Genomic DNA, 230686 nt, shown 5'->3' on the forward strand with positions numbered 1-230686 from the left:
GCACGTGACTGCTCTTCAGGTCGTAGTTGTCGTTCGGGCCGTAGAGATTCGTCGGCATGACCGAGACGAACTTCGTGCCGTACTGACGGTTGTACGCCTCGCACATCTTGAGGCCCGCGATCTTCGCAATCGCATAGGCTTCGTTGGTCGGCTCAAGCGCCGATTGCAGGAGATATTCTTCCTTGATCGGCTGCGGGCAGGCCTTCGGGTAGATGCACGACGAACCGAAGAACACGAGCTTGCTCACGTTCCAGCGGCAGGCCGCGTGAATCACGTTGGTCTGGATCGCGAGGTTCTCGTAGATGAACGAGGCGGGCATCGTCGAATTCGCGAGGATGCCCCCTACGCGCGCCGCCGCGAGAAACACCACGTCGATATGCTCTTCCTCGAAGAACAGGTTCACCGCGCCCTGGTCGGTGAGATCGAGATGCGCCTTCGTGCGCGTCACGATGTTGCGGTAGCCGGCCTTATTGAGCCGGCGCACCAGCGCCGAGCCCACCATGCCGCGATGTCCCGCCACGAAAATGCGTGCGTGCTTGTCCATGCGCTTTACTCGTGATGTTCCAGGGCCTTGAAACCGGCGAGCGTGACGAGTGCGTCGCGTCGGGCAATCTGATAGTCCGCGCGCACCATCTCCTTGACGAGTGTCTGGAAGGTGGTCTGCGGACGCCAGCCGAGCTTGGCATGCGCCTTCGACGGATCGCCGAGCAGCGTTTCCACTTCGGTCGGACGGAAGTAGCGCGGATCGACACGCACGATCACCTGACCCGGCTTCAGCTTCGTCTCGCGGCCTTCCACTCGATCGACGATACCCACTTCATCCACGCCCTCGCCTTCGAAGCGCACGTGTACGCCGAGTTCGGCCGCTGCCTGTTGCACGAATTCACGCACGCTGTATTGCACGCCCGTTGCAATCACGAAGTCTTCCGGCTGCTCTTGCTGCAGCATCATCCATTGCATCTCGACGTAGTCGCGCGCATGGCCCCAGTCGCGCAGCGCGGACATGTTGCCGAGGTACAGATCGTCCTGCATGCCGACCGCGATACGCGCGATGGCGCGCGTGATCTTGCGCGTGACGAAAGTCTCGCCGCGCACCGGCGATTCGTGGTTGAACAGAATGCCGTTGCATGCATACATGCCATACGCTTCGCGGTAGTTCACCGTGATCCAGTAGGCGTAGAGCTTCGCGACCGCATAGGGGCTGCGCGGATAGAACGGCGTGGTTTCGCGCTGGGGAATTTCCTGCACGAGACCATAGAGTTCGGAGGTCGATGCCTGATAGAAACGCGTCTTCTTTTCGAGGCCGAGAATGCGGATGGCTTCGAGAATACGCAGCGCCCCGAGACCGTCGGCGTTGGCCGTGTATTCCGGTTCCTCGAACGACACTGCAACGTGGCTTTGTGCCGCGAGGTTATAGATTTCGTCGGGCATCACGCGCTGGATGATGCGCACGAGGCTCGTCGAATCCGTAAGGTCGCCGTGATGCAGAAACAGACGCTGGTCCGGATCGTGCGGATCACGATACAGGTGATCGATGCGGTCAGTGTTGAAAAGCGAACTACGGCGCTTGATGCCGTGCACCTCGTAGCCTTTTTCGAGCAGCAATTCGGCCAGGTACGACCCGTCTTGCCCCGTGATGCCCGTGATCAAAGCGACTTTGCGGTCCATGCTTAACCTCTCGTATGCGGTCTGAGTGTTGGCGCGCCCATGCACATGGTGCGCGCCGGTCATTGTTCTTACAGGCGGCGTCCGGTTTTTATTCTGCGATGCTTTCGTAGCCGTAATAGCCAGCGTAGGTGCTGCCCATCAACATCTTCGATTGCGGTACATCCGTGAGCAGTACGCCCTTCATGTTCACGCCGCCGTGATGCAGGCGCTTCATCGTTTCCCCGATTTCCTGCACCTGATTCTTGCCATGCCGCACGACGAGAAGACTCGTGCCCGCATGCTTGCCGATCACCGTTGCGTCGGTCACCGCCAGCACCGGCGGGGTATCGACGATCACGAGGTCATACAGTTGCTTCAAATGCTCGAGCACTTCGCCCAGGCGATCGCTTGCCAGCAGTTCCGACGGATGCGAAGGCAGCGAGCCCTTGGTGATCAGGTCCACGCCCGGCAGGACATCGTGCAGAATCGCGCTCGTCACGTCCGCGCCCATCAGCACATCCGACAGACCCGGCGAATGACGCACGCCGAAATGCGAGTGAATGTCGCCACGGCGCATGTCGCCGTCGATCAGAAGCACGCGCTTTCTCGTCGATGCAACCAGCGTCGCCAGATTCACCGAAAGGAACGACTTGCCCGCTTCAGGACGCGAACCGGTGAGCATCACGACGTTGTTGCGCGCATCGGCCAGTTGCAGGTTGAGCGACGTGCGCAGGCCGCGAATGCCTTCGACAGCGGCATCTTCCGGCGCTTGCGCGGCAAGCACGTGCAGTCCTTCGCGGCGCATGCCCACCTTGCGTTGCAGACGCAGTTGCTGCGTGCTGCGCGGCACGATGGCGAACACACGCACGCCGAGTTGCTTTTCGATCTCTTCCGGACGTTCGACACCGCCGTACAGGGACTTGCGCACGAAGGCGATCAGAATGCCGAGCACGAGGCCGATACCGGCTGCGATCAGGATCACGATCACGCGCTTCGGACGGACAGGATCATCCGGCGCTTGCGCATAGTCGACCACGCGCACGTTGCCGATCTGCCCGGCCTTCGCAATGCGCAGTTGCTGCGCGCTGTTCAGGAGGTTCGTGTAGAGCTCGGTGTTGACACGCACGTCACGCAGATAACGCAGCGCGGTCTGCTCGGTATCCGGCAGCGTCGAGACGTTCTTGCCGAGACGCGTTTGCGCGCCGGTGAGCGATGCGATCTGCGCATCGAGCGCCTGCACCGACGGATGGTTGGCCGTAAAGCGCAGCGACAGTTCGGCGCGTTGCTGTTGCAGGTCCGTGAGCTTGGTCTTGTTATCGACGATCTGTTGCAGCAGCAGGCGGCTTTCCTCGGAAAGGTCGACCGTGCCTTGCTTGTTGCGGAACGTGTTGTACTTCTGCTCGGCTTCGTCCAGTTGCTTCTTCAGAATGGGCAACTGCTGATCGAGGAACGACAGCGTGTTCTCGGCTTCGGCGGAACGCTTGTTGGCGTCCTGCGCGACGTAGCGATTAGCGATGTTGTTGACGATCTGCGCGATTTCCTTCGGGTTGCCGCCTTCCAGGCTCAAACCGATGATTCCCGATTGCAGCGCCGTTTCCGCCACCGTCAGACGCTTCTGCAGATTGTCGATGGTCGTGAGCGTCGAGAAGCGTTGCAGTTCGAACTGCACGCCTGCCGGGCTTTCGAGCTTGTCCACCTTGAGCTTGACCGGACCGAACGCGGTCACGCCCGCGGCTTCCTGGCCGACCTTGCCGGTGAGAATGGAAACGCCGTCCGGGTCGTTCAGCACGTAGGTGCCGTTTTCTCCGGCGACCAGCGTGAACTTCTTTTCGTAGAGTTCCTTCGGCGTGTCGAAGAGCGGCACGTCGATCTGTTCATTGCCCCACGCAAAGCGCGAGAGGTAGCCCGAGGGAATGGGCATGTTGAACATGTTGAACACGCTGCCAACCAAACCGCCCACGAAGGGCATGGTGTGCGGAAGCGCGCTGATGTCGAGGTGCAGACGGCGCACCGTGTCGTCGACGACGAGGCGCGAGCGCAGCAGTTCGATCTGCGCGGCCGTGGTCGACTTCGCGTCGAACATCTGCGAGACGGCCTGCAATGCGTTGGGGTTCGCTTGAGCGTTGCCCGCGTTATTCGACTCTTCCACCTGGATCAGCGCGTCGGCCTTGTAGGTCGGCGGCGCAATGAAAGCGTACGCGGCACCCAGTGCGACCACCGCGAGCATCACGGTCATCACGAGCTTCCAGTTGCCCAGTACAGCGGCCAGGTAGTCGGATAATCGCAACTCGTCGCCGGTCGAGACGTCCGAGTATCGTGTATCAAAGTTCATGGCCATGGTCTCGCTCGCTCTTTCTTTAAGTCGCACAAGGTGGACCGGCGCGCCCCTGCGCACCGGTCTTGAGGCTTACTTTGTAATCACGGCCGCGGTCAGGCCTGCATTGATCGCCGGCAGCAACAGGTTAAGCACGCGGCTGAAACGGACGAGTCCGTTGTTATCCACGTAGACGACATCCTTCGGTTGCAATTCGAAACTGTTCGCAAGCAGCATGGACACAGGCGAACGCGCGTCCAGCTTGTAGACTTCAGGCGTATCGGTCTGGCCATTGCGAATCACGTACAGCTCCTTCGGATCCGAAGTCTCGGCGTTGAAGCTGCCGGCTTGCGAGATCGCGTCGGACAAGGTCAGCTTGCCGTTGCGCATCGGGATCACGGTGGCGGGCTTGGTCACTTCGCCCATCACGTAGACGCCGTTCTCGTCGCGCGAATCGATACGCAGCGCATCGCCCGGCTTGAGCATGATGTCCGACGGGCTGCGGCCCTTCGAGGTCATGCTGGCCATGTTGATGTGATACGTGACGCCATCGCGGATCAGCGTGACGCGGCTCTGGTCCGCCGTCGTCGCGAAACCGCCCGCGCGTCCGATCGCTTCGGTCAACGTCATCGGAATGTCGTTGATCTGTTGCGAGCCGGGCGTACGCACGTCGCCGTCGATATACACCTGCGAAGCGCGGAACGAAGCCACGCGCACCGTCACCTGCGGCTTCACGAAAACCTTCGACAACTCCGAGTACAGCTCGCGCTGCACTTGCGATTCCGTCTTGCCCGCGACGTGCAGCGTGCGGTTCACATACGGGAACTGCAAGTTGCCGTCCGCATCGACGATAAAGCCGGGAGCGGCATCCGCGATACGCGTCTGCTGGGCCGGTTGGCCGAGCGCGGCCACGAGTTCCGGGTGATCCCATACCGTGATCTGCAGCACGTCGCCCACGCCGAGCTTGTACGGCGTCGCCTTGCCGTAGAGGCTCGCATTCGGATCGTCGGTGGCCGACGGTTGCGCGGCCTTCAACTTGCGCACGAGCGAGAGATCGATCGGCGTGATCGGAATGTTGACCGTGGTTGCCGGGTCGCCCTGGTCCGTCGAAGTCTCGACGAGAGCCGCGGGCTTCTCCATCTTCATACCCGGTGCGAGACCGCAGCCTGCCATCACGACGCAAAGCGTGGCCGCCGCCGCAAGGCTGCTGAGCCGGAAGCCCGACGACTTCGACATTTGGATATTGGCGGCCATGGAGATGCTGCCTGGTTGTTGTTGGTTGTGCATGTAGGTCGTCCCCTGCATCAGTAAGCGTTGGTGTGGCGTAGTCCCTTGAAGATCGTAGCGGCGATGATTCTCATATCGAGTCCGAACGACCAATTACCGAGGTAGTACAAGTCATGAGCGACGCGTCCTTCCATTTTTTCGATGCGGTCGGTTTCCCCGCGAAAGCCGTTGACCTGAGCCCAGCCGGTGATGCCCGGCTTGACCCGGTAACGATGGATGTACCCCGACACGACCTTTTGATAAAGGTCGTCATGTTCGAGTGCGTGCGGACGCGGGCCCACGACCGACATGTCGCCGCGCAGAACGTTGAAGAACTGCGGCAGCTCATCGAGGCTGGTACGGCGCAGGAACGCTCCGACACGAGTCACGCGCGGATCATTGCGCGTGGCCTGGCGAAGCACTCCGGCCTGTTCCGTGTGCATGCGCATCGAACGGAACTTGTAGATGTTGAAGACGCGGCCATCCGCGCCTTTACGGCGTTGCGTGAAGAGCACCGGACCGCGCGAAGACAGCTTCACGGCGATGGCGCAGGCAATCAGCAAGGGAGCGACGGCGATGATCGCGGCAAGCGCGAAGGCGCGGTCGAAGAGTTCTTTCTGCAGAAGCGCGCTGGGCGACAACGGCGACGCGACGAGATTGATGGCGGGTTCGCCGAGCAGATCCGTCACACCGCTTTCGAAGAGCGCGAGGCTGCGCACGTCGGGAATGAAACGCACGTTGACGAGGTCGTTGCGGAACTCGTTCACGAAACGAAGGATGGTGCGTTCTTCCGAGAGCGGCAAGGCGAGCCAGACTTCATGCACGTTCTGGGTACGCACGTAGTCGACGAACGCGTCGAAGTCTTCGTACACCGGAACGCGCGTGTTGAGACGGCCCTGACCGGGCGTTGCGTTGAACGCGGCGCTGGCGCGAAAGCCGGCGTCGGTCGTGCGGTCGATCTTTCTGACGATGGAATCGCAATGCTTGCCGCAACCGACGATCGCCACCTGGTGCAGGTTGAGACCGGCGTTGCGTACATTAGCGAGGACCGCATGGGTGAGCAGACGGCCGGCGATCAGAAGCGCGCCGGACATCGCGGTCCAGTAGGCGAACCAGAGGCGCGAGACGTAGTCGAGGCGATGCAGCGAGAACATCAGCGCAAGTGCGCAGCCCTGCACGACGAGCCAGCCCAGTGAGACCTGGCACGCGAGCATGAGCTTGCTACGGCCGCGCCACGATTCGTACACGCCGAAGCCGGGAAACAGCGCGAGCGAGAAAGCCGCCGCAAAGGCGACGAACGCCACCGAATAGGCGTGTGCCTCTATGTACTCGAACCGGATCTGCGACGCCACAGCGGCGCCGCCGACGATCATGGCCACGTCAAAAAGACGCGCCAGCAATCCTTGTAAATCGCGCATGTCATTCCCCCGAACGCAATCGCTTGTTGCCTGACACCACCTGCCTCTTTTGTCCTCCCTTCGCGTAACGGTCTTTATGTCGTTGGTTACCGCTGCAAAGAAGACTGCCTTGTTCGTATGCGCCGTCGATCAGCTGCGGCCATACGTATCGTCGAAGCGCACGATGTCGTCTTCGCCGAGATAACTGCCGGACTGCACTTCGATCATTTCGAGCGGTACCTTGCCCGGGTTTTCCAAACGGTGACGCACGCCGAGCGGAATGAAGGTCGATTCGTTTTCCGAGAGCAGGAACTGCTCTTCGCCACGCGTGACGAGCGCCGTGCCGCTCACGACGATCCAGTGCTCCGCGCGATGGTGATGCATCTGCAACGAGAGCTGTGCGCCCGGCGTCACGACGATGCGCTTCACCTGGAACCGCTCGCCATGTTCGATGGAGTCGTAGAAGCCCCACGGACGGCGCACCTTGCGGTGAGTGTCGGCTTCCGGCGCATGCTGCTCGCGGATACGCGCGACGAGACCCTTGATGTCCTGCACGCGGGAACGGTCGGCCACGAGCACGGCGTCATCCGTTTCCACGACGATGATGTTGGTCGTGCCGACGCAGGCCACGAGACGGCCGCCCTCGGAGCGCGCATAGCTCGAGGTCGCGCCTTCGAACACCACGCGGCCGCTTGCCACGTTGCCCGAGTCGTCCTTGTCCATCGCGTCCCACACGGCGTCCCACGAACCGAGGTCCGACCAGCCCGCGACGAGCGGCACCACCACGCCTTCGCACGGCGCGCTCGGCGTGCCGATGTGTTCCATGACCGCGTAGTCGATCGAATCGGACGGCGCGCGGCCGAATTGCGCGGCCTGCGGACGGATGAACTTGCCGTCGTCCTTGCCTTCCGAAATCGCGGCGCAGCAGGCCGAGTGCATGTCGATGTTCAGCTTCTCGAGCGCGGCGAGCCAGACACTGGCGCGCACGACGAAGATGCCGCTGTTCCACCAGTACGTGCCCGCGGCGACGTACTGCGCGGCGAGTTCGGCGGCGGGCTTTTCGACGAAGCGGTCGATCTGATGCGCGCCGTCTTCGAGCGCCTGACCGATACGGATATAACCGAAGCCCGTATCCGGGCGCGTCGGCGGAATACCGAGCGTGGCGATCACGCCGCGCTCAGCGTGTTCGGCGGCAATCGCGATTGCGCGATGCAGCGCCGGCAAGTCGGCGATGGAGTGATCGGCGGGCATCGCCACCATGATCGCGTCCTGACCGCCCTTCACGGCTTGCAGCGCGGCGAGCGTGAGCGCGGGCGCCGTGTCGCGGCGTGCCGGTTCGACGATGATGCGTGCGTTCACGCCGCTTTCGCGGGTCTGCTCTTCCGTCGTGAAGCGATGCTCTTCACCGCACACGATGATCGGATCGGCTTCGACCTTGAAGTTGCCGGAGAAGCCCTTGAGGCGTCCGACCGTGGCTTGCAAAAGCGAATCGCGGCCAACGATGCCGATCAGTTGCTTCGGGAATTGCTCGCGGGACATCGGCCACAGGCGCGTGCCCGAGCCGCCGGCGAGAATGACGGGCACCAGGCGCCGGCATGCCTCGGCCGTCGTGGCCGAAGACGCTTCTGCGTTCGCTGCGTTCACCGTCACTTCGCTTTCCGTGCGTGCATCATTGCTCATATCAGGACTCCTGCCTGCAAGTTCGAACGCGCAGCATCTGCCGCCCGAGAATGATTGAGTCCCGGACCAATCTGGTCCGGCCAAATGTTCGACGCTAAACGCCATCCTTGTCCGCTACCCCACAGAAGGCGGGGTCTGTCGAACCGGCGTCCAGTCCGCGTGGATCAACCGTTAGCTTCGCGCCGGCTCTGCATCCGATATTCGGTCGGAGAGATCAGAAGGCGCTTGCGAAAAATCTTGGCGAGGCGGTCGCCGTTGCCCATGCCGCTTCTGCGCGCGATCTTGTCCACCGGCAGTTCCGAGTCGGTGAGCAGCGCGCAGGTCACGGCGAGGCGTGCCTGCAACAGATAATCGGAAGGCGTGATGCCCATCTCGATCTTGAAGCGGCGCAGAAAGTTGCGCTCGCTCATGGCGGCGACCTGAGCCGCATCGACGACGGAGATCGGCCGCTCGCAGTTGTCCTGGAGCCAGCGCGCCGCCGCGCGAATCTTGTCGCCCGCGGATGCCGCGCCGCTGTCGCCCAGGATGGACACGAGCTTGGCGGCGGACCCCGGCATCAGGCGTTCGGCCACGTTGCGCGAGATGTCCAGCCCGAGGTCGCGCTTGACAAGCAGGAGCGCGCCCTTCATCGATTCGTAGCGATCGCCGCCATCGGCGGACGGTTCGTCGCGCACGAGGTGGATCATGCTGTTGCCGTAGCGCGCCTGCGGGTCGTTGAGGCCCGGATGCACGCTGCCGATACCCGCGGCTTCCAGCACCTTGCGGCCTTCGGAGATCGCCTTGACGACAGTGGTCTTCGAATTCACGCGGCGCACCCATTCGATGATGCGGTCGTCGCGGGCCGCTTCATCCGCGCCGCGACCGCCGGCCACGAAGAGCGCATCGAAACCGCCGTAGTGACGAGCATCGAGACCGTCGGTCCAGACGCGCACCGACGACGAGCACGCGACGTTGCCGCCCTCCACCGAGAGAAAGCGCACGTCGTACTTGCAGTCGGCCTTCGCTTTCACCGACGACAGTTCGTTCGCCATGTGAAAAACTTCCGCGACGATTCCCGCGCCGAGGAGCGAAAATCCGTCGAACAGCAAAATCGCGATGCGTTTCACCTCGGTCTGAGACGGTCTCGTCGCGGGCGGCATCCAACCCATCACTGCGGGTTCGAGAGTGGCGTAAGGCATGGTCATCCTCTGCTGCTTTTTTGTTCCAGGAGTACGGCTTGCGTTCTCGGCCATTGCATTGCATCAAGGACTTTCCCGAACTGCGCCGGGTTGTCGTGACCGATGGGAACGAGAGGTTGGCGGAATCGATCCGTTGGTGTGAATAATAAGCAGACAAAGTTTTTTGTGGTGCGGATTTTCGCTCTTAAACCACAAAATCTGTTCGGTTGTGAGGGTGACCGCACATTGATATCTATCCCCAAATTCTTTTAGCGCAATCGTCCAAAGACTGACGAAACAAATACCGCGATTCATCATACAAACTTTATGCAAAGCGCCGGCTTGAAAAGAATTCGCGTATCGTAGAAACCGCTTTAGAAACTCCCGCCAAGCGCTAGCGCACGGCCCTGTGCGGCTCACAGACGATTGCGCCCTCGTGGGGGAAGCGTCGAAACTGATTCATCCGTGCAACATCGCATGCTTGGCGACTGTTCAGACGTTTCATCGGAATCGGAAATTTGTGGTTAATCCTCAATCCGGCGCCTATTCTCCAATTGATTAATTAGCTGTCTCGAATTAGATAAGTTTTGGAACGCTAATAATATTTCCTGGATTATATGAGCGCGCCAATCCGGATTATCAAAAGCGCTTTGGACGTGGGAATCAAAAGCCGAATTTAATTAACTTTTGAAAGATTTCCTAAGACCTATCCTGCTGCATTGCAAGGCCGCGTTTCGCCGCAAACCACCGTGCACGTTAGACGTGCGCAGCGTGCTTATCCGCCAATGATTAGTCATTTGCGGCGGTTTCTGTTCTGAGCCTCTTTTTTGAATGACCGATTGAAAGAATCTGTAATCTGCAATGCCTGATTCACAATTAATGGGCGTAATCGCGTATTTGACTGATCAGCGAATTCTTCGCACCGCGTCCCGCGCCGGCGGTCAACTTTTCCGCGCCCGCCGGGACCTTCGTTACGATTTGGAACGCCTTGGGTGTTTCACTCCTGATAAGCGCGCGGTCGTTCTCGAAGATCGGTCTTTTCGACACGATGAAGCTGCTATCGCACGCCGGTGGCCTGTATTCATCGGACGAAGCGGGCTTGCACGTGCGCGCGCGCACGCAGTGGAGTAAGAAGTGGACGGCATCATCGCTTCTGAGCGGCACCGCGCGCGCGCGAGAAACGTTTCAGTTTCGTAGCATCGGCGGCGCTTGGCGTCACGGCTCGCTCCTCATATCTCCCATACGGCCAAGGTCACGCGAACGATGAACGGATTACTCGCACCCCGCTTCACCGCCCTTCGCGTTGGCTGCCTCGCGTTTGCGCTCGCCTTCCTTGGGTCGATGACCGGCTGCGACGACGCCACGTCCGAGGAAGCGGCGCCTGCCGCCAGCGCGGTGATCATCGACGGCACCGCGTGGATTCCCTGCGCCGCCGAATACGGCGTCTGCACATTCGAAGGCGCCACGCGCGTGTTGTACGGCACGCCCGTGCAACACGCGATCAAGACCTTCACGGGCAGCGCACGCTGCGACAACAGCGCCTTCGACGACCCCGCTCCCGGCGTCGAAAAACATTGCTGGTATGCGAGCACGACCAAGACGGCAGCGCCCCGCGCGCAGTCCGCCGCGGCCGAACAACAAACCGCTCCCGCCGATACCCCGCCGCTTCGCTGCAGCGCGCCGACACCGCCCGTATCGGCGTCAGTGAGCGGCGATATGCTCGAAGCGGACACGCCCGGCAGCGACGGCACGCGCATGTTCGCGCTGAAGACGCCGGTGCGCGTGGCCATCACTACGCGCGCCAAGGGCGCCGATACCGTCACATGGCAGATCCGCGACGCATGGAACACGGTCAAGGCGAGCGGCCAGTTTGCCGTCGATGCGCGCCCCGCGACTACTACGATCGTCTGCACGTCGGAGGCGGCGGGTTACTTCGCGGTGAGCGCATCGCTCAAGTCGGGTAAGAGCGCGTTGCCAACGCGCGGCACACGGCCCACCGGCATCGCCACGTTCGGTGTGCTGCCGGTGGTGGCTCCGGCGCTGCCGCCCGTGGCATTCGAGCATCCGGATCAGCATCGCTTCGGCGGACAAGGCGCGGCGTATCTCAAGCCGGGTCAAAGCTGCTGTTCCGGCGACGGTTATCGTCCGCTCTATCCCGAGCTAGGTCTCACCTGGGTCAACGACAACCGCAACTGGTACATGACCGAGGAAAAAGGCCCGAACACCTTCAACGCGGCAGCGGACAACCTCGCGCCCTACTTCAAGCCGGGCGATCTGCTGCGCCTCATTCAGCTCGATGGCATTCCCGCATGGGCGAGCCCCACGCACGAGCGCACGCACAGCTACGCGCCTTCCTCGCTCGATGCATACAGCGCCTACATGAAACGTGTCGGCGTGGAATCGAATGCAGTGAGAAGGCGCTGGTTCCCGCAGCAAGCGCACAACTACTACCAGGTAACATGGGAACCGGACTACGAAGGCGGTCTGCCCTGGCGCGACACGGACGCCAATCTCGTCGCGATGTACAAGGCCACCGCCGAGGCCATTCACGCGGGCGACCCCAACGCCGTCGTAATGGGCCTGACGCTGTCGAATCTGGCTTCAAACACGACGTGGCTCAAGCGTCTGGCGCCGCTTGGCATCGGCAAGTATCTGGATGGCGTGAGCGCGCATGGTTATTACGACGTGGGCACGTCGCCGTCGCACCCGCCGGAACGTTTCGATGCCGACGCCTCCACCGCATCGAAAGCGATGCCCGCCGCGATGCGCGAGCTGCGCCGCACGATGACCGAAGTCGTGAAGCCGGGCGCAAAGCTCTTCGTCACCGAGACAGGTATCAGCTACGACCTGAACACGAAGTACGGCCCGGCGACGCCGAACTGGAACGTGCTCTATGCACAAGGCGCGGTGACGGCGCGCGCGCATCTGATATTGCTTGGCGAAGGCGCGGACGTGAGCTTCGTGTTCTATTCCGCCGATCCGCCCGAGGTGGGCTATGGCATGTTCTTCGATCTCGTGAATGCGCAAGGCGGCTACGGGCAGACGCAGATCAGCCCGAAGCCCGCCGCGATGGCCGTGGCCGCCATGACGCGTCTGATCGACGGCACGACCACGCTCGGCTATGTGAACGGCACGCCCAAAGGCGTCTACGCCTACGCGTTCCAGCGGCTGAATGGCGGCAAGGTGGTCACCGCGCTCTGGACCCATAGCAATGCGGTATGGCCGGGACCGAAGGGCTTCGATGCGTCGCATGGAGCGAACTACAGCCTCATCGTCGATGCGCCCGCGAAGTCCGGCACGGTGACGGTATTCGACATGATGGGCAATGCATCGGCCATGAAGTACAGCGACGGACGCCTGCCGCTCGTGCTGACCGAGGCGCCCATATACGTCGTCTCCGATAACGCCGATGCCATGCGCGCCAACGTCACGAAGCCCGCCGGATACACGGGTCAATGAGCCCTTGGCGAGCGGAAAAACCCGTGGCACACGCGGACGATCTTTCGGCGCTTTTCGCCAGTGTCGTTCATGCCTGTCGCGAGAATTCGCGCGCTACACTGAACGCGCGCCGTGCATATCGCGCGAGCAGCATCCATAACGATTAAAAGCAAAGACCAATGGAGCAGCAATGCTGAACGTGGACGATTTCATGACGGTGGTCCGGCTCACGCCGCTCATTTCGATCGACCTGATCGTGACCGACGGCAACCGCCGGGTTCTGGTCGGTCATCGCCGCAATCGACCCGCACAGGGCACGTGGTTCGTGCCGGGCGGGCGCGTGGACAAGGACGAATCGCTCGATGCCGCGTTCAAGCGCGTCGTCAGTAACGAACTGGGCGTGGCGAGCGTCGAGCGTTCGTCGTCGCGCTTTTATGGCGTGTTCGAGCATCGCTACGACGATAACTTCGCCGGCGAGCCCGGCTTCGGCACGCACTACATCGTGCTTGCCTACGCGATGAACCTGAGCGGCACGGTGCCCATCGGCCGCTTCGATCAGCACAGCGATTATCGATGGCTGCTGCCCGATGAACTGCTCGCACGCGAAGACGTGCACGAGAACACGAAGGCTTACTTCCGCTAAGCCGTGCAGCAAAAAAACGGCGCGCATCGCTGCGCGCCGTTCTCATCGAACCGAAACAGATGATGCTTCAGGCGATGACCGTGGAATCTTCGCTCGTGTCGTCGACATCCACATCGGTGCGGACTTCTTCTGCTTGCGCCGCTTCCAGCTTGCCGAAATGCGCGTTCAGGTAGGCGGCGAACTCATCGCGCACTTCCGGATGACGCAGGGCGAATTCGACCGTCGCCTTCAGATAGCCGAGCTTGCTGCCGCAGTCGAAACGCTTGCCATGATAGCGATACGCGAGCACCTGTTCCTGCTCGAGCAACGCGGCAATGGCGTCCGTCAGTTGAATCTCGCCGCCTGCGCCCGGCTTCTGCTGACGCAGGAAGTCGAACACGCGCGGCATCAGCACATAGCGGCCGACCACGCCGAAGTTCGAAGGCGCGAGCGCCGGTTCCGGCTTTTCGACCACGCGCGAGAGCTTGAAGAGACCGTCGTCCCAGGGCTTGCCCTCGATCACGCCATACGAGCGCGAATCCTTGCGGTCGATCTCCTCGACGCCGATCACCGACGAATGATAGTGGTCGAACACATCGACCATTTGCGAGAGCACGGGCGGCTTGCCGTCGAGCAGGTCGTCCGCGAGCACGACCGCGAACGGTTCGCCGCCGACGAGCTTTTCCGCGCACAACACGGCGTGACCGAGACCGAGCGCTTCGGCCTGACGCACGTACATGCAGGTGACATGGCTCGGCAAGATGCCGCGCACGAGTTCGAGCAGCTTGTCCTTGCCGCGCGCTTCGAGTTCGGCTTCGACTTCATAGGACTTGTCGAAGTGGTCTTCGATTGCGCGCTTGCTGCGCCCGGTCACGAAGATCATCTCCGTGATGCCAGCGGCCATCGCTTCTTCGACCGCGTACTGAATCAGCGGCTTGTCCACGACGGGCAGCATTTCCTTCGGACTCGCCTTCGTCGCGGGCAGGAAGCGCGTGCCGAGACCGGCTACTGGGAATACCGCCTTGCGTACCTTGAGCATCGGCTCACCTCGGTTGTCGGTTGCACGAGGCGTTGCGACGCGTCTTGGAGCGTTCGCGGCCGCCTCTTGTTGTGGGATATGTAGTGGAATCAATCGCCCGATTTCATCAGACGACATGAGTGATGCCAGCTTATCGTCCGAATATCGAAATCATCTGCCAACAGTTCGCCATTATCCGACGATGGCGACGGCGTTTGCTGCCTGCCGCGTATAGTGCCACGCATATAGCTTGGTTTTCCCTCTGCTTTTCGCTCCACCAGGGAGATTACGACACAGGGGATGAACAGGAGAAAGTCGATGGTATATGCCAACGGTATGGCCCGGCTGCAGGTCGTGCGCTCGCCCGAAACCGACGCGCCGCCCGCCGATGTGGCCAGCATGGCGAAGCGAATCGGCATTCTGATCTTCGAGGACTTCTCGCTCGTCGAAGTCAGTTCTATTTCCGAAGTCTTTTCGCTTGCCAACCAGGTTCGCCTGCCTGCTCATGCGGGCTCGAACGCTGCGGCGCCGAACTATTCGCTGATGTTCGTGTCCAGTGAAGGCGGGAGCGTGGCGAGCAGCTGTTCCATGCGCATCTGGAGCGAAAGCCTCGAAAACCGCTGGATGAACGAGTGCGATGCCCTTTTCATCGCGGGCGGCGAAGGCGCGCGGCACGCGCGGCACGACGTCATGTTGCGCAAACGCCTTGGGCGTATCGCACCGAAGATCCCGTTCATCAAGGCTATCGGCGAAGGCGCGCACATTCTGGCGGCGGCGAATCTCACGCTGCAGAACCGTTCGCTCGATTTCGGCGATGAACCCGCGCAGGACGCGTTGTCCTCGGCCTTGTCGCCTGCGTTGTCGAACGCACTTTTCATCGCGGAACAAACGCTTACGCTGGACGATCCTAAAGGCCCGATCGCGGCGGCGTTGTCCATCATCAAGCGCGATCACGGCGCGGCGGTAGCGCGCGAAGTGTCGGAGCGCACGCTGCCGGGCGCGTGGCACAAGCTTGCAACCGTGCTGGAAGACACCGACAGCGGCGGCGTGCGCCAGAAGATCGACGCAGCCGCGCGCTGGATGCGCGAGAACTACGTGAAGCCGATTTCGATCACCGATGCGGCGCGCGTCGCGGCCATGAGCGAACGCAACTTCCTGCGCCGCTTCAAGGCGCAAATCGGGCTCACGCCTTCTGAATATCTCTTGCGCGCGCGACTGGACGCGAGTTGCATGCTTCTTGCGGGAACGGACTTACCGGTGGACAAGATTGCGCGCCGATGCGGCGCGGGCAGTGGCGACGGCCTCGCGAAGATCTTTCGCAAGCGGCTGTCGATCTCGCCGACGGAATACCGCATGGCGGGACGGCGCAAGCAAGCGGCCGACACGACATAGACTTTATGGCGACATAAGCTTAAACAGCGCATGGACCGATGCGCGCCAGGACGGGGCAACGAAAAAGGCATGGAAACGAAAATACTCTGGATTTTTTCCAATCTCGGCGACGCGGCGCTTCTTTTGCCGCTCGCACTCGTTTGCGCACTGTGGTTGCGCTCGGTGGACATGCGGCTGGCCATTCGCTGGGCCGTGCTGCTGACCGCCGGCATGGGACTGGTCGGCCTTTCGAAGATTCTCTATGCAGGCTGCGGCCTCGAAGTGCCGGCCATCGAATTTCGTATGATCAGCGGGCACACCATGCTCGCGGCATCGATCTATACGGTCGCCGCAGGCTTGCTCGCGGGCGGGCTCGGAAGAGCGTGGTATCTGCTGGGCGCGGCAGCGGGACTCGTGCTCGCGGCGCTGATCGGCGCAAGTCGTATTCTGCAGGACGCGCACACGCCTGCTGAAGTCGTGGCTGGCTGGCTGCTCGGCGGCCTCATCGCCTTCCTGTTGTTGCGCCATGTGTTTGCCGTGCCGCGCAAGATGCCGCGCGCGCTCGTGGCGGGCCTCGGGCTGCTCGCCGTCTCTTCGATCGCTTACGGCCATCACGCGCCGTTCCAGCGGATGATCGAACACTACTCGTGGTGGCTGTGCCGCGGACTCGGACTGTCGTGATCGTGCGCGCCGGCCACGGTTGCTGCGCGGCTGGCGGGTTCCAAAGTATGATCCCCGCTTGATCAACAGTTCGACCGCCGTGCATGCCTGCATCTTTGCGCGCGCGGCCGTGATTGCAGACGAGTATGGATCGCTTTCTCGCCATGAAGGTCTTTGCGCGCGTCGTCGAGGCGGGCAGCTTCTCCAAGGCCGCCGATGCGCTGCGCCTGCCGCCCGCGAGCGTATCGCGCACGCTGCAAGCGCTCGAAGCGCATCTCGGCGCACGCCTCATCAATCGCACCACACGCAGCATCAGCATCACCGAAGACGGCGAGGCTTACTACGATCGCTGCGTGCGCGTGCTGGGCGAGATCGACGACATGGAAGCGTCGCTCTCGCATTCGAAGCTCAGTCCCAAGGGCAACGTCAAGGTCAGCCTGCCGCAGGTCATGGCGAAAAGCACCATCATTCCCGCCTTGCCGGAATTCTTCGCGGCTTATCCGGATATCGGCGTCGAATTGCTTTTGACGGACCGCTCGGTCGATCTCGTCGAGGAAGCCGTGGATTGCGTGGTGCGCGTGGGCGCGGTCGGCGACGTCGGCCTCGTGGCCAAGCGCATCGGCGCGTATTCGCAGATCACGTGCGCGTCGCCCGGCTATCTCGAGAAGTACGGCACGCCGCGCACGCTCGACGATCTCGAACAGCATCTCGCGGTCGGCTACGTGCTCAACAAGTCGGGGCGCGTGCGCAACTGGGAATTCGTCGTCGATAACGAAACGCGCACCATCGCGATGAAGCACAAGATCGCGGTGAACGACGGCGATTCGTACATTGCGTGCGGCGTCTCGGGCCTCGGACTCATCCAGAGTTCGAGCTACACGCTCGACCCTTATGTGAAAAGCGGCGCGCTCGTGGAAGTGCTGAACGAGTATCCGTCGTATGCGCGCGTGGTGTCGGTGCTGTATGCGGCGAACCGGCATCAGCCACGGCGCGTGCGCGTATTCATCGACTGGGTGGCGGAGCTCTATGGACGCTTGCCCGCGTTTCAGGCGAGCGGCAAAACGGTCTCGCCGTCGTGACGATCGGCATGGTGCGCCAGTCGTAGGCGCCATACACACGTTCGAGCGCGCGAAGGTCCTGCGCTCGGGCACTCGCGTGAATCCCTTGCAGCTCGCTCAGTTCGAACTCCACTGCATGACAGTTGGCGTAGTCGCGCGAGCGTAACGCTGCGCCGATGGTCGTGAAGAAAGCCGTCGTCGGCACGTCGAAGCCCGCTGCGATATGCAGCGCGGCGGTATCGGGCGTCGCCAGATAACAGGCGTGTCCGATCCACGCGATGAATTCCGCCGTATCCCTGGAACGCGCCGCGATGTCGCGATAGTGCGGGTGATCGATCGCGCCGAAGCCATACACGGGCAAGCCGAATTCGTCCCACAGACGCGCGACGATGCGCCCACGCGCCGCCTGCGGCACACTGCGCACTGGCGTGCTCGCGTTGGGACAGAACAGCACATACGCCGCGTCGGCTGCGTGAAGCGCGGGCAAGGGCAAGGCCAGATCACGCAGCCAGCGATTGCGCTTGTCTTCCGGCGCTACGCTTAGCGGGTCCACGCCTAACGCGCGGATGAAGAAATCGATCATCGGCACCGAGGCGAAGCTCGGCCAGAAGAGATGATTGCCGAGGTCGATCTTCGGTTCATCGGCGGGCAGGCTTGCGAGCGGCACCGGCAGATCGATCACATCGCCCCCGACGAGCGGCGCGGCCAGTTCATACAAGCGCTTCACGTAGCCTGGCGCATGAGCCGGCCGATAAATCGGAAACGTGAGATGCGGCCAGTGTCGCTTGATCGCGAAGAGCGCGGACAGGCCGATGATCGAATCGCCCAGCGTCACACCGAACGCGTTGATGAGATGAACGCGGCGCGCGGCTGCATAGTTCGCCGTGAAGGGAGTGGAGACGGCGCAGAGAATGTCGCGCCGCGCGTCGTGTAATGAAGTGAAGCCGGAGGCATCGCTACCGGTGGCTTCGAGATCGTAGGACGCGACGATCTCGCCGTGCCTCGATAACAACGAACCCGCATGGGTCAGCGCATGGACTTCGTCGAAAGTCGTCATGCGCTGTTGGCTCCGTCAGAGCGACGTGCCGCGCTCGTTGGCCACTTTCGCCACTTTCGCAACCGGCACGCTTTGCAGCGTGGGGTTGGTCACCGTCTGATACTCCGGCACCCAGCGACGCAGATCGCGCCGTACTTCGTCATCCGCGAGCACGCGATGCTGCATGAGCCACGGCAACAATTCGTCGATGAAGTTTTCGGGCACGCCTCGCGCCTGCGCGATCCGCAGTTTGGGATGCGGCGTGCGCGTGGTGGTTTCGTCGTCGGCGAGTAGTTCCTCGTAAAGCTTCTCGCCCGGCCGCAAGCCAGTGAACACGATGCGAATCTGTTCTTCGCTGTAACCGTAGAGCCGGATCAGATCGCGCGCCAGATCGACGATCTTCACGGGCTGACCCATATCCAGAATGAAAATCTCGCCGCCACGTCCCATGCTCGACGCCTGCAACACGAGTTGCGCGGCTTCGGGAATGGTCATGAAGAAGCGCGTGATTTCCGGATGCGTCACCGTGACCGGGCCGCCCTTCGCAATCTGCTGCTGGAACTTGGGGATCACGCTGCCCGCGCTGCCGAGCACATTGCCGAAGCGCACCGTCTCGAACTGCGTGTGCGGCGCGGCCTGTTGCAAGGCCTGACACGCCATCTCGGCGAGCCGCTTGCTGGCGCCCATCACGTTGGTCGGGTTGACGGCCTTGTCGGTGGAAATCAAAACGAAGTGGCGCACGTCATGGCGAATCGCCGCGCGCGCGACGCGCAGCGTGCCGAGCACGTTATTGCGCACGGCTTGCCAGGCGTTCTGCTCTTCCATCAGCGGCACGTGCTTGTAGGCGGCCGCATGAAACACGATATGCGGCGCAAAGCGCGCCATGGTCTGATCGAGCAGCAGCGAATCCTTGGCGTCGCCGACGACCGGAATCACCGAGCAATCCGTGAATTTCTCGTGCAACTCCTCGATCAGGCGATACATCGCGTATTCGCTCAGATCGTAGGCGACGAGTTGCGCCGGCGAGAAACGCAGAATCTGCCGGCAGAGTTCCGAGCCGATAGAACCGCCCGCGCCCGTCACCATCACCACACGACCGTGCAGCAACTGTTCGACGTGCGGCATGTCGATTTTGACGGGCTCGCGGCCGAGCAAATCCTCGAGATCGATCTGCCGCACGCGCGACAGGAAACCGCCCTCGCCTTGCGTCAATTGACTAAGCGCGGGCAGCACCATGACCTTCACGCCCGCGCGCACGCACAGCGTGGCGACGCGGCGCTGCTCTTCCGCCGATGCCGAGGGAATCGCGATGATGGCGTAATCGGTCTTGTATTGCTCCGCGACCTGCTGCAAATCGCCGAAACTGCCCAGCACCTTGTGGCCGAGCACTTCGCGGCCTTGCTTCGAGCGGTCGTCATCGAGCAGGCCGACCAGACGCCATTCGCTCGAACGCGCAAGTTCACGCGCCAGCATGGCGCCCGCAGTGCCTGCGCCGAGCACGATCACAGGCTTGCCCTGCCCGACGAGCCCGCCATAGAGATAGAACTCCTTGGTCGCACGATAGAGCGCGCGCGCGCCGCCCATTGCGAGAAATAGCAACAGCGGCTCGACGATCAGCACCGAGCGAGGAATCACGGGCGTTGGTTGCGCCATGACCGCGCCGATCATGACGACGAGCGCGCCGACGGCGACCGACTTCGAGATGCGCATCAGATCGGGCAGACTCGCGAACACCCACATGCCGCGATAGAGACCGAAGACGCGGAACATGACGCCGTAGACAGGCAGCACCCAGATGAGCGCCATGAATGCGCCGTGCTGAAACTCGGGTGGCACCGCGCCGTTGAAGCGGATCATGTAGGCGACGAGCCATGTCGCGGCAACCGCGCACAGATCGAACGCGAAGGCTCCGGCGGAAAGCCAAGGAGCTTTGTATCGAATCATCCGCGTGTACCTCTAGGTTGTCCGGAGTGAAGCGCTTGATGACGGCGCCAGCAAACATCGACGACTGAGCCTGCCGCCACGACAACGACCACCCATACTGCGACCGCCAGCCACTGGCTCGCGGGAGACCACGCGAGCGCCGAGATGGCGAGCACGACGCCCGCGAGCATCAGCAAATACCACGCAAGCGCCGTCCGCGCGTGGCCGGCGCCGGCTTGAACCATGCGTTGATAGTAATGCTCCCGGTGTGCCTGCCAAAACCTTTCTCCGCGTGCGAGACGCTTGAGCAGCGTCACCGACGCGTCGCCGATGAACGGCGAAAACACCAGCGCCGGAAACCAAACGGGCCACGTGCCCTTGAGCCAGCCCCAATATCCGAGTGCTCCAGCCAAGAATCCTAAGGGAATCGACCCCGAATCTCCCAGAAAAATCCTAGCCGGATGAAAATTGAATAGCAAGAAGCCTGCTGCGGCGCCGGCGAGCGCCGCGCTCGCGACGCCTAAATCGATCTGCGGCACGGGCCCGGAGAGCGCCGCGACGGCGTAACCGCCGAAACCGAATAGCGCCATGCCGCCTCCAAGGCCGTCGGAGCCGTCCATGAAGTTGTAGAGATTGACGAGCCAGACCATGAGGAAGCCGACGGCAACCAGCGCCCACCAAGGCACCGGCGCGGGATTCAGCGCGATGAGCAGCGCAACGGCGGCCACGTGCGCGCCGAAGCGCACGCGGGCGGGCAAGCCGCGACGATCGTCAATCTGCGATACCGCCGCGAGCACCGCGGTCAAGAGCGCGGCAAGCCACAGCGTGGGCGTGGCGACCAGCATGGCGATGACGGCAACCGGAACGATTCCCCATCCGCCGACACGCGGCGTCGGACGGCTATGAAGCGAACGTTCGTTCGGAATATCAGTGGCGAGGCGCCAGGCCAAGCCCGTGCGAAGCAAGGCTGAGAGGATCGCGGCGCATGCTGCGAGCGACCCCGCTGCGACTAAAGCAGCGGCAATCCATGGAGAACTGACGACAAAGGGTGACAGCGGCTGGGTCATTTCCCGGAAGTTGCAAGGTGAGGTTCTTTCGACTGTGACAAATCATGCCCTCTTCGACGCGGTGCGCGTGTTACCGGGGCTTATCCGTTGTTACCGGACGTTAACTCGACATAATTAGCTCGGAATTATGTTTTCCGCAGACGATACGCGCGATACCAGTCCGCCGTTGCGGCGAGGCCTTCGTCGAGCGTGTACGGCGGGCGCCAGCCTAGCACATCGCGGATGTGAGTCGAGTCGATCTGGAGGCTGCCGGTCAGGCGGGCGATTTGAGGCGATTTGCCGGTGAGTCTGCCTGCCAGTTTCAAGGCGCCGACCGGTACGGACACCAGCCGCGCGGGCTTATGCAGATGATGCCCCAGACGCCGGGCGAGGTCTGCGACACCGGGATCTTCGCCATCCGTGATGTGGAATAGCTGATTCGCGGCGCGCGGATGCGTGGCGCAGGTGACGAGCGCATCGGCGAGATTCATCACGTAGCAAAGGCTTCTGCGTGCTTCCACCGCGCCGATGGGCAACGGCATGCCCTTGGCGATCGCGTCCATCAGGCTCAAGAAATTGGCGCGCACATCGGGTCCATAGACCAGCGGTGGGCGCGCGATCACGATTTCCAGGCCGGTGCGCGCGCCGAACTCCTTCAGCCTGATCTCCGCTTCGAGCTTGGAGACGCCGTATGGATCGGGTGGATGCGGCGTATCGGTTTCCTTTAGCGGACGGCCATCGTCCAGTTCGGCGAGCGCCTTGATGCTGCTCACGAAGACGAAGCGCCGCGCGCCTGCGCGATGTGCCGCGTCGGCGACGCTGAGGGTGCCATCGACGTTGATTGCGCGAAAGGCGGCGAGCGGGTCGGTGGCCGCGTCGCTCATGACGTGGACGCGCGCGGCCAGATGAATCACCGACGCGCACTTTTCGAAGGCTACGGGCGTGATTGCATCGAGCGAGCCGATGTGCACGGGCGTGACGCCCGGCTCGAGCGCTGCAGCCTCGCGCACGATGCCTACAGGCTCTTTGCCCGCATCTAGCAGCAAGCGCGACACGGCCCGCCCGACGAACCCGTTTGCTCCGGTCACGCCGATGCGCTCGCTCATAGCCATTTCCAGCCGAAGCGGTTGAAGAACCTGCACGCCGATGTGACGAAGAGCTTGATGTGTTTGAAGCCCTTGCGCGCCGCGTCGCCGCCATGATGCAGCACGCGTACCGAGGGCACGTAGGCCACGCGGGCGATTTCGTGGGTACGCAGGCTCAGGTCGTAGTCTTCGAAGTAGAGGAAATAGCGCGGGTCGAAGCCGCCGAGTTTTTTGAGAACCTCGGTGCGAAATAGCATGAAGCAGCCGCTGACGATGGGCGGGTCCCAGAGGATGCTTTTATCGCCGATGAGGTCGCGCATTTCGTATCGCGCCAGCCGCGCTTCAAATGGCTTTCTCAGGCTTTCGGGGAGGAAGCCTCGGATGAAGAGGTCGAAGACGGTCGGGTAGCGGCGGCAGAGGAATTGCTGGCTGCCGTCGTCTTCAAGTATGAACGGGGAAAGCAGACCGGCTTCCGGATGCGCGTCCATGAAGGCGATTGCCTGAACGAGCGCGTCGCTTTCCAGTTCGATGTCAGGATTCAGGATCAGGTGGTAACGGCTCGATGTGCGTTCTATCGCGAGATTATGGCCCCGGCCATAGCCGACGTTGCCCTGGCCTTCGATGACGTGCGTTTGAAGCGCCGTTTCGCCGGCAACCTCGGACAGGTTGAACCCTTCGTCCGCTCCGTTGTTGATCAGATACAGCGGCGCAGAGACGCTGAGCTCGGCGGGTAACACACAATGCAACGCGTTATCGAGCGTAGTCAGCGTGCGTTCAAGAAGCTGCCGATGCGGCCGGTACACAACGAGGGATACGCTTATCAATTGAGCTGAGCTTGCGCTGGCGTATAGGGAGTTCAACTGCATCCTTAGCGACTGAGTTCTGAACGCGCCACCCTACCGTCGGGCGACGCAGCCGACATTTTCCCTGAAATGCGTCGTGCGTAGGAAATAATCAAACGCGGTTTATGCTGGCGGGATGGTTGCGCCGCCCCTGTGAAAGCCTGCGAACCTCGGTATTTTCCACAAGGTGCTCGACTCGACGCTCTTCCAAATGTTACTCAACTCTTCCGCGGAGCAGATGCTTGGGAATAAGCAGCGCCTGAAGGTTGTGGCTGCTATGGCAAGCGCACGGCCTGCTCTCTCTGATTGGCATAACGCGAACTTTCACCGCGTCACCATAGCATTGAAGAAACGACGTCTGCCTCGGCGCTCCGATGTTGAGGGACGATTCTGAACCGGTAAGCCCAACTGTTGACGTACCGGGTCCCTCGACGTACTCGCTGCGTCAACGTCATCTCTATTTCAGTTCCTTTATGGTCAATCACAGCGAGGAATACACCCGGCATATCCCGGCCATTTTTTCCGCAGTAAGGATTGGCATTTTCCCAGACAGCAAGATACCTTGGGTTCTATCACAAAGTAGCTTCGGTGCTGTGACCGGTACGCATTGTTTCCCTTTCACGATGAAAATGTACGCACAATGACTCCATTACTGGTGCACCACAAAACCTCATGCAATCAACGAAGGGGACACGCGCCGTTGTTATCAGCGTTTAACGCCGCAGCCCGCGCTCTCTCTTTGCTCTTCTCTAACAGCGTGCAGCGTAACCTCGTTGAATTAATGCCTAAGACTTTTAAATGCTGCTTCCGCGAGAGCCTGCGGAGCCTGAGTGCTGCTGGACACACACGTGCTATGACTGGCAGCCCTTAACGAAAAGGAGGAGCGACTGAGGATACGTCCGCGCGGACGCCACCGATCACCTTTTTTCCGTCACGACCGATCGCAATCTGTTCAAGCAAATTAGCCGGGAAGGGCAGCTTGCCAATAAGCCCGCGCATCCAACTAGCATAATCCCGACTGCAGTGAGCGACATACGGACAAGTCGATGGCGAGGCATGCGCGCCGCTAAACGCGGAACGATCGTTAAGCAACAACACACGTCACGTAAGCAGCAATGTTGAACTGCGACCCAATCGCACACTACGCACCCAGTCGGGATATCTGAGACTTCACGTGTAGCCAGATTGACAACTGCCGTTCGAGATATTTGCGAAACTTCCTGTCGCCATTTAGTACGAAGGTAGTAACTGTATTGGCTGTCGCATGCCGCCAATGGCCGAAAATAAGCACAGTGTCGTTTCGCTTGAGCGAATGCAACCATTCAGCTTGATTGGTCCATGCCGTCGCGTGCGCGAGTTCTCCTACCATCGGGTCACGAGAATATGAAAGCGCTGCAGACGACTTCATATGCAAAACATACAACGATCGACCATGTCTCTTGATAGCCTCAATTTTTGTTACCGTACCCACCAGCGCGACTGGAAAAGAAGTTGCAGTCTTACCGAGCCAACGATAGGCTGCAAGAAATCGCGCTTCCTCGTAGTAGAAATCCTCCCAATTCACCGACATGCCATTGAAGACGAATTCCAGACGGTCTCTAAGACCGGAATCGCTCGCACACAAACTTCGAAGTTGTATCACTCGCTTCGCCGCGCTAATGTACGCCGACAGAAAACGGCGGGAGTCGCTTGAAAAGAACGCACTGCCGTTTCCTGCCATATCAGCCTTGCAAGATGTTTTCGAACGCTTTGAATGCTGGTCCACGTCGCGTATATCAGCGATCGCGAGCAGACGAAAGCGATATTGTCCCCGTTCGATGGCCTGCAAAAGACCAAAGGAACGACGCGCTATCACTTTCAGTTGTTCCTCGACGTTGAACATGCAGCGCTTGTTATGCGCCACCTTCGGAAATAAGCGGAAATACGCCTTGACCGTGCAGGCTTTGCCCCGACTCTCGCGTGCGTGCTGCGGAACGTAACTGACGGGCGCGCTGCAATACACACATCTCAACGGCGGAGCCTCTTGGAGAGAATCGATCGTCTCGGCGGAGATTTCTTGCCCGTCCATTGTTCTAGCCACCCACATTCTTGCAGCCATCTTTTCCCCTCCTTGTTCGTTTGCTAGACACGGTGAAGACCATGCAATGACGCGATGATTTGATGCCACTTCCTTTCTTTCAGCGCACGCAAGTCAACCCTGGCGTCTCTGCGTGCACTGACCCCAAGACGGAATCGAGGGGCGGATACGAAAGTGCGGGAGACAGCTCGCTTGGTGAAGCCTTGGCTGGCACCTTCAGAAAGCGGACGCTCTGACCCGGCGCCCATCTTTTTCCGCGCGATGCTGTTTTCACGGAGGTTCGCGTTGCTGCTCTTCGGCTGTGGCAGCAGTGACGGTGATGAGCGTCCCGCTGCACACGAACGCCGCTCGCCAACAATGACCACTGAATTCGTGGGCACCGGAGGCACCCTCGCCCTTGATCTCAATGTGCGTCGGTCTTGTAATCCCTGCCTTCGTAGGCCGGGCAAAGCAGAGCATCCCGGCTTAAGTACGCCGACGACCGAGGCTGGACAACGCCTTAGAGATTGACGTTTACAAGATTCTTCGCTGGGGTAACGAAGGGCGCACTGCCGCGCAGGGCCCGACGGTTATGACGTCCGGATTTCTCAGCAAGACGTGAGTGTCCAGATTGATTGGACGCGTAAGTGGCGCGAGCGGAATCGCCAGTCGCTAATGAGGCAGACCACGCCAAGCGGCGTGGTCTGCATAAACAACGTCGATCGACTCTGAAGTCAACGTCGCGTCGACGAACGGGCGAAGCACTGCTAAGAAGAAGCCAATAAGACGAGCTTCAGCATCATCGTCACGTCGATTCGTGATCACCCGGAAAGCACATATGTCCGATGATGAATAAAGCCGCGGACGTGAGGCAAAGCAACGCGGTTTCAACGATCACACCTGCGTCCCAGTCCTTGCTTGACTGAACGAGGTAGCACGCGCCGATCAACGAAAGGGCACTCAGCATATGGGCGAAGCGCCGGTTGAGTCGCCGTTGAGCGCGATTGGGAGTTGCGACACTTTTGAGAATCGTCACTAGACGCTCACCGAAAGGCAGCTTGTCCCCCACGGCAAATTCGCCGTCGGGGGCGCCTGTAACGCGATAGATGACGCCGTCTAGCGAAACTCGAATTGACGTGCGGCGCTCTGTCTTTTCGAGTTCGGTAAGCATCGCGCTCAAGCGCGGCGGCAGCAAAATGCGGAATGACGGCTGAACGACAACGCGGTCGGTCAGGATCAAGCCCCCTGCATAGCGGACTTCTAGTACGGCGATTTTCATAAAGCCTCCTTGGCTAAGAAAGTAGCGGCCTTCGGCGATGTGCCGAGCCAGACTACGGTGGTGAAATTGGACAGCGGTGGATCGTGCGCGACGTATGACCGGTCGCGCAGAGAGCCAGCGTGACGGGGAGTTGCTGAAAACGGACAACGAGCAACGTTCTGCGACCGCGCGTGCGCAAGCGTGGCCGTTGCACAGATGTCTGTTTTCATCCGAGGCAAGGCGTTCGTTCCTGCACAAAGCGCCCTCGACTTGCACGAGAACACGAAGGACGACGGGGCACGGAGACCAGCGCTCGAATGCAACGATGGGAAACGATCGAGGGTCGCTCAACGAGCTCGCGTGCGAACCGGGAGAGCGACTCCCCCGAGAGGCCAGGTATAAAAGAAGTGGCAAGCGCGCGTCAGCCGTGCGCTCAGCTAAGGTCGATGCGTAAATACGCGGTGGGTCCAACCAATATAGCGCGCCCAGTGGACGGTTTCCGCTGGAAAGCTTCGTAAAGACGGCGTCTTTTCAGTCTGATAGCGGATATTGATGTCACGGAGCGGGCGGCTCGAGCGGCGGTTGCCGTTCGAGGGCGATAGAGCTCGGTTGGCCCGACGCCGCACCACGGGCAACTTTCGAGGGTTGGCTTGGTTTTCACGTTGCTGCCACAGCGCTGCGATACAACGAAACAGCGATTCGGGCGCCGGTATCACGGGCGCGTGCGCCTGCGAGAGCAAGACCAGTCGATATGGGAAGCGACGTTGTCCGCATCTAAGTAGCGCCGATGCGTTGCACGAAAGCGGTTCAACCTCATGCGCAGGAAGTAGTGCAAGTCTGGCAGGGTCAAGACGCCATCCGGCACGGTCGGATGCAGGCTGCAGCCCGCTTCGCCTAGAACGGCGATACTCTCGACCGGACAGTCGTGTTGAGCCAACACGCAGCGCAAATGCCGCACGGCCGGCTTCGTTCGGCGCAGCGGCGACGTATGAATCGTTATATCGCCGCGGTCATCGACAACGGCCAGTTCATCTTCGTTGGTGCCCGGTTTGACCAGGCCCGTCCAGTGGAAGTGGTTCAAGATGAAGACGCCAAACGGGGTTATCGCGAGGCAATCAACCTGTGTTGTCGGGTTCTTGGTGCCCGGTGCATGTTCGAGTTCGATTGAATGACGCACATGCGCCCAGCCATCGCACGCATGCTGAAAGATCGGCGCAATGCGCATCAGCAACGCGCGGCTCACGCGTTGACGGTTTTTCGCTCCGTTGGTCGGGTCTTTCCTTGTCATGCGGGAATGGCTGAAGGTTTCGTCAGCGGCGCAGGCTGTCTCGTTCGGTAGGTCGTGCGTCGGCATTCCGTCGTGGTTGTGCTTTCTCACTTAGTCCCTCGGCTTTCGTTCATGGGATGGACTTCCAAGAAGAGTCATCGCATGCCACTGCGATCTCATTTGCAAGTCACGCCGCCTACCGCGCCGCCACGTCTGTCGGCATAGCTCGACCGAGCGTCATTGAGTGAGGCGAGCGGTACTAGGCGAATAAGAAGGTGGGTAGGTTGTGTTACGGAACCACCGCCGGGCGAATCTACGCGCACTGACACTCGCGCGGCTCGCTCTGCAGCAGCAACCTTCGCAATGCCGCGACGCGTTGCTGCTGAGTTGGAATGAGGCAAGTTTTTCGCTCGATTCGCTCGAGCCGTGCGAGCCAATAAGACTGAGGCAAATACTCAGGTAAAAACGGGCCGTGAGTGCCAGTGACGTGACGAATCATCGCTTCAAGATGTCGGATTTCGGTGTCCGCGCACCGCGCGGGTAGACGCACCGTCGGGGACGGTACGCTGAGGGCGGACGGACTTATTAATCCTGCTAGGCGTTGCCGGAGGGAATGCCCGGGCGCGACGCGCACTGGCGTGTGAGTGCGTTTGCGTTCGGACGGGTGTTCCGTCGAACCGCGACTATCAATGAGTCTTGCTCGTTGGGGGGAATACGCGTGGCACAAACGTTTCTGTATTGGCATGTCTGCAATGGATTTGGTTGGGACAAATCCAGCATGCCTACTCCCGTGAAAAGTCAAGGCAACGCCTCGGCTTGGCGACAGACGTTTTCAGGAAGTCGAAATGGCGCCTGCCAAGCGCGGTAGCACACAGCAGAAAGCCCTCGCCTTATGAATTGATCGTCGAAACGACGCGATAAAAGGATGCCGTGCCATGCCAAGGCTGCCTTCCCTAAGAGCGTACAAGGAACGTGGGCCGCGCTTAGCAGTTCGGCGGCGTGCCCGACGTTGCTTCGAAAAAACTGCTCAACGCACTTCTTGCTTGACGCACGTTCCGAAAAATAGATACGCGATGACTTGCTCAGAAGGCCAAAATCCTTCCATTGTCCCAATGGTGTGATAGTCTGGGATCGACAAGCGCCGCGCGCCATCACTACACCGTTAGCATAACTACATTCTAGACTGCGCACGGACCGTTCGGCACCGTGGTAGACGCCCGAGAGGTTGATGACGTAGAGCGCAATATCAGAGGGTGGTTGCGAGTTACATGAATCCACGCGCCTTCTCCTGCGGATATCGAGCTACGACGGCAGCCATTGAGCGGGGGATGCGACAAATTGTCGGGCAACACACCGATCTCGCGAACGATTCGAACGCAAGCGAAGATGGACGCGGGTTCGTCAGCCGCCAAAGCGAGGGCGAGGACGGGTGTAGCCGCTTCTTGTGCCTTTGCGACAGCGACCGCGCGCGAAGCCGCTAGGCCAGCCGAGGTGAGTTCGTTGCACCGAAAGACCCTACCCTCGAAGCACGCCGGATGGATCAGGATGGACCTGGGCGGAAGGGCGGAATGTACTTGGCAGCCGGTCTACAAAAGGCAAAGCCGCGCGCTGAGTGCTACGTATTCCGCGCATGAACGCAACAAACTCCACATCTGTGACACGCTTCTTCAAGACCTTGCAGATCGCCTTCTCGATCTCGCGGCGGTATCTGAGAATCAATTTCGGATCTTTACATTCGATAACAAGCCGGTTCGCACCTCGTCCCTTCTTGATTTGGATACGCCTGAAGGAGCTCGCCGGCCGAATATTCTCGTCGTTTATTTCGGACAAGATGTTGTCGGAAGTGCGCCCGCCTACGTCGTACATAGAGTCCTTAAATCGCGCCCGCGAAAGTAGTTCGTCAAGGCCGATCTCGCGCTTGAGCGCAAGCAGTTTTCGGCCGACCGAAAAGGTCAACGCTTCCTCATGGAATAGATGGCGGATCGCATCGGGCAGCGCCCGGATGGCAACGGCGTCGCTGATGTTGCGTCGCGGTATATGCAGTGTCTTCGCGCATGCACTGAAAGAATTCCATTCTCCTTGTGTCACCCCTAAGTGATAGCGGTCAGAGATGTTTTTCGGGAGATCTAAGGTGCGGGACACGATCTTCTCTGGATTTTGTCCAGACCATCGCAGCATTTTTTTCGACTCCAGTGCTTGCCCTTTGACGATACTCAACACCGTCTTTTTAGAGTGTTTTGCGCCGGAAGCCCCACTTTGCTCGATACGGCGTAGGACCGTGCTAAGGCCATCGCGACGGATCGCGTAGCTAATAACGCGGACTGTATGGCTGCTGATGTCGATGTTATCTTCGAACAGGTCAATAATCCTTTCAGGGAGTTCGTGAAGCTGCATCGCCATTGACAGGTCGCCTTGACTGACGCCGAGCGCATTCAACGCGCCAAGTTGTGTGGTCCATTTTCCTTCAGCCAGTCCTTCGCGATAAAGCTGCGCGAGGCGCAAGCAACTTCGACGGCTGATCAATCGATACGGCCTTTTTGGACGGCTCATTATGGTCTCCTTTGGATCAAGCGACCGGATCATTGCATACTGGAAGCATCAATGCGCAACTAATTTTTCCAATTAAATTCGGAATTCCATAATCAAAGGCGAAAGGCGCTTAAAATCACGCGTCTTTCGCTTCGAACCGGTGAAAAGAGGTATAAACCCGCCCTTTCAACTGATGTCAGTCACTGCACTTCACTTCAAATAGCCCGACGCAGGTTGACGCGGACGCAAAGCGCTCGTATTAGTCTGTGGGTGCGAGCGATGGCTTTACGCATGCAGCTTGCACTCAGCTACGAGTCGCGTTAGATTTCGCCAACTGCAGTTCTCAAATGGCACGCTTGTATCGTAGCGGCGCCGTCACAGCCCCCTCCGCTTTCGTCGTTGCACACCCCCACTTCTCAAGTTGAACCGTAAGACCTGGGCTGAAAGAGTTCATCCGGAGAACGCCCCTTCGCTCGCGCTCGCGCGGGCTCCAACCCTGTGATTTCAAGCGGGTAAAGAGCGAATATTGCGAAATCGCCTCGGTGCACTCAGACGCTCAAATTTCGCATCGGCAGCTTACAAATTGCTTTTTCACACGCATGTGGCCGCATAAGATTCTTGGGCGGGATGCAAAAAAGTTCCAAATGCCCGCCGTGTTGTGACTGATGCCACCGTCCCGGCGGGGCCTCGCGAATCTGGGAGCTGATGCAATGGTTGGGCAGTCGACCGGTGGCGGGACTGCGCCGATCGAAGCAACCGACTTGGCCAACCATTGCGCGCACGGCTCTCATTAGGCGCCAAGCCGGTCCATGCCTACGCCTCAGCCACTTCCTTGTCCCAATCACGACACCCCTGCCGGATGCGTGCACTGATCTGGTTGACATCGAAGAAGGACCACTGCACCCCAACGAACGGCGCATACCTTTGGCGCAGGAACTGGTCGAGTTCGTGAAGTTTCATAATTGAAAGGGGAAGGTCGAAATCGATTTTGCATGCGTCCTCGGTAGTAATGGCGATGGCCTCGACAGGGCACTTAATATCGGCCAATAGCGCGGACAGGAAATGCACGACTGGCGCGGCTTGCCAAAGGGGACAGCGAATGGCGTGCTCCGTGGCGGACTCGGTGACGAGCAGCTCATTTGCTTTTGTCGTCAAGCTTAGCGTTCCGACCGACCGAATGTGCGTGATGACGAACACCCCGAAGCGAGTAACAGCCACGCAGTCCGCGCCTGCCGCCCCGCCGGAGAATCCGAGGCTGGTCTGAACCATCATGTGTTCGAGCAATGCATAGCGGTTGAGCAGCAACGGAGCGAAGACTGCGCGAAGCTTGCGTGAGAAGTCGGCGTATTCGCGCCGGCGTTGCCTAAGCGACGGTTCCTGTTGGTAACCCTCGGGGTACCCTAGGTACGCCTGCGTTGGAAAAAAGGCGGTAGGCTGCGTTTGCGCGTGCGAGCGGGATCGTCTTGACATTGCAAAGCTCCAGGTCTGCGGTGGTCACTAGGTTTCGATTTATCGTTTCGGGTGCTGCAGAACCAATCTTAGGTTCGACGTCGCACTTCAGGAGTTCGCAAAGGCCACGATTTCGTTAGCTCTTTCAATAAAAAGGAAGAAATATCGCTCGTCAGGCTTGCATGCCGCTCGAAACGGTCTCGAGGCGGGATGTACGTGCAGTGCGCACAGGTCTGCGTAGCGCAAACGTGACGTTCAACGCGTCGCAAATGACCGTCGAAGCGAGTGAATTGCTGGCGTGAACCGAATGTGCTCAACCCTTTCGATTAAGCCCAGGCTCTGTTTGTCACGTAGGCCGGCTCACGCGTGTATAGCCGTATGTCCTCGTTGCTTACGCTGCTGAACCTGCGGAAACGCGCTCATTGAATCGCCGCGGTGTGTTCCGGTCGTAACACTTCCTGGAAACGCTATCGGAAGTTTCGAGTTTGAAACGGATGGCGTTTTTGGGGCGATCCGCGAGATTCAAGCAGGCCTCGCTCTTTCCACGAAGTCGCTGGCGCGGGCAGACTTTTCATGTAGTATCCCTTATCAATTCGACGGACGAGTGGTGGACGTCTTGACGGTGGAGTCGTCCTCGGGCACGTTCCCCGGTTAAAAAGCTGGCGTCGGTTTGTCTATTTGCGGATAAATGCGTTGTCTGGAACAAGCAGCCTTGACGGGGTCACGCTTTGCGCTGCGGAAGTCGCGGTATCAAGGCATTGTCACTACGCGTGTCTAGGTCTAGTGCCGGGGAATTCTGTTGGCCAATATAGTGCAAGGTAGACCATACCTTCGCGGGTGGTGCGTTTTGTTCTTAGCCGACGTCCTAGCTTGGCGGGCGGCTAGCAACGTGAGCCGCAGTTGTTTGGCCGTGAGCAACGCTCTCCGGAGAGCGTCCCGTTACGTTTCTTCGGCCGAGGCAACCGCTTGAATGCAAGAGTAAATTTGCCTGTTACAAAACGTGCCGAATATTCACCTCCTCCTTATTCGGCAAGCTTTTCACATCGTGAAATGACTCTATTGGGTGGGGAATGGTCGCTTGCGAGTCAAAGGAATAGCTGTGCACGAGAACTTCGACCGGAGCAAACGACACGCTCTTAGAGACGCACCTACACGGCATGTTCCGAGTCGAGCATGGCCAGGCGATCCCATAAGCATCGAGTTCACCGAAATCCGCGGCAAGCGCGTTGGTGACACTTCGGCCGACTACCACCGACGACGAGTGACACGGGGTGTGACCAAGCGTACAACATCTTCGTTGCTTGCGCAGAGTCCTGTGCTGATGATTGTTCATCATGACCACCGTCGACCGTCAACTGCACCTCGGGGCTGGAAGCCGTCGCGGATGATGACGACCGCGACGTCGTCGGATGGCGACGGCAAACCTACTCGGCGAGCAGTGAAAGCTGGTCCGGTGTGGCGTTGTTGATCGTCAGAGCCAACGGTGGATCTTGGAAGACCTCGTTGGGCGCGGATGTCGGCAGTGCTTCCGTTTCGGCGACGTATGCAGGCGTTACAGTTGGCATCGGGCCGCCTTTTGCAAGTATCCGATAGAGCGCCTGCCGTGAGATTTTCAGGCGCTTTGCCGCCTCCGATTTGACGCCGTTCGCCGCATCAAGAGCCGCAATCGCCTGCTCGAAGGTCACCACAGGTCGCGACAGGCGGCCCGCCGTTGCGAAGGTCGAGATGTAGGCCGTCGCCTTCGCTGCAAGGCTATGCCCCGCGGCTTCGACCAGCTGTTGCATGGCCCTCTGATGAAGTTCCGGATCGGGCCGATGATCGGGCAGTTTGATCGGCGCCGGCACCCCGGTTATATCCTCGTACATCTTTTGGAGGTAAGCGTGGCGCAGTCCGTGCACTGTGACGCCCAAGCCGCTACGCGTGATGCCCTCTTTCTGGAGGACGTGATAGAAATGGCGGTACCACCGCTTGAGCGACCATGGCTCCGGAATCATTGAGCCGGTGCGCGGATTTGCGAGCCTCGCTGCACGGATAAGGACTTCGTATTGCCATTCAGCATCGATCGGCACGAGCCGGGGCCTGCCGCCCTTCGTGCCATCGATGACGTGAAGGTGGCCCGAAACGCGCAGGCATTGCAGTGGCCGCAGGAGCATGCTTTCTTGGGCGCGCAAGCCGAACGTCGCTTGCAATTCGACTTGAATCGCGACCCACCGATCATGCTCGCAGAGACGGGAGATGACTTCGTTGACGTCAACGTTAGCCGCTTCCCAGGATTTATCTTCCTGCGCGATGTAATAGCGGCGATAACCGTCGGGACGCTTGATGTAGTCATCGACGGTGCCCACGAGCTGGTGCTTTTTCATCCAAGCGGCAAGCGTGCGCCAATAGGTTAGTTTGTTCTCGACCGTGCCGGGTGCCTGGTCTTTTTTGGCGACCCAAAGCTTGACCAGATAGGCGATGTGTTTTTCGGACAGGTTCCAAGGCGACTGCAATGAGAAGCCGCCCTTGCGTAGTTCGCGAAAGCCGGCAATCAGATGCCGCACGCGATAGCTCTGCGTCTTGATGGAGATTGCGTTCGACGTCACGCGCGTCGTGCTATGGGGTTTCGAAAGGTGCCGATTGAAGAGTTCGGCGAGCTCCTTGGTGAGCCGCTGAGGCAGCCCCGCATTGTCTAAAAGGGGTGAAAAATTGAATTGGATCTTCATGGCCGTCGCATCAAAGGCGACGTTCTCACCTATCAAAAGAACGTCCCGGGTTGTTGGAATACTGCACGCTTTGCTTTCCGGGATCTTAGAGATCAGATTTTCGATTCACCCGGCGCAGGGAAGCACTGCCGCCTGATGATCCATGCGCCGACACGAAGCGATGCATGGCTACTTGACCGCAGGCGTAAGCCCGTCGAGCCAAGCAATTCTTCTTGCGCTTTTTTGGTATCGGCAGCGCGAGCCGACAGAATGGGATGTAGAAATCCGCACACAGGGGTGCAAGTGATTTCCCGTCTTGCGAGCTTGTTCATCACGGTCGCCTCGATTTGGAACCGCGCGAGTCAAGCTTGGCGTGAATCGCCTTCGACGAAAGGCAGAGGTGACGTCCGCACTGTCCGTGCGGAGTTGTTCTCAGAAGATGCGAAACTGCGTTTCGGTTGGACAGCTACTGCCAACGCGGTTCTGCGAGAACTCAGTTTCCCGCATGGCGCACGTGGCTAGATCGCAGGGTCACTGCAGTGAAGATTTCGGCGTCCACCGGACACACGGCGAGAGAGAAATGGAGTGCCTTGCACTCAGGTCGATGCGTCGGAACGCGGATAGGTGAATAGGATGATGCGCTTTATCGCGATCGAATGTGGGCGGAAAGCTCGCGATTTTCATACCTCTTTCGAGAACCGCACTATCGACTCGTTACAATGTATCTTCTCCATTGCGACTTTCTCGTGTTCGACAACGGCTGGTGCGACGTCCGCCACGGCGCCGTTCAAAATGCAAATGCCGCCTCTGACATTCTCCGGCAGTCACGTCTACGGGACAACGTCCGTAGTCGGAGCCCTTTCCAATACGCGTGCACCCGTTAGCATTCGTGTACTGATTGGAACTTGACAGTGAGTTCGCACAGCAACAACTTTGCTCTTCTGCGACTTATAGCCGCTCTAATGGTCCTCTTCGCGCATCAATTCGCGCTACTTGGTCAACATGCGCCTGCACTCGGCCGACGTTTTGAGCCGCGCGCTTTAGCGAGTACATGTTTTTTCCGATTTGCAGATACCTTTCGCGCAAAGCTGGATGTCGGACCCGCACGTATGGCGGTTTATCCCAAGACGCGCCCTGAGAATCTGGCAGCGCTACCCTTGACTACTGTCGTCTGCGTCTTCGTCCTTGGCACACTCGTCAGTACCTTGCCAGCAAGCGCGTACTTCGCTTCTCCATATACCTACGAGTATCTTTCCCGGTTGCGCCTGCGGTCGAGCCTTGATCTTCCCGGCGTCTTCGCTGACTTGCCATTCCCAAGAGCAGTCAACGGTTCGCTTTGGAGCATTCCGCTAGAAGTCCACTGGTACTTGATCCTATTGTTGTTAGCGCTCGTTGGGATTATGCGTTATCGATGGCTGATCGTAGCTATGACGTTCTGCTTCGCGGTTTTCTTGTACGCGCGCGAGCGCGTCAGCTCGAAACCCGTTGCCTTGCAGAAGTCGAATACCGCTTTGTTCATGGAAGCCGTATCGTTATCGCAATCCTGCCAGGAATCGGAAATGGCAATGCTCGACAAACTTGCTCGACGTGCTCGGGAACGAACGCACCGCTCCGATACCCGGGAGTAACATGATGCCGGGAGGCAACACGCCGGCCGTGCTGCTTGACGCTATCCACTCTATGCCGGACCGTTGTCTGAAGAGCAGATTTCGACTTCCTGGGGCTGCATCGTCGGATACTCGACAAAACGATATGTGACGACCGAGAGCGCCACTGTCACTAGCGCGACGACGCTGCCGACCACCCAATACTGTGCGGGCGTTAGGTCCGCGACCGCCGTGAAATGATTTACGCATCGCGATACGAGATACAACACCCAGTTGTGGAGCAGATAAATGCTATAACTGAGCAGGCCGAGCAACCGCGCGGGGCGACAGGTTAGCGCGCCGAATAACGTGTTTCCGGCGGCGAAAAGTACGAACGGCACAAAAAGCAGCACAGCTCCCATCAACGTATAAGTCATCGGCTGGTATAGCGCCGTAGTCGCGATGCAGCCCAGCGCGACGAAAGATCCGACTGCGCCGGGGGCCCGGGATCGGAAGACGTGTGAACGGACCGCATAGGCCGCAATGCACCCTCCGAGGAAAAACCATTCGACCTGCGCCGGCGAGAACAGCGCAATTGCGATCGAGCCGCCGATCGCGAGCACCAAGGCGCGGCCTTTGACGGCTAGGGCTGCCACGAACGGGAGCAGAATGTAGTACTTCCATTCGTAGGCCAGCGACCAGAATACCGTGTTGATCAGTCTGGTCTGGTTGAACCCATTGATCTCCGGCGTGCCCGGTATCGTGAACAATAGCCACGATACAATCTGCGACGCCAAATCACCAATCGGGACGACGATCCGGAAATGGGTGAAAGCTAGCGCGGTCACGATTAGTAGGCCGGCGCTGACTAGATACATCGGCACAAGCCGCCGGATTCTCGACGCGTAGAATCGGATCGTGTCAATGTGGCCGTGACCTTCGATTACCCTTCCCCAAAACAGGAAAGCAGTGATCATGAAGAAAAATCCAACAGAACCGCGCCCGATGAAAGTGTTAAGCCGCGACGGTGTGAGCGCCCATGAGCCAATTTGGTAAAGCTGAGCGTTGATCACCACGTGATGCAACAAGACGCCTAATGCCAGGCACCCACGCAGTCCGTCGATCGCGTGGAATCTGTTTGATGAGAGTTCGCGTTCGATCGCCAGTCTGAAAAATTTCGAATGATCTACGACTGCCGACACTATGAAAGCAACGGTAGTCAAGAACGCAGCGCCTAACAGCAGATGAAGGCCGCCGATTTGCATAGGGATGAATGATAAGAGTCCGTAAAGCGGCTAGTTGCCGATACGGCGCGCATTTTACCCCGCGATCACTAATCCTCCGGACTCTCCGCCTTAATGCCTACATGCAGGGTAGGGCTTCCGGATGTCGACGTCGCACGTGCGGCACCTGCGAATGCTTGAAACTAAGCACGCAAAAAGCCGCGTAAGCCCTTAGATGACGCAGGTTTCTGTCTGGTCGCGGCGAGAGAATTCAATCGTCCGCCCAACTGCACCGTATCGAGTCGCCAAGCTAGTCGCGCGACTGGGAGAGGACTCCCCTATGACGGACCTAGGCGCCGAACTGGCGGATTACCCCCGGCGAAGGTCTGCCGCGCATTACGAGCGGTGCGACGTCTATTTCCCACGTCTGCCGCAGAGCATGTCCTGGGACTGCCACTGACTTGCGCCGCCGAGGCGCACTCCCGTCCACATCAGGAACGCCCGCCACTTCGGCATGCCCGTCAACAGCGACGCTTCCTTCAGCACGGCATCGGCAACGTCGCGCGTCACCGGTTGCGTGGTGTAGAGAACGTTGCGCTTTGCCCCGCCCCGTTGAAGATGTCGATGAGTGCCCGCGTGTTCCTTTTGATTTTCAGCGACCGCTCATCTGCCGACGTCGTCAGCGCAGTTTTCTCTCCGATCGATTTGTGGACGGCCTCGAATCGGCGGCCGATTTGCGCTTGAAAGCCTCGAATTGCTGGTGAATCATCGCGAACCGTTCCTTATGGCTATGGCGGCGCTCAAGGTGCGCAGGTGGATTCAAGAAATGGCCCCGATGTTGATGCGCGTGCAAAACTGACCCAGTGGGTCAGTTTCCGGTAGAAATCAACAGCCCCGAAAAGGAAAGCCGCCTGAAGGCGGCTCGCGTGAAAGCGACTCGCTTAACCACGCCGGTCCGTTCGCCGCAGAGCAATGGCATGGCCGAATCGTTCGTGAAGACCATGAAGCACAACTACGTCGCGTATATGGACAAGCCCGACGCACCAATAGCGTTCTCGCGTCTGGCCATCGCGTTTGAGCAATGATATGAACGCCTCCCACCCGGGCCAGTTCTGTAGCGGCCGGCCTATAGTGATACGGCCAAGGACTCTTGGTGCAAATGGGAGATCGCTATGTTGCTCACTCCAGTTGGGATCGATATCGCCAAATCGGTGTTTCAGGTTCATCACGTAGACGAGAGCACAGGGAAGACTGTCAGCAAGACGATCAAGCGCGCGGGCTTCCTCCAATACTTCGCAAATCGCAGCCCTTGCCTTATTGGAATGGAAGCGTGTGGCGGCGCACAACACTGGGCGCGCGAACTGACAAAGCTGGGGCATCAGGTCAGGCTGCTTTCGTCAAGATTTGTGAAGGCATTCAACATTGGCAACAAGAGCGACGCAGCGGATGCACGAGCAATCTGGCTGGCCGTTCAGCAACCAGGCAAGGCTGTTGCAGTAAAAACCGAGGCTCAGCAGGCGGTGCTTGCCATGCACAGAATGCGAGAACAACTCGTAAAGATGCGGACGATGCAAATAAATGCCTTGCGCGGCCTCATGACCGAATACGGAGAGGTTATGGGTCGCAGCCGTGCGGTTTTGGAAAAAGAGATGCCAGGTACCCTGCACAGGCTCGCGGAGCGGCTGCCAGCGATGCTGGTTGATACATTGCGCGACAGATGGAACGAGTTAGCAAGGAGGGACGAGCAAATCGCCAAAATCGAGCAGCGGCTTCGCACCTGGCTTAAGCAGGATAGAGATTGCTCTGCGATAGCGGGAATTCCCGGCGTGGGCCTGCTCACGGCGACGGCAGCGGTCGCTACGATGGCCGACCCCAAGGCATTCAGGTCGGGGCGAGAATTCGCAGCATTTATAGGTCTCGTTCCACGGAAACTTGGTTCGGGCGGGAAGGTAAGCTTGTTTGGGATCAGCAAGAGGGGCGACACCTATCTTCGTACGCTTTTAACTCACGGCGCGCGCTGCGTATTAGCAAATGCCAAGGAGCCAGGTCCATGGGGCGAGCAGTTGAAAAAACGGCGGCCAGCAAACGTGGTAGTGATTGCGCTAGCGAACAAACTCGCGCGCATCATCTGGGCAGTCCTTGCACACCGGTGCCCCTATGAAAAAGGGTACTCGAGTACACGGCCAGCCTGAATTAACTTGCCGTCTAACCAACTTGGAAAGTATAAAGTCCGATCACAAGGTCCACACGTAACACACGAATCATCACACGGTTGCGCAGGCGTTTCGCTTGGAATGACAGAACAGGTAGGACCGGGACTCGCTGAACCTGTGTTGTAGTGAGAGCTCCGAGCTCGTTTGAGCAATGAGGTGCGAGTCAGCGGATTTCATAGTGGCCAGCAGCGGCTATTCGAGCTGCAGACAGGCCGGATATACAGCTGCAGCCCGTCTTGTTCTGGAATGCCGATCGAAGCCCCTCGCAAAGGGAGGCGTTCATATACATTACAACGAACGCCACCCGCATAAGGCACTGAAGTACCGTTCCCCCGGGAGTTCCGGCGAACCGCTGCATCATCAACTTAACGGTGTCTGCGTGTCCTGAGTTACAGGGGCAACTCCAGAGTTATCGTCCATGCGGCACCGCCACCCATGTTTTTTTGGGAACCATTCATTAAGCTTGACTTCGATCGCCCCCTCTTCAATCTATGCTCAAAGTATGTGATGCGCTCCAGGATATAGATGGCGGCCCCGCGTCCATAGGCGGCGCGTCGCGTCCTCTCAGCACGACGAAATGTTACTCGGCGCGGGAAGGCGCACACAGAACGTGTATAGTTTCCTTACTTTAGAACTGCCAGTTCGCCATGAGAAGAAAAGTGTTGTTTCTCGGATATAGCACGTCGCCGCTTATTGATCTGTTGCGCGGGCATGGAAATGACATCGATCACCTCGAGGGACCCATCGACCGGGACGTTGCCGGTTACGACGTCATCATAAGTTTCGGCTATCGGCACATTCTAAAAAAATCGTTCATTGACTCTGCGCCGCCGATAGTCAATTTACACATGTCCCTTCTGCCGTATAACCGCGGCGCGCATCCAAACTTCTGGTCATTCGTGGAAGACACGCCCAAAGGCGTGACGATTCATTTGATCGATGAAGGCATCGATACGGGACCGATCATTTACCAGCGGGAGATCTCATTCAACGAAACAGAAGATTCGTTTTCGAAGACGTATACGCGCCTAATCGCCGAAATGGAAGATCTTTTTGCAAGCAACATTGATTCGATTGTCTCGCTCGATTTCACCGCACGCCCGCAGCGAGGAGAAGGAACCTTTCATCGGGCGAGCGACCTGCCCGCTCTTTTGACATCGTGGGACATGCCAATCGAAGAGACGCTCCGGAAGTTAAGAGTGGTTTGACATCGACGCGTACAGCGCTTGCGTCCGTTCCCAGTCTTCGCTTGTGTCGATGTCGATTGCCCGCCACGCCGGAATGACAATCGGACACGCGTTGGAGTGCAGCGCCTTGCCGCTCAGCCACGATTGCGCTCGGCCGAAGTAAAACTGGCCCGCGTCGTAGTAGAGCGGCTCCAGATCCTGAGTTCGGACTTGTTGAAATTCCGGATAGGCCGGACGGCACCTATCCGCTCCAATCTTGATGGCGCGCTGAGGCGCGGTCTCGAATCGTGCAACTGGAAAACAGTAATCCGCCCGACTGGCTTTCAGTTTCTGCGCTGCGGCGTTCAGGTCCTCGACGGCAATGAGCGGGACGCACGGATAAATACAACACACGAGTTCGGCTTGACATCCGATATCCGCGCAGGCTTCGATAGCATGCTTGATGACCGGGACGGTCGCCGTGTGGTCGTCTGCCAGATTCTTCGGTCTCAGAAATGGCACATCAGCGCCCAATGACGCGCTGATCGCGGCGATTTCCTCGTCGTCCGTGCTGACGATGACGTGATCGAACAGTTTTGATTCGACCGCTGCCGCGATTGCATACCCGATCATGGGTTTGCCAGCGAACTCCTTAATGTTTTTGCGCGTTATGCGTTTGCTGCCACCTCGCGCCGGGATGACTGCTATGTTCACGCTGATCTCCGAAAATGACCGTGCGTGCAGTATACCCGCGCCCATTGGTTCGGAGTGACGCTGCAGCCGCTCGTGGCGCGGCTTCATCTCCCGAGGACCCTCGCGAAAACGCGACGCGCAGCCGCATAACGCCCACCGACATGGCCAACACACGGTCGCCTAGCGACAGTAACACTGGACGACGCCCGCCAGGCGTCATCTCTTACGCCAGTAATAAGAATGCTTCCGACGGCGCGCACGGAGGCGTTCAATCGAAATCGATCTACCGACACTTTGCGTCCGTTACAATCCTTTTTCTACAGATCAAGAAACCGACGCTCGTGCATGCGCGGCGTGGCAAAGATACAAATGGCGCAATTCCCCGTCTTCCTGTCGGTTGTCCTGCTCATGCGCAACCAGGAACCGCAAATCGAATCGATCGTGGACGAAGTCGCGGCGACCATCAATCGCCTCGTGAGCGATTATGAGCTCATCGTGATCGACAACGCTTCCACAGACAACAGCATTTCGGTGTTGCGCCAGCTTACCTCGGAGACCGGCAAGCCGAACTTGCAGGTCTACGCCCTGACCAAGGAAGTCGACGCCGATACGGCGTTTTGGGTCGGCCTCGAAAACGCGTTGGGAGATTTCGTAGCGGCAATCGATCCGATGCTCGAAGATATTTCAGTCGTCGAAGCGATGCTTGAAAAAGCCGTCACCGGCGTAGACATCGTGCTCGCCAACAACGAGCAAAAGCCCCTGCAGACCATATCGTACCGTTTTGCATATATGGGCTTCAATCTCCTTTACCGTTATTTCGGCGGGGCGAATCTCGCGAGCGAAGCGCCGCAATACCGGCTCGTCAGCAAACGCGTCGTCAATTTCATCCTGCAGCACCCGCAGCCCGCCATCACGTACCGGCATCTGCCGGTCACCGGCGGCTTTCCTCGCGCAAATCTGCGTTACAGTTCGCCGCCGCGTTCGACTGGAAGCAAGCGACTGGGCGACAGCATCGACCGTGGCGTGCGTTTGCTGGTTTCGACGACACGCGCACCGATGCGCCTCGTCACCACCCTGTCACTCTTCGGCGCGTGCGCCAACCTCGTGTACTCTGCCTATGTCGTGCTGATTGCCCTGTTTCAGCCGCACGTCGCGCCCGGCTGGATCAGCACGTCGCTACAACAGTCCGGCATGTTCTTTCTTATTTCGCTCGTCCTGCTGGTGCTCGCGGAATACATACTGCACATGGCGAGTCTTTCGAACGAGGGCCCGCTTTATCACGTGGCACAAGAGTTCACCAGTGCGCGCATGACGCGTCGTGAGAAGCTGAATATCGAAGAGGTCGCGATCAAGGGCGAGAGTCGTCCGGACGATCGCCCGTCTGGGATTTACTGATGCCGAACTCCTCCATCACGAAGGACGCCGTCATCATAGGCGGCGGCTTCTATGGCTCGGCCATTGCCATCTATCTTGCGCGTCAGCGAGACTTCAAGAGAATCTGCCTTTTGGAGGGGGAAAGCGATCTGCTTCAGCGCGCGTCGTATAACAATCAGGCGCGCGTCCACAACGGGTATCACTATCCGCGCAGTTTCACTACCGCCTACCGCAGCCGCATCAATCTGCCGAAGTTCGTGCGCGACTGGCCGCAAGTCGTCAAGGCGGACTTCACCAAACTTTACGCGATCGCCCGGCGCAACTCCAAGGTCACGTCGAAGCAATTTCAGCGCTTCTGCCACGAGACCAACGCGCAATTGGAGCCGGCAGGGCCAAAGCTCAAATGGCTGTTTGAGCCGCGGCTGATCGAGGACGTGTTCGTCGTGCAGGAATACGCCTTCGACTCTCGTCTGCTTGCAGACTGGGCGCACACAGAACTGCGCGAGGCAGGCGTCGATGTGCGCCTGGCTACGCGCGCCGAGACGATCGTCGAGGCCAGCGATGGCCGGCTCACAGTCTTCGCTTGTGGGGCCGACGGCGCCCACTATCCCATCGACACACGCTACGTCTTTAACTGCACCTATAGCGGCCTTAATCAACTTGGCGGATCATTTCCGGGCACGCACACGCGCCTCAAGCAGGAGATTACGGAGATGGCACTCGTGCAGGCACCGCCTGAACTAGAAGGCCTGGGAATCACGGTCATGGACGGGCCCTTCTTTTCGATGATGCCCTTCCCGTCGCGCGGACTTCATACGCTATCGCATGTTCGCTACACGCCTCATCTGCACTGGGACGACGAGCGCGGCATTGACCCTTATGCGCGGCTCGCATCCTATCCGCGGGAAACGCGCGTGGACCGGATGATGCGCGATGTCGCGCGCTACATGCCGGCGGTGCGCCATGCGAAATACGTAGAATCGCTCTTTGAAGTCAAAACGGTGCTCGGGAAGAACGAAGCCGACGATGGCCGGCCAATCCTTTTCGAGAAGCACGCCGAGATGCCGGGCTGCTTCTCGGTACTCGGCGGAAAGATCGACAATATCTACGACGTTCTCGAAAAGCTCGACGCCGAAACGCTCGTCCCGGCATCAAATCAATCATCTTGTTAGTGAGTATCACAATGACCAACGCCCTTATCGGATATTCAGGCTTTGTCGGACAGACTTTGCTCAGGCAAGGCGACTTCGGGTCGCTGTACCGGTCGACCAATATTGGCCAAATCGACGGCCAAACGTTCGACGATGTGACATGCGCCGGCACGCCCGCGCAGAAATGGATCGCGAATCGCGAACCGGAAGCGGACGCGCGCAACATCGAAGCGTTGATCACGCATTTGAAAAAGATTCGCTGCCGCCATTTCACACTGATCAGCACCGTTGACGTCTTCGGACGGCCCATCGAGGTCGACGAGGATTCGACCGTCGACGAAAGCGAACTCCATGCGTACGGCAAGAATCGCCGCCATCTCGAGAAGTTCGTGGCATCGCATTTCGCGGACCATCTGATCGTGCGCCTGCCGGGGCTCGTGGGGCCGGGATTGCGGAAAAACGTGATCTTCGACTTCCTGAATGACAACAACGTAAGCGAGATCGACAGCCGCGGCGTGTTCCAGTTCTACCCGATGGTCAATCTTTCCTACGACATCGCCGCAGCCCGCAACGCGGGACTGAAGCTCATACATCTGACGGCGGAGCCGATCAGCGTCGCCGACATTTCCGAGCACGGTTTCGGCAAGTCGTTCGAGCAACATGTCGGCACTTCCGTGGCGCGGTACGACATGCGCACCCGGCATGCATTGCTGTTCGGCGGAGCGGGCAGCTACCAGTACAGCGCCCGCGAAACGATCCAGGCGGTGCGCGCGTACGCGCAGTCCGAGCCGCTGAATGCAAAGGATTCCAAGGGAAGCGCTTCATGAGAATCGCGATCTCGAATATTGCCTGGGACGTCTCGGAAGACGAAGGCATCGCAGCGCTGCTTGCGCGTTACGGCGTCGATGCAATCGACATCGCACCGGGCAAGTACTTTCCGGAGCCTGCTTCTGCCAGTACCGACGACATGTCACGAGTCAGAGGACGGTGGGCCGAGCGCGGCATCGAGCTGACGGGCATGCAGTCTCTGCTGTTCGGCACCACTGGACTGAATGTTTTTGGCGACGGCGTCACGCAACAGGCCCTGCTCGACCATATGAAGGCAATCTGCCGGATCGGCAATGGGACCGGCGCCAGGCGTCTCGTGTTCGGCTCGCCGAAGAACCGGGACCGCGGCGGTCTCGACGATCAGCAAGCGCTGGAGATCGCTGTGCCCTTCTTCCGGCGTCTGGGCGACATCGCCGCGGAGCAGGACGTGATCGTCTGTCTCGAACCGAATCCGCCGCGCTATGGCGCGAACTTCATGACAACGAGCGCCGAAACGCTGCGTGTGGTCGGAGAAGTCGCGCATCCTGCGGTCAAAATGCAATTGGACACGGGCGCAATGGCGATCAATAGCGAGGACCCCGCCACGACCGTGCGTGATTGTGCGGCGGTGATTGGGCACGTGCACGCGAGCGAGCCCGACCTCGTGCCGATCGGCGACGGCGCTTGCGATCATTCAGCGACAGCGCAGAGCATCCGGCAATTTCTGCCCGATCACATCGTCACGATCGAGATGGTTGCAACGAAAGACGAACCGCATCTCGTGTCGATCGAGCGGGCTCTGCACGTCACGTTGTCGCATTACAGCGGCGCAAGAGACGGAGCGACCTAACGGTGAAGTGGATCATCCTCGCATTGGGCATCGGCTCGAACGCGTCCGCAAGCGTGCTTGTGAAATTCGCGATGCTGCCACCTCGCAGATTTCCCTCCCCGGCGGACCCTCTTGCGGCGCTGACGAACTGGCCATTCTGGCTCGGACTCGCCATGTATGGCGCAGCGTTCCTCCTATATGCGGCGGCGTTGGCCAGACTGCCGCTCAATGTCGCACATCCGATTCTGACCTCCGGCGCCATCGCAACAGTGGCGCTGAGCTCCGTGCTTATCTTCCGTGAACCGTTTCATTGGACGACCGGCGCGGGAATCGGCCTGATCGTTCTCGGCGTGATATGCCTGACCATGCGTGTAGCGTAGTGAGATCTCAATGAACATAGTATCGAAACCGGCCCACTATGAGCGCGCGACCTGGCAGGTCCCAAGCTTTGAGACACAACTTTGGCTGGGCCGCCAACACAACGCATGTGTCGTCATCCCTGTGATCAACGAAGGACAGCGGATCCGCCATCTTCTGGAACGCATGAACGCACTGAAGATCACGAACCGCGCGGATATCGTCATCGTTGATGGTGGTAGCACCGATGGCTCGCTTGAGGAAGGCTTTCTCCGACAAAATGGCGTGCGCGCGCTGCTGTTGAAGACCGCTCCCGGCAAGCTCAGTGCACAGTTGCGCTGCGCATACGCCTTCGTGCTGGACCAGGGCTACGAGTACATCGTGACCATCGACGGTAACGACAAGGACGATCCGGACGCCATTCCCCGCTTCATCGAAGCGCTGGAGCAGGGAGTTGACTTCGTGCAGGCATCGCGCTTTCTACCCGGCGGCGTCGCAGAAAATACGCCGAAGTCTCGCGATCTGGCCATCCGGCTCATTCATGCGCCGATGCTCAGCGTCTTTTCAGGTTTCTCGTGGACAGATACGACGCAGGGATTCCGCGGCTACAGTAGCCGCATGCTTCTCGATCCGAAGGTCGGCATCTTCCGTGATGTTTTCACGAGTTACGAGTTGCTCGTGTACCTTTCCTACCGTGCGCCGAAGCTCGGATACCATTGCATCGAATTGGCCACGGCGCGGCGTTATCCGAAGGGAGAGGTGCCGACGAAGATCAGTTCGGTCAAGGGTAATTACTCCGTCCTCAAGGTGCTCTTCAAGGCATGTTTTGGCGCGTACGACGCTTAAGGCTGCGACAGATGCAAATCGAGTCGAAGTCCGTGAGCGGAGGGGTGCAGAGCATTACGCGAACTAGGCATTTCAGGCGTTTCGACGGTGTCCTGCTGATCGCGTTGCTCGTCCTGGGCACGATCTATGTAAGCCAGACCTAGTCGCCATCGTCGTATGGAATCATGACCCGCGCGTTGAACTTCACTCACACGGGACTCCTGTTCGGCCACGCCAGACCTGAACGATCTGACGAATGGGCGGTCATCACGCCGCTCGCCCAGGCTGCGGCCAATATCGGCTTTGGCCGCTTCAAAACATCCTCGCCTTATCATGACGATTTTCGCATTGCATTCGGCAGCCCGATCAAAGCTTGGGGATTGATATTCAAGCCAACGATGCTGCTGTATCCGTTCGTCAACGCGGCGTACGCGTTCTTCGTCCATTACTTCGCGGTCTTTGCCCCATTTATCGTGGGCTACATGGCGATGTTCCGGGTTATGCAGGTGGCCAAGCTGCTCGCGCTTCTGCTGTCGCTATCCATCTACTTCACGTCATACGCGCAGTTTTGATGGACGGACAAAAGCGTACTCTTCTCGCTGTACGGAGTTTCCGTTGCCGTGCTGTTCGCGCCGATTCACCGGCTTCTGAGGCTTATTCTCTTCTACTGGCTAACGACGAGCATGCTCATCAGCATGTTCTACCCGCTGCTCTTCATTCCGCTCGCCTTCGTTGCCGCGCTGTTCATCCTGTCATTTGGCCGCGAATGGCTTGCGCCCGCTCGGCTCGCCGGGCTCGCCATTGCAGCCGGTCTGGCGGCAGCGACAGCGGTCGTGTTTCTGAAAGGCTATCTGCTTGCTACGGCGCACACGCTTTATCCTGGTGGCCGCAGCGTCATGGGCGTCGGCCTGGGCCTGAGGCAGCTTCTGTCGCAATTTTATCCCTTCGCGATGTTTGACTGGCATCTCGAGAGTCTCATGCCGCTCAACATATGTGAAGCTGGCACATTCGGCGTCTTCTTGATAAGACTCGCGCTGTGCTTCGCAGACTACCGTAACGCTTCAACGCAACTTCGCGACGCTGCGTTCCGGCGCAATCTGATGCTATTGACGGTCGGGCTGGCCGCAATGATCGCCTGGGAGTTCTTTCCCGTGCCGTCAATGCTGGGTCGCGTTCTGCTCTGGGACCACGTTCAGCCATGCCGCATGCAATATGCGCAAGGCCTCGTGCTCCTCATGCTCACCGTGTGTCTCGTCAACCGCGCGGGCTGGAAGCTGTCAAGGGCGAGGCTCGCGCTCTTCGTTTCCGTGACTACACTCGGATGGATGATGCTCAAGGCGCGTCCGAATCTGCCGTTTTGGAACAACCTCATCGATTTGATCATCCTGCCGTTCGCTTTGGCCGCGTTTTGGGCCGCCCGATCAGGGAAGGTCAGTCCAATGAGCGGAATGCTGATCGCGTCGCTGATGACTTCGGCCATCATTGTCGGACGCTTCAATCCGCTGCAATCCGCATGGCCCGTATTTAATCGTGAAGACACACCGGTCATTGCGCAGATGCGCGCGAAGGTCGATCCGCGAACCGGCATTCTCGCTGCCAACATGTTTCCGATCTCCACGCAAAACGGGCTGGGTTTCAAGTCCATCACCTATACAACGGCGATACCGCAAAGGGATTTTTGGGATCACTTTAGGGACCGGACGGATCCTCAGACCTTAGGAGACGGTATTCAATCGTAGCCGAATATTTTCCTTACCGACGACGCGGGGACTCGCGCACTAGCAAATGATGCGATCGCCGTGCCTTCGAGTTGGTTCAACGAGCCTGGGCATCAATAGCTTCCGATTCAGGCTTGCGTGAAAGTGCGGCACGACCGGAAGTTCCGTGCTCTGGCATGTGCGTCCCATCTGGAGATCCACCGCATTCTTCACAACTTCACAAACACTGGGCGGGCGGGCCTCGCTTCACTCAAGAGCCACGTTCGAATTTCCTTTAAGCGCACGCCAGTTCATGCTGAATCGTCCGGTGCTTGACGCGGGCGCCGGCCATCAGCGATATCGGCCGTTTTTGACGAGGCGGTCTATCTCACACAGGAGCATCCTGCCGGAATAGCGTTCAAAAACATGCAGGCGATGGAAAAACGACTTCCTTCATCCTATCGATGAGCGTATTCCCGCAAGAACCGAGTCCGTCGGCTGCATCATCCCCACCTCCGTGCTCGAACACGTCCGCTATTCGGAACTGTTCTTCAAAGAGTGTTTCCGCACTGTGCCCGGGAGGTCGGATGTACATGTAGGTTCCGTTCACGTCTGCGACACGAGCAGCCGTACGATTTCCCGCGTCCTACGCGCTATAGCTTGTCGGCGTGGCTGAAGGATGCGGGATTCAATCGCATCAGTGTCGTGCCGAGCTCGAATTCGGTGTGTGGCGCAAGTGCGTTCCCTGCTCGATGCCATCAACAGGGAACTTTCGAAACGCATAGCGACGCGGCAACTCGAGTCTCTGTCGCCCATACTCGAACACGTCATCAAGGTTTGTAACGAGGAAACCGATGACTAAATCGACCCCGAAGCGACGATCCCCATCGGTTGGTTTGCGATTGTCGAGAAAGAAGGCGACATCAGAAACGTGCCGTACGGCGGCGACCCGGCGACAAACGCACGTTCTCGAACGCATTGCCGAACCCGGATAAGGCCGCTGCGAAGCTATCTGCGTCTGTCGCCGCGCCTCAATGTAAATAGTAGCGCTCGACCACGATTGGCACTAGCCGGGCGACGGTGTAGAAGGGGAAGGCGGCGATGAGAAAAATGAGGACCGCTCTACAACGCTCCGCGGAGCCGCTCGCCGCAGCGGTCGTCCGTACGCAAAATTGAGGAACGATGAGCGCGATCAGCCCGACGAGCGGCAGAAAGTATCGACCCTGCACGCCTTCGACCACGGAACCTCCTACTGGACTCCACGCGAGATAAAGCGAAGCGAAGATCAGCAGTGTCGAGCTAGATCCCGCCGCCACAGTCACGAGGTCTCCCGCCGGCGTCCGTTGCGCCTTTGGATACGCGTAGAGGCACGAAGCGACGATCGCCAGAAGTAACATCAGCAGCACGGCGAGGTAAAAAGCACCATCGAAATAGGTATCCAGCCAGCCCAGCGCTCCAATGAAGCTGTGCACGTAGAAGGGGCCCTGCACCGACAACGTGTTGAATGCGACCTGCAGCAGGAAGCCGGGATGCTGCAGCACATGCAGAAGCTGACCTTTGGTCGAGTGCGGCGGTCCGAACTCGACGAGACCGAAATGCCCGAACGTGACGATGGAGATCACCGACAACATCGCCGAGATGGCTGCCAGCGTCAGGCGCCGCCCGGCGCCGTAACGTTGGTCGCGTGAAACAACCACTTCCGGATGAAACCACAGCAAAATGAGCCCGGCGTACGGAGGCCGCGCAGAAGCAGTGATGACGTACATCGCGACGAGTAAGGCCATCCAGCGCCCGGTCATTGGACGCTGATCGGTGATGAACCGATCGATGATCGCCACAATAAGTATGCAGACCGGCAAGACGGTCACCTCCTGACTGACGGACGAGTCGATCATCAACGTGGTTGGAAGGAGCGCGACGGCAAAAAGGATAAGCGATGTTCGGCGCGCCAGGCCAATGGCTAACGCCGTGATCGCCACACTGAACAGAAGCCCGAAAGCGCAAGTCAGTACGTACGTGTCCCGGACGCTCGCGCCGACCGCCCTTCCGACACCGATGGCCAAGACTTGCGGGAGATAGCTGAACGCCGGATACATCGAGGTATTTGGGAACGGCGTTTTGACTCGCGGCTCGCCCCAGCGTAACAAAGCCGACTGCGCACGAAGCGTTGCCGTTTCTTTCACTGCAGGATGAAAAGCCATCGGGTTATACAGGACAGCTAATTTAACGGCCGCCACGTCTATCTTACCGCCCGCCGTTCCATCGAATTTCTCTGCAAAGACATGGCCATCGGCCACCTGAATCGCGCGGAAGAAATGCGCGATGGCATCCGGTGTTTGCAGGGGGGGCGTAGTGTACAACAGGAAAGCGCCCATCATGAGGGCATAGATGAGGTACAGGAGCCCCAACGGCGACCTCGACGCTATTGCAGGCGAGGCATTCGAAGGCCAAATGTGAACTTGTCCCTTCTCGTTACTTTCCATCGTTTTCCATTACTTTTCGCGAGCGCTGCTGTCTTCGATCAGCGCGTATTATAATACTTAGCAAAATTCGCAACTGTCAATAATCCGGCTGATTGCGTATTCCACGATTCACTTGCGCTGGTTTTGCCAGTTCGACACTCGGATCTACGCGATCCGTGTTCCGTTCGAGCACCACGCTATCACCTTGAGCCTGCAAGGAAATAGCGATTCCAATAATGAGTGCGCAGACAGCCGCACGCGTCGGCATGAGCGGTTCGCGACATCGTATCAAATTAGATCAATGAATCTGTCGTCCTCGGAACTCCAACACACCACGTTCACGGCGCGCGATGCCTTTCTGCCGGTGGACGGCACGCAAGCCGGCTTCATTAAAGACAAGGCGCCCCGCGCGTTCCAGGAGGCGTGGATACTGCCTTTGTCGCTCCATGCGTATGCGGCAGGCGTTCGCCTCGGACACAAGCGGCTTGCCCGATATTACGACGCGCTCGACTTCGCAGCTTGCAATGCGAATTACCACGGTCGCGCGCTGCATCAGTCGCGAAGCTGGCTGACGGAGATGCAACTCGAATATCGTGTTGGAAACATTGATATCGCCGAGCTCGACGCGCCCAATCAATTCCTCTTCTTTCTTCACGCCGAACACATTGCAGGCCTGCTTGAGCGGCTGGTGGCCAGACATCCCGAGATCAGCACGTTCTACGCAATCACTGGCGATACGCCGCTGCCGCTCGATTTCTATTTCGACTCGGATGTGACCGCCGCCCTTGCAGCGTGGGTCTGCGCCCGTCTAGGGCGTGAGTTCCGAAAGATTGAGGCGCCGGAACTCCGGCGGCACATCCTGCCACGCCGCAACGTCGCCTCGGTTCAGCAGGACACCACAGTGAATCGAGCCGTGCTGCATCCCGGCAAACCGCGCGTGGGGCTTGCACCCGCGACCATCCGTAACGCGGAGGATCTTCGCGGCGCTCTGAGCAGGCTCAGATGCGACGTCGTGCTCTTTCCGTCGGAATTATGGGAAGCGCCGGCCCTCGGTGCATTGTCGCAGAGCGACAGCGAGCAGGTCTGCCGTCTGTCTTCCGCGACTGGCGAGGGCCGATCCGCGCATGCGGAAGAGCTCTCCGCACTCTTCGAACACTTCATCGAAAGGCGCAAATCAAGTTCTTTGCCGGCGTGCATCATCGACAACCCGCATATGTTGTTTCAATTCGAACACATCTTCCGGACGCGCTGGCTCGGCTATGCGAACATGATCGGACAGGCAAGGATGCTTGCCGACACCCACCCGCTGGATCTGTTCATTCACTGCCAGCACTTCACGGCCGAAGGTGCAATCCTTGCACACGTCTACGGCAAGCATGGCACGAAAATCGTCGTGACACAGCATTCCGGCTGGCCCGCCGACCCGAACTGGCTATCGCCGAGACATGCGGATTTCGCATTCGCGTGGTCGAAGAGTTGTGCGCGAAGGCTCAAGGAGTACGATCGCGAGGCAAAGATCGTTGTCACCGGAACCAGAAGTCCGGTTAATTTCCGCAATGCGCTCGCTCCGCAAAGCTCAGATGAGGCCGTGGCCGATGTACGCCGCATTGCCGGCGATCGCAAGGTCGTGCTGCTGCTCACCAATGCGCTCGAACTGCACGCGGTTCCGTTCACCGATCTTGCACCGCACTTCGCAACGCTGTCGGCGATGGCTGCGGTGCCCGCTCATCTGGCCGACCGTATCTTGCTCCTCGTGCGCGCAAAGCCTGCGCCGGTCGGTGAAGATCCCATCATCTACGAGACGCTCGCGAACTTTCCTGCGCATAGCCACGTACTCACGAACAACCTCAGCTTCAGCGATTGCATCGCGCTCGCCGATTGCGTCGTCGGAGCAAATGTTCCCACGACCGCCTATTTCGAAGTCTTCGATCAGTCCGTTCCGCTGGTTCACGTGCAGACGTGCGCTGCGCTTTCGTTGCAGCCCGACCTGCCGGCCAAGGTTGTGGACCTCGTTGAGCGCGACGCAGACCTCTGGCCTGCCATCGAAACGGTTCTGTTTGACACCGGCAAGCGTGAGGCGCTCATCCGGCGACAAGAAGCATTCATCAGGAAGGATCGACAACCCACGTTCGACAAGGCTCAAGACGTCGTCCAGGCCGGCCTCGAATATGCGCTGGGCCGACGCACGAAGTTCCAGTGGCTCGACCGCCTTCGGCCGCTTCCGAAACCGAACGACGCTGCGCCTTTAGCGTCGGGCCCGCACCCCAACGCGGACGCTCTCGCACAGGCCCAGGTCGACGTGGCGGGTCATGTCGATCTCGTGTCGATCTCTCCGGACGGCCGCGACATCGTCGTGCAGGGATGGGCCGCCGCGCTCGCAGGAGACATTGAAGTGGTGCGCATTCACCTGTTCGACGCGTCGAACTGGCTGGGTTCGAGACGGCCAACGGTAGCGCGCAACGATGTCGCGCTGGCCTTCAACAATCCGCGGCTCGAGTATTCCGGCTTTGCCATACGTTGCCATGTTCCGGCGCATTCCGACGTTCGAAAAATTCGTCTTTATGCAGAGCTCAACGACGCCAGCTTCTTTCCACTTGAACTTCCAACAGCGTAGCTGCGATGCCGTTCATATCGTGCACGTGATCACCTCGTGCTGCTCCAGCAGGGTGCACAACGCGTCGACTTCATCAAATGGCGCGTTGATCTTCTCCGAAATATCGAGAAGCGTGTGCCGTCCGTCCGCGTACGCGAGCACGTTCATCATCGTGCGTACGCCGTCTCCGGATCGTTTGACGCTGAGCGTCGGGTAGAGGCCACGCCGACCCAACTGCGGCTCGCCAACTGTCGTTGCGCGTGGAACGCGATTGCGCTCGACGACCCTGATCGCAGCGCTCAGCGCGTTATAGCCGCCGACAAGGCCTGTTGGCGTGACCAGATCGAGATCGTCCAACGACGTATGATATTCGGGGTAGCAGCCATACTTCGACCGCATGATGGTGGCCATCGGCAAGTCCGCGCCCGGGCTGCAGTATTGACGTTCGTCGCTGCCGCGATCAAGAAAGGAATAGCGGACAAAAGCCGGATCGATGCAGCCAAGCGCATGCTGCGCCGCGCGGTCCGCAAGTGTGTCGCCGGCGCGTGACGGCAAATAGGAGTACGCCCGGTCGTCGCCCACGCAGGTGACGATGAAGCCCGCCTTGACATTGCGCTTGAGCGCATCAAGGTGCCGAGAGAGGTAGCACAACGCACCGATCGTCTCGGGCGCGAAGACCACCCTGTAGGTGTATCGGCGACGCGGCAGCGACATCAGCCAGCGCGCCAGATACGTCGTAACGACCGGCCCGGACAACTCGTTGTTCGCCATTGACGGATGGCAAACGTATGTCGACAGAAAAACCTCGTCATCCGTCTCGCCCGGAATGATCAGCTCTCCATAGTTGAGCTCGCCAGGCACGAGTTCGCTCTCCACGCGCACGCAATACTGCCCCTCTGCCAGCGCACGACGCGCTCGATCAGCGATGCAAAAACCCCACCGCGGCTGGTAGTACGAGGTGACGTAAGGAATCGCATCTGGCTGGTCGGGCAACGAGTGGAGATGTCGCTGGAGCTCGTCGAGAGACATTTCCGTATCGATCGGGAGCGAGTAGCCAACGACATGCAGATTGTTCTGCTTCATGTCGATTACCTTGTTGCCATCGGGACCGATCACATGGGCATCGGTGATGCGCCACTCGTCTGGCACCGTCCAGTCGAAGCAGCGCGTGCCGGACGCGACGGCATGCACTTGCAAACCGGGCAGAAATTCCTTCAGCGTGCCGAGCGTTTCCCGCACGCCGGGACCCATGATGCTCCGGCAGATCGGCCAGAGCCGCCGGGCGAGATCATGCATTTCGTGACCAAGATCAGTCATCGAGACTCTCGTGTGTATAACAGCCCTTCGGCTTTGCCCGTCTGGATGACGTCCGCCACAAAATCGAACATACGCCGTGCGCGCACGGAGCGCACGCCATTGCCCGTCCCGGGGCGTGCCCCCGCATACAACCCTTCGCGCCACATGATCTCGCCTGCCGGATCGACGTGCGTCAACACGCCCTGCTCGATGTCGCGCACATAGACGCGATACGTCTTCGTCGTCAAAGCGCGGCCCGCACCGCAATATTCAGCGGTGAACGATTTGAAATACCGATATGGCACCCGCAGCACTTCTTCGACGTGGTGATAGAAAGTCATGCTGTTCTGATCGGGGAGATCGAGCACGGCGATCTTGCCGTCAAGTCGTCGCAACATGCCGAACGGCGAGTCGTCCGAATAACCGGAGACGTTGTCGGTGTGACGGAACAGTTCCGCTTTCGCGCCGAGCACCACGAACGAATAGATGGGATGCCCGGTCCGCACCGCTTGTGGATGCATGCGCCCTGCTTCAGTCAGTGCGCCCATCTGCGACGGGGTCGACGCAAGATCAAACGGCACACCCCGAGTGAAATCGAAATTGAATGTCGGCAGCAACAAGGTGCCATCTTCGCCCAGCACCGCAAGCAGCGATGTGAGCACGTCCCGCGCACTGCATGGGCGCCCTTCCCGCGCGCGGCTTCGTACGAGCCTTCGCAACGAACTGTGCACAAGTACCGTATCGCCGGATGCGAGCCCGGCCGAGCACCACACTTCGAGCAGATCGTCTCGCAACGGCCCTCTGTCCGCACCGCGTGCTGGCTGCGTCATTGGCCGAGCGCCGCGGGCGTGATCGGCTCGCCCGGCGCGAAATCGAAAGGCGAGGCGCGTCCGAGCAGTGCATCGAGATGCTTCGGTGCGAGGCCGAAGCCCGGCCGGATACTTTTAACGTTATCCCCGGTAAAGAGCTCACCCTTGCGGATGGGCTTGACGGCATACAGCGAACGTCGGAAGACCTTGTTTCCCTTTTCGCTTTCCTTCACGCCATAGTCGACGATGCCAAGCGCTTCCCACGCGATGCGCGCATCACGCACCAATGACGCAAGCTCGGGAGGCTCGAGCGAGAAACTGTCGTCCGGACCGCCGCCACGGCGATCCAGCGTCACGTGCTTCTCGATCAATGACGCTCCGAGCGCCACGCTCGCTACCGCAGTCGCGTTGTCAATCGTGTGATCCGACAGGCCGATCACGGTGCCATATCGCTTCGCCATGTCCGCGATGGTCCGGAGGTTGTAATCCCGAGCAGGCGCGGGATAACCGCTCACGCAATGGAGCAGCGCGAGTTGGTGGCATCCGGCGGCGCGCGCCGTCTCGACGGCCTCGAGAATCTCTTCCGCGTCGGCAAGACCCGTCGAGATGATCATCGGTTTGCCGGTACTGGCGACGTACCGGATCAACGGCAGATCAATCGCCTCGAACGAGGCAATTTTGTACGCGGGTGCGTTGAGGTCTTCCAACAGATCGACGGCCGTATAATCGAATGGAGAACTGAAGATGACCACACCTTCCGTCCTGGCCGCATCGAACAGTGGCTTGTGCCATTCCCACGGTGTTTGCGCCCACTCGTAGAGATCGTAGAGGCGCTTGCCGTCCCACAGGCCGCCGTGAATCATGAAGTCGGGAAGGTGGCTGTTCAACGTGATGGTGTCAGGGCGATAGGTCTGCAGCTTCACCGCGTCGGCGCCCGCCGCCTTGGCGGCCCGAATGATCTCTATGGCGGTCTCCATCCGTCCATTGTGATTGGCCGACACTTCTGCGATCACAAAGGGCGGATGCGCCGCGCCGATGTGTCTCCCGTCAATGCGTATCTCAACGGCACCTATTTTCATCTGTTACTCCCAACGGTTCCCGGTTTCGAGCGCGGCGCCGTCGTCGCACGGCGCATGGAAAATATGCTTGCAGCCTAAACGATGCAGTGGCCGGATGCGTCATTCAGCATGAGCGACGCGACCCGGCGAGTTCCTTCTCCATCGACGATCTGCATGATTTTACGCCTCCGCTCCATACGCTTTTGGAGGCGCGAATCGAGTGCATCGAGCGCCATTGCGTAAGTGCGCGCGTCCGTCGCTTCCCAGCTTCCTGCGTAATCCGCCAGGTCGAGTGCGACCAGCGACTGCGCTATCTGGCGCTGATTGTCCGCGACCGAGGTGATGCAACTGTCCAGTCCGACGCAAAAACGCTCCCAGACGGTCGAACCCGATGCACCGAACGCATAGATGGAGCGCGCCATCAGTGGAGCCATCTCGCCGACATAACCCAGCACGCGCACGCCCGCCATCCGGGACGCCATTGCCTCGATGTCGCCACGGCGAGGATTGGCGATGCCGACCAGCACGTCCGCTACGTAGCCTGCGGGACGGCTGTCGCACCAGGCATCGAGAAACTTCCCGGTCTCGTTGGTTGCATCGACACCGCCGAAAAACACGAGCAAACGCGAGTCGCTTCCAGCGTCCGGCATCTGCGTGTTCCGTTCGTGCGCGAATTGCGGACGCAAAAGCGCATAGCGCGGCCCGAGCAAGCGCACGCAATGCCCCGGCACGAGGTCACTATAGCGCGACGAACCGGCATCCAGCACATTCTGATCGAGCAGCAGGTCGCAGTCATGCGGACGATCGGCCAGATCGTCGATTGCCAGGATGCGCGCTGCATCCGGACGCATCGCACGTTCCCAGGCCGCGTCGATTGCGTAATGATCCGTGACTAGCCATTCGATGACGCCCAGCCGCTCAAGCACCGCGGCGGTTTCGACAGCATCTTGATGCCAGCCGCAGCCGAGCCAGCTCACTTGAAGGTCGTGTCTCATGGGCGACGACGTTGCCGCCAGGGCGTGACATGAATAGCCACGCGCCCGGATTACATCCTGAAGATGTCCTGCATGCGCACGCGTGACGAAATGCACTTCAGCGGCGCGCGTGCGGAGATCGTCGGCCAGCGTGAGGCAGCGCATTACGTGGCCACTTCCGATCAGGAGCGATGCATCGACGCGAAAGACGACTCGCAAAGCGCTCATCGCAGTTGCCGGACGACACGATGCGCGATGTCCGCGTGCGCCCGTGTCCGGAGCACGTGGACGTCCTGCGCATTATGGTGCAGGTTATGAGCGGGCGGATCATCGGGCAAAATGCACTTGCCGCCGCCGCGTGCCGGACACACCAAAATCATTGCAACGTTCATGACCGCATCGCGTCGGCCAGCGCCGCGATAACGCGGTCCTGATCCGCCTCGGTAAGCGTCGCGTACATCGGAAGGCTGATCGCTTCGCGGTAGTACCGCTCGGCTTCGGGGAAATCGCCCGGCGCAAAGCCCATCGCACGGTAATAGGGATGCAGATGAACCGGGATGTAATGTAGATTCACGCCAATGCCCGCCGCGCGCAATTGCTCGAAGACGCGTCGGCGACTTGCGCCGTCGTTTCCGGTCTCACCAAGCCTCACGACGTACAGATGCAGCCCCGAATACGTGCCGGGCATCTGCCAAGGCGTGACGACCGGCAGATCGCTGAGCAATGCGTCATAGCGCCGCGCGAGTTCGTGACGGCGGGCAACATAGGCATCAAGCCGATGCATCTGGCTGACGCCAAGCGCCGCGTGGATGTCGGTCATCCGATAGTTGAAGCCGAGGGCAATCTGCTCGTAATACCACGGCCCATCCGGCGCCTTCGACATCTCTGCGGGTTCGCGGGTAATGCCGTGACTGCGCGTGAGCCGCATGCGCTGCGCGAGCGCATCGTCGTTGGTGACCGCCACGCCGCCCTCCCCCGTCGTGACGATCTTCACCGGATGAAAGCTGAACACCGTGATGTCGGAGTATCGTCCGTTGCCGATCGGGTCGCCCTGATAGCGCCCCCCGATAGCATGCGACGCGTCTTCGATGATCCGAAAGCCGTACTTCCGACTCAAGGCATGGATCGCTGCCATGTCGCACGGCTGCCCGCACAGATGCACAGGGACGACCGCCTTCGGCAGCACTCCGCGTTTGCTCGCCTCGACGAGCCGCGCTTCGAGCGCCACAGGGGACATGTTGTAAGTTCGCGGATCGATATCGACGAAATCGACTTTCGCGCCGCAGTAAAGGCCGCAATTGGCGGACGCGGCGAACGTGATCGGCGTCGTCCATAGCCAGTCGCCGGGGCCAAGGCCCAACGCTTCGCAGGCGATATGGAGCGCGGACGTGGCGCTGTTTACGGCCACGGCATGACGGGCGTTCGCTATCAGCGAAACCTCGTGCTCGAACGCGGGCACCGTAGGCCCCTGCGTGAGAAAATCCGAGCGCAGCACGGTGGCGACGGCTTCGATATCCGCCTCCGTGATTTCTTGACGCCCATAAGGAATCATCATGCCCCCGCGATGCGATTGAATTGCCGAATTTCGTCGAGGGACAGGAAATGGCCGTTGATGCCTGAGCTGTACTCAAATCCTTCCGCGACCGCCTCGCCCTTCTCTCCAAGCATATTGACCGTGAAATCGTTGTCCACTCGCGTGAAGCGGATGGTAGGGCGCAACACGTAATGGTTGGCAAATTCCAGCGTGAGATGCGAGTCGTCGGACGGGCACATCACTTCGTGGACCTTTTCTCCCGGACGGATGCCGATCGTCTTCTGCGAGAGATCCGGCGCCATTGCCTGGGCAAGGTCGACCACTCGCACCGAAGGCAGTTTCGGCACGAAAATCTCCCCCCCTTTCATGCGCCGGAAGCTCTCGAGCACGAACTCCACTCCTTGGTCGAGCGTGATCCAGAACCGCGTCATCTCGGGATGAGTAATCGGTAGTTCCGTCGCGCCCTCCGCAATCAGCTTGCGGAAGAACGGAACCACCGAGCCGCGCGAGCCCACGACGTTACCGTAGCGCACGATCGAAAACGTGGTGCAATGTCCGCCGGACATGTTGTTTGCGGCCACGAACAGCTTGTCCGACACGAGCTTGGTCGCGCCGTAAAGATTCACCGGATTTGCGGCCTTGTCGGTGGACAGCGCGATGACCTTTTCGACTTCATTTTCGAGCGCGGCATGAATAACATTCTGCGCACCGTCGATGTTGGTCTTGATGCATTCGGTCGGGTTGTATTCAGCAGCCGGTACCTGCTTGAGCGCCGCGGCGTGGATGATGAAATCAACGCCGCGCGTCGCTTGTACGAGGCGGTTCGCGTCGCGCACGTCGCCGATGAAATAGCGCATGCAAGGATCGTTGAATTCCTGCTGCATGTCGAATTGCTTGAGTTCGTCACGCGAGAAAACGATCAGGCGCTTCGGCTTGAACCGGGCAAGGATCGTACGTACAGACTTTTTACCGAAGGAGCCCGTTCCTCCAGTGATCAGAATCGATTTATCATTAAACACAGCAAAGCCTTCCTGCGCAAATAGACTGATTGAGGCAGACGGCGCGCGCGTGCTTCGGAGCGCGCGAGCGGCGAAAGCCGGCCTCTACGTGACGATGTAAGTTGACAGCGCAACGCGCTGGTTACGTGAACTGCCCCACGCGTCAAAATTTTCGACCGATGACAACAGCCGCAGGGCATCCTGATCAATGCGCTCCACGAAATCGGCGAGCGGAATTGCAGTTGCCAGCGGGTCCGGCTTCACGCCAATCGTACGGCATAGCGCGCGGTATCCCTGGTCGAAGTCAGCGATCGCATTGCCGATCTCAATAGACACCTGCGCGTGATGGTCGACGGCGGAGCGCCCCGGATCCTCGATCACACCAACGCTGCCGTTGAAGGACGGCTGATAGCCGATCACGGCATCATGTGGCGCTGAGAAAAACAGCTCCACAGCGACCCGATTCTCATAGACGCGCGTCACGCGGCTTGCGCCGATCGACGCGTTCGAGAATAGCGCATCCATACGCAGCTTCGCCTTACGGCGCAGGCATTCCTTTGACTCGTTTAGGCACAGGTAGTACCCATACAGCTGCACGTCCATGAGCTTCGCGAGCGCCATGTCCAGGGCTTCCTGCGTTGTGCCGTTCCAGCCAACGTCGACCATCGCGACCCGCATGCCCGGCTTGACGCCGGCCTGAATCAGATACTGAAGCAGGCCTCGCCGGTTGCGCCTGCACGCCTGCAGGATAGTCGCCCGATACGCGCTCAGGAAGTCGCGCATCCGGCTCATGTTGGCATCGCTCACGGTCGTTGCCGCACCCAGTCCGAGATCGTCCATGACCGAATCGGCAGGAGGCTCGATGCCGATTCGCTCCAGCACTTCGAACGGCTTAAGCCCGTGCGACCCGGCGAGAAAGAAATCGATCTGCGAATCAAAGTTGGCGTCGTCGGTGGCCGCCATCGTGAAGGCAACACGCGACCCCTTGAAATACGCGTATTCCGGTAATTGCCCGGCGCCGAGGCTGGATGCGAGTCGTTCGAGAATGTGCCCGTCTCGCGACACAAAGAGGATCAGATCGATACGATCTTCCCTGGACTTCCGCGCGATCCAGTCGAGAAAGCCAGTCGCCGCCGGGCCACCAAATCGAAACCCGAGTTCCGCGAAGGTTCCGCGCGCTGGCGCGCGTTCGAGCACGCGATACAGATTGCTCGCAAGGGATGCGGACGCACCGCCACCTGTCGTTTTCACCGGCGACGCCCAATCGACGTAGTGATACGTGGCGAGCCCCTTCTCTTTCGCACGCTCGATGTCGGAAATCGCGTTGTCGCCGATATGAAGCAGGCACGCGTGCTCGACATCAAGATCGTTCGCAACAATGTCGAACAGCTCACCGACATCGCGTTTGGTCGCATTTCGCTCCGATGAAATGAAAAGTGCCGGAGGCTGCAGTCCATGCCGACGGAACAGTTCGTCGAAGAACGCGCGCGGCAGGTACATGTCCGACGTGATGACCACGCGCTTCTGCGCGAGCGTCTCCTTGAAGACGTCGATCAATCGCGGATTCGGAATCGTCAGCGCAAGTTCCAGCTGCAGTTCTTCGTCGCGCAGTTGCGATGCAGGCACCGGTAGTTCATCCAGGCAATCGTAGATGCCGTCGAGCGTGATCTCACGTTTCCCGTCGCGCTGCATGCGCTGGAAGGCCTTTGCCTGAGCTTCGCGACGCAGCCGCTTGAAACCGGCGATGCTATGTTTCTCGCCGATGATGTCGAACAAATCCTCCGGGTCGCTCAGGGGCCGCAGGAAAAGCGTATCGAACACGTCGAACGATACGGCGTCCGCTTCTGCGATGCGCTTTTTCAAATCACTTAGCATAGATTCCTTGTGATGACCAGACTTGGCTCCTTACCTGGCCGAGGCTTCCACGTGACTTCACGCCGCCGTGAAGTGCAGGTCATCGGGCAGCAGATTGGGGTTATGAAACGGATCGTGCATCAGATAGTGCGGGTGCTTCAGGTACAAGCGCCGCTTCTCCTTCTCGAGCCGAACGCGCTTTTGCTCGCTCGCCTGATCCAGTCCGCGGCTCAGCGACTCGTGGTGCAGCAGTTGCACTGCCGGGCACACGACGTTGTAAAGGCCGTGCTCGAGCAGACCGAAACAAAGGTCAACATCGTTGTACGCGAGGGGAAACGTTTCATCGAAACCGCCGATCGCCTCGAACTTGCTTCGCTCGACCATGAGACAGGCGCCCGTTACCGCAATCCAGTTATATTCAATAAGATTACGCACGAAGTAACACGGATCGTTTGCGTCCTTCAGAAGAAACGCGTGGTTCGGTCCTTCCGAAAGATTGACCACTCCGCTATGTTGAATCTGCCGCGTCTCGGGATAAAGCAGCTTCGCCCCCACCGCGCCTATATGCTTCAACTGAGCATAGCCGGCCATGTCGGCAAGCCATGTGGGCGACAAGACTTCGGTGTCGTCATTGAGGAACAGAAGAATGCTGCCCTTGGCTTCACGAGCGCCAATGTTGTTAATCTCGGAGTAGTTGAACGGCGCATCGTGACGGATCACGCGCACTTTCTCCACAGCCTGCAGTGACTCAAGATAAGCGACGGTCTGCGTTTCCTTTGAGCCATTGTCGAGCAGAACCACTTCGTAATTCGGATAAATTGAGAGCTTGAAAATGGTGTCAAGGCAACGGCGCAGTACGGTACCATTGTCCCGGCTCGGGATGATGATCGAGATGAGCGGCTTGCCCTGCAGGTCGTACTTCACCCGAAAATAGCCGGGCAACTGCTCAACGGGAACCACGGTTCCGGACAGACCACGGCGCTCCAGCGCCGACACGCGTGCGCGACGCGCGGCGTCTATCGCATATGGCTTCGCATTTAGATCTGACGCGACGGAAGCCGGAATGACTCGCCAGTGATACAACACCTTCGGCACATGTGAGATGCGCTTTGCCTTTTCGACCACGCGCAACACGAAATCCCAGTCCTGACTTCCGTCGAATTCAGAGCGCAGACCACCGACCTCCTCGAGCAGCGAACGCTTCACGCAAGACACGTGGCACGTGTACATCGTACTCATCATCGTGTCGGGCGACCAATCTGGCTTGAAGAACGGTTGCGCGAAACGGCCGTCCGGCATGATTTTGTCTTCGTCGCTGTAAACGTAATCGGGCTGATCGGTCGCGATGCATTGCGCGAGCTCGAAAAGACAGTCGTCCGTCAGTTCGTCGTCGTGATCGAGGAATACGATGTAGTCGCCCATGGCGCGGTCGATGGCCTCGTTCGTGGCGCCGGATATGCCCTTGTTTTTTTCAAGCAGCACCGTCTTAATGCGGGCGTCTCTCAAGGTCGCCAGCAGCTCTCGAACCGAATCTTGCGGACTTTTGTCGTCGACAAGAATCAACTCCCAATGCGGATACCACTGCGACAGAACAGAGCCGATCATACGTCGAAACAATTCATCAGGCGTGTTGTAGAGTGGTACGACAATCGAGAAACTCGGCCGCACTCTGAGCGCTTCGATCTTCGGGTCGAGATGGTCCGGACGACGCGGCGGGATATATACGTAGCTTGATGGCGGCGTCGGAACTAGCGCGTAATTACCCTTTCCAAGCGTATCGGCGGCAACGCCCGACGCGCCAGACGATTTCGTCGCCGGACGATAATCTATGTACGTGCGCCGACCGGTGCCGCTGGTTGACGCCGACGCCGCGACGCTCTGTGCCTGCGACGTCGGGAAGATTGCCGCCCCGCCGTCGCGTGCACGCAGGAAACGAAGCCTCGCGGGCATCTTGTGCGGCGTGAGCGCCCAATAGAGAGCTTTGGCGCCTTTACGCATCTGTTGACGCGCGGACAGCGGAATGAGCGAGCCGACCGACCTCACCACGCCAAGGGCGCGCCAAGTCGTGCTCGACTTGATGTGCGAAAGCTCGTTTCTCGTGCGGGCTAGCTCAGCATTGACCGAACCTAAATCACCGTTGCGCGCGGCGAGATCGCCGCGCAACCCACTGACAAGTTCGCTCGTCTGAATTAGTTCGGCTTTCAGTGTGGTGGCGACGGCCGCCGCTTGCAGATGCTCATTCTCTAGCCGACCGAGCCGCGCTTCGAGTAGAAGCCGATTGTCCTCCATCTGTCCCCGATGCTCAGCGAATTGGCGGTATTCGTCCCGAAAGCGCTCATGCTCTTCTTGCCGGGCATGCTCCGACTCTTGATAAAGTCGGTCGACCTCCGCAAACTGCGCCTGTACCGCACCCAACTGTTCGCGTAAATGAGCGGCGGAGGCTTCTTTTGCTCCCATGCTGGCATGGGCTTGTTCCAGAAGAAACTGGGTCGATATCGCCCCTCCAAGACGCGAATAAGCGTTGCGGATTGCCGCGCGTGCGTCTCCTTGAGCCTCGAAAAGCGGACGCAGGCCGGCAGGCACTGCCGCGCACGGGCAAAGAACGCCGAGCCCGTGGCCATGGACGAACTCGAACGCCGGATGCTTCTCCTGCAGTTCATCCCAGAGACGCCAGACGCCGAAATCGCGCTCCCGGACGTTGATGTCGTGGAAGAGAACGACGGCCCGCTCGGACAGCTTGGGCAACCAGCTCGTGTAATCCTCGAGCACGTCGTCGTAGCCGTGTCGCCCGTCGATGTGCAGGAGATCGATTTCGCCGTCTGCGAAGTGGACGAGCGCCTCGTCGAAACGCGCGCGAATCATCCTGGAGAACCCAGAGTAGTAGCGACCTTGCAAGCCGCCAAGATGCTGGAAGATGTGCTCGCCGTAGAAGCCGGCGTGATCGTCGCCCTCCCAGGTGTCAATTGCAAATACGGAGGTCGGCAGATGCAATCGGTCAATTGCCTGGCAGAACGCGAGGAAGGAAAACCCGGCATGCGTTCCAAGTTCGACTAGCATGCTCGGACGCACGGCCTCCATTAGCCAAAACGCGAAAGGAGCGTGTTGATGCCAGGCCGAATCGACTATATGCAGCGGCGTCCAGAAAGACGCCGGCGTAAGACATGGAACCGTCTTGCCGGCACGGACATCATCTGCCTGCGATGGCGCTACGACTTCTTGCTCAAACATTGTGATAGTCCGAAAATGGAACGCATCATGCGTTAAATCTTTATTCGGCGACCGTTGCCGCATTGATCCGCTCGACGGACTTGATTCGACCGTGTTCCAGCGTGAGCAGCACGTTGCAAAGATCATTGATGATATTGGCATTGTGCGATGCCAGGACGAGAATGCTTGCGCGTCCGACGAATTCCTTCATTCGCTCTTCCGCTTTCTTGACGAATGATGCGTCGCCCACGCTCAGCCATTCGTCCATCAGCAACACATCCGCATGAATGCTTGTCACGATGGAAAACGCGAGGCGCAAGACCATCCCGCTCGAGTATGTGCGAACCGGCATGTTGAGATAGTCGCCCAACTCCGAGAACTCGGCGATCGACGGAGTCAGACGCGCCATTTCCGCTTTCGATCCGCCAAGAATCAGACCTCGCAGCACGATGTTCTCGTAACCGGTGGCCTCGTAGTCCAGCCCGAGGGTGACGTCGAGCAGGCTCGTCACGCGCCCCTCAGAGACATAGGTGCCTAGCGTCGGCTCATAGATGCCCGCAAGCATGCGCAAGAGAGTCGTCTTGCCCGCGCCGTTGTGCCCGACGAGACCAACGCGGTCGCCTGGACGAATCTCGAGCGTGATGTCTCGCAGCGCCTCCACGACCGTGATGTTCCGGCTGTCCGATGCGATTCGGCCACCCGTCGCGGCAGAAAGAACCATCTGCTTTAATGAGCGGTTCCCAGCTCCATAAACGGGCAGATGCAGAGAACAATTTTCGAGTGAAAGGTACGCCATGGCTCAAATCCAGAACGGAATACGCGGTCGGAACCGAATGTAGAGTGGTGTAGCGACGACATAGAGAACCAGCGTCGTCACGATCACGCCAATGTAAATCGACACATCTGGCAACGGACCGAACAACGGACCACGAATCACTTGCACGAACATGTACAAAGGATTGAATTCGGCAAGATATGCCCGCTGACCCAGCGCCTCGGGTTTCCAGAAAATGGGCGTGAGGAAAAAGGCCAACTGGACCACGCTACCGACAATCGGTTGCATGTCGCGAAAACGAGCACAAAAGATTCCCAGAATGATCGTGAGCGGAAACGCTGCCGCTACGATAAGGAAAAGTCCGGGTATGACCATCAGCCACGACCAACTCGGCCAGATGCGGCCATAAATCATCACAGGAATATACGCGAGGATGTTGTGGGCGAAAAAAATCAGATTCCGGTAGATCGAGCGAAAAATGTAAAGCGTCAAAGGAAGCCGAACTGCTCGCACCATGCTGTCGGCGCCTGTGAAGGCAATGCAGCCATCGGTGATAAGCGAGGAAATCAGTCCCCACGTGATGATGCCCAACGCCAGATAGGGAACGAATTCTTCCATGCTGATCTTGAGTAGCGAGCCGTAGAGCGGCCCCATCCCGGCGATGGTGATGATCATCGTCAGCGTGATCCAGAACGGCCCTAGAACAGAGCGGCGGTAGCGTTGTCTTATGTCTTGCCAGGCGAGCGCGGACCATACCGGGAAAGCTTGAATTCCTTCTAAGACGTCTCGGCGCGCCAACGCGGCCTTGGTACGTTTTGCATTGACTTTAGAAACTTGCATTCGGCAACAAACCTTGTTATCTCGTGAAAATGAGGCAGAGGCAAGACTCGGCGCAACGCGTGGCTAGACTTGCGCGGACTGCGGAAGCCAAGGCTCGGATGACCGCGTCAGGATGATTCGATGACGATGCACGCAAGCCTGAGTGGCGCGCACGCTGCGGTCACAGTGTCGACGATCCTGACAACCTGAAGCGGCTATTGTACTGACGCCCCGACCAAGTTCCAACGCGCGCCAGAGGCAAGTGGCCAGGCCCGGCATGTCCGGTTGCCCGGCGGGGTTCCGCTATACTCCCGTTCATTCAAGGCCCTGCCAGACTAAACAACGGTTGTCGGCGGCCATCGGTGTGTATCGCGCTTCTCGTGCGACTTGACTCCTGCACCCACGCCAGCCGCCAACGTGCTCGGCAATATGCTCCGGTCATTCGGGCCCATGTTCACACCGTACATCAATCGTGATCGATGCATAGAGGCCGGCAAATCGTGGCGCTTCAATCGCTGCATAGACGTTTTCCTCGTTGAACTCATGACCAAATTCGACAACTTCACTTCCTCGAGCCATCGGCATTCAACGAACAACGACGCTGTCAGCCACAAAGCAGACGAAGCTCTTCCTGATGTCCCTAATGGCCCAGCGAGCCGCTTGGTCCGAACGCTTCGAAGCATTCGAAGCGCCATCAAGAGTCGCGGGGGCATCGGCGCGACCTTCTCTTACTGCCGGGGCATCGTACGTCGCGAAGGTTTAGCCGGGTTGCACGCTCGGCTGCTTCGCGTCACAGCCGATCAAACGCTCGATGAGCTCTATGTCGAATGGATCTCCCGGTACGACACCGTCGACGACCCCGCACGGGATGCGATTCGCAAGGCAGTCGAAGAGCTTCCCGCAAAGCCATTGTTATCGCTCGTCGTGCCGACGTATCAGACGCCTGAACGCTACTTGCGCGAGATGGTCGACTCAGTTCGCGCCCAGTTGTATCCGCACTGGCAACTGTGCATCGCCGACGATGCATCGTCCGATCCGTCGGTACGCCGCGTACTCGAAGAATACGCGGCCCTCGACTCGCGCATCAATTTCGTCGTCCGTTCGGCAAATGGCCACATTTCCGAGGCAAGCAACAGCGCGCTCGCACTTGCAAAGGGTGACTTCGTCGGCCTGCTCGACCACGACGACACCCTGCCCGAACATGCGCTTTACGTCGTTGCCCGTTACATCGGGAAACATCCCCACGCAAGGCTCTTCTATAGCGATGAAGACAAGCTACTGCCCGATGGAACGCGTTCAACTCCCTACTTCAAGTGCGACTGGAATCCGGAACTGATCCTCGGGCAAAACATGTTCTCCCACTTCGGCGTCTACGAGACCGCGCTATTGCACGAGGTAGGAGGGTTCCGCAAAGGCTTCGAAGGCAGTCAGGATCATGATCTGATCCTTCGCTGCATCGAACGCGCCGGTCACGAGTCCGTGGTCCACATTCCGCATGTGCTATATCACTGGCGCGTGATTGCGGGAAGCACGGCGACGAGCATCGATGAAAAACCTTACGCGCTTCAGGCCTCCATCAAGGCCGTTTCACAGCATCTGCACCGGCTGGGTATTGATGCCACAGTCGCTCCCGCGTTTGCCGGCACCCACATGCTTCGCGTGAAATACCCCAGACCGACCGAGCCGCCGCTCGTTTCGATCATCATTCCCACGCGCGATGGCGTGAAGCTCTTACGCCAATGCGTCAACAGTCTGTTCGCGAAGACGACTTACCCCGCGTTCGAGATTCTCATCGTTGACAACGACAGTGTCGAGCCCGAGACGCACGCCTATTTCACAAAGCTCGTACGGTGTGACAACGTGCGAATCATCCGCGACGAGCGCCCCTTCAACTTCTCCGCGTTAAATAACGTGGCGGCCCGGCAGGCGCGGGGAAACTACCTCTGCCTGTTAAACAACGACATCGAAGTCATCTCGCCCGATTGGCTGGACGAAATGATGAGCCATGCAGTCCGGCCCGAAAACGGCGCGGTCGGAGCAGCGCTCTGGTATCCCGACGAGACGCTCCAGCACGGCGGCGTACTCGTCGGCGTGGCAGACCTTGCGGGCCACATGCACCATCGCTTGTGGCGCGGCAACGCTGGCTATTTCGGACGCGGCGCGCTCGCTCAGAACGTCACCGCTGTCACGGCGGCGTGCCTCGTCGTCAGGAAGTCGCTGTTCGAAGCCGTCGGCGGGTTCAACGAAGAGCTCGCTGTCGCCTTCAACGATGTCGACTTCTGTCTTCGCCTCCGCCGAACAGGCTATCGAAATGTCTATACGCCCTTCGCCCAGCTCTACCATCATGAATCGGCAACGCGCGGAACCGATCTGCATGCTGAAGCGCGCGTACGTTTCGAACATGAAATCAATCTGATGAAGCGCATTTGGAACGACGACCTGCTGGTCGATCCTTTCTACAACCCTAATCTTGCAAGTTGCGACAGCCCGCTGTTCACGCCAGCCTTTCCGCCTCGCATCGGACAGTTCGATTAACCGTGCCTGTACGGTCCTAGACGCCCTCTCAAACCGTCCCACATCCCACGCAACGACATCACAAGATGAGTTCTGCGTGGTTTCATAAACAACCCGTAAATTAGTAGCCTCCCGGGCAGCTTAACCACTTCTGTGCTCTTCCATGTCCAAGGCACGTAACCGCGAAGGAGCAGCGCAATTACGTTTCGAAACAGATAGTAGTGCCGCAAGGGGTTATGCGAAGGATAAGGGCGCCCGAAAACGCTGATGGGCTCGCCTCCCAACGAATGCTTGAGATGTATCCAAGGCACTCCAACCACGCGATAACCGCGCTTACGCGCTCTCACACACCATTCGAGGTCAACGAAATCGATGAAAAGCGCGTCGTCCATTGGACCTATTTCGTCCCAACAAGCTAGGTTGACGCACGACCCTGAACTGATAAGAAAATCCGCATCGATGACCGCGTTTCCCGATGCCGGAATACGCTCAAGCTTCCATGCAGCAAAGCGCACGAACGGCGTCACGCCGCCCAGCCGTTCGTCGTAGTAAGCAGGTCCCGTTACCGCTACGCGCTCACCACGACCCAGCATGTCGTGCATGACTTGCGGCAAGGCTGCACAAAGTTTCTCGGAAGGCTCGCTGTCTTGGTCGAACAGCAGCACCGAACTGAATCCGCTTGCCTTCAACCTCTGCACACCGAGGTTAAGCGCTGTCGCGATGCCCAGATTCTTTCCATTTGCGATGTATTCGATCTCGTCGGCGAGTCCGGGCCGCCGTGCCGGATCCGAGTCCTCGGTGTTGTCGACGATCACGCAATGCACCATCGATGAAAGTCTGTTGGCACGGTCGATACAGCCGCTATCAGGCTGATAGAAGACGACAACCGCCCCCGCCCTTATTGGCACGCTTCCGCTCAACGCGCAGTCATGCAAAGCTGAAGAGCCTCACGCCAGTCAGGAGCGCGTAAGCCAAACGTCGCTATTAGTTTTTCGTTGGACATGCAAGAGTTGGCGGGACGCGCCGCGGGCGTGGGATAGGCCGAAGCGGGGATAGGTTTTACCGCCGGCATTTTTGCAAGCCCCGATAAATCGAAGATTTCCTGCGCAAACCCGTGCCACGACGTCGAGCCGGAAGCGGTGAGATGATAAGCACCGGAATTCTTGGGCCACCATTTCCGAGGCCCAGTCACCGACTGCGCCAGCACATTCGCCGTCAGCGCCGCGATAGTCTTGGACCAAGTCGGCGCGCCAATCTGATCCGCCACCACGCTCAACTCATCCCGCTCTGCGCCGAGCTTTAACATCGTTAGCAGAAAATTTTTGCCACGCGTGCCATACACCCAACTAGTGCGGAAGATCAGATGGTCGCAACCCGAAGCCACAATGGCCTGCTCACCAGCCAACTTGCTCCTGCCGTAGACATTTTGTGGATTCACCGCATCGTCTTCAACATAAGCGCCGTCTTTCGTACCGTCGAAGACGTAGTCCGTCGAGTAATGAACAAGCGCCGCGCCAAGGCGCTTTGCTTCTTCCGCAAGCACGCCGGGCGCCTCGCCGTTAATGCGCATCGCAGCGCCGACGTCGGACTCGGCTTTGTCGACCGCCGTGTAGGCCGCCGGATTCACGATCAACGACGGCTTTACATCGCGCACGACGCGACGGACCTGGCCGAGGTCGCTGAGATCGAGGCCCGCGCGGTCCAGCGCGACCACCTTTCCCAGCCCCTGAAGGCCGCGCGCCAACTCAAAACCAACCTGACCGTTCACACCGGTCAAAAGAATCGTCCGTTGATCGGCGCTCACGCAAACACCTCGGCTTCGCTCAAACCCTTCCCCGCCGCGTCCTTCGCCGCCAACAACGGCTCAAAGTCAATCGGCCACTCGATACCAATCTCCGGATCATTCCAGACGATGCTTCTCTCGTGCGCCTGATACCAATAATCCGTAGTCTTATAAAGGAACTGCGCCGTCTCCGACAACACGACAAAGCCATGCGCGAACCCCGGCGGCACCCACAACTGCCGATGATTCTCTTCCGACAGATTCACGCCCACCCACTTGCCGAAGTTCGGCGAACTCTTGCGAATGTCCACCGCGACATCGAACACTTCGCCTTCTACCACGCGCACGAGTTTGCCTTGCGGGTGCTGAATCTGATAATGCAAGCCCCGCAGCACGCCCTTTGCCGAACGCGAATGATTGTCCTGCACGAACTCGACGCCCGCTTCGACTTGTTCCGCGAACTCACGGCCATTGAAGCTTTCGTAGAAGAAGCCACGTGCATCGCCGAATACCTTCGGTTCGATGATCTTGACTTCGGGCAGCGCCGTAGCAGTTACTTGGATGGCCATGCGACTTGGTCCTTCGGAAGATTGAGCAGATATTGACCGTAAGCGTTTTTCGAGAGCGGCTTGGCAAGCGCCAGCAACTGCTCTTCGCCAATCCATTCCTTGCGATATGCGATCTCTTCAGGACAAGCCACCACGAGTCCCTGCCGCTTTTGCAGCGTCGCGATGAACGTGGCAGCTTCGATCAGTGAATCGTGCGTGCCGGTGTCGAGCCACGCATAGCCACGTCCCATGATCTCGACATCGAGTTTTTTGTCCGCGAGATAACGTGAATTTACGTCTGTGATTTCGTACTCGCCACGCGGCGACGGCTTGATGTCGGCTGCAATATCGCACACCTTGTTGTCGTAGAAATAAAGACCCGTCACCGCGTAGTTCGAACGCGGCTTCGCGGGCTTTTCCTCGATCGACAGCGCGCGGAACTTCTGGTCGAACTCAACCACGCCATAACGCTCGGGATCATGCACGTGATAGGCAAACACAGTCGCGCCCTCGGTGCGCGCGTCCGCGCTTTCGAGCTGCTTCGCGAGATCGTGACCGTAGAAAATGTTGTCGCCGAGAATAAGCGCGGACGGATCGTTGCCAACAAAGTCACGGCCGATGACGAACGCCTGCGCGAGGCCATCCGGCGACGGTTGCACCGCGTACTGGATATTCATGCCCCACTGACTGCCGTCGCCGAGCATCGACTCGAAACGCGGCGTATCTTGCGGCGTCGAGATCACGAGCACGTCACGAATGCCTGCGATCATGAGCGTGGACAGCGGATAGTAGATCATCGGCTTGTCGTACACGGGCAGGAGCTGCTTCGACACCGCATGCGTAATCGGATAAAGCCGCGTGCCGGAGCCGCCGGCGAGAATGATGCCCTTGCGCGCCATTGTCAGTTCCTCACGCGCGCTGCGCGTAGTTCGTCTCGACCCACTTCCGATACTCACCGGAAGCCACTTCGTCAGCCCACGCCTGATTGTCCAGATACCACTGAACCGTCTTCTCGAGCCCCGTTTCGAACGTCTCCGCAGGCTTCCAGCCGAGCTCGCGCTCGAGCTTGCGCGCGTCGATAGCGTAGCGGCGGTCATGGCCCGGACGATCCTTCACATACGTGATCTGATCGCGATACGAACCGCTCGCCTTAGGCTTCAACTTGTCGAGCAAATCGCACAGCGTATGCACGACTTCGAGGTTCTTTTTCTCGTTCCAGCCGCCGACGTTATACGTCTCGCCAAGCGCACCGCGCGCCAGCACTTCGCGAATAGCCGAACAATGGTCGCCCACGTAGAGCCAGTCGCGCACGTTCTGACCATCGCCATAAACGGGCAGCGGCTTGCCGCCGAGCGCATTCGCGATCATCAACGGGATCAGCTTTTCCGGGAATTGGTATGGGCCGTAGTTGTTCGAGCAGTTGGTCGTGACAACCGGCAAGCCGTATGTGTGATGATATGCGCGCACCAGATGATCCGAGCCGGCCTTCGTAGCCGAGTATGGGCTGTTCGGTGCGTACGGCGTGGTCTCGGAGAACTGTGGATCAGTTGCGGACAGCGAGCCGAACACTTCGTCGGTCGAAACATGCAGGAAGCGGAAGGCTTGCTTCTCGGCTTCAGGCAGCGCGCTCCAGTACTGGCGCGTGGCTTCGAGCAGAACGAACGTACCGACCACATTGGTCTGAACAAAATCTGCCGGGCCGTGGATGGAGCGGTCTACGTGACTCTCGGCGGCAAAGTGCAGAATAGCGCGGGGCTTGTGCTTCGCGAGCAGTTCGTCCATGGCCGCGCGGTCGCAAATGTCGGCACGCGCAAACACATGACGGGCGTCGCCCTTGAGCGACTGAAGCGTTCCGAGATTCCCCGCATACGTCAGCTTATCGACGTTCAAAACGGGTTCGTCAGAGCCATTTAGCCAATCCAACACAAAGTTGGCGCCGATAAAACCAGCACCGCCCGTCACGAGAATCATAGAAGCCCTCTTCACTGCTCACAGTTTGCTCGACTGAAAGCGCGCTCGAATATGGAAAAAATTGCGCATTTCACGCAATGTGCGCCTTCCAGCGAAACATTGACCGATTGTCACCAATCTTGATTCGCCGGATGCCCCACTTTGGTAAGCCGTCAATTATAAGGCCACCAAGTGCAAAAACTACACGGCTAACAACTTGATACAGCTAGCGATTATCGATTACAAGCCAATCCCGCCGCGTCGTCACGCACGTAGTAGAAGGTTCGCGGAATGCTTAATGAAGCGGCAGCCAAGTCGTATTCGCCTGTTTCATAATGCTCGGTACCCGACGCCGCGCGTCCACCGTCTCACCTTTTCAATCGATGACCGACGTCACCAACGCCACCGTAATTCACGCTAGCTCCGCCCCGCTCGTCTTCGGCGACCTGCAAGGTTGCTGCGATCCCTACCATCGACTGCTTAAAAAAGCCGCGCCCGATGCCGATATGCCTCTCTGGTTCGCAGGCGACCTCATCAATCGCGGACCGAAGTCGCTGGAAACGCTGCGCGAGATCATCGCGCTCGGTTCGCGCGCCACCGTCGTCCTCGGCAATCACGACCTGAATCTGCTGTCGGTCGCGGCTGGCCTGCGCAAGCCGAAGAAAGGCGACACGCTCGACGACATCCTCAACGCACCCGACGTGGCTGACCTGATCGAATGGGTACGCCACAAGCCCGTCGCGCACTTCGAGGACGGCGCGCTCATGGTTCACGCCGGCGTGCTGCCGCAATGGGACGCGACGATGACGCTCGAACTCGCGCACGAACTCGAAAAAGCGTTGCGCGCGCCCGACTGGAAAGCGACGCTCGCCACGCTGTATGGCAACGAGCCGCATCGATGGGATGAGTCGCTCACCGGCGCCGACCGCCTGCGCGTGACTTATAACGCACTGACACGCATCCGTTTCTGCACCGCCGACGGCGCGATGGAATTCTCCAACAATGGCGGCCCGGATGCCGCGCCGCCCGGCTATCTGCCGTGGTTCGACGTGCCCGGCCGCAAGACGCAGGACGTGACGGTGGTGTTCGGACACTGGGCCGCGCTCGGTCTGATGGTCCGCAACGACGTGCTGTGTCTCGATTCAGGCTGCGTCTGGGGCAACAAGCTCTCAGCGGTGCGGCTGACCAAAGACCCGGCTCAGCGCGTGATCACGCAGGTGAGTTGCGCGATGAAGCCGAAACAGCGTTGAGCGATTCAGGGAGCGGCATGGGATCAGCCGCCGTCGCCGCGCCGCCACGCATGGTGTCGAGCGCGGCGAGAATCGCGGCCTGGGCTTCACTCGCAAGCAGACGGCGGTCAGCGCCCGGCGCGAGCGGATTGCACACATAGAGATGCGCCGTGAGCGGCGTCGCGTTCAGAAGCGCGTCGAGGGAGTCGCTCAGCGTCATGTCGCCGATATACGCCGGCGCGAGCGACTGCTTGCCGTGCGCATCCTCGTACATGATGCACACCGGCTGCACCGGACACGATGCCGATACCGCCGCCTGGAACATGTTCGCGTGGAACGGCAGGAGCGCCTGACCATCGCTGGTGGTGCCTTCGGGGAACACGCACATCATCTCGCCCGCGAGCAGGCGGTTCGAGAGTTCATGCATGATGCGCTTCGCGTCGCTACGCTTCTCGCGCTGTACGAACACCGTGCCCAACTGATGCGCGAGCCATCCAACAACCGGCCAGTTGCGAATCTCCGCCTTCGAGACGAACGGCGTCGGCCGCCATGCATTGATGACGTAAATGTCCATCCACGAAACGTGATTGCCGACCACCAGCACGCCGCGATCGAGCCGCGCTTCGTCGTTATGCACGACGAGTTTCATGCCGGACAGACGCAGCATCTCAAGCGACCACGCGCGATTCATCGCGCTCCGCTCATCCACCGATGCGCGAGGAAAACGCCGCGCCACGACCCACATGCCATACAGCAGATGGACCAGAAGCCGCAGCTTGCGTAATGCCTGGTTCATGCGCGACTCGTGCGCTTAACGGCTTTCGTAAGCCAGATGACCGCCAACGATCGTCGCGCGCACACGCGCCGGCAACTCGTAGCCGAGGAACGGCGAGTTGTGGCCCTGGCTCTTGAGCTTCTTCGGATCGACGCGCCACTCGGCGGCGGCATCGAACACGCACAGGTCGGCGAGCGCGCCCACGGTAATGCGTCCGGCCGGCAGCTTCAGCACGTCGGCGGGCGCGGACGTGATGCGCGCCAGCGCCTTCGCGAGCGGCAAGTTGGCTTCGTGCGCCCACTTCACCGTCAGCGAGAGCAGCAGTTCGAGGCCGGTCGCGCCCGGCGTGGCTTCGGCGAAAGGCAGGAGCTTTTCGTCGTCGTCGAGCGGCGTGTGATCGGAACAGATCGCGTCGACGGTGCCGTCCGCGAGACCCGCGCGTATTGCTTCGCGGTCGCGTTGCTGACGCAGCGGCGGATCGAGGCGGAACTGGGAATCGAAGTAGCCGATATCCACGTCCGTCAGATGCACATGGTTGATCGTGACATCGCACGAGACCGCGATACCTTCGGCCTTCGCCGCGCGCACGAGCGCGACGCCCGCCGCCGACGACAGATGCGACAGATGCACGCGCGCGCCCGTCACGCGCATGAGTTCGAAGATGGTATGCAGCGCGATGGTCTCCGCCGACACTGGCACGCCCGACAGCCCGAGCCGCGACGCCACCGCGCCGCTTGCCGCCACGCCGCCCTTCGCCATGAACGCGTCTTGCGGACGCAGCCACACGGTATAGCCGTAAGTGGTCGCGTATTGCAACGCGCGCAGCATCGTGCGCGTATCGACGATAGGGTTATCCGCCTGCGAAAAGCCGATGCAACCCGCCTCGGTCAACTCGACCATCTCGGTAATCGCCTCGCCCTTCAAGCCGACAGTCAGCGCGCCCAGCGGATAGACATGCGCCTGATGCAGCTTCTGCGCGCGAAACTTGAGCATTTCGACGAGGCCGGGTTCGTCGAGCGTGGGATCGGTATCGGGCGGACAGACGAGGCTCGTCACGCCGCCCGCCATCGCCGCGGCCATTTCGGATTCGAGCGTTGCCTTGTGTTCGAAGCCCGGTTCGCGCAGACGCGCCGCGAGATCGACGAAACCCGGCGCGATATGCAACCCGTTGGCCGCGATGACCTTGGCCGCGTGAAAGTCGGCCGGCGCGTCGCCAATCGAAACGATGCGGCCCGCCGCGATGAACACGTCCTTGCGCGCTTCCGTGCCCGCAATCGGGTCGATGATCGTGCCGCCTTGAATCTGGATCTTCATGTCGCGTTCTTAGTCACTGTTGCCGGCCACGATGCCCATGACCGCCATGCGCACGGCGATGCCGAAGGTCACCTGATTGAGAATCACCGACTGCGGGCCGTCGGCCACTTGCGAGTCGATTTCCACGCCGCGATTCATCGGCCCCGGATGCATCACGATGGCATCGGGCGCGGCGAGCGCAAGACGCTCGGGCGTCAGTCCCCAGCTCTTGAAATACTCCTGCGCGGAAGGCAAGAGCGCGCCGCTCATGCGCTCGTTCTGCAGGCGCAGCATGATGATGACGTCGACGCCCTTCAAGCCTTCGTCGAGGTTGTGGTAGACGTGCACGCCCATCTGGTCGAGATTGCCGGGCAAAAGCGTGCGTGGTCCGATGGCCCTCACTTCCGGCACGCCGAGCGTGGTCAGCGCGTGAATGTCCGAACGCGCGACGCGCGAATGCAGAATGTCGCCGACGATCGCCACGCGCAGCTTGGTGAAGTCGCGCTTGTAGTGGCGAATGGTGTACATGTCGAGCAGGCCTTGCGTCGGATGCGCGTGACGGCCATCGCCCGCATTGATCACGTGCACGTGCGGCGCGCAATGCTCGGCGATCAGATACGGCGCGCCGCTCGACGCATGACGCACGACGAACATGTCGGCATGCATGGCGGAGAGATTGTTGATGGTGTCGAGCAGGGATTCGCCCTTGCTCGTCGACGACGCGTTGATGTTCAGGTTCAGCACGTCCGCCGACAAGCGCTTGGCCGCGATCTCGAAGGTCGTGCGGGTACGCGTCGAGTTCTCGAAGAAGAGGTTGAACACCGACTTGCCGCGCAAAAGCGGCACCTTCTTCACTTCGCGATCCGTGACGCTCACGAACTGCTCGGCGGTATCGAGAATATGCGTGACGACGGCGCGCGGCAGCCCTTCGATGGTCAGCAGGTGCTTCAGCTCGCCGTTCTTCGTGAGCTGCGGATTGCCGCGTAGAAAGCCGTAGCGAAACTTGTCGGCGGCAGCGGGCGCGCCTGCATCGGCGGAACCCTGAGTGGCGGTGTTCATGATGATCCCGGTGTTGCCTTGAATGGGTTACTGAGCGCGCGATTCAGTGGTGAAGTCGAAGCCGCCGTCCGCGCGTCGCGCGAGCACGAGGCCTTCGTTCGCGGGGACGTCCACCGTGCCGCCGACGAAGCGCGCCGCAATGGGCAACTCGCGTCCGCCGCGATCGGCGAGCACGGCGAGATCGACCGAAGCGGGACGCCCGTAATCGTAAAGTTCGTTGATGGCCGCGCGCACCGTGCGTCCCGTGGACAGCACGTCGTCGATCAGCACGATACGGCGGCCGTCGACCGCGAACGGCAACGAAGTCGGGCTCGCCTGGCTATGCAGGCCCTTCTTCGCGTAGTCGTCGCGATGCAGCGCCACGTTCACCACGCCGAAGTGCGGCGCGTTGAACTCCTTGGCGAGACGCTCGGCAAGCCACACGCCGCCGCTATAGATGCCGACGAGCGCGACACCCTCTTCTTCGGCGAGCGCGTTTTCATACGCGGCATGAATCGATTCGACGAGCGCGCGATACAGCGCTTCGGCGTCAATGGAACTCATGATCGTCGGGAAGTCCGTCGAGGTATTGTTGAAGAATGACGCGGGCGGCTTCCGCGTCGATGTCGTCGAAACGGCCGCGCGCGTTCGGACGCACGCCGCGCGCACGAAGGTCGGCTTTGGCATCGACGGAACTGTAACGTTCGTCGACCCATTGCACGGGCACGTTGAAACGCCCGTTCACCTGATTGCCGAAGCGCTTGGCCTGCGCGCTCATTTCGTGCGGCGTGCCGTCCGGATGCAGCGGCATGCCGACGACCACCGTTTGCGGCTTCCACTCGTCGAGCAGTTTGCCGACTTCATCGAAACGATAGTCGCGGTTGCGGTTTTCGAGCACGGCGAGCGCGCGTGCCTGCTTCGTCAATGTATTGCCAACGGCGACACCAATACGCTTCTCGCCGTAATCGAATGCCAGCAGCGTGGCTGCCCCGCTCATGCGTGCCCTGCTTCGCCGGAAAGCATGGAACGCGATACGCCGAGCAGCGAGAGCGCCGCTTCGAGGCGATCTTCGGCAGGCACGTCGAAGATGATGCGCGAGTCCGCTTCCACCGTGAGCCAGCCGTTCTTGGAGATTTCTTCTTCGAGCTGACCGGCGCCCCAGCCTGCGTGGCCGAGCGTGAGCAAGAAGCGCTCTGGGCCCTTGCCGCTAGCGACTGCTTCGAGTACATCTTTCGAAGTGGTCATGGCGAGGCCGCCGGGTACACTCATGGACGAGCTATACGGTTCGCCGTCGCGTTCTTCATGCAGCACGAAGCCGCGCTCGGTCTGAACGGGACCGCCGAAGTACACGGGCAAGTGAACGAGAGGTTCGATCTCGAGTTTGAGATCGATACGATTGAACAGCGACTGGAGGTCGATATCGGTCGGCCTGTTGATGACGAGACCCAGCGCACCGCGATCGGTGTGATCGCAAAGGTAGACCACGGTTCCTGAGAACGTCGGATCGGCCATGGACGGCATGGCGATCAGGAACTGATTCGTCAAATTGATGCGATCGGAAGTCTTGGACATAATTCAGGATTTTAACAAAGGCGCTGACAGATGGCCGACTTTGATGTGGGTCTGGTGTGGATTCGGCGGGACCTGCGCGCAGCCGACAATGCTGCACTCTATCACGCGCTTACAAGGTGCCGTCGGGTGCTGTGCGCGTTCGTTTTCGACCGCGACATCCTCTCGCCGCTTGCGCGAAACGACCGGCGCGTGCCGTTCATTCATGCGAGCGTGGTGGAACTGGATCGCACGTTGCGCGACGCTGGCGGGACGCTGATGGTTCGACATGGCGTGCCTTTGCATGAGATACCCGAGCTTGCGGTCGAATGCGGCGCGAACGCGGTGTTTGCAAATCGCGATTACGAACCGAGTGCGAAGGCGCGTGACGAGGCAGTGGCGCAGAAGCTGGCGAGCAAGGACATCGCGTTTTTCACGTTCAAGGATCAGTCGATCTTCGATCATGACGATGTGCTCACAGGCAGCAGCAAACCCTATACCGTCTTCACGCCGTACAAGCGCAAGTGGCTCGCGACACTCACGCCGAACGCGCTCAAGCCGTACGCATCCGAAGATCATTTCAACGTGCTCGCGAAGCCGCCGGGTAACGTCAGGCACGCCATTCCCTCGCTTGACGCGCTCGGCTTCGGCGCGGAGCACGCGCCCGCCTTTCCCGCTGGCACGAGCGGCGCGTATGAGCTTTTCGATGACTTCATCGACCGCATGGCCGACTACGATCACGCCCGCGATTTCCCCGCGCTGAAGGGCCCGAGCTATCTCGGCGTTCATCTGCGACACGGCACGGTTTCGATTCGCGCACTCGCTCGCACCGCGCACGATGCGCAGCGCCACGGCAACAAGGGCGCGGAAACCTGGTTGTCGGAGCTTATCTGGCGAGACTTCTATTTCTCCGTGCTGCACCATTTTCCGCATATCGGCGTGCCGGGCGATCATCGTGCATTCAAGCCGGAATACGACCGCATCCAGTGGGAGACGGGCGATGCCGCCGACGCGAACTTCGCCGCATGGTGCGCGGGACAAACAGGTTATCCGCTCGTCGATGCCGCGATGCGGCAAATCAACCAGTCAGGCTATATGCACAACCGCCTGCGCATGGTGGTGGCAAGTTTTCTGACCAAGGACCTCGGCCTTGACTGGCGGCGCGGCGAAGCCTATTTCGAAGCGCTGCTGAACGATTTCGAACTGTCGTCGAATAACGGCGGATGGCAGTGGGTATCATCGAGCGGCTGCGATGCCCAGCCGTATTTCCGCATCTTCAATCCGACGACGCAGTCGAAGAAATTCGACGCGGCGGGCAAGTTCATCCGCCACTACGTGCCGGAAATCGCGGGCTTGTCGGACCGGGACATTCACGCGCCGTGGCTCGCCAAGCCCGACGCACTCTCGAAGGCGGGGATTTCGCTTGGCGCGGACTATCCGCAGCCGGTAGTCGATCACGACGCCGCGCGCAAACGCACGCTCGCGCGATACGACGTGGTGCGCGGACCCGCGAAACGCGCCGACGATTCACGCAGCAGCAGCGCGGACGCCGCCGACGAACCGCACGCCGACGCTAGCGATTGACCGCGGCGGGCCGCTCGATCATGGCGGTGAGCGCGGCAATCGACGCGCGGCCTTCCGACGGCGCAATGCCGGCCGCGGCCTGGTGCAGCATGGAGCGCAGCATCTGGGCCGCCCGTTCGGGAACGGTGGCATCGAGTTCGCGCGCGACGCCATCCGCCGATTCATGCGCGCCCTGATGCGCGACGCGCCGCCAGGCGAGACCGAGTGTATCGGCGAGCAATGCGACATGGCCCAAGCCGAGCGCGCAAGCCGCCGCGCCCAGCCGGTGCGACGCGTTCGCCGAGTGCAGCGCCGCGTCCGCGTCCACCGTGCCTGTTTCGCTTGCCTGCGAACCGCGCTCGACCAGTCCCTCGATGGAGGCTTCCGCGCTCTGCAGAAAGTCTTCGTAAGCCGTGGCGTTCACGCGCAGCGCACCCAGATCGCGCGATGAACCGTCGCGGGCGTTTTCCTCGATCGCCTGCGCCGCGCCCTGCTCCCACGCGGCCTCCGACGCGGGATTCGCCGCGACATGCCACGCCACCGTCAGACCGTAGTCCCGCAAGACGTCGACCCGTTCCGCGTCATCCGGCATCGCGCCGTAGAGTGCGAAGTCGCGCCAGAGGAGCGCAAGCGTCGCGCGTACGAGCGAGCGCGGCGCATAGGTCGACGCGTGCGCCTGATCCGCCAACACGAGATTGAAGCGCGCGTAAAGGCGCTTGGCGTCGGCGTTTGCGGCGAAATCGGCGTCGCCGCGACGCTCCGCGCGCTCGCGCAGCGCCCAAATAGTGTTGAGCGCGAGCCGCCAGAAGTCGTAAGGATCGGGGCCGCCGAGCTCGCCCAGGCACTCGTCGAGGCGCGCGAAGGCATCGGCGGATTCCTGCTCGGGCCCGCGCAAGAGCTTGAGCAGGGCCTGTTCGTAGTGCGCCCGAACACGCGCAAGCCGCTCGGGCGCGATGCCGCGCAACGTCGCGGGCGCGATGGCGCGGCCCGCGAGCGCGAGGTCATCGTAGGAAACCGGCGCGACGCGCGTATGCATGGCGAGCAACGCATGCAGCCCGCGATAGTGATCGAACAACACGGTCGAGCACGACAACTCGCGCAGATTGTGGCGCTCCACCGCCGCGCCAAAGTCCGCGAGCGCAGCCGCGATGCGCGCACGCGTCGGCTCCGATTCCTCGCCGAGCGGCGCGACGAGCGCGAGCGCTTCCGCGAAACGCTGCGCGGGCAGCCAACCCGCCGAATGCAGCGCGGAGATCGCGCGCTTCAACGCGGGCGCGGTTTCGCCCTGACGCTGGAACGCGTGATGGGCATCGGTCAGCGCCATTTCGGCGAGCCGCACCGAGCCGCCGCGCGGATTGGGCAGAGCTTCGAACGTAACTGGAAGATCGGGACGAGATGTCATATCTGGCGCTCACAAACCGGTTCGCAGGCGCCGTGAGTCGAACATGGGCGCGCGCGGTGAAATAGCATCATCGATGAAAGCGTCGGTACTTGACCGCGCTCACGATTTTCTCGACCGACGGACCGCTTACTGCCTGCGCCCGTCTTGCCGAACCACGGACCAGCCTCAAGCGTATGCCTTCAGGCGCCGGTTCGCATTGGCATCGGCACGCGTCGTGGCGCCCATGCAGCTTGCAGCGGCCAAACATGCGACCGACGCGCGCATCGATTTCGATGCACGACGCAACACCGGCAGCGCTGCCGGACAAAAACAGCAACGAAAGCAGCGAACGAAAGCAGCGAACAAAAAAGCGGTCCGCAAAAAACGCGCGCCGCATGACGCGAGTCATGCGGCGCGGTAGAGCGTGCGGATCAGATCTGGACCATCTCAAAATCTTCCTTGCGGGCTCCGCATTCGGGACAAGTCCAGTTGATTGGAACGTCCTCCCAGCGCGTACCCGGCGCGATGCCCTCTTCGGGCAATCCCGCCTCCTCGTCATAGATCCAGCCGCAGATCAGGCACATCCAGCTTCTATATTCCATACTTATGCCGCGTCGAAATGGTCGATTGAAATTAGGACATGATGGTACCGTGTTGGCGTGTCAATGCCTAGCGAGATGCCCGTTCACGCGTGGCCAAGCCTTTGACCGCCGTACTGGCTCTCTCAAGCGCCGCCGTACCGGAAAAAAGTGCGCAAAGACTGTAGCCTGACGGCGTTAGGCCGCATAATCGAAACATTGAACCATAGTCGAACCACGGTCGAATCATGACCGAGCTGGCCGCCGCCAGTGCACTTCGAGGCGCGGGCGTTCGCGGCCCTTCCGTTCCATTCGTGCAATCAAGAAAACAATGTCCGCTTTTGCCATGACCGGCGACTCCCCACCGATCGTTCTCACCTTCGGCCTGACGGACCCCACAGGCGGTTCGGGGCTTCAAGCCGACGTGCTGACGCTCGCAAGCATGGGCTGCCACGGCGTGACGGTGCTGACGGGCTACGCGGTGCGCGACTCCGCAAGCTGCGACGAAGTCACCGGCATCGACCCCGACGTCGTCGCCACGCAGGCGCGCATGTTGCTGGAGGACATGCCGATCGCCGCGTTCAAGATCGGCGCGGCAACGCGCGCGGAGGTAGTTTCCGCTATCGCCGAAGTGGTGTCCGACTACGACGACGTACCGCTGATCCTCGCGCCGGACTTCACACTCGACGATGAACATGTTTTGTCCGCCGACGAGCTGCGTGAGTCGCTTGCCGACCTGCTCGTGCCGCAAACGACCATGTTGATCGCCGATCACGCCACGTTGTTGCAGCTCGCGCAACCCGACAGTGACGCCGAAGCGCCAACGCTGGATGCCGCGATCTCGCATATCCTGGCGCAGGGTTGCGAATATGTGCTCGCAATGGAAACCGGCACGCATCGGCACGTGAACACGCTGTATAGCGAGGAAGGCCAGGTGCGGCAAGATACGTGGGATCGCGGTGTGCATCGCATCATGGGGCTGACGGATACGCTCGGCGCCGCGGTCGCGGCCTTGCTTGCCAACGGACAGGAACCCGCCGAGGCCGCACGCGAGGCTCAAGAGTATGTGTTCCAGGCGGCGCGCGCCGCGTTCCGTCCGGGCATGGGCGCCTATTTGCCGGACCGGTTTTTCTGGGCGCGCTCGAACGATGCAGACGAAGAAGGCGAGACGTCGTCCCTCCCCGACGAGTCGGCGGGACTGCCTGGGGAAGTACGCCATTAGCCCAAAACACTGACCAATCGAGTCGCCGGGAGAACGCATGCCGTACCGACTGCCCCATCTGCACAAGCCCGGCCCGCAAGGCGCGATCCGTATCGGCTGCGCGGGTTGGGGTTTGTCGAGCGCCGTGTCGTCGAGCTTTCCGCATGAAGGCACGCATCTCGAACGCTACGCACACGTGCTGACTTGCGTCGAAATCAATTCGAGCTTCTACAAACCGCATCGCGAATCGACTTACGTGAACTGGGCGCAGAGCGTGCCCGAGTCGTTTCGCTTCTCGGTGAAATTGCCCAAGTCCATTACGCACGACGCGCGGCTCGTCGGCACCGAGGCGCTCCTTGACGAATTCTTGCAAAGCGCGGGGCAACTCGGCGACAAGCTCGGTTGCTGGCTCGTGCAACTGCCGCCCAGTCTGCCCTTCGATCAGGCCACGGCCGAAGCCTTCATCAAGGCGTTGCGTGAGCGCACTAAGTTGCCGATTGCAATCGAGGCGCGGCATCCGTCCTGGTTCACCACCTACACGGCCGCGCTCCTGAAGGCGCATCACATGGCTTATGTCGATGCGGACCCGATCCCCGACGAGTGCGAGATCAAGCATCGCGCGGACACTTCGCTCGTGTATGTGCGGCTGCATGGCTCGCCCGAGCTCTACAAGTCTTCCTACAACTACACCTATCTCGACGACCTCGCGCGCACGCTGCACACGCGCGCGAAGAAAACGCCCGAGGTCTGGTGCATCTTCGACAACACCGCCGAAGGCAATGCGCAACCCAACGCACTGCATATGATCGAGCGTCTGCGCACCCACCATCGTTAAACCGATTCGTTCACGAGGAGCATTCCCGATGCATCGATCAGCAAGACGAATTGCACGCCTTTTTCAAGCCACGATGTTCGCCTCGCTGATTCACATCGCCCTGCCCGCAAACGCGCAGCAAAGCACGGCGCCGCCCGCCACACCGGCTGGCGACGGCACCTTCCTGCTGACCATCTTCCTCAAGCACGATCAAAGCAAACCGCTTCCGAAGATCAACGAGCAGTTGAAGGAGCAAGGCTTCTTCAAGACGTTTCCGCCGCCGGGAATCGAAGTGGTGTCGTGGTACGTGATGATGGGCGTCGGTCAGGTCGTGACGCTACGCGTGCCGGCCGATCGCCTGCGCGAAGTGAATCGCGCGATCGAAACCACCGCGTGGGGCGGCTATACGACGGAGTTTTATCCGACCTACGACTACAAGGCCGCCGCGCAGAACTTGCGCGATCAGATGAACAAGTAACGGTCCGCGTTTGCCACGGACGAAAAAAACCCGCATTGCTGCGGGTTTTTCTTTGCGGCGTGAGCTTCTTTCGAAACCCACGCCCCGAGGATGAAGCAAGTAACCGGTCGAAGCCGAATTACATGTCCATGCCCATGCCGCCCATGCCGCCGGGCATGCCACCAGGCATGGCCGAGTCTTCCTTCGGCAGTTCCGCGACGGCTGCGTCGGTCGTCAGCAGCAGGCCTGCCACCGATGCCGCGTTTTGCAATGCCGTGCGCGTCACCTTGGTCGGGTCGACGACACCGGCTTCCACCAGGTCACCGTACTCGCCCGTTGCCGCGTTGTAGCCGTAGTTGCCCGTGCCCGCAGCAACAGCCGCCACCACGACGGAAGCTTCTTCGCCGCCGTTCGTGACGATCTGGCGCAGCGGCTCTTCCATCGCACGCAGAACGATGCGGATGCCCGCGTCCTGGTCCGAGTTCAGGCCCTTCACGCCTTCGACAGCCTTGCGAGCGCGGATCAGCGCGACGCCACCGCCAGCCACGATGCCTTCTTCCACAGCCGCACGAGTTGCGTGCAGTGCGTCTTCGACACGTGCCTTCTTTTCCTTCATTTCGACTTCGGTCGCAGCGCCGACCTTGATCACTGCCACGCCGCCAGCCAGCTTGGCCACGCGCTCTTGCAGCTTTTCACGGTCGTAGTCCGACGTTGCTTCCTCGATCTGCGTGCGCACTTGCTTCACGCGCGCTTCGATGCTTGCTGCCTCGCCAGCGCCGTCGATGATCGTCGTGTTTTCCTTGCCCACTTCGATGCGCTTTGCTTGACCCAGTTCAGCCAGCGTAGCCTTTTCGAGCGTCAGGCCGGTTTCTTCCGCGATCACTTGACCACCGGTCAGGATAGCGATGTCTTCCAGCATGGCCTTGCGACGGTCGCCAAAGCCCGGAGCCTTGACGGCAACGGTCTTCAGAATGCCGCGGATGTTGTTCACGACCAGCGTAGCCAGCGCTTCGCCTTCGACGTCTTCAGCGATGATCAGCAGCGGACGGCCAGCCTTCGCGACTTGTTCCAGTACGGGCAGCAGATCGCGGATGTTCGAAACCTTCTTGTCGTGCAGCAGCACGAACGGGTTTTCGAGCAGGGCGACTTGCTTGTCCGGGTTGTTGATGAAGTACGGCGACAGGTAGCCGCGGTCGAACTGCATGCCTTCCACGACGTCCAGCTCGTCTTCCAGCGACTTGCCGTCTTCAACCGTGATCACGCCTTCCTTACCGACCTTGTCCATTGCTTCAGCGATACGGTCGCCGATGGACGTGTCGCTGTTCGCCGAAATCGCGCCGACTTGAGCGATTTCCTTGTTCGTCGTGCAGGGCTTGCTGATCTTGCGCAGTTCTTCGATAGCTGCAGCCACTGCCTTGTCGATACCGCGCTTCAGGTCCATCGGGTTCATGCCCGATGCAACGTACTTCATGCCTTCGCGAACGATGGATTGCGCCAGAACCGTAGCGGTCGTGGTGCCGTCACCGGCGTTGTCGCTGGTCCGGGAAGCCACTTCCTTGACCATTTGCGCGCCCATGTTCTGGAGCTTGTCCTTCAGTTCGATTTCCTTCGCGACCGAGACACCGTCCTTGGTGACCGTCGGGCCGCCGAAGCTGCGCTCGAGCACGACATTGCGGCCCTTCGGACCCAGCGTGACCTTGACCGCGTTGGCCAGAATGTTCACGCCTTCGACCATCTTGGCGCGTGCGGTATCGCCAAAAGTGACTTCTTTAGCTGCCATATTCAAACTCCTTGAGTCGATTCAGTTTGGAGGCTTCGGGCGGCAGGCTCCAATGGAGCGGCTCTGCGGCGAAGCCGAAGTGCAGGAAGGTGCTTACTTGACCAGAACGGCCATGATGTCTTCTTCGCGCATCACGAGCAGTTCTTGCCCGTCGACCTTGACGGTCTGGCCGGCGTACTTGCCGAACAACACGCGGTCGCCCACCTTCACGTCGAGGGCGTTCTGCACACCCTTGTCATCGCGCTTACCCGGGCCGACGGCCAGGATTTCGCCTTGATCCGGCTTTTCGGCTGCAGCTTCGGGGATGATGAGGCCCGAGGCAGTCTTGGTTTCCTGATCCAGACGTTTAACGATGACGCGATCGTGCAAAGGACGAAGATTCATACACACTCCTCTCTTGATTGAGACTGAAAACGCGGGGGAAACCCGCCCGGTAAGCGAAGCTGCCCGAGCGGCAATTTGTTAGCACTCTCGTGCAGTGAGTGCTAATTATATGGACCGAGTTTGACAATTTCAAAGGACGGGGACAGACGGGCATTCCCTATTTCGCGTACTTTTGTCTAAACACGGGGAAATTTATGGATTTCGTAAGGTCGATTGGCTAGATTAATGTCAATCCGTCAATTCTGATTTTGCTTAATTAGGGTTTCTACTAGGGTCGGCGAGGCCTAGACTGCATTTCAACGACGAAGCAGTGAAGAGACAAACTCTCCACCCGCAACGTTCCCGAGATCAGTACCTAGGAGGTTCATCATGTTCAAGTCGATCATCCCCGCAATCGCCGTTGCTGCCGTCCTTGCAGTCCCCACTTTCGCCCAGGCGCAAGAAAACGCGCCGGTGACGCGGGCTGAAGTGAAGGCTCAACTGGTTCAACTGGAACGCGCAGGCTACAACCCGGCCAGCGATCAAACCCAATACCCCGCCAACAGTCAGGCCGCGCAAGCACGCCTGAACGCGCAACAAGGCACGGCTGCATCGTCGTTTGGCGGTGTCGGCGAAGGCGCTGCCGCTTCGGGTGCTGCCCGCCGCGCGGCTATCGACCCGAATCCGGTCGACTTCAATCGCCCGTAATCGTCAATTCGCGTAACGAAGCCCGGCACGCACGCCGGGCTTTTGATTTTTGCGCATCCCGAAGGAAAAGTTTCTGTAATCCATGGATTCGACGATGTTTTTGGACTACGTTTTTTTCTCGCGCAGTCGGAGGGCACTACAATTTGTGTTTGTTGCATCACAAATTTCGTCTTCGTTGCCTCTCATGCCTATGTCGTCGTCGCTGCGCGTTGCCTTTCTCTCCCTCGGAATTCTCGCCCTTGCCGCCTGTGGCGGACGCGCGGCGACCACGCCGAGCTATCAGCAAGAACTCTTTGACTCCGGTGCAAGCCCGTTCGCGCGCAACTTCGACGCCACCGTGAACGAAACCTGCGAGGCGGCCCGCCGCGCGCTGCTTTCGCAAGGCTTTCTCACGACGATGGCGCAAGCCGATACCGTCGACGCCACCAAGAACTTCCAGCCGTCCACCGAAACGCACGTGGTCGTCTCATTCCATGTGGTCTGCACGCCCGGCGAAAACACGACCAATACGAGCATCGCTTATGTGAACGCGGTGCAGGACGGCTATGCACTCAAGAAGAGCGATACCTCCGCAAGCGTGGGCTTGAGCGTCTTGGGCTCGCTTTCGCTGCCGATCCGTTCGAACAGCGATGCAATGGTCAAGATTTCCAGCGAAACCGTGCCCGCCGGCAAGTTCTATGACCGATTCTTCGGGCTGATGGGGCACTATCTGAGCACGGTGCCGCGCAGTTCGCCCATCGCATCGGATGAGGTCAAGAGCAAGCCGCTCGCACCGTCGCTGATCGTGAGTTCACCGGATCTCACGCCAACGCCTATCGTCGTACAGGCGCCCGCCGCGGCGGCGACGGCCATCCAGTCATCCGACGCGAAACACGCCGCGTCCGAGGGCGTCGCGGCATCGGCGCCGGTTCAGTGAGATCGAGCGCACGCGTCGTTCCGGGAAACGCTTCGTCGATGCAAGCATCAAGCACGCGGGCAACGGCGGCTGCAGTTGCGTGATCAGCTCACCGCAAACCTCATTCAGCACCCGTCGCCGTTCGCAAAATGTACCCGCGTGGCCTGTGACGCCTCGCTCATCGCGCAGCTAGCCCCCCCCCCCCGGACGCATCGAGGCGGCGCGCTCATCACGCGCCGCCTAAAGCTGAAGCTCCGCCTGCCGCCGACGGCGACGCCAATCCGCACGCCACTCCCATCACCCCTCAATTCGGCACACTCACCACGCCGCCATTCACCGAAATCGCATTCGCGCCGGGGCTCGCCGCGATCGCCGGGAGATTCGCCACCGTCAATTGAGGCGCCGCACCCGGCGTGCCGCCGCGCGCCACCGTATGCACGACTTGCGACGGCGGCAACGGCGCGTTGTTCTTCAGGTGAGCCCACATTAAATTGAGCGCCTGAAGGTTGTAGTAGTGCACGGGCACGAAGCGCGTATCGAAGCCAGCCAGGCTCAGGAACGCATCGAAGTGCTGACCGTTAGTGATTTCGTACAGTGAGAGCTGGCTGTTGTTGCCTTCCACCACCTTGTTCGCGCCGAGATACGGCCGCGAGGCATGGTTGATCGGCACGAGCGCATCCGACCTTCCCTGCACGATGATCGCCGGCTTGCCACGCAGATTCGCGTTGACGCGAATCGCGTTCACGCTCGCCGTCATCGTCGGATTGCCGTTCGCCCAGAGCGCGCGCAGGCAGGCCGCGCCCGCGAAGCTCGCATCGGGCGTCGCAAGCCGATGATCCGCCGCGCCCGATGTCCCCGCGTTATAGACGAGGTTGATGCCGTTGGTCGGCGGCACGCCATTGCCGTTGCCGAAGACCGTGGGCATCGGCGAAACGAGCGGGTTCACGCCCGCCGCGCCGGTCAGCGCGTTAGTCGTGCCGAAGCTGAAGTTGCACAGGTTGTCGGCGACGCTCGCCAGCATGTAGGCATCGGCGTAAGTCACGGCGACGGCAGGCACGGCCTGCGAGTCCCACATCGGCGCATGTAGCGTGTCGGAGTCGGCTTCGTAGCCCGCCTGATGCAGCTTCGCGAGCGCGTCGTTGGCTTGCGAGAGCGTATCGCCGCCGGCAATCGCGCCGCTCGCCGCGAGCGTCGCGCAGCGTGCGGTGCGAATCGCCACGGTGGTCGCGAGCGGCAGTGCCGTCAGATACGGCGCGCCGACCGCCGCCGTCGCTAGCGCCGCGCATGGCTGAAGCAGGTTCGCGTAGGTCATGTAATCGGCAAGCGGACGCCCGAACGAACCGACGGCCTGGCCGCCTTCGCGCACCGCAACCTGCGCCGGCAGATTCATGTTGATCTGCGGTTCGCCGACGACGACCGCGCTTATCCAGCCATCGGTGTCCTGTTCGGCGGCTGCAAGCGCCGCGCCGCCGCCATTGCTCACCGATGCCGCGATCGTCGTAATGCTGCCCTTCGAGTAGCGCGCGGAGTGCGTCGAGCCGTTGACCACGCCATAGGTATCGTTGAGCGCCCAGTACGCGAACTGAATCGCCTGTAACGTATTCTTGCCCCAGTCCTTCTCGGGATTTTGCTGCGAGTGAGCGTGTTTGAAAGCGTAGCGATTCGGATACGCCGAGTTGTAAGCCGAAAGCGCCGATTGGCTCAGGTTCGCCTTGAAGATCGCCGAATTGCCCGCGAAGGTCGCATTGGAAAGCGTGCCGTCGATCAGCGTGACGAGATTGGTCGACAACTCGTGCGCGCCGTTGCCGCTGCCTTTGTCCGTGTACGCAACCGCGCAGCCGCGCTTCAAGCCCCACTCGCCCGCTGCCGAAATCGCGCCATATACGCCGCGCGATCCCGACGATGTCGCCGTCACGATGCAAGGCTGATCCGGATTGAAACTCGTCGGAATCTGCACGAGCAGGCTGACGTTCTTCGTGCCCGAACCGTCGTCCGAGAAGGCCAGATACTCCTTGCCCGCGATCTTGCCTTCGCCGAGCGTGTCGCCGCCGTTCGGATCGACATTCGGTCCCCAGAAGCGCCCGTAGCCGCCGTTCGCCGACATATCGACGAGCGCACGATAGTTCGAATAGATAGCCAGGCGCCGCAGTTCCGCCGCTGTCGGCGCGGCCGCATTGGCAATTGAAGGCGGCGTCGCCGACGCAAGTCCTGTCTTGCCGAGTCCGGCGGTCAGCAGGTCGTCGGTATTGCCGTCGTAAGTCTGCGTCTTCACCGTTCCCGAGACGAAACTCGGCAAGGTGTTGGACGGGAACTGCGGGCCGTCGTCATCGCCGCCGTGACACGCGACGAGCGTGGTCGCCGCAAATGCCGCCAGCACGGCGAGCGTCGCCGCGCGTGACAACCCGTGGACTCGTGCGAATCTTTTCATTGTGTGTCTCCGCCATCCGGTCGCTTGTTGTTGATCGACTTCTGCACCGTGCCGCACGCACGGCCTTGCCGACAACAAGTATTACGCGCAAACAGCCATCGCGTAATTGCTGAACTTCCCTTAGAGCAAAGAGAAGTCAGAGGATGTCAGAACGACAACGGGCCCCGGCGTGATGCCGGAGCCCGTCGAGTGACCCGCATGAAGCGCCGCCGATGACAGCGCTAAACCGCGCCGCCAGAAACGGCGCAACGGCGTGCTTAGCCTCCGCCGTTCTGAACGCCGAGCGAAATCTTGTTGGAAACCGACTTCACGCCCGGAACGCCCTTGGCCACTTCTTCTGCCTGGGCAATCTGGCCGCCTTCCGGCACGGTGCCCGAGAGCACGACAGCGCCGGAGCGCGCGCGTACGAATACGTTGGACACGTCGAAGCCTTGCGCCTTCGACAACGCACGGCGCACGTCGTAGCCGAGCTTGCGGTCGGTCTTCTTGGTCGCCGATTTCTGAGCCTTGGTCGGCGCGGCCGACGTGGCGTCCGCATCGCTCGCTTGAGCATAAGCGCTCGACGCCACGGCCACGCACACCACCACGCCCAGCGCCTTCAACAGATCGACAGCTTTCATGATTTCTCCTTTTGTTTCGCTTATTGACTTCGCACAGTTACTACTTCACTCGTTGGCACATCAAACAAACCGAACCGCTTTCGTGCAACAGTCCGTCGGCGGCCCCGAAGGACACGCCGCAGCCTCGAATGCGCCTTCCACCGAGGATGGCTCGATGACAAGACGCTCGATGCGGCCTGCTGCTGCAATGCGGTGCTGCGAGAGACTGGCGAAATTAACAAACTGACTACGGCCGGTTACTTGGGGCAAGTGCCCGTCGGCTCGAATATGTGGCCTGCCGTATGGCGGATGCGGAACAGGAAACCGTCGCGCGACACTCCGAAGAGCATGGCGTTCGCCCAATTTACCCACATGCCGGGAAACTGTCCGGCGCATGAGCGGGCTACGACGCGCATGGTTCCCGCCAACTGGCGGCGAACGTCAATTTAGCCCAGCGCGGCCTTAAGCGCAAAACATTTAACGTTGCAAGGAACTGGATGCGGCGTGGCGCAACATCGGCGGCACGAGTGCTGCGGCGTGCACACACGCGTGTCACACTCGTGGTTTGCACGGCCGCCGAGCTAACGACTCGCACGCGTGGCATGGCGCAACTCAACGGCATCTTGAATGCGGATGGCTTCAGGTAAGCTCGCGGAAACCTCGAAACTTCCATGCTTATTCAAGTTTGCCGCCGCGATGATTCAACCTCCAGGACACCAACCCGAAGACCCCGCTCACAAAGCCACGGGACGCAAGCCGCAGAGGATCGTCGCGCGCTTCGTCGCGATCTCCTGGCGCGATCTCGCGCTGACCTTCGGTCCGATTCTGCTCGTCAGTATCGCGGCGCTCTATCTTGCTGTGCGGCTGATCCAGCCGGCGCCGCCAAGCACGCTGACGATAGCGGCAGGCCCCAAGGGCAGCTCGTTCTGGAACAGCGCGCAGAAGTACAAGGCAATCCTCGCGCGCAACCGCGTCACGCTCAACGTGCTGGAAACGCAAGGCTCGCTCGACAACCTCACGCGTCTCGAAGATCCGAAATCCGACGTGGATGTCGGTTTCGTGCAAGGCGGCATGACGCCGGACGCGGCGAGCGATCAGCACGCAAACCTGGAATCGCTCGGCAGCGTGTCGTATGTGCCGCTCGCCGTGTTTTATCGCGGCGCGACCGTCACGCGCTTGTCCGAACTGAAGGGCAAGCGGCTCGCCATCGGCGCGGAAGGCAGCGGCACGCGCGCGCTTGCGCTCACGCTTCTGAAGGCGAATGGCATCGAGCCGGGCGGCGATACCGAACTGTTGCCGCTCGCCGGCGACAAGGCCGCGGCCGCGCTCGAAGACGGCACGATCGACGCCGTGTTCCTGACCGGCGATTCCGCACAACCGCCGACGATGGCCAAGCTCCTGCGCACATCCGGCATCCGTTTCATGGACTTCACTCAAGCCGATGCCTACGCGCGCCGCTTCCCCTATCTCACCGAAATCGAACTGCCGATGGGTGCATTCGATTTCGCCCGCAATCTGCCGCCGCGCGCCGTCCACACCATCGCGCCGACGGCCGAACTGGTGGCGCGCGACAGTCTGCATCCCGCGCTCTCGGATCTTTTGATCGAAGCGGCGCGCGAAGTGCACAGCCGCGCCAACCTGCTGCAGCGCGCAAACGAGTTTCCCGCGCCGCTCGTCCACGAATTTCGCATCAGCGACAACGCCGAGCGCTATTACAAGTCGGGCAAGAGCTTTATCTACCGGACGCTGCCGTTCTGGATGGCGAGTCTCGCGGATCGCGTGCTAGTCGTGCTGGTGCCGTTGATCGTCGTGCTCATTCCGGGCTTGCGGCTGGTGCCGGGGCTTTATCGCTGGCGCGTGAAATCGCGTATCTACAAGTGGTATGGCGCGCTCATTGCAATCGAACGGGAAGCGATCAGCGGCCCGGACACCGCGCAGCGCGACGCCCTGATCGACCGGATCGACGCGATCGAATCGGCGGTCAATCGCATGAAAATGCCGCTTGCCTTCGCCGATCAGTTCTACGTGCTGCGCGAACATATCGGCTTCGTGCGCGAACGGCTCGCGCATGCGCCCGTCGCCGAAACGGAGCCGCGCCGTGAACCGGCGCAGGCAGACAGCGAGCCGAGCAGCACGTAATATCGCCAGGTAGGATCGAAAGATGCGAGCGGAATAAAGGCGCGGGGTCCACGTAGCAGCCTGCGCGATGCGGTCGGACAATGAATAAGCCCGAAAAGCCGGGCGCGGCAGGATCAAGGGAGAAATCTAGATGAGCGCAGCGCATGCCAACGGCCCTGGCCAGCCGTACTTTTTCTTCGATTTCATATCGCCGTTCTCGTATCTGCTGCTGGAGCAACACGAAAAGTGGCCCGACATGCCGTTCGAGTTCGTGCCGGTGCAGTTGTTGAAGCTGCTCGACCGCTGGGGACAGCCGCACGCGGCGACCATTCCGTCGAAACGCGTGTTTACGTATCGGCATGCGCTCTTTCGCGCCGAGCAGCTTGGCATTCCGTTCAAGATGCCGCCCGCGCATCCGTTCGATCCGCTCAAGGCGCTGCGGCTCGCGGTCATCGCAAACGGCGATCTCGTCTGCGTGCGCGAAATCTTCCGCTATATCTGGCGCGAAGGACGCGATCCGTCGACGCCAGAAGGCTTTCGCGGCTTGTGCGAGCGGGTCGGCATGCCCGAAGCGGAAACGCGCGTCGAAGACGAAGACATCAAGGCGAAACTGCGCGAGAACACCGACCGCGCCGTCGCGATGGGCGTCTTTGGCGTGCCGACGTTCGTCGTCAACGACCAGCTCTTCTGGGGCGAAGACACCCTGCCGATGGTGCTTTACGTCGCGCGCTCGCCGAACTGGCTCGATGGCGCCGAAGTGAAACGCATCAGCGCGCTGCCGGTCGCGCCGCGAGACGCGGACTTCAGCTGACGCTTCGCGGCTCGGCGGCTGATGCCACGCATAGCGCGTGCGCTATGGCGTTAAAAAGCGGAAAGCGTTTAACCTCGGGTTAGCTGCGTGACTATTTTGTGAACGGTGATGCATCGGGGCGCGCAAACGCACGCTTCGGCATTCCGCGTTCGTTGCGATCAGCCGCCGTGTCCGTCTTCAAACCGCAGCTTCGCCCATGAACGATCCCGCCGACTCACTCGATATCTGGCTCATCCGCGTCTTGCGCACGCTGCTTCTGGAGCGCAGCGTGACGCAGACCGCGCAGCGGCTGAACCAGACACAGCCGGCCATCAGCACCGCGCTGCGGCGGCTCCGCGAGATCCTCAACGACCCTATTCTCGTGCGCGGCAAGCAGGGAATGGTGCCGACCGAGTACGGCGAATCGCTGCTTGCGCCGGCGCAGCGCGCTTTGCGCGAAGTCGAATTCGTCGCGACACCGCACGGCGAATTCGATCCCGCGAGTTCGCGTCGCACTTTTCGGCTTGCCGCGCCGGATTATCTGAACGATTTCTTCATGCCGACGCTCGTCGCCGCCTTCCGCGATGCAGCGCCCAACGCGCGGCTCGAAATCGAATCGCTCAATCCGATGCGCGATCACGAACGCGCGCTCGACGAAGGCGAGATCGACGTGATGATGGCCAACTGGACCAAGCCCGAGCCGCGCTTCGAAAAGCAGGACCTTTTCGCCGACGTATTCGTCTGCCTGATGCGCGCGAACCATCCGCTCGCGCGCGAGCCGCTCACGGTCGAGCGCTACGCACTCGCCGCGCATCTCGCGCCGACGCCTTATAGCGGAGCGAAGCGGCATCCGATCGATATCGGCTTGGCGCGCGCGGGCGTGAAGCGGCGCATCGTCGCGACCATTCCGTATTTCGGACTCGTGCCGCAAGTGCTGCTGCAATCCGATCTGATCTTTACCGCACCGCGCCGTTTCGCGCAGCATTACGCGTCCATGTTGCCGCTTGCGGTGCTCGATTCGCCGGTGCCGTTTCCGCGCATCAAGTGCTATCAGCTCTCGCTGCCGCAACCCGATCTGCCGACAGACGTCGCATGGCTGCGCGAAATGATCGCGAGCGTCTCCGAGACGCTTACCGGGCGCAAGAAAAATGCAGCATCGAAGAACTGCTGAGCCTCGCCGCCAAGTAGTGACGGCGCGGGCGCATCTCCGCTACCATCGGCGAAACAAGAACTATTCTTTCGCGCATGGACGCCCTCGATCGACTCATTCAGCTTGCGCGCCTTTCCGGTGCGCTCGATCTCCGCTGCCTGCTTGCCGGGCCGCTCGAACTCGACCACGCGCCGGGTGCGCCAGGTGAGGCGCTCTATCACGTCGTGCTGGAAGGTGCGTGCACGGTAGAGCGCAAGGGGCATGCGAGCGTCGCGCTGAACGCGGGCGATATTTTCATGCTGCCACGCGCCGATGCACACGTGGTGAGCGTCGGTCCCGTCGATGCGAGCGAGAAAATCGGCGCCATGACTTCGCGCGATAACGGCGCCATCACGGTGCGGACCAATGTGGACGGTCGGGAAGCGGCGCTGGATTTGTTGTGCGGACGCTTTCTGTATGCGCCGCGCGCCCTTCTCATCGACGTGTTGCCCGACTTCGTGCACGTGTCGTTCACGAATGCATCGGCGCCCTATCTCGGGCCGCTCGTCGCGGCGATGCGGCGCGAGGCGGAGGAAGCGCAGCCCGGTGCGCCGTCGATCGTCACGGCGCTCTCCACCGCGCTCTTCACGATGGTGCTGCGTGCATGGCTCACCGAGCAGCCGTCGCTCGCGGGCGTGCTGGGCTTGCTGGCGAACCGGCGTCTGGGCGCGGCGGTGATCGCCATGCTCGAACGGCCTGCCGATCCGTGGACGCTCGAAATGCTGGCGAAGGAAGCGGCGATGTCGCGCGCCACCTTCATGCGCGCGTTCTCGGCGCATTCGGACAGCTCGCCGCTCGCGTTGCTGAGCCACGTTCGCATGCAGCTTGCGAGCACCATGCTCATGCACACGAGGAAAAGCGTCGCGGATGTCGCCGCGGACGTGGGCTATCAGTCCGAGGCGGCTTTCTCGAAGCGATTCAAGGAGTTGTACGGCGTGGCGCCGGGTCGTTTCCGGCAGACGAACGGCCTGAGCTGAATCCGCGTTTTCAGGCGGCCAACCGCGCCGCCTTGAGCGCCGGCAAACCGAGCCGCGCCGTCATTTCACTCACGCGCAGCAACTGCGCCGCCACCGCCAGCGCGATCGAACCCGGCGCCTTATCGACGATTCCCTCGACGCCGATCGGACACGTGATTTCCGGCAGACGCTCCGCCAAAAGCCCGCGCTCCATCAGGCGCCTCTCGAACTTCACGCGCTTGGTCTTCGAGCCGATGAGACCGAAGTACGCAAAGTCCTCGCGGCGCATGATCCGCTGCGTCAACGAAAAGTCGAGCGAGTGATCGTGCGTCATCACGATGAAATACGCGCCCGCCGGCGCTTCATCGACGATGGCGTCGGGCAGATCCGTGGCTTCGACCTGCACGTTCGCGGGGACTTCGTCGGGGAAAAGTTCGTCGCGCGCGTCGACCCATTGGACGACGCACGGCAGCGTGCCGAGCACTTTCACGAGCGCGTGGCCGACGTGACCCGCGCCGAACAGAACGATATGCATCATGTCCGCGCGCTCCTCACCGCGTTCACTGCCTTAAGAATTTCTTCGGCGGTCGCGGGCGCGTTCAGCGGCGGATTTACCTTGTGACCGCCCACGGCGGATACGGCGTCGCGAATCGCGAAGAACACCGAAAACGGCAGCAGCAACGGCGGCTCGCCCACCGCCTTCGAGCGATGGATGCTGTCTTCCGCGTTGCGGTTCTTGAAGAGCGACACGCGAAAATCAGGCGGCATGTCGTTGATCGTCGGAATCTTGTAGGTGGACGGCGCGTGCGTCATCAGCTTGCCGTTCTGATTCCACCAGAGTTCCTCGGTCGTGAGCCAGCCCATGCCCTGCACGAACGCGCCTTCGACCTGGCCAATATCGAGCGCCGGATTCAGCGATGCGCCCACGTCGTGCAAGGCATCCGCGCGCAGCACGCGCATTTCGCCCGTGAGCGTGTCGATCACCACTTCCGCGACCGCCGCGCCATACGAGTAGTAGAAGAACGGACGGCCCTGCATGGTCGCCTGATCCCAGTAGAGCTTGGGCGTGGCGTAAAAGCCGTCGGACCACAACTGCACGCGTGCGAGGTAGGCCTTCTGCACGATCTCGCCGAACGGAATGACATCTTCCCCGACGATCACGCGGTCGTTCGCAAAGCGCACTTGCGACGCTTCCACCTTGCCGCCGCCGAACTTTTCCGCCGCGAATTTCGCGAGCCGCTCGCGCAGTTGACGCGCGGCGTCCTGCGCGGCCTTGCCGTTCAGATCGGTGCCGGTGGAAGCCGCCGTCGCCGATGTATTCGCCACCTTGCTGGTGTCGGTCGCCGTCACGCGCACGCGGCCGAAATCCACGCCGAGTTCATGCGCGACCACCTGCGCGACTTTCGTGTTCAAACCTTGGCCCATCTCGGTGCCGCCGTGGTTCACGAGCATCGAGCCATCGGTATATATATGAACCAGCGCGCCGGCCTGATTGAAGTGCGTCACGTTGAACGCGATACCGAACTTCACCGGCGTCAGCGCCAGCCCTTTCTTCAGGATCTCGTTGTTCGCATTGAACTCGCGCACGGCTTCGCGGCGACGCCGATACTCGCTCGACTCGGCCAGTTCACCAATCAACTCCTGCAGCACGTTGTCTTCGACGGTTTGTCCGTAAGGCGTCTTGTTGTTTTCCGTTTTGCCGTACAGATTGTCGAAGCGCACATCCAGCGAATCGCGACCGACCGACCGTGCGATGTTGTCCATGATGTACTCGATGGCGAACGCGCCCTGCGGCCCGCCGAAGCCGCGAAACGCGGTGTTCGACTGCGTGTTGGTCTTGCCGCAATAGCCTTCGATCTTCACATCCGCGAGCCAGTACGCATTGTCGAAGTGGCAGACCGCGCGCGTCATCACCGGGCCGGAAAGGTCCGCCGAGAAACCGCAACGCGATGTCATGTCGAGCGCGACGCCGTCGATCACGCCGCGATCGTCGTAGCCCACTTCGAAGTCGTACTGGAAGTCATGGCGCTTGCCGGTGATCATCATGTCGTCGTCGCGGTCCGGACGCAGCTTCACCGGGCACAAGAGCTTCCACGCGGCAAGCGAGGCGCAGCACGCGAAAATGCCCGACTGCGATTCCTTGCCGCCAAAGCCGCCGCCCATGCGCCGGCATTCGACCAGCACGTTGTGCGAATGCACGCCGAGCACGTGCGCCACCAGATGCTGCATTTCGGTCGGATGCTGCGTCGAGCAGTACACGTGCATGCCGTCGTCGTCCTTCGGCACGGCATACGCGATCTGTCCTTCGAGATAGAACTGTTCCTGACCGCCGAGCTTCATCGCGCCGCGTTCGTGATGCGCGGCCTTTTGCAGACGGCTCGCTGCATCGCCGCGCGAGAGCTTGAGCGGATTCAGCACGTAGGATTCGGCTTTGCGCGCGTCTTCGGCGGTCAGCACGGCCGGCAATTCCTCGTACTCGATGTTCGCGCGACGCGCCGCGAGCCGCGCCGTATCGTGCGACGTCGCGACGACGATGAACATCGGCTGCCCGACGTATTGCACGATACCCGGCGCGAGCACCGGATCGTCGTGGATGATCGGGCCGCAGTCGTTCACGCCCGGGATGTCCTCGGCGGTGAAGACGGCGACGACGCCGGGCGTGGCGCGCACGGCGTCGAAGTTCATCGACACGATCTTCGCGTGCGCCTTCGGACTCATGCCGAGCGCGGCGTGCAGCGTGCCCGCGACGACGGGGATGTCATCCGTATAGCTCGCGCGCCCGCTCACATGCAGATGCGCCGACTCGTGCGGACGCGAAACGTGGACCTGCTTGAAATCGTCGGCTTCGTTGGCGAGCGACTGGGCTTCGGCGAGAAAGGCTTCGGCTTGTTGGTTCATGTTCTTATCGGCTCCTTACTTCACTTCGACGAGTTCGATTGCACGCACATCCAGCTTCGACTTCGGCATCGGATTGTGCGGACGCGTCTCCAGCCAGAATCGATACAGCACGCTCTTCGCGGTATCCAGCCGATAGTCGCTGCTCGCGCGCATGTCGGTGAGCGGCGCGTAGTCCTTGCCAAGCGCTAGCATCGCGGCCTGCGCGGTGGCTTCGTGCCAGTGCGCGTCGGCGAGCACGCTTTCGGCGTGCGTGGCGCGCTTGGGCGTCGCGGCCATGCCGCCGAAGACGAGACGCGGCTCGCGGATCGTGTCGCCATCCGCGATAAACGAGAACGCGGCATACACGGCGGAAATGTCCGAATCGAAGCGCTTCGAGAGCTTATAGGCGCGAAATTGCAGCTTCGCGCGCTGGCCGCCGCGCGTCGGCACGCGGATGGCGGCGACGAACTCGTTCTCCGCCATGTCCTTCTTTTGATATGCAATGTAGAGATCTTCGAGCGGCATCTCGCGCGGGCCATCGACGCTCATCAACACGACGCGTGCGTTCAACGCGATGAGACCGGGCATCGAATCGCCGATGGGCGAGCCGTTGGCGACATTGCCGCCGAGCGTGCCCGCATTGCGGATCGGCAGCGAGGCGAAGCGCTGACGCGTCTCTTCGAGTTCGGGATATGTCTTCACGAGTTCGGCATACGCGCGCTCGACCGACACGCCCGCGCCGATCTCGATCCACTCCTCGGTCGTCTCGACATGCTTGAGCGCCTCGATCTGTCCGACATAGACGATGTCGCCGAGATCGCGCAACTGCTTCGTCACCCACAAGCCGACGTCTGTGCTGCCCGCGAGAATGCGCGCCGTGGGCTTTTCGGCTCTGAGTTGCGCGAGCGCGTCGACGGTGCGCGGTGCGTCGAACTGGCGGCCCGCGTGCTCGTAGTGGAAAGTGTCGTCACGCGCGATGCCGTCGAGCGAACGCGCCAGCGCCTCGACGTTCAACGGCGCGAGCGGCGCGTGATCGAACATCTGCTCGGCAGCCTCGATGATCGGCCGATACCCCGTGCAGCGGCACAGATTGCCGGTCAGCGCGTTGCTGATCTCCTGGCGCGACGGCCGCGTTTTGTCGCAAGCCTGCGCACAGCCTTGCGTTGCATGACCATGCTTTTCGTAGAGCGCGAACATCGACATGGCAAAGCCGGGCGTGCAGAACCCGCACTGCGAACCGTGACAATCGACGAGCGCCTGCTGCACCGGATGCAGCGAACCATCCGGCTGGCGCAGGTCTTCGACAGTGAAGAGCGCGCGGCCGTCGAGCGTCGGCAGAAACTGCACGCACGCGTTGACCGCCTTGAACGCGACGCCGCCCGCGCCGTCCGGCTCACCGATGACGACCGTGCACGCGCCGCAATCCCCTTCGGCGCAACCTTCCTTGGTGCCGGTGCAGCGCGCGTCTTCGCGCAGGTATTGCAGGACGGTGCGCGTGGTCGACGCGCCGCTTACTTCGCGGATCGCATTGCGATGGTAAAAGCGGATCGGCTGGGTCATGAAATTCTGTCTCGCGGGGCTTCGATGATTCTTTTTGCTGGTTGCGCGGAGTGCGCAGCCGGTGGCTTCGGATGGTTCCGGCGCTTTCTCGGATTACTCCTAGCGCTTCGATGATTCGAAAGCTATCACCGCCAAAATCCGGAACCCATAGGCGACATTGCATGTACGACATACTCCCATCGCGATAAGTCGTGAAACCCTTATGCAGCGCGGCTTCCCGACATGCGGCCCGACCGTTCGGACAGGCAATTTGGACCACGTGGTTACAAAACTGGCGCGACATCGGGTCGCAAGCTATGTGACAATCACGCTTTCGCATCGAAATCAACCCCGTAGTAACCCGCGCCTTTCTATGTCCACCCAACCCGCCACCGCGCCGCAAGGCGACTTCGCCGTCACGCTTCGAATCGTGTCGGTCGTCGTGTACACGTTCCTTTGCTATCTGACCATCGGCATTCCGCTGGCGGTCTTGCCGGGCTTCGTGCACACGGAGCTGGGCTACGGCTCGGTGATGGCGGGCGCCGCGATCAGCGTTCAGTACTTCGCCACCTTATTGTCGCGGCCGCTCGCCGGTCGTTCAGCCGATACCGCCGGCCCCAAGCAAACCGTGCTCTACGGTCTCGTGGCCTGCGCGATCAGCGGCGCAATGCTCCTGACCTCCGCGCTCGCGACGCAGTGGCATGCGGTGAGTCTCGTGCTGCTGGTGAGCGCGCGGCTCGTGCTCGGAGTCGGCGAAAGTCTCGTCGGCACGGGATCGATCACGTGGGGAATCGGCCGCGTGGGCGTCTCGCACAACGCGAAAGTGATTTCGTGGAACGGTATTGCGACATACGGCGCGCTGGCCATCGGCGCGCCGCTCGGCGTGGCGATCAACAATTCGCTGGGCTTTTCCGCGCTTGCGCTCATAGTGATCGCGCTGGGCGGCCTCGGTTACTGGCTCGCGAAGCGCATGGAAAGCGTGCCGGTGGTGCATGGCGAGCGCATGTCGTACCGCAGCGTGTTCTTCCGCGTGCTGCCGCACGGGATCGGGCTTGCGCTGGGTTCGGCGGGCTTCGGTTCCATTGCGACTTTCATCACCCTCTTCTATGCCGCGCACAACTGGCCGCACGCGGCGCTCTCGCTCACGGTGTTCGGCACGACGTTCGTCGGCGCGAGGCTTTTGTTCGCCAACACGATCAAGGTGTATGGCGGCTTCCGCGTGGCGATCGTCTCGTTCTGTTTCGAATGCGCGGGCTTGCTGATGCTATGGCTCGCAGCCGAGCCGACCTTCGCGCTGGCAGGCGCTGCGTTGACCGGCTTCGGCTTCGCGCTCGTGTTTCCGGCGCTGGGCGTCGAGGCGGTGGGACTCGTGCCGCCGGCTTCGCGCGGCGCGGCGTTGTCGGCCTACTCGGTGTTTCTGGACTTGTCGCTGGGATTGACCGGGCCTTTGGCGGGTTATGTCGCTGGCGAGTTTGGATACGGGTCGGTGTTCTTGTTTGCCGCGCTGGCTGCGGCGTTGGCGGTGGGCTTGTCGGTGGCGCTTTATATGCGTGGCGGGCGCGGTCTGGGTGGGCCCGCCACGGCGTGAGTTGATCAGGCGCCGGCTTTCGAGCCATGCAATTGCAGGCCGAGGGCTTTGACTACTTTGAGGATGGTTGCGAAGCTGGGGTTGCCGTCTTCCGATAGCGCTTTGTAAAGCCCTTCGCGGCTGATGCCTGTATCGCGCGCCAACTGCGCCATGCCGCGCGCTCGCGCAATCACGCCAAGCGCGTGTGCAATAAACGCGGAATCGTCGCCGCCTTCTTGAAGACATGCATCGAAATACTCAGCAAGGTCCTCCTCGGTCTTAAGGTGCTCGACCGAGTCCCAGGGACGAGTTTTGATCTTGGTTGGGGTCATTGATTACTCCATGTCAAGGTGAGGCAGCATGGCGTGTGCGGACTTGATGTCTCTGTCTTGAGTCGACTTATCGCCCCCACATAGCAGGATCACCAACACGTCTCCACGATGAACGTAATAAACACGATAGCCTGGTCCATGATCGATCCGCATTTCAATCACCGGTGAGCCGGCCGAGTTAGTGTCGCCTGGATTGCCCGACGCGAGTCGGTCGATACGAGCTTGAATTCGGCGTTTTGCGATGCGGTCCTTAAATGCAACGAACCAGTCGTCAAAAAGCTCTGTGGTCCGAATGTTAAGCCTAAAAGTCATCGTAATCCATGGTTCACAAACCGTCAACCACAGTTGACAGGTCAGTCTATCTAATAGGAAATTCACGGCAAGAATTTGCCTCTGTCTATTTTTCGCAGGGACACCGTAAAAGTCGCCACCCGCGTCAGGGAGTAAGTCTCGAATCGATCGCCGCTGAGAGGCCAGCCGCCGAGCCATCGCGCCGCTCATCAAAAACCCCCGAACGATCCGCACACCTTTGCCTTAAAATCACCGCTCGGCCCACAAGCGTCCGCTTTATGAACCAGACCTCGGAAGACCGCTGGCGTGACCTGCGCCCGGACCCGGACAGCGACACTCCGCTCTATCTGCAACTCGCACGCAAGCTCGCCAACGCCATCCACGACAATCGCTGGAACGCAGGCGAAGCCCTGCCCTCCGAGCGTGTGCTGTCCGAAGCGCTGGGCGTCTCGCGGATCACATCGAGGAAAGCCATCGCGTTGCTCGTCGAACAAGGGCTGATTCGCCGTGAACAAGGCGCGGGCAGCTTCATCACGCCGCGCTACGAAGATCCGCTCTCGCGTCTGTCGAGCTTCTCGGAGATGCTACGCCGCCGAGGTTTTACGCCGAGCTCGCAATGGCTCTCGCGCAAGATCGAGCCCGCCAATCGCGACGAAGTCATCCAGCTCGGCCTCTCGCCCGCCGCCGCCGTCACGCGCCTGAAGCGCCTGCGTCTCGCCGACGACATCGTCATGGCGGTCGAAAACTCCACGTTTCCCGCCTCGCTCATTCCCGATCCGCTGGTCATCGGCGACTCGCTCTACAGTTATCTTGACACGCGCGGCCTCTCGATCGTGCGCGCGCTGCAGCACTTTCGCGCGGTGAACGCGAGCGCGGAGATCGCGCAGCAAATGGGCATCGCGCCGCACGACGCGCTTTTGCTCATCACGCGCGTAGGCTATACCGCCGATCAACGCGCGATCGAACTCACCGATACCTACTGCCGCAACGACTACTACGACTTCGTCGCCGAGTTGCGCAAGTGACTCACGCGCCGACGCGCCCATGACCGACATCGCCGCCACGCCGCCTTCGGAACGCTCACTCACCGTCATGCTGTGGCTCGTCGCCACGGGCTTCTTCATGCAGACGCTCGACTCGACCATCGTCAACACGGCCTTGCCCGCGATGGCGAAAAGTCTCGGCGAAGCGCCGCTGCGCATGCAAGGCGTCGTGATCGGCTATTCGCTCACGATGGCGATGATGATCCCCGTGTCCGGCTGGCTCGCCGACAAGCTCGGCACGAAGCGCGTGTTCTTCAGCGCGATTCTCGTGTTCACCATCGGCTCGCTCTTGTGCGCCAACGCGCAGTCGCTGACGGCGCTGGTCGCGTTCCGCGTCGTGCAAGGCATCGGCGGCGCGATGCTGTTGCCAGTCGGACGTCTGGCCGTGTTGCGCGTGTTTCCCGCCGAACGCTACTTGTCGGCGCTCGCGTTCGTCGCCATTCCAGGGCTTATCGGGCCACTCATCGGGCCAACGCTCGGCGGCTGGCTCGTGCAGATCGCGTCGTGGCACTGGATTTTCCTCATCAACGTGCCGGTGGGTGTGGTGGGCTGCATCGCGACCAAGATGTTTTTGCCCGATAGCCGCAATCCCGCCACCGCGCCCTTCGATCTTGCCGGCTATCTGCTGCTCGCCGTCGGCATGGTCGCGCTGACGATCTCGCTCGATGGCCTGGCCGATCTCGGTCTGCCGCATGCCATCGTCATCGTGTTGCTGGTGTTGAGCCTCGGATGCTTCGTCGCCTATGGTTTGCATGCAACGCGCGCCGCGCAACCCATCTTCTCGCTCGATCTATTCAAGATCCACACGTTCAGCGTCGGCCTGCTCGGCAATCTCTTCGCGCGCATCGGCAGCGGCGCGATGCCTTATCTGATCCCGCTGCTCTTGCAGGTGAGCCTCGGCTACACGCCGTTTCAGGCGGGCATGATGATGCTGCCGGTCGCCGCGGCCGGCATGCTGTGCAAGCGGCTCGTGACGCGGCTGATCGAAAAGCATGGTTATCGGCGCGTGCTGGTCGTGAACACCGTGCTCGTCGGGCTGATGATGGCGAGCTTCGGACTCACGAGCGAACATCAGCCGCTTTGGCTGCGTCTCGTGCAACTGGCGATCTTCGGCGGCGTCAACTCGATGCAGTTCACCGCCATGAACACGCTCACGCTGAAAGACCTCGGCACCGGCGGCGCGAGCAGCGGCAATAGTCTGTTTTCGCTCGTGCAGATGCTGTCGATGAGCCTTGGCGTGACCATCGCCGGCGCGATCCTCGCCACCTTCACCGGCATCCTCACGCGCGTGACGGAAACCAATTCGCTGCCCGCGTTCCACGCAACCTTCCTTTGCGTGGGCATCATCACGGCGGCAACGGCGTGGATTTTCGGACAGCTTGCGCCGGAAGTGCGCTCGACGAAGCGAAAGACAGATCCTTCCGAGGCGAACTAAAGCGGGGTTTCGTCGGCTCGGCCGAAAATTTCCGCCGCGCCATCCGATTGTGCGTTTCGCACCGACAGAGTGCGGACAGCACCGCTACACAACCTTCAAGCGGCATGCCGCCGCATCGTGCATTACCGTCCGGCCGTGCGCCGAGCCAATGTACACACAAAAGCGCGCCGATTAATCGCGCTCCCCCGCTTGCACATTGAATTCGCACGCTTTTTGCTCGAACGTGATGTGCCCGATCTTGTAAACTGTCTCATTAAGTAAATTGCCCGGCCCTCGACACCATGAGCATGGTTGACATCGATCCACCCCGCTTCCAGTCTCCGCGTCCCGTCGCGGGCGATGACGGCTCGCGTCGCACCGTGCTGTACGGCGAGTACACCGTGTTCAGCGTGTTTCAGCCGGTGTTCTCGGTGTCGCATCGGCGTGCGATCGGCTATCACGCGTCCTTGCGTGCACGGGACGAGACACATCGTCATGTACCGTCACACGAAGTGTTCACCCAGGCGGCACGGCGCGGCGATCTTCTGGAACTGGGACGATTGGCCGAGTCCCTTCATCTGGGCAACTTCAACGCGTTCGACAGCCACGACGAATGGCTCTTTCTGAGCCTCCACCCCGCCGCGCTGATGGACACGAGCTACGGCGACGCGCTCCTCGCCGCGTTGAAGGACATCGGCTTGCCGCCGCAACGCGTGGTGCTGGAAGTGCCCGAACAGGCGGGCGGCGAGACGACGCGCTTCACCGAAATCATCGACTCCATGCGCAAGTCGGGGTTTCTGATCGCGCTGGATGGCTTCGGCGTGAAGCATTCGAATATCGATCGCGTGTGGCAGTTGCGGCCTGACATCGTGACGCTCGACCGCTGCATTCTCCAGCAGGCGACCGAGCATTCGCATATCGAGCGTGTGTTGCCCCGGCTCGTATCGCTGCTGCATGAATCCGGGCAACTCGTGTTGATGGGCGGCCTCGCGACCGAGCGCGACGCGCTGATCGCGCTCGAATGCAATGTCGATTTCGTGCAGGGCGCGTACTTCGCGCAGCCGAGCGTCGATGCCGTGCATCCGCAAGTCGCCGCGGGCGTGATGGATGCGTTGTCGGCTGCGTCGCGCGAACGCGTGGGCGCGCGCGACCGGGCGCAAGCCGCGCGTCTCGAACCCTACGTGAGCGGCCTCGAACGCGCGGCAGTCAAGCTCATGGAAGGCGAAACGCTGGCCGCCGCGACGAGCGAGCTGCTGCAACTGGTCGATACGGCGCGCTGTTTTCTGCTCGATCAGGAAGGCCGGCAGATCGGCGATAACGTCGTGCCGGTCGTGCGTACATCGCAGCGCGCGAAGCGTTTCAGTCCGCTGCTGCATTCGGAAGGCGCGAGCTGGGAGCGTCGGCCGTATTTCATCGAGGCGTTGCGCGCGCCAGGACGCGTGCAGTTGACCGCGCCGTATCTGTCCATCAACGAGGCGCATCTTTGCGTGACGGCATCCATCGCCGCGCAGACGCCGTATGGCTTGCAGGTGCTATGCGTCGATATCAACTGGGAAGCGGTGCCGCGGCGGCGCTGAATCGCGGGATTACGACCGGCGCTCGGCGTCCGGCTTGACGATATCGAACCCTGCAAGCGCGAGCACGCCGGACAGCACGATCAACGCGGTGGAATGGCGTCCGAAATATAAAAGCGCCGCAGCGGACCATGCGGCGAGACAGAGGGCGAGAAAGCGTTTCATCGTGATATCACGCGTGAGGGCCGACCCAAGCGATGCGGCACGGCCGATCAAAGCGACATTCTAGATTTCCCGGCGGCAAGACGCAGAAACCGCCGACGCGCGAACGTTCCTCGCCATGCAAAAAAGCCCTCCGCAGAGGGCTTTTTCGTTCGATCCGACATCGCGAACGACGATGCGGGATCGGCGCAAACCGTAAGCCTTAAGCCCCGAAATTCTTCGAAGCGAAGTCCCAATTCACGATGTTCCAATACGCTTCGATGAACTTCGGACGCGCATTGCGGTAATCGATGTAATAAGCATGTTCCCACACGTCGATGGTCACGAGCGGCTTGGCATCCGTCGTGAGCGGCGTGGCGGCGTTGCTGGTGGAGACGATATCGAGCGAGCCGTCCGTCTTCTTCACGAGCCACGTCCAGCCCGAACCGAACGTGCCGGTCGCGACCTTGGCGAACTCTTCCTTGAACTTGTCGAACGAGCCGTACTTGGCGTTGATCGCGTCAGCCAGCGCGCCCGTCGGTGCGCCGCCGCCGTTCGGCGACAAGCTGTTCCAGAAGAACGTGTGATTCCAGACTTGCGCCGAGTTGTTGAACACGCCGCCCGACGACTTCTTCACGATCTCTTCGAGCGAAAGGTTCTCGAATTCGGTGCCCGGAATCAGCTTGTTGAGGTTCGTCACATAGGTCTGGTGATGCTTGCCATAGTGATACTCGAGCGTTTCTTCCGACATGTGCGGAGCAAGCGCGTTCTTGTCGAACGGCAACGGCGGGAGGGTATGTTCCATGATTGCAGCTTCCTTTTCTATGTGATTTGTAGGGACTGTGGGGAGTGAAGCGCTGGAGCAATGGATTGTAGGCGACTTGGGATAACCCCGCAAACCGCCTGCCTTTATGAGCAAGATTGCTTTCCAAAGCTTGAATGCAGCGTCAAAAGTGCTCCTGCGGCACTTGGCGGCTTCGTCAAAAGGCCGGTGTCGAGGCCGTCAGAATTCGTCGGACAAACGCGGCTGGACATCGGCGAGAAGGACATCGGCAGAGCCTTCCGCGAGATGCACGGTCATCGGACGCTTCAGCTTAAGTGCGTTCGGCGCGCGCAGCGCACGGCCGGTTTGGGTATCGATCAGGGCGGCGTAACCGCGCTCGAACGTGCGCTGCGGACTCAGCACCTGCAAGCGCGCCGCAAGCTCGGACACACGCGCGTTCGCACGCTCATGATGACGCTCGCGCGCACGCTGCATGCGCTCGGCCAAACGGCCGAGATGCTCGATCTGCGTCGCGACATCCGGCCTTCTGCGTTGCCAACGATACTGCACCAGCGCGAAATGCGCGCGTGCATCGCGAACCGGGCGGGCGCCCGCCGCGGCGAGCCGGCTCGCCAGTTGCCGCAGATGCACGTGTTGCCTTGCCAGACGCTCGGCGGGACTCACGAGGCGGCGCGCGAGCCAGTCGAGTTCCTGGGCGCGACGCTCCATCGTCCGGCCAAAACTTCGTGCGAGCGCCGCGTGACGCTGATCCAGTTCCTGCAGCAACACCACGCGCTGCGGACTGACGAGTTCGGCAGCGGCGGTCGGCGTCGGCGCGCGCATGTCGGCGGCGAAATCGGCGATCGTGAAGTCGGTCTCATGGCCGACGCCGCTCACCACCGGCACGCTGCTCGCCGCGATCGCGCGCGCGAGCACTTCCTCGTTGAACGCCCATAAATCTTCGATGGACCCGCCGCCCCGGCACACGATCAGCACATCGACTTCGCGCCGCGCGCTCGCCGCTTCGACCATGGCCGCGAGCTTCGCGCCGGCGCCCGTTCCTTGCACCGGCGCGGGATAAACGACAACCGGCACATGTGGCGCGCGGCGCGCGAGCGTCGTCAACACGTCGCGCAACGCCGCCGCCTGCAGCGACGTCACGATGCCTATGCCACGCGGATGCGTCGGCAGCGCGCGCTTGCGTTCCGCCGCGAACAAGCCTTCGCTTTCGAGCTGCGCCTTCAGCCGCAGAAATGCCTCGAAAAGCCGCCCCTGTCCCGTGCGCCGCACCGCTTCCACGTTGAGTTGCAGTTCGCCGCGCGGCTCGTACATGGTGACGAGCGCGCGCACCTCGATCTTGTCGCCTTCGCGCGGCGTGAATTCGGCGTATTGCGCGCGGCCGCGAAACATTACGCAGCGCATCTGCGCGCCCGCATCCTTGATCGAGAAGTACCAGTGTCCGCTCGCGGCGCGCGTGAAGTTCGAGACTTCGCCCGATACCCACACGAGCGGAAACGACCGTTCGAGCATCGTGTTGATCGCACGATTGAGCACGGAAACGGGGATGACGGCATCGCTGCCTTGCGGCATCAAAGAATCGGGAGTCATGGGCGAGAAAGCGAAAGATCGGGCCGGAAGAACCATCTGACTGATGGACAAGATCCGCCGGATAAGGTACGCCAGTGTAGCAAGTGTCCACACAGAAAGACTTACCGCTTGCTGATCGCAAGCACCCCGGCGAGCCTTTGAGTACGTTGCAACTCTTTGATTTAACTCGCTTATATTCGTCTTATGTCTGCATTATCCGAAGCAACTCTTTCCTGACGCGGAATCGCTGCTCTTCGGCCGCGAGTTTTTCACAGAGTTATCCACAGGCGCGTGCCCTCGGCCGTTTGGCTAACCGGCTGGCGTCGAGGCCGTCCGCGCGATAGAGTCCGGGGTTCGAGCACCGGCCTGACCCTGCGTAGCAAACATCGCCGGCCATGCATTCCGTTCAACGCTGACCGTATAGAAGGAGTTGCCGTTGCGCGCCAAGCTTCACCCGTTGACCGGCTCAAACGCCATCGTCGCGAAGGCGGACCATGTCTGACTTCAAACCGCCCATCGAAAACTTTTTCGCACGCGAATGGCGCAAGCGCGGTCCCGTTGCGTGGGCGCTCACGCCCTTCGCCTGCATCTTCGGCGCGATTGCCGCGACGCGCCGAGCGTTCTTCGAACTCGGCTGGATCAAGCGCGTCGATGTCGGCGTGCCGGTGGTCGTCGTCGGCAACGTGACGGTCGGTGGCACGGGCAAGACGCCGACAGTCATCGCGCTCGTCGAGGCTCTGCGCGCGGCAGGGCATCAGCCGGGCGTCGTTTCGCGCGGATACGGCGCGAAGATCGCGAAGCCGACGAGCGTCGCGCCGACCTCGGCCGCCGCGCAAGTCGGCGACGAGCCGCTGCTGATCGCGCGCCGCACTCACGCGCCGGTCTTCGTATGCCCGGATCGCGTGGCGGCGGCGCGTGCGCTGGTCGAGGCGCATCCCGAAGTCGATGTCATCGTGTCCGACGACGGCCTGCAGCACTATCGGCTCGCGCGCGTGTTCGAGCTCGTCGTTTTCGACGACCGCCTCGGCGGCAACGGCTTCCTGCTGCCCGCCGGCCCGTTGCGCGAACCGATGTCGCGCCATCGCGACGCGACGCTCATCAACAGCCCCTACGACCGCACCTTGCCGCCGTGGCCCAACACTTTCGCGCTCGAACTCGAATCGGGCGATGCCTGGCTGCTCGACGATCCATCGGTGCGCCGTCCGCTCGCGCAGTTCGCAGGCGAGAAAGTGGTCGCCGCTGCGGGCATCGGTTCGCCCGAGCGTTTCTTCGCGACCTTGCGCGCCGCCGGCATCACGCCAGGCACGCGCGCGTTCCCCGATCACTATTCGTATCGCGAGAATCCTTTCGAGGACGTGAAAGCCGACGCCATCCTGATCACCGAGAAGGATGCAGTAAAATTTGGGGCCTGGCGTGATGCGCGCATCTGGGTCGTTCCCGTGCAAGCCGTGCTCAGGCCTCGCCTCATCGCTCTAGTTGTGGAGAAACTCCGTGGACGCACGTCTGCTTGAAATCCTCGTCTGCCCGATCTGCAAGGGTCCGCTCACCTATGACCGCGCGGCGCAGGAACTCGTCTGCAGCGCGGACAAGCTTGCTTATCCCATTCGCGACGGCATTCCCGTGATGCTCGTCGACGAAGCGCGTCAAACGGTGGAAGGCACGCCGGTCGAGCCGTTGAAGCCGGTTGGCGGCGCGTAAGGTCCGATCATGTCCGTGCCGTTCATCGCCGTCGTTCCGGCGCGTCTTGCTTCCACGCGGCTGCCGAACAAACCACTCGCCGATATCGGCGGCAAGCCGATGGTCGTGCGCGTCGCCGAACGCGCGCGCGAGTCCGGCGCGAGCCAGGTGATCGTCGCAACCGACTCCGACCGCGTGGTCGAGGCTTCGCGCGATCACGGCATCGAAGTGATGCTCACGCGCTCGGATCACCCCACCGGCACCGACCGTCTCGCCGAAGTGGCGACGCGTCTGAACTGGCCCGACGACGCCATCGTCGTGAACGTTCAGGGCGACGAGCCGCTCATCGACCCGCAACTCGTGCGCGATGTCGCCGCGCATCTCGCGGCGCATCCCGAATGCGCAATCGCCACGGCCGCGCATCCCATTCACGATCCCGCCGACGTGTTCAATCCGAATGTCGTGAAAGTCGTGCTCGATGCGAAGAGCGTCGCGCTCTACTTCTCGCGTGCGCCCATTCCCTGGACGCGCGACGCGTGGCAATCGCATTGGCCGGACGTCGCCGCGCTTTCGGCGCTGCCCGCGGTGCCCGAAAACGTGCTGCGGCATATTGGCCTGTACGCGTATCGCGCGAAGTTTCTGCGCGAGTTTCCAAACCTCGCGCAAGCGCCCATCGAAGCCGCCGAGGCGCTCGAACAACTGCGCGCGTTGTGGCATGGCGAGCGCATCGCGGTGCGCGTCACGCATGAAACACCTGCACCGGGCGTCGATACACCCGCCGATCTCGCGCGCGTCCAGGCGCTCTTTTCCAGCGCCGGCTGAAAGCTCGCACAACCCGTGTATACCCCCGCCAAACGCTTGCGCGGCGGGAATCACAGCGATTTCTATCGCCGTTATTACGGCCGCGTTCGTAATGAGCCGTGGCATAATCAAGCGATTGCGCGAGCCTTCCGGTCAGCGCCACGCTCAACGTTGCGCCGCTGTCCGCGGGTGCCGCGCCGACTTTCGAATCGGCTGCGCGCTCTGTCGTCGACGCCGCGCGAGCCTGGCCACCGGATGCAGATTCAGACTCGCCGCGCGGTTTCTAGACGATTCGGAGATATCACCATGCGTTTGATCCTGTTGGGCGCACCCGGCGCGGGCAAGGGCACCCAGGCAAACTTCATCAAGGAAAAGTTCGGCATTCCGCAGATTTCGACCGGCGACATGTTGCGCGCGGCCGTGAAGGCGGGCTCGCCGCTCGGCGTCGAGGCCAAGGGCTATATGGACGCGGGCGAGCTCGTGCCGGACACGCTCATCATCAATCTCGTAAAGGAGCGGCTGCTCGCGGACGACTGCAAGAACGGCTATCTGTTCGACGGTTTCCCGCGCACCATTCCGCAAGCGGAAGCCATGAAGAACGCGGCTGTCGTAATCGACTACGTGCTGGAAATCGACGTGCCGTTCGACGAGATCATCACGCGTATGAGCGGGCGGCGCGTGCACGCGGCGTCGGGCCGCACGTATCACGTCAAGTTCAATCCGCCGAAGAACGACATGACGGACGACGTCACCGGCGAGCCGCTGATCCAGCGCGACGACGACAAGGAAGAAACCGTGAAGAAGCGGCTCGACGTGTATGAAGCGCAGACCAAGCCGCTCATCGCGTACTACAACGACTGGGCGAAGCGCGGTGAAACGAACGGGCTGAAGGCGCCGGAGTATCGCAAGATTTCCGGGCTCGGCGCGGTCGATGAAATTCGCACGCGCGTGTTCGATGCTTTGAAGTAACTTGCCCGCGTCACGGAAAACCCGCTCTTCGCCGAGCGGGTTTTTTTACGCCTTCAAGCTTCTCGCCAAGCTAAAACGGCGAGCCATAAAATCGAACGGCCTCACGAGGGCCGCGAATGCAGCACTTCCTCATATCAAGGAGAAGAGACATGGAGATACAAGGCAACGTTTTTCTGATCACCGGCGGCGCGTCCGGTCTGGGTGAGGCCACCGCGCGGCTCGTCGCCGGGCTAGGCGGAACGGTCGTCATCGCGGACATGAACGAAGCGGCGGGCGCCGCGCTGGCGAAGGAGCTATCCGGCGAGTTCGTCAAATGCGATGTCAGTCAGGAGAGCGACGGCCAGCGCGCCATCGAAGCCGCCACGCAACGCGGCACTCTGCGTGGACTGGTGAACTGCGCGGGCATCGCGCCGGCATCGAAGACGGTGGGCCGCGACGGGCCGCATCCGCTCGATCTGTTCAGCAAGGTCATCGCGGTTAATCTCATCGGCACGTTCAACATGATTCGGCTCGCGGCCGAGGTCATGTCGAAGAACGCGCCCAACGAAACGGGCGAACGCGGGGTGATCGTGAATACGGCGTCGGTCGCGGCGTTCGACGGGCAAATGGGTCAGGCGGCCTATGCCGCGTCCAAGAGCGGCGTGGCCGGCATGACGTTGCCCATCGCGCGCGATTTGTCGAGAAACGGTATCCGCGTGATGACCATCGCGCCTGGTCTCTTCGAAACGCCGATGCTGCTCGGCATGCCGCAAGACGTACAGGACGCGCTCGGCGCCATGGTTCCGTTCCCGCCACGTCTTGGCAAGCCGAACGAATACGCGCTGCTCGTCAAACAGATCTTCGATAACCCGATGCTCAACGGCGAAGTCATCCGTCTCGACGGCGCAATTCGCATGCAGCCGAAGTAAGCAAAAAAACGGCGGATTGCTCCGCCGTTCTTAGTCGCCGTCGTGCTGCGTGCGCTGCCTCAGTTCATGCAGCTCGGTTTCGACGACGGTTGCATCTTCCGCATCGGGACGATCTTCCAGATAACGCTGCAGATCTTCGAGCGCCGGACGCAGATAATCGAGCCGCGCGTAGGCAAAACCACGATCGCGCACTTCCTCGATACTTCCCGGTAACACGATGACGAGCCGCTGCTGCACGGCGAGCAAGCGCTGCCAGCGCTCCGTCTGCAAGTAGATGCTTTTCAGATTGCGCAGCATGCGCGCGACGATCTCGCGGCGCGTCGCAGGCTGCAACAACACGCGCAACGCGCTGCCAATGGATTCGCCCACGCGCTGCACGTACGGCTCCAGCATTTCGACCATCTGCGCTTCGGAAAGCGTCTGGCCGGTGGTCGGATCGAGCATGAGATCGTGATCGGGCGTCGAGACACGCAGCAGGAAATGCCCGGGAAACGACACGCCGCGCACGGGCAGACCGAGCTGATCGGCCATTTCCAGATAGATCACCGCAAGCGAAATCGGAATGCCGCGACGCCGGCGCAACACCACGTTCAGATGGCTGTTGTCCGGGTCGTAGTAATCGTTGAGGTTGCTCGAGAAACCCAGCTCGCGGAAGAAATAACGATTGAGCGCCTCGACCTTTTGCTTCATGTCCGCGTCGTCGGGCATGCGGCGACGCGCCCGCACGACGAGTTCGTCGATCTCCGCGAGCACCGCTTGCATGTCGAGATCGGGATACGCGTCCTGCGCAAGCGACAAAGCCGCTTCCGTGAGCGGAAGACTCTCGTCGTCCGCCACGAGCGAAGTGAAGTAATCGAGGATACGCGTTGTCGTCATCAAAGCGTTCGTCTCTTGAAATAGGCGTATTTGAAGCCCATCGCCGCCAGAATACCGAAATATAACGCGGCGAACACGACAAGGCTCGCACCCAGCAACGCGATCCGCGTGAACGGCGTTGCGCGCATGGCGATCCAGTCGAAGTTGCCAGCGACCCAGTGCATGGTTCCAGCCAGCACGAGGCATGCCCCGATCATCTGCACGAAGAATAGCAGCCAGCCCGGCGACGGCTTATAGATCTGCCGGCGCCGCAAGCCGATGAACAACAGCAGTGCGTTCGCGAGCGCGCCGAGGCCGATAGAGAGCGTAAGACCCGCGTGCGAGAAGATCGGCACGAAGATGTAGTTGCTCACCTGCGTCATGATGAGCACGCCAATGGCGATCTTCACCGGCGTCTTGATGTCCTGCTTCGCGTAGAAGCCCGGCGCCAGGATCTTGATGAGGATCAGCCCGATCAGCCCGATGCCATACGCCGACAACGCGCGGCCGACCATCACGACGGAATGGCTGTCGAACTTGCCGTAGTGAAAGAGCGTCGCGGTGAGCGGTTCGGCGAAGAAGAACAATGCGACCGCGCTCGGCGCCGCGAGCAGAAAGGTGATGCGCAAACCCCAGTCGAGCAGCGCGGAATACTCGTCGTTGTTGGCATCGACGTGGGCTTTCGAGAGACTCGGCAGCAGGATCGTGCCGAGCGCCGCGCCGAGGAGCGCGGTGGGAAACTCCATCAGCCGGTCGGCGTAGTTGATCCATGACACCGCGCCCTGCCCGATATTCGACGCGATATTCGTGTTGATGATGAGGCTCAGTTGTCCGACCGACACCGCGAACGTGGCGGGCACCATCTTCAGCAGCACGCGCTTCACGCCCGGATGCCGCAGCGCCTGCAAGAAGTTGAGTCCGATGCGGGGCGCCATGTCGATCTTCCGCAGCCCCGGAAACTGCACGAGGAACTGCAACGCGCCACCCGCGATCACCGCGTAGGCCAGCGCGTACACCGGCACTTTCAGATGCGGCGCGACGAACACCGCCGCGAAAATGAACGACACGTTCAGGAGCACCGGCGCGAACGCGGGCAACGAAAACTGCTTGTACGTATTGAGCACGCCCGAGGCGAGCGTCGTCAGCGAGATAAAGATGATGTACGGGAACATGATCCGCGTCATCTCAACGGCAAGGACGTACGCCTGACCATCGTGCTTCAGGCCGGACGCGACCGCGAAGACGACCCAGCTCGCGCCGGCCATGCCGACGAGCGACAGCACGACGAGGCCCCAGGTGAGAACGGTGGACATGGCATCGACGAGCGCCTTGGTCGGATCGTGACCTTGACTGTTCTTGAACTCGGCGAGGATAGGAACGAACGCCTGCGCGAACGCGCCTTCCGCGGACAGACGCCGCAGCAGGTTCGGTATGCGGAACGCGACATAGAACGCGTCGGTGTAGAGACTGGCGCCGAAGGCACGGGCGATCAGCGTTTCGCGGATCAGGCCGGTCACGCGCGACAAAAGCGTGAAGCCGCTGACCGTCAGGAGGGCTCGGAATAGATTCATGGGGCGCTTATTATACGGGGCGGCGCGATGCGCTTCGGATCGCGGCGGCGGCATCGGCGTTCGCGCACGTCACTTTGACCCATTGCATCGAATTTGCGGCGCAATGGCGTCAGAGCGAGCCTTTTCTTGTCACATCTCGTATTTGCTTGCTATAATCGCGGGTTTCGAAGCTCGGCTTTCGCGCACTGCTACAATCCACGCAGTCGTGACGCACTTACAGTTCGCACAGTTCGACGCTTCATGTCATTTCTTGCCTAACAGGCAAGGGAGGCAAGGGAGACACGTGGAAATGGCATAGAGTCGACAGCAAGATTCACGCTGTCAGGCCAAGTTTCAAGGCTCCCGGGCAATCGTTCCCGGGAATTCCGATCATAGGCAGTGCGTTAAGAATCGCCCTCTCGTGCTCATTTCGGGCGCTCCTGGCAAGACGCCGGAGTCATCGAGACAAGGGTAACGCGCTCCAGACAAGTAACAGCAGAAACAGGATAAGGAACCGTCATGGCAAATACCGCACAAGCTCGCAAGCGCGCCCGTCAGGGTGCCAAAGCCAACTCGCACAACTCGGCGCTGCGCTCGAAGTTCCGCACGGCCATCAAGGCAGTTCGCAAGGCGATCGACGCCGGCGACCAAGCCAAGGCAGCCGAATTGTTCAAGTCGTCGGTCAAGACGATCGACATCATCGCGGACAAGAAGATCGTCCACAAGAACAAGGCTGCTCGTCATAAGAGCCGCCTGGCCGCAGCCATCAAGGGCTTGCAGGCCCCCGCTGCCCAGTAATTCCGGCTTGCTTCCGGAAAACGCGCGCATGCAATGCTTTGCCGCAGTTGACTGGAAGCAGCTTCCTGTTTCCGCTGCGCAGTAAAGAAAAAGCCCGCAAACGCGGGCTTTTTTTCGTCGGTCCACAAGCGCTGATTAACGCTTCTGCTGCGTCTGCGTGCCGTGATGCGGCGGCAGCTCGCATGCCTCGGTCACGACCAGATCGTTGTCCTTCGCGAAGTTCAGCACGAAGTCGAAAGCCATTGGCTCGATGTCGCGCAGGCGCGAGTCGAGAATGACGACCTTGATGTCCCCGATGATGGTCGGCCGCACATAGATGGAATATTGCAGGCGCGCGTTCGGCCCTTTCTTCCCCGGCCCAAAAGCCGACATCACTCCGCACAGGCGCTCGGACCAGTCGCTTGGCCGAAACGTGCGCCCGCTCTTGGTGATGCCTTGTATGAAGTACTCGGTAGGGGATGATTCAGCCATGTAGCATTACCTTTTGACAGCCGGTGATGCACACCGGCGAACGCGCCGACCAGACGCGGAAACCACGAGCCCTGCATTGGCAGGCACTAGCGGCTCTGAACGCGGCAGTCACAGAAAATTCCCGACTTGGCCACGCCCGCACCCTGAAGACGGACTCGACTGCACTGTTGAATCCAGACACGCAAGGGGTAACACGAGCGGCTCTTGCGAGCCTTCGTACACATACGCGTGAAACGGTGCTGAATGTTGCAGAGCGGTTGAAACGAGCGAGCGCAATTATACAGCAGCGACCCTTCTTCCGCAGCGCACCAATGCTTGCAAGCGCCCTGCAAGGCCGTCCAGAAGCCTTCTGGAGAAAGCGATCAGCTCCTCGGTAGCCTCGTCAAACATCGCAAAATCCTTTATGCTCGAACGCGATACCACTCCCGACGGCGGCGCCGTCCGGTCTTTTCGATGCCGCTTCGCGCATCGGCGGGCACCGGGTCGAAGCCGCCGCTTGCGTTTCATGACCGCCAAAAAAATTCGCCATTATCTTCAGTTCAAGGATTTTTCACTCGACGACTACGAGTACGTGCTCGAACGCGCGCGCATTCTGAAGCGCAAATTCAAGAACTACGAGACTTATCATCCGCTGCACGACCGCACGCTCGCGATGATCTTCGAGAAGAATTCGACGCGCACTCGCCTTTCCTTCGAGGCGGGCATCTTCCAGCTAGGCGGCCACGCGGTGTTCCTCAATACGCGCGACACGCAGCTCGGGCGCGGCGAACCGGTCGAGGACGCGGCGCAGGTCATCTCGCGCATGGTGGACATCATCATGATCCGCACGTTCGGGCAGGAGATCATCGAGCGCTTTGCGGAAAATTCGCGCGTGCCGGTCATCAACGGGCTGACCAACGAGTATCACCCGTGTCAGGTGCTCGCGGACATTTTCACGTACTACGAACAACGCGGGCCGATTCACGGCAAGACGGTCGCGTGGGTCGGCGACGCGAACAACATGCTCTACACGTGGATAGAAGCCGCGCAGATTCTGGGCTTCAAATTGCGCCTCTCGACGCCGCCCGGCTACACGCTCGATCACGCGCTGGTTTCTGAAGACAGCAAGCCGTTCTACGAAGCATTCGAAGACCCGAACGAAGCGTGCACGGGCGCCGATCTCGTCACCACCGATGTCTGGACCAGCATGGGCTTCGAGGCGGAAAACGAAGCGCGCAAGGCGGCCTTCGCGGACTGGTGCGTCGATAGCGAGATGATGTCGCGCGCCAACCCGGATGCGCTCTTCATGCACTGCTTGCCGGCGCATCGCGGTGAGGAAGTGAGCGCCGAAGTGATCGACGGCCCGCAAAGCGTCGTGTGGGACGAAGCGGAAAACCGTCTGCATGTGCAGAAAGCGTTGATGGAGTTTTTGCTGCTGGGCAAGCTCAATCACTGAGTTGCTGTCGGGAAGGGCGGGGTTCGAATCGAAGTGCCGCCCTTCTTCGCGGCGTTTGTCAGGGTCTGGTCACGCGCGTGGCTGACCTCATCGCGGTCAACGCGACCGCATGCCGCCAACGTCGGCCCTCGACGCACGAACCCGCGCTCATCGGTTTCACAAGCAAACCGGCTCCATCTCCAGTTCGACGTCGAAGCGCGCGAGCACGTCGCGCTTGATCGCTTCGGCGAGTTCGAGCACTTGCGCGCCGGTCGCATCGCCACGATTCACGAGCACGAGCGCCTGCCGGTCATGCACCGCCGCGCCACCGACGCCACGCCCCTTCCACCCGCACTGGTCGATCAGCCAACCAGCGGCCAGCTTCACCGCTCCGTCCGGCTGACGATACGACACGACGCCGGGTTCGCGCACGCGCAATGCATCGAACGCTTCCGCGCTCATCACCGGATTCTTGAAGAAGCTGCCCGCGTTGCCGAGCACGGTCCAGTCCGGCAATTTGGCGCGGCGCACGGCGACGACGGCATCGAAGATGGCTCGTGCATCGTGGCTGGATGCGCCTTCCAGCGCCCTCGCGACATCCGCGTAGTCTGCGCGCGGCTGCCACGCCTTCGGCAGCCGGAACACCACCGAGGTGATCAGAAAGCGCCCGCGCCCTGCCCGCTTGAAGAAACTGTCGCGATAGCCGAACGCGCATTCAGCCCGGTCGAAACGGGCGTGCGCGCCAGTCGCGAGTTCCACCGCGTGTAGCCGTTCGAAGCGCTCGCCCATTTCCAGGCCATACGCGCCGATGTTCTGGATAGGCGCCGCGCCGACCGTTCCGGGAATGAGCGCGAGGTTTTCGAGGCCCGGCATGCCTTGCGCAAGCGTCCACGCGACGAACTCGTGCCAGCTCTCGCCCGCGCCCGCTTCGACGAGCCAGGCGTCGTCGTCTTCGTGGATCACGCGCTTGCCACGGATGCCGACGATCAGCGCGACGCCATCGAATTCACGCGTCAGCACGACATTGCTGCCGCCGCCGAGCACGAACTGCTGCATGTTGGCGATGCGCGCATCGGCGGCGAGCGAGATCGCGGCATCGACGCTATCGACGTGCATGGCGTGACGCGCTCGCACGTCGAAGCCGAACGTGTTGTGCGCTCGCAGCGAATAGTCGTCGAGCAGCGGTGGCGGCGTGAAGGAAGCGTGGGACATGACAGGGAAAAACCGCGTGGCGAACCGGGAGAATCGGCGCAACCTTGGGGAACCGCAGGCGCGTCGGTAGAATGACGTCAGGTCTGTGATTATAGCGATTGCGCGAGCCGCGCCCGCTGCGCGCTCGCCTCATTGAAGGGGAAAACAAGATGCCATCGTTTGACGTCGTCAGCGAAGCAAACATGATCGAAGTGAAGAACGCGATCGAACAATCGAACAAGGAAATCTCGACGCGTTTCGACTTCAAGGGTTCGGATTCACGCGTCGAACAGAAGGAGCGCGACCTCACGCTCTACGCCGACGACGATTTCAAGCTCGGCCAGGTCAAGGACGTGCTGGTCGGCAAGCTGGCCAAGCGCGGCGTCGACGTGCGTTTTCTCGACTACGGCAAGCAGGAAAAGATCGGCGGCGACAAGCTCAAGCAGGTCGTGACCATCAAGAAAGGCGTGTCGGGCGATCTGGCGAAAAAGGTCGTGAAAATCGTGAAGGACAGCAAGATCAAGGTGCAGGCGAGCATTCAGGGCGACGCGGTGCGCATACAAGGCACGAAGCGCGACGACCTGCAAAGCACCATCGCGCTGCTCAAAAAGGAAGTCACGGACACGCCGCTCGACTTCAACAACTTCCGCGACTGAGGTTTTCACCTTTAGCAAGCGGGCCAACGGCGCACTGCAGGACTTTCCCGCAGCGCCATGCAGCGCACGCAAAAACGCCGTTCCGCATGCCTGTGGAACGGCGTTTTGTTTGGTAGGCCGAGCGTTGCGCCGGTCCGCGCTCAGTCCGCCTCGCTCGCCGCCTGCGCCGCTTTTTTCTTGTCGCCGATACGGCTCTCCTGCCCCGCCAGCAACTTCGAAATATTGGCCCGATGCCGCCAGATGAGCAGCGCGCTCATTGCCAGCACGGCGAGCGAGATGCGGCTCGGCCCGAACAGGAACACCTGAAAAAACGGTGCGAAGACCGCCGCGACGAGCGCCGCGAGCGACGAATAGCGAAAGAAGAACGCGATGATCAGCCAGGTCAGCAAGGTAGCCGCCCCGAGCGCCGGATGAATGGCGAGCAGCACGCCGGCCGCCGTCGCAACGCCCTTGCCGCCCTGAAACTTGAAGAAGATCGGGTACAAATGCCCGAGAAAAACCGCGATGGCCGACAGCGCGATCGCGCTCGCGAGCCCGGCCGGATCGAGCCCCCAGCCCGCGCCGAAGTGCACGACGACCCACACGGGCAGCCAGCCTTTGAACGCATCGCCGATCAGCGTGAGGATGGCCGCTTTCTTGTTGCCGGTGCGCAGCACGTTGGTCGCGCCGGGATTGCCCGAGCCGTACGAACGGGGATCGGCGAGTCCCATCGACTTGCTGACGACGACGGCGAATGAAATCGAGCCGATCAAATAGGACACGACGGCGACGATCAGAGGAATCATGTTGGCTCTTTCTTTGACGTGGCGAATGCGGTCAGCATTCTAATCGACGCTCGCGCACTGCACGGGCTTCGCGTTGAGCAAGCCGGTGAGCACCGCCGGATCGAGACTGACGAGATAGCCGCGCCGGCCGCCGTTCAGATAGATGATGTCCAGTTCGAGAATGCTCGATTCGACAAACACCGGCATTGCCTTCTTCGTGCCGAACGGCGACGTGCCGCCCACGAGATAGCCCGAATGCCGGTTCGCCACTTCGGGCTTGCATGGCTCGATGCGCTTCGCGCCCGTCTGCCGCGCGAGGTTCTTGGTCGACACCGTGCGGTCGCCATGCATGAGCACGATGAGCGGCTTCGCGTTCTCGTCTTCCATCACGAGTGTCTTGACGACGCGATGCTCGTCCACGCCGAGTTGCCGCGCGGACTCCTCCGTGCCGCCGTGCTCGACATAATCGTAGGGATGCTCGCCGAACTCGACCTTGTTACGGCGCAGAAACTGCGTCGCCGGGGTTTCGGAGACATGTTTGGTTTTCGACATGGAGGCATTGTAGCGGCGCGGCTTCATGCTCACCATCGGCTGAACGGCCAATGCAGCGGCACGATCGTTCTGGCGAACAAGTCAACCGCGCGGGTGATGCTCCCGATGCAGCTTTTGCAAGCGCTCGCGCGCGACGTGCGTATAAATCTGCGTGGTCGAGATATCGGAGTGACCTAGCAGAAGCTGCACGACGCGCAAATCCGCGCCGTGATTGAGCAGATGCGTCGCGAACGCGTGACGCAGCGTGTGCGGCGAAAGCGGCGCCTGCACGCCGCCGTTCAGCGCATGACGCTTGATGATGTTCCAGAACTGCTGCCGCGTCATGCCCTCGCCGCGCGAGGTGACGAAGAGCGCATCCGCGGCGCGCGCGCCTAGCAACGCGGGACGCGATTCACGCAGATAACGCATCAGCCACTCATGCGCTTGTTCGCCGAAGGGCACGAGGCGTTCCTTCGAGCCCTTGCCCATCACGCGCACCACGCCTTCGTTCAGGCCGACGGCCACCGTCTTCAAGGTGACGAGTTCGGTGACGCGCAGGCCGCTCGCATACATCAGTTCGAGCATGGTGCGGTCGCGCAGACCGAGTGGCGTTTCGATGTCCGGCGCGCCGAGCAGCGCTTCGACTTGCGCTTCGTTGAGCGTCGATGGAAAGCGCGGCGGCTGCTTCGCCGAGCGCAGCTTCAAGGTTGGATCGACCGTCGCGCGATGCTCGCGCAACGCCCAGCCGTAATATCGGCGGAACACGGACAGACGCCGGTTCGCGGAGGTCGCCTTGTCGCCACGGCGCGCAGCCATGTAGCCGTTCAGGTCGCTTTCACTCGCCGTGTCGATGGACCCGCCGCGCGTCTTCGCGAGCCATTCGGCGAAGAGCTTCAGGTCGCGGCGATACGCTTCGAGCGAATTCTTGGCGAGCCCGTGTTCGAGCCAGAGCGCGTCGCAAAAGAGATCGATCGAGTCCGAACTCGCGATCAGTTCCGGCGTCGGCAGTTCCTCGGCGATTGCGCTCATGCGATCGATACACCCTCATGCGCCAGCAACCAGCGCTTCACGTCACGAAAAAAGCCATCACCGGGCGTATGCGCGAAGCCGCCTATCCCGCTCGATGAAACCACCCGGTGGCACGGTATCACGATCGGCAGCGGATTGGAGCCGCACGCTTGCCCGACCGCGCGCGGCACGCTGCCGACTTCGCGCGCGAGCTGGCCGTAGGTCCACACTTGTCCCACCGCGATGCCAGAAATGCCCTTCCACACGCGCTCTTGAAACGCCGTGCCGCCGGTGCCGAGCGGCAGATCGAAACGCATGGCGGGTTGCTCGAAATATTGGCGAATCTGTGCGATGGCTTGTTGCACGAGCGGCTTGTCCGACTCGATGCTTTCGACCTCGGCCGAAAGATAGACGATCTCGCGCACGGCTCGCTCGTCGGCGCGAATGCCGACTTTGCCGAAGGGCGCGTCGATCACTGCATCGAAATGCTTCATGCCGGCCTCGCTATTTCGTCTGGCGCCGCGCGCTGCGCGAGCGCCCATTGCACATGCTCGCGAACCAGCGCGGAAGGATCGTCCATGCGCGCCTGCAACGCTTGCACGATACGCTCGAGCTCCACGCTTTCGAGCGACGCGCGCAGTGCATTGCCCATCGCCACCGCGATATTGCGCAGCCATCGCTCGTGTCCGATACGCCGGATCGCGCTGCCCTGCATGCGCGTGTCGAAGTCCTCGGCGCTCCACGCAAACAACTCGACGAGCGTGGAACGATCGAGCCCATGCCGCACATCGAAGTCCACGACCGGAGCGGCTTGCGCGAACTTGTTCCACGGACACACTAGCTGACAATCGTCGCACCCGTACACGCGATTGCCGATCAAAGGCCGCATCTCCTCGGGAATACTGCCTTGCAGTTCTATCGTCAGATACGAGATGCAGCGCCGCGCATCCACGCGGTACGGCGCCACGATCGCGCCAGTCGGACATGCGCCGATACAGCGCGTGCACTGCCCGCAATGCGCGCCGTCCGTCTCGGGATGCGGGTCGACGGGCAATGCAATATCGACGTAAATCTCGCCGATGAAAAAGAGCGAACCGGCATCGCGATCGAGCAGCAACGTATGCTTGCCACGCCAGCCGACGCTTGCTTTTTGCGCCAGCGCGACTTCGAGAACCGGCGCGGAGTCCGTGAACGCGCGATGCCCGAACGGTCCGATGGCAGCTTCGATGCGCTCGGCCAGTTGCTGCAGCCGGTTGCGCATGACCTTGTGATAATCGCGGCCGCGTGCGTAGATCGAGACCATCGCCTGCGATGGATCGCTCAAGCGCGACCATTCGACGGCGCGCCAGTCGTTCTTCTGACCATCGGCTGTCGCGACACTTTCAGCGCCCTTGTGCTCGAGCGTCGCGCCAGGCAGATAAGCCATGCGCGCCGTGATGACCCGTCGCGTGCCGGCCACAAGCTCGGCGGGCCTTGCGCGTTTCATCCCATGTTTGGCCATATAATCCATCTCGCCGTGATAGCCTGCTTCAAGCCAACTGGCGAGGCCTTCCTCGGCATCCGTCAGGTCGGTATCGCCGATACCAACCGCACCGAATCCCAACTCGCGCCCCCACGTCTTGATGCGTAGCGCGAGTTCCGCCAGCGCGGCCTCATCGCCTAGTTCGACGTGATGCAAGGCGCGCGACTCATCGGCGGCGTCGCTGGACGCGGTCGTGATTTCAACGGAATGTTCCGGCAATCGGTTCATCACGACATTTTACGAGCAATGCCCGAAAGCCCTGTACGAACGACGCCTGATTTTCCTTCCGCGCTCCTCGAACGCCGCTTCGATCTGCGCGACGAAGCGGCAACGCTCGCCTTCGGGGAACGCTTTGCACGCGCCATCGACGAGACGCGCAAGCAAACTTCGGCCGAACGTTTTTCGGGCTTGCAGGTCCAGTTGATCGGTGACTTGGGCGCGGGCAAGACCACGCTCGTGCGCGCGACCTTGCGCGCGCTCGGTCATGCGGGCCGCGTGAAGAGTCCGACTTACACGCTCGTCGAGCCCTATTCGCTCGACACGCCAGGCGGGCCGCTCGATGTCTATCACTTCGATCTCTACCGCTTCGCCGATCCCGCCGAATGGGCCGATGCAGGCTTTCGCGAGTATTTCGATCGCGGCGCGGTGTGCCTCATCGAATGGCCGCAGCAAGCAGGCGGACTGCTCGGCGTGCCGGACCTCGTGTTCGAACTTGCCTTGCCCGACGAGAGCCGTGAAGTCGAAGAAGGCCGCGTGCTGAATGCGCGGGCGTTTAGCGAAACAGGAAAGACATGTCTCGAAAGATGCTGATCAAGCCGTTTCATTCGATCGAATCAGGTGCGAGCGCGCCGCACAACTGGCGGCGGCGTCAGGTGCTGCGCGCGGGCGCATCGACGCTTGCGCTTGCGCTCGTCGCACCGAAGCTCGCGCACGCGAGTTCCGTGCTCGGCGTGCGCGTTTGGCCCGCGCGCGATTACACGCGCGTGACCATCGAATCCGACCAGCCGCTCACGAACAGCAATCAGACGCTGCAAGGCCCGGACAGACTCGTCGTGGATCTGAACGGCATCGATCTGGATCAGTCGCTGCGCGATCTCGTCTCGAAGATCACGCCGAACGATCCGCAGATTCAATCGGTGCGCGTCGGTCAGTACCAGCCGCATGTCGTGCGCATGGTGTTCGACCTCAAGGGTTCGGTGAAGCCGCAGGTCTTTACGCTTGGGCCGATTGGCAGCTACAAGTATCGGCTCGTGTTCGATCTTTATCCGGCCGTCGCGCCCGATCCGCTGATGGAACTGCTCGCGCAGTCCGAGCACAAGCAGGAGGCCTTCGACCGCGCCAATCCGAATCCTTCCGCGCCGCCGCCCGCCACGCTTTCGGGGCCGGCCACGCCGCAGAAATCGCTCTCGCAGGATTCGACCGACGAGTTTTTCCAGAAGTACGCTCAGGGCGATGCCCCGGACAACGCCGCGTCGGTGGCGCCGAAGCCCGCGCCTGTGCCTGCGCCATCCGTGCCGAAGCCGTCGCGCGTCGTGCCGCCCGTGATCGCGAAGAAGGATGACGACGACAGCGACCAATACACGTTCTCGCAGCCCAAGCAGGATCGCTCGGGGACGACGCGCCTTCTGACTGTGGCCATCGATCCGGGTCACGGTGGCGAAGATCCCGGCGCCATCGGCGGCGCGGGGACGTATGAGAAGCACATTGCGCTCGATATCGCAAAGAAGCTGCGCGCGAAGATCGACGCGCAACCCAACATGCGCGCCATGATGACGCGTGATGCCGATTTCTTCGTGCCACTCAATGTGCGTGTGCAGAAGGCGCAGCGTGTCGGCGCCGATCTATTCGTGTCGATTCATGCGGACGCGTTTACCGAGTCTTCGGCGCGTGGTTCTTCCGTTTTCGCGTTGTCGGAACATGGTGCGTCGAGCGCGGCGGCGCGGTGGATGGCCGCCAAGGAGAATTCGTCGGATCAGGTCGGTGGCATCAACGTGAAATCGCAAGACGCTAGCGTGAATCGCGCGCTTTTCGACATGTCCACTACGGCGCAGATTCGCGATTCCATGCGGTATGGGAGTTTCGTGCTGAATGAAATCGGGGGCATTAACAAACTGCACAAGGGGTCGGTCGAACAAGCAGGGTTTGCCGTGCTCAAGGCACCGGATATTCCCTCGATTCTCGTCGAAACCGCGTTTATCAGTAACCCGGATGAGGAGACTCGCCTCAACGATGATGCCTATCGGGACAAGATGGCTAGCGCCATTATGAAAGGCATCAGGCGGTATTTTGCTGCTAATCCGCCTTTGGCTAAGAGTCGCATGACTTGAAGACGTTGGTTTGCGGTTCTTTTGCGGTTCTTTTGCGGTTCTTTTGCGGTTCTCGGGCAGTCTCGTTCAGGAGCCGCCTCCCCGGCGGTGGGGTCCCTTTCTTTGCTGCTGCAAAGAAAGGAACCAAAGAAAGCAGCTTTCGAACCGGCTTCTGAAGCACAACTGGTTCCCCGCTGTTTCTCACAAACCCTTTGGGCACTTCCCATTGCTCGCGCTCGTGGTAGTCAATTACTAGGCATGCGGTTTTTTTTGACTGCGCTGGGACCTCTTTTGCGGTCTGATGTTTTTTTGCGCTTCTGATGAATCGAGCCGTTGCCTTGCGTTTCTGTTCAGTAGCCGCCTCCCCGGCGGGGGGGTCCCTTTCTTTGCTGCTGCAAAGAAAGGAACCAAAGAAAGCAGCTTTGGAACCGGCTTCTGAAGCACAACTGGTTCCCCGCTATTTACCACAAACCCCTTGTGCACTCCCCCTCCACTCACGCTCTCGGTAAAACTCACAAGATCAAAGCTTTTTTCGGAGTCGCTGTTCAAGTTTCTTCTCTGGCACTTTCAAGGAAGTCGGCCGTTGTATTGCTTTTTTCTTTAGCGCCTTCTTTAAGGGTTCATTTTTTGCGGCTTTTTTTATCGCGGGACGGGGAATAGTCTCTGTTTCAAGCGTGCGCCGAATACATTGACCGCCAATCCCGCCATTACCAGCGCCGCACCCGCTACTTCCGCCGGTGTCAGCGCCTCGCCCAGAAACACCGCCGCCGATGCAATACCTATCACCGGCACCAATAACGAGAACGGTGCGACCTGCGCCGCCGGATAGCGCGCAAGCAATTTGCCCCACAAGCTGTAGCCAATGATGGTCGCGATGAACGAGAGGTAAACGATCGCGAAAATCGATATCGACGGGATCGCCGCAAGGCTCGCTTCAATGCGCGCCGGGCCCTCGAAAATCAACGACAACGCAAGAAACGGCAGCGGCGGTATCAGGCTCGCCCACACTACGAGCGACAGCAAGTCGACTTTGCCCATGCGCTTCGTGACGACATTGCCAAGCGCCCACATCGACGCCGCGCCAAGCGTGAACAAGAACCCTGTGAGGGTCATCGCGTGGCCGCCCTGCATGCCGATCAGCGCTAGCCCGGCCGCCGCGATCAAGAGTCCAGCTATGTTCATCGCGCGGATGCGCTCGCCAAGCATGAAGGCGGCGAAGATCAAGGTGAAGAACGCCTGCGCCTGCAAGACGAGCGAAGCAAGTCCCGCCGGCATGCCGACCGACATGCCATAGAACAACAACGCAAACTGGCCGAACGAAATGGAAAGGCCATAAGCGAAAAGCCAGCGCAGCGGAATTCGCGGGCGCTTGACGAAGAAGACCGGCACCGCGGCCAGCGCGAATCGCAAGGCGCCCAGCAAGAACGGCGGCACGCCGTGCAAACCCAGTTTGATGACGACGAAATTCACGCCCCACGCGAGAATCACCACCGACGCAATCAGCAAGTCCCTTGGCGACATCGCCGCTCCTTCGTGCACTTCGATTGAAAGTCACACGAGTTTAGCGGGGCGCACTCTGCGGTGGCTTGTGAAAAACTGCGCTCACAACGCCTTGCCGTCTTGGCGCATGCAGACAAAAAAACGCCCGCGCCTCCCAAGGGAAGCGCGGGCGCTTCACAGCAATCCAGACCGCTTACTTGCTTTGGCCGGATTCCGCTGCCGCATTGTTGCCGGTTTCGACGTCAGGCGTCTTCTTGCCTGCCGACGGATGCGCGCTGTGCTTGCGCATCTTGTGCTTGGTCGTGCCCGACGACGACGTGCCATCGGTCGACGCGCCAGTATCGGTCTGGCCCATGGCCGCCGACGAGTTGCCCGACGAGGTCTGGGCCATTGCGCCGGTTGCAGCCGTGGCGCTCAAAAGACCTGCGGTGATGGCGATCAACAGTTTATTCTTGCTCATGGTTTCCTCTCCTATCGATTAACGTTTGCGCAAATTCTGCACGCATGCTGCAAAAAGCGCGGTCCCTTCGTAAAAAACACGTGAAGCACGCGTAACTCCGCACGAAGTCGATGAAGCGTTTTCCACATCCCCGATGAGAGCGCATCGCCGCAGCGGCCGGTAGAATCGGCGGTTCCAGGCGCGCAACCGGCGCGTCAGCTACCGGAACCGCCAATGTCCACGTCGATCCGCGTCCTGCTCAAACCACATCAACACGATGTCGGCGGCCTCACGGTGAGGCGCGTGCTCCCCGCACTGGCGGCACGCACTGTCGGACCCTTCATCTTCTTCGACCACATCGGTCCCGCAACCCTCGTGCCCGGACAGGGACTGGATGTACGGCCGCATCCGCATATCGGGCTCGCAACCGTCACCTATCTCTTCGAAGGCGCCATCATGCATCGCGACAGCGTCGACTCCGTGCAGAAGATCGTGCCCGGCGACGTCAACTGGATGACCGCCGGGCGCGGCATCGTCCATTCGGAACGTACACCCGACGAGGAACGCGAGCGAGGCCAGACGATGCATGGCATCCAGACCTGGGTCGCGCTGCCGGTGGCAAGCGAGGAAGTCGAGCCTTCGTTCGAGCATCATGCGGCGTCCGCCTTGCCGCAAATCGAGCGCGACGGCGTGACTTTGCGCGTAATCGCGGGCACCGCGTTCGGCGCCCAAGCGCCCACGCGCACGTTCTCGCCAACGCTCTACGTCGCCGCCGATTTCGCTCGCGGCAGCGCGCTCACGCTCGATATCGAACACGAGGAACGCGGCGTGTATCTCGTCGAAGGCGATCTGTCCATCGACGGCCAAGCGCTGCCCGAACAGCAAATGGCCGTGCTCGAACCGGGCGCGCCGGTGCGTTTCGAGAGCACGAACGGCGCGCGCGTGATGATTCTCGGTGGCGCGCCGCTCGACGGCGCACGCATCATCGAATGGAATTTCGTCGCCAGTTCGCGCGACAAGATCGAGGCCGCGAAACAGGCATGGAGCGAGCAGCGCATGGGGCACGTTCCCGGCGAGACGGAGTTCATTCCGCTGCCGCCCGCGCGCCGCGAGAATCGCGCGCCCGAGGCATGAGACGTGCATCGGCGTGAATCAACGCCGTGGCCGTTGAGAGTTATGCAAGCGTCCCCATCTAATTTCAAGACACATTGCAGGCATTAGGAGAGAACGCATGGAAACGACCCTCGCTACGTTTGAAAACGACGTCATTAACGCGTCGATGCTCGCGCCCGTTCTCGTCGATTTCTGGGCTCCGTGGTGCGGCCCGTGCAAGACGCTCGGTCCGATGTTGGAACGGCTCGAAGCCGAAGCCGCCGGTAACTGGAAGCTCGTCAAGGTGAATGTCGACGAGAATCAGGAACTCGCGCAGCACTTCCAGGTGCGCAGCATTCCGCACGTGATCGCGTTCGCGGAAGGCCGGCCAGTGGACCAGTTCATCGGCGTGTTGCCCGAAGGCCAATTGCGCGAGTTTCTCGACCGGCTGGTGCCTGCTGGCGCCGAAGCCGAGCGCCGCGCCGCGCACGACGCGTGGGCGAGCGGTAACCGCAAGGACGCGATCGATCGCATCAAGGCCACGATCGCGCTCGATCCGAGTTACGAAGATGCGCGCCTCGATTTGATCGAATGGCTGATCGCGGAACGGCGGATCGACGAAGCGAAGGAAGAAGACAAGCTGCTTTCGCCTAAGACGACGCAGGGCATCGACGCGCGCTATAACGCGCTCAAGACCGAACTCGACGCCGCCGATGCAGCCGCCGGACTGCTGCCCGCCGACGATCTCATCGCGGCGGTGCACGCGAAACCGGACGATCTCGAAGCGCGCTTTGCGCTTGCGAACCGTTTGATCGCCGGCCGCGATTATGGTGGTGCGCTGGAACATCTGCTCGAAATCGTCGTGCGCGATCGCGCGTTCATGGACGACGTCGGCCGCAAGACGATGCTATCGGTGTTCGAACTCGCGGCGAATCAACCGGATGTCGTGGCGTACTGGCGGCGCAGGCTGAGTGCCGCGATGAATTGAGCATGCATGATCGGCTCGTGGATGCAGAAACGGCCAGCTCGTGGAAGCTGGCCGTTTTTTTGTTGGCTGCGGTTGGCCGCGTGACGTCAAACAGCGCATGTTCGCCGTGTGGCCACGTCGACTCGCGTGCATGCATGCAACTGGCGGGTTTGCCGCGACGCCAGCTCGTCATATTCGTGCGAAAACCGACCTGCCATCGACGCAAGCCACCACCATTCATGCTTCTGTGACTCTATGGCACGCCGTTGTTACGTCCCCGCAAGAACCTGCCGCCCTAAGCCGCCTTCTTCGCCAACGCCCGAAGCACGAACGCCGCCGCCGCGAACCCAAAGCTCGCCGTCACACACACGCTGGACCCGAAACCCGCGCAATTCAGCCCGACCGGGCCCGCGTATCCCGCGCCGGTTTCTAGATGCTCCGCGCCCTCGCTGATATCGCAAGCGGCCGCTTCCGGGTAAATGAGCGGCTCGTCCGAATATACCGCGCTGACCTTGAAACGCGCCTTCGGTCCGCGCGGAAAGCCATGCAATTTGCGCAACTGGCCGCGCACTTTCGAAAGCAGCGGGTCCTGAATGGTCGACGCCAGGTCGTCGATGCGAATACGCGTCGGATCGAGCTGTCCGCCCGCGCCGCCCACCGTGATCAGCGGCTGCTTGTTCGCGACACACCACGCAATGAGCGCGGTTTTCGTGCGCACGCTGTCGATGGCATCGACGATGAAGTCGAAGCCGCCGCCGAGCATCGCATCGAAGTTACCCGGCTCCACGAAGTCCTCGATCTGCCGCACGTCGCAGGCGGGATCGATCAAACGGATGCGCTCGGCCATCGCCGTGACCTTGGCCTTGCCGTAGTTGCCGTCGAGCGCGTGAATCTGCCGGTTGGTGTTGCTTTCGGCGACGTTGTCGAGATCGATCAACGTGAGCTTGCCGATTGCGCTGCGCGCCAGCGCTTCAGCCACCCACGATCCCACGCCGCCTATGCCGATCACCGCGACATGCGCGCCTTCGAACGCGGCAAGCGCAGGCGCGCCATATAGACGCGCGATGCCGCCGAAGCGTCGGTCGCGGTCGGCGATCTCGTCGGCGGAAGGTGACTCGTTGGGAGCGATGGTGGCAGTCATAGGTGGAAGCAGAAACCGAAAAAGCGCGGGAGGGCTTCGCGGAGCATGGGCAAAAACAAGCCAAACGCCGCTGCGGCCCGTCAGGCATAGCTTACAAGCGCCTGTCTAATTGACAAAGTTGGTAGACCATTCATGCAGAAAGCGCGCGAATTGCGTATTCTGCCTTATCGAAACCCAAGGGGTGATAGCCGGACCGGATTCACCACGGCAAGGGCAAGAAAGAACCACCTTGGCTATACTGACGCCGACTGTAGCGTTTGCATAAAAATGACCACCCTCGCAGACCTTCGCAAAAATTATTCTCGCGGCTCACTCGACGCCGCCGACGTCGCGCCGGACCCGGTGCGCCAGTTCGACACCTGGTTCGCCCAGGCGCTCAACGCGAAACTGCCCGAACCCAACGCCATGACCTTGGCCACCGTCGACGAGAACGGCCGGCCCTCCGCGCGCATCGTGCTGATTAAGGGGTTCGACGAACGTGGCTTCGTTTTTTTTACCAATTACGATAGCCGCAAAGGCCGCGAAATCGCCGCCAATCCTGCGGCAAGTCTGCTGTTCCACTGGATCGAGCTCGAACGTCAGGTGCGTGTCGAAGGCGTGATCGTCAAGACGAGCGCCGAGGAAAGCGATGCCTATTTTCAGTCCCGGCCGCTCGGATCGCGCATTGGCGCGTGGGCGTCGGAACAGAGTCAGCCGCTCGAAAGCCGCGAGGCGCTCGAAGCGCGCGAGCGCGAAATGACCGAAAAATTCGGCGACGCACCGCCGCGCCCGCCACACTGGGGCGGCTACCGGCTCGTGCCGGACACGATCGAATTCTGGCAGGGACGTCCGTCGCGGCTGCATGACCGCATCGTCTATGAGCGCGAGCGCGCGGACGGCCCGTGGGATATCAAGAGGCTCGCACCCTAAGACGGGTCCGGTAGCAGGCAGTACGTCGTCATAAAACGCAGCACCACGGCAACGAACATGAAGGCGCGTCGATGCACGGGCATCCAGAACCGGCACGGCGGGCCTTCCCCTTGATTTTCTTTAGCGCGGAGAAGCAAGCATGTTCTGGGAGAAGAAGCTGACGCAATGGGTCGAGGAAGTGCGGGCCAGGGCCAACCTGCCTGCGCGCCTCGTGCTTTGGGATGGACAGCAGCACGACTTCGGGCAGTTCGCCGCGCCGCAAGTCACGTTGCATGTAAAGAGCGCGACGGCGCTGCCTTATCTGCTAGAACCGAGTCTCGACAATCTCGGTGAAGCGTACGTGAAAGGCAAGATCGATATCGAGGGCAAGCTCTCGGACATCATCAACGTCGGTTATTCGCTCGCGAAGAACACCGTCACGAGCGCGGGCAAGCTGGCTCGCGTGCGGCGCTACTTCAATCACTCGAAGGCGTCGGACAAGAAGGCCATTCAGTACCACTACGATGTGTCGAACGAGTTCTATCAGCTCTGGCTCGACAAGAACATGGTGTACTCGTGCGCGTACTTCGAAAACGGCGACGAAGATTTGGCCACCGCGCAGATCAAGAAGATCGATCACATCCTGACCAAGATTCAAGTGCAGCCGGGCCATCGTTTGCTCGACATTGGCTGCGGCTGGGGCGCGCTCGTGATCCGCGCCGCGCAGAAGTTCGGCGCGAAGTGCGTGGGCGTGACGCTCTCGGAAAACCAGTTCAAGCTCGCGACGCAGCGCGTGAAAGATGCGGGCCTCGAAGATCAGATCGAAATTCGTCTGCAAGATTATCGCGACGTGCCGGGGCAATTCGACCGCATCACGAGCGTGGGCATGTTCGAGCACGTCGGACGCAAGAATCTGCCGGGCTACTTTGCAAAGATTCGCGATCTGCTGGTCGATGACGGCGTCGCGATGAATCACGGCATCACGTCATCCGACGCCGACAGCGGCGAGACCGCGCTCGGCGGCGGCGAGTTTATCGACCGCTACGTGTTTCCGGATGGCGAGTTGCCGCATATCGGTCTCGCGCTCGAAAGCATGCAGCGCGGCGGGCTGGAAGCGATCGACATCGAAAGCTTGCGCCGGCATTACGCGCGCACGCTCGACATCTGGGCCGAGAGCTTCGAGGCAAATGCCGAGCAAGCCAAGAAGCTCGTCGATGACGAGAAATTCCGCATCTGGCGCGTGTATCTCGCGGGTTGCGCGTACGCGTTCGAGAACGACGACGTGTCGATCTATCAGGTGGTGTGCCGCAAGGCGGGCCGCAGCGCGACGACCTTGCCGTGGTCGCGGAAATACATTTACGAGAAGGCGCTCTGAAGCAGGGATCGAAGTTTTCGGAAGAGGACGCTGCGCGTGACGGCGACGCGCAGGGCTCCCTGCTCGACGACACGGCGCCGAGTGAGATTGCGCCAGCCGGTGAGCCAGAGTGCCTGCCGGCGTCGGCGGAAAACGGGCAAGCAACAGAACCCGACCTGTTCGACGAACCCGCGCCGCGCAAGCCCGCGAGCCAGCCGAAGGCACGCGGCGTCCTGCCCGCGCCATTGAACGCCGGTCTCGACGCGCTCGCGAAACAACTGCCCGAAGCCATTCATCTCGGCACATCGACGTGGTCGTTTCCGGGCTGGCGCGGCATCGTCTACGGCGACGCGTATTCGAACACGAAGCTCTCGCGCGACGGCCTCACCGCCTACAGCGCGCATCCGTTGTTGCGCTGCGTGTCCATCGACCGCTCGTTCTACGCACCGCTTTCGCTCGCCGACTACGCGCGGTATGCGAGCCAGGTGCCGGAGCACTTTCGCTTCATCGTGAAGGCGCCTGCCGCCGTCACCGACGCCTTCATCCGCGGCCAGCGCGGCGCGCCCGATGCGGAGAACCCCGCGTTTCTGAACGCGCGGATTGCCATCGACGAATTCGTGACGCCGTGCATCGGCGGGCTTGGGACGAAAGCCGGCGCGCTCGTGTTCCAGTTCTCGCCGCTGCCGGATGCGATGATCGTCGAGCCATCGCGCTTCATCGACCGGTTGGCGGCGTTTCTCGGCGCGCTTCCGCCGCTCGAAGGCGAGACGCGTTACGCCGTCGAATTGCGCGACGCCGTCATGCTGACACCGCGCTTCATACGCGCGCTGCGGGACGCGAACGTGCGCTATTGCATCGGCGTGCACGCGCGCATGCCGGACGTGCGTCGCCAGGCGAAGGCGCTCGCGTTGCTGGACGAAGAAACGCTAGGGCCGCTCGTCGTGCGCTGGAGTCTGCACAGCGGCTTTCGCTACGAACAGGCGAAGGCGAAGTACGAGCCGTTCGACCAAATAGTCGATGAAGACCGCGACACGCGCGAGGCGCTGGCCGAACTGGCCGCGCGATATGCGATCGCGGGCCAGCCGGTGGTCATCGCGGCGAACAACAAGGCAGAGGGTTCCGCGCCGCTTACGTGCTTCGAGCTTGCGCGTGGGATTGCGCGGGAATGCGAGCGCGTACAACGCGGCTAGCGGTAAAGCTATAACGTGCGACGGCTGAAATCGATCGGGCTCCCCTGCGTACTGGCTGAACGCTCTATCCATCGCTATCGAGCCGCACTTCAGGCACCGCTCGCATGCCGTCACGTCTTTGCTTCAAGCGCGAGTTGAGCGCCGGGATGCCTCGCCTTATGGGATGGACTGAACGCGGCGACTTCTAGGCTCCGACACGGTATGCAGACCGCCCTCGAGCGCGGCCTCCACACCGCCCCGCCCTTCACTTCTTCAACCGATGCGCGAACTTCTTGCGGAACTTTGCGACCTTCGGGCCGACAACCGCCGCGCAATACCCCTGGTTCGGATGCTGCTCGAAGTAGTTCTGGTGATACGCTTCGGCCGGATAGTAGTCGTTATCGAGCGCGGTGACCTGCGTGACGATCTTGCCGCCGAAGACATCCTCGCGCTGCAGTTCATCGATCACTTCGAGCGCGACCTTTCGTTGCTCGTCCGAATGCGTGAACACCGCCGAGCGATACTGCGTGCCCACGTCATTACCCTGGCGATTGAGTTGCGTCGGATCGTGCGTCGCGAAGAAAATCTCGAGCACTTCGCGGTAGCTGATGATCGCCGGATCGAACACGACCTTCACCACTTCCGCGTGGCCAGTTTCGCCGTCGCAGACCTGTTCGTACGACGGATCGACCACCTTGCCGCCCGCATAGCCGGATTCGACCGACACCACGCCTTCGACCGCCAGAAACACCGCTTCCGTGCACCAGAAGCAACCGCCGCCGAGCGTCGCGGTTTCGGTTCTCGCCTGCTCATTCTGCTGGGTCATGCGCAACTCCTCGTCAAGTGCATGCGGCCATGCCGCGGATCACCCATATGGATGCGCCTCGCCGCTTCTTCAACATTCCCCACGGTTTCTTCGATGTTTCGATGCGCGCGAAGGGCTTGCTCCGAGCTTACCGGCTTTTACAAAGCGGCGTTGGCCACACTGCCGACGCTGGCTTATGGCGGTTCCGGACGGCTGATTCCGCTAGAATCGAGCCAATCTCCAGCTTTTAGACAACACGAGAACAGGTCCTTCCGATTCGAATGCAACACGTATCCGGTTCGGCAAGACGAAATACCACCACCTGATGACAAGCCCTTTCGCCCCGAGGAAACGCGCGTCCGGATCGGCATAAAACAAGACACTTCTAACCGATGACAAGTCCTCTCGCTCCAAGCGAAACTCGTCAGGTCGGCGAAAAAACAAGACGACTTTGCCCGATGACAAGCGCCAAAACCCCGAACTTCGATCCGAAAGAATTCCGCGCCGCGCTCGGCCAGTTTGCGACGGGTGTGACCGTCATCACCACGCGCACCGAATCCGGGCAGTTGATCGGCATCACGGCCAGTTCGTTTAATTCGGTATCGCTCGACCCGCCGCTCGTGCTGTGGAGTCTCGCCACCAAGTCGGCTTCGATGCCGGTGTTTCGCGCCAATAGTCACTACGTGGTGAACGTGCTCGCGGCATCGCAACTGGAGCTTTGCCGGCGCTTCGCCACGGTCAAGGGCGACCGCTTCGCGGGCGTCTCGCACGCGGCGGGCGACACCGGCATGCCAGTGCTCGACGGCGCGATTGCCTGGTTCGAATGCCACAATCGCAGCCGCTACGACGAAGGCGACCACGTGATCTTTGTCGGCGAAGTGGAGCGCTGTGGCGTGCGCGCGAAAGACGACAGCGCGCCTCCGCTGGTGTTTCACGCCGGCGGATTCCACACGTTGGGATCGATCGAATAAGCGCCTCGACGCTTGAGTATCAACGCCTGAGACTCAAGGCGGGCTGCTTGGCCGCGCCGGTTGTTCGATCAGCGCGACGGGCACGCCTGCATCGTCCTTCATGGTTTGCAAGACGATATTCGAGCGAATGTCGATAACGCCCGGCGCCTTATACAGCTTGCTCAGAATGAAATCCGAGTAGTGCTTGAGGTTGTGCGCGAGCACGCGCAACACGTAATGCGTGTCGCCCGTGACGACGAACGCGCCCACCACTTCCGGCCATTCGCGCACGGCCGCCGCGAATTTCTCGTGCCAGTTTTCCTGGTCGTTGCGCATGGAGACGTGCACGAAGGCCTCGAGCTCGATGCCCAGCCGCTCACGGTCCAGACACGCGCGATAGCTCGCAATCACGCCCTCTTCTTCGAGCAGGCGCATGCGGCGCAAACACGCCGAAGGCGAGAGCGCGATACGCTCCGCAAGGTCCAGGTTACTGATCCGTCCATCTTCCTGCAGTACCGCCAGAATTCGGCAATCTGTTGCATCGAGCGTGAATCCGGTCATTTTTTAGTCCCCTAGCCCGTTTCATCGAATTATGTTCTAGCCACAACGTTTTTGGGTAGTTTTTTTGCAATCACATTTCGAGATAGCACGGCTATGATTTGACGCATCCCAGCGCTTTCTGTTAGCCGACATGACGCTTCTCGATGTTTCTCCGCCGATTTCCACCGACACGCCGGTCTGGCCGGGCGATACGCCCGTTGGTATCGAACGCGTCTGGCGCATGGAAGCGGGCTCGCCCGTGAACGTGGCGCGTTTCACGCTTTCGCCGCACACCGGCGCTCATGCCGATGCCCCGCTGCATTACGACGAACACGGCGCGGCTATTGGCGAGGTGCCGCTCGACACGTATCTCGGCGCTTGCCGGGTCGTGCATTGCATTGGCGCGGCGCCGCTCGTTTTGCCAGAACATATCGCCGATTTTCTCGACGATGACAACGCCCCGCCGCGCATCCTCCTGCGTACCTACGCGAGCGCGCCGCTCGACACTTGGGACAGCGCATTTTGTGCCGTCGCGCCCGCGACCGTCGATCTATTGGCGGCGCGCAGCGTGAAGCTCATCGGTATCGACACGCCATCGCTCGATCCGCAGGAATCGAAGACGATGGACGCGCATCGCCGGATTCGCGCGCACGGCATGGCGATTCTCGAAGGCCTCGTGCTCGATGCCGTCGCGCCCGGCGACTACGAACTCATCGCGCTGCCGCTCAAATTTTCGACGCTCGATGCGAGCCCGGTGCGCGCCGTCCTGCGCCCGCTTTCCTGATCGCCCGATCTTCCCTGAACAATTGGACTTTTCGATGAAAAACCGTGACGACGCCGCCGCACTCGACCGCGACGACCCGCTGAATGCCCTGCGCGATCAATTCGTGCTTGCGAACGACGTGATCTATCTGGATGGCAACTCGCTCGGCGTGCCGCCCAAAGCGGCTGCCGCGCGCGCGGCTGGCGTGATCGCCGAAGAATGGGGCGAAGGGCTGATCCGCAGTTGGAACACCGCCGGCTGGTACGCGCTGCCGCGACGGCTCGGCAACAAGCTGGCTCCGCTCATCGGCGCGGGCGAGGATGAAGTCGTGGTGAACGACACGATCTCGGCCAATCTCTTCAAGATCCTCTCCGCGGCGCTCAAGCTCGCGAACGAGCGCGATCCGAAACGTCGCGTGATCGTCTCCGAACGTTCGAACTTTCCGAGCGACCTGTATATCGCGCAGGGTCTGATCGAGCAGCTCGATCGCGGCTATGAACTGCGTCTCGTCGATGACGCGTCCGAACTGCCTGCCGCCATCGACGAACACACCGCCATCGCGATGATCACGCACGTGAACTACCGCACCGGCTACATGCACGACATGGCCGCGCTCACCGAGACGATTCATCGCGCGGGCGCAATCGCGGTCTGGGACCTGGCGCATTCGGCAGGCGCGGTGCCGGTCGATCTGAACGGCGTCGGCGCGGACTACGCCGTCGGCTGCACGTATAAGTACCTGAACGGCGGACCGGGTTCGCCTGCGTTCGTGTGGGTGCCCAAGCGCCATCAGAACACATTCTCGCAGCCGCTCTCGGGCTGGTGGGGGCACAAGAAACCGTTCGCGATGGACCCGGTGTATCGCCCGGACGATGGTATCGGTCGATATCTGTGCGGCACGCAGCCTATCGTCTCGATGTCGCTCGTCGAGTGCGGGCTCGATGTATTCCTGCAAACGGATATGCAGACCTTGCGGCGCAAGTCGCTTGCGCTTGGCGATCTGTTCATCGAGCTGGTGGAAGCGCGTTGCGGCGAGTTTCCGCTGACGCTCGCGACGCCGCGCGAACATGCGCGACGCGGCTCGCAAGTGAGCTTCGAGCATCCGAACGGCTATGAGGTGATGCAGGCGCTGATCGCGCGTGGCGTGATCGGCGATTATCGCGAGCCGCGTATTTTGCGCTTCGGCTTCACGCCGCTTTACACGCGTTTCGTCGATGTCTGGGACGCGGTTGAAACCTTGCGCGATGTGCTCGCGACCGAAAGCTGGCGTGCGCCGGAGTTTGGCGAACGTGCTTCGGTGACTTGAGAGTGACAGCCATGAATGAGGTTAAAGGCGGCGGATGTCCGTTCGGCCACGGGGCAGCCGATGCGGCACGGGCGGTGCAACCGGCAGAATCAGGCTGGCACGAAGCCAAGCTCGATTTCTCCGATTCGATGAGCTACGGCGACTATCTCGGCCTCGATTCGATTCTGACCGCGCAGCATCCGCGCTCGCCGGATCACAACGAGATGCTGTTCATCGTGCAGCACCAGACGAGCGAACTCTGGATGAAGCTCGCGCTCTACGAACTGCATGCTGCCCTCGAAGCGGTTCATACCGACGCCCTGCCATCCGCCTTCAAGATGCTCGCGCGCGTGTCGCGCATCTTCGAGCAACTGGTGCAGGCGTGGAACGTCCTCGCGACCATGACGCCTTCCGAATACACCGCGATGCGGCCGTATCTCGGTGCGTCATCCGGGTTTCAGTCGCATCAGTATCGGCAGATCGAGTTCATGCTCGGCAACAAGAATGAGCAGATGCTGAAGCCGCATGCGCATCGGCCGGAGATTCTCGCGCAGGTGCGACAGACGCTCGAAGCGCCTTCGTTCTACGACGAAGTGATCCGACTGCTCGCGCGACGTGGCTTCCAGATCGCGCCCGAAAGGCTGCAGCGCGACTGGACCCAGCCCACGACGCACGATGCGTCGGTCGAAGCGGCGTGGCTCGCGGTGTATCGCGATCCGTCACGCTACTGGGAGCTCTATGAGATGGCGGAGGAACTCGTCGATCTGGAAGACGCCTTCCGGCAATGGCGCTTCCGGCATGTGACGACGGTGGAGCGCATCATCGGCTTCAAGCAGGGAACGGGCGGCACGGCGGGCGCTTCGTATTTGCGCAAGATGCTGGACGTGGTGCTGTTTCCGGAGCTTTGGCATGTGCGCACGATGCTCTGAGGTTGCGTGCGGTCGATGAGCTCAAGCTGTGGCGACTGCGCAATCGCGCGCGACCCTCGCCGCCCGGCGACGCTTCAAGCAAGCCTTCTTCACAATGCCGCGAGCAGCCCAATCGAGCGGTCCTTCAGGCGAGCCGTCCCGCCAACGCCCTTAGCTTCGGCGCAATCGACTCGCGGAAATAACCCTCATCCATCGACGACGCCGGCCCGCTGCTGCTCAACACCAGCCAGCGCCCATTGCGCACGTCGCGAAACGGCGCGGCAATCGCGTTGACGTCGTCGTGCCATTCACGGAATGAATAGCAGCAGCCGTCGCGCGCGAAATCTTCGATCGCGCGCTGCGCCGAAGCCACTCGTTCGGCGCCTTCCCGTTCCCGCAATTCTTCTAGCAAGGCCGCGCGCTCATCGGCGTCGAGCACGGCGAGATAGGCGCGTCCCATGGAACTCGTGAGCATCGACAGACGCGATCCGGGCGCGAGGCCGAGCGTGAGCGCGGTTTCGCTACGAATGGTTTCCAGATAGATCATGTCGAGGCCATCGCGACAGCCGAGCGATACCGCCGCGCCGATCTCACGCGCCAGCGCGCGCATATGTGGCCGGGCGAGTTCCAGTGTGTCCGCGCCCGCCAATAGCGAGAAGCCGAGCGAGAGCACGCCCGTGTCGAGCGCGTACTTGCTGGCGGCATCGTCGAAACGCAGGTAACCGAGCGTGGTCAGCGTATAGGCCAGACGATTGACCGTCGCCTTGGGCAATCCCGTGCGCACGACGAAATCGCGATTGCCGAGAAGCGTCTCGCCAGGGCGAAATGCGCGCAACATATCGAGACCGCGTGCGAGGGCGACGACGAACTTGCGATCGTCGGATGCGTTGGGCGACAGATGAGAGTGGCGGCCGGACTCGTGATCTGAAGCGCGGTCGGACGCGTGTCCGGGATTACGCTCATGCACACGCCCGAATTCGTGGATGGATTCACGGCCGGACTCGCGGCTCGATTCGCGGCCTGAAGCGCGGACAGATTCGCGGCTAGAAGCGCCTTTGGAGCCGCCGGCCAATGCGTCTTCCGTTCTGCCATCAGGTGCACGGTCGGCTTTCCGGCGAGATTCGCCGTCGGTTTCACGCCCAGAACCACGTTTGAAAGCAGCAGACATCGGGTGCTAAACTCGAAGCTAATTTGCAAAACATTGTTCCGCTAAGCGGAACGCAAGTCAAGCGCCGAAGCGAGGCGCTTTTAAATCGACACTGCATGGGAGGAGACGCATATGGCCGACGCCGCTCGCTTCAACTGGGAAGACCCACTTTTGCTGGATCAGCAACTCAACGAAGAAGAACGCATGGTCCGCGACGCCGCGCGCGCCTACGCGCAAGACAAGCTGCTGCCGCGCGTGACGCAGGCGTTTCGCGAGGAAACGACCGATCCGTCGATCTTTCGCGAAATGGGCGAGCTCGGTCTGCTCGGCCCGACCATCCCCGAACAATACGGCGGACCGGGCCTCAACTACGTGAGCTACGGCCTGATCGCGCGCGAAGTGGAACGCGTGGATTCCGGCTATCGCTCGATGATGTCGGTGCAATCGTCGCTCGTAATGGTGCCGATTCACGCTTTCGGCAGCGACGCGCAAAAGGAAAAGTATCTGCCGAAGCTCGCGCGCGGCGAGTGGATCGGCTGCTTCGGGCTCACCGAGCCGAACGCCGGTTCCGATCCCGCCAGCATGACGACGCGCGCGAAGAAAGTGCAGAACGGCTATTCGCTTTCGGGCTCGAAGATGTGGATCTCGAACTCGCCTATCGCGGATGTGTTCGTCGTCTGGGCGAAGCTGGAGGAAAACGGACGCGATGAGATTCGCGGCTTCGTCCTCGAAAAGGGCTGGAAAGGACTGTCCGCGCCAGCCATTCACGGCAAGGTTGGATTGCGCGCGTCGATCACCGGCGAGATCGTGATGGACGAAGTGTTCGTGCCGGAAGAAAACCTGTTTCCGGAAGTTCGCGGGCTCAAAGGGCCGTTCACCTGTCTGAACTCGGCGCGCTACGGCATCTCGTGGGGCGCGCTCGGCGCCGCCGAAGCCTGCTGGCATATGGCGCGGCAATACACGCTGGATCGCAAGCAGTTCGGTCGTCCGCTTGCGGCAAACCAGTTGATCCAAAAGAAACTTGCCGATATGCAGACGGAAATCACGCTAGGTCTGCAAGGCGTGCTGCGACTCGGGCGCATGAAGGACGAAGGCACGGCAGCGGTCGAGATCACCTCGATCATGAAGCGCAATTCGTGCGGCAAGGCGCTCGACATCGCCCGGCTCGCGCGCGACATGCTGGGCGGCAACGGCATTTCGGACGAGTTCGGCGTGGCGCGTCACCTCGTCAATCTCGAAGTGGTGAATACCTACGAAGGCACCCACGATATCCACGCGCTTATTCTCGGACGCGCGCAAACCGGGATTCAGGCTTTTTTCTGAAAGGCGTATGGTGCGACTCGGACTGATCGATCCTCTTTGTAACTTTCGATCAGTTTGCTGAAACTTTTACGGGTCAGATCGGCTCCCACCGTTAGTGATGTCGAGAGTTTGACAAGGCTGCGGCGATTTCCTTTGATTAGCATCGAGTGGAATGAAACCTGCAAGGAGTCTGTGTTGCAGGTTCCAGCCTGCTCGTCAGCAATCGCATCTCTGGCTGCGAATCAGGTAGCCTCACCGATTGGAGCCTTTAATGTCAGAAATCAATAAGGAGCGATTCATGTCGGACATCAAAACCGTTCTCGCTGACGCCGAAGATCTTCTCAAGCAAGCCGCCAGCGCCACGGGCGAACGCGCTTCCGAACTGCGCGAGAGCGCGCTCGCTCGACTGAAACAAGCGAAGGAGAAAGCCGCCGATGCACAAGTCGTCGTGATCGAACGAGGCAGAAAAGCCGCGCGCGCCACGGACGATTACGTCCACGAACACCCGTGGGCATCCATTGGTATTGCGGCAGGCCTCGGCACGGTGATCGGGCTTCTCATCAACCGCAAATAAGCAGCACTTCCCCACGCTCCTCGACAATGGCCCGGTGATTGCTACGTTCGTAACAGTCACGGTCCATCATCAAGAAAGGACCGAACCGCCAACGCCCGCTCGGGGCGGGCGGATCGACTCTCGCGCCGGAACGCCGCCTCGTGCGGCGACCGGGACAATATCAAAGCGGCACCCAACGCGCTTCTCGCACCCAAGCCATGACGACCGAACGGCCACCGCAGCAATCGTCCCCCGGACCGTTGCGACGAATCATCAGTTCTGCCTTCGCCATCTTCGAGACGCGCCTTGAACTCATCGGTATCGAGCTTCAGGAAGAGAAGGAGCGGCTTATCGGCGTACTGTTTCTTGGTCTCGCCGCCATGATGCTGGCAATGATGGCGCTGATCTCCCTCACCGTGCTCATCGCCATATTCTTCTGGGACACGTATCGCTGGCAGGCGCTTGGCGGCATCACGCTCGTTTATGCGCTGATTGCAATCGCCTGCGGACTGCGCGCGCGCAGCACGCTGCTCGACGCGCCGAACATGTTTGACGACACGCTCGCCGAATTCCGCAAGGACCGCGACACGTTCCACTGAACTCACACGGGCAGTCCGACCATGAGCAAAAAAGACGATACCTTCAAGCCGCCCAAGCGTGACAACGCCAAGGCGCTGCGCACGCCGCACATGCGCGCGCTGCGCAAGGAACTGCTGATTGCGCGCGCCGATGTCGAACGCATGGAGCTTCAACAGGCCACGCACGATCTGCGCACATCGATCACGCACTTCAGTTTCCTGCGTTTTCTGATGCCTGGCGGCGGCACCCGGCGCACGCCGAAGCGCGGTGCATCGGGTGGCGGCATCGGCGGCATTCTGGCATCGGTCAGCTCGATGCTTGGCGGCAAGGGCAGCAATCTCGGCCTGCTCTTCAAGCAGTATCCGATCATCGGCTCGGTGGCGTCGCTCGTGCTGACCAAGCCTGTGCGGACCGCCGTGGTGCGTGGTGCCAAGCCCGCGCTGAAGTGGGGCGGTCTTGGTTTGGTCGCCTGGGAAGGCTGGCGCATCTGGCAACAGATGAAAGCCCCGCATGCCGAAGCCACTACCGAAGCCGTCGACCCGACGGTCTTCTGAACGCTTAATTTTTCCCTCCCCAGCAAGCGGTGGACTGCGCGGTATCCAGTGCAGTCGCCGCTGATCCCGTCGTGCGGTTCGACCGCACGCCCGTCGCGTCGACGATGAATACGCCGCAAGAATCGTCCTGCATCGGACCATATGCGACTGGCGTCGCCTCGATGCTGTATCCGCCATTCGTCGCCGATTCCGGCAGCACCGCAAGCCGATAAACCGGCGCACCGCTCGACGGCGCCTGATCCATGCCGGCGGAAAGCGTCACTGCATCCGTCGCCGACTGCGCGAGCCGCGTACTTTCGATGTATTGCACGGCGCGCATCGACGCCGCCGCCGCATCCAGCCGATGCGCCTTCGCCACGTGCTGCCGATACGCAGGCACCGCGAACGTCGCGATAATCGCCACGATGCAGAGCGCGATGATCAATTCCAGCAGCGTAAAGCCCTTGTCCTTCATGGTTCGTCCTCAAAACGGCTTCGCTACGACGCGCCGCCAATGTCGGGTCGCGCCATCGATTCTTGATTGCAGCCACGCCTCGGTCTCGGGCGATGCGCCGAAGCCACGCGCCGTCACGAGATACGACGTCACCGCCACCGCCTGGTCCGTATGCGACCAAGCCTCGATCAGACATTGCGGCGCGCGGCGCGCATACGGCCAGTCGCCAAACGGCTCGATGGCGACGGCCGACGCTCCTTCGAACGACGCCTTGCTGCGCCAGCCCACGGGCTCCTGCGCACCCGAACTCGTCACGACGGGCGCATCGGCAATCATGCGAACGCAGCGGACCAACGCGCTGTCGGCCGCATGGAACGCCTGCATCCGCTCGCGCGCCGACACGGCCGTGCGGGTCGCGACGAGCGAGGCTTGCAGCCAGACGCTGGCGGTCACGAGCATCATCGCGGCGAGCAAGAGGACGATAGGCAGCACCGTGCCGCGCGAACGCGCGCGCCGCCTCACGAGGCGCCTCGCGCGTTGCGTATGCCAACCGTGCGCCAGAAGGCCATGCGCGTGCGTCCGTCATCGCTGACGGCTGGTGCGCCATCGCAATCGACATAGTTCGCCCGACGTTTCGCCTGAATCGCCGCGCCACGCACGAGCACGCAAACCTCGGCGGCGTAGACATCCGGCCAGCGTTCGCGCGCGATGGCCGACGCGTCGAGCGCGGCCGGCGCACCCGCGATCCAGTAGACGACGCGCATCCGTTCGACGCCCTCCACCAGCGGTTGCGCCTGACGACCCCCGCCCTCGCAATAAAGCTCCGGCTCGCCGCTCGACGTGCTGGGCTTTGCGTAATAGCGGTTGAAGACGAACGCATCCGAAACCGTCTGGCCGATGCAGTCGGTAGGCGTGCCGCTCGTCGATGGCCACGTCGAAACCGTGTCGGCCGCGTAGCGGACCTGCAGACCGTCCGAGTGACTCGCGAGCGACTCGCACGACGCCGACGTCTCCGCGCCGGTCACGCGCCCCTGCGAACAGCCGAAGAGCGGCGCGTCGGTCGCGCCCGCGGCCGAAAATCCGGCCATCTGCACTTGTTGAGCGACGAGATCGAGCGCGCCGACGCCGGCATCGTGAATGTGCGCGGCATCGGCGGCACGTTCGAAGCCCGCACGCTGAGCGCGGTACACCGACAGCGACGCGGCCAGGATCAACAGCCCGAGCGCAAGCGCAATCGAAAGTTCGAGCAGCGTGTGGCCGCGTGAATGAATGAGCCGCGTGTTCATCGTGCAAAGGCCATCGCGATGCATGACGTGTGCGGTCGCGCCTGCGGTTCGGGACAAGGCTCCGCGCCTTCCGCGACATGCCAGCTGACGGTTGCGACCTGCACGCCGTTGCCGCGATCCGAGATGGCGATGTCTCCATCGGGCAGCAACGCAGCCGCCCTCGCCCGCCACCTCGACAACATGGCCGAGCTATCCGCGCTGCCACGCGTTGCCTCGCCGATGGAGTCGGCAATCAGTGCCGCGCGTTCGCTCAACAGCGCCGTTCGTTCGGCTTTTGCCAGCGCGCTTTGCATGGCGACGAGTCCGAGCGCCGTGACCGCCGCGATCGACAGGGCGATCATCACCTCGATCAGCGAATCGCCGCGCGGGCGAACGGAACGAGTGCGCCCGCCGCGCCTGATGCTCGGCATGACCGATCGCGCGTTCATGCCGATGCTCCGCAAGCGCCTTGAGTCATGCGCGCACGCCCGCCCGCAGCCAATCGAATGCAGCGCCGCGACGACGCATTCGCGTTGGCATCCGCGCTGCGCGGGCCGAAATCGAAGCTACGGAAGCCGCCGATCACTTGGCCCATCGGCGGCGTGAACGAAAGATCCGTCGATGCGCCCGCAATGGCGACCGATGTCATTGCCGGCTGCAAGCGCAAGAGCGTCAGCGCGCCGTCTTTATCGACGAAGAGGCCCCAGCCGCACGACCAGTCCGCGATACCCGCGTCGCAAGCCTTGCCCGCCGCGAGGCAATGCCGGCTCGCATCGACGCGGCATAGCGTGACGCGCGCGCCGCGTTTGAGCGATTCGGCCCGCGCGAGCGAAAGCGTCGAGAAAAGCGAGCGCGCGCGGGCATCGATCTGATCGCGTGCCTGCCAGGAGAGAAACGAAGGCGTGGCGAAAGTCGCGAGGACCGCCATCACGGCAAGCACCACGCAAAGTTCGACGAGTGTGAAACCGGAATTCGAGAAGCGGCTCATCTGCATGCCTTATCGACGAGTTGAACGAATGCTCAATCTAGCGATAAGGAACGCGCGCCGCCATTAGCCGAATGGTCGAGTGTTCACGCGCGTTCGCACGGGGCACACTGCCCGAGGGCAAAAGATCGACTGGGGGAAAGATGCTCGGTACAGACGCGCGATCAGCGCTTGCGGGAAGTGGTCTTCTTGGGCGCGGCGCGGCGGAATTCCTCGAGCACGTCCTCAAACTCGGACACGTCTTCGAAACGCTTGTAGACCGACGCGAACCGTACATAAGCGATGGTGTCGAGCTGCCGCAACTCGTTCATCACGAGTTCGCCGAGACGTTCGCTCTGCACTTCGCGCTCGCCGCTGCCAAGCAATTGATATTCGATGCGCGCGACGGCTGCCTCGATGGCGTCCGCCGCAACCGGCCGCTTGCGCAGCGCCAGCTTCATGCTCGCGACGATCTTGCGGCGATCGAACTCGGTGCGGCTGCCGTCTTTCTTCACGACCGACGGCAGCGCCAGTTCGACGCGCTCATACGTGGTGAAACGCTTGTCGCAGGATGGACAGCGTCGCCGCCGCCGGATGGCTGCGCCGTCCTCCGACACGCGAGAATCCACGACCTGGGTGTCTTCGTGTCGGCAGAAGGGGCAGCGCATCGGGGCTTGGTTCCTGGCTCGGTTCGAATATCAGCGATAGACCGGGAAACGCTTGGTCAACTCGGTCACTTGTGCGCGCACGCGCTCGAGGTTCGCCTGGTCTTCCGGTGCGTCGAGCACGTCCGCGATCAAATTGCCAACCTGCTCCGCTTCCTTCACGCCGAAACCGCGCGTGGTCATGGCGGGCGAACCGAGACGCACGCCGCTCGTGACGAACGGCTTTTCCGGATCGTTCGGAATGGCGTTCTTGTTGACCGTGATGTGCGCGACGCCGAGCGCGGCTTCGGCCGCCTTGCCGGTGATCTTCTTCGCGCGCAGATCGACCAGCATGACGTGGCTTTCCGTGCGGCCCGAGACGATACGCAGACCGCGCTTGACGAGCGTTTCGGCCAGCACGCGCGCGTTATCGACCACTTGCTGCTGATACGTCTTGAACTCCGGCGTCAGCGCTTCCTTGAACGCGACGGCCTTCGCCGCGATCACGTGCATGAGCGGACCGCCCTGAATGCCCGGGAAAATGGCCGAGTTGATCTGCTTCTCGAATTCGGCCTTCATGAGGATCACGCCGCCGCGCGGGCCGCGCAGGCTCTTGTGCGTGGTCGTGGTCACGAAGTCCGCGTGCGGAACGGGATTCGGATAGACGCCTGCCGCGACGAGACCTGCGTAATGCGCCATGTCGACCATGAAGTAAGCGCCGACACTCTTCGCGATTTGCGACAGGCGCTCGAAGTCGATACGCAGCGCGAACGCCGACGCGCCCGCGACGATCAGCTTCGGCTTGTGCTCCTTGGCGAGCGCTTCGGTCTTTTCGTAGTCGATGTCTTCGGCTTCGTTCAGGCCGTAGCTCACGACGTTGAACCACTTGCCCGACATGTTGACGGGCGAACCGTGCGTCAGGTGGCCGCCTTCGGCGAGGCTCATGCCCATGATCGTGTCGCCCGGCTTCAGCACGGCGAAGAACACGCCCTGGTTGGCCTGCGAACCGGAGTTCGGCTGCACGTTCGCGGCTTCGGCGCCGAACAGTTGCTTGACGCGGTCGATTGCCAGTTGCTCGACGATATCCACGTATTCGCAACCGCCGTAGTAGCGCTTGCCGGGATAGCCTTCGGCGTATTTGTTGGTGAGTTGCGAGCCTTGCGCGGCCATGACGGCCGGGCTCGTGTAGTTTTCCGAGGCGATCAACTCGATGTGATCTTCCTGACGGCGATTTTCCTGCTCGATCGCTTTGAGCAGTTCGGGATCGACCTTGGCGAGGGTACTTTCGGCTCTGTCAAACATACGTTTTCCGTGAGATCAAAACAGGTTGACCGGATCGCGCGTGACGATGCGTTCGAAGCACGAACGCAAAACGCAAGGAAGACGCAGGACGCCAGACGGGTCCACACGCGACGGATGAGGGAAGAATCCGGGTTCGCGGAACGGACAGCCACCGGCAACGCAGCGACGGCGCGCGGATCTCAGCTGCCCAGGCGAACGGCAAAACGACACTCCGCGCTTCCTAGTGGGTCGTTCCACCTTGAATCCGAAGATTCTATCGCCAGTCACGCGGGGTTTGAGCGTTGTAGTGTAATGGTGCGGCCGGGTTTAGGCAACTTGGCGAGCGTCTGCGAAACGCTTGAAACGCACGATCGTTCGGGTTTGCAGTTGCTTGCCGCATCGCATCATTGGAAGTACTCTGTGCGCCGTTGCCGGTCGTGTGTCCGCGCGCGCTCCGGTACAGCCCCAACCCCCACTTTCCGGAGCCCGCTCATGATCGTATTCGTCACCGGCGCCTCTGCCGGCTTCGGCGCAGCCATTGCCCGCACTTTCGTCAAGGGCGGCCATCGCGTCGTCGCGGCCGCGCGCCGTAAAGACCGGCTCGCCGCGCTATCGAAGGAACTCGGCGACTCGCTCTTGCCAGTCGAACTCGACGTGCGCGACAGCAACGCCATCAAGAGCGCCATCGCCTCGCTGCCCGAATCGTTCGCCCAGATCGACGTGCTGGTCAATAACGCGGGCCTCGCGCTCGGTCTCGAACCGGCACAACGCGCGAATCTCGACGACTGGAAGAACATGATCGACACCAACTGCATGGGACTCGTCGATGTCACGCATGCCGTCCTCCCCGGCATGGTGGCGCGCAATCGCGGTCACGTGTTCAACCTCGGTTCGGTCGCAGCGTCGTACCCGTATCCGGGCGGCAACGTGTACGGCGCGACCAAGGCGTTCGTGCGGCAGTTCAGCCTAAACCTCCGCGCCGACCTTGCCGGAACCGCGTTGCGCGTGACGGATATCGAGCCGGGCCTGTGCGGCGGCACCGAGTTCTCCAACGTGCGCTTCAAGGGCGACGACGACAAGGCCAGCGCCGTCTACAAGGACGTGCAGCCGCTCACCGCCGAGGATATCGCCGACGCCATCTACTGGATTGCGACGCGCCCCGCGCACGTGAATATCAACGCGATCGAACTCATGCCCGTGGCCCAAACCTTCGGACCGTTGCAAATACACCGCGGCTCGTAAGAGGAATCGACTGTATTTAGTGGCCCAACTTCCGCTTCCGGTAAAATGCCGCGGATGTTTATTTGTCAAAAAGCGAGCCGGAGCGGGTCCAAAAGCCTCCGCGCGAGCGGGGCGGCGCAAAGGTGAGTGATTCGTTGAATTTCGAATGGCCGATTCGGGTGTACTACGAGGACACCGACGCGGGCGGCATTGTCTTCTACGCGAACTACCTGAAGTTCTTCGAGCGTGCGCGCACCGAATGGCTGCGCGCGTGCGGTATCGACCAGCAGCGGCTGGCCGAATCGGCCGGCATCGTGTTCGTCGTGAGAAGAACATCCGTCGATTATTCGGCTCCCGCGCGCCTGGACGACTCCATTCGCATCGTGAGCCGTATCGCGCGGCTCGGGCGCGCATCGGTGGATTTTCATCAGGAAGCGTGGCGTGACGCGGTTCTTCTTGCAAGCGGCGATATTCGCGTCGCTTCGGTGGATCGCGCAACGATTCGCCCTGCCGGTATTCCCGAACGAGTTCTCGAAGGATTGAGGCGCGGTCCTCATGCCGGGCAGGTCGTGCTTGCCGCGGACGAGCATCGCGCGCACCCGGTTTGAATGCTTCACGAGCAAGAGCCGGCCACGAGGCGGCTTTCGTTTTATTGATGTCGCGGTCACGAAAGCCTGACGCGCCTTTGACCGGAAGCCCCTTTTCCGGACGTAAATAGCAGCTAATAGCAGGTGGAAGCAGCGGACTTTTATGAACAACACACAAGACTTGTCGATCGTATCTCTCGTCATTCATGCGAGCCTGCTCGCGCAGGCCGTCATGGCCCTGCTGCTTCTGCTCTCGCTGCTGTCGTGGACTTTCATCTTCCGCAAGTGGTTCGCCATTCGGCGCGCGCGCGCGCAAACCGAGCGTTTCGAACGCGATTTCTGGTCCGGCGGCGACCTGCAGGCGCTGTATCAAAGCGCGGCGAACAACCGTCACACCATCGGCGCGCTCGAGCGTATCTTCGAATCGGGCATGCGCGAGTTCTTGAAGGGCAAGGAGCGCCGCATCACCGATCCGGGCGCGATTCTCGACGGTTCGCGCCGCGCCATGCGGGCTGCCTTTCAGCGTGAAATGGACGTGCTCGAAGCGAATCTCGCGTTTCTCGCATCGGTCGGCTCGGTCAGTCCGTATATCGGTTTGTTCGGCACGGTCTGGGGCATCATGAATTCGTTCCGCGGCCTCGCAAACGTACAGCAGGCAACGCTCGCCAACGTGGCGCCCGGCATTGCCGAAGCGCTCGTCGCGACCGCGATCGGCCTCTTCGCCGCGATTCCCGCCGTGGTCGCTTACAACCGCTACGCTCACGATATCGACCGCCTGGCGATCCGCTTCGAGACCTTCATCGAAGAGTTCTCGAACATCTTGCAGCGTCAGGCGCACTAAGGAGTCACGATGGCAGGCTCGTCCCGTTCCAGCATGCGCGGCAGTTCGCGCCGCGCCATGGCCGACATCAATGTCGTGCCGTATATCGACGTGATGCTCGTGTTGCTCGTCATCTTCATGGTGACGGCGCCGCTCGTGTCGCCTTCGATCATCAACTTGCCGACCGTCGGCAACGCGCAGCCGCAGGAACAGCAGCCGCCGCTCGTCATCAACATCAAGGCCGACGGCAGCATGAACGTGCGCTACAAGGAAGAAGGCGGCGCGACGCAAGAGCAGAGAATGACCAAGGACGACCTGAACACGTTCGTGCTGAATCGTCAGGAGTCGCATCCGGATCAACCCGTCGTCATCGCGGCGGACAAGACCGTGAAGTACGAAGTCGTCATGAACGTGATGTCCGATATGAAGGCGCGCGGCGTGAAGCGCGTCGGATTGCTCGTCAAATCGCAATGACCCTTTTGCAGAACCGGCAGACGCGCGGCTCATCAGCGCGACCCATCCGCCCGCCGCGCGAACGCGGTACGGGCCGCGCTTTCGCGCTCGCCGCCGTCATGCACTTGCTGCTTGGCTGGTTGCTATATCACGGCATCAACTGGCAGAACAACACCCCCGCCGGAGCCGAGGCGGAACTGTGGACCGAGATTCCCGACACGCCTGCTCCCACGCCGCGCGTCGCGCCCCCGCCGCCCGTGGCCGTGAAGCCGCAGCCTGCGCCGCCGCCCGCGAAGGACGAGGACGCGGACATCGCGCTGCAGGAAAAGAAGCGTAAGCAGGAAGCCGCCGCACGCGATGCACAATTGGCCGAGCAGCGCCGCCAGCAGGAATTGGCGCAGCAGGAAGCCGAAACGAAGCGCCAGCAGCAAGTCGCCGCTCAAGCCGCCGCGGCGGCCGCCGCGCAGAAGGCCATGCAGGACAAGCAGAAGCAGATCGAACAGCAACGTCAGGCCGACCTGCAAAAGCAACAGCAGGCGAAGCTGCAACAGGACAAGGCGCGTCAGCAGCAACAAGCCGAAGCGCAAAAGGCCGAGCAGCTTCAGGAACAGAAGGAAGCCAAGGCGAAAACCGATGCCGAAGCCAAGGCAAAAGCCGATGCGCAAGCCAAGGCCAAGGCCGCGGCGCAGGCAAAAGCCAAGGCGGATGCGGAAGCGAAGGCGAAGGTCGATGCCGAACGCAAGTCGCGCCTCGCGCAGTTGCAAGGGCAGCTCGGCGGCGGCACGAATTCGAGCGGCGAAGGGCTGGCCAAGGGCGGCACCGGCAAGGGCGCGGGCGGCAACGCGGCGTCGGCGGGTTATGCCGAGAAGGTGCAGCGTCGCGTGCGGCCGAATATCATCTGGTCGGGCGAAACGTCCGGGCTGGAAACGGTCGTGTCGGTGCGCTGCGCGCCTTCGGGCACGCTGCTTTCGGCGAGCATCACGCGGTCGAGCGGCAACGAGCAGTGGGACGCTGCCGCGTTGCGCGCGGTGCAGCGCTCCGATCCCATGCCGAAGGACATTAACGACCAGGCGCCAGGGTCATTTACGATCACGCTGCGCCCGGCTGGCAGTTGATTGCGCGGGATCACTGCAAAGCGCAAGACCGTTGCCGCACGGGAACGAATCGTGCAATCGGGGGTCTGTTTCTGCAGTCTCGGGTCACTTGAAAACGCATTTTTCTGGAACGAATACAGCATGAGTTTGATGAAGAAGCTTGGCTTGAAAACGCTGGTCGCATCCTGTCTGATCGCCGCCGGTACCGCCGCACATGCCCAGTTGAACGTGCTCGTGACTGGCGTCGGTTCTACCCAGTTTCCGATCGCCACGGCCAACTTCGCCAATGAGGGCAGCTCACCGCAACAGGTCAGCGCGATCATTCGTCAGGACCTGCAGAGAAGCGGCAAATTCACGAACATCGACGCGGGAGGCACGCCGGTTTCCGAGACCGATTCGGTCGATCTCGGCGCATGGAAAGCCAAGGGCGCGGACGCGTTCGTATCGGGTAGCGTGAACAAGCTGCCGAACGGCCAGTACGAAGTGCGCTTCCGTCTCTACGACACGGTCAAGCAGCAGAATCTCGGCGGTTTGTCGCTCGTTTCCGCCGAAAGCGGCCTGCGCATGAGCGCACACAAGATCGCGGACTACATCTACGCCAAGTTGCTCGGTGGCCGCGGCGTGTTCGCAACCCGTCTGTCCTACGTCATTCAGACGGGCGGACGCTACCAATTGCAGATTTCGGACTCGGACGGTCAGGACGCGAAGATCGCCCTTTCCAGCCCGGAGCCAATCATTTCGCCGGCATGGTCGCCGGACGGCACGAAGGTCGCCTATGTGTCGTTCGAAAAGAAGAAGCCGGTGGTCTACATCCACGATCTGCCGACCGGGCGGCGCGTGGTCGTATCGAATCAGAAGGGCAACAACAGTGCGCCGGCGTGGTCGCCTGACGGCAGCAAGCTGGCCGTGGCTTTGTCGCGCACCGGCAATACGCAGGTTTTCGAAGTCAACGCGGACGGCTCTGGCCTGCGTCGTCTGACGCAAGGCAGTTCCATCGATACCGAGCCGGCCTTCTCGCCCGATGGCAACTCCATTTACTTTACGAGCGATCGCGGCGGCCAACCGCAGATCTACAAGATGCCGGCGGCGGGTGAAAACGCCGGCGCGGCCCAGCGGGTCACGTTTACGGGCAGCTACAACACAAGCCCGCGCGTGAGTCCGGACGGCAAGCAACTCGCGTACATTTCGCGCACCGGTGGCGGCTTCAAGCTGTATTTGCAGGACCTCGGGTCCGGCACGGCGACGGGGCTGACCGACACGACGCATGACGAATCGCCGAGCTTCGCGGCGAATGGTCAGTACATCCTCTACGCCACCCAAGTGAACGGACGTGGCGTGTTGGCAGCCGTATCGACCGATGGTCGTACGCGGCAAGTCTTGTCCGTACAGGGCGGTGTGGTGCGCGAGCCGTCCTGGGGTCCGTTCATGCAGTAAGTTCAGCAAACACGTTCAAATACAACGTTCAGCTACAACACAAGGAGAGGTACCATGATGTCGAAACTTCGTATCGGCCTGGCAGTTGCGGTGGTCGGCGCATTGGCAGCTTGTCACTCGGGCGTGAAGCTCGATGAAGGCGCGAACAAGGGCTCGGTCGGCACGCAGCCGAACCCGACGGACGTCAAGCAGGTCAACATCGACCCGCTGAACGACCCGAACAGCCCGCTCGCCAAGCGCAGCATCTTCTTCGACTTCGACAGCTACGCCGTGAAGGACGACTATCAGCCGCTGCTGCAACAACACTCGACGTACCTGAAGAGCCACCCGGAACGTCACGTCCTGATTCAAGGCAACACCGACGAGCGCGGCACGAGCGAGTACAACCTGGCGCTTGGTCAGAAGCGTGCGGAAGCCGTGCGTCGCGCCATGTCGTTGATGGGCGTTGCCGATTCGCAAATGGAAGCCGTGAGCCTCGGCAAGGAAAAGCCGATGGCGACGGGTCACGACGATTCGTCGTACGCACAGAACCGCCGTGCGGATCTCGCCTACCAGCAATAACAGCAGCAATAGCAGTAGTCCACGTAACGTAACTTAGTCACGGGTGAGTTGCCCTATGTTGTATCGCTTTTCCTTGCTGCGCCTTGCCGCAGCCGCGTGCGTCGCAGGTTCGACGATGCTTGCCGTGCCCGCGCACGCTGGCGTCTTCGACGACAACGAAGCGCGCAAGGCCGTACTCGATCTGCGCACGAAGACGGACAGTCTGGGCAACCAGTTGTCCGCCGCGCAGCGCACGATCCTCGATCAGTCGAATCGTATCGATCAGCTTAATCAGCAGGTCGCGACGCTTCGAGGGCAGAACGAGGATCTGGGCAATCAGGTTGCCACGCTGCAGAAGCAGCAGAAAGACTATTACGCCGACCTCGATACGCGCTTGAAGAAGTTCGAGCCGCAGCAGCAGACTATCGACGGCGTATCGGGCGCCGTGCAACCTGGCGAGACGGATGCGTTCAACGCGGCATCGACCGAGTTCCGCAACGGTGACTACAAGAATGCCGCGACTTCGTTCAAGGCATTCGTCTCGAAGTATCCGCAGAGCCCGTATCAGCCGACCGCGCAGTATTGGCTCGGCAACGCGCTGTACGCGCAGCGCGACTACAAGGGATCGACTGCGGTCTGGCAGAATCTGGTGAAGACGTACCCAACGCATCCGCGAGCGCCTGAGGCGTTGCTCGCAATCGCGAATAACCAGATCGAACAGGGTCAGAAAGCGGCTGCAAAACAGACGCTGCAGCAGATCATCTCGCAGTATTCCGGCACTGAAGTCGCACAGTCGGCGCAGAGCAAGATGTCGCAGGTGAAGTGACAAGAAGCATCGAAGCATCGAGCGAAGCTTTCGGGTTTCGCGCCTCTCGAGACGAATGCCCGCGGGCCGTTGCGCCGCGGGCGTTTTTCTTTGTTTCGTCGATGCGCGCGCAGCCCGCGCTGCCTTGACAGAATCCGAAACGGCCGATTATAATTTCGCCTCTTTGGGTCGTTAGCTCAGCTGGTAGAGCAGCGGACTTTTAATCCGTTGGTCACAGGTTCGAATCCCGTACGGCCTACCAAAGAAATCGAAGGGCCGCGCTTAGCGCGGCCCTTTCCTTTTTCTTCGCTGGCTTCGCACCAGCACCAGTCTTCATCGTTCGAGCAATTCGACCCTTGGCGTCAACTCAAGCGCCGCTACTGATTCAAAGTTCGCGTTGGCCTCGCTCACAGCGCGATCCGCGTCTGCACGGCGCCGCTTGTACTTCAGGTGCTTGCCAAGTCCGGCGCCGAACACGATCAGTCCGGCGAGCGCGAATGGCCACTCGATGTAAGCCATCATCAGCAATAACAGGCCCCACGCCGCATGAGGCCAGAGCTTTGGCTGGGCTGGCACCGAACGCATGGCCACATCGAGTCGCGCGAGCGCCGCATCCAATCCGTCGACGGCGCCGTGCCGCTCTTGCAACCGCGCTTCGATCTCGTACACCGCGCGCATCGACTTTTCCTTCGACGGAAGCGACAACGATCCGATATCGCCCAGCAAACCGATCGCTTCGTTAACCTGCGCAAACGAAGGTCTCAGCGCGAGGAAAGTCGGTTCGTGTTCCGGCAGCCGCATCGCGCGATGAATGTCCAACCGGCTCACGCACACGCCGTGCGAGAAGAAATACCGCTGGATGGCATGTGTTGTCCGGCCCTTGAGCTTCTGTAAAAGCTCCTCGTTGGCTTGCTCTCGTTTGCTCATGCTTCTGAATGCTCCTCGACGCTCGTTTAAACGTGGGCATTCTTTCCGCTCGCCGCGCGAAACGTCACTAGAACAATCCTAAACAGCGCTCGACCGTTCGAGACATCCTCTGTCCCAATGCTGCCTATAATCAAACCTCTCCGTTTCCAACCCAACGCACCGTCATGACCTCGAGCCTCGACGAAGCCATTCTCCGCGTGCTGCCAACCGAACGCGACGCGCTCGCGTGGCTCTCCACACCCGAAATTCGCCGTCGTCTCGAAGAGCGCGGGCATCGCGTTGGATACACGAAAAAAGTGCAGCGGCATCTCACCGCGCTCGAAGCCGAATCGCGCGTCATGTCGATGCAAAATGGCCGCGAACTGCTCTGGCAACGCAAGCCATGGCTGCATGGTCTGCAGGAAGGCGTCGGCTTGATGAGCGCATCGGAAGCGGTGGCGTTTCACATCCTGCAGCGCTTTGCCGGCAACAAGCTGCCGAACGCGGTCACGCGCGACATCGACCCGCTCTTCAAGGCAGCCGAAGCGCGGCTCTCGCAGGAAAAGGCGGACAGCCGCATCTACCGCGCGTGGGCGGACAAGATCGATTCCGTCGATGGCGCCTTCACGCTGATTCGTCCAAAGCTGCGTCCGGACATCTTTCAGGCCGTGGCGACAGCGACTTTCTTCGAGCGCGAACTGCTCGTGCAGTACCGCGCCGCGTACAAAGGCGAGCAAGGCGACGCGCCAAAAACCAGGACGCTCTGGCCGCTCGCGCTCGTCGAATCCGCTGGCGTGATGTACATGGTCGCGCAGGACCCGGGCCGTGCGCCGCGCCCGGAAAAAGGCGAAAAGGAATGGGTGCGCGCGCTGTACAGGCTGGACCGCATTCGTTCGGTGTCCGAGTCGGGCGAGTCCTTCACGTATCCCGAAGACTTCAAGCTGCGCAAGTACATCGAGACGCAGCAGGTCTTCGACTTTCTGCCCGAGCCGCCCGTGCGCCTCGAACTCGCGTTCGAAGGCAGTTCGGGCAACCAGCTACGCGAGTCGCCGATGTCGAAAGATCAGCATATCGACATGCTGCCCGACGGCCGCATGAAGGTGACCGGCACGGTGACGCCGAGCCTCAAGCTGCGCTGGTGGCTGCGCGCGCTCGGCGCGGGCGTCGAGATTCTCGCGCCGCAAACGCTGCGCGACGAATTCGCGGACGACTTCCGCAAGCTCGCGGCTCGGTACGCGCGTGCGAGTGAAACCGCCTAGCGCATGAAGTGCACGTTGACCTTCGGTCCGAACACTTCGCGCACCATGTCCACGAGATGATCGTGATGGCTCAAAAAAATCACCTGCGTGTGCATCGCGATTGCGCTCAAGACGCGCAGGCCGGCGCGCGCGCGGCCGTCGTCGAAATTGATGAAGAGATCGTCGGCCACGAACGGTAGCGGCGACGCCTTCTCGGCATGCTCCTCCAACGCAGCCAGACGCAGCGCGAGATAAAGCTGATCGCGCGTGCCTTCGCTCATGCCGGTGATCTCGACGTGTTCGCCGCTCTCGCGAATGGCGGCGAGCGCCATCGGCTGGCGGTCGTAATCCACGGCGAGCCGCGAGAACGCGCCGAGCGTGAGCTCCGAGAAAATCGTGCTTGCGCGCGTGAGCATCGGGCCTTGACGGCGTTCGCGGTATCGGTCGATCGCCCACTTCAGGAGCGTAGATGCCGTCTCCACCTTGACGAAGCGCTCGGCGGCATCGGCCATGACGGATAGCGCTTCCTGCCGCTTCGCTTCGGCGCGCGCGGCGTTGCCTTCGCCCGAGATCGCGTTGAGTTCGCGGCGCGCGGCATCGAGCTCCGTCGCCAGTTCGCTCGATGCCTTCACGGAATCGCCGAGCGCCGCGCCGATCAGCGACAGTTCGCCGTGCAGACCGGACAGGTCCGCGCCCTCCACTTCCGCGATCAGAACGTCGAGCGCGAGGCCGTCGCCACCTTTGATCAGCGCATCGCGCGCGGCATCGATCGCGGTGAGCAACGCGCGCTTCTTCTGCGATTTGCCGATGAGCGGCGCGAGCAACTCCGCGCTGTCCACGCGGGCCCGCTCGTAAAGCGGACGCAGCGCCGACTTCGCTTCCTCGACGCCCGCCTCGGCGCGGCTCACCTGCTCGCTCGCCGATGCCAGTTCCTTCTTCAGACGCTCGGCATCGGCACGCGCCGCGCACGCGGTATCGAGCCGCGCCGAGAGTTCGGCCGCGATTGCGCCGGGCTCACGCACATGGTTCGTGCCATCGAGTTCAAGCGCGAGCTGCCTTGCATCGGACTCGAACAAGGCGAGCGCCGCGCGCATGGCGTCGATCTGTCCGTGGCGAATGGCGTCGATCTGCACGAGCTGTTCGCCGATCTTGTGGACGATACCAATGGCCAATTCGGCCGCCGCCTGCGAGTCCGCCGCAGCCGCCACGCCCGCTTTCGCCGCGGCTTGCGACCATTCGGCTTGCCATCGCTCGAAGGCAAGCGCAGCGGCCTTGGCCGTGTTCTGCCGCGTGACCAGTTCCGCTTGCGCTTCGTCGAGTTGCCCGACGATATGACGCCGCTCGATCACCGCTTCGTCGATGGCGCCGATATGCGCTTCGGCGGCGTCGCAAAGTGCGTCGAAGTCGGCGGTGGCTTCCGCCAACGGCAAATGCCGCGCGAGGTCTTCATGGCGCGCGGCCGCTTCGGCGCTTTCGCGCTCGAACTCTTCCGCGCGCCGGGCAAGCGTGCGCGCCGTCTCGATTACGTGCTCGCGACGCGTGAGCCATGAAGGGACGTCGTCGAGCGCCATCTCCGCAATTTGACTGTGCGATGCGAGCGCGTGCCACGCCGCATCGACGTCCGCGAGCGCTTTTGCGGCTTCGTCCGCGCTGCGTTGCCTTCGTGCGAGCGTTTCCTGATCGACCGCCACGCGACGCTGCAACGCGCTGAACTGCGTGGCTTGTCCGATGGAATCGAGTCTGCGGTCCGCAAGGTCATCGGCGGTGTGCATCGCCGTCTCGAAAAGCGGCGCGCCCGAATCGAGCGGCGTCGCGCCACTCTTGAGCGCGTGCCACGCGGTATCGCGCGTCTCGCGAGCTCCGCGAACCTGATCGCCCGTGACGACATCGTGCGTCTGCGTGAAATCGGCGAGTTCGGCTTGCGTGGCGTGCAGCGCGTCGTGCGCTTCGTTCATGCGATCGACGGCGCGCGTCAGCCGAAGCGCGATCTCCTGCCGCTCGCTGCGCAAGATGGCGATACGCTCGATCGACGGCAAGTTCATCGCTTGCAGTTCGGCAATTGGCCGCGACCATTGGCCAAGCGATGCAAGGCCCGCTTCGAGCGCTTGCGCGGCTTCGCGGCGCGCGTCGCCGAGACGGTCTTGCGCCGCGCCCGTTTCGCGATACTTCTGCGCCTGCCGCAGCGCGCGACGCAACTCCTGCGAGACCTCGCCCTCGGCGATGCCGCCAAGTCGCGCCTTCAATGTCCCGATCTGGGCGAGCGTTTCATCGACCGAGCGCGCCGCATTGCGCGCCGCCGTCTCCAACGTGCCGCGTTCGCGCATCAGGCTCGTGACCGTCTGCAACGCAAGCTGTCCGGGCAGCGCCTGACGCGCGCCCGCTTCGTTTTGCGGCCAGCCGAGTTCCGCGCAATCCTGCGCGACTTGGCGCAGACGCGCGGCGACATCGTGTTCGAGTCGCGCGATGTCGGTCGCGTGATGCGCGCACCGATGACGCGTGGTGTCGAGCGCGCGTATGCGGGTTTCCAGCGCGAGCAACGCGTGGTCGATACGGATTTCGTTCAGCTCCGCCTGACGTTGCGCCGTCGCCTTCGCGTGCAGCTCGTGCGCGGTTTGCGCCGATGCAAGCCGTGTCAGCGCGCTTTGCAAAACAGCTTCGGCGTCGGCGGGAAGATCGGTGACTTCGCCGAGTTCCGCAAGCTCGGCCGCCTTCTCGCGCCACACGTTCAAATACGGCGCGACGCGGCGAATCCGCTCCAGCTTGCCGCGTTTCGCTTCGAGTTCCGCGCGACGCGTTTCGAGCGCGCGGCCGCGCTCCTCGGCTTCATCGACCGCCGTATATGTCTTGCGCCATTGCGTCGTGCGCACGCTTGCCATCTTTAGTTCGCTCGTGGCTTCCTCGAATTGCTTGAGGCCGATGTAATACGCGCGGTCGCCTGACTTGCGCTTGGCCCAGAGCGCGTCCGCTTCCTCGGCCAGGCGTTGCCGCACGGCGCCAAGACTCGCAATGCCCGCAGCCGATTGAAACAGCACCTGCCCGACATCGCTCGATGCATCGAGAATGCTTCGTCCGCCCGCAATCAATCCTTCGTGGCCGAGACAGTACATCTGCTCGAAGAAGCTCTTGTCCGCCGTGCCGATGAAGGGCGCGAGCGCATCGGTGGCGAGCGCGTCGCCATTGGGTTTGGCAAGCGACGCCTTGCGGCTCTTGGTGCGATGAAATGCGAGCGTCTCGTCGTTCAGTTGCAGCGTTGCGCCGAGTTGCAGATCGCTCTGCGGATGCACGAACGCGAGCGGCGAGCGCTGCGGAATGCCGAACAGCAATTCGGCAATCGCCGTCTTGATGGTCGACTTGCCCGCCTCGTTCGGTCCGACGATGAAGTGAAAATCCTGCGGCGCCGCCGGAAATTCGATGACGCGATCCGTGAACTTGCCAAAGCGAATCAGTTCTAGCTTGCCGATGCGCATGAGCCTATTCCGCATCCGCGAGTTGGGCGATCAGACCGGAGCGCACTTCGGCGACGATCCGCGCGAGATCGTCGTTGCGCACGTATTCGAGTTCGGGCACCGACTTTTGTAATTCGCTCGGCGCCTGTGACGCCAGACCGATCAAACGCTCTTTCAACATGCTTAGAAATTCCGGGTCGGACTCGGCTTCGACCAACAAGGCGTGCAGGTCGGCGAGCGCATCGGCGCCGCCGGCGAACGGTTCGCCCGCCGCGCTCGAATGCACGATCGGCTGCGTCGCGATCTTCACTTTTTCCAGCCACAGACGGTCGTGGCTGATCGCCGCGATCTGCGCCAACACTTCGGCGCGCAGTTGCGCTTCGAGACCGAATAGCGCGCCATGCGCTTCGGTCGCGCCGGTGATGGTCACCCGCACCGCGAGCGGCACGGGTTGCGCGGCGGATTCGACGAGCGCATCGAGCGCGCGTCCGACCGCGAGCGCGACGTCATCGAGCGCGACGGCTTCGCTGGCATCGACGATAACGGACTCCCAGCGCAAGACATCGATGAAAAGCCGCTCGACGCTCACCTCTTCCGTCTCCGAAACGTGGACGATCACCGCGCCGCGCCGGCCCGTTTCGCGGATATTGCGGCCCTGCAAGTTGCCAGGAAACACGATCGTGGAGGCCTCTTGCCAGATGGCGAAATCGTGCACGTGGCCAAGCGCCCAGTAGTGATATTGCCGCGCGTGCAACTCGGCGATCGAGCACGGCGCGTAACTCGCGTGCGCCGCGCTGCCTTCGAGCGCGGTATGCAACACGCCGATGTTGAAGTAGCCTTCGACCGGCTGCGGATACGCGGTGACGAGATTCGTCGTGACCGCTTTTTCCTTGAAGCTGTGGCCGTGCAGCGCCACCTTCAGGGCGTCGAGTCGAAAGGTCTGCGGCTTTCTGCTCGAAAACGTGTGCACGTTGTCGGGCAACTGCAACTGGCTCGTCATCTCGCTCTCGGCGTCGTGATTGCCGAAGAGCACATAAACCGGAATGCCCGCGCGTCGCAAGCGCCCCATCTCGCGGCAAAAGAAGATGCCGGTGTTGTAGTCGCGCCAGGTGCCGTCGTAGAGATCGCCCGCGATGACCATGAAGTCCACCGCCTCTTCGAGCGCGACATCGACGAGCTTCGTGAATGCGTCGCGCGTGGCGTTGCGCAAGAGATCGGCGGGCGCGTCGGCATAAGCGGCGAGACCGTGCAACGGGCTGTCCAGATGGATATCCGCCGCGTGAACGAACCGCATGGCGTTGCCTCCTTTTTGATGTACTCGATGACCGCGCGGAGCGACGATGATAGCAGCCGCAAAGAACGAATCGCGTCGCGTTGGAACGCGTTTCTTCGGGACGCGATTTGTCCCTGCGGGCTTGCACAATGACTCACTCGCATCCGCCGAAGAACGAACAGAACGAGGAGAACAAGTGAGCGCAACGAGCCCTTACACCACGCAGACAGTCGATGCCGCCATCGTGCATCTGGAACGCGTCCTGTCGAAGGAAGGCGCGAATTCGCTGTTCGGCCAGACGTACTGGCGCAGTCGCGTGCAGCAGGTCAGCGCGACGCGCGGCCTGCATCGCGACCAGCGCATGCGGCTCGAACGTCTCATGCGGCTGCTTTCGGACGTTTCGAGCGCCGCGCTATGTCTATGACACTCAAGCCCGCACGAGCGCTTGTGCCAGCGCAACGAACTCCGCCACCGGCACTTCTTCGGCGCGACGCGCGAGATCGAAGCCGAGCGCGTCGAAGTCGATTCTGTCGCGATACGCGCCGAGATTGTTGCGCAGGACCTTGCGACGCTGCGCGAAAGCAGCCTTGACGACTTCACTCAAGGTCGCCTCATCCACCACGGGCAGTTCGTGCGGCGCGAACGGAATCATCCGCACGATCGCGGAATTCACTTTCGGCGGCGGCTGGAAAGATTCGGGCGGCACGTCGATCAGCTTGTCCATCACGTAGCGGTATTGCAGCATCACGGACAGGCGGCCGTAGTCCTTGCTGGCGGGCTCGGCAATCATGCGATCGACCACTTCGTCCTGCAGCATGAAGTGCTGGTCGATCACCTTGGGCGCAAAGCTCGTCAGGTGAAACAAGAGCGGACTCGAAATGTTGTACGGCAGATTCCCGACGATACGCAGCGTCGGCTTGTCGCCTTCCAGCGCGAGCGAGCCGAAGTCGAATTCGAGCGCATCGGCGGAATGTACGACGAGACGCTCGCCAAAGCGCTTTTCCAACCGGCCGATCAAATCGCGGTCGAGTTCCACGGCGTGCAGCGGCGACTCGGGCGTGGCCACCCGTTCGATCAGCGGCTCGGTCAGCGCGGCAAGCCCCGGTCCAATTTCGACCATGCGTTCGCCGTGTTTCGGCGCGATCGTATCGACGATCGAATCGATCACGCCTTGATCGACGAGAAAGTTCTGCCCGAAGCGCTTGCGCGCGAAATGGCCCTGGTGTCTGGTGGACATCGGTCTGACGCCTTTGAAACTGATGTGGATAAAGAACCGCGCGACGCTCAGACGCCGCGCTTGTCTCGGTGCTTGTGGCGCGCCATCGTGACGGCGGCGTCGATGGCCGCGATCATGCTGCCCGCATCGGCGCGGCCCGTGCCCGCGAGATCGAGCGCCGTGCCGTGATCGACGGAAGTGCGGATGATCGGCAAACCCAGCGTGACATTGATGCCTTCGCCAAAGGTTGCGAATTTCAGTACCGGCAAGCCCTGGTCGTGGAACATCGCGAGCACGCAATCGGCGTCTTTCAGATAGCGCGGCTGAAACAGAGTATCCGCCGGATACGGACCCGGCGCGTCGATACCGAGCGCGCGAGCACATTCGAGCGCGGGCGCGATGACATCGATTTCCTCGCGGCCGAGATAACCGTTCTCGCCCGCATGCGGGTTCAGCCCGGTCACGAGAATACGCGGCGCGGCGAGGCCGAAATGCGCGCGCAGATCGTGATCGATGATGCGCAGCGTCTCGACCAATCCGTCGATGGTCAGTGCCGCGGACACGTCCTTCAGCGGCAGATGCGTGGTGGCAAGCGCAACGCGTAATGGCCGCTCGCCCGTGCCCGCCAGCATCATCACGACTTGCGGCGTATGCGTGCGCTCGGCGAGATATTCGGTGTGGCCGGTGAAAGGCACGCCGGCGTCGTTGATCGTGCTCTTTTGCAGCGGTGCGGTAACGATGGCGTCGAACCGGCCTGCGAGCGCGCCGTCGATGGCTGCATCGAGCAGATTCAGCACGTAACGGCCGTTGGCCGCGTTCAGCTTGCCGGCCTCGGCGGGCGCGGCAAGCGCATGATGCTCGATCTCGATTCCACCATGCGCGGCAGGCCAGGACGCGGCGCGTGCCTTGAGCAACTCGCGGTCGCCCAGCACGACGAAGCGCGCTAACGGCCAGCGCGCGTGCGCTTCCTGCAAGGCGGCCGCCGTCAATTCCGGACCGACGCCCGCCGGTTCGCCCGTGGTGATCGCGATGGTGATCGCCGGGGCGAGCGGATGGGTGTCGGCGTTCATGCTGTCTTACTGCTGGGCTTGCGCCGCAATGCCCTTGTACTGCACGTAGGCGGTGTCACGCAGTTCGCGCAGCCAGTCGGAGTACGCCTGTTCCGCCTTGCGCTGACCAATGGCCTGACGCGCGATATCGAGCTGCTGCGTGGCCGACCCTTCCGCGTCGCGCCGACCCAGCACCTGGATCAGGTGATAGCCGTATTCGCTGCGCACCGGGTCGCTCACGGCTTCGTCCTGCAGGCTGTTCATCGCGCGTTCGAACTCGGGCACGGTTTCGCCCGGGCTGATCCAGCCGAGATCGCCGCCTTGCGAGGCCGAACCGTCTTGCGAATACGTGCGCGCGAAGTTCGCGAAATCGCCGCCCGAGAGCACTTGCTGCTTGATGTCGAGCAGCTTCTGGCGCGCCGACTGTTCCGACATGCCATCCGACACGCGCAGCAGAATGTGACGCACGTGCGTCTGCACGAGCTTCGGCGCATCGGCCGCGGTGCCCTGGCTCGCGCGGCGTTCGACCAGCTTGACGATCTCGAAGCCGCCGTCGGTGCGCAGAAGCGTCGGCACGACCTGACCGGGACGCAGCGTGGCCACTGCCGACACGATGCCCGCTGGCAACGTGCCCGGCGTGCGAAAGCCGAGGTCGCCGCCCTTGCCTGCGTCCGTGTCCTGCGAATTCTGCTTGGCAAGTTTCGCGAAGTCGTCGCCGTTTTGCGCTTGCTTAAGCACGGCGTCGGCTTGCGCCTGCACCTTCGCGACATCGGCGGAAGATGCGTCGGAAGACAGCTTGAACATGATGTGCTGCAGGTGCAGATCGCTCGAGTTGCGCGCGCCGGGACCGCGCTGGCTGGCGATGTAGTTCGCCACTTCGCCGTCGGACACGGTGATCTTGCTGTCCACTTCCTTTTCGCGCAGCTTGGAAAGCGTGAGTTCGGTGCGGGCGTCGCGCGTGAAGGTGGCCCAAGGCACGCCTTGCGCCTCGATGCGCGAGCGGTAGACGTCGAGCGTCATCTGGTTTTGCTGCGCGAGACGCTCGAGCGTGCGGTTCACGGTGGCGTCGTCGACGACGATGTTGTCTTCCTTCGCGCGCTGCAACTGAATGCGCTCGAGCACCATCTGATCGAGCACCTGCTGCTGCAATTGTTCAGCGGGCGGCACCGGCGCGTTCTGTTGTTGCAGACGCTGCGCGATGAGGCGCGAGCGATCTTCGAGTTCGCGCCGCGTAATGACGCCGTCGTTGACGATCGCGACGACCGAATCGGTGACTTGGGCACTGCTGCCATTCGACAACGCCTGCGCACCGGCCGGCGAACTCAGGATCAGAGCGGCAGCGATCACGCTTGTTGCAACTACCGTCGATCGAAACATATTCACGTTTGCCACAGATACTCCATCAAATACGGGTCGTGCCCGTTCGTATGCTGCTTCTCGTGCGGTTCTGGCGAGCCGCCTTACTGCTTCTTAGCTGCGTGTTAGAGGATGCCTTGTCCGCCTGCGTTCCCCGAGGCTCACTCGTAGTTGCTGTAGCGGGCGAGCGGCGGCGCTGCTGGCGGCGGAGGCTGGTAGCCCTGGACGCTCGCGCGGAACGCGCTGACGAGGCCGTTGTCGACGTTCGACAGGCCCTTGAACGTAAGCTGCGCGAGCACGCGCGTGCCGGACGAGGGCTGACCGCTGGTGTTGACGCCATTAGCGTAACGTTGCGCGCCGAAACCAAGCGCCCAGCAGTCGGCATCGTACTGGAAGCCCACGAGGCCGTCGACGAGCCGATGACTCGCAAGATCATAATTGACACGAGCGACCGCATAGAGACGATTCGTGAGCGGCCACTCGCCGGACACCAGGATCTGGTTGATCGGCTCGTTCACGAGCGTGGTCTGGTTGGAACGCGTGTAGCGGTAGCCGACGTTGATCACCTTGCGGTCGGCCGGGCTGAACGCGAAGCCGATGCTCGAGCGCACGAGCTGATTGTTGTCGACATTATATTGGAACGCGGTTTCCGAGGCGAAACCAGCTCCCAGCTTGATCGCCGCGCCCGCGATGAGGTCCGAGTGCTTGGCCTCGTTGATCGGCTGATCCTCGGAGATCGTGACGCGCTGGCTCGTGAAATAGTACTGCTGCGCGATGACGAAACGCGCACGTTCATCGCCCGTCGCCGGGTTGATGAAGCGCGTCGTGAGGCCCGCCGTGATGCGGTTTGCGTCCGCGATCCGGTCGTTGCCGACGAACGTGTTCGGCGTGTAAATCTCGGCGAGACCGAAGTCGGCTTCGGCGGTATCGAAGATCGGCGCGAAATTCTGGTTGTGATACGGCGTGTAGACGTAGTAAAGCCGCGGTTCCAGCGTCTGGATGTAGTCCTGGCCGAAGAGCCGCACCGAGCGGTCGAACACGAGACCCGAGTCGAAACTGAGCGTCGGGATCGATTCGGTGAAGTTCTTCGGCTGACCTGCCGGCGTCAGCGGTTGGCCCGCAATCGGCCCGGTCGCGATATGGCTCAGGTCGTAAGAGGCGAAGTGCCACTGAATCTTCGGCGTGACAAAGTAGCCCGGCGCGTTGACCCCGTAACTCACGTACGGGTTGAAGTACATGCGCTGACCGTCGGTCGCGCCTTCCTCGGTGATCGTGAAGCGCGTGAAATCCGCTTCGGCGCCGTAGTCGAAACCGCCGACGTTGAACTTGCTGTACTGCACGTTCAACTGCGGTTCGCGCGCATACGGCGGGACCGACGGCTGCAACGTCTGCCAGCGCTGTTCGCGCGCAAGCACGGACCACGGTCCGTTGCTGTATGTCAGACCCGCTTCCTGCTGGTAGAGCAACTGCGTGCCGTTCAGGAACTGGTTCGACGCGTTGCCCAGGTCTTCCGGATACTGACTGTCCGAAACCTTGTTGTAATTGACGTAACCCGCAAAGCCGCCGCCGAAGTTCTGAAAATGCTTCCAGAAGATGGCATAGCGGTTCGTGTGCGTTTCGCGATCGTTCGGCAAATAGTCGCCAGTGAACGAGCCGGAGTAAGTAGGCGACAGATAGCGGTACGTCGCTTCCATCAGCACACCGCGCTGCGTCATGACGCGCGGCGTCACCGTCAGATCGCGATTAGGCGCGATGTTGAAATAGTACGGCGCCGTCAGTTCGAAGCCCGTGTTCGAACTCACCGAAAAAGTCGGCGGCAGAAAGCCACTGCGGCGGTCGCCCGTCAACGGAAACGACAGCCACGGGCTTGCGAATACCGGCACACCCTGGAAGAACAGCACGCCGTTATGCGCGACGCCGTCTTCGGCGCCGGTATCGAAATCGAACGAACTGCCCTTGATGTACCAGGCCGGATTGGTTTCGCACGCGCAGGCCGTGTAGGTGCCGTGATCGACACGCGCCCGCTCGTTATCGATGATATCGATGCGCTCCGCGCTGCCCGAGCCGCCCGTCAGCAGGAAGTGGTACTTCGGGTTCGTCATGAACCCTTCGTTCGCCTCCACCTTCAAATGCGCTTCGGGACCCACGAACGACACGCCGTTGTTGATGAGCCTGACATTGCCGAAAGCATCGGCCATGTCGGTGTCCTGGTCGTAATGGAGCGCATCGCCCTTGATGACCGTCACCGTGCGCCGGATTTCCGCCGAACCTTTCGCCGCCATGTCCTCGTCGGACGTGCCAGTGGTCTTGTCGCCGAGAAGAAAACTCGTTGGCTGCTGGCCGCTCTTCAGCGGGCGCTCTTCCAGTTGGGGCGCGAGACGCAGGCTGCCGGGACCGTCGATTGGCTGCGGTTCGGCTGCGGGTCCTGCAAGCTGAGCGTGCGCGAAAGCGGGCATCAGGCCCGGAACGGATAAAAGCGCGGCGACGAGCCGCCGCCGGCGTGGCTGAGCGTCGCCTGGAATCTTCGATGCGGGAAACTGTCGTGGCGGCATGTATGGGTGGCGGTTCGATCCCGTTCGCGTCCTGAGCGCGATGCCGACAAGTCTGCGGCCGCGCTTTTGGCCGCGCTGTGACCGCACATGCGTCGAGGTCGAAACTGGACGGTCCGTTGCCAGGCAGGGACGACACTCGATCGAACGGTGACGCGGACAGTCGTCGGGCCTGGCGCCAGGCTTGAAACGGATCGCTTAAAAAAGTCGTGGGGTATTATATGGCAAGATGTTTTGCCTCTCGAATTTATGACGCACATTCCCCCCGATTCCCGCTTCGAACAACTTGGTTCGTGGCTGCAAACCCTCACCGATCGTTACCGGCTCGATGTCGCGACGCTCGCGCCCGCGTCGGCCGACGCCAGCTTTCGCCGCTACTTCAGGCTGGAGAGCGCATCGGAGCATGGCAGCACGCTCATCGCCGTCGATGCCCCGCCGCCCGAGAAATGCCGCGAGTTCGTGCAAATGGCAGGCTTGCTCGAAACCGCCAACGTGCATGTGCCGAAGATTCTCGAAGCCGACTTCGAGGCCGGCTTCATGCTCGTGACCGATCTCGGCACGACCACCTACATCTCCGTCCTCGATGATAAGAACGCGCGCGGGCTCATGCGCGACGCCATCGACGCGCTGATCCGCTTTCAGCAGACTTCGCGCGAAGGCGTGCTCCCGCCGTTCGACGAAGCGTTCCTGCGTCGCGAGATGGAGTTGATGCCCGAGTGGTTCATCAGCCGTCACCTTGGCCGCGAGGTCACACAAGCCGAGCGCAAGACGCTCGACAAGACCTTCGATCTGCTCGTCAAAAGCGCGCTCGCGCAACCGCGGACTTTCATGCTGCGCGACTTCATGCCGCGCAATCTGATGGTCGCGGAGCCGAACCCCGGCGTGCTGGATTTTCAGGACGCGGTGTACGGGCCGATTGCGTACGACATCGCATCGCTCATGCGCGACGCGTTCATCAGCTGGGACGAAGAGTTTCAGCTCGACTGCATCGTGTACTACTGGGAACGCGCGCGAAAGGCCGGCCTTCCGGTCGATGCGGACTTCGGCGAGTTCTATCGTCAGGTCGAGTGGATGGGCCTGCAGCGGCACATCAAGGTGCTCGGGCTGTTCGCGCGCATTCATTATCGCGATGGCAAGTCGCACTATCTGGCGGACTTGCCGCGCTTCATCGGCTACGCGCGCAAGGTGGCCGAACGCTACGCGCCGCTCTTCCCCTTCGCGCGGCTGCTCGATCAGTGGGAAGGCCGCGCGATCGAAGTCGGCTATACGTTCTGAGCGGCCATGAGTCAAACCCTCAACACGGCGATGATCTTCGCCGCCGGCCGCGGCGAACGCATGCGCCCGCTCACCGATTCCTGCCCGAAGCCGCTGCTTGAAGTCGGCGGCAAGCCGTTGATCGTCTGGCAGATCGAGCGGCTCGCGGCGGCGGGCATCCAAACCATCGTCATCAATCACGCGTGGCTCGGCGAGCAGATCGAAGACGCGCTCGGCGACGGTTCGCGCTGGGGCGTCGAGTTGCGCTATTCCGCCGAGACCGACGCGCTGGAAACGGCGGGCGGAATCGCGCAGGCGCTGCATCTGATCGGGCGCGGCGTTTTTATCGCGGTGAGCGGCGATGTGTTCTGCGAGTTCGACTATGCGTCGCTCGGCGAACGCGCCGACAAGCTCGCATCGCGCGATACGCCCGGCATGCATCTCGTGATGGTGCCCAATCCGCCCTTCCATCCAAACGGCGACTTTGCGATGCGCGAAGACGGACTGCTCGCCGTCGACGGCGCGCCGCGCCATACGTTCGGCAACATCGGTCTCTACGACACGCGCATGTTCCATGACCTGACTCCGGGTACGCGCCGCGCGCTGACGCCGTATTACCGCGAGACCATCGTGGGCAGACGCGCCACCGGCGAGTTGTACGTAGGCCGCTGGGAGAACGTCGGCACGCCCGCGCAACTCGACGCGCTAGACCGGGAATTGCGCGCCCAAGGCTGAGGCGCGCCGGGATTGGGACGCATCCGATGGTAAAATGCGCAGTTCTGCCGTCTTTTCCTTCCAGCCGCAAGCAGAAGCTGACACGCCAAGCCATCATGTCCGATACCCGTCCCGATACCCTCTTCGCGCTCACCGCGCTTTCGCCGCTCGACGGTCGCTACGCCTCCAAGACCGAAGCCCTGCGCGAATGGCTCTCCGAGGCCGCATTCATGCGTCACCGCGTGACGGTCGAAATTCATTGGCTGATCGCGCTGTCGCGTGCGGGCTTCGCCGAAGTGCCGCGCTTCTCCGAGGCATCCGAGCAATTTCTGCTGAGCTTGGCCGAGCGCTTCACGGCGCACGACGCGGCGCGCATCAAGGACATCGAGCGCGTCACGAATCATGATGTGAAGGCAGTCGAATACTGGCTGAAGGAATCGGTCAAGGGTCAGCCGGAACTGGAACGCGCGAGCGAGTTCATTCACTTCGCGTGTACGTCGGAAGATATCAACAACACGTCGCACGGGCTCATGCTCGCCGGCGCGCGCGAACATGTGATCGTGCCCGCGCTGCGCTCGGTGCACGAGCGCCTGGTGAAGCTCGCGCACGCACACGCCGAACAGCCAATGCTCTCGCGCACGCACGGCCAGCCCGCGAGCCCGACGACGCTCGGCAAGGAAATCGCCAACGTGGCGGCGCGTCTGTCGCGCGCCATCGAACGTATCGTCGAGGTGCCGTTGCTTGGCAAGATGAACGGCGCGGTCGGCAATTACAACGCGCATCTGTCGGCGTATCCGGAGTTCGACTGGGAAGCGTTTTCGAAGGATGTCGTCGAAAACCGTTTGAAGCTCACGTTCAATCCGTACACGATCCAGATCGAGCCGCACGACTACATGGCGGAACTGTTCGATGCCGTCGCGCGCGCGAACACGATTCTGCTCGACCTCGATCGCGACGTGTGGGGATACATCTCGCTTGGCTACTTCAAGCAGCGCACGAAAGCGGGCGAGATTGGTTCATCGACGATGCCGCACAAGGTCAACCCAATCGACTTCGAAAACTCGGAAGGCAATCTCGGCCTAGCGAACGCGACGCTGCGCCATCTTTCCGACAAGCTGCCGATTTCGCGCTGGCAGCGCGACCTCACCGATTCGACGGTGCTGCGCAATATCGGCGTGGCATTCGGCTACTCGCTGCTCTCCTACGACGCGCTGATCCGCGGTCTGGACAAGCTCGAGGTGAACGCGGCGCGCCTGAACGAAGATCTCGACAATTGCTGGGAAGTGCTCGCCGAGCCCGTGCAAACGGTGATGCGCCGTTTCGGCATCGAGAATCCGTATGAGCAACTGAAGGAACTGACGCGCGGCAAAGGCATCACGCGCGAAGGCTTGCAGACGTTCATCAATGGTCTCGCGATTCCCGCGGATGCGAAGCAGCTGCTGCTCGACATGACGCCGGGTTCGTATATCGGCAAGGCGGTCGAGCTGGCGAAGCGAATCGCTTGACGTTCGATCGGGCCGCTTGAGCCGGCCCTTCCGCACTTGCTCGCTTCATAAAAGAAGGCCCCGCGCTTGAACACGCGGGGCCTTTTTTGATGCCTATCGCTCCTGACTCAGCGCGTCTTGAGCTTCTCGATCACGTTATCCACGATCTGCTCAGGCGTGAGTTCAATACTCTCGATGATCGCCTCGTCTTCGCCCGGCTCCTCGAGCGTATCGAGCTGGCTTTGCAACAGCGACGGCTCGAAGAAGTGGCCTGTGCGCGTCTGCAGGCGCTCCTTCAATACGTCGAACGTGCCTTGCAGATAGACGAAAACGACGTCCTTGTCGCCATCGCGCAAGATGTCGCGATACGAGCGCTTCAACGACGAGCACGTGAACACCGCCGTTTCGCCCGCGCGCTTTTTCTCTTCGATCGCCGCGCGGATCGTCTTGAGCCACGGCCAGCGGTCGTCGTCCGTCAGCGGGATGCCCTTGTGCATCTTTTCCTTGTTGGCGGCGCTGTGGAACGCGTCGCCGTCAGTGAACGGGCATTGCAGGCGTTCCGCCAGCATTTCGCCGATGCGGGTTTTGCCGGCGCCCGAGACGCCCATCGCGATCAGAATCATCAAAATCTCCTTACACGACCGCCGCGAGCGCGAAGGTCAAACCTAAACCCATCAGGGAAATCAGCGTTTCGAGCAACGACCAGGTCTTGAACGTCTGTCCGACCGTCATCCCGAAATACTCTTTGATCAGCCAGAAGCCGCCATCGTTCACGTGCGAGAAGATCAGCGAGCCAGAGCCGGTAGCAAGTACCAGCAACTCGGGACTGACGTGACCGCCTGCCGCCGCGGCAATCGGCGCCACGATACCGCATGCGGTCGTCATGGCGACAGTCGCCGAGCCGGTGGCCAGGCGAATCAGCGCGGCGACAAACCAGCCGAGCAGCAAGGGCGAAAGATTCGCTTGCGAAGCGGTGGCGACGATCTGCTGAGAAATGCCGCTCTCACGAAGGATATTGCCGAAACCGCCGCCCGCGCCCACGATCAGCGTGATGCCCGCGATTGGCGCAAGACATTCGCCGCAGAACTTCTGGATCTGATCGCGATTGAAGCCGCGCGCCGCACCGAAAGTCCAGAAACTGACCAGCACGGCAATCAGAAGCGCCATGTCGGACTGACCGACGAAGCGTAGAAGGTCGTTGGGCAGCGTCTTCGGCGTGAAGACCAAGTCAGCCCAACTGCCGACGAGCATGAGAATCACCGGCAACAGAATGGTGAAGAGCGTAATGCCGAAGCTCGGCAGATCGCGCTTTTTTTCCGTATCGCCATGCTTGCTGATGAACTGGTCGGCCAGCGCATTGGCGTCCGGCAGCTTGATGTACTTGTGGATCATGAGCGCAAAAAGCGGCCCGGCGACAATTGCGGTCGGAATCCCGACGATCAGACCATACGCAATCGTCCTGCCGATATCGGCGTGATACGCCTGCACCGCGAGCAACGCGGCCGGGTGCGGCGGAATCAGACCGTGCACGACCGAAAGGCCGGCGACCATCGGCAGACCGATCAGCAGCAAGGACTTGCCCGTGCGTTTGGCGACATTGAACGCGATCGGAATCAGCAGCACGAAACCCACCTCGAAGAACACCGGCAAGCCCACGATGATCGCCACGACCATCATCGCCCAGTGAATGTTCTTTTCGCCGAAGACATTGATCAGCGTATTGGCGACGCGCTCGGCGCCGCCGGATTCCGCCATCATTTTGCCGAGCATCGTGCCGAGACCCACGACGATGGCAATATGCCCGAGCGTATTGCCGTTGCCGGTCTCGAACGCCTTGACGATCTTGTCCATCGGCATGCCGACCGCAAGCGCGAGCAGCACGGACACGATGATCAGAACGAGAAACGGGTAAACCTTAAAACGCGCGATCATCAGGATCAGAACCGCGATCGCGATTACCGCATAGAGCAGGAGCATGCTCCCGTGGACGGCCGGCATGACGCCTCCTTTGATTTTGTTGAGGTTTTTGGCGCTATGCGTGCGTTTGCCGTCGCTGCAAAGAAGCAACGGGCAAGCGCGTGCACCGCGCCGAAGAATCGGGATTTTACTGGTAAGCGGGAAAGTCGTCCGTAAAGCGGTCGAAGGACAACATAAAGCTGAATTTGGATGCGCGCGCCGTCGCTTGAATATGAAAAGAGCCGACTTGTTGAGAGTCGGCTCTTTCGTGCAAATTGCTTCGCGCTGATTCGAACAGCTTGAATCAGGACGCCGGATTCGCGGTCGATGCGGCAGAACCGCAGGTGAAGGTGATCTCACGCGGATCGTTACGGCCTTGATTGCCTTGCAGACCGTCGACTGCCTGCACCAGAACCACTTGGCGATCCTGGCAAATCTTTGTCGCCGCGCTCATGCACGACTTCTTCGACTCGAACAGACCGGAGCATGTGACACGATAGGCTTCGCCCTGATTTGCGATGTTCACCTTTCGAGCCGTATAGGCCATGCCTGTGTCGGTGGTGCATGCAGACAAAATTGCCGCTGCTGAGATGATGGAAATAAGATACTTGAACATCTTGTAACTGCCGGGTAATTGATGGTTGCTTGAATCGAGCGCCTGGGCAAACGCGCGACTACGCGAATGCCCAGGCTTTGCTTCCTGACTTTCACGTCAGGAAGCTCGCTTTACCACCGGTACGAAGCGTTGGCGCTGTACACGGTGCCATTGCGGCTCGTACCCGCACCCGCCTGCAACACGAGGTTCTGCGTGACGCGCAGGTTCATCGCGACGGCAGCCGCCGCATAACCCTGATACGCGGCGCCGCCCACACCGACGGACATATCCTTGTCCTGATCGATGTGCGGGACCATGGCCAGAGCCGTAGCCGCTGCAATACCCGAGTAGGCAGTGCGACCGATGTTGGTGACCTGGCTTTGCATCCCGGCAACCGCACCGTCCGTGTAGCTGTTGGATTGTGCGACCGCGTCGTTCAACTGGTTCACGTTGACCATATCCGTGTCTTGCGTACCAGCCGCGACGTTGGTGATCTGACGCTCACTTCCCACCGCACCAACCGACACCGTCTGAGCACGATCCGCCACGGAACTTGCACCCAAGGCAACGGAGTTGTCCGCCGTAGCCTGGCTGCCTGCGCCGATCGCCGTTGCGTAGTTCCCGCTCGCAAGGGCATTCGTGCCCATTGCGGTGGTGCTCATGCCCGTGGCTTGTGCGTTCGCGCCGCTTGCTACAGCGTGCGGACCGCTAGCCACGGCCGCTTCGGTCGTGCGGTCGCCATCAGCCGCAAAGAGCGGATTCGCACTCGCGGTGACGTTCTGGATGGAACTGGCCAGCGCGTCGAACTGCGCCTTATTGGCCAAGTCGGTCGGAGCGACACCGGCTTGAACGCCATGGATCTGCGTGCCTTGGGCGCCGCTCAGCGTGATGTTGCTGTAGTCGGTGTTGCCGTTGGCATCCGTGTCGAACGTTGCGGCCGTCTTCGCGGTTTGATTGCCGTAGAGGCCAGAATCCTTCAACTGACCAACCGTTGCGACGTCACTGTCAGCAATACCGTTCGCGATGTTGGTAATACGCAGCTTGTCCGTGCTGTTGCCGAACGACACTGTGTTCGCCTGGTCGGCGACAGCGTTGGTAGCCAAAGCCACCGCATTGTCGGCCGTCGCCACGGCGTTGCCGCCGATTGCGATCGAGTTCTTGCCCGTTGCCGACGAGTCGATCAAGACGGAGTTGGCATGGAAGTACTTGATGCCACCCCCGTTCGCGGCAGTGCTCATGGCCGTCGAGATGCTCGTGACGTCGGTCATCGCAGTGCTCACGGTCGTCGACATCGAGTCGATGCCCGTCGACAGTGAGTTCACAGTGGTCGACATCGAGTTGACGGTCGTCGAGATCGACGTGGAGAGCGAACTGAAGCCCGTCGAGAGCGAGGACACACCTGTCGAGAGCGAGGACATGCCCGTCGACAAGGAATCCACGCCCGTGGACATACGTTCAATCATGTCCGGATTCTCCCGATGCGCCATTTCACAGCAGAGCATGGGGATATAACTCGTTTTCACCATGCAGACATTCGGCTCAAAGATTCCGATCCGCCAGCGGCCACGGCCACGCTGATATCCAAACGTCTGGCCCTCTGGCAATTTCGCAACCTCGCGGTCGAGAACCACAGGACTCCAAAGGTGCGGCATCAGCTTCACGGGCGCACGGAAGAGCGTCTCGAAGTATGGCGCACAACTGCGCTCGTATTCCGGGAGCGTCCAAACCTCGTCATACGGCGCACCCGAGATAAGCAGCGCGTGTTGCAGGTTAAAGACCATTCGCTCGATGTCAATGACGTAGTCATTACCCACGCGCATCGTAATGATCTTTCCGCCGCCGTCTCGAAACTTGATCGACCATTCCTTATTGAGCTGCGCGCTCATCTCGATCATTACGTCGAGCTTCGTCATGGCTGTTTCCATGTCGATGAGCGGTGCCGGCGAATCGACCAAGAAACGCTTGGCGTCCTCCGGGCCACCATCGCCGCCGCCCGTCACCAAATAAGTGGCTTTTACGCGCGGAGAACGCTTAAGCAGCATGACGAGATACAGGCAGTTCTGGAAAATGCCGTTTTCCCAGAGCGATTGCTCGCCTTTTCGGATAAAAATGGAAACGCCGACATTCAACCGCTCCGGCATGAGGGGTTTTGTTTGCTTGTTCATACGCCGAGCTTCACAGTGCTGTGGTTGCAGAGGTGCAGCAACCGATTGGCGAAACTATCGAGATTCGCTTGTTGAAACGGATTGACCGAGTCGATTACACGCTGGGCTCGTGCGCGATAGTCAGCTAGCGATGCGTCGTGTTCGCGAGCAGCCAATAAGAGTTGCCGGCCGCCCTCCTGCGCGTTGAAATCCGGGTAGTAGTAGCCCGCGTCGAGCCAAGGCGAGTTGTGCACCAACGGATAGCCGCCATACAAGACGTCAAGATAAAGATAATTCTGGTCGTTTCCCCATTGATGAGAGACGACGGCATCTGCGTACTGCGCCATGAAGCCTGCTATGTCATTTCGACCGTGAAATGTTGCCTTGCTGTCTTTCACGATGTTGAGCGAATTCGCCATTTGCACGAGCGTCGGATGATCCTTCATGTGCAGCGAGTTGAGCACATGCATGTGCGACACGCTCGAAGGCACGGCTCGATATGCTTCTTCGCATACCAACATCGGAATGCTCGACGTCTTCACAACTGAAATGTTCGGCTCGAACATTGCGACACGAAAGCCCTGCGCATGTGGTGGATCTTCCAATGAAGTTCCGCTCCGACGCTGATATCCGAAATGGAGTCCGTGTTCGCTTACTTCGGCAATGCGTTGTTCGAGAAACTGCGGATGCCAGATGAATGGCACGAGATGAACGTCGCAACGGTGGAGCGTACGCATCATGGGGATTGACAACCGATCTTTCGGCATCAACCAGATTTCGTCATAGCGGTCCGGCCGCATGACGTGAACCGGTTTATCGAAAACAGGCGCCTCAATGAGACCAACGTAGGGCTGCCCGCAGCAGTAATAAACCACCTTCTTGCCGCGTGCGCGCATTAGATCAAGCCACTGGGTATCCAGCGCACCACCCATCTCGAAAATCACATCGACATGATTGGTTGCGTCCGCTGCGCGCATGATGCGCACCTTTCTAGACGACAGATCGACTTGCGGCGGCATCGCGTTTTGATCGCCAACATCAATCAATGAAACGCTTTCTACGAACGGTAACCGTTGGAGAGCTTCCGCCAAGAAGATGACATTTTGCCCAAGCCCGTTCTGCCAGATGTTCTGTCCTTGATGCGTTACGACAGAAATTCCGATTCGGATTGTCATTAGTTGTTATCCCAGAAATGACGAAGCGCATTTTCAGAAATTGAAACGCTGCGCTGTTGGCTTTGCGTTTGAGAGACTGCCGTACCCAAAGACGCACGCGTTGCCATTTGCCAAACGCTGATGGGAAGCAGGAGAGACCGTAATCAAGCGTTTTTGCCGGAGGACAAAAAGCGGATTCCTTGGTCAAATATATAGAAGAACACCTGAAATTCCCAGTGAACCTGACGGTTTATGAGAGTCGTCCTATGACGGTGCCAGGGTTCTAGTCTGCCAACGCTGAAAGGCAGTCCGGCAGGCTAAAACGTCCGACCGCTTTCGGTGGAAAAGCTAAGAAGTTTCGGGGCACTTTGCTCAAAAGAGCGTGCGGAAGATCGGCGCAAGAAAGCGTCGCCACAGTTCGTAACGATGTCTCGCTTTGTATCACCGAGGCTCGTCTTGACGGCACGATCCTATGCCACGCCGCACTGCATCGATGTCCGCGCCCACCATGTCGGCACGATTCGCCAACTCGCTCACGAACGAGATACGCGTCGCAAGCATTGCATTAGCAGCGGTTTGGTTGCGACGAATGAAAATGCACGAATGCGCGCACCGACGCCAGCACAGTGCAATTCGGTGGCCTCTGTTACTCTGCTATAGCGTCGAGGTGCGGTTCGACCCAATACATCGAGCCATGCGTACTTGTTCCACTTAGGAAGAAGCTAAGGCACACTAAGTGTCGAATCGGGCCTATTTCGCTTCGCGTCGCACGTCGCTTGTTGCTTGCTGATCGTTGCTCGCTCGCAAGCGTCAGCAAATGTCGAGTCTTGCAGAAGCAGTTACTTCTGGTTCAGCATCCTGCGGTCAAGTTCGTTTCTCTGTCACCTGCTTTCAGCCATCACCAGTGCGGATACCAATGATTTTCTTCGTCTTAGCTCGCTCTTTTTATACTACTAAAATCGTTCGTGTCCGTGGATCACGAATTCAATTATCCGACGGCGTATAGCGGCGAAAAATTCGCAGAATCTGTTTATTCAAAATCCACACCTATCTCAGCCTGTTTTAATAAATTGGCGAACAGTGTTGGTTCGAACCAAATCGCCCAACAATCGAAACCATCGGGCCGTTTCGCACGTTGAGTAGATTTCAATTTTTAAGATGCTCAAATTCAACTTAGAAGCATCGATTGAAATGTTAATTCACACATCGTCTGCATCTTGCCGTGATGCAGCCAGTGGTGCGGAGCCACTCAGCGACGGCTTGCTCGAGCCGTTGGTTCTGACGGATAAGACTAAAAACGTCGACGACCAAGTGCTGAACTCTTACTCAACACGACACAACGCTTAACTCGTCAGTGTCAGCCGAAATTTGCTGAAGAACCCCCAAGCATTTTGAAGGATGAGCTCTTGGGTCCTACGTCACCGCCATCAAGGGTGTGTGCAGAACGGGCGTGACGCACAAAAGTAGAAGTCGATATTTCAAGCGTCACGTCGAAGATGCGGGCCGACAAGAACCGACTAGATCGGAAAAGGGCTCGATAAGCGAGTACCACCACGAAACGCGAGCTCGGCTCAGGGCACGTCACCTTTGTACAAAGGACGCGCCCCTAAGGACAAGCTCATGCGCGAGAGAAATCACATCTCTTTAGCCCAGCAACTCACCCCTGCGCCGTCAACTCCGTAGCCGCCCGCGCCAGCCTCGTAACCTCCTCCCAATTCTGCGTAGCCAGCGCAGCCTTCGGCGTCAACCAAGACCCGCCCACACAAACCACATTTGGCTGCGCCAAGAAGCTCGTCGCCGTCTCGGCAGTAATCCCGCCCGTCGGACAGAACTTCAAGTTGGGAAACGGCCCATGAAAAGCCTGCAGCATCGGAATTCCACCCGCCTGCTGCGCCGGAAAAAACTTCACGATTTCATATCCAAGTTCCATCGCCGTAATGATGTCGCTCGGGGTCATCACGCCAGGCAGCAATGGCAAGCCCGCATCTTGCGCAGCCTTATGCATGTCTTTCGTCAAGCCGGGTGACACACCGAATTGCGCACCCGCCTTCTTTGCCTGTGCGCAATGCTCGGGTTTCGTGATCGTGCCGACGCCCACGACGATATCGTCCGCAAGCTGGCTTGCGCGTTCGATTGCCGCGATACCCGCGGCCGTGCGCAACGTAATCTCCAACACCTTCACGCCGCCAGCGTGCAGCGCGCGCGAGACGTGCTCGCCCTGCTCGACCGAATCGAAGGCAAGAACAGGAATGACAGGACCAAGACGGACGATTTCGCTTACCGTTTTCATGTGATACGACTCCTGGTGTTTGATGCGGCGCCGTTGTCTAACGGCCAAGCCGCGAGGTTTGTTTTAGGCAGCAACGGCCTTTGACTCAATGTGTCGCGTGCGCCTTCACGACATCGGGCGAGCGGTGCGACGGAGCAGACGCGGCGTCAAGCAGCGCGCCAAACACCGACGCGCCCTCTTCCGCCGGCAACGCCGCGTGACGGAACACGCCGAACAGCTCACGCCCGAAGCCCGCCTCGTTTTGCGCCTGATGCAGCGGCGCCTCCACTTCGCGCGCCGCCCATTCGTCGGCATCGATATCGACATCGAGCACGCCCGACGGCGCATCGATCACGATCATATCGCCCGTGCGCACCTTTCCGATCGGACCATGCAACAACGCTTCAGGCGATATGTGGATCACCGCGGGCACCTTGCCCGATGCGCCCGACATGCGCCCATCGGTCACGAGCGCCACATGGAAGCCCTGATCCTGCAACACGCCGAGCAACGGCGTCAATCGATGCAACTCCGGCATGCCATTCGCGCGCGCGCCCTGAAAGCGCACGACCGCCACGAAATCGCGCTTGAGCTCGCCCCTGTCGAACGCCTCCTGCACTTCTTCCTGCGAATTGAACACGATAGCCGGCGCCTTCACCACGCGATGCTCAGGCGCAACCGCCGAGATCTTGATCACACCCCGCCCGAGTTTGCCTTGCATGAGCCGCAAACCGCCATCCGGCTGAAACGGCTCGCCAATGCAACGCAGCACCTTGCTGTCATGACTTTCTTTAGCGCCGTCGACCCATTGGAGCTTGCCGTCGATGAGCTTCGGCTCCTTCGTGTAATGCGACAGCCCATGACCGACGACCGTCTGCACGTCCTCATGCAGCAAGCCGCCTTCGAGCAGATTGCGCACGAGGAACGCAACGCCGCCCGCCGCGTGAAAATGGTTCACGTCGGCCTTGCCGTTCGGATAGATCTTCGCGAGTAACGGCACGACCTGCGACAGTTGATCGAAGTCGTTCCAGTCGATGATGATCCCCGCCGCGCGCGCGATCGCCACCAGATGCAGCGTGTGATTCGTGGAGCCGCCCGTCGCCAGCAACGCGACGATGCCGTTGATGATCGCTTTCTCATCGACGACGTGGCCAATCGGCGTGTAGTGGCCGCGTTCGAGAGTGATATCCAGTACGCGACGCGCGGCCTCGGCGGTAAGTGCATCGCGCAACGGCGTATGCGGATGCACGAACGCAGCGCTCGGCAGATGCAGGCCCATCACTTCCATCAGCATCTGATTGCTGTTCGCCGTGCCGTAAAACGTGCATGTGCCGTGACCGTGATAAGCCGCCGCTTCCGCTTCGAGCAATGCGTCGCGGTTGCATTTGCCCGTCGCGAACTCCTGACGAACCTTCGCTTTGTCGTCGTTGGTGAGGCCGCTCGTCATCGGACCGGCGGGCACGAAGATGGTCGGCAGATGTCCGAACTGCAGCGCGCCGATGGCGAGACCCGGCACGATCTTGTCGCATACGCCGAGGCACAAGGCGGCATCGAACATGTTGTGCGTGAGCGCCACGGCCGTGCTCATGGCGATGACTTCGCGCGAGAACAGCGACAACTCCATGCCAGCGTTGCCCTGCGTGATGCCGTCGCACATGGCCGGCACGCCGCCCGCGAATTGCGCAATACCGCCGTGCTGCTGAGCCGCCTGCTTGATGATGTCGGGGAAGCTCTTGTACGGCGCGTGCGCCGACAGCATTTCGTTATAAGAAGACACAATGCCGATGTTCGGCTCGCGCACCGCCTTGATCGCGAACTTTTCCTGCCCTTCGAGACCCGCGAAGCCGTGCGCGAGATTGGCGCACGACAACGCGCCGCGCGCCGGAAACTTGCCGCGCGCGGCGTCGATGCGCGTCAGATAAGCCGAACGAGTGGACTTGCTGCGTTCGATCACGCGGTCGGTGACCTTCTTGAGTTGCGAATGCGGGGAAACCATCGGAGCTCCTTTGTCTCACTCCGGCGTGCTTGCCGTCGAGGTATTGGGTGGACGTCGCGAGGACTGGCAGCTATCTGATAATTTTGCGTCGTGCCGTGAAACGAAATGTTAGTAGAAAAACTACAAGCAGACAACTTGCGATCCGCCTTTATTTGTTAAGCGTTCGCGTATCTGGCGCTTTTACTGGCAGCGAACTCAGGGAAATCCCCTAAATCTACACATCAGATCGTGTAGTAAATGTACAAAGCAGCGATCAGCTATAGTCGCAGGCAATTTTCCAGCATAGGCGAGATTCCCGATGTTGCTGTCCCAAGTCGAGGCGATGCGAGAACAATTGCGCCCTTCGGAGCGCAAGCTGGCCGACTACGTGCTCGAAGCGCCGCGCGAGGTACTCGACTTGTCGATGACCGATTTTGCGGCGCGGGCAGGCGTCAGTCAGCCGACGATCGCGCGCTTCTGTCAGGCGTTGGGCTTTTCCGGCTTTCGCGAGTTCAAGATTCGTCTTGCTCAAAGCGTGGCAGGGGACGTTCCCACGGTTTATCGCGATGTCCGCAGCGACGAGCCGCCTGCGGGCGTTGCCGCGAAGGTTCTGGACCGCACCATCGGCGCGCTGATCCAGGTGCGCAACAGCTTGTCGTCGGACAGCGTCGCCGCCGCGATTGGCGTGCTGGCCAACGCGCGTCGCATCGAGTTCTATGGCGCGGGCGGATCGGGCATCGCGGCGCTGGATATGCAGCACAAGTTCTTCCGCCTCGGCGTGCCGTCGGTTGCGTATTCGGACCCGCATACCTATACGACTTCGGCGGCGCTGCTCGGACCCGGCGATGTCGTCGTCGCCATTTCCAATACTGGCCGCACAAAAGACATTCTCGACGCGTGCAAATCGGCAATGGATCGCGGCGCGAGCGTGATCGCTATCACGCATGGCAATTCGCCGCTCGCGCGCATGGCGAATATCGGGCTTTTCGCGAATGTCGACGAAGACACGGATATTTTCTCGCCGATGACTTCCCGCGTATCGCACTTGGCCATCGGCGATATTCTCGCGGTCGGCATGGCGTTGGCACGTGGCCCTGAGTTGGCTGCGCGTCTTGCCGAGGCCAAGGATGTGCTGGAACGAAGACGCGTCGACCTTTGATCGACGCAGCACATCGGCCGCGAATGTGACAGTTGGTTCAATCGGCTTACTTTGCCAGTATGATCATTTAGTATGAGCTTCAGCGATTAAGTGATCAGTAGAGCAAATGGAAACCAGCGGCGTATTTTCACTTGAACGTTTCGAGTCCTGTATCAATGGCGAAGACTTCGATGAAGCTCTCGCCCTGTTCGGCAAGTTCTCGGAACGGTTGGCAAGATTTCCGTATATGAATCTGGCCGACCTCATGTCCCACGGCGACGCCCGAGCGTTCGCCAATAGATCCGAGTCGGACGAGCATTTCGCCAGCCGCGTTTGTCATGCTTTAGGAAGCATGCTCGTGAATCCGCGATTCACCTGGACCGACGTTCGTTTGCAATCGTTGCAAGTTCAGCGTTCGCTCATCTGGAGCATCGCGGCTGCCACGTCGCCCGGTCATACCGACCATTTCGTGCGTGAGTTGCTTGCTCGTCGCCAAGGCAACGCCGACGCATCCACTCTTTCTGCCGACACCGCTCGACGCCTGAGCATTCTGTACAGCCCGGAATCACGCATCGACCTCGATATCGCGCAACTTTGGAACGCCGACCGCTCTTCGGCGTTGAGTCTTGCCATCGGTATCGGAGGAGAACAATTCGGCGGCAGCGCGATTGCGTGTGCACGACGCATCCGCTTGCTCGAATGGCTGACCGGCTCGATCGACAAACTGAATGAGTCGCCGCCGCTCGATCTGACGAGTCTCTGGGCGCTGTATATGCATTGCACTTATACCGAGGGAAACCGCCATGCCGTGAAACAAGGCATCAACGGTCTCGTGCGCCTGGGTCTTGCGAATTTCGGGCTGACCGATCTCGATACGACCAAGCCACCACCCGAGCGCGAACGGAACGCACGTCCGCTCATGCTGGTCGTCGCGGAAAGTTTCAACAGCGGGCATTCGATCGTGCGAACGCATTCCGCAACGCTCGCTGCGGCAAGACGTTGCTTCGAAACAGTCGCGTTCTGCGCACCTCGCTCTATCGACGATGCGGGTCGTCGGGTATTCGATCGAACTATCGATCTCCCGGAAGGCGCCAACGTGCTCGACCAAGTCCGCCTCATTCGCGACTTCGCACAAACGGAGCACCCAAGCGTGCTGTACATGCCCAGCGTGGGCATGTCGGTTCTGACCATTTTCTTGTCAAACATCCGCGTCGCGCCGCTGCAAATTGCGGCGCTCGGGCACCCGGCGACGACGCATTCGGACCGCATCGACTACGTCAGTGTCGAAGATGATTATGTCGGCGACCCGGCTTGCTTCAGCGAAAAACTCATGCGGCTGCCGAAGGACGGACAGCCTTATATCGCATCGAGTTTATTGAGCGCGGTTCCGGCCCGCACGCCGGTTGGCAAGAACCACACTGACATTGCCATCGCCGCGACGCCGATGAAGCTCAATCCGTCCTTCTTCACTGCCTGCAGGGCAATCGTGCAGCGGGCAGGGCCGCATGTGCATCTGCATTTCATTGTGAGCGGCAGCAAGGTGTTCACCTTGATGCACCTGAATCGCGTGCTGAGCGAGTATCTTCCTTTTGGCTCATTCACGATCCACGGTTTCTTGCCCTACGATGAATACGCCGAACAGCTCGCCAACATGGACATGTTCCTGAGCCCCTTTCCCTTCGGCAACACAAACGGAATCGTGGATGCCTTCACCGTCGGCTTGCCCGGTATCTGCAAAACGGGACCGGAAGTGTTCGAGCATATCGACGGCGCGATGTTCGCACGCGCGTCGATGCCGGAATGGATGGTCGCCACGACTGTGGACGACTACGTTGAGGCTGCCGTCCGGTTGGCGATTAACCGGGATGAGAGAGAAGCGCTACGCGCGTGGATGCTTGCGACTAAAGTCGTGCAACGCTTCTTCGAGGGACGGCCGGAAGTATTCGGCGAAATAGTGCTAGCGCTACTTGAACAGCGCGACGCGTGAAAATGGCAAGCAGCTAAAAAGGCTTGACCACGACAAGCAACGTCGCGCCTAAAAGACCCAGCACCGGCAATTCATTGAACATCCGATACCACTTGTCCGACCGCTTATTCTCGCCACGTTGAAACGTGTGCAGCAAGCGCCCGCAATAAGCGTGATAAACGATGATCAGCGCAACGACGGTGAGCTTCGCATGCAGCCAGCCCTGCCCCGCGCCAATGCCTACCACGAGCCACAACCAAAGCCCGCACGCCAGGGCGGGCACCGCGATGAACGTCATGAAGCGAAACAGCTTGCGCGCCATGAGCAGCAAGCGAGCGGTTGCAGCCGCGTCCTTTTCCATCGCGAGATTCACGAAAATGCGCGGCAGATAGAAAAGCCCGGCGAACCACGACGCGACCAGCACGATATGCAGCGATTTGATCCAGAGCATCGCGTGACCTTACTGACGCACTTCGCCGCGCCCGAGCACGACGTATTTTAGTGACGTCAGCCCCTCCAGCCCGACAGGTCCGCGCGCGTGCAGCTTGTCGTTCGAGATGCCGATTTCCGCGCCGAGACCGAATTCGAAGCCATCGGCGAAACGGGTCGATGCGTTGACCATCACGCTCGCCGAATCGACCTCGCGCAAAAAGCGCATGGCGCGATCGTGGTCTTTGGTGACGATGGCATCCGTATGATGCGAGCCATAGATGTTGATGTGCTCGATCGCTTCATCGAGGTCCTCGACGACCTTGATCGCCAGAACCGGCGCGAGATATTCCGTGGTCCAGTCGACCTCGGTGGCATCGACGAGCGAACCCACATTCGCCGCTTCGAGCACGGCGCGCGCAAGTCCGTCCACACGCAGTTCGACATCCTTCGCCTGAAACGCGCGCGCGAGCGCCGGCAGTGCCTCATGCGCGATGCCTCGCGCGACGAGCAGCGTTTCCATCGTGTTGCAGGTGCCGTAGCGATGCGTCTTCGCGTTGTCGCAGATCACCGCGGCCTTGGCGAGATCCGCGCGGTCATCGACATAAACGTGGCAGATGCCGTCGAGATGCTTGATCATGGGCACGCGCGCTTCTTCCATGAGCCGCGCGATGAGGCTCTTGCCGCCGCGCGGCACGATCACGTCGACGAACTCCGTCATGGTGATGAGCTTGCCGACCGCCGCGCGATCCGCCGTCTCGACGACCTGCACCGCATCTTGCGGTAAGCCGGCCGTTTCGAGGCCTTTGGCGATGAGCTTTGCAAGCGCCGTGTTGCATTCCAGCGCCTCGGAACCGCCGCGCAAAATGGTGGCGTTGCCCGACTTGAGGCACAGCGCGGCCGCGTCGATCGTCACGTTCGGCCGCGATTCATAAATGATGCCGATCACGCCAAGCGGCACGCGCATCTGCCCGACCTGAATGCCGCTCGGCCGATACTTGAGCCCGCTGATTTCACCGATGGGATCGGCCAGCGCCGCGACCTGATGCAAGCCCTCGACCATCGTGTCGAGCGCCTTGTCCGACAGCGTCAGACGGTCGATGAACGCTGCGTCGTGACCCTTCTCGCGCGCGCGGGCGAGATCGCGGGCATTCGCCGCTTTGAGTGCTACGCGTTCCTCGGCAATAGCGAGCGCCACCGCATGCAGCGCCGCGTTTCTGGCCGCCGTCGATGCCCGCGCCATGGCACGCGACGCCTTGCGCGCGCGCCGGCCAAGGTCGGCCATGTAGTGATCGATGTTCATCATGTGTCTCTTTGCGGGCCGCAGGCATCCGCAATGTCTGGATATCGCGCTCCGCCCGAACAACGGCGAGCGCTGAAAAAATCATTCTAAGCGGTTAAGCGTATTGCAACAGCGCCCGCTCAAGCGTCTAGCGACGAACTCGCGCCGGTGGCGCAACGGCGACGGCATGCGCGGCCTTGCTGGACTGCGCGACAGCCATGGCTAGCTCGAACATGCCGGCCCAGGGATCGGGCGGCGGTTCGCTGCCGCGCTTGCCCGTGCTCCCGGACAGCCCCTTCACCTGCCGATCCAGCCGCGCCGCCAGCGAAAGCGCCTTCTCCAGCGCTTCCTCGGTCACGCGCGAGAGCGCCGGGCCGATCAACCGTTCGCGCGGACCCCAGACGCGGTTCTCGCGCATGAGCGTGGCGAGCGGTTTGCCCGATGCCACGCCGCGCTTGATACGCAGCAGCGTACGCACCTCTTCGACCAGCGCCCACAGCACGAGCACGGCGGCTTCGCCTTCGCCCTTCAGACCGTCGAGCATGCGCGCGAGCCGGCCGATATCGCCGGTCAACATGGCCTCGTTGAGCTTGAAGACGTCGTAGCGCGCGACGTTCAGCACGGCATCGTGAATCTGCTCGAAACTCAATACGCCTTGCGGATACAACAGCCCGAGCTTCTGGATTTCCTGATGCGCCGCGAGCAGATTGCCCTCCACGCGTTCGGCGATGAACAGAAGCGCTCGCCGCCCTTCTTCCCCTGGCGCCACACGCTGGCCTTGCAACGAAAGCCGCTGACCGACCCACATGGGCAATTGCGCGCGTTCCACTGGATCGATTTTCAGCGCGACGCCCGCGCCGATCAGCGCCGTGAACCACGCGGACTTCTGCGTCGCGCCATCGAGACGCGGCAAGGTGACGAGCGCGAGGATGTCGGGGTTATTGGCGGCGGCGAGCGTCTTCAACGCTTCCGCGCCTTCCTTGCCCGGCTTGCCCGTGGGAATGCGCAACTCGATCAGTTGCCGGTCGCCGAAGAGCGACATCGACTGCGTCGCGCCGATCAACCCGCTCCAGTCGAAACCGCGCTCGACGGTAAACACCGTTCGGTCCGTGAAACCCGCCGCGCGCGCCGCGGCTCGGATGCGGTCGCACGCTTCCTGCGCGAGCAGGTGCTCGTCGCCATAAACGACGTACAGACCCTTCGGACCTTTCGCGAGGTGCGCTTCGAGCGCGTCGAGCTTCAACTGCATGATGGTCGATGAGCGCGCGCGATCAAAGCGGCGGCGTCGGCAACGGCGCGCGTGGCGCGATGCCCGGCGTCTGCTCGCTCGGCGCCGGATGCAGCGAACGCACGACGGCAAGCCGGCGCGTCAACTGATCGACGGCGTCGTTACGCATGTCGTTGTAGAGCAGCGTCGCTTCCTGCGATTTCGCGAGCGTGTACTGGTCGCTGTAGGTCATTGCGCGATTCAGCGCGATGACGCTAGGCGGAATCAACAACGTGCCGTCGGCGCCGAGCAGCGAATACGTCAGCCGGAAATCGAGCTCGTATTCCTGCACCACGCCCTGCGAATTCAGACTCAGCGTGCCCATGCCCGTGCCCTCCGACAGCGACAAAGTGGCGTCCGGCTTCTCGCCCGCCTTGACGATGACCGTATCGCTGCCGCCCTGCACCATGCGTTCGAGCCGCGCGACCATTTGCGGCGTGCCGCCCGAAATGGAGAGCCGCTTGAACGCGTAGTCCTGCTGTCCGCGCAATTGGAAGCCGCACGCGGATACGGCGAGCGCGCCGCCAAGCAGCGCCAGAAACGAACGCCTGCCCATGCCGGTTGCCTCGACTCGTTTTCCGGTCACATCCACTCCCTTGGCGCTCATCATCAGACGACCACGTTGACGAGGCGTCCCGGCACCACGACGACCTTCTTCGGCGCACGCCCTTCGGCAAACTTCTCGAACATCTCGTGCGCAATCGCGGCCTTTTCGATGTCTTCGCGCGATGCGTCCTTCGCGACCGTCAGCGCGCCACGCACCTTGCCGTTGACTTGCAACACGAGTTCAATCTCCGATTGTTCGAGCGCGGCTTCGTCGACCTTCGGCCACGGCGCATCGAGCAGCGGACCGAAGCTATCGGCGTAACCGAGTTCCGACCACAACTGAAACGTGACGTGCGGCACGACCGGATACAGCACGCGCAACAGCACGCTGAAGGTTTCGTTGAGCACGCCTTCGCTCGACTGCTTCGCGCCTTCGAGCGCGTTAAGCATCTTCATCGCGGCCGAAACGACCGTGTTGTACTGCAGGCGGCCGTAGTCGAAGTCGGCTTGCTTGAGCACCGTATAGATTTCGCGGCGCAGCGCGCGATCGGCATCGTTGAGTTTCGATGCATCGAGCTTCGCGTGCTGACGCAGCGCTTCAGCGTTGTCGTGTCCGAAATGCCACACGCGGCGCAGGAACCGGCTCGCGCCTTCCACGCCCGCGCCCGACCATTCGAGCGATTGCTCCGGCGGCGCGGCGAACATAACGAAAAGACGCGCTGTATCCGCACCGTATTGGTCGATGAGCGTCTGCGGGTCCACGCCGTTGTTCTTCGACTTCGACATCTTCTCGACGCCGCCGAGCACGACCGGCTGACCGTCCGCGTTCGAGGTCGCGCCCGTGGGGCGGCCCTTGTCGTCGTGCGTGACGGTGACATCCAGCGGGTTGTACCAGGTCTTCTTGCCCGCCGCGTCTTCGCGATAGAACGTCTCGTTGAGCACCATGCCCTGCGTGAGCAGATTCTTCGCGGGTTCGCCGAACTTCACGAGGCCCATGTCGCGCATGACCTTGGTCCAGAAGCGCGAGTACAGCAAGTGCAGAATGGCGTGCTCGATACCGCCGATGTACTGGTCCATCGGCATCCAGTAATCGGTGCGTTCGTCGACCATGGTCTTGGCGTCCGGCGCGCTGTAGCGCGAGAAGTACCAGGAAGAATCGACGAAGGTGTCCATCGTGTCGGTCTCGCGCTTCGCCGCCGCGCCGCATTTCGGGCACGCGCAATTCAGGAACGCTTCGGACTTCGCGAGCGGATTGCCCGTGCCGTCCGGCACGAGGTCTTCCGGCAGCACGACCGGCAAGTCTTTTTCCGGCACCGGCACGTCGCCGCAACTCGGGCAATGGATGATCGGAATCGGCGTGCCCCAGTAGCGCTGACGCGAAATGCCCCAGTCGCGCAGACGCCAGGTGATCTGCTTGTCGCCGAAGTCTTTCGCTTTCAAGTCGGCGGCGATCGCGTTGATGGCTTCCTCGGTCGTCATGCCGTCGTACTTGCCGCTGTCGACGAGACGCCCGGCGGTTTTGTCGCCGTACCATTCCTGCCAGGCATCGGTCGAATATGTCTTGCCTTCGACGGCGATGACCTGCTTGATCGGCAAGCCGTATTTCTTCGCGAACGCAAAATCGCGCTCGTCGTGCGAGGGCACGCCCATGACCGCGCCTTCGCCGTAGGACATCAGCACGTAGTTGCCGATCCACACTTCGACCTGTTCGCCCGTCAGCGGATGCGTGACGAAGAAACCGGTGGGCATGCCCTTCTTTTCCATGGTGGCGACATCGGCTTCCGCCACGCCGCCGCGCTTGCATTCCTCGATGAACGCCTGCAAGTCCGCGTTGTCGCGGGCAAGGCGCGTGGCGAGCGGATGCTCCGCAGCAATCGCCGCGAAGGTGACGCCCATGATGGTGTCGGCGCGCGTGGTGAACACGCGCAGCAGCTTCGCCTCGCCATCGATCTCATACGGGAAACCGAAATTCACGCCGAAGCTCTTGCCGATCCAGTTCTGCTGCATGATCTTGACGCGCTCGGGCCAGCCGAGGCCTTCGAGATCGTCGAGCAACTGGTCCGCATAGTCGGTGATGCGCAGGTAGTACATCGGAATTTCGCGCTTCTCGACGAGCGCGCCCGAGCGCCAGCCGCGCCCGTCGATGACTTGCTCGTTCGCGAGCACGGTTTGATCGACCGGGTCCCAGTTCACCGTGCCGGTTTTCTTGTACGCGATGCCCTTTTCCAGCATCTTGAGAAACAGCCACTGGTTCCACTTGTAGTACTCGGGCGAGCAGGTGGCGACTTCGCGCGACCAGTCGATGGCGAGACCCATCGACTGCATCTGCTTCTTCATGTACGCGATGTTTTCGTAGGTCCACTTTGCCGGCGGCACGTTGTTCGCCATGGCCGCGTTTTCGGCGGGCATGCCGAACGCGTCCCAGCCCATCGGCATGAGCGTGTTGTGACCGTTCATGCGCAGATAACGGTACATCACGTCGTTGATGGTGTAGTTGCGCACGTGACCCATGTGCAGCTTGCCCGACGGATACGGCAGCATCGAGACGCAATAGAACTTGGGCTTGGCCGACGTCTCGGTCGTCCGGTAGACGTCGTTCGCGCGCCAGTTGCTCTGCGCGGCGGATTCGACGTCGGCGGGTACGTATTTATCGTGCATGGTGTGGTGGCTTTACGCAAATGCTGGGAACGGACCTCGGACGCGCTTTGCGGCGTGTCGGTCTGGATTGGCGCTGCGCCCGGTGTTTCGTCCTGCTGCTGACGAGCAACGCAAAGCACGGGCAAAGGGCGATTATACCGTCGTGTCAACTTGCTCAGGCGATGGCGGCAGGCTTCGAGATGCGTGTGCAGGGCTTTCTGGCGGAGGCGGCGCGGTGCTTGGCGACGATGCAAAGCTTCGAGCGCCCGCCGGTGAGAAGTCAAACGCCGCCAAGTAAGCCGATCGAGCGACATACGCGCAATGCAAGCTTGATCGAGGAGCGCATTAGGATTGTGCCGCGCTTCGCGTCTCCCGTCGCTGCAAAGCTCAAGTGTACGAAGCGGGAAGATACATTTGACCGGCATGTTGAAGTTGCATCCCGCCCGGCGCCGCCAACCGCCGCAAAACTAAAGGACGCGCCTACCGCGCCGGTTGCCCGACCGCTTGCGTAACGAACCCAATCCGCTCCAACCCCGCCTGCTGCGCCGCGCCCATTACCTGCGCGATGACCTCGTAGCGCGTCGCGCTCGACGCCCGCAAATGCACTTCGGGCTTTTGCGCGGCCTTGGCGGCATCCGCGAAACGCGCGCGCATGTCGTTCATGCTGATGGGCGCGTCGTTCCAGTAGAGCTTGCCTGCATCGTCGATGGAAAGCGTGATGGTCTGCGGCGTCTCGCGCGCCGGCTGCGACGCGACTTTCGGCAGATCGAGCCGGATCGCATGCGTGAAAAGCGGCGCGGTGATAATAAAGATGACGAGCAGAACGAGCATGACGTCGATGAGCGGCGTCATGTTGATGTCCGCCATTGGCGCGTTATTGGGCTTTTTGTCGAGTCCGCCGAACGCCATCGCCTCGCGCTCCCCTACTTGCCTTCACCGCACACGAACGTGTGCAGATCGTGCGCGAAGCCGTCGAGTTCCTCGGAAATCTGCCGCACGTAGCGCCCGAGCACGTTGTAGGCGAGCACCGCCGGAATGGCCACGACGAGCCCGAAGGCCGTCATGATAAGCGCCTCGCCAACCGGACCGGCGACGGTTTCGATCATTGCCTGTCCGCTCGCCGCAATGCTGGTCAGCGCGTGATAAATGCCCCACACAGTCCCAAGCAGCCCGACGAACGGCGCCGTGCTGCCCACCGACGCCAGCAGAACCTGCCCGAACTCCAGCCGCCGCTGTGAATTCAGCAACGCTTGGCGCAACGCGCGCAGCACGCGTTCGCTGCGTTCCACGCGCGCGAGCAACGCGCCCGGCATCTCGGCTTCCGACGCACGCCACGCAGCCTCGGCGAGCGGCAGATATACGCGCTCGCGATCGACTGCACGCAAGGCGCCGATGCCGTCCTTGAGCGTCGCCGCCTGCCAGAACCGCTGCACCCCGCGCGGCCCCTGACGCTTCGCGCGCGTGAGCACCCACGCCTTTACCAGCAGAAAACACCAGCTCGCGAACGACATGGCGAGGAGCACGCCCGCAATCGCATGCGTGACCGCGTCGCCGCTTTGAAGATAATGAATGACGCCTGTGGCCGCCATGAATCTCAGCGCAGCCCGAGGACGTCCTGCATGTCGAAGAAGCCTTTGTCGTGGCTCGCGAGAAACCTCACCGCGCGCAGCGCGCCCTGCGCGTAAGACAGACGGCTCGCCGATTTATGCGTGATCTCGACGCGCTCGCCGATACCCGCGAACATGACCGTGTGATCCCCGACGATATCGCCGCCGCGAATGGTCGCGAAACCGATAGTCGATGGGTCGCGTTCGCCGGTCACGCCTTCGCGCGCGTAGACGGCGCAGTCCTTGAGGTCGCGGCCAAGCGCCTTGGCCACTGCCTCGCCCATGGCGAGCGCGGTGCCAGAAGGCGCATCCACCTTGTGCCGGTGATGCGCCTCGATCACTTCGATGTCGTAGCCCTCCGCGAAGTGCTTCGCCGCGAATTCGAGCAGCTTGAGCGTGACGTTCACGCCAACGCTCATGTTCGGCGCGAACACGACGCCGATCTTCGCGCCCGCGGCTCGCAATTGCGCCTTCTGTTCATCGGAGAAACCGGTCGTGCCGATCACCATCTTCACGTTGTGACGCAGCGCGGCTTCGAGATGCGCGAGCGTGCCCTCGGGGCGCGTGAAGTCGATCAGATAATCGGCGGCGGCGAACACGCGTTCGATGTCGTCGGTGAGCAGGACGCCCGTGGTCTTGCCGAGAAACGCGCCCGCGTCCTGGCCGAGCTGCGGCACGCCGGGCCGGTCGAGGGCGCCGACGAGTTCCGCGTCGGGATCGTTGAGAACGGTTTCGATCAACATCCGGCCCATGCGGCCCGATGCCCCGGCGATGGCGATCTTCATGGCTGTCTCGTGTCGAAGCGCGCAACGGTCACGCGCTGGATGATGCAGATTGGAAGCAACGGGAACCGCGCGAGGAGCGCGCCGGTTCCCGTCTGCGCCGCGTTACTGCGGCATGGAGAACTGCGTCTGACCACCGGCGTTGGAAGGCGTGGGCGACGTGCTCGCCGGGCCTACCGCGCTGCTATCCGGAATGTTGATTTGCTGCGGCTTGCGCTGCAACTGGATCTGCGAGTTGCTGCCGCCCGCGCCCGCCGAACCCGGCGCACCGCCCGCGCTTTGCGGCGCGCTGCTGTAGGCCGAAGAGCGCTGACGGCCCGTTGGCGTATCCACCTGAGCGGTCGCGCGATTCGCGGCCTGCGCCGCTTGCTGGTTCGCGTCGCCCGAAAAAGCCGCGGCTGCGTTTGGCTGCGTGGAAGGCTCGCCCGCCGGAGCGGTCACGGCCACGGTGGATGCCGCGACCGGCGCGGAAGCGGGAGGCACCGCGGCCTTCGCGACCTTCACGCCCTTGTCGCCGTCGATTTCCGCGAGCAGTTCGAGGTTCGAAGGCAGATTCTCGCCGCCCGACCAGCTCACCACGCGCTCGCTCGCGAAGTTCACGACGAAGTCGCGCTGCTGCACGACCGACGTGGAACCGCGCTTGAAGTAAAAGACGTAGTCCCAGCGATCCGCGTGGAACATGTCGGTGAGAAGCGGCGTGCCGAGAATTTGCTTGACCTGATCGCGCGACATGCCGACCTGCATCTGGCTTGCTGCTTCTTGCGAAACGAAATTGCCTTGCACGACCGTGATCCGATACGGCGTGATGCTCTGCGCGATCTTCTGCGTGATGCTGTCGTAAGTCGAGCAACCGGCCAGCAATGCGGCCACGGTTGCAGCGATCATGGTTCCCCGCATGCGACGGCTCTCCCTGCAATTCGATAAAATTTTTGAGAACATTTCAACCTTTCGCGCGAGGCGTTTTCGAAGGCCGCGCCAATCCAAGCCAATCCAAGCCAATACGTGAGCCAATACGCGACAGTCACGTGCTCATGCGGACCGATCCGTGTCATTTCTGTTCATGATGTCGGGAACGGTCAAAACGCATTACTATGAGAACCTCAAATTGTACTCTAGGGATGCCTAGCCATGACCAATCCCGCCGATCTCAAAAATATCGGGCTCAAGGCGACCCTGCCCCGCCTCAAGATTCTCGAAATCTTCCAGCACAGTCCGGTGCGCCATCTGACCGCTGAAGACGTGTATCGAAACCTGCTCACCGAAGAGCTGGATATCGGTCTCGCCACGGTTTATCGCGTGCTCACGCAGTTCGAGCAAGCCGGACTTTTGTCGCGGAGCAATTTCGAATCGGGCAAGGCCGTCTTCGAACTCAACGAAGGTTCGCATCACGATCACCTCGTGTGCATCGACTGCGGCCGCGTGGAAGAGTTCTTCGACGCCGAGATCGAACGCCGTCAGCAGTCCATCGCGAAAGAGCGCGGCTTCAAGCTCCACGAGCATGCGCTGGCTTTGTACGGCGCCTGCACGAAAGAAAACTGCCCGCACCGCAAGCATTGAGCGGATGCGCCGGGTGTCCGGCGCGCGATAGGCAAAACCGCCGCCCATCGGCAACGATGGACGGCGGTTTCATTTCGCCTGTACGATTTGCGAGATGCGTATGCGCACGATTCGCAATTACGTTCACGTACCTTGATCGATGAACGCGAACGCTTGGCGCGCGAGCAAGACAAGCATCGGCGTCTTCATTGAATTTCGCCGAAGACGCGCAGCCGCGACACGCCGCCATCCGGAAAAATATTGAAGCGCACGTGCGTCACGGGCCCGAGCTTCGCGAGCTCCTTCTCGAAGCGATGCACCTTGTCCATAGCGAGTTTTTGCTCGTCGAGCAGTACAGGCCAGAACATGGCTTGCGTCACGAGCGATTCATCCGTGCCGCCCTCCACACGCGCCGCCTGCAGCGAGCAGCGATCCGGGAAATTGCCTTTGAAATGCGCGGTATCGACTTCGACCACGCGGATCACGCCGGGCGCGGCCAGCGCCACGATCGCCCAGTCGTTGCCCGGCTCGCGACGGCGACGCGTTTCCCAGCCATCGCCCATATTCACGCCGCGTCCCGGCATCAGCATTTGCGATGCTGGCCCGAAGTGCTGATTGTTCGCCGCGACCAGATACGCGCCGTTCTCGACAGCCGCGAGGTCCAGCAGCGTGCCGCGCTCGATGCGCGAAAAATCCGTCTTCGGCTGACCATACACACGTAGCCGCGCGATCCCGCCATCGGGGTAAATGTTCACGCGCAAGTGCGTGTAAGCGCGCGTATCGGCGATCTCGACATAGTGATGACGATTGCCCTGCAAGGTCGTCGCCGGCACGATCTCGCGCCAGTCGCCGTCTTCGGGCGCGCTCGCCGGATCGGCGTTCGGGCTGTAGCACGCCTCGACCGACGCGGCCGGCGGAAAGTTGCCCGTGAAATGACTCGTATCGATATCGATGCCGTGAATCGTGCCCGCGCGCGCGAGCTTGACGACGCAGAAGTCATAGCCCGTCGTGCGCTTGCGGCGCGTTTCCCAGCCGTCCATCCACTTGCCGTGTTGGTCGTATTTGCCGGGAATGAACACCGCCGGCTGCGGCTCCAGCATGCGTTCCTTCGGCGCGAAGAATTCGTCCGTGGCGAAGAGCGCCTGCGCGCCGAGACGCGGGTCCGCGAGGTTCATATAGCGGCGCGTAAAGGCGGGCGCATCGGGATCGAAAATCGGATTTGCCATTCGTATGTCCTTTTATTTGAAGATCGAGCGCAGCTTCGGCATCAGATCGCGTGCGCGTTCTCATGCCCATGCGAGGTTTCGGGCGCGGCCGGCACGAAGCGATAATCCGCGTCCTGGTCGAGCACACGCCTGGCGCGCGCCCGGTCGATGTCGTTCTCCCACACGGCTACGACCACCGTCGCCACGCAATTGCCGATGAGATTCGTCACCGCCCGCGCAATGCCGACGAACCAGTCGACCGGCAGAATCAGCACGAGACCGAGCACGGGAATCGCGGGAATGGCCGACAGCGTGGCCGCAAGGATCACGATGGCCGAGCCGGGAATGCCGTGCGCGCCCTTCGAAGTCACGAGCGACACGAGCACCACGACGATCAGGTCATGCAGCGAAAGCGGCGTGTTGGTCGCCTGCGCGATGAAGATCACCGCGAGCGTGAGGTAGATCGAGAAGCCGTCGAGGTTGAACGAATAGCCGGTCGGAATCACGAGGCCGACGGTCGAGTCCTTGATGCCCATCCATTCGAGCTTGCGCATGATCTGCGGCAGCACGGCATCGGACGATGCAGTGCCGAGCACGATCGACAATTCTTCGCGCAGATAGCGCACGAGCTTGAAGATGGAGAAGCCCGCGAGGCGCATCACCACTGCGAGCACGACGAACACGAAGAGGAAGCAGCTTGCATAGAACACGGCCACGAGCAGGCCGAGTTGCTTCAACGATTCGACGCCGTACTGCCCGGTCGTGAACGCAATCGCGCCGAGCACGCCGAGCGGCGCCAGCTTGATGATGAACGCCATGATGCGAAAGAACACGTGCGAGAGTTCGTCGATCAGACCGGTCACGCGTTTCGCCTTGTCGCCGAGCAACGAGAGCGCCGAGCCGAACAGCACGGAGAACACCAGCACTTGCAGGATGTCGCCCTTGGCGAAGGCGTCGATGGCGGTATCGGGAATGATCTTCAGCAGAAAACCCGCCGTGTCCTTGAGGCTCTTCGCGTGTTCCGTATAGGTCGTGAGCGACGACGCGTCGAGCGTATGCAGGTCGATATTCATGCCGACGCCCGGACGCGTCACCCACGCGAGGATCGCGCCGATCACGAGCGCCAGCGTAGTCATGATCTCGAAGTAGACCACCGCTTTCAGACCGACGCGCCCGACCTTCTTCAGATCGCCCGCGCTCGCCATGCCACTGACGACGACGCAAAACACGATTGGCCCGATCACCATCTTGATGAGCTTGAGAAAGCCATCGCCGAGCGGCCGCAGCGACTGGCCGAAGTGCGGGAAAAGCGCGCCGACCACGATACCGATGACCAGCGCGATCATCACCCTGCCGAACAGCGAATTCAGGAATCTCGACACGACCTTCTCCTTGTCGTTGAAGGGTTTCATTTCCGGGCAACTGTTCCGACTGGTCGGACCAGTGCTGTGATGAGGCATATTAGAAAGCCGATATAACCGCGTCAAGCAACGCGTGCTAACGGTTTACCCTGTTGCCTGCTGGCATGGAATCGCTTGATTCGAACCGGAGCACACGCGTACGAAAGGCGCGCATACAATGGCGGTCAGACCGGCCATTCCCAATTCTTCCTATGAAAAACGTTCCGCATACCGTGACCGATGCCGCCATCGCGACCATTCGCGAGCGTATCGAGTCAAGCATGTATCCCGTGGGCAGTTTGCTGCCCGCGCAGCGGCAACTATCGGAGGAACTGGCGATCAGCCGTGCTTCGTTGCGCGAGGCGCTGACCACGCTCGAAGCGCTCGGCATGCTGCACATCCGTCCCGGCAAGGGTGTGTATGTGAGCAGCGCGCAGGCGTCGAGCGCGCATGGCTGGCGGTTTGCCGATCAGGCGTCGTTGCCCGATACGTATCAGATGCGCTTCGCGCTCGAAGGATTCGTCGCGCGGCTGGCGGCGCATTCCATCGGCGACGCCGACATCGACTGGCTCGATGACAATCTGAACGCGCTGCAAGGCGCGCTCATGGCGGCGGAACTCGAGGAAGCCGCGCAACTCGACTTCGCATTTCATATGCGTATCGTGAGTCTCGCGGGCAATGCGGCCATCGAGTCCATCTTGCGTGGCAGCGCCGACATCATGAAAGAGAGCCAGCGCTTGCCGTTCTATCGGCGCGAGCTCGTGCTTTCGACTTATAACGAACACATGGTGATCGTCGAAGCACTCAAGGCGCGAGACGGCGAGAAAGCCGGCATTGCAATAGAGCGGCACATCGTCAACGCGGCGCAACGCGCGGGCGTGCATTTTCCGGTGCCACACCGAGCGTAGGTCCGGCCTTTCCAGCGATGCGCTGTCGAATCGATCTCAGGGGCACGGCATCGGCGAACGCGGCTGCGGCGGCTGCGGCTTACGTCGTGTCGCATTGCCGGCAGCAATTTCGCGTAAGCCGGAACACGCGCGGGAAAAGAAAAGCCGCTCCGAAGAGCGGCTTTTTTTACGTCGGTCAGTGCAGCAAGCTTACTTCGCGTTCGCGAGCGCTACAGCCGTGTCCAGCATGCGGTTCGAGAAGCCCCACTCGTTGTCGTACCAGCTCGACACCTTCACGAGACGGCCCGACACCTTGGTGAGCGTTGCATCGAACGTCGACGAAGCCGGGTTGTGATTGAAGTCGATCGACACGAGCGGCGCCTCGTTGTAGCCGAGAATGCCCTTGAGCGAACCTTCCGCTGCATCCTTCATGATCTTGTTGACTTCCTCGACCGTCGTATCACGTGCGGCGATGAAAGACAGATCGACCACCGACACGTTGATGGTCGGCACGCGAATGGCATAGCCGTCCAGCTTGCCGTTCAGTTCCGGCAGCACGAGACCGACCGCCGAAGCCGCGCCCGTCTTCGTCGGGATCTGGCTATGCGTGGCCGAGCGTGCGCGACGCAGGTCTTCGTGATACACGTCGGTCAAAACCTGATCGTTCGTGTAGGCGTGGATGGTGGTCATCAGACCGTTCACGAGACCGATCTTGTCGTTCAGCGGCTTGACGAGCGGTGCGAGACAGTTCGTCGTGCACGACGCGTTCGAGATGACCGTGTCGGATGCCTTCAGCACGTGGTGGTTCACGCCATACACGATGGTCGCGTCCACGTCCTTGCCACCCGGCGCCGAGATGATGACCTTCTTCGCGCCACCCTTGATGTGCGCGCTCGCTTTTTCCTTCGTCGTGAAAAAGCCCGTGCATTCCAGCACGACGTCGACGTTCAACTCGCCCCACGGCAGTTCGGCCGGGTTGCGGTTGGCCAGCACGCGAATCTTGTCGCCGTTGACGACGAGGTAATCGCCGTCCACCGACACTTCGCCCGGGAACTTGCCGTGCGCCGTGTCGTACTGCGTCAAATGCGCGTTCGTCTTGGCATCGCCGAGATCGTTGATGGCGACGATCTCGATGTCGTGTTTCTTGCCGTTTTCGTAGAAAGCTCGCAGCGTATTGCGGCCGATCCGGCCGTAGCCGTTGATTGCAACGCGAATCGTCATGGTCAATCTCCTGATGGCTAAAAAAACCGTTGACTGCCGGGTTCAGGCCGCGAGCACGGACTTCGCCGTCTCGACGACATGTTCCACCGTGAAGCCGAAATGCTTGAACAGCTCGCCCGCCGGTGCGGATTCGCCGAACGTGTCGATGCCGACCACGCCGCCTTCGAGGCCCACGTACTTGCGCCAGAAATCCGTCACGCCCGCCTCGATCGCCACGCGCGCCACGCCATTGGGCAACACGCGCTCGCGGTATTCGGCGTCTTGCTTGTCGAACACGTTGGTGCAGGGCATCGAGACGACGCGCGCGCCAATGCCGTCCTTCGCCAGCGCCTCGACCGCCTGCATCGCGAGCTGCACTTCCGAGCCGGTCGCGATGAGGATGATCTTGCGCGCCGGAATGTCGTCGTTCCAGTCGCGCAGCACGTAGCCGCCCTTCGCGATGTTCGCGATCTGCACGTCGTTGCGCGGCGAGAATTGCAGATTCTGCCGGCTGAAGATCAACGTGGACGGACCTTGATGTTCGATTGCATGCGTCCAGGCCACCGCCGTTTCCACGGTGTCGGCCGGGCGCCACGTCTGCAGTTGCGGAATCAGACGCAGGCTCGACACGTGTTCGATCGACTGATGCGTCGGGCCATCTTCGCCGAGACCGATGGAGTCGTGCGTGAACACGAAAATGGAGCGCGACTTCATTAGCGCCGCGACGCGCAGCGCGTTGCGGCTGTAATCCGAAAACGTCAGAAACGTGCCGCCGAACGGGCGGAAGCCGCCATGCAGCGCAAGACCGTTGATGGCCGTGCTCATGCCGAATTCGCGCACACCGTAATTGATGTGGTTACCCCACTGGATGCCCGCGCGACCGGGGTTCGCGTTTTCTGCGTCGCCGGCGGCGCGTACGGGCTTCGACGCCTTCCAGTTCGTGAGGTTCGATCCCGTGAGATCCGCGGAACCGCCCAGCAGTTCCGGCAACGCAGCGGCCAGACCTTCGATGGTCTGTTGCGATGCCTTGCGCGAAGCGACCGTTTCGGCGCGCTGGTTCGCATCTTCGATGATCTTCGCCGCGCTCGCCTTCCAGTCAGCCGGCAATTCGCCCTTCATGCGGCGCGTGAATTCGACCGCTTCGCTGCCGTACTTCGCGCGGTAGGCCTCGAACGCCTTGTTCCACTCGGCTTCGGCGTGCGTGCCTTGTTCCTTCGCGTCCCACGCCGCATAGACTTCCTGCGGAATCACGAACGGCTCGTAATTCCAGCCGAGGCCCGCGCGCGTCGCGGCGATTTCCTTGTCGCCGAGCGGCGCGCCGTGCGCGTCGTGACCGCCTGCCTTCGTCGGCGCACCTTTGCCGATGACCGTGCGGCAGCAGATCAGCGTGGGCTTGTCCGAGTTCTTCGCCGTGGCGATGGCGGCATCGACCGCTTCGACGTCATGGCCGTCTACCGCGCGGATCACGTTCCAGCCGTAGGCTTCGAAACGCTTCGGGGTGTCGTCGTGGAACCAGTGTTCGACGTGACCGTCGATGGAGATGCCGTTGTCGTCGTATAGCGCGATCAGCTTGTTCAGCTTGAGCGTGCCCGCGAGCGATGCGGCTTCGTGCGAGATGCCTTCCATCAGGCAACCGTCGCCGAGGAAAACATACGTATGGTGATCGACGATCTTCGCGTCAGCCTTGTTGAACTCGGCCGCCAGCAACGCTTCGGCGAGCGCCATGCCGACCGCGTTGCCGACGCCCTGACCGAGCGGCCCGGTGGTGGTCTCGACGCCCGGCGTCATGCCCACTTCCGGATGGCCCGGCGTCTTCGAATGCAGTTGGCGGAAGTTCTTCAGTTCACCGATCGGCAGGTCGTAGCCGGTCAGGTGCAGCAGCGAATACAGCAGCATGGAGCCGTGACCATTCGACAAAACGAAACGGTCGCGGTCGAACCAGTGCGGATTCGTGGGGTTGTGCTTCAGATGGCGCGACCACAGCGCGACGCCGATTTCGGCCATGCCCATGGGCATGCCGGGGTGACCGGAGTTGGCTTGTTGAACGGCATCCATGGCAAGCGCGCGGATCGCGTTGGCCATGAGGGCGGTCTGACTGGAGGGCTGGGTCGTCATGTCGTGTCGAGTGCTTGGAAAGCTCGGGAGCTTCCGGCTGGTCCTGAAATAATCCGCAGTGATTCTGCTACGCGCCGGACCCGCGGCACACAACGTTTTCAGGACCGGAACGACGAGAAACGACGAGGATCGGGAGGCCGTCATTCTAACAGACCGGTCCGATTGACAGGCCGCGAGCAAGCGCCAAAGCATCGCCGTTCGACGCGCATCGCTGACCATCGCGGCGGGCACGTTCCGTGCAGCGGCTGCTTCGCTTCGAGCGCCGGCGCCTTCGGATGGCATGCCGGGCTTCGTGGCAGAATGTCCCTCACCGTATTCGTGCAGCAAGGCTTGAAGGAGTGCTTTCGATGACAGACCCACGCCCGGCCGACGTGCCCTGGTTGACGCCCTATCTCACCGTGCGCGATGCGCGCGTGAGCATCGGGTTCTACGAGAAGGCGCTCGGCTTCGCGGTGCGCGACAGCGTGAACGACGATGGCAGCATCATCCACGTCGAGATGACGTATCGCGGCCAGTTGATCGTGATGTTCGCGCCGGAGGGCGCTTACGGCTCGCAGGCGCGCACGCCGAAGAGCTCCGGCATCATGGCGCCGCAGTCGTTCTATCTTTATGTGGACGACGTGGATGCCACCTTCGCGCAGGCCATCGCCGTGGGCGCGAAAGCGCTCATCGAGCCACAGGATCAGTTCTGGGGCGACCGCTTTGCGCAGATCGAAGATCCGGATGGCTATCGCTGGGCGATTGCGCGGCATCTGAACTAAGCGCTGTTTCATTCCCTCAAGGCAACTTCACTATCCGCGGGTTCTGCATCCGCGATCGTTACCTATGCCACGCTTTTACGTTGACGGCCCGCTCGCGGTGGGCCAAACCTTGCCCCTCCCCGACGATGTCGTGCGCCACGTGCACGTCCTGCGCCTCCAGACCGGCGATGTCATCACGCTCTTCGATGGCGAAGGCGGCGAGTATCGCGCGGAGCTGACCGAGATCGCGAAACGTGCGGCCAGCGCGCGGATCGACGAACACGACGAACGTGACGCGGAGCCGCCGTATCGCGTAATACTCGCGCAAGGCGTCGCGGGCGGCGACAAGATGGACTGGCTGATCGAGAAAACGGTGGAGCTGGGCGTCGCGGATATCGTGCCGCTGACGACCGAGCGCGGCGTCGTGCGGCTTGCGGGCGAGCGTGCGCTCAAGCGTCAGGCGCACTGGCAAGCGCTCGTGCGCGCCGCCTGCGAGCAATGCGGACGCAATCGCGTACCGCACGTCGCGCCGCCGCGCGATCTCGACGCCTGGCTCGCCGACTTGCCGCCCGCCTCCGATGGTGACCTGCGCTTGCTGCTTTCGCCGCGCGCGGAACTCGCGTTCGCGACGCTGCCCGCAAAAGCGCCGCGCGAACCGGTGACTTTGCTGATTGGACCGGAGGCGGGATTTTCGCCATCGGAAGAAAGTGAGATCGTGGCGGCGGGTTTCTCCGCGCTCGGTCTCGGACCGCGCGTGTTGCGCACGGAGACGGCGGGAATCGCGGTGCTGGCGGCACTGGCCGCGCGTTGGGGCGGCTGGTGAACGGGACGACAGCCCGCAAAACAAAATCAGCCCGATGAGCAAGACCCATCGGGCTGATTCATTTTCAAACGTCGCGCGAGCAGCGCTCGCTTCAGCGTGTCAAACGAACGAATAGAACACGCGGAACGCCACGCGCCGTTCGGCCCAGAACTCGGCCGCGTCGCGGAACACGTCGAGCAGCGTCTCGCGCCCTTCCTTGTCGAATTTCTGCGCAATCGGCAATTGCTCCAGCACGATCACGAAGCCCGGTTGCGAGCCCGCCTTGTGGACGAGATCGGTCAGCGAGTCGTACAGCGCGTCGTAGTTCTTGCCGAAGTGCTTGGGAAACAGGAACGACGTCGCAATGGTCTCCAGGATTTCCTGCTTGCTCTGCGCCTGCCCGAGATACGCGTAAAGAAAATGCTGTTCGAGTCGATTCGCTTCGTCGGCGAGTTCCTGAACACGGAACGCGCGGATGGATTGCACGATATTCGGCCGCACCGTCGCGAAAAGAGACTCGGATTCCTCCGCCGGTTCCTGAGGATGCGCCTGCACCGGATTCGGCTCGTCATCGGGTCTGTTGTCGTGTTCTGTCATGCGTAGCCGCAATACTCGCTGGAACAGGTTGCCATCGCCGGTTGCGAAAAGATCACTCGCGACGCCGTTGTCGTGCGCGTAGATGTTGTCGCTCATGCCGTTAATCCCTAGTTAGTCCGCAATGCGTTTGAAACTGGCGTAATGGTCGTCCGTGTAGTAGCAGTCGCCAGTCTGCCGCTTCGACCCGCCACACACGATTCGCCGGGCGCCCCGGTCACGCGAACGCGGCGTGGGCACCGTGTACTCGTGGTAATAACCACGCGGATGCCGCGGCAGCACACGCTCGCGATTGCCGAACACGACTCCGTCCTTTGGATAAGGGAAAGGGCCGCCCGCTTCGATCAGCCGCAATGTCGCCACTGCCTGCTTCGGCAACTGCGCAATGCCGATGGTGGCGAGCCCGTCACGCTCAGGCCGGCCGGATTCGGCAGACCGTTGCGTAGGTTCCCGCACCGGTCCCCGACCAAGAGACCCTGCCGATTCGGCGGGCGTTCCCGGCGCCTCGCTTGCCTGAATGGCAGCGGGACCCGCGGATGCCGCGTCTGCTGCGCCGCCACGGGATTCGTCCTTGCCACACCCGCCAAGAATGAGACTCAAGGCGACGATGGTTGAAACCCATGCACGCATCACGAAACGGTTGTCCCCGCGTTATCAGAATTCGACGACCATGAAAGATGCAAGGGTATCGCTAATGACAAGGGGAAGCAACGTTCCGCGAGAAATCGGCAATTCTTCCTTGAAATTGCCAAAAAGCATGGAGATTGGCAAAAAATCAAGTCCATATTTAGCCCAAATCTGAGAGATTTTTATCCTGAACACGATAATAATTTGTCCCGCAGAGCCGCGAAGCCATATGACGAGTTGCCTCACTTGTCGGCTTCACGGCAGGCGCTCCGCCGAGGCTCTGTTTTTGACCCTTGGAGGGCGAGTGAATCCCCTTTGCTCTTGCCTCGAAGCGTGCCAACGACCCACGGCACGCTTTTTTTTCGCCCGCGTTTTTTGCTGCCGAAAAAAAACGCGGCGGAAAATTCCGCCGCGTTCAATTGGCACGTCGTCGTACGGCAGACGCTCAGTTCATTCGTTTACCGTGCAGCGGTCGCGTCGGCCACGAGCAGCGCCGTCATGTTGACGATACGCCGCACCGTCGCCGATGCCGTCAGCACATGCACCGGTTTTGCCGCGCCGAGGAGCATCGGACCGATGGCAATGTTGTTGCCCGCCGCAGTCTTCAGCAGGTTGTACGAGATGTTCGCGGCGTCGATGTTCGGCAGGATCAGCAAATTGGCGTCGCCTTCGAGCGTCGATTCCGGCAGCACTTCCTTGCGCAAACGTGAGTCGAGCGCGACGTCGCCGTGCATTTCGCCATCGACGTCGAGATCGGGCGCGCGTTGCTTGAGGATAGCCAGCACGTCGCGCATCTTCTGCGCGGTCGGCGCGTTGCTCGTGCCGAAGTTCGAATGCGACAGCAGCGCGATCTTCGGCACGATGCCGAAACGCTTCACCTCTTCCGCCGCCATGATGGTGATTTCCGCGAGCTGCTCGGGCGTAGGGTCGACGTTGACGTGCGTGTCGGCCAGGAAAATCTGGCGGCCCGGCAACACGAGGCCGTTCATGGCCGCGTAGACCTTCGCGCCTTCCTTCTTGCCGATCACCTGATCGATGAAGTGCAAATGCCGATGCGTCGTGCTTACCGTACCGCAGATCATGCCGTCGGCTTCGCCCTTTTCCACCAGCATCGCGCCGATGAGCGTGGTGCGGCGGCGCATCTCGAGCTTGGCCATCTGCTCGCTGATACCCTTGCGCGCCATCATCTTGTAGTACGTCTGCCAGAAGTCGCGGTAGCGCTCGTCGTGATCGGTGTCGACCATCGTGAAGTCGACATCCGGCGTGAGACGCAGACCGAACTTCGTGATGCGCTGTCTGATGACCGCCGGCCGGCCGATGAGAATTGGCTTGGCGATTTTTTCGTCGACGGCGATCTGCACGGCGCGCAGCACGCGCTCTTCCTCGCCTTCCGCGAACACGATGCGCTTCTTCTCCGGCTCCACGCTGCGCGCGAGCTGGAACACGGGCTTCATGGTCGTGCCGCTGTGGTAGACGAACTGCTGCAAGTGCTGTTCGTAGGCGTCCATGTCCTCGATAGGACGCGTCGCCACGCCGCTGTCCATCGCGGCCTTGGCCACTGCTGGCGCAATCTTCACGATGAGACGCGGATCGAAAGGCTTCGGAATCAGATACTCGGGGCCGAACGACAAGTCCTGAATGCCGTACGCGGTCGCGACGATATCGCTTTGTTCCTGACGCGCCAGTTCCGCGATTGCGTTCACCGCCGCGATTTCCATTTCCTTCGTGATGGTCGTCGCGCCCGCATCGAGCGCGCCACGGAAGATGAACGGAAAGCACAGAACGTTGTTGACCTGATTCGGGTAGTCCGTGCGGCCGGTGGCGAGTACGGCATCTGGGCGCACTTCGAGCGCGAGTTCCGGCAGGATTTCCGGCGTCGGATTGGCAAGCGCGAGAATGAGCGGCTTCGCGGCCATGCCCTTGACCATTTCCTGCTTGAGCACGCCGCCTGCCGACAAGCCGAGGAACACGTCCGCGCCTTCCATCACTTCGGCGAGCGTGCGCGCGCTGGTCTCGCGAGCAAAGCGTTCCTTGTCCGGGTCCATGAGTTCCGTGCGGCCTTTATAGACCACGCCGGCCAAGTCCGTGACGAAGATGTTCTCGATCTTCATGCCGAGATCGACGAGCAAGGTGAGACAGGCCAGCGCCGCCGCGCCCGCGCCGGACGCCACGAGCTTTACTTCGGCGATGTCCTTGCCGACCACCTTCAGGCCGTTGGTGATGGCTGCCGCGACCACGATAGCCGTGCCGTGCTGATCGTCATGGAAGACGGGAATCTTCATGCGCTTGCGGCACTCGCGCTCGACGATGAAGCAATCCGGCGCCTTGATGTCTTCCAGATTGATGCCGCCGAACGTCGGTTCGAGCGCGGCGACCACTTCGACGAGCTTGTGCGGATCGCTTTCGTTGAGCTCGATGTCGAACACGTCGATGCCCGCGAACTTCTTGAAGAGCACGGCCTTGCCTTCCATCACCGGCTTGGAAGCGAGCGGACCGATGTTGCCGAGACCCAGCACCGCCGTGCCGTTCGACACGACGCCCACGAGGTTGCTGCGCGCGGTGAAGCGTGCGGCGTTGAGCGGATTTTCGACGATCGCCTCGCACGCGAACGCGACGCCCGGCGAGTAAGCCAGCGCGAGATCGCGCTGGTTGATCATCTGCTTGGTTGGCGCAATTGCGATCTTTCCGGGGACCGGAAACTCGTGATAGTCGAGCGCGGCTTCGCGAAGCTTGGTATTGGCGTCAGTCGTCATAAGGCGGGCTAGCAGTGCGGGAATTAGAATGGAAGTTCGAACGCATTGTAGCGCCATTCGTGTAGCGCTTTAGCCCGCAGTCCATGCAATTCAGCTACAAGTGCCGTGACTTTAAAAGGTCTGATCCTGAAGCGCAGTAAGGCTTTCAGCGCATTGGCCGGTTTTTTCGAGACACGATGCGGGTACGTTCACCGCTCGCCAATGCATTTTGCCGTCCAATACATTTCTATCTTGCAGCGCAACAATCAGCCTTGACGCCCACGATGCTCTCCGAGTTTTCACTGATCGATCGATACTTCGCCCGCCGCGCGAGCCCGCCATCGTCACGACACGACAACGCGGCCGCCATGCCGCTTGGCATCGGTGACGATTGCGCGCTGATCGCGCCGCCCGCCGGACATCAACTGGCTATTTCCACGGACATGCTGGTCGAAGGCCGTCACTTCTTTCCCGATGTCGATCCGAACGCCCTCGGCCACAAGGCGCTCGCCGTGAACCTTTCCGATCTCGCCGCGATGGGCGCGAAGCCGCACGCGTTCACGCTTGCGCTCGCCTTGCCGCGCGCCGACGAAGCGTGGCTCGCCGCATTCAGCGACGGCCTCTTCGCGCTCGCGCAGCGCTTCGACTGCGCGCTGATCGGTGGCGACACCACGAGCGGTCCGCTCAACATCTGCATCACCGTTTTCGGCGACGTGCCGCATGGCGCGGCATTGCGTCGCGATGCCGCGAAGCCCGACGACGACATCTACGTTTCCGGCACCTTGGGCGATGCCCGCGCGGGACTCGGCGCAATACGCGGCGAATGGCCGGCGGCGTCGTCCGCATGGAACGTGGCGCTCGAACGCCCCGAGCCGCGCGTGGCGCTCGGTCTCGCGCTGCGCGGCGTGGCGCACGCGGCGCTCGATATCTCCGATGGCCTGGCCGGCGATCTCATGCATATCCTCAGGCGGTCGAACGTGCGCGCCATCGTCGATGCCGACGCCGTGCCGTGCTCCGATGCCGTTCGCGCGTTGCCCGAAGCCGCGCGCCGCCAATGCGCGCTCGCGGGCGGCGACGACTATGAACTCTGCTTCACCGCGCCGCGCGAGCGGCGTGACGCCGTGGCTCGCATTGCAGAACGCGTGGGCGTGGCGTTGACGCGCATCGGTACAATCGAAGCGATGAGCGCGCCGTGCACGACGAGTACGCCCGCTATCGACTGGCGCGACAACACGGGCGCGCCGCTTTCACTGACGTTGCAAGGCTTCGACCACTTTCATGCAGACTGACCCGACCCCGGCGCTCCCGGGCGATCCCCCCACTGCGCGCGGCGCGCCGCGCAAGCCGAGCGCGCGCTTCATGCTCACGCATCCGCTGCATATTCTTTCGCTCGGTTTCGGCAGCGGGCTTTCGCCGATCATGCCCGGCACCGTCGGTACGCTCTTCGCGTGGGTTTCGTTCGTCGTGTTCAATCAGTATCTGACGGTGGCCGAATGGGGCGCGCTGATCGTCATCGGCTTTGTTGCCGGATGCTGGTTCTGCGGCTTCACCGCGAAGAAGATGAATGTCGCGGACCCGTCGGCGGTCGTGTGGGACGAGATCATTGCGTTCTGGCTCGTGTTGCTGCTCGTCACGCCCGCGACGTTCACCGGACAGTTGTGGGCGTTCGTCGTGTTTCGCTTTTTCGACATGGTCAAGCCGCCGCCCATTCGCTATTTCGACCGCCATTTGAAAGGCGGCTTCGGCATCATGTTCGACGACCTGGTCGCGGCGTTCTTCTCGCTGCTCGTGATCGCGCTCTGGCGCATGACCGTCTGACGGTCGTTCTTCTCACCTTCAACCCTTCGGAACATCGTCATGGCAACCGATACCGTCGTTCACCAACTCGCGATTCGCGTCGGCAACAAGCTGCGCGACGAACGGCTGACGCTCGCGACCGCCGAGTCGTGCACGGGCGGCATGGTCGCGGCGGCGATCACGGATATTTCCGGCAGCAGTGCGTGGTTCGAGCGCGGCTTCGTCACGTATTCGAACCTCGCGAAGACCGAGATGATCGGCGTGCCGGCTGGGTTGATCGAACAGCATGGCGCGGTGAGCGAGCCGGTGGCGAAAGCAATGGCCGAAGGCGCCTTGCGCAACAGCCGCGCGCAGGTGGCGGTGTCGATCACGGGCGTGGCGGGGCCAGGGGGCGGCAGCGAGGCGAAGCCGGTGGGAACGGTGTCGTTTGCATGGAGCAATCGGCTGCATACGGCTGTCGAGACGCAGTTGTTCAAGGGCGACCGCGAACAAGTACGCACGCAAGCGGCGGCGCATGCGTTGAGGGGTTTGCTGGAGTTGCTGGAGCGCAGGGAGAAGTGAGCGGCGATGTGGCTTCGATCGCATCGCGTTCTGACTTCGCGGTATTGGTCGTGAGTTGGCGTAGCGTTGAAACGCCGCGAATTCATCGATACCCGCTGATCCACGTTTCAGCGCGGCTTTAATGCATCGTCGCATTGCCGAAGCCGCGCATCGTTCTTATCGATACGCGTTGATCGAATCGCGCGTTTTCTTCGCCGCGTCCGCAGCGGCTTGAGCGTAATCCTCGCCCTTGCTCGCGTAGATGATCGCGCGCGACGAATTGATCAGCATGCCCGTGCCGTTGCCAGTGCGGCCCGCGCGCACGGTTCTTTCGACATCTCCGCCTTGCGCGCCGATACCTGGAATCAACAACGGCATCTCGCCGACGATACAACGCACCGCTTCGATTTCCCTCGGAAACGTCGCGCCGACCACGAGTCCGAGCTGACCGTTCTTATTCCACCTTTCGGCCGCGAGCGTCGCGACCACGTGATAGAGCGGCCTGCCGCCTGTATCGAGAAACTGCAGATCGGAGCCGCCCGCGTTCGAGGTCCGGCACAACACGATCACGCCCTTGCCTTTATGCGCGAGATACGGCTCGATGGAATCGAAACCCATGTACGGGTTGACCGTGACCGCATCCGCACGATAGCGCTCGAACGCCTCGCGCGCATATTGCTCCGCCGTGCTGCCGATGTCGCCGCGCTTGGCATCCAGGATCACGGGAATGCCGGGATGCTTCTCGTGGATATGCGCGATCAGCGCTTCGAGTTGATCTTCCGCGCGATTCGACGCGAAGTACGCGATCTGCGGTTTGAACGATGACGCGTAAGGCGCGGTGGCATCGACGATATCGCGGCAGAACTCGAAGATCGCGTCCGAACGGCCCTTGAGCGCGGCCGGGAACTTCGACGGCTCGGGATCGAGACCGACGCACAGCAGCGATTGCGTGCGCGACCACGCGGCGTTGAGCGATTGAATGAAGGACATGGCGGGAGGCTTCTCGAAGAACGTCGATGGCACGCATTTTAACGTGCCGGCGTTCCACCCTACTCGTCCGAATCGTCCGGCGAGCCGCCGCTTTTATCGCTTGCTCTCAGGCGTCTGTCATCTGGCTTTCGTTCAGCCATCCACGCGTGCATGCGTTGCGCGTGCCTTCGCCTTCGCGCCGGAACCCGCGCGGGCGCGCGTGCGTGGACTGGCCCGCCGCGACGCATCGCCCGTTCGCTCGACCGTGAAGCGAAACGTACGCGCGAGCCGCTCGCCCGGTTCGAGCACCGTCATGCCGTGCGCCTCGCCTCCACCGGGCAGGTTCACCGCGTTGATCGGATGATCCACCGGCTCGAAGCAAAAGAAGTTCTCGCCGGGCGGCGCGTAAAGCACGTAGTAGTCGGTATCGGCGGCGATGATGAGCGACAGCCGACGCCTGGGCCATAGCACGCTCGTGCGTCCGCTCCAGCCGGTGAAGGCGTTGTTCACCATCTCGGACGGCATCGGGTATGCCACGCCGAACTGCCACGCGGGCGGCGCGGGAACGTGACGCACCGGCAGCCAGTCCTCGCCGCAAAGCCACAGACCGCCCGCCGCCGCGGATAACTCCGTATCCGCTTCGCGCATCAGAAACGGATGCAGCCCGAGACCGAACGGCAGCGCCTGATCGCCCGTGTTCTGAACGTCGAGTGTCACGACGAGCGTCGCGTCGTCCAAGGCATAAGTCTGCGTTGCGCGATACGAATACGGCTTGCCGTCGCGCCGGTCGAGTGTCATGCGCACATGGGCTGCGTCTGCCTCTTCGTCTTCCACTTGCCACGCGCCGAGCCAGCCGTCGCCGTGAATGGGCAGCGGTTCGCCCGCGCGGTTGCACGGCACGTCGATGGCGCGGCCGGAAAACTCGAACTGCCCATTGCCGATGCGATTCGAATACGGCAGCAGCGGATAGCAGGCGAGCTGATTCGGATCGGTGTCCGGGCCCGGTTCGATGCAAGGTCGGAAGATCGGCACGAGCGCGCCTTCATGACGCCAGTCGAATCGGGTGATGCCGCCGCCGAGCGAAGGCGCGACATCGAGCCGCAAATGCGCGTTTGCAAGCGTGATGCAGCCAGCGACGCCCGCGCTGCCGATAGCGACCGCCGCGGTGCCCGGGCCGGGGCGTATCGGCGGCTCCTTGGCGGCGGCGAGACGAGAACGGCGGGCGTTCGCCTGCGCCGTGGATGCGGATACCGCGTTCGATCCTGTTTCTGTGCGCGCAGCAGTCATGGCTCGTACTCCAGCGAGAGGCGAAACTGCCCGGCGTGGCCGGGCTTGGGCGCGCTTGAACGCAGAGCGCGGCGCCTTGGTTTTATGGCTTGCCCTGAAATACCGCTTCTTCGATTCCGCGCACACCCGGTGTGGCGATGAACACGCCGCCTGCATGCGGATCGGTCTGCAAGGCACGCTCGTTCAGTCCGACGCGCGCGCTCGTCACATACATCGATGCGAAGTCCGCGCCGCCGAACGCGACGCAACTCGGTTGCGTGCTCGGCACATCGACACGCGCGCTTTCGCGGCCATCGGGTGCATAACGCACCACGCGATAACCGCCCCATTGCGCGTTCCAGAGCCCGCCATCGGCATCGACGATGGAACCGTCGGGAACGCCCGTCGCATCGCTCAATTCGACGAACACGCGGTCGTTCGCGAAGCTCGGGTAATCGCACGCGCGAATCTGCCGCGTCGGGGAATCGCAGTAGTACATCGTCGCGCCATCTGGGCTGAAGCCGATGCTGTTCGAGATCGCGCAGTCCGGAAGCGGCAACCGTTCGAGCGACAAATCGTGATTCAGCCGATAGAACCCGCCGACCGCCTGCGCATCCTCCACGTCGTGCTTGGTGCCGAACACGAAGCGCCCTTCGCGGTCGCAGCGGCCATCGTTCAGACGCGTCGGCAAGTCGGCTTCGACGAGCATGATGGTCTCGATCTCGCGCGTCGTCAGGTCGAAGAACGCGAGCCGCGATGCAAGGCCGAGCAGCAAGCGTCCCGCATCGGCGCACGGCGTGAAGCACGCGAGCCGCTCGGGCATTTCGAAGGATTCGCTTTTGCCGCCGCGCGGATCGTAACGCCACAGACGCTTGCCTTCGATATCGGTCCAGTAGAAGCGGCCGCTTCGCGCGCACCACGTCGCGCCTTCGCCGAGCGCGCACTGGCTGTCGACGAGAAGGCGCGCTTTCACGCCCATCCTCCGTCGACGACGATATCCTGCGCGGTCAACATGCTGCTGTCGTCCGACGCCAGGAACAGCGCCGCGCGCGCGAGATGTTCCGGCATCAGTTCGGCGTCGATGCACTGGCCGAGCTTGATGGCTTCGCGGCCTGCGTCGTCGAGCCACAGCGTCTTTTGCTTTTCGGTCATCACCCAGCCCGGCACGAGCGTATTCACGCGAATGCCGAACTTGCCGAGATCGCGCGCGAGGCCGCGCGTCATGCCCTGCACGCCCGACTTCGACGTGACGTAGACCGGGAAATTGCCTTGCTTGAGCATCCAGCTGATGGAGCCGAGATTGATGATCGAGCCGCCGCCGAGCTGCTTCATGTCTTCGATGACCGCCTGCGCCGCGAAGAACTGATGGCGAATGTTCACCGCGATGCCGGCATCGTACGATTCGGGCGTCACGGATTCGATCGAATGACGCTTGTCGTTCGCCGCGTTGTTGACGAGCACGCTGATGGGCCCGAGCGCCGAGCGCACATCGACGATGCCTTTACGCAAGGCGTCGATGTCGGTCAGATCGATACGCAGGAAGAGCGGCTTGAAACGGCCTTCAGGCAGCGACGCGCCGAGCCGGTCGGCGAGCGCTTCGCCCGCGGCCGTATCGATATCGAAGAACGCGACCTTCGCGCCCTGACCGGCGAAGTTTTCCACGAAGGACGCGCCGATACCGGTGGCGCCGCCCGTGATGAGCACGGTCTTGCCCGCGAGGCTGGGATAAACGGCGAGCTTCTTTTCAGTGGCTGACATGGGCTTGTTCACAAGAGTTTGGCTTCGCGAAAGCCGTATGGCTCTCGCGGCGATGCAAACGACACGACCGGAGGCTCAGTCCCGCGACCCGCGATTCTTCAGCTGATCGAGCAGCACGGCGGCCAGCAGGATCGCGCCGCGCACGAGGTACTGATAGAACGCGTCGATGTTCAAAAGGTTCATCACGTTTTCGACCGTGCCCATGATGAGCACGCCGATCACGACGCCCGAGATCGTCGCGCGTCCGCCGAGCAGCGACACGCCGCCCAGCACGCACGCGGAAATCACGTTCAATTCGAAACCTTCAGCGGCATTCGGCTGACCCGACGTAATCCGCGAAGCGAGAATGACGCCCGCGAGCGCGGTGACCGCGCCCTGGATCAGGAAGATCCACACGCGCGTGCGCTCCACGTTGATGCCCGCGAGCCGCGAGGCTTCCGGATTGCCGCCAATTGCGAGCGTATTGCGGCCGTACACAGTCTGGTTGAGCAATACGCCAAAAACGATGAAACATGCAAGCGTGACCCAGATAGGCAGGGAAATCCCCAACATAGAGAGTCCGCCGAGTTCGATGAAGGTGTCCGACGACACGCCCACCGCCTGACCGTGCGACACGATGAAGCCCAGGCCGCGCACGATTTCCATCGTGGCGAGCGTGGTGATCAGCGCGTTGATGCGCAGATAGGCGATCACCGCGCCGTTCACGAAGCCGATCACCGAACCCGCCGCCACCGCCGCGATGATCGCGATGAACGTATTGCCCGTCGCGTTCAACACCATCGCGCAGAGCACGCCGGCGAAGGCGATCGTCGAGCCGACCGAAAGGTCAAAGTCGCGCGAGGCGAGGCAGAACATCATCGTGCAGGCCACCATGCCGATCTGCGAGATCGACAAGGCCAGTCCGAGCATGTTTTCGATCGAAAAGAAGTGATCGACCGTCAGCGACATCGTGGCGAACATCACCACGAAGATCACGATCAGACTGTATTCCGTCAGTTGCTGATACCACTTTTGCTTGTCGTTTTTCTGCGGAATCAGCGCGTTCGCCACCGCCTCACCCGCTTGCCCGACGATGTTTTCTCTTGCTTCCATGATGTGCTCCCCTGTCTTCTCTCTTTAAGCCGCTTCCGCGACCGTGTCCGATTGCGGCAGCGCCAGACTCAACACCGACTGCTCGTTCGCCTTCCCGCGCGGCAATTCGCCCGCTATACGCCCTTGCCGCATCACGACGATCCGGTCGGACACGCCCAGCACTTCGGGCAGTTCCGAAGAAATCATCACGATGGCGCAGCCGCGCTCCGCCAGTTGATAGATCACGTTGTAGATCTCGTGCTTGGCGCCGACGTCGATACCGCGCGTCGGTTCATCGAGGATCACGACCTTGAGATCCGGCTCCGCGAGCCAGCGCGACAGAATGGCTTTCTGCTGATTGCCGCCCGACAGAAAGCGGATGCGCTGTCTGCGGCTCGGCGTCTTGATCTTCAAGAGCTGGATGAAGCGATCCGCCGTCTGCGCTTCCTTCTTGCGATCGAGGAACAAACCCGCGCGCAGATAATGCCGGCGGCACGAGATGTTGATGTTCTCCGCGACCGTCGCCATCGCGACAATGCCCTCTTCCTTGCGATCTTCCGGGCACAGCACGATGCCGTGTCGAATCGCTTCGCCCGTGCTGCGCACCTTGATCGGCTGACCGTCGAGTTCGATCGCGCCTTCCTTCTTCTTGTCCGCGCCGTAGACGAGGTGCATCAATTCGCTGCGCCCCGCGCCCACCAGCCCGAAGAAACCGACGATCTCACCTCGCCGCACTTCGAAATTCGCCGGCGCGCTCAGGGCGGCGCCTTGCAGGTTCTTGACCGAGAAGCGCACGTCGCCGAGCGGACGCGCGCGATAGTTGTAGATATCGCTGATCTCGCGGCCGACCATCTCCTGAACCAGCGTGTCGCGCGGCAAGTCTTTCAGCGAAAGATGCGACGCGATCTTGCGGCCGTCGCGGAAGATGGTGCAGGCATTGCACAGCTCGTAAATCTCGTCCATGCGATGCGAGATGTAGATAAGCGCGCGGTTGTCCGCCTTCAGATCGCGCACGAGCTTGAACAGCACTTCCGTCTCGCGATGCGACAACGAACTCGTCGGTTCGTCGAGCGCGATCACGCGCGCGTTGCGCAACAGCGCCTTGCAGATTTCCACCATCTGCCGCTGCGCGATCGAGAGCTTGCGCAGCTTGGCGTTGGGATCGAGATCGACGCCCATCGCCGTCAGCCGGTCGCGCACGTGCTTCTTCGCCTCGCGCTTGTTGACCCAGCCGAGCCGGTTCGGCAGCGCGCCGAGCAGCAGGTTCTCAGCCACGGTCAAGTCCGGCACGTACTGCAACTCCTGATGGATCACCGCGATGCCCGAAGCAATCGAAGCCGCGGCGCTTCCGAAATGCACTTCCTTTTCGTCGATGAGCACGCGCCCCGAATCGGGCTGATACTCGCCGCCGAGAATCTTGAGCAAGGTCGATTTACCCGCGCCGTTCTCGCCCATCAAACCGTGAACTTCGCCGGCGTTGACGTCGAACGACACGCCGTCGAGCGCGCGCACGCCTGGAAAAACCTTGCCGATATTGTCAAAACGCAGCGTCGCTGACACATCGCCTCCTTATGCTTCGAGCGAGCCACGCCACGCGCGGCCCGCTCTCGTCCAATGACTTAGTTCGATGCCAGGCCCATCTGCTGACGCACCGACGCCACGTTTTCACGCGTTGCCAGCATGCCGGTCGTGAGCGTGAGTGCCGGCGGCGCCTTGCCGTCCTTGATCCACGCGTACATCAGGTCCGAGGTTTCCTCGCCGTGACGCTTCGGGCTGATGATGACCGTGCCGTAGAAGCCCGTCGGGTTCGGCTTCTTGAACTCGTTGATCGCCGAATCCGAGCCGCCGATGCCGATGCCGATCATGTTGTCAGCCTTGAAGCCACGGCCTTCCGCCGCGCGCACCGCGCCGAGCACGCCTTCGTCGTTGAGCGCGTAGGCCACCCAGTGCTTGAACTGCGGGTTCTTCGTGAGCGCGATGTTCGCGGCGTTGAACGCGTTTTCGGTGTCGGTCTTCGCTTGCGGCGCCATGATGATGTTCGCCTTCGGAAACCCCGATGCCACGAGCGCGTCGGTGGCGCCGGCCGTGCGGTCATGCGCGGTCGGCAGCTGTTCGTAAGTCACGTCGATGGCGCCGACTTCCTTCACGTCCCAGCCGCGCTTCTTGATCTCGGCCGCAATGCCGTCGCCGACTTGCTTGCCGATGTTGTAAGCCGAAATGCCCATGTGCGGCACGGCTTCGATCGGCTTGCCGGAACCGTCGACGAGACGGTCGTCCACCGTCATCATCTTGAGCTTGTCGGCCTTCGCCTTAGCCACGATGCCCGGTCCGAGCTTGACGTCAGGCGTGCAGATGATGAACCCCTGAGCCTTTTGCGCGGCAAGGTTGTCGATCGCGCTCATGACCTTTTCGCCCGACGGCGCGCCGATCTTCACGAGGGTGAAGCCCTTCGCTTTCGCGGCCATTTCGGCGAACTTCCACTCGTCCTGGAACCACGGTTCTTCGGGTTGCTTCACCAGGAAGCCGATCTTGACGTCGTCGGCGGCTTGCGCAACCGGCGCGGCGATCATGGTGGCGCTCGTGGCCGTCGCAGCGGCGAGAAGCGTAAGGAACAGTCTGCGTTTCATCGTTTTGTCTCCCGACTTTTTGCTCGAATCATGCCCGCGCACGGGCGCTTAGTTGGTTGGCGGCCGCGTTTTTGTAGTGATGCCGCACCACGGCCAGTGCGTCATTCGTGACTTCAGTCGTGGTAGAGCGCAGAGCGCCCGCCATCGATCGTGATGCAACTCGCGTTGATGAACGGCGCCTCGTCGGATGCGAGGAACACCGCCGTCATCGCCACTTCTCGCGGCTGGCCGATACGCTTCATCGGCTGCAAATCCAGTGTGGCCTGGCGCGCGGCCTTTGGATCGGGCTGGCCGTTCCACCAGTCGAGCGTCAGTTGCGTTTCGATATAACCCGGCGCGATGGCATTCACGCGCACGTTGTTCGGCGCGTATTCGATGCCGAGCGCGCGCGTCAGTCCGATCACGCCGTGCTTGGCCACCGGATACGGAAAGCAGCCGGGGATGATCTTGAACGAATGCGTCGAGGCAATATTCACGATGCTGCCCGCGCCGCGCTCGACCATGCCGGGCAGCGCCGCGCGGCAGCCGTTCCAGACGCCGTCGAGATCGACGGCGAAGCAGCGCCGCCAGTCTTCGTCGGTCATCGTGAGCGGGTCGCAGAACACGTTGATGCCCGCGTTGTTCACGAGCACGTCGAGCGGGCCGAACGCGCTTTCGGTTTGCGCGACCGCTTCCTTTACCGATGCGCTCTGCGTCACGTCCGTGCCGATCGCGACGACGCGCGTCGAATTCGCTTCCTTCGCGATGCGTTCAGCCGTCGCTTGCGCCGTCTCGATATCGAGTTCCGCGAGCGCGACCGCAGCGCCCTCGCGCGCAAACGCCAGCGCGATCGCCGCACCGATGCCGCGCCCGGCGCCCGTGATCATCGCGACCTTGCCGGCGAGGCGGTTCATTGCTTCTCGCCCCGTGTGGAACGCGCGACCGCTAGTCCGTCGATGAACGCCTTCGCATGCGATGCCGTCGCCGTTTCGCTCTGCCCCGGCTTGTACAGCGCCGAGCCGAGACCGAAGCCGTTCGCGCCCGCGCTGAGAAACGGCCCCATGTTGTCCGGCGCGACGCCGCCCACCGGCACCAGCGGCACTTCTTTCGCGATCACCGCGCGCCACGCCTTCACGACATGCGCGCCGAGTTGTTCGGCGGGGAACATCTTCAATACGTCCGCGCCGTTCTTGAGCGCGAGGAACGCTTCGTTCGGCGTTGCCACGCCCGGCGCGCAGGCGAGCCCCTGCGCTTTCGCCGCGCGCACGACATCGGCGTCGCTGTGCGGCATCACGATCAGTTCGCCGCCTGCCGCGCGCACGCTGTCGACGTAACTCGCATGCAGCACCGTGCCCGCGCCGACGATGGCATCGGCGGGCAGCGCCTGGCGAATCGCCGCGATGCTGTCGAACGGCTGCGGCGAATTGAGCGGCACTTCGATGATGCGAAAGCCCGCTTCATACAGCGCGCGGCCGTGCGCCTCGGCTTCCTCGGGCGTGATGCCCCGCAGGATCGCGATCAGCGGACACGCGGCGAACGCTTTCGCGAGGCCGCCGTGCATGCCGTAAGGCGCGGGTAGATTGATGGGCGGTTGCATTCGTTTCTCCTTTCCGTGTCACATGCGCGCGGGCTTGGCGATCAACCCGGCCTGCAATGCGATTCGATAAAGCCCGGATTCGGTCGCTTGCGCCACCGTCTGCGCGTCGTTGCATCCGTATTGCGCGAGGGCCGCCCGATAGCGGTCGCACAGCGCATCGTTGCCAATCAGACGCAGCGTCTTGCCGGCGAGCGTCGCGTTCTCGCGCGCCAGCACTTCGTTCAGGCCGCGCAGTTCATGGCCGATCAAAAGTCCCGACAGATAATCCGGCTGCTCGGCCGCCGTGAGCTGACCGGTCAGTCCGAGTGTGCGCGTGCTGAAGATCGTCGCCAGAAGGCCGGCATGACCGGCATCGCGCGCGGTATCGACGCCTCTCAGAAACGCCGCGCTGTCCGGCTTTGCGTCCTGCTCCATCGTGCGGCCGAGGATGGTGTGATCGCGCAGTGCGCCGAAGGTCTCGCCCGTCATGAACGTATAGAAGCGTTCAATCCGTCCCGCTTGCACGAATGCCCACTTGGCATGCGTGCCCGGCAGACCGATGAGCGCGCCACTCGCCGTGTTCAGCGACGCATCGCTCGCGAGTGCGCCGAAAATCTGCGTCTCCTCGCCGCGCATCACGTTCGGCAGCGTGCCGCGTTCGAGCACGCCCGGCACGACATGAACGGTCGCGCCCCGCGCCGCCTTTACCGTGACGATGCCCGCGACGAGCGCGTCGGCATCGGCGGGCGTTTCGACGTAAGGCGCCTCCATCCAACCCTGCGCGCTGCCGACCATGCCCGCCGCGATGACGGGTAGTTGCGCATTTGCGCTCAGCCAAGCGCCGCAGGTTTCCTCGAAAGCCTGATCGAAGCCGCCAGCGGGCAGCTTCATGATTCCCGCCGACGAAGCGCGCGTGTCGAGCGCGGCGCCTGCGGCATCGAGCAGATAAGCGCGCAGGGACGTCGTGCCCCAGTCGAGCGCGATCAGAACGGGCGCGCTCATCGCTTGATCCTGCGGTTGGCTTGCGGCGCGCGCCAGCCGAGTTCCTCGGAGATCGCGCGCGCTTCGCGCTGCACGACCGGAATCAGTTCTTCCATGCGTTCGTGGGGCATATAGGGAATCGTGCTCGCCACCGAAAGCGCCGCGACGATCGCACCCGACGCATCGCGCACGGGCGCCGCCACGCAGCGGATCGACGCCTCGTTCTCTTCGAGATCGAAGGTAAAGCCACCTTGCGAATAGCGTGTCATGCGCTGCAAAAACGTGTCCATGTCCGGCCGGTTCTCCGGCTTGAAACTCGTGCGGGCGAGCGCGCGCAGCGATGCATCGAGCAGCTTCTTCCAGACGTTGGCTTCGAGGTCGAGCATCATTGCCTTGCCGATTCCCGTCGATGCCAGCGGCATGCGATGGCCCACGCGCGAGCGCATTTCCAACCCGCGCGTGCCCGGAATCTTGTCGATGTAGAGCACGTCGTCACCGTCGCGCACGCCGAGGTGAATGGTGTCGTGCGTGTATTCCGCGAGCGATTGCAAATGCGGACGCGCGACCGCCGTGAGCGGCATCTGTTCGAGCGCGATAGTGCCGAGTTCGATCAGTTTCGGCCCGAGCAGATAACCGCCCTGCACTTGCCGGAGATAACGCGCCTGCACGAGCGAACTCACGAGCCGATGCGTCGTGCTGCGCGTAGTGCCGAGCGCCGCGCCGAACGAGCGCAGATCGCGCGCGCCGTTGGCGGCGGCTTCGAGAATCGCGAGGCCGCGCAAAAGCGTTTGCGTGCCTGCCTGTTGCGGCGTGATGTCGACGAGCGCGCTCGGCAGCGCAAAGGCGTCCGGATCGCGCCGATGATGGCCGTTGCTTTTCTTGTCGGCGCCGTCGTTCATGGCGTTGGCCGACATATCGCGCACGTTCGGCGCGGTGGATTCGGTTTGTTCGATTTTGGTCATGCCGCTCGTTCCTCGATGAACACGACGCGCGTCATGCGAAGCGTGCAAGCTGGACGGCGCGCGCGGCACAAGCCCAAGCGCCCGCCGAAGCGATGACGAATCCGAAAGATGAGGCGCGTGACGCGACCCGCGAACGCGGGCAGGCGATCGATTGCATGACTTGTCTCCGTTGTTCTGGATATTCTTCGTCGCGCCCGTCTCGGAGGACTGGCGCGTGTGCTTTTTATGCTGTGGTCGGATTGTAGTTCCGCCTATCTCGATAATTCAATATGTGATCGCACTGTTCACATAATGGGAGTAAAGCTGACGGCCGACAGCCTTTTGAAAACAAAAAAGCCCTGATAAATCAGGGCTTTTTTGTTTATCGCGGCCAGCTAAATTTCACTCGGGCAACTCGGCCGCGCCCATTCGCCGCGCGATTACGTTGGCGCGCCTGGTCAGATACGGCGTCGCGCGGTGATCGTCGAAGTATTTCGGACGCGGCAGCATGACGGCAAGCCGTGCGCTTTGCGACGCGGACAGCTTTGCCGCCGTCGTCTTGTAGTAATACTGGGCCGCAGCCTGCGCGCCGTAGACGCCATTACCCCACTCAACCGAATTGAGATAGATCTCGAAGATGCGCTGCTTGTCCATCAAAAGCTCGAGCATCGACGTGATGACGAGTTCCTCGGCCTTGCGGATATAGCTTTTCTCGCGCGACAAGAACAGATTCCGCGCCAGTTGCTGCGAAATGGTCGAACCGCCCGCGACGATCTTTCCGCGCGCCTTGTTCTTTTCCCAGGCTTGCAAGATGGCGTCGGTTTCGTAGCCGTTGTTATTGACGAAGTTGGAGTCTTCCGACGCGATGATCGCGCGCTTCAGATTGCGCGAAATCTGGTCGTACGGAACCCACGTGCGTTGCAGTTCGATGCCAGGACGCTCTTTCGCGAGGGTCCAGGCGTCGGCGCGCATGAAGGCCGTCGCGCCGGGATTCACCACGGTCCAGACCGCGATCTGCGCGAAGAAGTAGAGCTGCGTCGCGAGCGCGGCGATAACCAGTACCGACACGCCATAACCGATCCAGCGCGCGGGACCGAGCCGCACCCCGCGCCGCTGCCGCGTGCGCGTGTGCTCGGAAATGGGTGCGGTCGTCATCAGACTTTGGCTGCGAGCACCTGGCGCAGCTCGCGCAATACCGCGCCGCCGTCCGGGCGCACGCCGCGCCAGATGAAGAACGATTCGGCCGCCTGTTCGACGAGCATGCCGAGGCCATCCGCCGCGCGCGCCTGAAGGCGTTCGGCGTGCTGCATGAACACGGTTGGCTTCGCGCTGTACATCATGTCGTAGGCGAGCGTGCCGGCGCCGAACGCGGCGGCGTCGCAGTCGGGCAAGGCGGCGTCGAGACTGCCCGCGGTCGCGTTGACGATGACGTCGTAGCGCCCTTCTTCCGCGCTCTTCGCGCTGCCGCCCGCAAACCGCACGTTCGACGCGAGCGCGGCTTCCGCGAACTGATCGACCAGTTGCAGCGCCTTCTCAGCCGTGCGATTCACGATGGTGAGCGCCGCCGGCGAGCGATCGAAGATAGGCAGCACGACGCCGCGCGCCGCGCCGCCCGCGCCAAGCAGCAACACGCGCTTGCCCGTGAGGCTCACGCCGAGATTCACTTCGATGTCGCGCACGAGGCCGACGCCGTCCGTGTTGTCGCCGCGCACGCCATCCGCACCAAACGACAGCGTATTGACCGCGCCCGCAGCGGCTGCGCGCGGCGAGAGTGTATTGGCGAAAGCGTGGGCGTCGAGTTTGAAGGGCACGGTCACGTTCATGCCGCGTCCGCCCGACGCCATGAACGTTCTGGCTTGCTTGTCGAAGCCGCCGAGCGGCCCGAGGATGCGTCCGTACTCGATAGGCTCGCCGGTCTGGATAGCGAATTTCGCGTGAATCCACGGCGATTTGCTGTGCTCGATCGGATTGCCGATCACCACGTATTGATCGCGTTGCGTCATCGCGCGCGTCCCGTGAGTTGGCGCGCGGCGTGCGCGCTCTGGATCATGCCAGCGCGCGGCATCATTCCGCCCGCTCCGAAGACGCTTGCGATTCGCCTGCACCCTCGACTCCGTCGGCACCTTCGGCCGACGGCTCCGTCGCGGAGACTTCCGCCTGCGCTTCGGCTTCGCTTTCGGCGCTGAGATCGACGGTTTCGACGATCTCTTCCTCGGCTTCGTCTTCTTCCACCGGCGCGCTTTGCGTGGGCGCGTCGATCACGTGCAGCAGGCGGCACGACGCCTCGACGGTCAGTTCATCGATAGATACGACTTCGAGCATCAAACGCGTGCCGCGCGCATGCACGCCGAGTCCGGGCACATGCAGGATCAGCGGAATTTCTTCGAGACGCACCAGATCGTCCTTGATGACCGATGCCGGAACTTGCCGCTTGTTCTCCTGCTTGAGCCAGCGCAGACACCAGAAATACTCCATGCGGCGCTGATGATCGGCATAAGCGGTGTAGGTATCGTCAAAACCTTGCACCACGGCGAAGAGATCCGCGTCCTTCGGTTTGAACGGCGCGGCGAGCTTGGCCGTCACGCCATGCTGCACGCACGCGAGCAATTGCCACTGATTCACGAGATCGACATAACGGCGCAGCGGCGAGGTGCTCCACGCATATTGCGCGACACCCAAGCCTTCGTGCGGCGCGGGCGTGGTCTGCATGCGCGTGCGCTTTGGACCGGGACCGCCGAAACCGCGCTGCGATCGGTAAATGCCCGGTACGCCGTGATCGTTGAGAAACGCGCCCCACGACGAGTTCGCGAGAATCGCCAGTTCGGCGACGATCAGATCGAGCGGCGAGCCACGGCGGCGCGGCGTAATGGTGATGTGCTCGCCTTCAACATAGAAATTGAAGTCGTTGTTGCGCTGCACTTCGCGCTTCAGACCGTAAGTGGCGCGCGCCTGCTGTCGCTTTTCGAAGAGCGCTTGAGCCAGCGGCCAGAGCACGGCAATGTCCGCCTTATGCGGATAATCGCCGCTGCCGTCCGCGAGCGTCTCTTCGGTGACGTGTTCGTCGAGATGGTTGTGGCGCAGATTCGACTTCACAAATACGCGTTCGGCGCGCGTTTCGGTGGCGACGATCTCCTGCGTCTCGCGATTCACGATGATGTAAAGCGACAGCGCCGGGCGCAAGCCGCCTTCACCGAGCGTGAAAACATTGACGACGTCGTCGGGCAACATGGTGATCTTGTCGCCCGGCATGTAGACCGTGGACAGCCGGCCACGCGCAATGGCGTCGATCGCATCGCCCCGCGCGATGCCAAGCGCCGGCGCCGCGATGTGAATACCCACGCGCACGCGGCCATCGGAGAGATGCTGGACGGAGAAGGCGTCGTCGATTTCGGTCGTCGTGACGTCGTCGATGGAGAATGCTTCGACATCCGCTTCGGGCAAGTCTTCCGGGAAAGGCGCGGGTTGCAGCGATGGAAAACCGACGCCGTGCGGAAAGAACTCCGACAGGAACTTCGCTTCGTGCAAGGCCCGCGCCGAGGCAATTCCGCCGCATTCCAGCATGAGCCGCGCTTGCGAAATTCCGCGCGCGGCCGCCGCCGCTTCGAGCGCCTTGTACTCGATGGAGTTCTTGTCGGGCTTCGTGAGCAAACCGATTGCCTTGCCCGCGAGCGCTTCGGGCAACTTGCCCGCCTTCAGTTCCTCTTCGTAGCCCGCTTGCACGAGCGCCTGCTGACGCTTGCGTTCGAGCCCGGCAAGCGCCATCTGCAATTGCTCTTGCGGCGCTCGCTGATACTGCCCGCGCCCCTTGCGGCGAAAGTACACCGGCGCGCCATGCATGCGCAGCACGAGCGCCGCGCGTTCGGCCGCGCCGAATTTGTCGCCGAAGTAATCCGCGCCGAGCGTGGCGAACGGAAATTCGTCGTCGGGCGCGCATTCCCACAGAAAGTCGAGATCGATTTCCTGTGCGATGGCGTCGGCTTCCTGCATCAGCTCGCCCGCAGCGGGTTTATCGAATTCGATCAGCACGTCTTTCGCGCGCACTTTCGCACGCCGTCCGCCCGGCAATTCGACCTGGAAGGCATCGCCCTGTTTGGACAGCACCGATCCGGCCTTGAAACTACCCGATTCCTCGAAGAAAACGTTCACTCAATACTCTCGTAAAACGGTGGACCGGGTCGCGGCAAGCGCGCCGGCGGTTGAATGGGCTATGTCCTCGCGCCGCGCGCGTGTCACGCGGCCGCAGATGCGACGGCGGGCGGCGGTTCGCGTCCGCAGAACGCGAGCACGTCGTCCAGATAGTCGGGGAAGTCGCTGATGGCGTGATCACCGCCTTCGATCAGCGTGGTGCGCACGCCGGGGTAGTGGGCGAGCATGGTGCGGTAATCGAGCACTTCGTCGCCGGTGGCCGCAATCAGATAGTAACGCTCGGCCTGCGTGATCTTCTCGACGGCGAGCGCGCGCAGTTCGTCCAGATGGCGCGGCAACACGGTGATGCTGCCGCCGCCATGCCACAGCGGCTGTTCGCCGAGATAGTGGCTCAGATCGCGCTTCGGCACCACGGCGGGATTGAGCAGCACGGCGCGCCAGCCGTGCTTTTCGGCGAGATACGTGGCGTAGAAACCGCCGAGCGAACTGCCGACCACGGTGATTTCAGCAGCGGACGTATTCGCGACGAGCGATTCCGCCAGTTCGATCGCTTCTTTCGGCGAGACGGGCAATACCGGACACTGCCATTCGCTCAGCCGCCCGAGGTCCGCCAGACGCGCACGCATGACGCGCGCCTTGAAAGATTGGGGCGAGGAGCGAAAGCCGTGCAGGTAGAGAATCACGCGTTTCCTCCGGACGGACGCGCCGAAAGTGCGTCGAGCAGCTTTTGATGCACGCCGCCGAAGCCGCCGTTGCTCATCACGAGCACGTGGTCGCCGGGGCGCGCGGCGGCCGCGACCGCCTTCACCAACGGTTCGATCTCGTTGAATGCCTGTGCCTTGTCGCCGAGCGGTGCGAGCGCTTCCGCCAGATCCCAGCCGAGTTTGTCGCGGCCATCACGCGCGCCGTAGCCGAACACGAGATTCGCGTCGGCGAGACTGCCGGGCAACTGCGCTTTCATCGTGCCGAGTTTCATGGTGTTGGAGCGCGGCTCCAGCACGGCCAGAATGCGCGCGTCGCCAATACGCGTGCGCAGGCCGGCAACCGTGGTTTCGATGGCGGTTGGATGGTGCGCGAAGTCGTCGTAGACGGTGACCCCATCCACGCTGCCCTTCACTTCCATGCGCCGCTTGACGTTGCGAAAGCTCGCCAGCGACTTGACCGCTTGCGACGCCGGCACGCCAACCGAGCGCGCCGCTGCGATCGCCGCGAGCGCGTTCATGCGATTGTGTTCGCCCTGCACTTGCCACTCGACCACGCCTTGACGCTCGCCTTCCCAATACACCGCAAATTGCTCGTCGACGCGCGCGCCCTCGGTCGCGGGTAGCGCTTGCCAGCCGCCATCCACACCGAAGCGTTCGACGCTCGACCAGCAGCCGCGCGTCAGCACGCGTTCGAGCGCGCCTTCGCGCCCGTTCGTGACGATGCGTCCGATGCCCGGCACCGTGCGCACGAGATGATGAAATTGTGTTTCGATGGCGGCGAGATCGGGGAAGATATCGGCGTGATCGAATTCGAGATTGTTGAGCACCGCCGTGCGCGGCCGATAGTGGACGAACTTCGAGCGCTTGTCGAAGAACGCGGTGTCGTATTCGTCGGCTTCGATGACGAAGAAGCTCGAGTCGGTCAGTCGCGCGGAAATGCCGAAGTTGAGCGGCACGCCGCCAATGAGAAAGCCCGGATTCAAGCCCGAATCTTCCAGTAACCACGCAAGCATGGAGCTCGTCGTGGTCTTGCCGTGCGTGCCCGCGACCGCCAGAACCCACTTGCCCGCAAGCACGTGCTCGCCGAGCCACTGCGGACCCGACGTGTAAGGCAGGCCGCGGTCGAGAATGGCCTCCATCAGCGGATTGCCTCGCGACACCACGTTGCCGATCACGAACAGGTCGGGTTCGAGCGCGAGTTGCTCGACGCCGTAACCTTCGATCAGTTCGATGCCTTGCGCTTCGAGTTGCGTGCTCATCGGCGGGTAGACGCCGGCGTCGCAGCCGGTGACCTTGTGGCCCGCTTCGCGCGCCAGCACGGCGAGTCCGCCCATGAAGGTGCCGCAGATGCCGAGGATGTGGATGTGCATAAACCGTGTCGCGCCGCGTGGGCGAAGAGTGCGGGAAACATGAAACGGCGCCGCGTGCACGCCGTGCGCGAAGACGCCTGGAGGCGCATATTGTAACCGACGCACTCCGCCACCTTACGCCCGCCGGCAGCCGATGCAAACCGGCGCGATCGAGGGCCGATCAACGCTCGATCGAGACCCGATCGAAGCCGTTCAACGATATCTAGTATTATTTCGCCATGGTTCGCAAATCACATTTCGATCCGCAGCGCGTGCGCGAGGAAATCGCCATCGCGGCCGCGAGAATGATCGCCGAAGACGGCCTCGACTACTCCACAGCCAAGCGCAAGGCGGCGCGGCAGGTGGTCGGCGAGGCGAAGATCGGCGGCGAGTTTTTGCCCGACAACGATCAGATCGAAGAGGAGATCCGCGAGTATCAGGCGATCTTCCAGAGCGACAGTCAGCCTGTCGTCCTGCGCCGCATGCGCGAGTTCGCGCTCGAATGGATGGAACGGTTGAAGCCCTTCGATCCTTATCTGACGGGCGCGGTACTAAACGGCACGGCGGGCGAGCATTCCGACGTCCACTTGCAATGCTTCTGCGACAACCCGAAGGAAGTCGCGATCTACTTGCTGAATGCGAACATTCAGTACGACGTGTCGGAGACGCGACATTTCGCCGGGCGCGGTTACGTGGAAACGCTGAGTTTTTTGCAGCGCATACCCGGCGAGGAACCAATGGGCCTGCACATCGCGCTGTACGATCCTGACGACCTGCGCGGCGCCGTGCGCGCCGATGGCCGCGGTCGTCTCGCGCGGGCGAACGCCGCGACGGTGCGCACGCTGCTCGATCATCCCGATACCCCGTCGCTCGAAATCAGCGGCTGACTCTATTTTTCCTATGAACAGCAAACGGATTCTGGCGCTTCTAGTCGTCGCGGTCGCGGCGACGGTCGGCGGCTTCTACGCGGGGCATGTCTTCACCGGCGGCGAAACCGTGGCCGCGACACAGAACAACGGCAACGCCGTCGAACAATTATGGAAGGCCGCGCCGCCCGGAGCCTCGGGCACCGCGCAACCGCTTGCATCCTTCAAAGGAAAACCGGTCGTCGTGAACTTCTGGGCTTCGTGGTGCGGACCGTGCGTCAAGGAAATGCCGGAGTTGTCGGCGCTGCATCGCGAATATGAGAAAAAAGGCATCACATTCATCGGCTTGGGAGTGGACAGCGAGAAGAACGTCAACGATTTTCTCGCTAAGGTGAAGGTGGACTATCCCGTCTATGTGA

General features: G+C 61.4%; 205 protein-coding genes, 1 tRNA gene, 5 pseudogenes and 1 riboswitch (2 of these 212 cut by a window edge). Of the genes and pseudogenes, 84 read left to right on the forward strand and 127 right to left on the reverse strand.

All coding sequences use genetic code 11. The annotated features are described in order from the left end of the window. The 7 genes from P9250_RS29135 to P9250_RS29165 all read right to left on the reverse strand — a co-directional run. A protein-coding gene (locus tag P9250_RS29135; protein WP_244826040.1) for a GDP-L-fucose synthase crosses the window boundary here: on the reverse strand, positions 1-544 show its 5' portion. It extends 410 nt beyond the left edge of the window; 544 of the gene's 954 nt are visible here — the first part of the coding sequence; it begins with the start codon at positions 542-544; the stop codon falls past the left edge of the window. 5 nt (positions 545-549) lie between these two features. After that, positions 550-1668, reverse strand: coding sequence for a GDP-mannose 4,6-dehydratase (gene gmd, locus P9250_RS29140; protein ID WP_244826041.1), 1119 nt, complete (start codon positions 1666-1668; stop codon positions 550-552). 88 nt (positions 1669-1756) lie between these two features. Next, entirely contained in the window at positions 1757-3985 is a 2229-nt protein-coding gene (locus tag P9250_RS29145) for a polysaccharide biosynthesis tyrosine autokinase (protein ID WP_250509400.1), read from the reverse strand. Positions 3986-4054: 69 nt separating this feature from the next. After that, the gene (locus P9250_RS29150; RefSeq protein ID WP_409014955.1) at positions 4055-5248 is read right to left on the reverse strand and encodes a polysaccharide biosynthesis/export family protein; all 1194 of its coding nucleotides are present in this window, start codon (positions 5246-5248) and stop codon (positions 4055-4057) included. A 17-nt stretch (positions 5249-5265) separates the two neighbouring features. Further along, on the reverse strand, positions 5266-6645 hold the full coding sequence (locus P9250_RS29155) for an undecaprenyl-phosphate glucose phosphotransferase (RefSeq protein ID WP_310396532.1): 1380 nt from the start codon (positions 6643-6645) through the stop codon (positions 5266-5268). A 129-nt stretch (positions 6646-6774) separates the two neighbouring features. Beyond that, the gene (locus P9250_RS29160; RefSeq protein ID WP_244826048.1) at positions 6775-8304 is read right to left on the reverse strand and encodes a mannose-1-phosphate guanylyltransferase/mannose-6-phosphate isomerase; all 1530 of its coding nucleotides are present in this window, start codon (positions 8302-8304) and stop codon (positions 6775-6777) included. Positions 8305-8468: 164 nt separating this feature from the next. Further along, the gene (locus P9250_RS29165; RefSeq protein ID WP_244826049.1) at positions 8469-9482 is read right to left on the reverse strand and encodes a GlxA family transcriptional regulator; all 1014 of its coding nucleotides are present in this window, start codon (positions 9480-9482) and stop codon (positions 8469-8471) included. A 1242-nt stretch (positions 9483-10724) separates the two neighbouring features. Here P9250_RS29165 and P9250_RS29170 point away from each other — a divergent pair. After that, positions 10725-12920: a hypothetical protein gene (locus P9250_RS29170; protein ID WP_310396534.1), complete on the forward strand. Its 2196-nt coding sequence runs from the start codon at positions 10725-10727 to the stop codon at positions 12918-12920. Positions 12921-13089: 169 nt separating this feature from the next. Further along, positions 13090-13542, forward strand: coding sequence for a GDP-mannose mannosyl hydrolase (locus tag P9250_RS29175; protein ID WP_244826052.1), 453 nt, complete (start codon positions 13090-13092; stop codon positions 13540-13542). A 67-nt stretch (positions 13543-13609) separates the two neighbouring features. Here the strand turns inward: P9250_RS29175 and galU are convergent, their stop codons facing one another. After that, complete coding sequence (galU, locus tag P9250_RS29180) at positions 13610-14560, reverse strand: UTP--glucose-1-phosphate uridylyltransferase GalU (protein ID WP_244826053.1); 951 nt, start codon at positions 14558-14560, stop codon at positions 13610-13612. A 297-nt stretch (positions 14561-14857) separates the two neighbouring features. Between galU and P9250_RS29185 the strand changes: the two genes are divergently transcribed. The 3 genes from P9250_RS29185 to P9250_RS29195 all read left to right on the forward strand — a co-directional run bounded on the left by P9250_RS29185 (position 14858) and on the right by P9250_RS29195 (position 17649). After that, a complete protein-coding gene (locus P9250_RS29185) occupies positions 14858-15931 on the forward strand; it encodes a GlxA family transcriptional regulator (protein ID WP_250465412.1) in 1074 nt (357 codons plus the stop codon). A gap of 69 nt (positions 15932-16000) precedes the next feature. Beyond that, positions 16001-16591, forward strand: a complete 591-nt coding sequence (locus tag P9250_RS29190) for a phosphatase PAP2 family protein (protein ID WP_244826057.1) — start codon at positions 16001-16003, stop codon at positions 16589-16591. Between the two features lie 125 nt (positions 16592-16716). After that, on the forward strand, positions 16717-17649 hold the full coding sequence (locus tag P9250_RS29195) for a LysR family transcriptional regulator (RefSeq protein WP_250465414.1): 933 nt from the start codon (positions 16717-16719) through the stop codon (positions 17647-17649). Here the strand turns inward: P9250_RS29195 and P9250_RS29200 are convergent. From P9250_RS29200 to P9250_RS29250, 11 genes are all read right to left on the reverse strand, one after another. Then, complete coding sequence (locus P9250_RS29200; protein WP_310396539.1) at positions 17573-18685, reverse strand: ADP-heptose--LPS heptosyltransferase; 1113 nt, start codon at positions 18683-18685, stop codon at positions 17573-17575. The two genes, P9250_RS29195 and P9250_RS29200, sit on opposite strands and share 77 nt — an antisense overlap. 15 nt (positions 18686-18700) lie before the next feature. Next, positions 18701-20608: a nucleoside-diphosphate sugar epimerase/dehydratase gene (locus P9250_RS29205; RefSeq protein ID WP_250526165.1), complete on the reverse strand. Its 1908-nt coding sequence runs from the start codon at positions 20606-20608 to the stop codon at positions 18701-18703. Further along, positions 20605-21654, reverse strand: a complete 1050-nt coding sequence (locus tag P9250_RS29210) for a glycosyltransferase family 4 protein (protein WP_310396541.1) — start codon at positions 21652-21654, stop codon at positions 20605-20607. Before P9250_RS29210 ends, P9250_RS29205 begins: the two co-directional genes overlap by 4 nt. A 125-nt stretch (positions 21655-21779) precedes the next feature. Then, positions 21780-22739, reverse strand: a complete 960-nt coding sequence (locus P9250_RS29215; protein ID WP_310396543.1) for an SDR family oxidoreductase — start codon at positions 22737-22739, stop codon at positions 21780-21782. Next, positions 22736-23578: a glycosyltransferase family 2 protein gene (locus tag P9250_RS29220; protein WP_250465421.1), complete on the reverse strand. Its 843-nt coding sequence runs from the start codon at positions 23576-23578 to the stop codon at positions 22736-22738. The genes P9250_RS29215 and P9250_RS29220 overlap by 4 nt, the downstream gene beginning before the upstream one ends. Positions 23579-24701: 1123 nt before the next feature. Then, entirely contained in the window at positions 24702-25658 is a 957-nt protein-coding gene (locus P9250_RS29225) for a hypothetical protein (protein ID WP_310396545.1), read from the reverse strand. Between the two features lie 763 nt (positions 25659-26421). After that, the gene (locus P9250_RS29230) at positions 26422-26895 is read right to left on the reverse strand and encodes a hypothetical protein (protein WP_250465425.1); all 474 of its coding nucleotides are present in this window, start codon (positions 26893-26895) and stop codon (positions 26422-26424) included. Between the two features lie 691 nt (positions 26896-27586). Further along, on the reverse strand, positions 27587-28162 hold the full coding sequence (locus tag P9250_RS29235; RefSeq protein ID WP_250465427.1) for a nuclease-related domain-containing protein: 576 nt from the start codon (positions 28160-28162) through the stop codon (positions 27587-27589). Positions 28163-29656: 1494 nt separating this feature from the next. After that, the gene (locus P9250_RS29240) at positions 29657-30691 is read right to left on the reverse strand and encodes a hypothetical protein (RefSeq protein ID WP_310396548.1); all 1035 of its coding nucleotides are present in this window, start codon (positions 30689-30691) and stop codon (positions 29657-29659) included. 792 nt (positions 30692-31483) lie between these two features. Continuing rightward, positions 31484-32140 (reverse strand): hypothetical protein, encoded by a 657-nt coding sequence (locus P9250_RS29245; protein WP_310396550.1) that lies wholly within the window; start codon positions 32138-32140, stop codon positions 31484-31486. Between the two features lie 1403 nt (positions 32141-33543). Beyond that, positions 33544-34824 carry an integrase domain-containing protein gene (locus P9250_RS29250; protein ID WP_310396552.1) on the reverse strand — a complete coding sequence of 427 codons (1281 nt, stop codon included), beginning with the start codon at positions 34822-34824 and terminating at the stop codon, positions 33544-33546. Positions 34825-35714: 890 nt separating this feature from the next. Between P9250_RS29250 and P9250_RS29255 the strand changes: the two genes are divergently transcribed. Beyond that, the gene (locus P9250_RS29255; protein WP_310396554.1) at positions 35715-36431 is read left to right on the forward strand and encodes a hypothetical protein; all 717 of its coding nucleotides are present in this window, start codon (positions 35715-35717) and stop codon (positions 36429-36431) included. Between the two features lie 50 nt (positions 36432-36481). Here P9250_RS29255 and P9250_RS29260 read toward each other — a convergent pair whose 3' ends face one another. Beyond that, complete coding sequence (locus P9250_RS29260) at positions 36482-37612, reverse strand: acyltransferase (RefSeq protein WP_310396556.1); 1131 nt, start codon at positions 37610-37612, stop codon at positions 36482-36484. 938 nt (positions 37613-38550) lie between these two features. On the opposite strand from P9250_RS29260, the pseudogene P9250_RS29265 reads away from it, so the two are divergent. From P9250_RS29265 to P9250_RS29275, 3 genes and pseudogenes are all read left to right on the forward strand, one after another. Beyond that, positions 38551-38691: pseudogene (locus tag P9250_RS29265) on the forward strand (IS3 family transposase); the annotation flags it as partial. A 93-nt stretch (positions 38692-38784) separates the two neighbouring features. Further along, positions 38785-39804 carry an IS110 family transposase gene (locus tag P9250_RS29270; protein ID WP_310396558.1) on the forward strand — a complete coding sequence of 340 codons (1020 nt, stop codon included), beginning with the start codon at positions 38785-38787 and terminating at the stop codon, positions 39802-39804. Positions 39805-40472: 668 nt separating this feature from the next. Beyond that, a complete protein-coding gene (locus tag P9250_RS29275; protein WP_310396560.1) occupies positions 40473-41033 on the forward strand; it encodes a formyltransferase family protein in 561 nt (186 codons plus the stop codon). Here P9250_RS29275 and pseF read toward each other — a convergent pair. Next, entirely contained in the window at positions 41019-41705 is a 687-nt protein-coding gene (gene pseF / locus P9250_RS29280) for a pseudaminic acid cytidylyltransferase (protein WP_310396562.1), read from the reverse strand. The two genes, P9250_RS29275 and pseF, sit on opposite strands and share 15 nt — an antisense overlap. A gap of 333 nt (positions 41706-42038) precedes the next feature. Between pseF and P9250_RS29285 the strand changes: the two genes are divergently transcribed. The 8 genes from P9250_RS29285 to P9250_RS29320 all read left to right on the forward strand — a co-directional run bounded on the left by P9250_RS29285 (position 42039) and on the right by P9250_RS29320 (position 48766). Next, positions 42039-43079 carry a glycosyltransferase gene (locus P9250_RS29285; RefSeq protein ID WP_310396564.1) on the forward strand — a complete coding sequence of 347 codons (1041 nt, stop codon included), beginning with the start codon at positions 42039-42041 and terminating at the stop codon, positions 43077-43079. Beyond that, entirely contained in the window at positions 43079-44230 is a 1152-nt protein-coding gene (locus P9250_RS29290) for an FAD-dependent oxidoreductase (protein WP_310396566.1), read from the forward strand. Before P9250_RS29285 ends, P9250_RS29290 begins: the two co-directional genes overlap by 1 nt. 11 nt (positions 44231-44241) lie before the next feature. Then, positions 44242-45036: a pyridine nucleotide transhydrogenase gene (locus P9250_RS29295; RefSeq protein ID WP_310396568.1), complete on the forward strand. Its 795-nt coding sequence runs from the start codon at positions 44242-44244 to the stop codon at positions 45034-45036. Continuing rightward, positions 45033-45866, forward strand: coding sequence for a sugar phosphate isomerase/epimerase family protein (locus P9250_RS29300; protein ID WP_310396570.1), 834 nt, complete (start codon positions 45033-45035; stop codon positions 45864-45866). The genes P9250_RS29295 and P9250_RS29300 overlap by 4 nt, the downstream gene beginning before the upstream one ends. A 2-nt stretch (positions 45867-45868) precedes the next feature. Then, positions 45869-46225, forward strand: a complete 357-nt coding sequence (locus tag P9250_RS29305; protein WP_310396572.1) for an SMR family transporter — start codon at positions 45869-45871, stop codon at positions 46223-46225. 10 nt (positions 46226-46235) lie between these two features. Continuing rightward, the gene (locus P9250_RS29310; RefSeq protein WP_310396574.1) at positions 46236-47048 is read left to right on the forward strand and encodes a glycosyltransferase family 2 protein; all 813 of its coding nucleotides are present in this window, start codon (positions 46236-46238) and stop codon (positions 47046-47048) included. Positions 47049-47212: 164 nt separating this feature from the next. Further along, on the forward strand, positions 47213-47599 hold the full coding sequence (locus tag P9250_RS29315; protein ID WP_310396576.1) for a hypothetical protein: 387 nt from the start codon (positions 47213-47215) through the stop codon (positions 47597-47599). Between the two features lie 48 nt (positions 47600-47647). After that, entirely contained in the window at positions 47648-48766 is a 1119-nt protein-coding gene (locus tag P9250_RS29320) for a hypothetical protein (RefSeq protein WP_310396578.1), read from the forward strand. A gap of 989 nt (positions 48767-49755) precedes the next feature. Here P9250_RS29320 and P9250_RS29325 read toward each other — a convergent pair. Beyond that, positions 49756-51132, reverse strand: a complete 1377-nt coding sequence (locus P9250_RS29325; protein ID WP_310396580.1) for a DUF2142 domain-containing protein — start codon at positions 51130-51132, stop codon at positions 49756-49758. Positions 51133-51391: 259 nt separating this feature from the next. Here P9250_RS29325 and P9250_RS29330 point away from each other — a divergent pair, with 259 nt between their 5' ends. Then, on the forward strand, positions 51392-53800 hold the full coding sequence (locus P9250_RS29330; RefSeq protein ID WP_310396582.1) for a hypothetical protein: 2409 nt from the start codon (positions 51392-51394) through the stop codon (positions 53798-53800). 12 nt (positions 53801-53812) lie between these two features. On the opposite strand, the gene P9250_RS29335 is transcribed toward P9250_RS29330, so the two are convergent. The 10 genes from P9250_RS29335 to P9250_RS29380 form a co-directional block, all read right to left on the reverse strand. After that, the gene (locus P9250_RS29335) at positions 53813-55096 is read right to left on the reverse strand and encodes a DUF4910 domain-containing protein (protein WP_310396584.1); all 1284 of its coding nucleotides are present in this window, start codon (positions 55094-55096) and stop codon (positions 53813-53815) included. After that, positions 55093-55905, reverse strand: coding sequence for an AAC(3) family N-acetyltransferase (locus P9250_RS29340; RefSeq protein WP_310396586.1), 813 nt, complete (start codon positions 55903-55905; stop codon positions 55093-55095). The genes P9250_RS29335 and P9250_RS29340 overlap by 4 nt, the downstream gene beginning before the upstream one ends. Further along, positions 55902-56963 carry a pseudaminic acid synthase gene (gene pseI / locus P9250_RS29345; RefSeq protein ID WP_310396587.1) on the reverse strand — a complete coding sequence of 354 codons (1062 nt, stop codon included), beginning with the start codon at positions 56961-56963 and terminating at the stop codon, positions 55902-55904. Before pseI ends, P9250_RS29340 begins: the two co-directional genes overlap by 4 nt. A 74-nt stretch (positions 56964-57037) precedes the next feature. Beyond that, positions 57038-58144 carry a UDP-2,4-diacetamido-2,4,6-trideoxy-beta-L-altropyranose hydrolase gene (pseG, locus tag P9250_RS29350; protein ID WP_310396589.1) on the reverse strand — a complete coding sequence of 369 codons (1107 nt, stop codon included), beginning with the start codon at positions 58142-58144 and terminating at the stop codon, positions 57038-57040. A 160-nt stretch (positions 58145-58304) separates the two neighbouring features. Beyond that, positions 58305-59468, reverse strand: a complete 1164-nt coding sequence (pseC, locus tag P9250_RS29355; protein WP_310396918.1) for a UDP-4-amino-4,6-dideoxy-N-acetyl-beta-L-altrosamine transaminase — start codon at positions 59466-59468, stop codon at positions 58305-58307. Next, a complete protein-coding gene (gene pseB / locus P9250_RS29360; protein ID WP_310396591.1) occupies positions 59468-60469 on the reverse strand; it encodes a UDP-N-acetylglucosamine 4,6-dehydratase (inverting) in 1002 nt (333 codons plus the stop codon). Before pseB ends, pseC begins: the two co-directional genes overlap by 1 nt. Positions 60470-60553: 84 nt before the next feature. Next, positions 60554-62269: a hydrolase gene (locus P9250_RS29365; protein ID WP_310396593.1), complete on the reverse strand. Its 1716-nt coding sequence runs from the start codon at positions 62267-62269 to the stop codon at positions 60554-60556. A gap of 111 nt (positions 62270-62380) precedes the next feature. Further along, a complete protein-coding gene (locus tag P9250_RS29370; RefSeq protein WP_310396595.1) occupies positions 62381-65530 on the reverse strand; it encodes a glycosyltransferase in 3150 nt (1049 codons plus the stop codon). 40 nt (positions 65531-65570) lie between these two features. Further along, complete coding sequence (locus P9250_RS29375; protein ID WP_310396597.1) at positions 65571-66305, reverse strand: ABC transporter ATP-binding protein; 735 nt, start codon at positions 66303-66305, stop codon at positions 65571-65573. 3 nt (positions 66306-66308) lie between these two features. Continuing rightward, complete coding sequence (locus P9250_RS29380) at positions 66309-67124, reverse strand: ABC transporter permease (RefSeq protein WP_310396599.1); 816 nt, start codon at positions 67122-67124, stop codon at positions 66309-66311. Positions 67125-67553: 429 nt separating this feature from the next. Between P9250_RS29380 and P9250_RS29385 the strand changes: the two genes are divergently transcribed. After that, entirely contained in the window at positions 67554-69638 is a 2085-nt protein-coding gene (locus tag P9250_RS29385) for a glycosyltransferase family 2 protein (RefSeq protein ID WP_310396602.1), read from the forward strand. Here the strand turns inward: P9250_RS29385 and P9250_RS29390 are convergent. The 5 genes from P9250_RS29390 to rfbB form a co-directional block, all read right to left on the reverse strand. Beyond that, complete coding sequence (locus P9250_RS29390; RefSeq protein ID WP_409014959.1) at positions 69635-70432, reverse strand: glycosyltransferase family 2 protein; 798 nt, start codon at positions 70430-70432, stop codon at positions 69635-69637. The genes P9250_RS29385 and P9250_RS29390 overlap by 4 nt on opposite strands. 101 nt (positions 70433-70533) lie before the next feature. Further along, a complete protein-coding gene (gene rfbD, locus P9250_RS29395) occupies positions 70534-71421 on the reverse strand; it encodes a dTDP-4-dehydrorhamnose reductase (RefSeq protein ID WP_310396606.1) in 888 nt (295 codons plus the stop codon). Continuing rightward, complete coding sequence (rfbC, locus tag P9250_RS29400; RefSeq protein ID WP_244826094.1) at positions 71418-71969, reverse strand: dTDP-4-dehydrorhamnose 3,5-epimerase; 552 nt, start codon at positions 71967-71969, stop codon at positions 71418-71420. Before rfbC ends, rfbD begins: the two co-directional genes overlap by 4 nt. Beyond that, the gene (gene rfbA, locus P9250_RS29405; protein WP_250465465.1) at positions 71954-72847 is read right to left on the reverse strand and encodes a glucose-1-phosphate thymidylyltransferase RfbA; all 894 of its coding nucleotides are present in this window, start codon (positions 72845-72847) and stop codon (positions 71954-71956) included. Before rfbA ends, rfbC begins: the two co-directional genes overlap by 16 nt. Before the next feature lie 10 nt (positions 72848-72857). Continuing rightward, a complete protein-coding gene (gene rfbB / locus P9250_RS29410; protein ID WP_250465467.1) occupies positions 72858-73919 on the reverse strand; it encodes a dTDP-glucose 4,6-dehydratase in 1062 nt (353 codons plus the stop codon). A 362-nt stretch (positions 73920-74281) separates the two neighbouring features. Between rfbB and P9250_RS29415 the strand changes: the two genes are divergently transcribed. Then, entirely contained in the window at positions 74282-75148 is an 867-nt protein-coding gene (locus tag P9250_RS29415) for a symmetrical bis(5'-nucleosyl)-tetraphosphatase (protein ID WP_310396610.1), read from the forward strand. Here P9250_RS29415 and P9250_RS29420 read toward each other — a convergent pair. From P9250_RS29420 to P9250_RS29445, 6 genes are read right to left on the reverse strand one after another with little or no spacing between them, the layout of a single operon-like run. Continuing rightward, complete coding sequence (locus tag P9250_RS29420; RefSeq protein WP_310396612.1) at positions 75108-75923, reverse strand: lysophospholipid acyltransferase family protein; 816 nt, start codon at positions 75921-75923, stop codon at positions 75108-75110. The two genes, P9250_RS29415 and P9250_RS29420, sit on opposite strands and share 41 nt — an antisense overlap. A 15-nt stretch (positions 75924-75938) precedes the next feature. Next, positions 75939-77216, reverse strand: a complete 1278-nt coding sequence (locus P9250_RS29425) for a dihydroorotase (RefSeq protein ID WP_310396613.1) — start codon at positions 77214-77216, stop codon at positions 75939-75941. A 9-nt stretch (positions 77217-77225) separates the two neighbouring features. Then, positions 77226-78254, reverse strand: a complete 1029-nt coding sequence (locus P9250_RS29430) for an aspartate carbamoyltransferase catalytic subunit (RefSeq protein ID WP_244826104.1) — start codon at positions 78252-78254, stop codon at positions 77226-77228. A gap of 27 nt (positions 78255-78281) precedes the next feature. Continuing rightward, the gene (gene pyrR, locus P9250_RS29435) at positions 78282-78797 is read right to left on the reverse strand and encodes a bifunctional pyr operon transcriptional regulator/uracil phosphoribosyltransferase PyrR (RefSeq protein WP_244826106.1); all 516 of its coding nucleotides are present in this window, start codon (positions 78795-78797) and stop codon (positions 78282-78284) included. Further along, positions 78784-79230, reverse strand: coding sequence for a Holliday junction resolvase RuvX (gene ruvX / locus P9250_RS29440; protein WP_250465470.1), 447 nt, complete (start codon positions 79228-79230; stop codon positions 78784-78786). Before ruvX ends, pyrR begins: the two co-directional genes overlap by 14 nt. After that, on the reverse strand, positions 79227-79805 hold the full coding sequence (locus P9250_RS29445) for a YqgE/AlgH family protein (RefSeq protein ID WP_244826109.1): 579 nt from the start codon (positions 79803-79805) through the stop codon (positions 79227-79229). The genes ruvX and P9250_RS29445 overlap by 4 nt, the downstream gene beginning before the upstream one ends. 30 nt (positions 79806-79835) lie before the next feature. Between P9250_RS29445 and P9250_RS29450 the strand changes: the two genes are divergently transcribed. Further along, positions 79836-81365: a deoxyribodipyrimidine photo-lyase gene (locus tag P9250_RS29450; protein WP_310396617.1), complete on the forward strand. Its 1530-nt coding sequence runs from the start codon at positions 79836-79838 to the stop codon at positions 81363-81365. Here the strand turns inward: P9250_RS29450 and P9250_RS29455 are convergent. Beyond that, complete coding sequence (locus P9250_RS29455; RefSeq protein WP_310396618.1) at positions 81355-82746, reverse strand: hypothetical protein; 1392 nt, start codon at positions 82744-82746, stop codon at positions 81355-81357. The two genes, P9250_RS29450 and P9250_RS29455, sit on opposite strands and share 11 nt — an antisense overlap. A 223-nt stretch (positions 82747-82969) precedes the next feature. On the opposite strand from P9250_RS29455, the gene P9250_RS29460 reads away from it, so the two are divergent. Then, positions 82970-83146: a hypothetical protein gene (locus P9250_RS29460; protein WP_310396620.1), complete on the forward strand. Its 177-nt coding sequence runs from the start codon at positions 82970-82972 to the stop codon at positions 83144-83146. Between the two features lie 10 nt (positions 83147-83156). Here the strand turns inward: P9250_RS29460 and P9250_RS29465 are convergent, their stop codons facing one another. Further along, entirely contained in the window at positions 83157-83327 is a 171-nt protein-coding gene (locus P9250_RS29465; protein WP_025527884.1) for a rubredoxin, read from the reverse strand. A gap of 322 nt (positions 83328-83649) precedes the next feature. Between P9250_RS29465 and P9250_RS29470 the strand changes: the two genes are divergently transcribed. The 3 genes from P9250_RS29470 to P9250_RS29480 all read left to right on the forward strand — a co-directional run bounded on the left by P9250_RS29470 (position 83650) and on the right by P9250_RS29480 (position 85796). After that, positions 83650-84525, forward strand: coding sequence for a hydroxymethylpyrimidine/phosphomethylpyrimidine kinase (locus tag P9250_RS29470; protein WP_244828100.1), 876 nt, complete (start codon positions 83650-83652; stop codon positions 84523-84525). Positions 84526-84562: 37 nt separating this feature from the next. After that, positions 84563-85339 (forward strand): DUF72 domain-containing protein, encoded by a 777-nt coding sequence (locus P9250_RS29475; protein ID WP_310396622.1) that lies wholly within the window; start codon positions 84563-84565, stop codon positions 85337-85339. A 73-nt stretch (positions 85340-85412) separates the two neighbouring features. Continuing rightward, positions 85413-85796 carry a hypothetical protein gene (locus tag P9250_RS29480; RefSeq protein WP_250465498.1) on the forward strand — a complete coding sequence of 128 codons (384 nt, stop codon included), beginning with the start codon at positions 85413-85415 and terminating at the stop codon, positions 85794-85796. A gap of 118 nt (positions 85797-85914) precedes the next feature. Here the strand turns inward: P9250_RS29480 and groL are convergent, their stop codons facing one another. Together groL and P9250_RS29490 are read right to left on the reverse strand one after the other, a co-directional pair. Next, complete coding sequence (gene groL, locus P9250_RS29485) at positions 85915-87555, reverse strand: chaperonin GroEL (RefSeq protein ID WP_244826118.1); 1641 nt, start codon at positions 87553-87555, stop codon at positions 85915-85917. Positions 87556-87648: 93 nt separating this feature from the next. Beyond that, entirely contained in the window at positions 87649-87939 is a 291-nt protein-coding gene (locus P9250_RS29490; protein ID WP_244826120.1) for a co-chaperone GroES, read from the reverse strand. Positions 87940-88308: 369 nt separating this feature from the next. Here P9250_RS29490 and P9250_RS29495 point away from each other — a divergent pair, with 369 nt between their 5' ends. After that, positions 88309-88626 carry a DUF4148 domain-containing protein gene (locus P9250_RS29495; protein ID WP_310396627.1) on the forward strand — a complete coding sequence of 106 codons (318 nt, stop codon included), beginning with the start codon at positions 88309-88311 and terminating at the stop codon, positions 88624-88626. 184 nt (positions 88627-88810) lie between these two features. After that, complete coding sequence (locus tag P9250_RS29500; RefSeq protein WP_250526187.1) at positions 88811-89542, forward strand: DUF2242 domain-containing protein; 732 nt, start codon at positions 88811-88813, stop codon at positions 89540-89542. A gap of 283 nt (positions 89543-89825) precedes the next feature. Here P9250_RS29500 and P9250_RS29505 read toward each other — a convergent pair whose 3' ends face one another. Together P9250_RS29505 and P9250_RS29510 are read right to left on the reverse strand one after the other, a co-directional pair. Next, positions 89826-91949 (reverse strand): D-(-)-3-hydroxybutyrate oligomer hydrolase, encoded by a 2124-nt coding sequence (locus tag P9250_RS29505; RefSeq protein WP_310396630.1) that lies wholly within the window; start codon positions 91947-91949, stop codon positions 89826-89828. A 257-nt stretch (positions 91950-92206) separates the two neighbouring features. Then, positions 92207-92569 carry a BON domain-containing protein gene (locus tag P9250_RS29510; protein WP_244826125.1) on the reverse strand — a complete coding sequence of 121 codons (363 nt, stop codon included), beginning with the start codon at positions 92567-92569 and terminating at the stop codon, positions 92207-92209. A gap of 675 nt (positions 92570-93244) precedes the next feature. Here P9250_RS29510 and P9250_RS29515 point away from each other — a divergent pair. From P9250_RS29515 to P9250_RS29530, 4 genes are all read left to right on the forward strand, one after another. Then, positions 93245-94687 (forward strand): TAXI family TRAP transporter solute-binding subunit, encoded by a 1443-nt coding sequence (locus tag P9250_RS29515; RefSeq protein ID WP_244826127.1) that lies wholly within the window; start codon positions 93245-93247, stop codon positions 94685-94687. A 130-nt stretch (positions 94688-94817) separates the two neighbouring features. Beyond that, the gene (locus P9250_RS29520; RefSeq protein ID WP_250465482.1) at positions 94818-95477 is read left to right on the forward strand and encodes a 2-hydroxychromene-2-carboxylate isomerase; all 660 of its coding nucleotides are present in this window, start codon (positions 94818-94820) and stop codon (positions 95475-95477) included. A 196-nt stretch (positions 95478-95673) separates the two neighbouring features. Then, a complete protein-coding gene (locus P9250_RS29525; protein ID WP_310396633.1) occupies positions 95674-96627 on the forward strand; it encodes a LysR family transcriptional regulator in 954 nt (317 codons plus the stop codon). A gap of 74 nt (positions 96628-96701) precedes the next feature. Next, positions 96702-97622 carry an AraC family transcriptional regulator gene (locus P9250_RS29530; protein ID WP_244826132.1) on the forward strand — a complete coding sequence of 307 codons (921 nt, stop codon included), beginning with the start codon at positions 96702-96704 and terminating at the stop codon, positions 97620-97622. Between the two features lie 10 nt (positions 97623-97632). Here P9250_RS29530 and xdhC read toward each other — a convergent pair whose 3' ends face one another. The 3 genes from xdhC to xdhA are packed head-to-tail and all read right to left on the reverse strand — an operon-like array spanning position 97633 to position 102038. Continuing rightward, complete coding sequence (gene xdhC / locus P9250_RS29535; protein ID WP_310396635.1) at positions 97633-98139, reverse strand: xanthine dehydrogenase accessory protein XdhC; 507 nt, start codon at positions 98137-98139, stop codon at positions 97633-97635. Beyond that, positions 98136-100499, reverse strand: a complete 2364-nt coding sequence (gene xdhB, locus P9250_RS29540) for a xanthine dehydrogenase molybdopterin binding subunit (RefSeq protein WP_310396637.1) — start codon at positions 100497-100499, stop codon at positions 98136-98138. Before xdhB ends, xdhC begins: the two co-directional genes overlap by 4 nt. Positions 100500-100514: 15 nt before the next feature. After that, positions 100515-102038, reverse strand: coding sequence for a xanthine dehydrogenase small subunit (gene xdhA, locus P9250_RS29545; RefSeq protein ID WP_250509438.1), 1524 nt, complete (start codon positions 102036-102038; stop codon positions 100515-100517). Positions 102039-102390: 352 nt separating this feature from the next. Between xdhA and P9250_RS29550 the strand changes: the two genes are divergently transcribed. Continuing rightward, positions 102391-103605 (forward strand): MFS transporter, encoded by a 1215-nt coding sequence (locus P9250_RS29550; RefSeq protein ID WP_310396639.1) that lies wholly within the window; start codon positions 102391-102393, stop codon positions 103603-103605. Positions 103606-103610: 5 nt separating this feature from the next. On the opposite strand, the gene P9250_RS29555 is transcribed toward P9250_RS29550, so the two are convergent. Together P9250_RS29555 and P9250_RS29560 are read right to left on the reverse strand one after the other, a co-directional pair. Further along, positions 103611-103916 carry an addiction module antidote protein gene (locus P9250_RS29555; RefSeq protein WP_244826139.1) on the reverse strand — a complete coding sequence of 102 codons (306 nt, stop codon included), beginning with the start codon at positions 103914-103916 and terminating at the stop codon, positions 103611-103613. Positions 103917-103919: 3 nt separating this feature from the next. Further along, positions 103920-104228, reverse strand: coding sequence for a type II toxin-antitoxin system RelE/ParE family toxin (locus tag P9250_RS29560; RefSeq protein ID WP_250465488.1), 309 nt, complete (start codon positions 104226-104228; stop codon positions 103920-103922). A gap of 257 nt (positions 104229-104485) precedes the next feature. Between P9250_RS29560 and P9250_RS29565 the strand changes: the two genes are divergently transcribed. The 3 genes from P9250_RS29565 to P9250_RS29575 all read left to right on the forward strand — a co-directional run bounded on the left by P9250_RS29565 (position 104486) and on the right by P9250_RS29575 (position 108241). Beyond that, positions 104486-105232: a GntR family transcriptional regulator gene (locus tag P9250_RS29565; protein ID WP_244826142.1), complete on the forward strand. Its 747-nt coding sequence runs from the start codon at positions 104486-104488 to the stop codon at positions 105230-105232. A gap of 19 nt (positions 105233-105251) precedes the next feature. Next, a complete protein-coding gene (gene mdtD, locus P9250_RS29570; RefSeq protein WP_250509439.1) occupies positions 105252-106685 on the forward strand; it encodes a multidrug transporter subunit MdtD in 1434 nt (477 codons plus the stop codon). Positions 106686-106966: 281 nt separating this feature from the next. Then, positions 106967-108241, forward strand: coding sequence for an EAL domain-containing protein (locus tag P9250_RS29575; RefSeq protein ID WP_244826144.1), 1275 nt, complete (start codon positions 106967-106969; stop codon positions 108239-108241). A gap of 9 nt (positions 108242-108250) precedes the next feature. On the opposite strand, the gene P9250_RS29580 is transcribed toward P9250_RS29575, so the two are convergent. The 3 genes from P9250_RS29580 to xseA all read right to left on the reverse strand — a co-directional run bounded on the left by P9250_RS29580 (position 108251) and on the right by xseA (position 110750). Continuing rightward, entirely contained in the window at positions 108251-108403 is a 153-nt protein-coding gene (locus tag P9250_RS29580; RefSeq protein WP_244826145.1) for a hypothetical protein, read from the reverse strand. A gap of 199 nt (positions 108404-108602) precedes the next feature. Then, complete coding sequence (locus P9250_RS29585; RefSeq protein ID WP_250492675.1) at positions 108603-109184, reverse strand: superoxide dismutase; 582 nt, start codon at positions 109182-109184, stop codon at positions 108603-108605. 198 nt (positions 109185-109382) lie between these two features. Beyond that, the gene (gene xseA, locus P9250_RS29590; RefSeq protein WP_310396643.1) at positions 109383-110750 is read right to left on the reverse strand and encodes an exodeoxyribonuclease VII large subunit; all 1368 of its coding nucleotides are present in this window, start codon (positions 110748-110750) and stop codon (positions 109383-109385) included. Between the two features lie 473 nt (positions 110751-111223). Between xseA and lpxK the strand changes: the two genes are divergently transcribed. From lpxK to P9250_RS29615, 5 genes are all read left to right on the forward strand, one after another. Next, positions 111224-112240: a tetraacyldisaccharide 4'-kinase gene (lpxK, locus tag P9250_RS29595; RefSeq protein ID WP_244826148.1), complete on the forward strand. Its 1017-nt coding sequence runs from the start codon at positions 111224-111226 to the stop codon at positions 112238-112240. Next, complete coding sequence (locus tag P9250_RS29600; RefSeq protein ID WP_244826149.1) at positions 112221-112427, forward strand: Trm112 family protein; 207 nt, start codon at positions 112221-112223, stop codon at positions 112425-112427. The genes lpxK and P9250_RS29600 overlap by 20 nt, the downstream gene beginning before the upstream one ends. A gap of 9 nt (positions 112428-112436) precedes the next feature. Then, positions 112437-113228, forward strand: coding sequence for a 3-deoxy-manno-octulosonate cytidylyltransferase (kdsB, locus tag P9250_RS29605; protein WP_244826150.1), 792 nt, complete (start codon positions 112437-112439; stop codon positions 113226-113228). A 285-nt stretch (positions 113229-113513) separates the two neighbouring features. After that, positions 113514-114176, forward strand: coding sequence for an adenylate kinase (gene adk, locus P9250_RS29610; RefSeq protein ID WP_244826151.1), 663 nt, complete (start codon positions 113514-113516; stop codon positions 114174-114176). A gap of 149 nt (positions 114177-114325) precedes the next feature. Then, entirely contained in the window at positions 114326-115084 is a 759-nt protein-coding gene (locus tag P9250_RS29615; RefSeq protein WP_250509450.1) for a 3-hydroxyacyl-CoA dehydrogenase, read from the forward strand. Positions 115085-115114: 30 nt separating this feature from the next. Here the strand turns inward: P9250_RS29615 and P9250_RS29620 are convergent, their stop codons facing one another. Further along, positions 115115-115960, reverse strand: coding sequence for a SirB1 family protein (locus P9250_RS29620; RefSeq protein ID WP_244826153.1), 846 nt, complete (start codon positions 115958-115960; stop codon positions 115115-115117). Next, positions 115960-117564, reverse strand: coding sequence for a murein biosynthesis integral membrane protein MurJ (gene murJ / locus P9250_RS29625; RefSeq protein WP_409014961.1), 1605 nt, complete (start codon positions 117562-117564; stop codon positions 115960-115962). Before murJ ends, P9250_RS29620 begins: the two co-directional genes overlap by 1 nt. Before the next feature lie 444 nt (positions 117565-118008). Here murJ and rpsT point away from each other — a divergent pair, with 444 nt between their 5' ends. Beyond that, positions 118009-118287 (forward strand): 30S ribosomal protein S20, encoded by a 279-nt coding sequence (gene rpsT / locus P9250_RS29630; protein ID WP_244826155.1) that lies wholly within the window; start codon positions 118009-118011, stop codon positions 118285-118287. A gap of 135 nt (positions 118288-118422) precedes the next feature. Here the strand turns inward: rpsT and P9250_RS29635 are convergent, their stop codons facing one another. Then, positions 118423-118758, reverse strand: a complete 336-nt coding sequence (locus tag P9250_RS29635) for a DUF3579 domain-containing protein (RefSeq protein WP_244826156.1) — start codon at positions 118756-118758, stop codon at positions 118423-118425. A 505-nt stretch (positions 118759-119263) separates the two neighbouring features. On the opposite strand from P9250_RS29635, the gene argF reads away from it, so the two are divergent. Then, positions 119264-120193: an ornithine carbamoyltransferase gene (gene argF, locus P9250_RS29640; RefSeq protein ID WP_310396648.1), complete on the forward strand. Its 930-nt coding sequence runs from the start codon at positions 119264-119266 to the stop codon at positions 120191-120193. A 156-nt stretch (positions 120194-120349) separates the two neighbouring features. On the opposite strand, the gene murB is transcribed toward argF, so the two are convergent. Beyond that, the gene (gene murB / locus P9250_RS29645; protein WP_310396650.1) at positions 120350-121384 is read right to left on the reverse strand and encodes a UDP-N-acetylmuramate dehydrogenase; all 1035 of its coding nucleotides are present in this window, start codon (positions 121382-121384) and stop codon (positions 120350-120352) included. A gap of 149 nt (positions 121385-121533) precedes the next feature. On the opposite strand from murB, the gene P9250_RS29650 reads away from it, so the two are divergent. Further along, positions 121534-122019: a YajQ family cyclic di-GMP-binding protein gene (locus P9250_RS29650; RefSeq protein ID WP_244826159.1), complete on the forward strand. Its 486-nt coding sequence runs from the start codon at positions 121534-121536 to the stop codon at positions 122017-122019. A gap of 140 nt (positions 122020-122159) precedes the next feature. Here the strand turns inward: P9250_RS29650 and plsY are convergent, their stop codons facing one another. From plsY to queG, 5 genes are all read right to left on the reverse strand, one after another. After that, on the reverse strand, positions 122160-122804 hold the full coding sequence (gene plsY, locus P9250_RS29655; protein ID WP_244826160.1) for a glycerol-3-phosphate 1-O-acyltransferase PlsY: 645 nt from the start codon (positions 122802-122804) through the stop codon (positions 122160-122162). Positions 122805-122843: 39 nt separating this feature from the next. After that, positions 122844-123335: a Cys-tRNA(Pro) deacylase gene (gene ybaK, locus P9250_RS29660; protein WP_244826161.1), complete on the reverse strand. Its 492-nt coding sequence runs from the start codon at positions 123333-123335 to the stop codon at positions 122844-122846. Between the two features lie 81 nt (positions 123336-123416). Further along, complete coding sequence (xerD, locus tag P9250_RS29665) at positions 123417-124343, reverse strand: site-specific tyrosine recombinase XerD (protein ID WP_244826162.1); 927 nt, start codon at positions 124341-124343, stop codon at positions 123417-123419. Further along, the gene (locus P9250_RS29670; RefSeq protein ID WP_310396653.1) at positions 124340-124816 is read right to left on the reverse strand and encodes a methylated-DNA--[protein]-cysteine S-methyltransferase; all 477 of its coding nucleotides are present in this window, start codon (positions 124814-124816) and stop codon (positions 124340-124342) included. Before P9250_RS29670 ends, xerD begins: the two co-directional genes overlap by 4 nt. Beyond that, positions 124813-126072 carry a tRNA epoxyqueuosine(34) reductase QueG gene (queG, locus tag P9250_RS29675; RefSeq protein ID WP_310396655.1) on the reverse strand — a complete coding sequence of 420 codons (1260 nt, stop codon included), beginning with the start codon at positions 126070-126072 and terminating at the stop codon, positions 124813-124815. Before queG ends, P9250_RS29670 begins: the two co-directional genes overlap by 4 nt. 18 nt (positions 126073-126090) lie before the next feature. On the opposite strand from queG, the gene tsaE reads away from it, so the two are divergent. Beyond that, positions 126091-126654, forward strand: a complete 564-nt coding sequence (tsaE, locus tag P9250_RS29680; RefSeq protein ID WP_244826165.1) for a tRNA (adenosine(37)-N6)-threonylcarbamoyltransferase complex ATPase subunit type 1 TsaE — start codon at positions 126091-126093, stop codon at positions 126652-126654. Next, positions 126636-128171: an N-acetylmuramoyl-L-alanine amidase gene (locus P9250_RS29685; protein ID WP_309844253.1), complete on the forward strand. Its 1536-nt coding sequence runs from the start codon at positions 126636-126638 to the stop codon at positions 128169-128171. The genes tsaE and P9250_RS29685 overlap by 19 nt, the downstream gene beginning before the upstream one ends. 618 nt (positions 128172-128789) lie before the next feature. Here P9250_RS29685 and P9250_RS29690 read toward each other — a convergent pair. Together P9250_RS29690 and P9250_RS29695 are read right to left on the reverse strand one after the other, a co-directional pair. Beyond that, positions 128790-129671 (reverse strand): EamA family transporter, encoded by an 882-nt coding sequence (locus P9250_RS29690; protein ID WP_250492687.1) that lies wholly within the window; start codon positions 129669-129671, stop codon positions 128790-128792. A 172-nt stretch (positions 129672-129843) separates the two neighbouring features. Continuing rightward, complete coding sequence (locus tag P9250_RS29695) at positions 129844-130110, reverse strand: hypothetical protein (protein WP_244826168.1); 267 nt, start codon at positions 130108-130110, stop codon at positions 129844-129846. A 213-nt stretch (positions 130111-130323) separates the two neighbouring features. On the opposite strand from P9250_RS29695, the gene P9250_RS29700 reads away from it, so the two are divergent. Continuing rightward, on the forward strand, positions 130324-131223 hold the full coding sequence (locus P9250_RS29700) for a pirin family protein (RefSeq protein WP_250492688.1): 900 nt from the start codon (positions 130324-130326) through the stop codon (positions 131221-131223). 97 nt (positions 131224-131320) lie between these two features. Then, positions 131321-132169, forward strand: coding sequence for a thioredoxin (gene trxA, locus P9250_RS29705; protein ID WP_310396659.1), 849 nt, complete (start codon positions 131321-131323; stop codon positions 132167-132169). 274 nt (positions 132170-132443) lie between these two features. Here the strand turns inward: trxA and P9250_RS29710 are convergent, their stop codons facing one another. Next, on the reverse strand, positions 132444-133289 hold the full coding sequence (locus P9250_RS29710; RefSeq protein WP_250509455.1) for a ThiF family adenylyltransferase: 846 nt from the start codon (positions 133287-133289) through the stop codon (positions 132444-132446). Positions 133290-133556: 267 nt separating this feature from the next. On the opposite strand from P9250_RS29710, the gene pdxH reads away from it, so the two are divergent. The 3 genes from pdxH (at position 133557) to P9250_RS29725 (ending at position 136721) form a co-directional block, all read left to right on the forward strand. Continuing rightward, entirely contained in the window at positions 133557-134198 is a 642-nt protein-coding gene (gene pdxH / locus P9250_RS29715) for a pyridoxamine 5'-phosphate oxidase (protein WP_310396920.1), read from the forward strand. A 139-nt stretch (positions 134199-134337) separates the two neighbouring features. Then, complete coding sequence (locus P9250_RS29720) at positions 134338-135552, forward strand: cyclopropane-fatty-acyl-phospholipid synthase family protein (RefSeq protein ID WP_244826172.1); 1215 nt, start codon at positions 134338-134340, stop codon at positions 135550-135552. Positions 135553-135707: 155 nt separating this feature from the next. Continuing rightward, positions 135708-136721: a DUF72 domain-containing protein gene (locus P9250_RS29725; protein ID WP_310396923.1), complete on the forward strand. Its 1014-nt coding sequence runs from the start codon at positions 135708-135710 to the stop codon at positions 136719-136721. A 244-nt stretch (positions 136722-136965) separates the two neighbouring features. Here the strand turns inward: P9250_RS29725 and msrA are convergent, their stop codons facing one another. Next, positions 136966-137526, reverse strand: a complete 561-nt coding sequence (gene msrA, locus P9250_RS29730; protein ID WP_244826174.1) for a peptide-methionine (S)-S-oxide reductase MsrA — start codon at positions 137524-137526, stop codon at positions 136966-136968. 437 nt (positions 137527-137963) lie between these two features. On the opposite strand from msrA, the gene P9250_RS29735 reads away from it, so the two are divergent. Next, entirely contained in the window at positions 137964-138476 is a 513-nt protein-coding gene (locus tag P9250_RS29735) for a flavin reductase family protein (protein WP_250465581.1), read from the forward strand. 33 nt (positions 138477-138509) lie between these two features. Here the strand turns inward: P9250_RS29735 and P9250_RS29740 are convergent, their stop codons facing one another. Beyond that, the gene (locus P9250_RS29740) at positions 138510-139016 is read right to left on the reverse strand and encodes an Lrp/AsnC family transcriptional regulator (protein WP_244826176.1); all 507 of its coding nucleotides are present in this window, start codon (positions 139014-139016) and stop codon (positions 138510-138512) included. 130 nt (positions 139017-139146) lie between these two features. Here P9250_RS29740 and kynB point away from each other — a divergent pair, with 130 nt between their 5' ends. Genes kynB through kynA form a run of 3 tightly spaced genes read left to right on the forward strand, consistent with a single transcriptional unit; the run spans position 139147 to position 141972 of the window. Beyond that, a complete protein-coding gene (kynB, locus tag P9250_RS29745; protein ID WP_310396663.1) occupies positions 139147-139779 on the forward strand; it encodes an arylformamidase in 633 nt (210 codons plus the stop codon). A 34-nt stretch (positions 139780-139813) separates the two neighbouring features. Continuing rightward, positions 139814-141064 (forward strand): kynureninase, encoded by a 1251-nt coding sequence (kynU, locus tag P9250_RS29750; protein WP_310396665.1) that lies wholly within the window; start codon positions 139814-139816, stop codon positions 141062-141064. 11 nt (positions 141065-141075) lie between these two features. Next, positions 141076-141972, forward strand: coding sequence for a tryptophan 2,3-dioxygenase (kynA, locus tag P9250_RS29755; RefSeq protein WP_310396667.1), 897 nt, complete (start codon positions 141076-141078; stop codon positions 141970-141972). A 124-nt stretch (positions 141973-142096) separates the two neighbouring features. Here the strand turns inward: kynA and P9250_RS29760 are convergent, their stop codons facing one another. Next, positions 142097-142849, reverse strand: coding sequence for an IclR family transcriptional regulator (locus tag P9250_RS29760; protein WP_310396925.1), 753 nt, complete (start codon positions 142847-142849; stop codon positions 142097-142099). Between the two features lie 381 nt (positions 142850-143230). Here P9250_RS29760 and P9250_RS29765 point away from each other — a divergent pair, with 381 nt between their 5' ends. From P9250_RS29765 to P9250_RS29780, 4 genes are all read left to right on the forward strand, one after another. Further along, positions 143231-144421, forward strand: a complete 1191-nt coding sequence (locus P9250_RS29765) for an acyl-CoA dehydrogenase (RefSeq protein WP_310396668.1) — start codon at positions 143231-143233, stop codon at positions 144419-144421. A 250-nt stretch (positions 144422-144671) separates the two neighbouring features. Further along, on the forward strand, positions 144672-144974 hold the full coding sequence (locus P9250_RS29770) for a YqjD family protein (RefSeq protein WP_244826181.1): 303 nt from the start codon (positions 144672-144674) through the stop codon (positions 144972-144974). Between the two features lie 197 nt (positions 144975-145171). Beyond that, positions 145172-145552 carry a phage holin family protein gene (locus P9250_RS29775; protein WP_244826182.1) on the forward strand — a complete coding sequence of 127 codons (381 nt, stop codon included), beginning with the start codon at positions 145172-145174 and terminating at the stop codon, positions 145550-145552. Positions 145553-145573: 21 nt separating this feature from the next. After that, positions 145574-146086 carry a DUF3318 domain-containing protein gene (locus P9250_RS29780; RefSeq protein ID WP_250492696.1) on the forward strand — a complete coding sequence of 171 codons (513 nt, stop codon included), beginning with the start codon at positions 145574-145576 and terminating at the stop codon, positions 146084-146086. A 4-nt stretch (positions 146087-146090) separates the two neighbouring features. Here the strand turns inward: P9250_RS29780 and P9250_RS29785 are convergent, their stop codons facing one another. The 7 genes from P9250_RS29785 to glyA all read right to left on the reverse strand — a co-directional run bounded on the left by P9250_RS29785 (position 146091) and on the right by glyA (position 150694). Then, positions 146091-146540: a type IV pilin protein gene (locus P9250_RS29785; RefSeq protein WP_250465589.1), complete on the reverse strand. Its 450-nt coding sequence runs from the start codon at positions 146538-146540 to the stop codon at positions 146091-146093. A gap of 9 nt (positions 146541-146549) precedes the next feature. Next, positions 146550-147041 (reverse strand): hypothetical protein, encoded by a 492-nt coding sequence (locus P9250_RS29790; RefSeq protein WP_310396669.1) that lies wholly within the window; start codon positions 147039-147041, stop codon positions 146550-146552. After that, positions 147038-147805, reverse strand: a complete 768-nt coding sequence (locus P9250_RS29795) for a PilW family protein (protein ID WP_250526231.1) — start codon at positions 147803-147805, stop codon at positions 147038-147040. The genes P9250_RS29790 and P9250_RS29795 overlap by 4 nt, the downstream gene beginning before the upstream one ends. Then, positions 147802-148233 carry a prepilin-type cleavage/methylation domain-containing protein gene (locus P9250_RS29800; protein ID WP_310396670.1) on the reverse strand — a complete coding sequence of 144 codons (432 nt, stop codon included), beginning with the start codon at positions 148231-148233 and terminating at the stop codon, positions 147802-147804. Before P9250_RS29800 ends, P9250_RS29795 begins: the two co-directional genes overlap by 4 nt. Further along, positions 148230-148778 (reverse strand): GspH/FimT family pseudopilin, encoded by a 549-nt coding sequence (locus P9250_RS29805; RefSeq protein WP_310396671.1) that lies wholly within the window; start codon positions 148776-148778, stop codon positions 148230-148232. Before P9250_RS29805 ends, P9250_RS29800 begins: the two co-directional genes overlap by 4 nt. Positions 148779-148933: 155 nt before the next feature. Beyond that, complete coding sequence (gene nrdR / locus P9250_RS29810) at positions 148934-149416, reverse strand: transcriptional regulator NrdR (protein WP_250465595.1); 483 nt, start codon at positions 149414-149416, stop codon at positions 148934-148936. 30 nt (positions 149417-149446) lie between these two features. Further along, the gene (gene glyA, locus P9250_RS29815; RefSeq protein ID WP_310396673.1) at positions 149447-150694 is read right to left on the reverse strand and encodes a serine hydroxymethyltransferase; all 1248 of its coding nucleotides are present in this window, start codon (positions 150692-150694) and stop codon (positions 149447-149449) included. Between the two features lie 178 nt (positions 150695-150872). After that, positions 150873-150971, reverse strand: a riboswitch (ZMP/ZTP riboswitch). A 194-nt stretch (positions 150972-151165) separates the two neighbouring features. On the opposite strand from glyA, the gene P9250_RS29820 reads away from it, so the two are divergent. The 9 genes from P9250_RS29820 (at position 151166) to P9250_RS29860 (ending at position 157889) form a co-directional block, all read left to right on the forward strand. Further along, entirely contained in the window at positions 151166-151915 is a 750-nt protein-coding gene (locus P9250_RS29820; protein ID WP_250465598.1) for an SDR family NAD(P)-dependent oxidoreductase, read from the forward strand. A 134-nt stretch (positions 151916-152049) separates the two neighbouring features. Continuing rightward, positions 152050-152502 carry a tol-pal system-associated acyl-CoA thioesterase gene (gene ybgC / locus P9250_RS29825; RefSeq protein WP_244826191.1) on the forward strand — a complete coding sequence of 151 codons (453 nt, stop codon included), beginning with the start codon at positions 152050-152052 and terminating at the stop codon, positions 152500-152502. A gap of 142 nt (positions 152503-152644) precedes the next feature. After that, entirely contained in the window at positions 152645-153322 is a 678-nt protein-coding gene (gene tolQ, locus P9250_RS29830; RefSeq protein WP_016346195.1) for a protein TolQ, read from the forward strand. 9 nt (positions 153323-153331) lie between these two features. Continuing rightward, a complete protein-coding gene (gene tolR, locus P9250_RS29835; RefSeq protein ID WP_244826192.1) occupies positions 153332-153775 on the forward strand; it encodes a protein TolR in 444 nt (147 codons plus the stop codon). Further along, positions 153772-154869 carry a cell envelope integrity protein TolA gene (gene tolA / locus P9250_RS29840; RefSeq protein WP_310396676.1) on the forward strand — a complete coding sequence of 366 codons (1098 nt, stop codon included), beginning with the start codon at positions 153772-153774 and terminating at the stop codon, positions 154867-154869. Before tolR ends, tolA begins: the two co-directional genes overlap by 4 nt. A gap of 120 nt (positions 154870-154989) precedes the next feature. Next, positions 154990-156282 carry a Tol-Pal system beta propeller repeat protein TolB gene (gene tolB, locus P9250_RS29845; protein ID WP_244826194.1) on the forward strand — a complete coding sequence of 431 codons (1293 nt, stop codon included), beginning with the start codon at positions 154990-154992 and terminating at the stop codon, positions 156280-156282. 54 nt (positions 156283-156336) lie between these two features. Then, positions 156337-156843, forward strand: coding sequence for a peptidoglycan-associated lipoprotein Pal (pal, locus tag P9250_RS29850; protein ID WP_310396678.1), 507 nt, complete (start codon positions 156337-156339; stop codon positions 156841-156843). 55 nt (positions 156844-156898) lie between these two features. Beyond that, a complete protein-coding gene (gene ybgF, locus P9250_RS29855; protein WP_310396680.1) occupies positions 156899-157648 on the forward strand; it encodes a tol-pal system protein YbgF in 750 nt (249 codons plus the stop codon). A 165-nt stretch (positions 157649-157813) separates the two neighbouring features. Then, positions 157814-157889: transfer RNA gene (locus P9250_RS29860), tRNA-Lys, on the forward strand. A gap of 71 nt (positions 157890-157960) precedes the next feature. On the opposite strand, the gene P9250_RS29865 is transcribed toward P9250_RS29860, so the two are convergent. Further along, the gene (locus tag P9250_RS29865) at positions 157961-158353 is read right to left on the reverse strand and encodes a hypothetical protein (RefSeq protein ID WP_310396682.1); all 393 of its coding nucleotides are present in this window, start codon (positions 158351-158353) and stop codon (positions 157961-157963) included. A 365-nt stretch (positions 158354-158718) separates the two neighbouring features. Here P9250_RS29865 and P9250_RS29870 point away from each other — a divergent pair, with 365 nt between their 5' ends. Further along, complete coding sequence (locus P9250_RS29870; protein WP_244826198.1) at positions 158719-159792, forward strand: YafY family protein; 1074 nt, start codon at positions 158719-158721, stop codon at positions 159790-159792. Here P9250_RS29870 and P9250_RS29875 read toward each other — a convergent pair. After that, positions 159789-163238, reverse strand: a complete 3450-nt coding sequence (locus tag P9250_RS29875; RefSeq protein ID WP_310396684.1) for an AAA family ATPase — start codon at positions 163236-163238, stop codon at positions 159789-159791. The genes P9250_RS29870 and P9250_RS29875 overlap by 4 nt on opposite strands. A 4-nt stretch (positions 163239-163242) precedes the next feature. Next, entirely contained in the window at positions 163243-164511 is a 1269-nt protein-coding gene (locus tag P9250_RS29880) for a DNA repair exonuclease (protein ID WP_310396687.1), read from the reverse strand. A gap of 175 nt (positions 164512-164686) precedes the next feature. Between P9250_RS29880 and P9250_RS29885 the strand changes: the two genes are divergently transcribed. Next, on the forward strand, positions 164687-164914 hold the full coding sequence (locus P9250_RS29885) for a hypothetical protein (protein ID WP_244826201.1): 228 nt from the start codon (positions 164687-164689) through the stop codon (positions 164912-164914). Positions 164915-164917: 3 nt separating this feature from the next. On the opposite strand, the gene rsmA is transcribed toward P9250_RS29885, so the two are convergent. The 4 genes from rsmA to P9250_RS29905 all read right to left on the reverse strand — a co-directional run bounded on the left by rsmA (position 164918) and on the right by P9250_RS29905 (position 170663). Next, entirely contained in the window at positions 164918-165727 is an 810-nt protein-coding gene (gene rsmA / locus P9250_RS29890) for a 16S rRNA (adenine(1518)-N(6)/adenine(1519)-N(6))-dimethyltransferase RsmA (protein ID WP_250492708.1), read from the reverse strand. A gap of 47 nt (positions 165728-165774) precedes the next feature. Further along, positions 165775-166776 carry a 4-hydroxythreonine-4-phosphate dehydrogenase PdxA gene (gene pdxA, locus P9250_RS29895; protein WP_250465609.1) on the reverse strand — a complete coding sequence of 334 codons (1002 nt, stop codon included), beginning with the start codon at positions 166774-166776 and terminating at the stop codon, positions 165775-165777. Positions 166777-166782: 6 nt separating this feature from the next. Further along, positions 166783-168147, reverse strand: coding sequence for a peptidylprolyl isomerase (locus P9250_RS29900; protein WP_409014962.1), 1365 nt, complete (start codon positions 168145-168147; stop codon positions 166783-166785). 125 nt (positions 168148-168272) lie between these two features. After that, positions 168273-170663, reverse strand: coding sequence for an LPS-assembly protein LptD (locus tag P9250_RS29905; RefSeq protein WP_244826204.1), 2391 nt, complete (start codon positions 170661-170663; stop codon positions 168273-168275). Between the two features lie 246 nt (positions 170664-170909). Here P9250_RS29905 and P9250_RS29910 point away from each other — a divergent pair, with 246 nt between their 5' ends. The 3 genes from P9250_RS29910 to purB all read left to right on the forward strand — a co-directional run bounded on the left by P9250_RS29910 (position 170910) and on the right by purB (position 174133). Beyond that, on the forward strand, positions 170910-171935 hold the full coding sequence (locus tag P9250_RS29910; RefSeq protein WP_310396690.1) for a phosphotransferase: 1026 nt from the start codon (positions 170910-170912) through the stop codon (positions 171933-171935). A gap of 6 nt (positions 171936-171941) precedes the next feature. Further along, positions 171942-172649 carry an N-acetylmuramate alpha-1-phosphate uridylyltransferase MurU gene (gene murU, locus P9250_RS29915; RefSeq protein WP_310396692.1) on the forward strand — a complete coding sequence of 236 codons (708 nt, stop codon included), beginning with the start codon at positions 171942-171944 and terminating at the stop codon, positions 172647-172649. A 95-nt stretch (positions 172650-172744) separates the two neighbouring features. Continuing rightward, a complete protein-coding gene (gene purB / locus P9250_RS29920) occupies positions 172745-174133 on the forward strand; it encodes an adenylosuccinate lyase (RefSeq protein WP_244826207.1) in 1389 nt (462 codons plus the stop codon). 107 nt (positions 174134-174240) lie between these two features. On the opposite strand, the gene P9250_RS29925 is transcribed toward purB, so the two are convergent. The 8 genes and pseudogenes from P9250_RS29925 to edd all read right to left on the reverse strand — a co-directional run bounded on the left by P9250_RS29925 (position 174241) and on the right by edd (position 184226). After that, a complete protein-coding gene (locus P9250_RS29925) occupies positions 174241-174735 on the reverse strand; it encodes a gluconokinase (protein ID WP_244826208.1) in 495 nt (164 codons plus the stop codon). Positions 174736-174745: 10 nt separating this feature from the next. After that, positions 174746-176110, reverse strand: coding sequence for a GntP family permease (locus P9250_RS29930; RefSeq protein ID WP_250465615.1), 1365 nt, complete (start codon positions 176108-176110; stop codon positions 174746-174748). A 262-nt stretch (positions 176111-176372) separates the two neighbouring features. Continuing rightward, positions 176373-176684 (reverse strand): hypothetical protein, encoded by a 312-nt coding sequence (locus P9250_RS29935; RefSeq protein WP_310396695.1) that lies wholly within the window; start codon positions 176682-176684, stop codon positions 176373-176375. Between the two features lie 110 nt (positions 176685-176794). Next, positions 176795-178828, reverse strand: coding sequence for a DUF2827 family protein (locus P9250_RS29940; protein WP_310396697.1), 2034 nt, complete (start codon positions 178826-178828; stop codon positions 176795-176797). Next, entirely contained in the window at positions 178825-179982 is a 1158-nt protein-coding gene (locus P9250_RS29945) for a DUF2827 domain-containing protein (protein WP_310396699.1), read from the reverse strand. The genes P9250_RS29940 and P9250_RS29945 overlap by 4 nt, the downstream gene beginning before the upstream one ends. A gap of 444 nt (positions 179983-180426) precedes the next feature. Then, positions 180427-180534: pseudogene (locus tag P9250_RS29950) on the reverse strand (hypothetical protein); the annotation flags it as partial. Positions 180535-181618: 1084 nt separating this feature from the next. Further along, positions 181619-182251 (reverse strand): bifunctional 4-hydroxy-2-oxoglutarate aldolase/2-dehydro-3-deoxy-phosphogluconate aldolase, encoded by a 633-nt coding sequence (gene eda, locus P9250_RS29955; protein ID WP_310396701.1) that lies wholly within the window; start codon positions 182249-182251, stop codon positions 181619-181621. An 85-nt stretch (positions 182252-182336) separates the two neighbouring features. Next, positions 182337-184226 (reverse strand): phosphogluconate dehydratase, encoded by a 1890-nt coding sequence (gene edd / locus P9250_RS29960; RefSeq protein ID WP_310396703.1) that lies wholly within the window; start codon positions 184224-184226, stop codon positions 182337-182339. 298 nt (positions 184227-184524) lie between these two features. Here edd and P9250_RS29965 point away from each other — a divergent pair, with 298 nt between their 5' ends. The 3 genes and pseudogenes from P9250_RS29965 to P9250_RS29975 all read left to right on the forward strand — a co-directional run bounded on the left by P9250_RS29965 (position 184525) and on the right by P9250_RS29975 (position 187330). Continuing rightward, a complete protein-coding gene (locus tag P9250_RS29965) occupies positions 184525-185364 on the forward strand; it encodes a MurR/RpiR family transcriptional regulator (protein ID WP_244826223.1) in 840 nt (279 codons plus the stop codon). A gap of 106 nt (positions 185365-185470) precedes the next feature. Then, positions 185471-186121: pseudogene (locus P9250_RS32670) on the forward strand (hypothetical protein); the annotation flags it as partial. Between the two features lie 318 nt (positions 186122-186439). Continuing rightward, on the forward strand, positions 186440-187330 hold the full coding sequence (locus P9250_RS29975) for a hypothetical protein (protein WP_310396706.1): 891 nt from the start codon (positions 186440-186442) through the stop codon (positions 187328-187330). A 13-nt stretch (positions 187331-187343) separates the two neighbouring features. Here the strand turns inward: P9250_RS29975 and P9250_RS29980 are convergent, their stop codons facing one another. The 9 genes from P9250_RS29980 to P9250_RS30020 all read right to left on the reverse strand — a co-directional run bounded on the left by P9250_RS29980 (position 187344) and on the right by P9250_RS30020 (position 196756). Then, complete coding sequence (locus P9250_RS29980; protein WP_244826225.1) at positions 187344-187760, reverse strand: CopD family protein; 417 nt, start codon at positions 187758-187760, stop codon at positions 187344-187346. Positions 187761-187769: 9 nt separating this feature from the next. Continuing rightward, positions 187770-189041 carry a glutamate-5-semialdehyde dehydrogenase gene (locus P9250_RS29985; protein ID WP_310396930.1) on the reverse strand — a complete coding sequence of 424 codons (1272 nt, stop codon included), beginning with the start codon at positions 189039-189041 and terminating at the stop codon, positions 187770-187772. 127 nt (positions 189042-189168) lie between these two features. Beyond that, complete coding sequence (holA, locus tag P9250_RS29990) at positions 189169-190269, reverse strand: DNA polymerase III subunit delta (protein WP_250465635.1); 1101 nt, start codon at positions 190267-190269, stop codon at positions 189169-189171. 22 nt (positions 190270-190291) lie between these two features. Beyond that, the gene (lptE, locus tag P9250_RS29995; protein ID WP_244828112.1) at positions 190292-190843 is read right to left on the reverse strand and encodes an LPS assembly lipoprotein LptE; all 552 of its coding nucleotides are present in this window, start codon (positions 190841-190843) and stop codon (positions 190292-190294) included. A gap of 53 nt (positions 190844-190896) precedes the next feature. Further along, entirely contained in the window at positions 190897-193491 is a 2595-nt protein-coding gene (leuS, locus tag P9250_RS30000; RefSeq protein ID WP_250492718.1) for a leucine--tRNA ligase, read from the reverse strand. Between the two features lie 459 nt (positions 193492-193950). Beyond that, the gene (locus tag P9250_RS30005) at positions 193951-194379 is read right to left on the reverse strand and encodes a biopolymer transporter ExbD (RefSeq protein WP_244826228.1); all 429 of its coding nucleotides are present in this window, start codon (positions 194377-194379) and stop codon (positions 193951-193953) included. Positions 194380-194393: 14 nt separating this feature from the next. After that, the gene (locus P9250_RS30010) at positions 194394-195059 is read right to left on the reverse strand and encodes a MotA/TolQ/ExbB proton channel family protein (RefSeq protein ID WP_244826229.1); all 666 of its coding nucleotides are present in this window, start codon (positions 195057-195059) and stop codon (positions 194394-194396) included. 5 nt (positions 195060-195064) lie between these two features. Next, positions 195065-195862 carry a 4-hydroxy-tetrahydrodipicolinate reductase gene (dapB, locus tag P9250_RS30015; protein WP_250509475.1) on the reverse strand — a complete coding sequence of 266 codons (798 nt, stop codon included), beginning with the start codon at positions 195860-195862 and terminating at the stop codon, positions 195065-195067. A gap of 102 nt (positions 195863-195964) precedes the next feature. Next, on the reverse strand, positions 195965-196756 hold the full coding sequence (locus tag P9250_RS30020) for an outer membrane protein assembly factor BamE (RefSeq protein WP_250526245.1): 792 nt from the start codon (positions 196754-196756) through the stop codon (positions 195965-195967). Between the two features lie 231 nt (positions 196757-196987). Here P9250_RS30020 and fur point away from each other — a divergent pair, with 231 nt between their 5' ends. Further along, the gene (gene fur, locus P9250_RS30025) at positions 196988-197416 is read left to right on the forward strand and encodes a ferric iron uptake transcriptional regulator (RefSeq protein WP_244826232.1); all 429 of its coding nucleotides are present in this window, start codon (positions 196988-196990) and stop codon (positions 197414-197416) included. A gap of 185 nt (positions 197417-197601) precedes the next feature. Here the strand turns inward: fur and alc are convergent, their stop codons facing one another. Then, complete coding sequence (gene alc, locus P9250_RS30030) at positions 197602-198621, reverse strand: allantoicase (protein WP_310396711.1); 1020 nt, start codon at positions 198619-198621, stop codon at positions 197602-197604. A gap of 41 nt (positions 198622-198662) precedes the next feature. Continuing rightward, the gene (locus P9250_RS30035) at positions 198663-199982 is read right to left on the reverse strand and encodes a C4-dicarboxylate transporter DctA (RefSeq protein ID WP_244828113.1); all 1320 of its coding nucleotides are present in this window, start codon (positions 199980-199982) and stop codon (positions 198663-198665) included. A 230-nt stretch (positions 199983-200212) separates the two neighbouring features. On the opposite strand from P9250_RS30035, the gene P9250_RS30040 reads away from it, so the two are divergent. Next, positions 200213-200908, forward strand: coding sequence for a FadR/GntR family transcriptional regulator (locus tag P9250_RS30040; RefSeq protein ID WP_244826234.1), 696 nt, complete (start codon positions 200213-200215; stop codon positions 200906-200908). A gap of 189 nt (positions 200909-201097) precedes the next feature. On the opposite strand, the gene gap is transcribed toward P9250_RS30040, so the two are convergent. After that, positions 201098-202108, reverse strand: coding sequence for a type I glyceraldehyde-3-phosphate dehydrogenase (gene gap, locus P9250_RS30045; RefSeq protein WP_250509477.1), 1011 nt, complete (start codon positions 202106-202108; stop codon positions 201098-201100). A 42-nt stretch (positions 202109-202150) separates the two neighbouring features. Next, entirely contained in the window at positions 202151-204202 is a 2052-nt protein-coding gene (gene tkt / locus P9250_RS30050; RefSeq protein WP_310396714.1) for a transketolase, read from the reverse strand. A 347-nt stretch (positions 204203-204549) separates the two neighbouring features. Between tkt and P9250_RS30055 the strand changes: the two genes are divergently transcribed. Beyond that, positions 204550-204963, forward strand: a complete 414-nt coding sequence (locus P9250_RS30055) for a glyoxalase/bleomycin resistance/extradiol dioxygenase family protein (RefSeq protein ID WP_244826237.1) — start codon at positions 204550-204552, stop codon at positions 204961-204963. Positions 204964-205027: 64 nt separating this feature from the next. Continuing rightward, on the forward strand, positions 205028-205765 hold the full coding sequence (locus P9250_RS30060) for a 16S rRNA (uracil(1498)-N(3))-methyltransferase (RefSeq protein ID WP_250526247.1): 738 nt from the start codon (positions 205028-205030) through the stop codon (positions 205763-205765). A gap of 99 nt (positions 205766-205864) precedes the next feature. Here P9250_RS30060 and P9250_RS30065 read toward each other — a convergent pair. The 4 genes and pseudogenes from P9250_RS30065 to P9250_RS30075 form a co-directional block, all read right to left on the reverse strand. Continuing rightward, positions 205865-206260, reverse strand: a pseudogene (locus P9250_RS30065) (barstar family protein); the annotation flags it as partial. A 69-nt stretch (positions 206261-206329) separates the two neighbouring features. Continuing rightward, positions 206330-206437 (reverse strand): annotated as a pseudogene (locus tag P9250_RS32675) (barnase inhibitor); the annotation flags it as partial. A gap of 15 nt (positions 206438-206452) precedes the next feature. Continuing rightward, positions 206453-206971 carry a ribonuclease gene (locus P9250_RS30070; protein WP_310396717.1) on the reverse strand — a complete coding sequence of 173 codons (519 nt, stop codon included), beginning with the start codon at positions 206969-206971 and terminating at the stop codon, positions 206453-206455. Between the two features lie 452 nt (positions 206972-207423). Continuing rightward, positions 207424-209718, reverse strand: a complete 2295-nt coding sequence (locus P9250_RS30075; RefSeq protein ID WP_244826241.1) for an NADP-dependent malic enzyme — start codon at positions 209716-209718, stop codon at positions 207424-207426. 263 nt (positions 209719-209981) lie between these two features. Between P9250_RS30075 and thiL the strand changes: the two genes are divergently transcribed. The 3 genes from thiL to P9250_RS30090 are packed head-to-tail and all read left to right on the forward strand — an operon-like array spanning position 209982 to position 212055. Continuing rightward, a complete protein-coding gene (gene thiL, locus P9250_RS30080; RefSeq protein WP_250465738.1) occupies positions 209982-210986 on the forward strand; it encodes a thiamine-phosphate kinase in 1005 nt (334 codons plus the stop codon). Beyond that, the gene (locus P9250_RS30085) at positions 210976-211515 is read left to right on the forward strand and encodes a phosphatidylglycerophosphatase A (protein WP_244826242.1); all 540 of its coding nucleotides are present in this window, start codon (positions 210976-210978) and stop codon (positions 211513-211515) included. Before thiL ends, P9250_RS30085 begins: the two co-directional genes overlap by 11 nt. A gap of 39 nt (positions 211516-211554) precedes the next feature. Next, positions 211555-212055 carry a CinA family protein gene (locus tag P9250_RS30090; protein ID WP_250465653.1) on the forward strand — a complete coding sequence of 167 codons (501 nt, stop codon included), beginning with the start codon at positions 211555-211557 and terminating at the stop codon, positions 212053-212055. A 156-nt stretch (positions 212056-212211) separates the two neighbouring features. Here the strand turns inward: P9250_RS30090 and pyrF are convergent, their stop codons facing one another. The 16 genes from pyrF to mpl all read right to left on the reverse strand — a co-directional run bounded on the left by pyrF (position 212212) and on the right by mpl (position 229422). Beyond that, positions 212212-213024, reverse strand: coding sequence for an orotidine-5'-phosphate decarboxylase (gene pyrF / locus P9250_RS30095; protein WP_250465655.1), 813 nt, complete (start codon positions 213022-213024; stop codon positions 212212-212214). Positions 213025-213156: 132 nt separating this feature from the next. After that, positions 213157-214290, reverse strand: coding sequence for an aldose 1-epimerase (locus P9250_RS30100; protein WP_310396720.1), 1134 nt, complete (start codon positions 214288-214290; stop codon positions 213157-213159). Between the two features lie 82 nt (positions 214291-214372). Then, entirely contained in the window at positions 214373-215248 is an 876-nt protein-coding gene (locus tag P9250_RS30105; protein ID WP_310396722.1) for an SMP-30/gluconolactonase/LRE family protein, read from the reverse strand. Continuing rightward, positions 215239-216027 carry an SDR family NAD(P)-dependent oxidoreductase gene (locus P9250_RS30110; RefSeq protein WP_244826247.1) on the reverse strand — a complete coding sequence of 263 codons (789 nt, stop codon included), beginning with the start codon at positions 216025-216027 and terminating at the stop codon, positions 215239-215241. Before P9250_RS30110 ends, P9250_RS30105 begins: the two co-directional genes overlap by 10 nt. A gap of 75 nt (positions 216028-216102) precedes the next feature. Next, positions 216103-217119: an L-arabinose ABC transporter permease AraH gene (gene araH, locus P9250_RS30115; RefSeq protein ID WP_244826248.1), complete on the reverse strand. Its 1017-nt coding sequence runs from the start codon at positions 217117-217119 to the stop codon at positions 216103-216105. A 24-nt stretch (positions 217120-217143) separates the two neighbouring features. Next, positions 217144-218658, reverse strand: a complete 1515-nt coding sequence (araG, locus tag P9250_RS30120; protein WP_250465661.1) for an L-arabinose ABC transporter ATP-binding protein AraG — start codon at positions 218656-218658, stop codon at positions 217144-217146. 59 nt (positions 218659-218717) lie between these two features. After that, positions 218718-219725 carry an arabinose ABC transporter substrate-binding protein gene (locus tag P9250_RS30125; RefSeq protein ID WP_244826250.1) on the reverse strand — a complete coding sequence of 336 codons (1008 nt, stop codon included), beginning with the start codon at positions 219723-219725 and terminating at the stop codon, positions 218718-218720. A gap of 113 nt (positions 219726-219838) precedes the next feature. After that, a complete protein-coding gene (locus P9250_RS30130; protein ID WP_310396725.1) occupies positions 219839-220618 on the reverse strand; it encodes an SDR family oxidoreductase in 780 nt (259 codons plus the stop codon). After that, complete coding sequence (locus P9250_RS30135) at positions 220615-221301, reverse strand: 2-dehydro-3-deoxy-6-phosphogalactonate aldolase (RefSeq protein ID WP_250465664.1); 687 nt, start codon at positions 221299-221301, stop codon at positions 220615-220617. The genes P9250_RS30130 and P9250_RS30135 overlap by 4 nt, the downstream gene beginning before the upstream one ends. An 18-nt stretch (positions 221302-221319) precedes the next feature. After that, on the reverse strand, positions 221320-222282 hold the full coding sequence (locus P9250_RS30140) for a 2-dehydro-3-deoxygalactonokinase (RefSeq protein ID WP_244826253.1): 963 nt from the start codon (positions 222280-222282) through the stop codon (positions 221320-221322). Further along, complete coding sequence (locus tag P9250_RS30145) at positions 222279-223223, reverse strand: IclR family transcriptional regulator (protein ID WP_409014963.1); 945 nt, start codon at positions 223221-223223, stop codon at positions 222279-222281. Before P9250_RS30145 ends, P9250_RS30140 begins: the two co-directional genes overlap by 4 nt. Positions 223224-223604: 381 nt before the next feature. Next, entirely contained in the window at positions 223605-224357 is a 753-nt protein-coding gene (gene mtgA / locus P9250_RS30150) for a monofunctional biosynthetic peptidoglycan transglycosylase (RefSeq protein ID WP_244826254.1), read from the reverse strand. Then, positions 224357-225205, reverse strand: a complete 849-nt coding sequence (gene aroE / locus P9250_RS30155; protein ID WP_310396728.1) for a shikimate dehydrogenase — start codon at positions 225203-225205, stop codon at positions 224357-224359. Before aroE ends, mtgA begins: the two co-directional genes overlap by 1 nt. Positions 225206-225266: 61 nt before the next feature. Further along, positions 225267-227348 (reverse strand): RNB domain-containing ribonuclease, encoded by a 2082-nt coding sequence (locus P9250_RS30160; RefSeq protein ID WP_310396730.1) that lies wholly within the window; start codon positions 227346-227348, stop codon positions 225267-225269. 83 nt (positions 227349-227431) lie between these two features. Next, the gene (locus P9250_RS30165; protein ID WP_310396732.1) at positions 227432-228031 is read right to left on the reverse strand and encodes a YqiA/YcfP family alpha/beta fold hydrolase; all 600 of its coding nucleotides are present in this window, start codon (positions 228029-228031) and stop codon (positions 227432-227434) included. Then, positions 228028-229422: a UDP-N-acetylmuramate:L-alanyl-gamma-D-glutamyl-meso-diaminopimelate ligase gene (gene mpl, locus P9250_RS30170; RefSeq protein ID WP_244826258.1), complete on the reverse strand. Its 1395-nt coding sequence runs from the start codon at positions 229420-229422 to the stop codon at positions 228028-228030. The genes P9250_RS30165 and mpl overlap by 4 nt, the downstream gene beginning before the upstream one ends. A 218-nt stretch (positions 229423-229640) precedes the next feature. On the opposite strand from mpl, the gene P9250_RS30175 reads away from it, so the two are divergent. Together P9250_RS30175 and P9250_RS30180 are read left to right on the forward strand one after the other, a co-directional pair. Next, the gene (locus P9250_RS30175; protein ID WP_244826259.1) at positions 229641-230288 is read left to right on the forward strand and encodes a UDP-N-acetylmuramate--alanine ligase; all 648 of its coding nucleotides are present in this window, start codon (positions 229641-229643) and stop codon (positions 230286-230288) included. 13 nt (positions 230289-230301) lie between these two features. Then, positions 230302-230686, forward strand: partial view of a TlpA disulfide reductase family protein gene (locus P9250_RS30180; RefSeq protein ID WP_310396734.1) — the 5' portion only. It continues 155 nt past the right edge of the window; 385 of the gene's 540 nt are visible here — the first part of the coding sequence; it begins with the start codon at positions 230302-230304; the stop codon falls past the right edge of the window.

The organism is Caballeronia sp. LP006 (assembly GCF_031450995.1).
In the GTDB taxonomy this organism is placed as follows: Bacteria; Pseudomonadota; Gammaproteobacteria; order Burkholderiales; family Burkholderiaceae; genus Caballeronia.

Excerpts from the sequence above, each read along its gene's own strand:
- gmd (WP_244826041.1), bottom strand. The coding sequence starts at position 1,668 with ATGGACCGCAAAGTCGCTTTGATCACGGGCATCACGGGGCAAGACGGG.
- P9250_RS29145 (WP_250509400.1), bottom strand. The coding sequence starts at position 3,985 with ATGGCCATGAACTTTGATACACGATACTCGGACGTCTCGACCGGCGAC.
- P9250_RS29150 (WP_409014955.1), bottom strand. The coding sequence starts at position 5,248 with ATGCACAACCAACAACAACCAGGCAGCATCTCCATGGCCGCCAATATC.
- P9250_RS29155 (WP_310396532.1), bottom strand. The coding sequence starts at position 6,645 with ATGCGCGATTTACAAGGATTGCTGGCGCGTCTTTTTGACGTGGCCATG.
- P9250_RS29160 (WP_244826048.1), bottom strand. The coding sequence starts at position 8,304 with ATGAGCAATGATGCACGCACGGAAAGCGAAGTGACGGTGAACGCAGCG.
- P9250_RS29165 (WP_244826049.1), bottom strand. The coding sequence starts at position 9,482 with ATGCCTTACGCCACTCTCGAACCCGCAGTGATGGGTTGGATGCCGCCC.
- P9250_RS29170 (WP_310396534.1), top strand. The coding sequence starts at position 10,725 with ATGAACGGATTACTCGCACCCCGCTTCACCGCCCTTCGCGTTGGCTGC.
- P9250_RS29175 (WP_244826052.1), top strand. The coding sequence starts at position 13,090 with ATGCTGAACGTGGACGATTTCATGACGGTGGTCCGGCTCACGCCGCTC.
- galU (WP_244826053.1), bottom strand. The coding sequence starts at position 14,560 with ATGCTCAAGGTACGCAAGGCGGTATTCCCAGTAGCCGGTCTCGGCACG.
- P9250_RS29185 (WP_250465412.1), top strand. The coding sequence starts at position 14,858 with ATGGTATATGCCAACGGTATGGCCCGGCTGCAGGTCGTGCGCTCGCCC.
- P9250_RS29190 (WP_244826057.1), top strand. The coding sequence starts at position 16,001 with ATGGAAACGAAAATACTCTGGATTTTTTCCAATCTCGGCGACGCGGCG.
- P9250_RS29195 (WP_250465414.1), top strand. The coding sequence starts at position 16,717 with ATGGATCGCTTTCTCGCCATGAAGGTCTTTGCGCGCGTCGTCGAGGCG.
- P9250_RS29200 (WP_310396539.1), bottom strand. The coding sequence starts at position 18,685 with ATGACGACTTTCGACGAAGTCCATGCGCTGACCCATGCGGGTTCGTTG.
- P9250_RS29205 (WP_250526165.1), bottom strand. The coding sequence starts at position 20,608 with ATGATTCGATACAAAGCTCCTTGGCTTTCCGCCGGAGCCTTCGCGTTC.
- P9250_RS29210 (WP_310396541.1), bottom strand. The coding sequence starts at position 21,654 with ATGACCCAGCCGCTGTCACCCTTTGTCGTCAGTTCTCCATGGATTGCC.
- P9250_RS29215 (WP_310396543.1), bottom strand. The coding sequence starts at position 22,739 with ATGAGCGAGCGCATCGGCGTGACCGGAGCAAACGGGTTCGTCGGGCGG.
- P9250_RS29225 (WP_310396545.1), bottom strand. The coding sequence starts at position 25,658 with ATGGCTGCAAGAATGTGGGTGGCTAGAACAATGGACGGGCAAGAAATC.
- P9250_RS29230 (WP_250465425.1), bottom strand. The coding sequence starts at position 26,895 with ATGAAAATCGCCGTACTAGAAGTCCGCTATGCAGGGGGCTTGATCCTG.
- P9250_RS29235 (WP_250465427.1), bottom strand. The coding sequence starts at position 28,162 with ATGACAAGGAAAGACCCGACCAACGGAGCGAAAAACCGTCAACGCGTG.
- P9250_RS29240 (WP_310396548.1), bottom strand. The coding sequence starts at position 30,691 with ATGAGCCGTCCAAAAAGGCCGTATCGATTGATCAGCCGTCGAAGTTGC.
- P9250_RS29245 (WP_310396550.1), bottom strand. The coding sequence starts at position 32,140 with ATGTCAAGACGATCCCGCTCGCACGCGCAAACGCAGCCTACCGCCTTT.
- P9250_RS29250 (WP_310396552.1), bottom strand. The coding sequence starts at position 34,824 with ATGAAGATCCAATTCAATTTTTCACCCCTTTTAGACAATGCGGGGCTG.
- P9250_RS29270 (WP_310396558.1), top strand. The coding sequence starts at position 38,785 with ATGTTGCTCACTCCAGTTGGGATCGATATCGCCAAATCGGTGTTTCAG.
- P9250_RS29275 (WP_310396560.1), top strand. The coding sequence starts at position 40,473 with ATGAGAAGAAAAGTGTTGTTTCTCGGATATAGCACGTCGCCGCTTATT.
- P9250_RS29290 (WP_310396566.1), top strand. The coding sequence starts at position 43,079 with ATGCCGAACTCCTCCATCACGAAGGACGCCGTCATCATAGGCGGCGGC.
- P9250_RS29295 (WP_310396568.1), top strand. The coding sequence starts at position 44,242 with ATGACCAACGCCCTTATCGGATATTCAGGCTTTGTCGGACAGACTTTG.
- P9250_RS29300 (WP_310396570.1), top strand. The coding sequence starts at position 45,033 with ATGAGAATCGCGATCTCGAATATTGCCTGGGACGTCTCGGAAGACGAA.
- P9250_RS29310 (WP_310396574.1), top strand. The coding sequence starts at position 46,236 with ATGAACATAGTATCGAAACCGGCCCACTATGAGCGCGCGACCTGGCAG.
- P9250_RS29315 (WP_310396576.1), top strand. The coding sequence starts at position 47,213 with ATGACCCGCGCGTTGAACTTCACTCACACGGGACTCCTGTTCGGCCAC.
- P9250_RS29335 (WP_310396584.1), bottom strand. The coding sequence starts at position 55,096 with ATGACTGATCTTGGTCACGAAATGCATGATCTCGCCCGGCGGCTCTGG.
- P9250_RS29340 (WP_310396586.1), bottom strand. The coding sequence starts at position 55,905 with ATGACGCAGCCAGCACGCGGTGCGGACAGAGGGCCGTTGCGAGACGAT.
- pseI (WP_310396587.1), bottom strand. The coding sequence starts at position 56,963 with ATGAAAATAGGTGCCGTTGAGATACGCATTGACGGGAGACACATCGGC.
- pseG (WP_310396589.1), bottom strand. The coding sequence starts at position 58,144 with ATGAGCGCTTTGCGAGTCGTCTTTCGCGTCGATGCATCGCTCCTGATC.
- pseC (WP_310396918.1), bottom strand. The coding sequence starts at position 59,468 with ATGATTCCTTATGGGCGTCAAGAAATCACGGAGGCGGATATCGAAGCC.
- P9250_RS29370 (WP_310396595.1), bottom strand. The coding sequence starts at position 65,530 with ATGTTTGAGCAAGAAGTCGTAGCGCCATCGCAGGCAGATGATGTCCGT.
- P9250_RS29375 (WP_310396597.1), bottom strand. The coding sequence starts at position 66,305 with ATGGCGTACCTTTCACTCGAAAATTGTTCTCTGCATCTGCCCGTTTAT.
- P9250_RS29380 (WP_310396599.1), bottom strand. The coding sequence starts at position 67,124 with ATGCAAGTTTCTAAAGTCAATGCAAAACGTACCAAGGCCGCGTTGGCG.
- P9250_RS29385 (WP_310396602.1), top strand. The coding sequence starts at position 67,554 with ATGTTCACACCGTACATCAATCGTGATCGATGCATAGAGGCCGGCAAA.
- rfbC (WP_244826094.1), bottom strand. The coding sequence starts at position 71,969 with ATGGCCATCCAAGTAACTGCTACGGCGCTGCCCGAAGTCAAGATCATC.
- rfbA (WP_250465465.1), bottom strand. The coding sequence starts at position 72,847 with ATGGCGCGCAAGGGCATCATTCTCGCCGGCGGCTCCGGCACGCGGCTT.
- rfbB (WP_250465467.1), bottom strand. The coding sequence starts at position 73,919 with ATGATTCTCGTGACGGGCGGTGCTGGTTTTATCGGCGCCAACTTTGTG.
- P9250_RS29415 (WP_310396610.1), top strand. The coding sequence starts at position 74,282 with ATGACCGACGTCACCAACGCCACCGTAATTCACGCTAGCTCCGCCCCG.
- P9250_RS29420 (WP_310396612.1), bottom strand. The coding sequence starts at position 75,923 with ATGAACCAGGCATTACGCAAGCTGCGGCTTCTGGTCCATCTGCTGTAT.
- P9250_RS29425 (WP_310396613.1), bottom strand. The coding sequence starts at position 77,216 with ATGAAGATCCAGATTCAAGGCGGCACGATCATCGACCCGATTGCGGGC.
- P9250_RS29430 (WP_244826104.1), bottom strand. The coding sequence starts at position 78,254 with ATGAACACCGCCACTCAGGGTTCCGCCGATGCAGGCGCGCCCGCTGCC.
- pyrR (WP_244826106.1), bottom strand. The coding sequence starts at position 78,797 with ATGAGTTCCATTGACGCCGAAGCGCTGTATCGCGCGCTCGTCGAATCG.
- ruvX (WP_250465470.1), bottom strand. The coding sequence starts at position 79,230 with ATGAGCGGGGCAGCCACGCTGCTGGCATTCGATTACGGCGAGAAGCGT.
- P9250_RS29445 (WP_244826109.1), bottom strand. The coding sequence starts at position 79,805 with ATGTCCAAGACTTCCGATCGCATCAATTTGACGAATCAGTTCCTGATC.
- P9250_RS29450 (WP_310396617.1), top strand. The coding sequence starts at position 79,836 with ATGGCCGACTTTGATGTGGGTCTGGTGTGGATTCGGCGGGACCTGCGC.
- P9250_RS29455 (WP_310396618.1), bottom strand. The coding sequence starts at position 82,746 with ATGACATCTCGTCCCGATCTTCCAGTTACGTTCGAAGCTCTGCCCAAT.
- P9250_RS29460 (WP_310396620.1), top strand. The coding sequence starts at position 82,970 with ATGCAGCTTGCAGCGGCCAAACATGCGACCGACGCGCGCATCGATTTC.
- P9250_RS29465 (WP_025527884.1), bottom strand. The coding sequence starts at position 83,327 with ATGGAATATAGAAGCTGGATGTGCCTGATCTGCGGCTGGATCTATGAC.
- P9250_RS29470 (WP_244828100.1), top strand. The coding sequence starts at position 83,650 with ATGACCGGCGACTCCCCACCGATCGTTCTCACCTTCGGCCTGACGGAC.
- P9250_RS29475 (WP_310396622.1), top strand. The coding sequence starts at position 84,563 with ATGCCGTACCGACTGCCCCATCTGCACAAGCCCGGCCCGCAAGGCGCG.
- P9250_RS29480 (WP_250465498.1), top strand. The coding sequence starts at position 85,413 with ATGTTCGCCTCGCTGATTCACATCGCCCTGCCCGCAAACGCGCAGCAA.
- groL (WP_244826118.1), bottom strand. The coding sequence starts at position 87,555 with ATGGCAGCTAAAGAAGTCACTTTTGGCGATACCGCACGCGCCAAGATG.
- P9250_RS29490 (WP_244826120.1), bottom strand. The coding sequence starts at position 87,939 with ATGAATCTTCGTCCTTTGCACGATCGCGTCATCGTTAAACGTCTGGAT.
- P9250_RS29495 (WP_310396627.1), top strand. The coding sequence starts at position 88,309 with ATGTTCAAGTCGATCATCCCCGCAATCGCCGTTGCTGCCGTCCTTGCA.
- P9250_RS29500 (WP_250526187.1), top strand. The coding sequence starts at position 88,811 with ATGCCTATGTCGTCGTCGCTGCGCGTTGCCTTTCTCTCCCTCGGAATT.
- P9250_RS29505 (WP_310396630.1), bottom strand. The coding sequence starts at position 91,949 with ATGAAAAGATTCGCACGAGTCCACGGGTTGTCACGCGCGGCGACGCTC.
- P9250_RS29510 (WP_244826125.1), bottom strand. The coding sequence starts at position 92,569 with ATGAAAGCTGTCGATCTGTTGAAGGCGCTGGGCGTGGTGGTGTGCGTG.
- P9250_RS29515 (WP_244826127.1), top strand. The coding sequence starts at position 93,245 with ATGATTCAACCTCCAGGACACCAACCCGAAGACCCCGCTCACAAAGCC.
- P9250_RS29520 (WP_250465482.1), top strand. The coding sequence starts at position 94,818 with ATGAGCGCAGCGCATGCCAACGGCCCTGGCCAGCCGTACTTTTTCTTC.
- P9250_RS29525 (WP_310396633.1), top strand. The coding sequence starts at position 95,674 with ATGAACGATCCCGCCGACTCACTCGATATCTGGCTCATCCGCGTCTTG.
- P9250_RS29530 (WP_244826132.1), top strand. The coding sequence starts at position 96,702 with ATGGACGCCCTCGATCGACTCATTCAGCTTGCGCGCCTTTCCGGTGCG.
- xdhC (WP_310396635.1), bottom strand. The coding sequence starts at position 98,139 with ATGATGCATATCGTTCTGTTCGGCGCGGGTCACGTCGGCCACGCGCTC.
- xdhB (WP_310396637.1), bottom strand. The coding sequence starts at position 100,499 with ATGAACCAACAAGCCGAAGCCTTTCTCGCCGAAGCCCAGTCGCTCGCC.
- xdhA (WP_250509438.1), bottom strand. The coding sequence starts at position 102,038 with ATGACCCAGCCGATCCGCTTTTACCATCGCAATGCGATCCGCGAAGTA.
- P9250_RS29550 (WP_310396639.1), top strand. The coding sequence starts at position 102,391 with ATGTCCACCCAACCCGCCACCGCGCCGCAAGGCGACTTCGCCGTCACG.
- P9250_RS29555 (WP_244826139.1), bottom strand. The coding sequence starts at position 103,916 with ATGACCCCAACCAAGATCAAAACTCGTCCCTGGGACTCGGTCGAGCAC.
- P9250_RS29560 (WP_250465488.1), bottom strand. The coding sequence starts at position 104,228 with ATGACTTTTAGGCTTAACATTCGGACCACAGAGCTTTTTGACGACTGG.
- P9250_RS29565 (WP_244826142.1), top strand. The coding sequence starts at position 104,486 with ATGAACCAGACCTCGGAAGACCGCTGGCGTGACCTGCGCCCGGACCCG.
- mdtD (WP_250509439.1), top strand. The coding sequence starts at position 105,252 with ATGACCGACATCGCCGCCACGCCGCCTTCGGAACGCTCACTCACCGTC.
- P9250_RS29575 (WP_244826144.1), top strand. The coding sequence starts at position 106,967 with ATGAGCATGGTTGACATCGATCCACCCCGCTTCCAGTCTCCGCGTCCC.
- P9250_RS29580 (WP_244826145.1), bottom strand. The coding sequence starts at position 108,403 with ATGAAACGCTTTCTCGCCCTCTGTCTCGCCGCATGGTCCGCTGCGGCG.
- P9250_RS29585 (WP_250492675.1), bottom strand. The coding sequence starts at position 109,184 with ATGGAACATACCCTCCCGCCGTTGCCGTTCGACAAGAACGCGCTTGCT.
- xseA (WP_310396643.1), bottom strand. The coding sequence starts at position 110,750 with ATGACTCCCGATTCTTTGATGCCGCAAGGCAGCGATGCCGTCATCCCC.
- lpxK (WP_244826148.1), top strand. The coding sequence starts at position 111,224 with ATGTCTGACTTCAAACCGCCCATCGAAAACTTTTTCGCACGCGAATGG.
- kdsB (WP_244826150.1), top strand. The coding sequence starts at position 112,437 with ATGTCCGTGCCGTTCATCGCCGTCGTTCCGGCGCGTCTTGCTTCCACG.
- adk (WP_244826151.1), top strand. The coding sequence starts at position 113,514 with ATGCGTTTGATCCTGTTGGGCGCACCCGGCGCGGGCAAGGGCACCCAG.
- P9250_RS29615 (WP_250509450.1), top strand. The coding sequence starts at position 114,326 with ATGGAGATACAAGGCAACGTTTTTCTGATCACCGGCGGCGCGTCCGGT.
- P9250_RS29620 (WP_244826153.1), bottom strand. The coding sequence starts at position 115,960 with ATGACGACAACGCGTATCCTCGATTACTTCACTTCGCTCGTGGCGGAC.
- murJ (WP_409014961.1), bottom strand. The coding sequence starts at position 117,564 with ATGCCGCCGCCGCGATCCGAAGCGCATCGCGCCGCCCCGTATAATAAG.
- rpsT (WP_244826155.1), top strand. The coding sequence starts at position 118,009 with ATGGCAAATACCGCACAAGCTCGCAAGCGCGCCCGTCAGGGTGCCAAA.
- P9250_RS29635 (WP_244826156.1), bottom strand. The coding sequence starts at position 118,758 with ATGGCTGAATCATCCCCTACCGAGTACTTCATACAAGGCATCACCAAG.
- argF (WP_310396648.1), top strand. The coding sequence starts at position 119,264 with ATGACCGCCAAAAAAATTCGCCATTATCTTCAGTTCAAGGATTTTTCA.
- murB (WP_310396650.1), bottom strand. The coding sequence starts at position 121,384 with ATGTCCCACGCTTCCTTCACGCCGCCACCGCTGCTCGACGACTATTCG.
- P9250_RS29650 (WP_244826159.1), top strand. The coding sequence starts at position 121,534 with ATGCCATCGTTTGACGTCGTCAGCGAAGCAAACATGATCGAAGTGAAG.
- plsY (WP_244826160.1), bottom strand. The coding sequence starts at position 122,804 with ATGATTCCTCTGATCGTCGCCGTCGTGTCCTATTTGATCGGCTCGATT.
- ybaK (WP_244826161.1), bottom strand. The coding sequence starts at position 123,335 with ATGTCGAAAACCAAACATGTCTCCGAAACCCCGGCGACGCAGTTTCTG.
- xerD (WP_244826162.1), bottom strand. The coding sequence starts at position 124,343 with ATGAGCGCAATCGCCGAGGAACTGCCGACGCCGGAACTGATCGCGAGT.
- P9250_RS29670 (WP_310396653.1), bottom strand. The coding sequence starts at position 124,816 with ATGAAGCATTTCGATGCAGTGATCGACGCGCCCTTCGGCAAAGTCGGC.
- queG (WP_310396655.1), bottom strand. The coding sequence starts at position 126,072 with ATGAACCGATTGCCGGAACATTCCGTTGAAATCACGACCGCGTCCAGC.
- tsaE (WP_244826165.1), top strand. The coding sequence starts at position 126,091 with ATGCCCGAAAGCCCTGTACGAACGACGCCTGATTTTCCTTCCGCGCTC.
- P9250_RS29685 (WP_309844253.1), top strand. The coding sequence starts at position 126,636 with ATGTCTCGAAAGATGCTGATCAAGCCGTTTCATTCGATCGAATCAGGT.
- P9250_RS29690 (WP_250492687.1), bottom strand. The coding sequence starts at position 129,671 with ATGTCGCCAAGGGACTTGCTGATTGCGTCGGTGGTGATTCTCGCGTGG.
- P9250_RS29695 (WP_244826168.1), bottom strand. The coding sequence starts at position 130,110 with ATGAGCAAGAATAAACTGTTGATCGCCATCACCGCAGGTCTTTTGAGC.
- P9250_RS29700 (WP_250492688.1), top strand. The coding sequence starts at position 130,324 with ATGTCCACGTCGATCCGCGTCCTGCTCAAACCACATCAACACGATGTC.
- trxA (WP_310396659.1), top strand. The coding sequence starts at position 131,321 with ATGGAAACGACCCTCGCTACGTTTGAAAACGACGTCATTAACGCGTCG.
- P9250_RS29710 (WP_250509455.1), bottom strand. The coding sequence starts at position 133,289 with ATGACTGCCACCATCGCTCCCAACGAGTCACCTTCCGCCGACGAGATC.
- pdxH (WP_310396920.1), top strand. The coding sequence starts at position 133,557 with ATGACCACCCTCGCAGACCTTCGCAAAAATTATTCTCGCGGCTCACTC.
- P9250_RS29720 (WP_244826172.1), top strand. The coding sequence starts at position 134,338 with ATGTTCTGGGAGAAGAAGCTGACGCAATGGGTCGAGGAAGTGCGGGCC.
- msrA (WP_244826174.1), bottom strand. The coding sequence starts at position 137,526 with ATGACCCAGCAGAATGAGCAGGCGAGAACCGAAACCGCGACGCTCGGC.
- P9250_RS29735 (WP_250465581.1), top strand. The coding sequence starts at position 137,964 with ATGACAAGCGCCAAAACCCCGAACTTCGATCCGAAAGAATTCCGCGCC.
- P9250_RS29740 (WP_244826176.1), bottom strand. The coding sequence starts at position 139,016 with ATGACCGGATTCACGCTCGATGCAACAGATTGCCGAATTCTGGCGGTA.
- kynB (WP_310396663.1), top strand. The coding sequence starts at position 139,147 with ATGACGCTTCTCGATGTTTCTCCGCCGATTTCCACCGACACGCCGGTC.
- kynU (WP_310396665.1), top strand. The coding sequence starts at position 139,814 with ATGAAAAACCGTGACGACGCCGCCGCACTCGACCGCGACGACCCGCTG.
- kynA (WP_310396667.1), top strand. The coding sequence starts at position 141,076 with ATGAATGAGGTTAAAGGCGGCGGATGTCCGTTCGGCCACGGGGCAGCC.
- P9250_RS29765 (WP_310396668.1), top strand. The coding sequence starts at position 143,231 with ATGGCCGACGCCGCTCGCTTCAACTGGGAAGACCCACTTTTGCTGGAT.
- P9250_RS29770 (WP_244826181.1), top strand. The coding sequence starts at position 144,672 with ATGTCAGAAATCAATAAGGAGCGATTCATGTCGGACATCAAAACCGTT.
- P9250_RS29775 (WP_244826182.1), top strand. The coding sequence starts at position 145,172 with ATGACGACCGAACGGCCACCGCAGCAATCGTCCCCCGGACCGTTGCGA.
- P9250_RS29780 (WP_250492696.1), top strand. The coding sequence starts at position 145,574 with ATGAGCAAAAAAGACGATACCTTCAAGCCGCCCAAGCGTGACAACGCC.
- P9250_RS29785 (WP_250465589.1), bottom strand. The coding sequence starts at position 146,540 with ATGAAGGACAAGGGCTTTACGCTGCTGGAATTGATCATCGCGCTCTGC.
- P9250_RS29795 (WP_250526231.1), bottom strand. The coding sequence starts at position 147,805 with ATGAACACGCGGCTCATTCATTCACGCGGCCACACGCTGCTCGAACTT.
- P9250_RS29800 (WP_310396670.1), bottom strand. The coding sequence starts at position 148,233 with ATGAACGCGCGATCGGTCATGCCGAGCATCAGGCGCGGCGGGCGCACT.
- P9250_RS29805 (WP_310396671.1), bottom strand. The coding sequence starts at position 148,778 with ATGCAGATGAGCCGCTTCTCGAATTCCGGTTTCACACTCGTCGAACTT.
- nrdR (WP_250465595.1), bottom strand. The coding sequence starts at position 149,416 with ATGCGCTGCCCCTTCTGCCGACACGAAGACACCCAGGTCGTGGATTCT.
- glyA (WP_310396673.1), bottom strand. The coding sequence starts at position 150,694 with ATGTTTGACAGAGCCGAAAGTACCCTCGCCAAGGTCGATCCCGAACTG.
- P9250_RS29820 (WP_250465598.1), top strand. The coding sequence starts at position 151,166 with ATGATCGTATTCGTCACCGGCGCCTCTGCCGGCTTCGGCGCAGCCATT.
- tolQ (WP_016346195.1), top strand. The coding sequence starts at position 152,645 with ATGAACAACACACAAGACTTGTCGATCGTATCTCTCGTCATTCATGCG.
- tolR (WP_244826192.1), top strand. The coding sequence starts at position 153,332 with ATGGCAGGCTCGTCCCGTTCCAGCATGCGCGGCAGTTCGCGCCGCGCC.
- tolA (WP_310396676.1), top strand. The coding sequence starts at position 153,772 with ATGACCCTTTTGCAGAACCGGCAGACGCGCGGCTCATCAGCGCGACCC.
- tolB (WP_244826194.1), top strand. The coding sequence starts at position 154,990 with ATGAGTTTGATGAAGAAGCTTGGCTTGAAAACGCTGGTCGCATCCTGT.
- pal (WP_310396678.1), top strand. The coding sequence starts at position 156,337 with ATGATGTCGAAACTTCGTATCGGCCTGGCAGTTGCGGTGGTCGGCGCA.
- ybgF (WP_310396680.1), top strand. The coding sequence starts at position 156,899 with ATGTTGTATCGCTTTTCCTTGCTGCGCCTTGCCGCAGCCGCGTGCGTC.
- P9250_RS29870 (WP_244826198.1), top strand. The coding sequence starts at position 158,719 with ATGACCTCGAGCCTCGACGAAGCCATTCTCCGCGTGCTGCCAACCGAA.
- P9250_RS29875 (WP_310396684.1), bottom strand. The coding sequence starts at position 163,238 with ATGCGCATCGGCAAGCTAGAACTGATTCGCTTTGGCAAGTTCACGGAT.
- P9250_RS29880 (WP_310396687.1), bottom strand. The coding sequence starts at position 164,511 with ATGCGGTTCGTTCACGCGGCGGATATCCATCTGGACAGCCCGTTGCAC.
- rsmA (WP_250492708.1), bottom strand. The coding sequence starts at position 165,727 with ATGTCCACCAGACACCAGGGCCATTTCGCGCGCAAGCGCTTCGGGCAG.
- pdxA (WP_250465609.1), bottom strand. The coding sequence starts at position 166,776 with ATGAACGCCGACACCCATCCGCTCGCCCCGGCGATCACCATCGCGATC.
- P9250_RS29905 (WP_244826204.1), bottom strand. The coding sequence starts at position 170,663 with ATGCCGCCACGACAGTTTCCCGCATCGAAGATTCCAGGCGACGCTCAG.
- P9250_RS29910 (WP_310396690.1), top strand. The coding sequence starts at position 170,910 with ATGACGCACATTCCCCCCGATTCCCGCTTCGAACAACTTGGTTCGTGG.
- murU (WP_310396692.1), top strand. The coding sequence starts at position 171,942 with ATGAGTCAAACCCTCAACACGGCGATGATCTTCGCCGCCGGCCGCGGC.
- purB (WP_244826207.1), top strand. The coding sequence starts at position 172,745 with ATGTCCGATACCCGTCCCGATACCCTCTTCGCGCTCACCGCGCTTTCG.
- P9250_RS29925 (WP_244826208.1), bottom strand. The coding sequence starts at position 174,735 with ATGATTCTGATCGCGATGGGCGTCTCGGGCGCCGGCAAAACCCGCATC.
- P9250_RS29930 (WP_250465615.1), bottom strand. The coding sequence starts at position 176,110 with ATGCCGGCCGTCCACGGGAGCATGCTCCTGCTCTATGCGGTAATCGCG.
- P9250_RS29935 (WP_310396695.1), bottom strand. The coding sequence starts at position 176,684 with ATGTTCAAGTATCTTATTTCCATCATCTCAGCAGCGGCAATTTTGTCT.
- P9250_RS29940 (WP_310396697.1), bottom strand. The coding sequence starts at position 178,828 with ATGAACAAGCAAACAAAACCCCTCATGCCGGAGCGGTTGAATGTCGGC.
- P9250_RS29945 (WP_310396699.1), bottom strand. The coding sequence starts at position 179,982 with ATGACAATCCGAATCGGAATTTCTGTCGTAACGCATCAAGGACAGAAC.
- eda (WP_310396701.1), bottom strand. The coding sequence starts at position 182,251 with ATGAAAACGGTAAGCGAAATCGTCCGTCTTGGTCCTGTCATTCCTGTT.
- edd (WP_310396703.1), bottom strand. The coding sequence starts at position 184,226 with ATGGTTTCCCCGCATTCGCAACTCAAGAAGGTCACCGACCGCGTGATC.
- P9250_RS29965 (WP_244826223.1), top strand. The coding sequence starts at position 184,525 with ATGTTGCTGTCCCAAGTCGAGGCGATGCGAGAACAATTGCGCCCTTCG.
- P9250_RS29980 (WP_244826225.1), bottom strand. The coding sequence starts at position 187,760 with ATGCTCTGGATCAAATCGCTGCATATCGTGCTGGTCGCGTCGTGGTTC.
- P9250_RS29985 (WP_310396930.1), bottom strand. The coding sequence starts at position 189,041 with ATGAACATCGATCACTACATGGCCGACCTTGGCCGGCGCGCGCGCAAG.
- holA (WP_250465635.1), bottom strand. The coding sequence starts at position 190,269 with ATGCAGTTGAAGCTCGACGCGCTCGAAGCGCACCTCGCGAAAGGTCCG.
- lptE (WP_244828112.1), bottom strand. The coding sequence starts at position 190,843 with ATGGGCAGGCGTTCGTTTCTGGCGCTGCTTGGCGGCGCGCTCGCCGTA.
- leuS (WP_250492718.1), bottom strand. The coding sequence starts at position 193,491 with ATGCACGATAAATACGTACCCGCCGACGTCGAATCCGCCGCGCAGAGC.
- P9250_RS30005 (WP_244826228.1), bottom strand. The coding sequence starts at position 194,379 with ATGGCGTTCGGCGGACTCGACAAAAAGCCCAATAACGCGCCAATGGCG.
- P9250_RS30010 (WP_244826229.1), bottom strand. The coding sequence starts at position 195,059 with ATGGCGGCCACAGGCGTCATTCATTATCTTCAAAGCGGCGACGCGGTC.
- dapB (WP_250509475.1), bottom strand. The coding sequence starts at position 195,862 with ATGAAGATCGCCATCGCCGGGGCATCGGGCCGCATGGGCCGGATGTTG.
- P9250_RS30020 (WP_250526245.1), bottom strand. The coding sequence starts at position 196,756 with ATGCGGGGAACCATGATCGCTGCAACCGTGGCCGCATTGCTGGCCGGT.
- fur (WP_244826232.1), top strand. The coding sequence starts at position 196,988 with ATGACCAATCCCGCCGATCTCAAAAATATCGGGCTCAAGGCGACCCTG.
- alc (WP_310396711.1), bottom strand. The coding sequence starts at position 198,621 with ATGGCAAATCCGATTTTCGATCCCGATGCGCCCGCCTTTACGCGCCGC.
- P9250_RS30040 (WP_244826234.1), top strand. The coding sequence starts at position 200,213 with ATGAAAAACGTTCCGCATACCGTGACCGATGCCGCCATCGCGACCATT.
- gap (WP_250509477.1), bottom strand. The coding sequence starts at position 202,108 with ATGACGATTCGCGTTGCAATCAACGGCTACGGCCGGATCGGCCGCAAT.
- tkt (WP_310396714.1), bottom strand. The coding sequence starts at position 204,202 with ATGACGACCCAGCCCTCCAGTCAGACCGCCCTCATGGCCAACGCGATC.
- P9250_RS30055 (WP_244826237.1), top strand. The coding sequence starts at position 204,550 with ATGACAGACCCACGCCCGGCCGACGTGCCCTGGTTGACGCCCTATCTC.
- P9250_RS30060 (WP_250526247.1), top strand. The coding sequence starts at position 205,028 with ATGCCACGCTTTTACGTTGACGGCCCGCTCGCGGTGGGCCAAACCTTG.
- P9250_RS30075 (WP_244826241.1), bottom strand. The coding sequence starts at position 209,718 with ATGACGACTGACGCCAATACCAAGCTTCGCGAAGCCGCGCTCGACTAT.
- thiL (WP_250465738.1), top strand. The coding sequence starts at position 209,982 with ATGCTCTCCGAGTTTTCACTGATCGATCGATACTTCGCCCGCCGCGCG.
- P9250_RS30085 (WP_244826242.1), top strand. The coding sequence starts at position 210,976 with ATGCAGACTGACCCGACCCCGGCGCTCCCGGGCGATCCCCCCACTGCG.
- P9250_RS30090 (WP_250465653.1), top strand. The coding sequence starts at position 211,555 with ATGGCAACCGATACCGTCGTTCACCAACTCGCGATTCGCGTCGGCAAC.
- pyrF (WP_250465655.1), bottom strand. The coding sequence starts at position 213,024 with ATGTCCTTCATTCAATCGCTCAACGCCGCGTGGTCGCGCACGCAATCG.
- P9250_RS30100 (WP_310396720.1), bottom strand. The coding sequence starts at position 214,290 with ATGACTGCTGCGCGCACAGAAACAGGATCGAACGCGGTATCCGCATCC.
- P9250_RS30105 (WP_310396722.1), bottom strand. The coding sequence starts at position 215,248 with ATGGGCGTGAAAGCGCGCCTTCTCGTCGACAGCCAGTGCGCGCTCGGC.
- P9250_RS30110 (WP_244826247.1), bottom strand. The coding sequence starts at position 216,027 with ATGTCAGCCACTGAAAAGAAGCTCGCCGTTTATCCCAGCCTCGCGGGC.
- araH (WP_244826248.1), bottom strand. The coding sequence starts at position 217,119 with ATGGAAGCAAGAGAAAACATCGTCGGGCAAGCGGGTGAGGCGGTGGCG.
- P9250_RS30125 (WP_244826250.1), bottom strand. The coding sequence starts at position 219,725 with ATGAAACGCAGACTGTTCCTTACGCTTCTCGCCGCTGCGACGGCCACG.
- P9250_RS30130 (WP_310396725.1), bottom strand. The coding sequence starts at position 220,618 with ATGAACCGCCTCGCCGGCAAGGTCGCGATGATCACGGGCGCCGGGCGC.
- P9250_RS30135 (WP_250465664.1), bottom strand. The coding sequence starts at position 221,301 with ATGCAACCGCCCATCAATCTACCCGCGCCTTACGGCATGCACGGCGGC.
- P9250_RS30140 (WP_244826253.1), bottom strand. The coding sequence starts at position 222,282 with ATGAGCGCGCCCGTTCTGATCGCGCTCGACTGGGGCACGACGTCCCTG.
- P9250_RS30145 (WP_409014963.1), bottom strand. The coding sequence starts at position 223,223 with ATGACCAAAATCGAACAAACCGAATCCACCGCGCCGAACGTGCGCGAT.
- mtgA (WP_244826254.1), bottom strand. The coding sequence starts at position 224,357 with ATGACGACCGCACCCATTTCCGAGCACACGCGCACGCGGCAGCGGCGC.
- aroE (WP_310396728.1), bottom strand. The coding sequence starts at position 225,205 with ATGACGCAACGCGATCAATACGTGGTGATCGGCAATCCGATCGAGCAC.
- mpl (WP_244826258.1), bottom strand. The coding sequence starts at position 229,422 with ATGCACATCCACATCCTCGGCATCTGCGGCACCTTCATGGGCGGACTC.
- P9250_RS30175 (WP_244826259.1), top strand. The coding sequence starts at position 229,641 with ATGGTTCGCAAATCACATTTCGATCCGCAGCGCGTGCGCGAGGAAATC.